The organism is Labedaea rhizosphaerae, from assembly GCF_004362825.1.
GTDB classification, from domain to species: domain Bacteria; phylum Actinomycetota; class Actinomycetes; order Mycobacteriales; family Pseudonocardiaceae; genus Labedaea; species Labedaea rhizosphaerae.
Genome location: NZ_SNXZ01000003.1, coordinates 381,556 through 607,344 on the forward strand (window position 1 = coordinate 381,556; position 225,789 = coordinate 607,344).

Here is a 225,789-nt window from a genome sequence, read left to right on the forward strand (position 1 = left end):
CCCCAGCACGGTGGCCGCCTCGGTCACCGTGCGCCTGCGGTAGAACAACTCGACGATCACGGCCCGGTGATCCGCGGAGAGGTTCCGCATGGCGTCGGCTATCTGCCAGCCTTGCAGCACGCGGTCGAACTCGTCGCCGGCCATCGGCACGTCGTGCCGCTCGGGCAGCGGCACCTCGGTCACCCGCGCCGACTGGCGGCGGTAACCGGACACGACCAGGTTGCGCGCCACCGTGTACAACCACGGGCCGGCCTGGTCGGCGGCCAGCTTGTCCGCGTTGCGCCACGCCCTGAGCAACGTCTCCTGCACGATGTCCTCCGCACGCTGGTGGTCACCACCGACCGCGCGCAGCACGTGGCTCAGCAGCGGCCCGCGATAGCGCGAATACAGCTGCCGGACGAGTTCGTCGTGCTGGTCCGGGGTGATCCCCACGGCTCCTTCTACGCTTGCGGGGGCGTGCGGGTTCAGTGTGACGCCGGTTACCGCTCCACGAAACCGGCGACCCCGCCCTTGGCCTCGCTCCACCGCGGCGTCACCGACTCGACCGCGCCCGGCGACTTCCCGGAGCCGAGCACGTCGAGCAGGCGGTCGCAGGCATCCTTCGGGCCTTCGGCCACCACCTCGACCCGGCCGTCGGCGAGGTTGGCCGCCCAGCCGGTGAGGCCCAGTTCGAGCGCGCGGGACCTGGTCCACCACCGGAACCCGACGCCTTGCACCCGGCCCCGCACCCAGGCGGTGAGCCGGACGTTGTCCACGGATGTCACGCCCCCATGATCGCGCATGCCCTCATGATCACGGTTGGTGAAGAACCGACACCCGTTCGAGCGCTCTCCGTCACGGTGATACGTTACCTGGCCGTGATCGGCATGCACTGCCGTTCAGTCGGGGACACGAGGAGGTAGGCCCGCATGTCCGAGCCGGAACACCACGTCGATGTGGCACCGCCGGACGACGAGAGGTCGGGTCTGCGCCGGGCGCCGTTCGCGGTGCTCGGGGTCTCCGGGATCGTCGTCGCCACGCTGTTCGCGGGCGTCGCCGCGCTCGCCGCGGGCCACGACGACCAGGCCGGGCCCGGCGGCCCGCAGGTGCCGACCACCGTCTCGTCGAGCACGACCGACGAGGACTCCAGCACGGTGAACTCGACGTACACCTCGCCCAGCGCGCCGGTCGCCACGACGACGACCACCACCACGACGACCCAGCCCGTGGTGACGACGCAGCAGAACACGGACACGTCGACCGAGGGCCAGACGACGCAGACGCACAGCACGTCGACGTCCACGCGGCACACGACGACGACCACGAAGAAGACGACGACGACCATCAAGCCGCCGCCGACCACCACGACGACGCCCCCGACGACGACCACGGACCCGCCGCCGACCGGTGGCGGGGCGGGTGCGTAGCTGACCGAGGTTGATCGACACGATCGGGTGGTCCCGGCCGGATGAGCCTCCGGCCGGGCTCGATGGCTGCCGATGATTGCTGCCGGGAGGGAACTCACCGGTAGCAAGGAGATCGTGTGGCCGAGGACAGCGTGGTCGCGAACAGGCCCGGCACGGAAGTCGCGCCGCCCGCACCGCGGCGCAAGGTCAAGCCCTACGCGTTGCTCACCGTTTTCGGGGTGCTGATCGCGACGCTGTTCGGCGTGCTGGCGACGATGTTGACCGGCCACGGGTCCACGGCGGGCAGTCCGCCGCACGGCGCGACCGTGCCCGGCCCCGTCGCGCCCGCGGCCGCTGGTGGCGGCGCGCCACCAGCGCCGACATCGGGGACGGGATCGAGCCAACCCAGCACGGCGCCGTCGTCCGCGCCGCCGTCCAGCACCACCACGACGATCATCGACCCGACGGGCGGCACCCGGGTGGTCACCATCCCGGTGCAGCCGAAGCCGCCGGCGCGACCCGATGACCCGGGCAACACGCCGCCGCCCGGGTCGTCGACGTCCATTCCCGGCTCGCCCAGTTCGACGACGCCGAGTTCCTCGGCCTCCACATCGCCGAGCGACCCGACCGACCCCACGGATCCGACGAGCACGTCGCCGACCGACCCGCCGACCGGGGGTTAGTACGTAAAGAAGTTCCGGCTCAGCCGCCGAGCAGACCGCCGACGACCGGGATCATCGAGAGCGCGGGCTGCAGGGTGTCGTCGAGGGTGTTGGTCACGGGCGTGACGACGTCCTGCAGCGTCTGACCGAGCCCGCCCTGCGTCTGCTGCTGCTCGGGCTGCGACTGCTGGGCCGCCGGCTGCTGTTGCTGCTGCTGGGGTTGCTGCTGCTGCGGTGCCTGCGTCTGCGTGTGCGTCGAGGACGACGTGCTGTGGTGCGTCGTCTGCGGCGCCACGCGGTGCTGGGCCGCCGGCGCGGGCCGGGCCTGCGTCACGGGCGCCGACTGCGGAGTCGTCGTCTGCGGCGCGGCCTGGTTCTGCCCGCCGCTCGGGAGCTGGTTGCTGACCTGCTGGGCCGGGTATTCGGTGACCCCGCCGGCCGCGCCGTGGCCCGCGGCACCGGGGACCGGCTGGCCGCCCGCCTCGTTGTGGGTCTGCGCCTGGCCGCTGAGGCCCAGCGCGCTCGCCGCGACCGCGCCGGCCACGAGCATGGTGCCCGCCGCGATGCCGACGATCTTGCCCCGGCCGATTCCACCGCCGTTGTCGGCCACCTCGGTCCTGAGCGGGTGACCTTCCCGTTCGAGCAGAGCGGCAACGTGCAGTTTGGCCGCACGCTGCGCCGGCTCCCGGCGATCTGAACCTTGCACCACACACCTCCTGCCGGCCCCACCCGCGACCGGACTGGCGAACAAATACAGATCAACTGGCCACGGATCGTATCGGTCACGCAGAAGTTACGCCAAGGGTGTTCGGTTAATTACCCACATAGCTGGCCGCACTGCGCAAAATCGCAACTCAGAGTGGCCTCTCCCTGCCACCGGCTCTCCCGATCGTGTAGGTTGCCAAATCGTGACCTTCGACCGTGGCCGACGCGCACCCGTGCTCGCCGGTCTCGTCGCCCTCGCGATCGGCGCTCTGACCGCAGGCGGCGCGACGGCATTGCGGCACAACCCCACGAGCAACGACACCCGCGGCGAGGTGAGCTACGCCGCCGAGGTGCAAGGACACGTGCTGAACGGCCAGGCCGGGGTGCGCCCGAGCCTGATCGCGGTGCCCGGCCCGGCCCAAGGCGGCGCCCCCAACGCGCCCCGCACGACGAAACCGCCGACGACCACGTCGACCACCAAGCCGACGACCACCACCACGAAGCCGACGACGAGCACCACCAGTCCGACGACGACGAATGCGAACCGGAACGCGTCGCAGACCGACCAGGTGCTCAGCATCGTCAACCAGGAACGCGCGGACGCCGGCTGCGCGCCGCTGCGCGCGGACAGCAGGCTGGCCGCCGCGGCGCAGGGCCACAGCAGCGACATGTCCCGTCGCGACTACTTCTCCCACACCACGCCCGAGGGCAAGACCTTCGACGTGCGCATCAAGGAAGCGGGCTACGCCCAGCCCGGCGCGGAGAACATCGCCATGGGCCAGCGCAGCGCCGCCGAGGTCATGGACGCGTGGATGCACTCCGACGGCCACCGCCGCAACATCCTCAACTGCGACCTGACCGCCATCGGCATCGGCCTGGACACCGACGGCTGGTACTGGACGCAGGACTTCGGCTACTAGTCCCGCGCACCGCGTCGGAGACCACGCCGGTCGCGCCTTCGGGTCCCAGCCCCGCCAGCTCCAAACCGCGTAGCAAGTACGCCCGCCCCAAGGGGTCTTGAGCCCGGCGGTGACGTGGGTCTCGCGACAAATCCTTGTCACTTCCATGACACACAGGCGCAACGCGAGTACGTTCGGTAAAAGTTAGTTGGCTCAGGCAACGACTTGGGAGGGTGCCGCGTGTGTGGGATCACCGGGTGGGTCTCGTTCGAGCGTGACCTCGGACAGCACACCGACGTGCTGGACGCGATGACCACGACCATGGCCTGCCGTGGCCCGGACGACGAAGGCACGTGGGTCCGCGGGCACGCGGCCCTGGGCCACCGTCGCCTCGCCATCATCGACCTGCCCGGCGGCGCCCAGCCCATGTCGGTGGAAGACGACCTCGTGGCCATGGTCTACAGCGGCGAGGCCTACAACTTCGTCGAGCTGCGTGACGAGCTGCGCAAGCGCGGCCACGCCTTCCGCACCGACAGCGACACCGAGGTCGTGCTGCGCGGGTACCTCGAATGGGGCCCGGCGGTCGCCGACCACCTCAACGGCATGTACGCGTTCGCCATCTGGGACACGCGCACCGAGCAGCTGGTCATGATCCGCGACCGGATGGGCGTCAAGCCGTTCTACTACTACCCCACCGACGACGGCGTGCTGTTCGGCTCGGAGCCCAAGGCGATCCTGGCCAACCCGGACGCCGAGCGCGTGCTCGACCTCGACGGCCTGCGCGAGCTCATGACCATGGTCAAGACTCCGGGGCACGGCATCTGGTCCGGCGTGCGCGAGGTCGAGCCGGGCACGGTCGTCACCGCCGACCGCAAGGGCATCCACACCCACCGGTACTGGCAGCTGCGCACCGCCGAGCACACCGACGACCAGGAGACCTCGGTCGCACGCGTGCGGGAGCTGCTCGACGACACCGTGCGCCGCCAGCTGATCTCCGACGTGCCGCGCTGCCTGCTGCTCTCCGGCGGCCTCGACTCCTCCGCGTTGACCGCGCTCGCGGCGGTCCAGCTGCGCGAGCAGGGCGAGACCGTGCGCAGCTTCGCCGTCGACTTCGTCGGCCAGACCGAGAACTTCGTCGCCGACGAGATGCGCGGCGACCCGGACGCGCCGTTCGCCCACGACGTGGCCGAGCACTCGAAGACCGAGCACGAGGACATCGTGCTCGATTCCAGCCAGCTCGCCGACCCGGAGCTGCGCCGCACCGTGATCACCGCCCGCGACCTCCCGGGCGGCATGGGCGACATGGACTTCTCGCTCTACCTGCTGTTCAAGGCGATCCGCTCGCGGTCGACAGTGGCCCTGTCCGGCGAGTCGGCCGACGAGGTGTTCGGCGGCTACCGCTGGTTCCACCTGCCCGAGGCGCAGCAGGCGAACACATTCCCGTGGATGGTCTTCGGTTTCCAGCGCCACGGCCAGGTCAGCGACGTGCTCGAGCCCGGTCTCGCTTCCCGTCTGGACCTGCGCAGCTACATCGGCGACGCCTACCAGCAGGCGGCGGCCGCGGTGGACCGGCTGCCCGGCGAGGACGACCACACCTACCGGATGCGGCAGCTCAGCCACATGCACCTGACCCGGTTCGTGCGCAACCTGCTCGACCGCAAGGACCGGATGAGCATGGCGGTCGGGCTGGAGGTCCGGGTGCCGTTCTGCGACCACCGGCTGGTCGAGTACGTGTACAACGCGCCGTGGGCGCTCAAGACCTACGACGGCCGGGAGAAGAGCCTGCTGCGCGGGGCGACCGCGGACGTGCTGCCGAAGTCGGTGGTGGACCGGGTGAAGAGCCCGTACCCGAGCACGCAGGACGTGGGTTACCTGGTCGCGTTGCAGCAGCAGGGCAAGGAACTCCTGGCCGACACGGACAACCCGGTGTACGAGCTGGTGGACCGCCGGTGGCTGGCCGAGACGGTGGCGCTCGACGCGGCCGAGGTGAAGTGGGGCCGCCGGTTCGGGCTCGAGCGCGCCCTCGACATGTCGGTGTGGCTCGACCTCTACCGCCCCACGCTGCGAGTGGGCTGAACCGGTTGACTGGTGTCCCTCGCCGCGGATGCGCGACTATGTGCCCCGGCGAGGGAACCGAACCGGCTTGCGTTCCCTCCCAGTACCGGACACCGCCGACTGGGGAGGCACTGTGGCGCACGAAAAGATCTCACTGCACACCGAAGATCTGGCTGAGTACGCCACGCGCAATGGACAGGTTTCCGACGACATCGCCAGTGCGGCGAACACGCACCTGGGCAACCTGTCGATCTCCCCGACCATGTTCGGCGACCTCGGGGACGAGACCGGCATGCACGGCACGTTGACCGGTCACCTGAGCGACATGCACGGCCACGTGCACACGATCGCCGGCCACGTGCGCACCCTCGGCCAGGCCGTGCACGGCGCCAAGGGCGACTACGAGGCCAACGACGACCTCACCGCCGACTGGTACCGGCGGATCAACCAGCGCTGACCGCGGGCACAAGGGGGAATTGACAGTCCGATGGTGTACATCGATCTGACGCCGTTCGAGCAGCCGATCAAGACCGCGGCCGCCAAGCTGAAGAGCGACACCGGCGCGGCCACCAAGGCGGCGACCGACTTGACGAACCTATCGAAGTCCCTGACCACGGCCAGCAACCAGCACAAGGCGGACGCGGACAAGCTGCAGGGCAACTGGGTCGGCGAGAAGGGCACCACCTTCGGCGACCGGGCCAAGGAGAAGACCGTCGCGCTGGACGACGCGTCGACCTGGGCGGACAAGACCGCCCAGTCGATCAACGACGCGACCACGCTGATCCAGCAGGCGGAAAAGGAAGTCCAGGACCTCCTGCGCGAGTTCGACGGCGACGCCCACGCCGTCGCCGCGGGTGTCCCGGAGAAGGACCCCGGCGCGCTCGCCCAGGCCAAAGCGATCATCGCGGGCATGGCGTCGAAGTACGCCAAGGAAGCCGCGGACGTGGTGAACGCGGCCAAGGGCAGGCTCGCCGAGATCGTGTCCAACATGGGCAGCACGCACCCGTCGTCCACCGGCAGCGATAACGGCGGCTCGCTCGGCAGCCGGTCGTCGGCCAGCGGGCCGGGCGCCAGCAGCGGCGGCGACGTCCCGTCCACCGGGCCGGTCCACCTGACCCCGCCGTCGGACCAGTACGGCAGCGGCACGAAGGTCAAGCTGCCCGACGGCTCGACGGTGGAGGCCCCGAACGAGCGTGCCGCCATCGCGGTCCGCGCCGCGCTCTCGCGCCTCGGCCTGCCCTACGTCTGGGGCGGCACCGACCCGAACAAAGGCATGGACTGCAGTGGCCTGACGCAGTGGTCCTACGGCCAGGCGGGCGTGCACATCCCGCGGACCGCGGCCACCCAGACCGTCGGCCAGAAGGTGAGCCTCAACGACATCCAGCCCGGCGATCTGATCATCTGGAGCGGCCACGTCGCCATGTACATCGGCAACGGTCAGATGGTCGAGGAGCCGCACACCGGTTCGGTGTGCCACGTGGTCCCGCTGCGCACGACGAACGCCGGCGAACCCCTGCTTGGCGTGTTCCGCCCGTCTGCGTGAGGATTGGCGCATGACTGAGGGGGACCTCGCGCGCGCCGTGGCGGCGGTGAACGAGATCGTCGGCAAGGCAAGCGATCCGGACCGGACCGTGACGGTCGAGGTGAACGTCGGCGGCGGCCTGCGCTCGGTGCGCATCGGCCCGCACGCCATGCGCTACGGCGCCAAGTACCTGGCCGAGACCGTGCTGAAGACCGCGCAGAAGGCGACGGCGCGCGCCAACGAGCAAGCCCACGAGCTGTACGCGTCCGTGCTCGGCGCCAAGGGCGACCGGCTGGCCGACCAGCTTGGTCTCACCTACGACCCGGCCCTGACCGCCGACGAACCCCGCCGCGGCCGCGGCCGGGAACCAGTGGCGTACAACGACGATGACGAGGGCTACCCGGAGAGTTGGTTGCGGTGACCGAGCCTCGCAGGTGGACCACCGAAGAACTGATGGCCGCGGCCGAGCAACGCCTGCAGGTCACCGATCACCTGGCCGATCGCGTGGCCGAGATCCGCGGCTGGGCGGAGAACGACCCCGGCTCGATCCGGACCACAGTGGACGTCCACGGTGCCTTGCAGGACCTGGAGTTGTCGGAGTCCGCGCTGTCGCTGGGCGGCGACGAACTGGGCCGGGAGATCGTGCGGTTGGCCGCGCGGGCGCAGCAGGAGGCGTTGCGGCAGAGCGTGGCCGAAATGGGCACGGCCCTGGGCGATGCGGGTGCGCTGGAATCGCTGAAGGAAATGGGCCTGGAGCAAGACGAGGACGCTCCGGTACTGCCGTACATCCCCGGCCAGGACCCGAACGCCCACCGGTGGAACGTGATCGAGGACCGCTGAGTCCGTTGCAACCGTCAACGCCCTGAATGGCCCATTCAGGGCGTTGAGCGTCCCCTATGGGACATTCAGGGCTAGCGGCGTTTTTGGCACTTGGGGCAGAAGAACGAGGACCGGTTCATGAACGGTTCTCGTCGAATCGCCGTGCCGCACCGGGCACAGGGCAGGCCCTCCTGCCCGTAGGCGGCGAGCGACCGGTCGAAGTACCCCGACTGCCCGTTCACGTTGACGTACAAGGCGTCGAACGACGTCCCGCCCTGGCCGAGGGCCTCGGTCATCACGTCGGTGGCGTGGCCGATCAGCTCGCGAACCTTGGGACGCGACAAGCCCGACGTGATGCGCGACCAGTGCAGGCGAGAGCGCCACAACGCCTCGTCGGCGTAGATGTTGCCGATGCCGGAAATCAGCGACTGGTCCAGGAGCGCCCGTTTGACCTCGGTCTGCTTGCGCCGCATCCCGTCGACGACGGCCTCGAGCGAGAACCGCTGATCCATCGGGTCCCGGGCGATGTGCGCGATCGGTTCGGGCAGCACTTCGCCGTCGACCACCACGGCGTCGGTCAACGCGAGTCCGCCGAACGTGCGCTGGTCCACGAAACGCAGTTCCGGGCCACCGTCGGCAAACGAGAACCGCACCCTCAGGTGCTTCTCGTCCGGGGCACCGACGGGCTGCATCAGCATCTGCCCGCTCATCCCGAGGTGCGCCATCAACGCGTCATCGGGACTGCCCAGGTCGAACCACAGGTACTTCCCGCGTCGCCGGACGGCGACGACCTTCCGCCCGGCCAACCGGCCGGCGAAGTCGATGGCGCCGAGCACGTGCCGTCGAATGGCCCGCGGGTGCAACACCTCGACCGAGGCGATGGCGCGCCCGGCGACGTGGACATCCAGCCCGAGCCGAACGACCTCGACCTCGGGCAGCTCAGGCATCTTCGGCGGGCGTCAGCTCGGCGGACAGCGCCTGCCAAGCCTCCTCGGCAGCCTTCTGCTCCGCTTCCTTCTTCGTCCGCCCGTCACCGGAGCCGTAACCACGCCCGCCGACGAGCACGGCCGCGGAGAACTCCTTGCGGTGATCCGGTCCCTGCTCCTCGACCCGGTACTCGGGCACGCCGAGACCGGCCGACGCCGTCAGCTCCTGCAGCGACGTCTTCCAGTCCAGACCGGCACCGCGCAGCGGCGCCTGCTCCAGCAACGGATCGAACAACCGGTGCACGAGTTCGCGCGCGACATCGATGCCGTGCGCCAAATACACGGCACCGAGCATCGCCTCGGTGCCGTCGGCGAGGATCGAGTCCTTGTCGCGGCCGCCCGTCAGCTCTTCGCCCTTGCCCAGCAGCAAGTACGCGCCCAGTCCGCCGTCGCCGAGCCCTCGGGCCACGCCGGCGAGCGCGCGCATGTTCACGACGCTCGCACGCAGCTTCGCCAACTGCCCTTCGGGCAGATCGGGGTGCCGCCGGTACAGGCTGTCCGTGATCACCAAGCTGAGCACGGCGTCGCCGAGGAACTCCAGCCGCTCGTTGGGCGGGAGCCCCCCGTTCTCGTACGCGTAGGACCGGTGCGTCAGGGCGAGCACGAGGAGCTCTTCGTCGAGCTCGACCCCTAGGGCTTGCAGCAGCGGGCGCGGGTCAGCAGCAGCCACCGCAGGTCTTGACTTGCCCCCCATGCGCGCCCTCCGCGAATCAGGCCGGCTGGGTGACCTGGCGGCCGCCGTACTGCCCACAGGTCGGGCAGGCGACGTGCTGGGGCTTCGGCTCGCGGCAAGCGCGGTTCGAGCACTCCACCAGGTGCACGGCGGTCGTCTTCCACTGCGAGCGGCGGGAGCGCGTGTTCGAGCGCGACATCTTCCGCTTGGGCACGGCCACGGCTAGTTCTCCTCAATAGCTACTGAAAATCGAGATCGCACGGCCTCAGCCGTCCGAGTCATCCTTGAACCGCTCAGTCAGCGCGGCCCACCGAGGGTCAATGGTCTCATGCCGGTGATCGGGCTCGAGATCGGCCCACTTCGCACCGCATTCGGGGCACAGACCCCGGCAGTCCTCCCGGCACAGCGGCGCCTGCGGCAACGCGAGCACGATCGTGTCGCGCACCACGGGCTCCAGTTCGACCACGTCGTCGACCAGGCGGCTGACCTCGTCGTCCTCGGTGGTCGCGTCCGTCGTCGAGTCGGGGTAGGCGTACAGCTCGGTCAGCTCGACGGTGATCTCGTCGTCGATCGGGTCCAGGCAGCGGGAGCACTCGCCGGCCAGCGGCGCGGTGACCGTGCCGGAGACCAGCACACCCTCCACGACGGACTCCAGCAACAGGTCGAGCGCCACGTCCGCGCCCTCGGGCACGCCGATCACCTCGGGCTGCCCGAAACCGGCCGGCGCGGGTGCGTTGCGCACCAGCTCGCGGCTGCTCCCGGGGCGGCGGCCGAGGTCACGGGTGTCGATGACCCACGGGCCGACCTTGGCCGGGCTGGCGGTCTTGCGGTGTTCGGACATGGTGAATTCAGTCACGTTCTCGCTGGTGGAAGGTACGCCCGGCACGCGGGCAACCGCACAAGACTACGCGTCCGAGCGCCTGCCCTCAAATCCCTACTGGGCGCTGTAGTCGAACGGCTGGTCCTGCGGCACGCCGTTGGTCACCAGTGGCGACGGCATCGCACCGCGCGGGCCGCGCAGGTGCGTGCGGCCCTTGCCGACCGTGCGCAACGTGTGCGCGAGCAGCTCCTCGAACTCGGCGAGCTTGTTGTCCACGTAGGCATCGCACTCGGCGCGCTGCTGGTCGGCCTCGGCGGCGGTGGCGTCGAGCACGCGGGCCGACTCCAGGTGCGCGGCCTGCACGACCTCGGTCTGGTTGACCAGCCGGGCCTGCTCGATCCGGCCTTCCTCGACCGCCCGGTCGTACTCCTCGCGCCCGGCCTGGATCATCCGGTCGGCCTCCGCGCGGGAGCGGCCGACGAGCTCGTCGTACTCGGCCTGCCCTTCGGCGACCACGCGCGACGCGTGCTCCTGCGCCTCGATGACCAGCTTCTCGGCGTGCGCCTGGGCTTCGGCGATCGTCCGCTCGGCCTCGGCGGTGGCCTGCTCGATGGTGTGCTCGGCCTCCGACTTGGCCTTGCTGAGCGTCGCCTCGGCGTCGTGCTCGGCCTTGCCGATCAGCTCGTCCTTCTTGTCGAGCACGTCCTGGGCGTCGTCGAGGTCGCCGGGCAAGGCGTCGCGGATCTCGTCGAGCAGCTCGAGCACGTCGCCGCGTGGCACGACGCAGCCGGACGTCATCGGCACGCCCCGGGCTTCCTCCAGGATCGTGACGAGCTCGTCCAATGCCTCGAACACGCGATACAAGGTGCTGCTCCTCCCCGGGATTTCTTGCGGTCAAGTGTCCCGCAGCACGGCGGATATCCCCGGATATGCGAACCGGGCGTGTCCCCCGAAGGAGGCACGCCCGGTGCACGGAGGTGTCAGGGAGTACCGGCGGCGACGTCGATCAGCGAGAACGACGCGTAGTGGTCGTCGGTGTAGAAGTACTCGCCGCCGCTGCCGGAGATGATCCGGCGGGCTCCCCGGTCGGGTGAGCCAGGCGTCTCGACCGTGAACTCGTGGTAGTAGCCGGAGGCGCAGTCGGGCAGCAGCCCTTCGCGGTTGCCGAAGACGGTGCCGTCCTCGGGGTACGGGTAGGGCCCGTCCGACTGGATCAGGTCGTAGGTGTCCGTCGCCTCCGGCGGCAGGCTGGACAGCGCCACCACGGGGAAGCCCGAGGTGTCACCACAGCTGGCCCCGACGGCGGCGGGCCGCGCGCCCGGGTCCGCGCCCGCGGACGTGGCGGTGATCCCCACCAGTCCGACGAGCGCGACGACCAGGGCGAGCAGCGCCTTCACAGCACGTGATGTGAGGTTGCTCATTCACCCAACGTAACTCCGTTGGGTGACCTCCTGGCTACCCGCCGGAGGGAGGGAGTTACCGGGACTCGGCGATCCGGCGCCTGAGCGCCTCGTCCACCACGGGCGGCAGCAGGTGCGCGACCGAGCCGCCGTGGGTGGCGACCTCCTTGACCAGCGAGCTGGACAGGAAGCTGTTGCCCGCCTTGGTCGGCATGAACAACGTCTCCACCCCGGAGAGCTCGTTGTTCATCTGCGCCATCTGCAGCTCGTAGTCGAAGTCGCTGACCGCGCGCAGGCCCTTCACGATCACCTTGATGTCGTGCTTCTGGCAGTACTGGACGAGCAGCCCGTACCAGGAGTCGACCTTGACGTTCGGGAGGTGGCCGACCGACGTGCGCAGCAGGTCCATCCGTTCGTCCACGGCGAACAGACCACGCTTGCTCTTGTTGATCATGACCGCGACCACGACCTCGTCGAACACCCCGGCGGCGCGCTCGATGATGTCGAGGTGCCCGTTGGTCGGCGGGTCGTACGACCCTGGACAGACCGCGCGCCTCATGAATCTTGACGCTATCAGCCAGGCAGCGGCCCGCCACAGGACTCGGTGGGCGCTGTCACTCCCCGGCCACGACATTCGCCCAGTGCACCTCGGTGTCGCCGTACCGGCGGCTGCGCAAGGGTTCGAAGCCGTCCGGCCAGTCCGGTGCCGTGCCCTTCGCGCGCTCGACGATCACCAGCGAGCCGTCGGCGACCCACCCGTGCTCGGCCAGTGAGGTGAGCACAGTGGTCAGCTCGGCCTGCTCGACGGCGTACGGCGGGTCGGCCAGGACGAGGTCGTACGCCTCGGCACAGCCGCGGGCCAGGACGGTGCCCACGGCACCGGGCACGGCTTCGGCGCCTGGCAGCCCGACCGAGCCGATGTTGCGGCGCAGCACGGCCAGCGCGTTGCGGTCGCGCTCCACCATGGACACCGCGGCCGCGCCGCGGGAGAGCGCCTCGAGCCCCAGCGCGCCCGAACCCGCGTAGAGGTCGAGCACCCGCGCCCCGTCGAGGTCGACGGCCGCCTCGATCGCGCTGAACAACGCCTCACGCACGCGTTCCGACGTGGGCCGGGTGCCCCTGGGCGGCACCGTGAGCCTGCGCCCACCCGCCACCCCGGCCACGATCCTGGTCACCCGCCAATGCTGCCACCGCGCCCCACCCCACCCGCGCCCTCCCACCCAAGCGTGTCCCCCACTCCAAGCGGGCGTGTCCCCCGTTCCGGCCAGGTGTGTCCCCCGGTCCAGCCGGGCGTGTCCCCCGTTCCGGCCGGGTGTGTCCCCGGTTCAGGCCGGGTGTGTCCCCGGGTCAGGCGAATCAGCGGCCGGCGAGGGCTCCCCCGTTGACGTGCAGAACCTGCGCGGTCACGTGCCGGGCGCCGGGCGAGGCCAGGTGGGCGACCATCTCGGCGATGTCGTCGGGCACACCGGGCCGCCCGACCAGCGTCTGGCCGACCAGCCGCTCCCGGCGCTGCTCGGTGAGCGCGTCGCCGAAGAACTCCGTGTCCGCCACGAAACCCGGCGCGACGACGTTGGCCGTGCCGCCGAGCTTGCCCACGTCCTGGGCCAGGTCGAGATTCCACGGCACCAGGGCGCCCTTGGCGGCCCCGTAGTCGCCACCACCCCGGGTGCCCGCGATCGAACCGATCGTGATCACTCGCACGCCGTGGGCGAACCGCGGCGTCAGCGCCTCGGTCACCAGCACGGCGGTGAGCACGTTGGCCTCGAAGTTGGCGAGCCACTGCGCCTTGATCCCCGCCAGGTCGTCCCCGGCGCCGGCCCGGACGTTGCCGCCCGCGTTGTTGACGAGCACGTCCACCGTCTCGGGCAGGTCCGCGAGCGCTCCCCGCACCTGATCGGGCTCGGCCGCGTCGAAGGCCACCCACTGAACGCCCAGGTCGTCGGCGGTTTCCTTGAGCACCTCCGCGCGCCGTCCGGTGATGGTCACCGCGAAGCCGTCGCGCGCGAGCCGGCCCGCGACCGCCCGCCCGATTCCTGTGCCACCACCCGTCACCACAGCTGTCTGCGTCATGACCCCCACACTCCCAGGCCGGACAACCGGCTTTCGCGGTAGGTTGGACTACTGGCGGCGGCACGCCGAACTCACTGGTGCCGCACCCACGGGGGGCTTTGTACGCGTAACGTTCGAGGTTCCCCAGTTGTGTCTGAAGCGGGAGCCGTGCGTGACGCAGTACTCGGGCAGGGATGCCGAGATCGCCCTCGAGCAGAAGCATGTCGACGTCGTGTACGCGCGGGTCGAGCAGATGCGTGCCGAGGCGGCCGCGATGCGCGACCGGGGTGACGAACTGGCCCACGGCGCTCGCAACGAGGCCGTCTTCGAGCAGGCGTCGATGCTGTTCGAACGCGATGTGATGGTCCGCCACGCCAACCAGATCCTGCGGGTGCTCGACGCCGAGCACGAGGGCCTGGTGTTCGGCCGGCTGGACTCCGTCGACGGGGAGACCATGCACGTCGGACGCCTCGGCGTGCGCGACGAGCACTTCGACAACCTGGTCACCGACTGGCGCGCCCCCGCGGCCGCGCCGTTCTACCAGGCCACCGCCGAGCAGCCCATGGACGTGGTGCGCCGTCGGGTGATCCGCTCGTCCGGCCAGTCCGTTGTGGACATCGACGACGACCTGCTGATGCCCGGTCAGGAGCCGCCGGGGATGACCGTGGTCGGCGACGGTGCGCTGATGGCCGCGCTGAACCGCTCCCGCGGCGACACGATGCGCGACATCGTCGCGACCATCCAGAAGGAGCAGGACGTCGCGATCCGCGCGCCGTGGCGCGGGGTCACCGAGATCACCGGCGGGCCCGGCACCGGCAAGACCGCCGTGGCCCTGCACCGCGTGGCGTACCTGCTGTACTCCGAGCGCAAGCGGATGGGCGGCGCCGGCGTGCTGGTCATCGGCCCGTCGACCGCGTTCACCAGCTACATCTCCCGCGTGCTCCCCTCGATGGGCGAGGACACCGTCGAGCTGCGGTCGCTGGCCGACGTGCCCGACGGCATCGAGGCGACGCTGCCCGACCTGGCCCGCGCGGCCGCGCTCAAGGGCTCGCTGCGGATGCGGCGGCTGCTCAAGCGGGCCATCCGCGCGGCGCCGATCGACGCGCCGAAGCAGCTGCGGATCACTTACCGCGGCGAGGTGCTCACGCTGGACGCCCGCGAGCTGGCGGCGATCCGCCGTGCCGTCCACGCGACGGGGCGCCCGCCCAACCGGTCGCGTGTGGACGCCGCGCTGGCCGTGCTGGAAGCGTTGTGGCGCAAGGCCGACGGGTACGCCGTCGAGGGCGGCACCGCGCGCCCCGACCGCGACTCGATGATCACCGAGCTGGGCGACCGGATCGAGTTCCACCGCTGGCTGGTCACGTGGTGGCTGGTGCGCACGCCCGAGCAGGTGCTGCGGGACATGGGTGATCGCGCGGCGCTGACCGAGATCGTCGGCCGGACCATGCCCAAGGCCGACGTGGACGTGCTGGCCGATTCGTGGGCCCGTGACGGGTTCTCGGTCGCCGACGTCGCGTTGCTCGACGAGCTGCGGATCCTGCTGGGCGAGCCGCCCAAGCGGCGCAGGCGCCGGGCTGATGCCGTGGACGCCGTGATCGCCAACGCGGAGCTGCGCACCTGGGCCGAGCGGCAGGAGCGCCCCGCGCGCCACCGCCCGGACAACTACGACGAGTACTCGCACGTGGTGGTCGACGAGGCGCAGGACCTCTCGCCCATGCAGTGGCGCATGGTCGGCCGGCGTGGCCGCTACGCGAGCTGGACTGTGGTCGGCGACCCGGTGCAGAGCTCGTGGCCGGACCCGGCCGAGGCCGAGGCGGCCCGGCAGGCGGCGTTCGGTCCGAACGCGACTTACCGGCGGTTCACGTTGCGCACCAACTACCGCAACTCGTCGGAGATCTTCGCGCTGGCGGCCAAGGTCGTGCGGAACGTGGCGACGCCCGACCAGCTGCCCGACGCCGTGCGGGAAAGCGGCATCGAGCCGTCTGTGCGAGTGGTGGCGGCGGAGTCGCTGCGGTCCACTGTGGTCGCGGCGACGGTCGAGATGCTGTCCGAGGTGGACGGCACGGTGGGCGTGATCGGGGCCACGGCGCGGACTCCCGAGTTGATCTCGTGGCTGGCCGAGGCCGACCACGACCGGCTGCGCGTCGTGGACGGCCTGACCGCGAAGGGCCTGGAATACGACGGCGTCGTGCTGGTGGAGCCGGACGAACTCGTCACCGAGTCGAGCACCGGGCCGCGCACCCTCTACGTCGCGCTGACCCGTGCCACCGCCCGGTTGACGGTGCTGACCACGAACCCGGCCTGGCCAGACTAAACAACGTCGCGGACGACTAATCGCCAGTCCCACCGTGGTTCGCGTCGGCAGCTTGCTGGGTCGCCGCCGGATGCCGCAGAGCTGGCGGCAGTGCTCCTGCACGCCGGGGCGACCGACGCATTCTTACCGACTGAGTCCAGTGTTCGGACAATGCGATTCCGGCCGCCGCCGTGCGCGTGCGCACCTGACTCGCCGCCCGCCCCGGACATATCGCCACGACTCCGCTCACCCTGGCGGTGTCGGCTGAGATCACCCCAAGAACGCAACGCCAGTTGAAGCCCGCTCCTTTCTTGCGGAGGCTGTGCGTTTAGCTCGCGGCCGCTAGCCCCCACTTCGGCAAGTCGAACAAGGCGATTAATCGACGCCGCAGCCATGATCGTGTCCGCTTTTAGTCAACTTCCAAGGTTCACCCGATGAGGTGACAAGAAGTGGACAAAATCGCTGCAAAGAACCTGTAACCGTCGGTCGCGCCTTGCTGCCGGACAACCAATCCCCCATCCTGTTCTGTTGCGTGAATCGGCGAAGGGGATCTGCAGCCATGCTCAAATCCGGGGATCAGGAAGCCCTGCGCAAGTCCGTAAGCCTGATGGACTACCTGGCAGAAGTCACCGACTCGGCGGAACGGGACCCCGTCCGCGATGTGCTATCCGATGAAGCAGGAGTACCTGAACAGGTTCTGTGGCTCGACGACCTGCCTGATGGCGTCCGGTATACCCCGACCGCCGGCGACGATGTCCTTCTGCGGGTGAGCCCACCGCGGACCGAGCCCGAACCCAAGCCGCCCGCACAGATCGCCGGCTGGATAGACCTCGGCGGGGTGCGCGGATTCCAGGGGCGTGAACCGCGGCTTGCCGAGCGCGGTCCGTCCGATGCCGAGGTCGATGAGCAGACCGCACCGCCGAACAGCGTGGTCCGGGCCTTCACCCTGTGGCTGTCCGCCTGGCGGACATGGGCTGACAAGCGACGACGCACCGAGGGCCGCCGACAACTGTACGAGCAGTTGGAGCGAGCCGCGAAGATCATGGAACAGCAGGACGACGTCTACGAGTTCGTCCTGGGGTCTGGCCTCGTCTGCTGGGCGAGTCCGGATGGCGAACGGATCCGCCGGCACATCGTCACCGAGGCCGTTGCTCCGAAGCTCGATCGAAGGACTGCCGAGGTGACCGTCACCCTCGGCAGCGGCAAGCGGCGCATGGAAGACAAAGAGTTGTTCGGCGGACAAGACGCGTACTTGCCGGAACGCGGTCGTACGGCCCGCGAGGCCATCGTTGAGAGCGACGTCGGGATCCTCGACCAGCAGTTCCTCGAACTCGTCAAAGAATGGCTCAGCGTCAGTCTTGACGTGCCGTTCGCCGTCGGTGATCGGCGAGCTCAGGAACTGCCGGATGAGCCGACGGTGTCGAGATCCCCTGCGTTGCTGCTCAGACCGCGGAGCCGGGTCCTGCTGGCCGAGGCGTACCGGCGGATCGCCGAAGCATTGCGTCAGCCCGACGCCCAGGTCCCGGTCGCACTCACCCAGCTGGTGATGGACACGGAACGAGAACAACGCACGCGTTGGTTGCAGGCGCAAGGCGCGTCGTCCGGTGACGTCCTCGGCGGTGACCCATTGTTCCCGCTGCCCACCAATGACGAACAGTTGCGCGTGATCGACCTGCTGCGCACGGAGACCGGCATCGTCGTGCAAGGACCGCCCGGCACCGGAAAGACCCACACCATCGCGAACCTGGTCTCGGCACTGCTGGCGCGCGGGCAGCGTGTGCTGGTCACGAGTCAGAAAGACCAGGCGTTGAGAGTCCTCCGCGAGAAGATCCCTCCGGAGTTGCGCCGGCTTTGCGTGCTGCTTGCCGGTGGGACCAAGGATGCGGCGAAGGAACTGGAACAGGGACTCGAGGCCCTGTCCGAGGCCCAAGCCTCGGCGGAGACAGCGCGGCTCCCAGACAAGATCGCCGAACTTCGTGACGAACGGAAGTTCCTCCGTTCCCGAAGTGCCGAACTCAACAACCGGATCCGCGAGCTCCGCGACGTGGAGAACGTCGAGCACGGTCCGATCGCGCCGGGATTCAGCACGGACCTCTACCGGGGGACGCTCACCGACATCGTCCGGGACGTGAAGGCCAACGCTGCCGCATACGATTGGATGCCCGCCGTCGACCCGGCGCAGCCCGACACCCCTCCTTTCAGCGTCGCGGAATTCGCTGAGTTGATCCGGCTCTTGCGAGACGACAGCCCCGGCCGTCGCCAGCGGCCGAGCCAGCTGATTCCCAGTCGGCAGGATCTGCCCGGCGTACCTCAGCTGGCGAGCATCGTGCACGCCGAGCGGCAAGCTCGCGACACAGCACACGAGGACACCAGTGAACTGACCCAGCGGCTCGCCGCGATGGGCCAGGAGCGTCTCGACCAGCTGTCAGGCTTGCGAGATCAGCTCACCGCCACGGTCCAATGGCTCGGGATCGGCACCGTTCCGAACGTTGGGTCGCAGCCCGAGTGGATCTTCCGCGCGGTGGCCGACCGGCTCGCCGACCGCAACGGCGGCGTCTGGGGCCAGTTGTTGGGCGTCGCCGCGGACGCAGGCAGGCTCCAGCAGCAGTTGCAGGCCCAAGGAGTGCGGTTCGCGGTCGACCTCCCACCCCTCGACCAGATGGGGATCGGCACGGCTCGCCGACTGCTCAACACTGGCCGGAAATTGCGTGAGCACCTGCTTCAGGGCAAGAAGCTGCGCAAGGTGCTGCCTAAGTCCGCCGCACAGAAGGATGCCGCCGAGTTCCTCGAAGTCGTCCGGGTCGACGGTGAGCCACCGACCGAGGTCGCCAAGCTCGAGGCGGCCCTCGAACGCCTCGAGGCCGAAGTCGCCGCAGCGCAGCTGGTCGGCAAGTGGGCCGACGCACGGGTCGACATCCCGACGGTCCGTCTGGCCCAGACCTTGTCCGACCTCGACGACAACGGGAGACGGCTCGCGGCGATCGATCAACTGGGAACGATCAAGGCTGACGTCGTTGCGCTGCTCGCGAGCTGCGGTCTGATGATCGATCTTTCATCGCTGGCCAGCCTGCAAGGACTGCTCGACGCCGTCCCTCCCGCACTCAAGTACGTTGCCTTGGAACAGGCTCGCAACCAGGTCGAACTGCTACGGGACAAGGTAGGCGGGTGGGCGGGCGACGCCAGTGCCTGCCCAGAGCTCGCCATCCTGGTCACGGCCATCGCCGACCGGGATCTCGACAACTACGGTCGCGGTCTCGAGGCCCTTGACGCCGCCGGCCGCGAACGCGCGAACGAGAACAGACGAGCACAGCTCATTCGTGTCCTGCGCAGCGTGCACCCCAGGCTGGCCGACCTCATGGCGGAATCGGCCCACGACCCCGTATGGGATCACCGGACCGAGGATGTTCCTGCGGCATGGGCTTGGTCAAAGGCCCATCAGTTCGTCCAGCGATCACGCAACGCCGAGCAGGAACGCAAGCTGAGCGCCGACTTCGACAGCGTCGAGGACCAGATCAAACGAGTCACCGAACGGCTTGCCGCGACCGAAGCACTCCACGCGTGCATGGCACGCATGAGCGATACCCACGCCCGGGCGCTTCGGACCTATCGGGAGCACATGAGTCACGTAGGAGCAGGCAGCGGCATGAAGACCCGGGAGTTCCGGAAAGCTGCGCGTGCCGCGATGGAGAAGGCGAAGGACGCCGTACCAGCCTGGGTCGTCCCTCTGCCGAACCTTCTGGACAACATCGCGGCCAACCGTGACTCGTTCGACGTCGTCATCGTCGACGAGGCAAGCCAAGTCGGCCTGGAGCACTTGTTCCTGCTGTGGATGGCGCCGCGCGTGATCGTCGTGGGCGACGACAAGCAGTGCACCCCGGGTGGCAACCGGATGGGTCCGCTCAACGATCTGTTCGAGCACATGGGCGAGTATCTGCGGGAGATCGAACCGGAGATCCGGCTCAACTTCACCTCCAAGTCGAACCTGTACGGCTTGCTCTCCGCTCGCTCGGGCAAGGACGCGGTCGTCCGGCTACGGGAACACTTCCGGTGCATGCCCGAGATCATCAACTGGTCGTCCACCCAGTTCTACGGTGAACACGACCGACCTGGTCTCGTGCCGTTGCGCGAACGCACGGCAGCGGACCTCGAACCGCTCAAAGTCGTCCAAATCATCGACGCCTACACCGAGGGCAAGAACCAGAACAGACGCAACCCGATCGAAGCCAAGCGCATAGTCGCCCAGCTCGTGGAGTGCCTGAACGACCCGGCCTACAAAGGCAAGACCTTCGGCATCGTGGTGCTCATGAGCAGCACGAGCCACGTCAAACTGCTGGATCACGAGATCATTGCGGCGACCACACCGGAACAACGGGAGGACCACAAGATCCGCGTGGGCACGGCGCCCAACTTCCAAGGCGACGAGCGCGACGTGATCTTCCTGTCGACCGTCGTTACGGAGGCGCCCCGAGCCCAAAGCAGCCTCGTGCACCAGCAGTCCTACAACGTGGCGGCGAGCAGGGCCAAGGACCAGATGTGGCTCTTCACCTCCGTGCCGCAAGCCGAGCTGAAAGCCGCTGATCTGCGGACCTCCCTGCTGAACTACATGCTGGCACCGCCGTCGGTCTTCGGTGCATCGCCCGGCCTCGAGGACGTCAGCGCGACGAAACCCTGCGACCCTTTCGAATCACTGTTCGAGCAGCGCATCTTCCGCGAGCTCAAACAACGCGGCTACTACACGGTCCCCCAGTACAAGGTGGGCACCCGCACGCTGGACATCGTCGTCGTGGGCGACGGCGGCCGGCTCGCCGTGGAGTGCGACGGGCACTTCTGGCACACCAGCGCCCGCCAGCAGATCTCGGACGCTCGCCGTGACCGCGAGCTACAACGCATGGGCTGGGAAGTCATGCGCATACGCGAAAGCGAGTACGAATTCGATCCGGAGCGGGAGCTTGCTCCACTGTGGACACGACTGACCGCGCGAGGCATCCAGCCACGTGACCCCGTCGACGACGCGCGAACCGACTGGCAGCCGATCCAGCTCGCCGAAGATGACGGCGACCTGGAAGCCGACATCGAGCTCTCAGGAGTGACCTCGTGACCAGCAGCGATGACATCCGCGTCGAACTCGATGACAACGTGCTCGACCGGCTCGCGGGCATCATCTGCGGCGACGACAGCTCGCCGCAGTACCGCAGTGGTTACCAGTTGGTCCGGTTCTTCGAAGCCGCAGGCTGGCGACGTGTCGGGGAGGTCGACGGTTCCCGGTTCAGGTGGGTGCAGGACCTTCTCCGCGCTCGACGCAAAGACCCGAACGCCCTTCGGGCGGTTCTGCTCCGCCTGGCCGATCCGCGGGAGTACCTGGACGACGACGAAACGCGTGTTGTCGTGGTGCAAGAACTGAACGAATTGCTTGCCATCGAGGGATACCAGGTCGTCTACACGGACGGCCGCCCATGCCTGACAACCCAGTCGCCGACCCTGAAACGCCCGGCGATGCAGGCACCGGTCCAGCTCACGGCGAACCTCACCGACATCGTCAGCGACAACGCATTCGGCCGTCAGCTGCAAGCACGACTGAACGAAGCCCATGTCTGCTGGAAATCCGGCGCCTGCATCGCCGCGATCATCATGCTGGGCAGCGTTCTGGAAGGCGTCCTCTACGACGTCATGCTGAACCGGCCACTCGATGGCAAGAAGCCGACGGACCACCTTCAAACGCTCATCGAGCTGGCCGGTGAACACGGGTGGATTGCCAAGGACGTCACCGACTACGCACACGTTCTGCGTGACCACCGCAACCTGGTGCACCCCAAAAAGCAATGGACGCAAGGATATTCGCCCGAGGACGACACCGTCCGGATCGCGTGGAACGTCGTCGTGGCGGCGCTCAACGACCTGGCCGCACTGAAGAAGACGGCTGACCCGCTGCCGACCTGACACTCGATGCCGCGCCCCGCTGCTGCACAGGCATCAGCGGGGCGCGGCACCAGTGGTTCACTCAGGACAGTTCGACCAGGAGGTCGCCGCCCTCCACTTGTTGGACGGCGCCGATGGCCAACCGCTTGATCTTGCCCGATTTCGGGGCGGTGATCGACGCTTCCATCTTCATGGCCTCGATCGTCGCCACCGTGTCGCCTTCGGCCACCTCGTCGCCTTCGGTCACGGCGAGGGTCACGGCGCCGGCGAAGGGGGCGGCGATGTGGTTGGGGTTGGTGCGGTCGGCGCGTTCGGTGGCGGGCAGGTCGCTTGCCACCGAACGGTCCCGGACCTGCACGGGACGCAGCTGTCCGTTCAGGGTCGCCAGCACCGTGCGGAAGCCGCGGTCGTCCGGTTCGCTGATCGCTTCCACTTCCAGGAGCAACCGCACGCCGCGGTCGAGGTCGACCGAGTACTCCTTGTTCGGCTCCAGGCCGTAGAAGAAGTCCTTGCTGGCCAGCACGGAAGTGTCGCCGTACTGCTCGCGGTGGGCGAGGAACTCCTTCGTCGGCCCGGCGAAGAGCAGGCGGTTGAGCGTCGCGCGAGGGTTCTCGGCCAGACCCTGACGGTCTTCGTCGGTGAGCTCCGCGACCGCGCGGGGCGCGGCCCGGCCCTGCAACGCCTTGGTGCGCAACGGTTCCGGCCAGCCGCCGGGCGGGTCGCCCAGCTCGCCGTGCAGGAAGCCGATCACCGAGTCCGGGATGTCGAAGCGGCGCGGGTCCTGTTCGAACTCTTTCGGGTCCACGCCGGCGCCGACCAGGTGCAGGGCGAGGTCACCGACCACCTTGGACGACGGGGTCACCTTCACCAACCGGCCGAGCATGCGGTCGGCGGCGGCGTACATCGCCTCGATCTCCTCGAAGCGGTCGCCGAGCCCGAGCGCAACCGCTTGCGTGCGCAGGTTCGACAGCTGCCCACCGGGGATCTCGTGGTGGTACACGCGACCGGTCGGCGCCGGCAGGCCCGCCTCGAACGGCTTGTACACCTTGCGCACGATCTCCCAGTACGGCTCCAGGTCGGACACCGCCTGCAACGAGAGGCCGGTCTCCCGCTCGCTGTGGTCGGTCGCCGCCACGATGGCCGAGAGCGACGGCTGCGAGGTCGTGCCCGACATCGACGCGACCGCGCCGTCCACCGCGTCCACACCGGACTGGATGGCGGCCAGGTAGGTCGCCAGCTGCCCGCCCGCGGTGTCGTGGGTGTGCAGGTGCACCGGCAGGTCGAACTCCTTGCGCAACGCCGACACCAGCCGCGCGGCCGCGGGCGGGCGCAACAGTCCGGCCATGTCCTTGACCGCGAGGACGTGCGCGCCCGCGCCGACGATCTGCTCGGCGAGCTTGAGGTAGTAGTCCAGTGTGTACAGCCGTTCGTCCGGATCGGACAGATCGGCGGTGTAGCAGAGCGCGACCTCGGCCACGGCGCTGCCGGTCTCGCGCACCGCCTCGATGGCCGGGCGCATCTGCTCGACGTCGTTGAGCGCGTCGAAGATCCGGAAGATGTCGATGCCGGTCTTCGTCGCCTCGTGCACGAACGCCGTGGTCACCTCCGTCGGGTACGGCGTGTACCCGACGGTGTTGCGGCCACGCAACAACATCTGCAGGCAGATGTTCGGCACGGCGGCGCGCAATGCGGCCAGGCGCTCCCACGGGTCCTCGGCCAGGAACCGCAGCGCCACGTCGTAGGTCGCGCCACCCCAGCACTCCAGCGACAGCAGCTGCGAGGTCGAGCGAGCGACGTGCGGCGCCACGGCCAGCAGGTCCTTGGTCCGCACGCGGGTCGCCAGCAGCGACTGGTGCGCGTCGCGGAAGGTCGTGTCGGTGACGCCCACGGTCGGCGATTCCCGCATCCAGCGGGCGAAACCCTCCGGCCCCAGCTCCTCGAGACGCTGCTTCGAGCCGGCCGGCGGGTCGGCGCTCAGGTCCACCGCGGGCAGCTTGTCCCGCGCGTCGATCACCTTCGGCCGGCTGCCGTGCGGGCGGTTCACCGTGACGTCGGCGAGGTAGGTCAGCAGCTTCGTGCCGCGGTCGGCGGAGTGGCGCGCGGTGAGCAGTTCCGGGCGCTGCTCGATGAACGACGTGGTGATCCGGCCGGCCTGGAAGTCGGCGTCGTCCAGCACGGCCTGCAGGAACGGGATGTTCGTTGCCACGCCACGGATCCGGAATTCGGCGACCGCGCGCCGGGCCCGGGTGACCGCGGTGCGGAAGTCGCGCCCGCGACAGGTGAGCTTCACCAGCATCGAGTCGAAGTGCGCGCTGACCTCGGCGCCGGTCGAGGTGCCGCCGTCGAGGCGGATGCCGCCACCACCGGGCGAGCGGTAGGCGCTGATGATCCCGGTGTCCGGGCGGAAGCCGTTGGCCGGGTCCTCGGTGGTGATCCGGCACTGCAACGCGGCGCCGCGCAAGTACACGTTGTCCTGGCTCAGGCCCAGGTCGGCCAGCGTCTCACCGGACGCGATGCGCATCTGCGACTGCACGAGGTCGACGTCGGTGACCTCCTCGGTGACCGTGTGCTCGACCTGGATGCGGGGGTTCATCTCGATGAAGACGTGGTGCCCGCGCGTGTCGAGCAGGAACTCGACGGTGCCCGCGTTGCGGTAGCCGATGTGCCGGGCGAACGCGACGGCGTCGGCGCAGATCCGCTCGCGCAGGGCCGGGTCGAGGTTCGGCGCGGGTGCGATCTCGATGACCTTCTGGTGGCGGCGCTGCAGCGAGCAGTCGCGCTCGAACAGGTGGATCACGTTGCCCTCGCCGTCGGCGAGGATCTGCACCTCGATGTGCCGCGGGTCGACCACGGCCTGCTCCAGGAACACCGTCGAGTCGCCGAAGGCGGACTCGGCCTCGCGCATGGCCGCCTCGAGCGACTCACGCAGCGCCTTGCGCTCCTGGACCCGCCGCATGCCGCGCCCGCCGCCACCGGCGACGGCCTTGACGAACACCGGGAAGCCGATTTCCTCGGCCGCGACCAGCAGTTCCTCGACGTCCGCGGAGGGTGCCGAGGACTTCAGCACCGGCAGCCCGGCCTCGCGAGCCGCGGCGACCGCGCGGGCCTTGTTGCCGGTCAGCTCCAGCACCGACTCGCCGGGCCCGATGAACGTGATGCCCGCCTCGGCGCACGCGTGCGCGAGCGACGGGTTCTCCGACAGGAAGCCGTAGCCCGGGTACACCGCGTCGGCCCCCGCCTTGCGGGCCGCCTTGATGATCTCCTCGACCGAGAGGTAGGCGCGGACGGGGTGCCCGGGCTCGCCGATCTCGTAGGCCTCGTCGGCCTTGAGCCGGTGCGGGGAGTTGCGGTCCTCGTGCGGGAACACCGCCACCGTGCCGGCGCCGAGCTCGTAGCCGGCACGGAAGGCGCGGATGGCGATTTCCCCGCGGTTGGCGACAAGCACCTTGCGGAACATGGCCGGAGAACCTCCTGGATCGGGGGCGGTCGCAGCACGGTACCCCGAGTGTCCCGGCTACCGGGAGGATCGTTCCAGCATGCGATCGCGGGTGCGTAGCGCCCGATCAGGTGATCAGTTGGCGGGCAGCGAGATGGTGATGGTCGCCTTGCTGCGCACCGGCTTCGGCTTGTACGTGGCGGTGCTCACCTCGCAGATGGCGGTCTTCGGCGCGATGGTGAGCGTGCCCTGGGCGAAGTCGGCGGGCACCTCGAAGGCGACGACGGCCTGGGTGTCGCCGAGCGCGTTCGGTTCCGACTGGACCGAGGACGCCGCCTCGGACGGCTTGTACACCTTGCCGGCCGCGTCCTTGAGCGAGTAGCCGGTCAAGGGCGTGACACAGGGCGTGTAGCTGCCGGACGCGCTGTCCTCGTTGATCGACAACGTCAGCCAGCCGTTGGCCGGGTCCGACGGCACGGCGGCGTCCTTGCCGGTGAAGTAGCCGAGGTCGAGGTTCTCCACCGTGAGCTCGTTGACCTGGTCTTCACCGGTGTCGAACGCGTGGACCTTGTACGAGACGGGCGAGATCGCCTCCTGGCGCACGGTCGTGCCGCTCGAGGAGCGGTACAGCGCGGCCGGCCGGTCGCCCTTGGGCGTGGCCTGCAGCAGGTCGAAGCTCTGCACGACGTTCGACGCCTTGAGCTCGAGGTCCACCGCGCGGCGGTTCTGCGCGGTCGCGACCACGTAGTGCAGCTGCGCGCCACCCTCGGAGCTGCTGCTGCTCGAGTCGCTGCCGAAGAACTCGGGGAGGGTGCGCTGGGTGCCGTCGACGTTGACGTCGGCGACCACCTTGTCGCCGACGCCCTCGGCGCCCTCGTCCTGCGCGACCGACACGGTGAAGGCGAGCAGCGTGCCACCGGCCGCGGCCCGGTAGGACTCCCCGCCCGCGGTGTCGTTGACCTGGTCGGCCGTCCCGACCTCGACGATCTTCACCGAGGTGGCGTAGCTGCGGATCAGACCGTTGGCCACCGGCTGCATGCGTGCGCCGTCCGCGCTCTCGACCTGGACGACCTCGCCGAGTTGCAAGGTTTTGCCGTTGAACGGCCCCTGGCTGGTGGCCGGCGCGGACGTCTTCTGACCGACTGGCGTCCCCGTGGTGTCATCACCGCACGCGGTCGCCAGCCCGGCTACCGCCACCACGGTGGCGAGCGCCACCCCCGATCGAACCCGCATCTGGTTTCCTGCCCCTTTGATCGCTTTTGCCCGGATCACCCCTGCGACGCGGCAGCGCGTCGTCCGGTTGCGCCATCCTGCCATTGGTGTCGAATCGGGCGCTCTAGGCTGGACATTTGTGGACGATCTCGATAGGTGGACACCCGTCTCGGTACTCGGTACGGGCGCGTTCGGTCAGGTGCACCTCGCGTGGGACCGGACCGACCGCCGCTGGGTGGCGCTCAAGAGATTCACTGGTCAGGACGAACTCGGCCTGCTGCGGTTCGTGATCGAGTCGCGGATCCGGGTCGACCACCCCCACCTGGTCCGGTCGCTGGCCTTCCGCCTGGTCGACGACGACGCCGTCCTGGTGACGGAACTCGCACGCGGCGGGTCGCTGCGCCAGCTGATGACGCGGCACGGCGCGTTGCCCGCGCCGTGGGTGGCGGCCGTGGTCGGCCAGGTGCTCGACGCGCTGGCCACGTTGCACGCGCACGGCGTGGTGCACCGGGACCTCAAGCCGGCGAACCTGCTGTTGCGTGACGCCGGTGCTGTGCCACCGCACGTCCTGGTCGCCGACTTCGGCATCGCGACGTGGCGCACGGTGTCGTTGACCGGGGTCGGCGCGGCCATCGGCACGCCCGGCTACCTGGCGCCGGAGTACCTGGACGCGGGCACACCGTCGCCCAAGTCGGACCTGTTCGCGGTCGGGGTCCTCGCCGCCGAGCTCTTGGCCGGCCAACGGTTGGTCCATCAAAGCAACTCGACCCCGGACATCCCGGCCGACTGGTCCACGCAACTGCCGATGCCCGGTGGTCTGGCGCCCAAGCTGGCGGCCGTGCTGCGACGGATGGCCGATCCCGATCCGGCCGCCCGGTACCCGGACTGCGCGGAGGCGGCCGAAGCCCTGCGGCACGCGCTGCCCGGCGCACCGGGCGTGGTCCCCGGCATCGACCTGCTGGACGGGCTGCCGGCCGGGTGGACCGCCGACGGCCCGGCCGATGCGCCCGTGGACGCGCCGACCGCCGTACCCCCGCCGGTGTCCACAGCGGACTGGACCCAGCCCGTCACCCGCCGGGCGGTCACCGGCCCGCCGACTCCCGCACCCGGCCTGCCCACCCCGCCCCCGGGCACTCCGCCACCAGGCACCGCGCCCTGGCCCGCACCGCCGGTGCCCCTCCCACCGAAGAAGCGGCGACGGGCACCGTGGCTGGCCGCGGCCGCCGTGCTCGCGGTGCTGGTGGGCGCCGGAATCATCTGGGCCGTGACCGCCAACCACACGACGCCCGGCGGCCCAACCCCCACCGGCACCGGGCACCCGGCGGCTCCGCAACCCGCCTGGACGCCCGAGCCCCTCGCCCAGTGCGCGCTGGCCGAACGTGGCGCCGAGCGCACCATCGAGGGCCGCTCGGCGCGCTGCCAGCGAACCTCGGCCACCCGCCAGGACTGGGTCGCCGAGCCGGCCGGCGGCTTCCCGGTCTCCAACCCGTCGGGCCCGTTCCCCGGCGAGGCGTGCGGCGCCTCGCCGGACACCGACTACAGCCCGACTGGCGTCCCGTTGACCTGCGTTAAACGCAAGTGGACCGCGCGAGCCTGAGAAAGTCGTTGTAGGACAAAGGTTTTCCCGCCCCTGGGGAGCATCCTCCCCGACCCGGTGGTGGTGCTTGCACCACCCCGAAGCTGGGGCGCACCCCCGTGCCCGGCGCCGTCGCCGCCACGACGATCGGCGGCAGGCACTGGGGTCGGAGGAAGGGAAAACCCGTGAACAAGCAACCAGCCGTGCGGATCGCTCGTTGGAGCGCGACGCACCCGTGGCGCGCGGTCGTCTTATGGCTTGTCTTCGTGGCGGTGTGCGTCGGCGTCGGGAGTGTCGTCACCACGGTCAAGGCCACCGATGTCGACCTGTCCGTCGGCGAGTCGTCCACCGCGGCGGCCATCCGGGAAGCGGGCAAGTTCGACGACCACCCGCAGGAGAACGTGCTGATCACCGCGAAGGCGGGTCAGCTCGACCAGCGCCACGCCATGGCGGTCGCGGGCGAGGCGAGCGCGCGGATGCACGCGCTGCCCGAGGTGCTCAGCGTCGGCGACCCGGCACCGGCACCGGACGGCAAGGCCGTGACCTTGCCGTTGACCATGCGCGGCCCGCCCGAGGACGGCGACGCGCACGTCCAGCCCTTGCTGGACGCGACCGCCGCGGTCCAGGCCGCCCACCCCGACCTGCGCGTGGAACAGGTCGGCGACGCGAGCCTGGACAAGGGCATCGGCGACCAGCTCGGCAACGACTTCGAGCACGCGGAGATCCTGAGCCTGCCCGTCACCCTGATCATCCTGCTGGTCGCGTTCGGCGCCATCACCGCCGCCGGCGTGCCCGTGCTGCTCGCGCTCTCCGCGGTCGGGTCGTCGATCGGGCTGGCCGCGCTCGCGTCGCACGTGTTCCCGGACAGCGGTTCGACCAGCCAGGTCATCCTGCTGATGGGCATGGCGGTCGGCGTCGACTATTCGTTGTTCTACCTCAAGCGCGAACGCGAGGAACGCGCGAAGGGCGCGAGCCACGTGCGTGCGGTGGAGATCGCCGCGGCCACCTCCGGGCACGCCGTCGTGGTGTCGGCGTTCGCCGTCATCGTCTCGATGGCCGGGCTCTACCTGGCCGACGACGCGATCTTCAACTCGCTGGGCACCGGCTCGATCATCGTGGTCGCCGTCGCCATGATGGGTTCGCTGACCGTGCTGCCCGCGCTGCTGGCCAAGCTCGGCAAGCGGGTGGACCGCCCGCGTGTGCCGTTGCTCTGGCGGCTGACCAACCGCGGCGGCGAGCCCCGGCTCTGGCCCGCGCTGCTCAAGCCGGCGCTGAAGCACCCGGCGATCACCCTGGTCGTGTCGGTCGGCGCGCTGCTCGCCCTCGCCCTGCCGGTGCTGGACATCAAGCTGGCGAGCAGCGACATCACCACGCTGCCGCGCGAGATCCCGGCCGTGCAGGCCTACGACCGGCTCACCGCGGCGTTCCCGAGCGAGGGCACCACGAACGTGATCATGGTGCAGGCCGGCGCCGGCCAGGCGGGCGCGGTCGACGCGCAGGTCGGCGCGCTGGCCAAGCGGGTGGCCGCCGATCCGCTGTTCGCCCATGACCAGAAGCCGCGGGTGACGGTCTCGGCGGACAAGACCGTGCACATGATCAAGGTCGGCATCCCGTTCGAGCCGAACACCGAACAGGCCAAGCAAAGCGTCGAACGGCTGCGTGGCGACATCGTCCCGGCGACGCTCGGTCATGTCCCTGGGGCAAGGACCGCCGTATCGGGGGAAGTGGCCGGCAACATCGACTACACGCAGCACGTGAAGGACAAGCTGCCGTGGGTCGTCGGGTTCGTGCTGCTGCTGACGTTGCTGATGATGGCTTACGCGTTCCGCTCGCTGGTGATCGCGCTGAGCGCCATCGTGCTCAACATGCTGTCGGCGGGTGCGGCGTTCGGCGTGATGAGCGCGGTGTTCCAGCACTCGTGGGCCGAGGGCCTGCTGGACTTCCACTCCACGGGCGCGATCGTCAGCTGGATGCCATTGTTCGTGTTCACCATGCTCTTCGGGCTGTCCATGGATTACCACGTGTTCGTGGTGAGCCGGATCCGCGAAGCGGCCATGCGCGGTATGCCGACCCGCGAAGCGGTGCGCGCCGGGATCACGCGTTCGGCGGGCGTGGTCACCAGTGCGGCGGTCGTCATGATTTCCGTCTTCGCCATTTTCGCGACGCTGAGCATGATCGAGATGAAGCAACTCGGCGTCGGCCTCGGCGTCGCGGTGTTGATCGACGCCATGATCGTTCGCGTGCTCGTCTTGCCGTCGCTGATGTCGTTGCTGGGCAAGGCGAATTGGTGGCCTTCGCGTGGTGTGCGGCGTGCGTCCACACAGGTCGTGCCCGATTCCGCCGCGGCGACGCAACCGCTTGCGAAGATCGGCGGTTAGCGAATTTCCTGCCGGGGCTCGATCGGGCGGTCGAGCCCCGGCAAGGCGGTCTACTCCCCCGCACAGGTGACCCTCTAAAGTGGGGCACATGCAAGGTGCTGGCGACGCCGACTCCGGTCCGAAGGTCCCCCATTTCGATGTCGTGCTGCGTGGCTACAACCAGCGGCAGGTGAACGAACGGGTCACAAGGCTGACCTACGACCTGCGGACGGCGGCCAGCTCACGCGACGAAGCGCAGACCCAGGTGCGCAAGCTCTCCGAGACCCTCGGCGGTCTGCAGCGCGAGCTCGCCGACACCCGCGAGCGGCTGCATCGCTTGTCCCTCAAGCCCAACAGCACCGAAGGCATGACCGAGCGGGTCCGCCTGATGATGCAGTTGGCCGAGGAGGAGATCGCCGAGTTCAAGCGCCAGGCCGACGAGTGGGGCAAGGCGACCCGCTCGGCCGCCGAGCAGTACGCGGCCAAGACCCGCGGTGAGGCCGACAGCTACAGCGCCGAGGTCCGCCAGAAGGCCGACGAGTACGACCGCTCCGTGCGCGCCGAGGCCGAGGCGTACGCGAAGAAGCTGCGCGCGCAGCACGAGCAGATCACCGAGGAGCTCAAGCAGCGCCGCGAGGAGCTGGAGGTCAAGTACACCCAGCACCACGACGAGCTCGACACCGAGTACGACGGCCTGCGCAAGAAGCTCGCCGCCGAGCACGACGAGCTGATGGCCAAGTCGCGCGCCGACATCGAGCGTGCGGTGGCCGCCAACGAGGAGCGCATGACCGAGCTGGCCCTCGAGGCCGAGGCCGAGCGTGCGCGTCTGGCCGAGGAAGCCGCCGCCGCCCGCGACGCCGACCGCGTCACGTTCGAGCAGGAGCTGGCCGCCGAGAAGGCCGCCGCCCAGCAGGCGATCAAGGCCGAGGAAGACCGCATCGCCCGCCTGGACGCCGAAGCGGCCAAGCAGCGCGACGCCTTGCTGGCCGAGCACAACAAGCAGCTGGAAGCGGAGAAGGCCGAGGCCGCGGCGCTCATCAAGGCCGAGGAAGACCGCATCGCCCGCCTGGACGCCGAAGCGGCCAAGCAGCGCGATGCCCTGCGGGCCAAGCACGACGAGGAGCTGGCCGCGGAGAAGGCGGCCGCGCAGGAACTGATCAAGGCCGAGGAAGAGCGCGTGGCGAAGCTCGACGCCGACGCCGCCAAGCAGCGCGAGGCCCTGAAAGCCGCCCTGGACAAGGAACTGGCCGAGCAGAAGGCCACGGCCCAGGCCGCGATCAAGGCCGAGGAAGACCGCATCGCCCAGCTCGACGCGGACTCGGCGAAGCTGCGGGAAGAGCTGGACGCGGAGTCCGAGCGACGCCGCGCCGAGGCCGAGCGCACGACCGAGGAGAAGGTCGCGAAGCTGGTCAGCGAGGCTCAGGCCGCCGCGGAGAAGCTCCACAACGACGCCCGCACCAAGGCCGAGGCGCTGACCGCGGACGCCGACCGCCGGATGGCCGAGGTCACCGCCCGCGAGCAGGCCGCCGAGAAGCACGGCAAGTCGATGACGGAGAAGCTGTCGGCCATGTTCTCGGCCCTCGAGGAGGCCCGGTCGCACTTCGGCCTGGGCGAGTCCGTCGAGGAGAAGCCGGCCGAGTCGGTCGAGGAGAAGCCGGCCCAGGACAAGTCGTCACAGGACAAGTCCGGACAGCGGTCACCGGCGCAGGCTGGGAGCAACCGCCGCTGATGCAGTGCCTTGAATGGCCCATTCGGGGCGGTCAACGCCTCGAATGGGCCATTCAGGGCAGTACCGACTCGTACACGGCCACGGTCTGCTCGGCCACCGAGGCCCACGAGAAGTCCTGCTCCGCCCGTCGCCGCCCGGCCGCACCCATCGCGGAAGCCAGGCCGGGGTCGGCCAGCACCCGGTTCACCCCGGCCGCCAGCCCGGCGCGGAAGGCCTCCGGGTCCTCCTCGGCGTAGTGCACGAGCACGCCGGTCTCCCCGTCCACCACGACCTCCGGGATCCCGCCCACGTCCGAGGCGACCACCGCCGTCCCGCAGGCCATGGCCTCCAGGTTCACGATCCCCAGCGGCTCGTAGACCGACGGGCACACGAACACCGCCGCGTGCGACAAGATCTGCCGGACCTCGTCGGCAGGCAGCATCTGCTGGATCCAGTGGACCCCGGGCCGGGCGGCCGCGAGCTCGTCGACGGCGGCGGTGGTCTCGGCGGCGATCTCCGGCGTGTCCGGCGCTCCGGCGCACAGCACGAGTTGCACGTCCGGGTCGAAGCCGTGCGCCGCGGCGACCAGGTGCCCGACGCCCTTCTGCCGGGTGATCCGCCCGACGAACGCGACGTAGGGCCGGGACGGGTCGATCCCGTGCTTCACCAGGGCATCGGTCTCCGCGATCGGGTGGTAGGCGACCGCGTCGATGCCGTTGCGCACCACGTGGACCCGCGAAGGATCGAGCGACGGGTAGCAGTCGAGCACGTCGGCCCGCATGCCGTCGCTGACCGCGATGATCGCGTCGGCCGACTCGTAGGCGGTCTTCTCGACCCAGGACGACACCCGGTAGCCGCCGCCGAGTTGCTCGGCCTTCCACGGCCGGCGCGGCTCCAGGGAGTGCGCGGTGACCACGTGCGGCACGCCGTGCAGCAGCTTGGCCAGGTGCCCGGCGTGGTTGGCGTACCAGGTGTGCGAGTGCACGAGGTCGACCTGCGCCAGCGCGGCCGTCATCGACAGATCCACCGACAACGTCTGCAACGCGGCGTTCGCGTTCTCCAGCCCGGGCGCGACGGCGTGCGCCTGGACGCCCTCGCGCGGCGCGCCGAAGCAGTGCACGTCCACGTCGACCAGGTCGCGCAGGCGCGGCACGAGGAACTCCACGTGCACGCCCGCCCCGCCGTAGACCTCCGGCGGGTACTCCCGCGTCACCAACCCGATTCGCATGCCACGACCGTACTCAGCCGGACGGGTTCGTGGATCACCTGCCGCGAGGTCAGGTCTTCTCCAAGTACTCCGCCCGTTCGTCGGTCATCAGCTCGTTGACGATCTCCGCCAGGCCCGGGTAGGCCGACAGCGACGGGTCCTCGTCGGCCAGCAGCCGGGCCTCGGTGCGGGCGTTCTCGATCACGTCGACGTCGCGGAGCAGGGACAACAGCTTCAACGTGGAGCGCTTGCCGGACTGCGTGGCGCCCAGGATGTCGCCCTCGCGGCGCAGTTCGAGGTCGAGCTGGGCCAGTTCGAAACCGTCCACTGTGGACGCCACCGCGGCCAGGCGTTCGCGGGCGATGGTGCCGTCCGGCGACTCGGTGACCAGCAGGCACAACCCCGCCGCCTTGCCGCGGCCGACACGGCCACGCAGCTGGTGCAGCTGGCTGATGCCGAACCGCTCGGCGTCCATGATCACCATCGTGCTGGCGTTGGGCACGTCGACGCCGACCTCGATGACGGTGGTCGCGACCAGCACGTCCAGCTCCGCGGCGGCGAACGCGCGCATGGTCGCGTCCTTCTCGTCCGCGGGCATGCGGCCGTGCAGGATGCCCATGCGCAGCCCCTTCAGTGCACCTTCCGCGAGCTTGGGCGCGACCTCCAGCACCGCGAGCGGCGGGCGGCGCTCGTCGGAGCCGTCGGGCGGTGGTTCGCCGTCGTCCTCGGCCTCGTCCTCACCGATGCGCGGGCAGACGATGTAGGCCTGGTGGCCCTTCTGCTCGACCTCTTCACGCAGGCGCTGCCACGTGCGGTCGAGCCAGGACGGCTTCTCGGCCATCGGCACGACATTGGTGCTGATCGGCGAGCGGCCCGCGGGCAGCTGGCGCAGCGCCGAGGTCTCCAGGTCGCCGTAGACGGTCATCGCCACGGTGCGTGGGATGGGCGTCGCGGTCATGACCAGCACGTGCGGGCTCACGCCCTCGTTTGCCCGGCCACGCAAGGCATCGCGCTGCTCGACGCCGAACCGGTGCTGCTCGTCGACCACCACGAACCCGAGGTCGGCGAACGACACCTTGTCCTGGATCAAGGCGTGCGTGCCGACCACGATCCCGGCGGCGCCGCTGGCCGCGTCGAGCAGTGCCTGCTTGCGCCGCGCGGCGGGCAGCGAACCGGTCAGCAACGTGATGCGGGTGGCGTGCTCGGGCGCGCCCAGTTCACCGGCCTGCGCGAGGTCGCCGAGCAGGTTGGTCAGCGAGCGGGCGTGCTGGGCGGCGAGGACTTCGGTGGGCGCGAGCAGCGCGGCCTGCCGGCCCGCGTCCACGACCTGCAGCATGGCCCGCAGCGCGACGATCGTCTTGCCGGAACCGACCTCGCCTTGCAGCAGCCGGTTCATCGGATGCGTGCCCGCCAGGTCGGCGGCGATGTCCACGCCGACCTCCTGCTGGCCGTCGGTGAGGGTGAACGGCAGCCGCGCGTCGAACGCGTCGAGGATGCCGCCGGGCTTGACCGGGCACGCGGGCGCCGGACGCGCGGCCGCCGAACTGCGCCGCAAGGCCAGGACCATCTGCACGGACAGCGCTTCGTCCCACTTCAACCGCGAGCGGGCGGACTCGACGTCGGCCCACGAGGACGGCTGGTGGATCAGGCGGACGGCCTCGTCGTAGCCGCGCAGCTTGCGCCGCTGCCGGACCGACGGCGGCATCGGGTCGGGCAGCTCGTCGAGCACCGCGAGCACCTGCCGGATGCACCGCCCGACTTGCCAGGACTGGATCTTCTGGGCGGCCGGGTAGACCGGGATCAGGCCCGAGAGGAAGTCGTCGACGGCGGACTCGTCGTCGTCGTTCTCAAGGAGCTGGACCTCGGGGTTGGCCAGCTGCAGTTTGTTGTTGAAGACGGTGACCTTGCCCGCGAAGAGCGCGCTGACCCCGACCTTGAGCTTGCCTTCGAGGCGGTACTGGTTGAAGAACGCGACCTCGAGCCTGCGCTGGCCGTCGGTGATCTCGACGTTGAGGATGCGGCCCTTGCGGTTGCGCATGGAGCGCGCGGACGCCTTGGACACGCGCGCCATCACCGTGACGTGCTCGCCGACCTCGAGCCCGGCGATGTCGGTCAGCTCGCCCCGCTCGGCGTAGCGGCGCGGGTAGTGCCGCAGCAGCTCACCGACTGTGTTCAGGTCGAGGCCGCCCAGCGCCTTCGCCGACGCCCGGCCGATGATCGTTTCCAGCTTGGTGTCCAGCGTTGCCATCGCCCGCGAGACTATCGGCCCCCACCGACGCTTTCGGTGACCCGGCCGCCGCGTCGCAGGGCGACGAGGGCGAAGGCGAGCAGGCCGACGCTCAGCACGCCCATGATCATCGCCAGTTCGTGCAGGCCGGCGTCGTCGGCCTTGGCGCCGATGGTGAGGCCGAGCAGGGCCGAGGCCATGTTGGCGCCGACGTATTGGGCGGTGCGGAGCAGGCCGGACGCGACGCCGATGACCGACGTGGGCGCCACCGCGTACATCGCGGACTGGTTGCCGAGGCCGTTGAAGCCGTTGGGGATGCCGAGGACGGCGGCGATGAGCACCAGCACGACGAGCTCGGTGTGGCTGTGCACCAACAGAAGCGCGGCGCTGCCGACGAGCAGGGCGCCGCTGCCGATGGCGAGCACCGGCCGGACACCCAGGGTGCGGATCAGCCGGGCCGCGATCACCGTGGTGAGCACGCCGACGCCCGCCACCGGAAGGACGACAAGGCCCGATTGCGCGGAGGTGAGGCCGCGCCCGCGTTCGAGCCAGTTGGGCAGGCCGAAGAACACCGAGTAGAACAGCACGTACGTCACGGCTTGGCGCAGGTATGTGCGGCTGAGCGCACGGTTGGCCACGAGCATCCGCACGTCGATGAACGGCGTCGAAGCACGCAGTTCCCACCAGATCAGCCCAACCGCGCCGAGCACCGTCGCGGCCAGCAGCCACCAGTTCGCCGTGAGCAGGGCGAGCAGCAAAGCGGTCAGGCTCGCGACGAACAACAGCGAACCCGGCAGGTCGAGCTGCCGGATGCGGTCGCGTGCGCTGGCGCGTTCGACCGGGCCGTCCGGGCGCACCCACAGCAGCACGAGGACCAGCGACGCGATGGCGACCGGCAGGTTGACCCAGAAGATCGACCGCCAGCCGAGCAGCAGGATGAGAACGCCACCCAGCGGCGGACCGAACGCGACGGCCGACTGCCCGGCGGCGGAGATCGCGCTGAGCCCGCCCATGGGGTTCGCGTCCCCCACCTCGTCGGCCCAGCGCCGGATCAACGCGACGCCGGCCGGGTAGCCCGCGGACGTGCCGATGCCGAGCAGCACGCGGGCGGCGACCAGCCAGCCCAGACCGGGGGCGAACGGCGCGAGCGTCGCCGCGACCATCACGATGAACAGCCCGGCGATGAACACCCGCCGCGGCCCGAACTGGTCGGCCAGCCGGCCCATCATCGGCTGCCCGACCGCGGTCGCCAGGTAGAGGCCGGAGACCAGCCAGACGACCTCCGCACCCGCGTGGAACTCGTCGCCGATCGCCACCAGGGCGACCGCGATCATGGACGAGTTGAGCGCGTTGAGCAGGGTGCCGAGGACCAGCGGGACCACCAACCGCGCCGGGACGCGGCGCACAGCGGTATCGGCGGTATCGGCGGTGGCTGGCACTCCACCAATGCTAAGCAATGCTAAGTATTGTCGCCACGCGGTGTGCGCTCGCCCACGACCGCTGAGCAACGGCGCCCCTCGTGAGTCACTGCCGACGAGCCGCCTTGATCGACACGTGCCCGCGCACAGGCGCCGCCTACTGCTGAAAAATTCTCGCGCGCGCGAGACAAACCCCCGCCCGTCCCGGGGGCACCCCTTCAGCCAGTCTATCGAGGTCAGCGGGGGTGTGGGGCGCCAGAGGCGGATCTGTGGACAACTACCCGCCTGTGGAAAACCCCGCTCACTCGACGCCGATGGCCAGCACCGTGTCGGGCTGGCCGCCCGGGTAGACGGCCAGTTCCGCCTCCGGGCGCTCCCGGCGCAGGAAGTCCTCGAGCTCGTCGGCCAATCCTTCCGGCGCACCGGCGCCGAGCAGCACCGTGACCAGCTCGCCGCCCGCGGCCAGCATCCGGTCCACCACCGCGCAGGCCGCCCGGGTCACCGCCTCCTCGTCGGCGGGGCCGGGCTCGATCAGCACCACTTCCCCGTCGGTGAAGCCGAGCACGTCACCCGCGGCGACCCGGCCGACCCACGACATGGCGTCCTCGGTCGCCACCGTCACGTCACCGCGCCGCATCGCCGCCGCGGCCTCGGCCATGCCGACGACGTCGTCCGAGGCGGTCCGGCGCACGTCGTGCACGGCCAGCGCGGCCAGCGCCTGCACCGGCGACGCACACGGCACCACCACGACGTCCTGACCGCCGGCCACCGCGCGGATCGCGGCCTCGTCGGCCAGCTCGGTGAGGTCGGCGCCGGCCGGCAGGACGGTGACCTGCGCCGCTCCGGTCGACCCGATCAGCTGCAGCAGGGCGTAGGCGTCGGCCGACTCGTCGACCACCAGGACCGTCGCGCCCTCCGCCCGCGCCAGCTCGGCCAGGCCCTCGCCACGCCCGGCGACCACCACGGCCCGGTCCGTGCCGAACCGAGGCGAAGCGGCCACGGGCTCGTCGGCGAAGCGGGCGACGGTGATGCGGTGCGGGCGCCCGGTCTCGACGCCGACCTCGATGGCCGCGCCGATGTCGTTGCAGTGCACGTGCACGGTCCACAGGCCGTCGCCGTCGCCCGCGACCGACACGCAGTCGCCCAGCCCGGACAGCGTGTCGCGCAGCCGCACCGCACCCTGCTCGTCCGCGCCGTCGATGAGGTACATGACCTCGTAGGAGTACTTCTCCGACCCGGCCTCGCGCGCCGTGACCAGCGACTCCGGCGTGCGCTGCGGGGCGATCAACGCCGACATGCCGATCGGTTCGTCGGCGACCACCGAGAGCAGCGACTCCAGCACCACGACCGCGCCGCGCCCACCGGCGTCGACCACGCCGGCCTCGGCGAGTTGCGGCAGCTGGCGCGGGGTGCGGGACAGGGCGTCGGCCGAGGCGTTCACCGCGGCCACGGCCACGTCGTGCAGGTCACCGGTGTGCACGCCGGACGCCGCCGAGGCCGCCGCGTGCAGGACGGTCAGCATCGTGCCCTCGACCGGATCCGACAGCGCCGCGGCGGCCAGGTCCGACCCGCGCGCGAGGGCGGCGGCCAGCCCCTCACCGTCTACTTCGGACTCATCGCGGACCGCTTCGGCCATGCCACGCAACAACTGCGAGAGCAGTACCCCGGAGTTGCCCCGCGCACCGGTGAGCGCGCCCTTGGCGAGCACGCTCAGGGCTTGCCCGGCTCCGGACCGCTCAGCGGCGGGTGCCCGCAGCAGGGCGTCGAGCCCGGCACGCATGGTCGCCAGCATGTTGGCGCCGGTGTCGCCGTCGGCCACCGGGTAGACGTTGATGCGGTTGATGGCATCCTTGTGCGCGTCGAGCGCCTGCACGCAGGTCGCGGCGAGGCGGCGGACCGCGGCGGCGTCCAGCACCTGCAGAGGTCCGGTCAAGATTCGCCCCCCGGGGCGGCGGTGAGCGGGGCGAAGGGCACCGGGCTCGTGCGAATGGTCTTCGGCAACACGGCCCTCCCCTTCCGCGGTCGGAGCGCTCAGCCTAGCGAGGCGACCCGGTTTGAACCGCGCCGCAGCCACCGGTTACCCTGTATCGAGTTGCCCGGCCTGGCTGGGCGTGTCCGTGTTGCCGAACCATGGCGCGCGGAGGTTACCCAACCAGAAGGAGTGACTGACGTGGCTGCCGTCTGCGACGTCTGCGGCAAGGGGCCGGGCTTCGGCAAGTCGGTCTCGCACTCGCACCGCCGAACCAACCGTCGGTGGAACCCGAACATCCAGACCGTGCACGCGAAGGTCGGTCTTTCGCAGCGCAAGCGTCTGAACGTGTGCACCTCGTGCATGAAGGCCGGCAAGGTCACCAAGGGCTGAGCCGCAGCGACCAGATCGGCGCCGGTGACCTCAGGTCACCGGCGCCGTTTCGCGTGTCCGGACCCGCAAGACCAAGGCGGCGAGGCCGGACAGCAGCGCGGCGGTGCCCGCGACCGCGAACGTCCACCGCGGCCCGATCGCGCCGACCACGAAGCCGCCCGCGACCGTCCCGCTGACGTTGGCGGTGTTGAGCAGCGACCCGGTGGCCGCGAAGACCCGTCCACGTTGGTCTTCGGGTGTGCGTAGCCGCACCAGTCCCTGCTGGGTGACGTTCTGCACGGCGTTGCTGATCCCGCCGAGCAGGAAGCACGCGCCGTTGACCAGCACGAACGGCACCGCCGCGGGGATCATGGACGCGAGCCCGATGGTGCAGCCGGCCACGCCGAGCCCGGTCACCAGGGCGTGCACCGAACGCAGGCGCGCGGCGACGCGCGCGCCGGTGAGCATGCCGATCATCCAGCAGCCCTGCAGCAGGCCGATGGTGATCGCACCGCCACCCAGGACGTCGACGACGAAGAACACGTCGGCGACGTTGATCAGCACGATGCCGGCGATCGTCACCGCGAGGCTGGCCACGACCGTCAGCAGTACCGGGTCGGCCCGCAGGAACCGCCAGCCGTCCAGGGCGCGTGGCCGCCGTTTATGCTGGTGCGGAACCCGATCGGCGCGAAGGGTGAGTACCAGAGCCGCGTCGACCAGGTAGGTCAGCCCGTCGACCAGCAGTGCGCCATGCGCGCCGAGCAGCCCGACCAGGACCCCGCCGACCGCGACGCCGACGAGCGTGCCGAACGAACGGCCGGTCGCGACCCACGCGTAGCCGCGGGTCGACCACTCCTCCCCCGCCACCGCGGGCACCAGCGCCGACGCGGTCGGGTTGGCGACCGACGCGCCGAACCCGACGAGCACCAACCCGATCAGCACCACGGGCAGGCTCGCCAGCCCCAGGATGATCAACCCGACCCCGCCGGCCTGCAGCACGAGGGCCGAGGAGAGCAGCCGCTTGTTGGGCAACCGGTCCACCAGCACCCCGGACACCGGCGCGGCGACGATGACCGGCACCAACTCCGCGATCAACACCGCGGCCACCGCGAGCCCGCCTTTGGGCTGGGCCTGCAACAACAAGACGATGCCGGTCATCGCGCTGCCGAACACCGAGACCGCGAGACCGGAGGCGAGCAGCAGCAGATCCCGTCGTCCCCTCATGGGTCCGACCCTAGGGATCGAGCAAAGCGTTTATTACGGGAGCTTCCAGTCCACCGGGTCGCCGCCCTGCTTGACGAGCAGCTCGTTCGCACGGCTGAAGGGCCGCGAGCCGAAGAAGCCGTTGTGGGCCGACAAGGGGCTCGGGTGGGCGGATTCGATGCACGGCACCGGATCCAGCAGCGGCTTGAGGTTGCGGGCGTTGCGGCCCCACAGGATCGCGACCAGCGGGCCACCGCGGGCGGCCAGCGCGCGGATCGCCTGTTCGGTCACCGCCTCCCAGCCCTTGCCCTGGTGCGAGTTGGTCTTGCCCGGCTCCACGGTGAGCGCCCTGTTGAGCAGCAGCACGCCCTGCTCGGTCCACGGCGACAGGTCGCCGTTGGACGGCAGCGGGTGGCCGAGGTCCTCGGCGTACTCCTTGTAGATGTTGACCAGGCTCTTGGGCAGCGGCCGCACGTCCGGGGCCACGGAGAACGACAGCCCGACGGGGTGGCCCGGCGTCGGGTAGGGGTCCTGGCCGACGATCAGCACCTTCACCTGGTGGAACGGCTGCTTGAACGCGCGCAGCACGTTTTCCCCGGCCGGCAGGTACTTGCGCCCGGCGGCGATCTCGGCACGCAGGAACTCGCCCATCGCGGCGATCTGTGCTTCGGCGGGCTGCAACGCCTGCGCCCAGCCGGCTTCGACGATCTCACTCAACGGCTTTGCCACCCGCGGAACTCTAGTCCCGGGGGTTAGGGTCTGGCGGGTGGGCAGCGCCGAGGCCGAGTTCCTCGCCGCCGCGCGCCGGTTCGCCGGTCCGATCCGAGCGCTCGCCCTGGTGCTGATCAGCACCTTCGGGACGCTCGCGGTGCCGGGCGAACACCTGGCGCTCGGGTTGGCGCTGCTCGGCTTCGTGCTCGCCAGCGCGGTCGTCGAGTGTTCGGGACACGCGGTGTTCGTGCTCGCCGTGGCGCGGGTGCTCGCCCTCTGCCTCACCCAGGAGTGGATCCCCGGCCAGTGGGCGTTCAACGCGCTGACCATCACGGCGATCACCTTGCAGTGGGACCACCCGCCGAAGATCGCGTGGCCCACGACCACCGGGCTCCTCGCCGTCTACCTGGCGGTGGCGGGACTGGGCACCGCGGCGGAGATCGGGCCGCGGTTGGTGGTCGAATGTGCCTTGGCGCAGCTGGGTTTCCAGCTGTTGCGACGGTCGAGCAGGCGGGTGGACCGGCTGCGGGCGCGACGCGTCGAGCTGGAACGCGCGGAGGCGCTCTCGCGTGAACGCCGACGCCAGGAACGCGAATACCTGGCGCTGCTGCACGACACCGCGAGCGCGACGTTGCTCATGGTGACCGACGGCGCCGATCCGGACCGGGTCGCCGAGTACGCGCGGCACGACCTCGCCGTGCTCACCCGATCGACCACGCAGGACAGTCCGGTCGACCTGGGCGCGGCACTGCGGTCCGTTGTGGACCGTGGGCCGCTGACCGTGCACGCCGACTTGCCGACCGGGTTGCGGGTTCCGGCCGCCACCGCGTTGGCGGTGGTGCGCGCGGTCCGCGAGGCGCTGCTCAACGTCGAGCGGCATGCCGGCGTCCGGACCGCGAGCGTCCGCGCCGAGCCCGGCGTGGTGACCGTTCGCGACGACGGCATCGGCTTCGAACCGGACGCGGTGACCCCGGCCCGGCGCGGCATCCGCGGCTCGATCGTCGACCGGATGCGCGACGCCGGTGGCAACGCGACCATCACCTCGAGCGCGGGCAACGGGACGATCATCCGGTTGGTGTGGCCCGATGCGTGATCACGTCCACCCGACCATGCGGCTGGCGCTGCTCGGCGTCGTCGCCGTCGTCCAGTTCGGCCTCTGCCCGCGCACGCTCTTCGGCTACGCGCACCGTCCGATGTGGCTCGCGCTCACCGCGTTCGCCGCGTTGGGGCTGGTCACGATCGCGTGCGCGATCTGGGTGCTGCGGCGCGAACCGTTGCCCACGGCGGTGATCGCGGTCGGCACAGTGGTCGCGTTGGCCGCCTCCGTCGCCGCGAGTGCCGCGCTGCCACCGGACGAGCACATCGGCGCGGGCGACTGGCCGCTGGGGTTGGTCGGCTGGCACCTGCTGCTGTTGCTGCTGGACCGGGTTCCGTTGCTGCTCACGGCCTTGGCCGCACACTTGACGAGCAGCGTCGCGCAGTTCTTCCTGGCGGGCGGCACCGATCGCGGGCGGGTCGGGACGGCGGCGATCATCGTGTTCGGGGCCGTGACGCTGCAGCTGGCGGTCGTCGTGTTCACGCGGGTGTTGCGGCGCAGCACCGCGCAAGCGGTTGCGGCGGCGGCCGAACGGGACCGGCAGGCCATCCGCGTGGCCGTGGCCGAGCAATGGGAACAGGGGCAGCGAGCGGTCTTCGCCGAACAGCTGGGCGAGGTCCTGCCGCTGCTCGCCGGGCTCGCCGACGGCGAGCTCGACCCGCGAGCGGCCGGCACCCGGCAACGGTGCGCGCTGGCCGCGACCCAGTTGCGCCGGTTGTTCGCGGAGAACGACGACGTGCCGGATCCGTTGGTGCACGAGGTGTCCGCGTGCGTCGACGTGGCCGAGCGGCGCGGGCTCGACGTGTCGCTCGCGGTCAGCGGAGCCGCGGTCGACGTGCCCGCCGACGTGCGTCGCGACCTCACCGGCCCGGTGGCCACGACGTTGTCGGCCGCGCGCACACGGGCGCGGGTGAGCGTGTTGCGCACCGACGACGAGGTGCGGGTCGCCGTCGTGTCGGACGCGGGAACCGGCCTGGCCGCCGCTTCGTCAGCCCACGTGGAGGTCGAGTGCGGCGTCTACGGTGAGCACACGCGGATGGAGGCCCGGTGGCGGCGGACGAGCTGAGCGCGGTCGTGGTCGACGACCACCCGGCGATCCGCGCCGGGGTGATCCACTGGCTTTCCTCCGGCACGCCCCCGATCCGGGTCGCGGCCGCAGGCGACGACCCCAAGGTCGCATGGGTCGGCGACGGCGCGGAAGCCGACGTGGTCATCCTCGACCTGCACCTCGGCGGGCCGGCCCCGGCGCTGGGCGAGCTGCGTAGGCTGGTGCAGGCCGGCCGCCACGTCGTCGTCTACTCGATGCGCTCGGATGACGAAACCGCGTTGCAGTGCCTGGAACTCGGGGCGCTGAGCTACCTGACCAAGGCCGAGGGCGCCGAACACCTGTTGCAGGCCACCAGGATCGCGGCCCTCGGCCGCGCCTACACGCCGCCCTCGCTCGCGGGTGCGCTGGCGGGCGACCGGTCGGCGAGCCGGCCGGCGTTGTCGGCGCGCGAGACCGAGGTGCTCGTCGAGTGGTTCCAGTCCGAGTCCAAGGACTTCGTGGCGCAGCGCCTGGGGATCTCCCTCAGCACGGTCAACACGCACCTGGAGCACATCCGGGTGAAGTACGCGATGAGCGGCAGGCAGGCGCCGACCAAGGCGGCGCTCGTGGCCCGGGCGATCCAGGACGGGCTGGTGCGCCTCGAGGACCTTTGACCCGAATGGCGGTCGGTCGAACACCTGATGTCCGCGCACCCGCACCGCCCTACGTTCGTGGCAAAGCAACCATTGGACGTGGGAGTCGGTCGATGAGCAACAACGGACTCAGCAGGCGGACCTTCTTGCGCGGGACGGCGGCGGCCGGCGTGGTCACCGCGGCCGGGATCGGTGCGGTGACGGCGTTCGCCGACGTGCCCGGGTTCTACAACCCGTTCGCCGCGTACCCGATCACCGGCACCTGGCAGGACCACCTCAACGAGGGCTCGCTCGGCGGCATCGACTTCGGCATGGCCGTCGGGACGAACCTGCCCGCGTGTGGCGCGGGCGTGATCACCAACATCCCGGAGAACGGCACCGGCGGCAACACCGTCACCATCACCCACGACAACGGCTACCGCAGCCAGTACATGCACCTGTCGCAGTTCTTGCTGGCCAACGGAACCCGCGTCGGCATGGGCGCCGTCGTCGGCCTGTCCGGTGGTGCCGCCGGTGCGCCGGGCTCGGGCAACTCGACCGGTCCGCACCTGCACTGGCACATGATCAACCCGAGCGGCGTGCGCATCAACCCGCTGGAGTACGTGGGCGGCGGTGGTGGCGGTGGCCTGCCGAAGACCACGACCGAGTCGGACGGCGTGCCCGGCCCGATCATGTGGAAACGCACGCAGAACTGGCTGCGCATCGAGCAGGGCTACGCGGGCCCGATCGACGGGGTGCCCGGCGTGAACACCTACGCGGCGCTGCAGCGCGCGATGCGTGCGTACGGCTACGGCGGGCCGATCGACGGCGTGCCGGGCCCGAACACGTGGGCGGCGGTGCAACGCCTTGCCGCGCAATGGGGTTACACGGGTCCGGTGGACGGCGTGATGGGCCCGAACTCGTGGCGTGGGTTCGCCCGGTTCGTCAACCAGGACAAGTACAGCTGATGTTCGCGCAGCCGTTGATCGCGGCGGTCATCGCCGTCACCGCGATGGTGCCACCCGGGACGACCCCGGGTGTGGACGTGTCGGGCTCGCAGGCCGGGATCGACTTCAGCCAGGTCGGTGGTTTCGCCATCGTCAAGGAGGGCGGCTCGCAACTGGCGAGCGGCCCGTATGTCAGCACGTCCTACCCGGGCCTGGTGGCAGGCGCACGGGCACACGGGTTGCACGTCGGGCACTACTGGCTGTCCGGCGACTTCCTGTCGCCGACGGCCTCGGCCGACTACTTCGTGGACCACCTCGTGGACTACCGGCCCGGCGATGTGCTGGCGCTGGACGACGAGGTCCTCGACGACTCGACCCGGTTGTGGAACGACGCCGACGTGGCCGCGTTCTTCACCCGCGTGCACGAGCGCGTCGGCGACCACGTGCCGTGGCTCTACATCGGCGCGGGGAACCTGCGTTCGCAGTCGTGGCCGCAGACGATCGCGACCGGCACCAAGCTCTGGGTCGCGTCGTGGGGCGCGAACGACGGCACCTATCCCGGCGAGCCCGACCTCGGTGGCGCCTATCCGGCGTGGAGCGTGCACCAGTACACGTCCAAGGGCTCGGTCGGCGGGATCCGCGTCGACCTGGACGTGGCCAAGGCCGACGCGTTCGACGTCGTGACCCCGAGCGATCCGGTCCCGCCCGCGAAGCTGCCGAAGACCACGACCGAGACCGACGGCGTGCCCGGGCCGATCATGTGGGAACGCACGCAGAACTGGCTGCGGATCGAGCAGGGGTACACAGGCCCGATCGACGGGGTGCCGGGCGTGAACACCTACGCGGCGTTCCAGCGAGCGATGCGCGACTACGGCTACTCCGGGCCGATCGATGGTGTCCCGGGGGTCAACACGTGGGCGGCGGCGCAACGGCTGGGGCAACGGTGGGGCTACACGGGTCCGGTCGACGGCGTGATGGGGCCGAACTCGTGGCGCGCGTTCGCGAAGTTCGTCAACCAGGACAAGTACGACTAGGCCATCTCCTGAGGGGAATGCGGGGCCACGGCGCGGAGTGGCCCCGCATTCCTGCGTTCTAGCCGCCTTCCAGCGGGGTGGCACAGCATGGGTTGTATACGCGTACTGAATCGATTTTGACAGGCAAGCGAGCGCATCGGTAATGTGCGGGACGCCACGCCCGGTGGACCGCCAGCGACGTCGTTTCCCGGCCTGCCCGATGAGAGCTGTCGAATCGGAGACGACCCATGAGCGTGCCCCATCCTGTTGTTGCTGCTGTGACCCAACGGATCACCGAACGCAGCGCCCGCACCCGTGCCGCGTACCTGCGCCGCGTCGAGGCCGCCGCCACCGAGGGCCCGGTGCGCGCGGGGCTCGGCTGCAGCAACCTGGCCCACGGGTTCGCCGGCTGCGGTGGTCAGGACAAGGTCACCGTCAAGGAATCCAGCACTCCCAACGTCGCCATCGTCTCCGCCTACAACGACCTGCTGTCGGCGCACCAGCCGATGAACGAGTACCCGGCGTGGATCAAGGACGCGGCACGCGCCGCGGGTGGCGTGGCGATGTTCGCCGGCGGCGTGCCCGCCATGTGCGACGGCATCACGCAGGGCCGCACCGGCATGGAGCTCTCGTTGTTCAGCCGCGAGGTGATCGCGATGGCCACTGGCGTCGCGCTCGCCCACGACATGTTCGACGCGACGCTGTTGCTCGGCGTGTGCGACAAGATCGTGCCCGGGCTGCTGATCGGCGCGCTGTCGTTCGGGCAGCTCCCGGCGATCCTGGTGCCGGCCGGGCCGATGGCCTCCGGCCTGTCCAACGGCGAGAAGGCGCACGTGCGCCAGCTCTACGCCGAGGGCCGCGCGACCCGCGAGGACCTGCTCGCCAGCGAGTCGAAGTCGTACCACTCGCCCGGCACGTGCACGTTCTACGGCACGGCGAACTCGAACCAGCTCGTCGTCGAGGTGATGGGCCTGCACCTGCCGGGTGCGACGTTCGTTCCACCGGGCACGCCGTTGCGCAAGGCGCTCACCGAAGCCGCCGGCCGCCGCGCCGTCGAGATCTCCGCGCTGGGCCCGGAGTACACGCCGCTGGCACGCGTCGTGGACGAGAAGTCCGTCGTGAACGGCGTCGTCGCGCTGCTGGCCACCGGCGGCTCGACCAACCACACGCTGCACCTGGTCGCGATCGCCGCGGCCGCGGGCATCCAGTTGTCGTGGGACGACTTCGCGGACCTGTCGGCCGTCGTGCCGCTGCTGGCCCGGATCTACCCGAACGGCCAGGCGGACATCAACCACTTCGTCGCCGCGGGTGGCGTGCAGTTCCTGATCGGCACGCTGCTCGACGCCGGGCTGCTGCACGCGGATGTGACCACTGTGGACGGTCCGGGCCTGGACCGCTACCGCCGCGAGCCGGTGCTGGACGCGGGCGAACTGGTCTGGCGCGCCGGGCCGTCGACCTCCAGCGACCTGGACGTGCTGCGGCCGGTGGCCGAGCCGTTCGCGCCGGACGGCGGGCTGCGGATGCTGTCGGGCAACCTGGGCCGCGCGGTGATCAAGGTTTCCGCGGTGGCGCCGCAGGACCGGGTCGTGCAGGCGCCCGCGCGGGTGTTCACCAGCCAGCAGGAGTTCGAGGACGCCTACCGCACCGGCGAACTGGACCGCGACGTCGTGATCGTGTTGCGGCAACAGGGTCCGGCGGCCAACGGGATGCCGGAGTTGCACGGGCTCACGCCCCAGCTCGGTTCGCTGATGAGCCGCGGCCACAAGATCGCACTGGTCACCGACGGCCGGATGTCCGGCGCGTCGGGCAAGATCCCGGCCGCGATCCACTGCACGCCCGAGGCCGCGCACGGCGGCCCCATCGCCAAGATCCACGACGGCGACCTGATCCGGTTGGACGCGGTCAGCGGCACCATCGAGGTGCTGGCCGACCTGGGCGACCGGATCCCCGCCGACCACACGGTTTCCGACGAGGAGTGGACGGGCACGGGTCGCGAACTGTTCGCCGCGCTGCGCAAGGCGGTCGGCCCGGCCGACACCGGGGCGAGCGTCTTCGGTCCCGGCTACGACTGCCCTGAAACCGCCGACGAAGAAGGACTGGAGCTCACCGCATGACCGACTTGCTTGCCGTCTCGCCGGTGGTCCCGGTGGTCGTCCTCGACGACGAAGCCACTGCGGTCGACGTGGCCAAGGCGTTGCTGGCCGGCGGGATCGGCATCGTCGAGGTGACGCTGCGCACCCCGGCCGCGCTCGAGTCGATCCGCCGGATCGCCGCCGAGGTGCCGGACATCGTGACCGGAGCCGGGACCGTGACGGCACCGGAACACGCGAAGGCGGCGGCCGCGGCGGGCGCTTCCTTCCTGGTGACGCCGGGGTGCACCGACCAGGTGCTGGACGCGTGCGCCGAGACCGGGCTGCCGTTGCTGCCGGGCGCGGCGACCGTGTCGGAGGCGATGCGGTTGGCGGAGCGCGGTTTCACGGCGCTCAAGTTCTTCCCGGCGGAGGCCGCGGGTGGCGTCGCGTACCTGAAGTCGATCGCGGGACCGTTGCCCGGCTTGCGCTTCTGCCCGACCGGCGGGATCACGCCCGCGTCGGCGCCCGGCTACCTGGCGTTGAAGAACGTCGGGTGCGTGGGCGGCAGCTGGCTCACGCCCGCGGACGTGGTGAAGGCCGGCGACTTCGACAAGATCCGGGACCTCGCCGAAGCCGCCACCAAGCTGCGCTGATCAGGCCAGGGCGTCGCCTTCGAACAGGTCGAGGGCCGCGCGGCCGTCAGGCTCAGCGGGAGTGTCGGGCAGCTTCGCCACCTCGGCCACGCGTGCGGGATCGGGAACCGGGTCGCGGTCGGCGATGAACTCGTGAAACACCTTGGCCAGGTTCGGTGGTGCCTGCCCGTCGGACAGGTGTTCGGCCGCGAACTGCGGCCACGCCGAAGCGATGGCCGCCCGCATGCGCAGGGCCTCGACCACGGTCGAGCGGCCGGTGCGGCGCACGGCTTCGGCGTCCGCCCGCGCGAGCTGCGCCCGCACCGACTTCCCGGCCACGGCACGGAAGAGACCGGCGAACGCCCGGAACAAGGGGCCGATCAACAGGATCTTGCCGGACGACGCCACCGCGCGGTCCACCTGCTGCTGGGCCCGCCACGCGAACGAATCGCGGGCGAACTCCTGGATCAGCGTCGCCCGCAGCTGCCCGACCGAAAGCCCGGCCAGCAGCGGGATGCCGATCAGCAGCGACCGGCGGCCACGCACCAGACCGAGGAACTTCGCGTCCTCGATCAGGGCCAGGTCGGCGACCGACACCAGGGTGATCTCGTCCGGCGCCCTGCTGCCCACCTCGCCGGCCGCCGAGCGCACGGCGGCCCAGAAGTCCGGCTGGGCCGCGGGATCGACCGGGAACGACGGTCCGGCGGGCACCACCGGGCGGAAGCGCGACACGCTCCAGACCAGGGCGGCGACGACCGCGGCGAGCACCGCGCACAGGATCGTCCACGCGGTGCTGCCGGCGATCGCGATCCAGACCAGCGCGGCCACCAGCGCGATCGCGACCACGTAGAACCCCGCGACGAGAACGCGTGCCATCAGTCCACCCGCCGCAGGTTCGCCTTGAAGGTCCGGACGTTGGCCACGTAGGTCGCGACGATGCCGGACGTCATGTCCTCGGGCACCTCGTGCCCTTCCCGCACCCGCGCGGGCACCCCGAGGACCATCGTGCGCGCGGCGACGTGGCCGTTGAACGACACCACCGCGCCGGCACCGACCACGGCACCGTCCTCGACGACGGAACCGTTGAGCACCACCGATCCCGACGCGATCAGGCACCGCGCACCGATCGTCGCGCCCTCGATGTGCACGTTGTGGCCGACGACGCAGTCGGGGCCGATCACCACCGGGTGGAACTGGGTGCAGTGGACGACCGAACCGTCCTGCACGCTGGTCCGCTCGCCGACCTCGATCGTGCCGTAGTCACCACGCAGCACCGCTTGCGGCCACACCGACGCCTGCGCGTGCACGGTGACCGCGCCGATGACCGTGGCGTCGGGGTGCACGTAGGCGTCGGGGTGGATGGTCGGGATCAGGTCACCGAGGGCGTAGATCGCCACATGTCCTCCGAAAGCGCTTTGCCCAGGTGCACGCTCTCCGGCGCGCACCGGTAGTAGCCGAACGGCTCGATGTCGACGTAGCCGCTGGACGCGTAGAGCGCCAGCGCCTCCGGCTGCGCCTGCCCGCTCTCCAGCACGATCCGCTTGCCCCCGGCCTCGAACGCCGTGCGCTCCAGCTCCGCGAGCACGGCCCGCGCGAGCCCCCGCCCGCGCGCCTGCGCCGCCACGAACATGCGCTTGATCTCGATGTCACCGGCCAGCAGGTTCGGCTCGTCGGCGCTGGCGACGCGCCAGCCCCCGCACGCGACCGGCGCGTCGTCGAGGTAGGCGACCAGGAACAGCCCGTGCGGTGGCGCGAACTGGGCCGGGTCGACCGGGCTGTCGTCACGACCGCCGTACCGGACCACGTACTCCTGCTGCACGAGCTCGATCAGCATGGCCGCGTCCGGGTGGTCGTAGGGAACCGTCCGAATCACGGGCACGACACTAACCCCAGTGCTGCCAGCCACTCGCACCCTCGTACGGCCGGCCGTCCACCGTGACCCCGCTGCCCTCGGCCACCGTGCCGATCACGCGCCAGCCATCCGGCACCGCGCCGGGGAAGGTGGCGGCGAGCGCGTGGTCCTCGCCGCCGGTGAGGACCCAGCGCATCGGGTCCGCGCCCAGCGCGGCCGCCACGTCGACCAGCTTCTGCGGCAGTTCCAGCGCGTCCGACCGCACGTCGATGGCCACAGTGGACGCCGCGGCCACGTGCCCCAGATCGGCCAGTAAACCGTCGGAGACGTCGACCATCGCGGTCGCGCCCGCGTCGGCGGCGGCGGGTCCGGCGGCATACGGCGGCTCCGGCACCCGGTGGGCGGCGACCACGGCGACCGGCGAGCGGAAGCCGCGGCTCAGCGTGGCGAGCCCGGCCGCCGACCAGCCGATCCGGCCGGTGACGGCGACGACGTCGCCGGGCCGCGCACCGGCGCGGGTCACCGGGGCGCGCCCGCCGAGGTCACCCAACGCCGTGATGGAGATCACCAGCTGGGGCGCTCCGACCAGATCACCGCCGACCACCCCCGCGCCGGCCGCGGTCGCGGCGGCCGCGATGCCGCCGGAGATCCCGGCCAGCACGTCGGCCGGAGTGGACGGCGGGCACGCGAGCCCGACCAGCACGGCGGTCGGCACGGCGCCCATGGCCGCGACGTCGGCGAGGTTGACCGCGACCGCTTTGCGCCCCACGTGATCGGGGTTGGACCAGTCCAGCCGGAAGTGGACGTTCTCCACCAGCACGTCGGTGCTCGCCACCACCCGGCCATCCGAAGCGGCGATCACGGCGGCGTCGTCGCCAGGCCCCAGCAGCGTGCTCGGCGGCTGGCGCAGCCCGGCGGTGATCCGCGAGATCACCCCGAACTCCCCGACGTCGGCGACGGAAGGTGTGTCAGCGGACACAAGATCCTCCGATCTCCGACAGTTGGATGCCCCACGTCCCGGTCAACTGGGGTACGTTGCTGACCACGTTCCTACCTTCCGGGGACCTTTCGACACGAAGGGGCGCGCCGTGGTCCACGCCTACATCCTTGTCCAGACCGAGGTCGGCAAAGCAGCCGCGGTCGCGGCCGAGATCGCCGGGATACCCGGGGTCACCACCGCCGAGGATGTCACCGGGCCCTACGACGTGATCGTGCGGGCGGAGGCCGACAACGTCGACCTGCTCGGCCAGCTCGTCGTCTCGCGCGTGCAGAACGTGGAGGGGATCACCCGGACCCTGACCTGCCCGGTGGTCAAGCTCTAGCCCGTGGTCGACTGGACCTCGTGTCGCAGAAGACCTTCTACCCGCGCGGCGCGGTCATCGCCGCGTCCGTCCTCGTCGGACTGCTGATCGCCGGGGTCATCGTGCTCGCGGTGGTCAACGGCGGCACCGACACGGCCGGGCCTGCGCCGACCACCACCAGCGCCGCGCCGCGGCCGGTCGCCCTGGTCCCGGTGGACGCCCCGGACGCGGGCGGCGCGGACTGCGCGAAGCTCGTCAAGGCGCTGCCCAGGACACTCGTCAGCAACGGCAAGCCGTTGGCCCGCGCGCAGATCGCCGCACCGGCGCCGAAGGCGGCGCTCGCCTGGGGCCCGGCGGAGTCGCCGGTCGTCCTGCGCTGCGGGCTGTCCCGGCCGCCGGAGCTGACCCGGACCTCTTCGCTGCGCGTGATCTCCGGCGTGCAGTGGCTGCCGATCGGCGGCGATGACGCGATCACCTGGTACGCCGTCGATCGCGCGGTCACGGTCGCGCTGACGATCCCGCAGGACGCGGGCACCGGGCCGATCCAGGACGTGTCGAGCACGATCGGCAAGACCTTGGCGGCCAAGCCGGTCTTCTAAGCCCAGTGTCTAGGCCCAGTGCGAGAGGGAGCGGGCGTGGCGCAGCATCCGCGCCACGGCGCCGGCGACGTTGTAGGTCTCCTCGTTGGCCAGCACGGCGATCGCGGCCTTGTGGTCGGGCAGCCACACACACGCCGAACGGAAGCCCGGCGCGGTGCCGGTGTGGTAGATCGCCTTGCGGTCGTTGATGGTGCCGTGGAAGAAGCCGTAGCCGTACTCCTCGGCGTGCAGCGCGCCGTCGTCGGCACCGCGCACCGGCACGAGCGGGTCGGACATCGGCAGGAACTCGCCGGTGTGCACGGCGTGCATGTAGATGCACATGTCCGTGGGCGTCGACCAGACGTCCGCGCAGCCGGTCAGCTGGGTGAGGTCCCAGCCCTCGACGTAGCGGCGTTCCTTGCGACCGCGCGCGGTGAGCGTGTCGTCGGGCACCGTGCCGACGGTGGTGTCGTGCATGAGCAGCGGCTCGAAGACCTTGTCCTTCAAGAAGTCCGCGTACGGCACGCCGGCCTCGAGGGTGATCACGTGGCCGAGCACGAGGTAGCCGGGGCCGCTGTAGTGCCAGCCCGGGGTGAACCAGCGCGGCGCCGACGCGATCAGCGCGGCCCGGTCGGCCACGGGCATCGGCTCGGCCGGGTCGAAGCCGGGCGCGGTGCCCCAGTCCGGGACGCCGGCGGTGTGCGTGAGCAGGCTGCGCAACGTGATGTTCGGCCGCGCGTCGGGCAGCCAGGTGCGCACCGGTTCGGACAGGTCGAGGCCCAGGACCATGAGCGCGGCCGCCGCGAACTGCTGGGAGGCCGACGCGACCTGGTAGCGCGCGCCCGGGGGCCTGCCGACTTCCTGGTATCTGGCGACGTTCCCGACCGCCACCAGTGCCGCGGTCACCGCAGCCCGGTGCCGCGGGCGAGCGCGGTGTCGATCAGGGTCGACAACAGCGTCGGGTAGTCCAAGCCGGTGACCGCCCACATCTTCGGGTATGCCGAGGTGGGCGTGAACCCGGGCATCGTGTTGACCTCGTTGATGGTCACGGTGCCGTCCTCGCCAACGAAGAAGTCGACCCGGGCCAGGCCCTGGCAGTCCAGCGCGGTGAACGCCGCCACCGCCATGGCGCGCAGCCGCTCGGCGACCGCGTCGTCGAGCTTCGCGGGGATGTCGAGTTCGCAGACGTCGTCGAGGTACTTGGCGTCGAAGTCGTACCAGTCGCGGCTGGCGAGCTGGATCTCCGCGGGCAGCGACGGTTCGACCCGCCCGTCGGGGAACTCCAGCACGCCGCACTCGACCTCACGGCCCACGACCGCGGCCTCGATGATGACCTTGGGGTCGATCTCGCGGGCGGTGGCGATGGCCGCGTCGAGGTCGGCCCAGTCGTCGACCTTGCTGATGCCGGTGGACGATCCGGCCCGCGTCGGCTTGACGAACACCGGCAGGCCGAGCCGGTTGCGCTGGGCCGCGCTGAGCGTCTTGTCGTTGCGGCGCAACACTTCGTAGCGGCCAACCGGAAGACCCTCGGCGGTCAGCAGCTTCTTCGTGTACTCCTTGTCCATGGCGACGGCGCTGGCCAGTACGCCCGCGCCCACGTAGGGCTGGCCGGCCATCTCGAGCAGGCCCTGGATGGTGCCGTCCTCGCCATAGGCGCCGTGCAGCACGGGGAAGACGACGTCGATGGTGCCGAGCACCTCGCCCTCGCGCCCCTTCTCCAGCGCCACAACCGTTCCGGACGTCGGGTCGGCGGGCAGGGTGAGCGCCGTGCCGCCGGCGACGCTCGGCAGCGCCCGCTGCCGGATCTCGAGGGTCTTGGGGTCGGATGGTCCGAGGACCCAGGACCCGCTCGGCGTGATGCCGATCGGCACCACCTCGTAGCGGTCGGGATCGAGGTTGGCCAGCACGCTGGACGCGGACGAACAGGACACCGCGTGCTCGGTGCTCCGACCGCCGAAGATCACTGCCACCCTGGTCCTGGACATGGTCGCTGACCATACCCGGACGGCGGTACCACGCCCCCGGCCGCTGCCCCTTTGCGCTCCTCCGGTCCTCGCCGTGCCCGTGGCCTCGAAGCCCCAGCCGCCGTCCCGCCTTGTGCACCTCCGGTCCCGCGGTCCCCCTGGTGCACCTCGGGTCCCGCTGTCGCCTGGTGCACCTCCGGTCCCGCCGTCGCCCTTGTGCCCCTCCAGCCCTCGTCATGCTCACGCGCCTCGAACACCGCGGCCAGGGACTGGGCCGCTCGGGCGCACCTTCCTATTCCTTGCGAACGAGCGCAGAGCCGAAGCCGTTCCCCGGTGCACGGCAAAGGTTGCACTCCCGGGACGCGCGTTGGCAGGAACAGGCTGGTGAGGACCAGGTGTCGCGGGCTCGGGCGATCGAGGTCCAGGGGCGGAAGCCTTAGCCTGTGCGTCCCAAGAGGGCCACCAGAGCGGGGAGGACGGCGCGCAACTCCGCTGTGGAGCAAGCCGCGTAGCCCAAGGCGATCCCGAAGTAGCGCGCACGGCCGGCGTGGTGGCGGGCCAGGCCGTCCAGGACGATCCCTCGCTCGGCCGCCGCGGTCAGCAAGTCCGCCTCCGCCCGCGCCGAGGACATCGGCACGACCAGGTGCGCACCCGCGTCGTCACCGAGGACCGGCACGCCACCCTCTTCCAATGCCGCCACCAGCATCGCGCGCCGCTCCGACAGCTCCCGGCGCAGCCGGCGCAGGTGCCGCCCGAGGTCGCCGTTGCGCGCCAGCTCCACCACCACGAGCTGACCGGCGGGCGAGGGCGACGAGCCGGTCGCCTCCCGGTGGGCCAGCACCTGCGACGCCACGTGCGGCGGCGCGACCATCCAGCCGGTGCCGAGCGTCGGCGTGAGGATCTTGCTCGTGGTGCCGAGGTGCACCACGACATCCGGCGCGAGCGCGGCCAGCAACGGCAGCGGCGCCACGTCGTAGCGCAGCTCGCCGTCGTAGTCGTCCTCGATCACCAGCCAGCCCTCGGCCCGCGCCCGCTCCACCAGGGCGACGCGGCGGCCCGCCGACATCCTGCTGCCCAGCGGGTATTGGTGCGCGGGCGAGCAGTAGACCGCACGTGCCCGCGCCGGCAACGCGTCCACCACGAGGCCGTCCGCGTCCACTTCGGCGGTCACCACGGTCAGCCCGGCCGCGCGCAACGCGCCGACCGCCCGCTGGTACCCGGGTTCCTCCACCGCGACCGTGTCCCCCGGGCGCAACAACGCGGCCGCCAGCTCCGCGGCCGCCGAGCTGGTGCCGGAGGTGGCGAGCACCGTGCTGTCGTCGGCGACCCGAAGACCCCGGTGGCGCAACAGGTGTTCGCCCACGGTGGCGCGGAACTCGGGCAGCCCGGCACGTTGGTGGCGGGTCAACGGAGCCGCGTCCGCCGCCGCCCGCCAGGCCCGCCGCCAGGCCGCGCGGTCGATCCCGCCCGTCCACGGCGATCCGGGCGTCAGGTCGATGACAGTGGCGGCCGCATCGCGCTTCGGTTGCCGGGCGGGCGCGGAGCGCACGGTGCCGGGCGGCGCGGTCGTCACGTAGGTGCCGGAACCGTGCCGGCCCGCGATCCACCCCTCGGCGTGCAACTGCTCGTAGGCCGCCGCCGTGACGGTCCGGCTCACCCGCAGCTGCGCGGCCAGCGCGCGCGTCGACGGCAACCGGTCCCCCGCACGCAGTCGGCCGTCACCGGCCGCGTCACGCACCGCCTCCGCCAGCTGCACGGCGAGCGGCGTGTCCGAGGTCCGGTCCAACGTGACCGGCAGGACGGGAGCAGTCACAGTGGCCTTCCGGATTTCCGAGGTTGTGGCCCTGTAACCATGCCACTCGGCCCGGCACACTGACCACCGTGACGGACCTGTCTTCCACCGAACGCACCACGCTGCGCCGCGCGAGCGAGCGCGCACGCACCGATCGCGCCGACCTCTACGCCGTCCTCGACGCCGGATTGGTCTGCCACATGGGCATGGTCGTCGACGGCGCGCCGGTGGTGCTGCCCACCGGCTACGCCCGCGACGGCAACACGCTCTACCTGCACGGATCGACCGGCGCGGCCACCTTGCGCACGCTCGGCGCGGGCGCGGCGGTGTGCGTGACCGTGACGCTGCTCGACGGCGTGGTCTACGCCCGCTCGGTGTTCGACCACTCCATGAACTACCGGTCCGCGGTCATCTTCGGCCACGCGCAGGAGGTCACCGACCCGGTGGCCAAGCAACACGGCCTGCGCGTGCTCACCGAGCACCTCGCGCCGGGGTCCTGGGACCACGCGCGGCAGCCGACGAAGAAGGAACTGGCCAAGACGGCGCTGCTGGCGGTCGACCTGACCGAGGCGTCGGTGAAGGTGCGCTCGGGCGGGCCGAAGGACGAGCCGGAGGACGTCGAGGCCGCCGCGGCCTGGGCCGGCGTGCTGCCGATCCAGCAGGTGTGGGGTCAGCCGGTGCCCAGCGACGACCTGCGCGGCGAGTTCGACGTGCCGCCGCACGTGCTCAAGCGCGCGGGCGAACCAGCGTGAGGTAGGCCATCCCGAGCACTCCGCGCCAAGCGCCGAGGTAGGTCGTGCGGAACTGGTCGGACTTGGCGCGGGTCTCCGCGTCGTCCGGGTGGTCGAGCAGCAGGCGCTCGTAGCCGCGCAGGTAGCCGAACTGGAACTCGTCCCACTCGTCGATGCTCGCCTCGGACACGGCGAGCGTGCGGTAGCCGTGCTCTTGCGCGAGTTCCACCAGTTCGGCCAGCGTGCCGTACTGGCCGGTGTCGCCGCCGAAGAACTCCATCGCCGCGGCACTCGGCGGGGTCCGCCAGAAGCCCTCGCCGAGCAGCAACCGGCCGCCGGGCGCGAGCCGTTGCGCATACGCGGCAAGGGTTCTCGCGGTGTGCTCGGCCGGGTCGCCGCCGAACACGTGCGACGCGCCGAGGTTCACAGCCACGTCCACCGGCTCGCCGGACCACGCCGCCGCGTCGCCGACCACGAACGTGGTCCGCTCGGCGAGCCCGCGGCTCGCCGCCAGTGCCCTGGCGTGCTCGATGTCGTCCTCGGCGAGGTCCACCCCGATGCCGGTGGCGCCGGGCTGGGCCTCGAGCACGCGCAACAACAGCTCGGCCCAGCCGCAGCCGAGGTCGAGCACGCGCTCGCCGGGGCGGACGTCGAGGGACGCGATCAACCGGGCCGCGCGCTCTTCGGACAGCGGACCGTGGAAGACGAGGTCCTGGTGCAGTGGCGTGATCATCGCCGCGCACAGTGCCACCGCGCGGCGCCGCGGCCAACCGAATTAACCAGCCAAGATCACTGCGCCAAGATCACTGGGCCGGGATCAGCCGGCCGTCGGCGGCGTAGCGGAACGGCGTCATCGCCCGCTCGGCCCGGTAGACGTGGATGCTGATTGCCGGGTCCGAGTTCGCGTTGCGCACCTGGTGGACGTAGTTCGGGCCGAACACCCGGACCTGACCGGGCACGAGGCGGTGGCTGACCCGCGTGCCCGGCCGGGCGACGAGTTCGGTCAGCGTCCCGGTCACGACGGCGAAGGCGCCGGTGGAGTCGGCGTGGTTGTGCAGGTCGCTTTCCTGGCCCGGCAACCAGCTCAGCAACCAGATCTCCTCGTCGGCGGTGCGCTCGACCAGGGCGGCGAAGCGCTCGTCGGGGTCGTAGCGCAGCAGGTGCGCCCACCTCGTGCGGTCGGCGGCGACGTCGCGGGCGATCAGGGCGGGGTGAGCGGTGGTCGCGGGCAGCGCGACGGTGTTGGCCGGAACGGCGAACATGGTGGGCCTTCTTGGGATGGGCGTGGCTGGGGGACGCGGGTCATCGCCAAGACGGACACAACGCGCTGGCAACCCGGACGAGGTCGATGTGACCCCGGCGGTCGGCGATGGCGCGCTGCAACATGCGGCAAAGCATCCAGCCCGTGCGGTGCGCCCGACAAGCGTTCCCATCGGCTGAGATCCACGATCCACAAGACCTATTGCACAAGAGCTCTTGTACAACTACTCTTGTGCGTATGCCGGAAGCCGATGCCAAGACCCTCGCCGCCATGGCGCACCCGCTGCGCAGGCGGTTGCTGCGCCAGTTGTCCGTGAACGGTCCCGCCACCGCGAGCCAGCTCGCCGAGCGCACCGACCAGCTGGTCGGCAACGTCAGCCACCACCTGAAGGTGCTCGCCGAGTGCGGCCTGATCGAGCTCGCGCCGGAGCTGGCCAAGGACAAGCGCGAGCGCTGGTGGCGCTCGGTGCGCATGACGTTGTCGTGGTCGATGCCCGACGCGGAGGCCGACCCGGCCGAGTACGCGGTCGCCACCGCGGCCGAGTCGGTCAACCTGGACCAGCACATCTCGTGGGTGCGGGACTGGATCGCCGCGCGGGACACCTACGCCAAGGAGTGGTCGGAGGCGTCGGCGGCCACCGACGGCTGGAGCACGGCGACCCCCGAGGAGCTCGCGGACCTGACCAGCGAGCTGATCGGCGTGATCACCCGCTTTTGCGGCAGGGACGTCCCCGACGACGGCCGGCACCGCGAGCCGGTGTTCGTCTTCGCCCACGCCGCGCCGGGACGGCTGTGACATGACCACCACGATTGCCGGCGCGCCGCCGGCCCGTCCCCTGCACCGCGACCCGATGGTCCTCGGCTGGTCGGTCGCCCGCGGCATCTCCTCGATCGGCGACGAGATCTGGTACGTCGCGCTGTCCTGGTCGGCCGTGCAGCTCGGCAGCCCCGCGCTCGCCGGCCTCGTGCTGGCCTGCGGCAGCGTGCCGCACGCCTTGTTGTTGTTGCTGGGCGGCGCTTTCGCCGACCGGTTCAACACCCGCAGGCTCATGATCGGCTCCGACCTGGCCCGCGTCGTCGTGCTGCTCGGCGGGTTGCTCACGCTCGCGGTCGGCGGGTCCTCGGCCGGCCTGCTGATCACGGTCGCCGTCCTGTTCGGGATCGTCGACGCCATCTACGGCCCCGCTTCGGCGACGCTGCCCCGGCAACTGGTGCCCAAGTCCGAGCTCGGCCGGCTCGCGGGCATCCGCCAGTTCTGCGACCGGATCGGCACCTTCGGCGGGGCGCCGCTCGGCGGGCTCATCGTCGCCGCGTGGGGCCTCGGCGGCGCGATGCTCGCCGATGCCGTGTCCTTCATCGTGATCGCGCTGGTGCTGATCGGCGTCCGTCCACGGTGGACGCTGGAGCGAGAGACCGGCGGCAGCGCGCTCGGCGACGTGCGTGACGGGCTGCGCTACCTGGGGCAGACCCCGCGGGTGCGCGACCTCGTGATCGCGTTGTCCGGCTTGAACGTCTTCATGACCCCGGTCATCGCCGTCGGTGTCGTGGTGCGCGCCCAGCACGAGGGTTGGGGCGCGAGCGGCGTCGGTCTGCTGACCGGGACGCTGGGGGTCGGCGCGGCCGTCGGAACGGCCATGGCCATGAAATGGCGGCCGCGCCGCTCGGCGTTCACCGGGCTGGTCATCCTGTTCACCCAGCCAATGGCCATGGTGCTCGCGGGTTTCGCGCCGCTGGTCGGCGTCTTCGTGGCGATGGCGGCGGTCGGGATCACGGCCGGGCTCGCCTCTCCGATGCTCTCCGGCGCGTTCCAGGCGACGGTCGGCGAGCGCTACCTCGGCCGGTGCGGCGCGGTGACGTCCACAGCGGACGCGGCGCTGACCCCGTTGGCGCTGTCCGGGTTCGGCGTGCTCGCCGGGGTGGCGGGGGTCGGGGCGTCGTGCGTGGTGTTCGCCCTCGGGTACGTGGGATTGCTGGCCTACGGCGTGACCCGGCCGCACCTGCGCCTGCTCACCGTCGACTGACCTCGATCGGGTGAAACACCGGCGGCACACGGCGAACCGCGGAGTACGGTGCCCTGCTTTCCCTAGGGTGCGCGGTCATGATCCCCGCCAGACTCCGGCGCACCCTCGGCTGCGCTGCCGCCGTGACGCTCGCCCTCGGCCTCGCGCCGAACGTTGCCGCAGCGCAACAGGATCCCGAGAAGTGCCCGCCGCCGGTCGGGCTGACGAACTCAAGCTTCGAGCAGCCCGACGTCCGCGGGCCGTGGCTCGGCCCGCAGAGCCAGGTGCCCGGCTGGAGCACGACCGCGAGCGACAAGGTGATCGAGATCTGGGGGCCGGGCAACGCCGGCGCCAACCGGGGGCTCGAGGTGCCCGCGGCGACCGGCGACCAGTTCGCCGAGCTGAACGCCACCCAAGCGTCCACTTTGTACCAGGACGTCGCGACGACCCCGGGTCAGACGTTGCGCTGGCGGATCTCGCACCGCGCGCGCAACGTCACCGCCGGCGTCGACCAGGACACGATGAACGTCCTGATCGGCACGCCCACCCAGCAGCATCCGCAGACCCCGGACGGCGCGAGCGGCCCGGACATCGTCGACGACGACAGCGCGTGGGGCCAGTGGACCGGCGACTACGAGGTGCCCGCGGGCCAGACGACCACCCGCTTCGGCTTCCAGGCGGTTCGCTCCGCGTCGGGCAACCCGACGTTCGGGAACTTCCTGGACGCCATCGAGTTCGGCACCCCGGCCTGCCTGATCACCACGAAGTCCGTCACCGGCCCGAATCCCGCCCGTGCGGGTGACGAGCTGACCTACACCGTGGCGGTCACCAACTCCGGGGGCGCGGCCGCGCTCGACGCGGTGCTGACCGACCCGATCCCCGAGGGCAGTTCGTTCGTGCCGGCGAGCCTGACCCTCGATGGCACCGCGCTGACCGACGATCCGGCGGACGACGCCGGTGAGCTGTCCGGTTCGGCGGCGACAGTGCGCCTGCCCAGCCCGTTCGAACCGGGCACGACGGCGACGATCACGTTCAAGGTGACGGCCACCGGCGACAAGACCCCGCTGGACAACACCGCAACCACCGCCTACACGGACGGCCTGACCCGCGACAAGGACAAGTCCACGTCCAACACGGTCACGAACCCGGTGGTGACCCCGACTCCCACCACAACGACAACCACAACGACAACCACAACGACCGTTGCGCCGACCACCACCGTTGCGCCGACGACGCCTGCCGGCGGGTCGACACCGCTGCCCTCGACGGGCGCCTCCGCCGGGCCGGGTCTCGTGGTCGCGGTGCTGCTGCTGGGCCTGGGTGCGGGACTCGTGTGCTACGCGCGGCTCAGGCGAGGGCGGCCTCGAGCACGGTGACGAAGGCGGTTGCCGCGGTCACCGGATCGGCGTCCTGGGCGAAAACGCTGATCCGGTAGAAGGTCCCGTCGTGCAGCACACCGCCCATCGACTCGTGTGGACGCGTGGGGGCGACGAACGCCTTGTCGCCGCCTGCCTGCGGCAAGTCGCGCACGCCGCCGGCCTTCTCGCTGGACCGGTGCCAGGACGCGTAGCCGAAACGCTCGGAGTCGGCGGCCGTGAAGACCATGGCCGCAACGACCGGGGTGGCGCCCACGGTGATGCCGCAGCTGGGTGACTCCGGCCTCGTGCCGTCCCGCTCGACGATCGGCTCCGTGGTCTTGAGCGCGGCGGCCAGTGCCTGCTTGTCGAAGAGCTTGCACCCCTTCTTCACCGGCTCGGGCGTGCCGGCCTCGCTCGAACACCCGGCCAGCACCAACGCCGCAGCCGCCAAAGCCATGAAAAGGCGCATCGATCCCTCCCCTTGATCCCGGGGGAGGGATCGACGCACCTCTGTCCTTTGTTACCGCTTCACCAGCTTGGCGCACGCGATGGCACTCCATGTCCAGCCCAGCGTGGCCGACGCGTACAGCACGACCACGCCGCCGGACGCGCCCATGAACGGCAGCGGCGCCACCAGCAGCACCGCGCTGATCGCGCTGTACCAGCCGAGGCCGCGCCGGCCCTGGGCGAAGAACCGTCGCGAGAGGACGCCGGCTGCGGTGATCCAGCCGAGGATGGCGACCACGAACGCGACCGCGTGGAGGTTGCCGTGCAGGCTCACGTGTTCCGGTACGCCGGCCGGGAAGCCGTAGGCCGGGTCGGCCGAGAAGCACGCGGCCATGATCATGCCCACGCCCATCGCGCCGAGGCCCAGCGGCGCGAACCTGCTCGTCGGCAGGGCGCGGCGCACACCGGTCGCGCCGATCACGAACAGCAGGCCGCTGACCGCGAAGTTGGTGATCTGCAACCAGCCCAGCGACCCGAGGCTCAAGAAGCTGAACGGGTGCACCGACAGGTCGAAGCCTGCGCGGGTGAAGGCCTGCGCGTAGCTCACGGCCATGAACAGCGGGCCCGCGACGGCACCGGCGATCAGGCGACTGCGGGCGGGCTCGACGAGAGCAGCGGTGGGACGAACGGCGGGGGCGGTGAGGGTCATCGCTCTGGTCCTTGTCTTGGGGAGGAGGTCCGTTGCGACGAACGGTTCCACCGACCACTTTTCTTGTCAAGACATAATTCACTGTCTTGACAAGTCGACCTGTCGGTGTCAGAGTTTGCGGCATGTTGGACGTCACGGTGATCGAGGACCCGGCCACGGCCGAGGTCTCGCTGGACCCCATCCGGTCCAGGCTGCTCGCGGAGCTGGCCGAGCCCGGCTCGGCGTCGTCGCTGGCCGCCCGCGTCGGCCTGCCGCGGCAGAAGGTCAACTACCACCTGCGGGCGCTCGAGGAGCACGGACTGGTCGAGCTGGTCGAGGAACGGCGCAAGGGCAACATGACCGAACGGGTCATGCAGGCCACCGCCGCCGCCTACGTCATCTCCCCCACCGCACTCGCCGCCGTCGCCCCCGACCCCGAGCGCTCCCCCGACCGGCTTTCCGCGCGCTGGCTGCTGGCCGTCGCGGCCCGGCTGGTGCGCGAGGTCGGCGCGTTGCTCGTCGGCGCGGACCGGGCGCGCAAGCGCCTCGCCACGTTCGCCCTCGACGGCGAGGTGCGGTTCGCCTCGGCCGCCGACCGCTCGGCGTTCGCCGCCGAACTCGGTGACGCGGTCGCGACGCTGGTGGCGAAGTACCACGACGAGAGCGCCGAAGGCGGCCGTGCGCACCGGGTGATCGTCGCCGTGCACCCGAGCGTGCCGCGCACTGAGGAGAACTGACATGGGGAAAGACTTCATCTTCGAGGAGACCCTCGAGGTATCCGCGTCGCCCGAACAGGTGTGGGAGGCGATCGCCACCGGGCCGGGCATCGACTCCTGGTTCATGGGCAAGAACTCGGTCGAGGGCAGCACCACCGTGCGCCAGGCGTTCGGCGAGTACGAGCCCGAGATGCCGGTCACCGCGTGGGACCCGCCGAACCGCCTGCGCTACGGCGTGCCCGCGGGACCCGACGGCCGCTTCGTCGCGTTCGAGTTCCTGGTGCAGGGCCGCGATACCGGCAGCACAGTGCTGCGCGTGGTCAACTCCGGGTTCCTGCCCGGCGACGACTGGGCCGAGGAGTTCGAGGCCATGACGCTGGGCGGCCAGCTGTTCTGGACCACGCTGACCACGTACCTGAACCACTTCGCCGGGCGGTTCGCCACCCCGATGACGATCTTCGGTCCCGCGGTCGACGACTGGCCGACGGCATGGGATTCCCTCGGCAAGGCCATGAACCTGACCGGCCGGCCGGCCTCCGGCGACCGGGTCAAGTTCGATGTGGACGGTGTCGGCTCCGTCGAGGGCGAGGTCTACCTGGCCAACAAGGCGGTCGTCGGGATTCGCACCGAGGACGCGTTCTACCGGTTCATGGAGGGCTTCCACGGCCCGCTGATCGCCTCGCACAGCTGCTTCGGCGAAGTCGACGCCGACGCCGCCCACCAGGCGTGGCTGACCTGGATGACCACCGCAGTCTCGAAGGGACAGACGTCATGACCACCGCCATCGCCACCCGGACCGTCGCCTCGGCCGACGGCACCAAGATCGCCTACCAGCAGGCCGGTTCCGGTCCCGCGCTGCTCGTCGTCGACGGCGCCCTGTGCTACCGGGCCTTCGGTCCCGCGGCCGCGCTGGCCAAGCAGTTGCAGGACCAGTTCACCGTCTACACCTACGACCGGCGCGGCCGCGGTGAGAGCGGCGACACGAAGCCGTACTCGGTCGACCGCGAGATCGAGGACATCGCGGCGCTGATCGAGGTCGCGGGCGGTTCGGTGAACGTGTTCGCCATGTCGTCGGGCGCGGCGTTGGCCCTGGAAGCGGCGAGCAGGCTCGACGGCATCGCGAAGCTCGCCATCTACGAGGCGCCGTTCATCGTCGACGACAGCCACCCGCCACGCGTGGGTTTCCAGGAGACGCTGGACGCCCTCATCGCCGAGGACGACCGGTCGGGCGCGCTCAAGTTCTTCATGAAGACCGTCGGCGCACCGTCCATCATGGTCACGATCATGTCGCTGACCCCGCCGTGGAAGAAGCTGAAGGCCGTGGCGCACACGTTGCCCCACGACGCCCGCGTCCTCGGCGACCGCGGCCTGGGCCACCCGTTGCCCGCGAACGCCTGGCCGGGCGCGAAGATGCCGGTGCTGGCGTTCGTCGGCGGCAAGAGCCCGAAGGTCATGCACAACGCGCAGCAGGCGATCGTCGACCAGTTGCCGGATGCCCGGCTGGTCGAGCTGCCCGGCCAGACGCACATGGTGAAGGCGCCGGTCGTGGCGCCCCACCTGGTCGAGTTCTATCGCGTCGTGTAGGCCCACAACAGGTTCGCGGGTGCGTCCGCGAAGTACATGGGGAACGGCCGGCATTCCTCGCCGGCCGTTTCGCCCGCGAAGCTGAACACCCCGACCAGCCCCAGCGGGCCGACGACCGGGCTGCCGCTGTCCAGGTAGCACGCGGTCGCCGCGCCCTGACCGCAGGCGACGGACGCCCGGTCCACAGTGGCCGGTGTGGCGGCCGCGCAGTCGTTGTCGGCCAGCGTGATGAGATCACCGCGGTTGAGCACGTCGTTGCGCCAGTCACCGGGATGACCTCCAGGCATCACCTGTCGTGCCGTGGGAGAACAGGGAAATCGCCGTCCCCGCCCGCGGCCGCCACGGCGCGATCGGCACCGGCGCGATCGCCACGGACCGGTCGAGGTGGATGACGGCGAGATCGTCCTTGGCGCTGGACCAGTTCACGTTGTCCGGATCCACCGGCGACGGCAGGATCTCGTAGCCCGGCAGCACGGAAACCGCGCGGATCCCACGCACCACACCGGGATCACCGGACAGCACCCGAGCATTGAGGTGCACCTCGAAGATCGCCGGGTCGACGCCGTCCAGGCAGTGGGCCGCGGTCAGCACCCGGTCCGGGGTGATCAACGCGCCACCACAGCCGGCCCGCTGCAGGAGCGGCTGGTCGCCCTTGAGCGCCAGCGTCGCCACCCAGGGAACATCGTTGCGAACCGGCGTCCCACCCGACATCGCCTGTGCGGAGCCGGTCAGCACCAGGAGCCCGGCCACCACCAACAAGATCACTTTTCGCACGAGCGGCGACGCTAGTGCGCGGCGCGCCCCGGCGACATCGGGGAGATCCCCTGATCCTTGCCGGGCCCAGGGAAGCGAGCCGCAAGTTGCCCGTTGAGCAAACATCCCACGTTTAGGAAATGTCCGAAGTATTTGCCGTTGTCACTTAACGAAGCGTGATCAATCGATTTCTAATTGTACGAACAGCGACCCTCGTTACGGGGCAGTGGCCCAGGTCACGTGGGCTTCCGGGACCAACCCTGAGAGCGACCCTGATATTTCCCGGAGATCTCTCAGTCTGTAAACCATCGCTGAGAGGGAGCCAGTAGTCTTGCGCCGAGACTTTTTCAGGGGAGGAAAGGCCTACCACCATGAAGACACTGATGGACGGTGTCGGCCGACTGGCGAGAATACCGAGCGGACGCGTCGGCAAGTGGGTCGTCGTCGCGCTGTGGATCGTTGCCGTCGCCGCACTCGCACCACTCGGGGGCAAGCTGAGCTCGGTCGAGGACAACCAGGCGTCGGCCTGGCTGCCCGGCGACGCGGAGTCCACAAAGGCCATGGACGTCACCAAGAACTTCCAGGCCAACGACGAGGTTCCCACGATCCTCATCTACGAGAAGCCTTCCGGCTTCACCGCCGAGGAACTCGCCACGCTCGGCGACCAGGTCAAGCGGCTCCCGACCGTGCCCGGCGTGCTGCCGCAGGTGCTCGGCCCGCAGCCGTCGGCGGAGAAGCCCGCGCAGGCCGCCCAGGTCATGCTCACGCTGAAGCTGGGCGGCGACGGGGGCGGCGGCTGGGACAAGCTGCCCGACACCATCAAGCAGATCAAGGACATCGCCGCGCCACCACCGACCATGGCCGGCGCGACCATGCACGTCACCGGGCCCGGCGGCAACGCCGCCGACCAGGCCGAGGCGTTCAGCGGCATCGACGGCACGCTGCTCTTCGCCGCGGTCGGCGTGGTCGTGGTGATGCTGCTGCTCACCTACCGCAGCCCGATCCTGTGGTTGCTCCCGGTGCTCACCGCCGGCTTCGCGTTGTTCGCCGCGCAGGGCGTGATCTACCTGTTCGCCAAGTACGCGGGCCTGTCGGTCAACGGCCAGAGCGCGGGCATCCTGACCGTGCTGGTCTTCGGCGCGGGTACCGACTACGCGTTGCTCCTGGTGGCCCGATATCGGGAAGAGCTGCGCAGGCACAAGGACCGGCACGAGGCCATGGCGTTCGCGCTGCACCGCGCGGGCCCGGCCATCTGGGCCAGTGCGGCGACGGTCATGGCCGGCATGCTCTGCCTGATCTTCGCGGCGCTGAACTCGACCGCGGGCCTGGGCCCGGTCGCGGCGATCGGCATCGGCGTCGCCCTGCTCGCGATGGTGACCCTGCTGCCCGCGTTGCTGGCGATCTGCGGCCGGTGGCTGTTCTGGCCGGTGCGCCCGAGCTACGGCTCGGACGACCACACCAAGGACGGCTTCTGGGCGAAGATCGGCCGTGGCATCGCCAAGCGGCCGCGGATCACCTGGGCGGTGGCCGCCGTCGTGCTCGGCGTGATCGCGCTGAACACCTTGAACCTCAAGGCCGACGGGCTGACCAACGCGGGCAACTACACCACCCGCACGGACGCGGTCATCGGCGAGGAGATCGCGGCCAGGCACTTCCCCGGCGGCGGCAACGGCCAGCCCATGCAGGTCGTCACAAACGTGGCGCAGGCCGACCAGGTCCGCGACGCGGTGGCCAGGACGCCGGGCATCGTGCCGCAGTCGGTCAAGGTGTCCCCGCCGAAGGGCGGCGTGGTCATGGTCCAGGGCACGCCCTCGGCGCAGCCCGACAGCCCCGCGGCGGCCCAGACGCTGCTCGCCCTGCGCGACGCGGTGCACCAGGTGCCGGGCGCCGACGCCAAGGTCGGCGGCATGACCGCCGTGCAGTACGACGTCGGGCAGGCCAACGACCACGACCGGGACCTGATCATCCCGATCGTGCTGGTGCTGGTGTTCCTGATCCTCGCCGCGTTGCTCCGGGCCCTGGTGGCACCGCTGTTGCTGATCGGGACCGTGGTGCTGTCGTTCTTCACCGCGATGGGGATCAGTTCCTTCTTCTTCGACAACGTGTTCGGGTTCGAAGGAGCCGACCAGTCGTTCCCGCTGTTCGTGTTCGTGTTCCTGGTCGCACTGGGCATCGACTACAACATCTTCCTGATGACCCGCGTGCGGGAGGAAGCACTGCAGTTCGGCACCCGGCGCGGCGCCCTGACCGGGCTCGCGGCCACCGGCGGCGTGATCACCTCGGCCGGCCTGGTGCTGGCGGGCACGTTCGCGGTGCTGGCCACGCTGCCGCTGGTGGCGTTCGCGGAGATCGGGTTCGCGGTGGCGGTCGGCGTGCTGATCGACACGATCATCATCCGCGCCGTGCTGGTGACGGCGTTGACGCTGGATGTCGGCCGCTTCATGTGGTGGCCCGGCAAGCTCTTCCACAAGCGTGACGAGCCGGAGACCGAGTCCAGCGACCGGCCGGAATCGGAGGCGCTCGCCGTGCGCTGACGCGCGTATCCGACGCACGAGGGCCGTGGATCCGGAAGGGTCCGCGGCCCTCGTCATTCCCTGTCGAAAAGCCGCCGACAAGTGTTTGCCAAGTACGCCGACCGATGATGTGGCCAGCAAACATGGCGACGACGGGAGATTCGGGACCGTGCAGACCAGCGTTGCGGAGAGGCCCGTGGACAGCGTCAAGGCTGTCGACATCGCTGCTGTCGCCGACGGCCGGGTGCGGGTCGCGATCATCTCGGGCGACCCGCTGACCGCCGACGGCGTCGCGGCCCACCTGCGGGGCAGGCACGAGGTGCGCCTGCTGCCCCACGGCAAGCACCAGAGCGCGGACATCGTGCTGGTGCTGGCGACCGAGATCACCGAGGAGACCCTCGGCTGGATGCAGACCGTGCACGAGCAGAGCACCAACTCTTCGATGCGCATCGTCCTGGTCGCCACGAGCCTGCGCGAGCAGCACCTGACCCGGGCGATCAGCTACGGGCTGGCCAGCGTGCTGCCCCGGCAGGAAACCGGCTACGACAAGATCGTCCGCGCGGTCGTGGACACCCACCACGGCCGCCCGCACATGCCCGAGCGGGTGGTCGGCTGGCTGGTGGAGCAGAACCGGACCGTGCAACGCGACGTGCTCGCCCCGCGCGGGCTGACCGCGGCGGGCCTGGAGACCCGCGAGGTCGACGTGCTGAAACTGCTCGCCGACGGCATGGACACCGGCGAGATCGCCGCGACCCTCAACTACTCCGAGCGCACGATCAAGAACGTGTTGCACGGCCTGATGTCCCGACTGGACCTGCGAAACCGCTCACACGCGGTCGCTTACGCGCTCCGTACGGGCGCACTATGAACGGGCGGTGAACGGGGCTCGACTGGTTTGCCGGAAACCCACCGAAGGTAGGGCGCGCCAAACCCCTACATGTTGGGTTCTGGCCCGGTGAAGGCTGCCCCGCGCTGCTAAACCCTCAGTCATGACGGTCTTGAGCACGGGGACAGACATACCGGCGTTCACGCTGCTCGGGCCGGTCGAGGCGACCTTGCACGGGATGCCCGTACCGCTCGGCCCACCGCAGCGCAGAGCCGTTCTCGTGCCCTTGCTGCTCGGTGCCGGCCGCGTGTGCAGCACGGACCACATCATCGACGCGGTCTGGGGTGCCGCGCCGCCGGGCAAGGCCTACAACGCCGTCCAGGCGCACATCTCGGTGCTGCGCCGGATGCTGGAGCCCGAGCGCGCTCCCCGTGAGCCGAGCCGGGTGATCCAGTCGATCGGCCGGGGTTACGTGATCGGCCCGCGGGAGTTCTCCGCCGACGCGTTCCAGTTCCGCCAGCAGGTCGGCGAGGCGGCCACCGCACGGGCGCAGGGTGACGTGACGCAGGCGGCCAAGGTGTTGCGCGAGGCGCTCGACCTCTGGCACGGACCGGCGTTGCTGGACGTGCCCGGTCCGTTCGCCCAAGCCCACCGCGAGCGCCTGGCCGAGGAGCGGCTCGCCGCGTACGAGGAGCTCGTCGACCTCGAGCTGGCCGCCGCCAAAGGCCCGCTCGACCACGACCTGACCGAGCTGCTGCGCGAACACCCGCACCGGGAACGCTTGCACGGCTTGCACATGCGGCTGCTGCACCACAACGGCCGCCGCCCGGACGCGCTGGCCGCCTACGCCGCGGCCCGCAAGCGCCTGGCCGAGGACCTCGGGCTCGACCCGGGCCCGGAGCTGCAGGCGCTGCACCGCGCGATCCTCGCCGACGACCACCCGCCGCCGCGGACGGAGGCGATCGTGGTCAGCTCGGCCACGGCCTCGCCGACAGCGCGGACCGAGCCGGGCCGCCTGCCGCAGGCGCCGGTCATGGTCGGCCGCACCAGCGAGCTGTCCGCGCTCGCCACTTTGCTGCGCGACCGGGCGAACTGCCCGCGTGTCCTCGTCGTGCACGGGATCCCGGGGGTCGGGACGACAGCGCTCGCGCTGTCGGCCGCAGCACAGTTCCCCGGCGCGCGATACCTGCTCAGCTCCTCGTCGGACGGCGCCGAGCGCGCCGCCGTGCTGGGCCGGATCGCCGCCGGGGACCGGTCGCTGCTTGTCCTGGACGGCGCGGTGGACCCGCGCCAGGCCGAGCTGGGTCTGCCCACCGACGGGCGGTGCACACTGCTCATCACCGGCAACAACCGGATGCGGGCGCTGCCGTTCGTCACGCGGGTCGAGCTGCGGCCGCTGGACGTGGCGGGTTCGCGTGCGTTGCTGCGGGCGGCCATCGGCGACGACCGGGCCGACAGCGCGCCCGCCGCGTTCGAGTGGCTGGCCGAGCACTGCGGTGGGCTGCCGAAGGTGCTGCAGGCCGTCGCCGACTACCTGACGAGCCGGCCGGAGTGGGACCTCGGGGAGTACGTCGACAACCTGATCGCGATGCAGACCGACGACTACGCCTTCGTCAACGCGCGCATCCGGCCGTTCTTCGAGGCGGCGTACAGCAGGCTGCCCGACCGGGCCGCGCACGTGTTGCGCACCGCGGCCCTGCACCCGCTGGGCACGTTCTCGATGCACGGCGTGGCGGCGATGTTGCGCAGGCCGGTGCAGTACGTGGAACTTGTGCTGGACGAACTGGTGGACCACAACCTGCTCGACGGCGTGGCACCGGGGCGCTACCGGTACCACCCGCTGGTGCGGCAGTTCGCGCTCGGGCGCAGCGTCGCGGTCGACCCGGTCGAGCAGCAGGCCCAGACCCGCCACCGCCTGGCGCAGTACTTCCTGGCGCGGCTGCGGGCGGCGGTGTCCGGCAAGGGCACCCGCGGCCCGGAGTACAGCCGGACGTGGGTCAGCGAGCACCGCACGCAACTCGAGCGGCTGCTGGCGCGGTTGCCGCAGGACAGCAACCTGGTCCGGGAGTCGTGCGCGTTGCTGGCGTGGCTGCAAAGCCCCTCGGCCCCGGTGGGCCGCCCCGCCTAACTGGTGTGTCCCACACTCGAGTCGGGCGTGTCCCCTGTTCCGGCAGGGTGTGTCCCCCGTTCAGCGCGGGTGTGTCCCCCGTTCCAGCAGGGCGTGTCCCCCGTTCCAGCAGGGCGTGTCCCCCGCTCCGGCAGGGTGTGTCCCACGTTCGCGCCGGGCGTGCCCCGCACTCATGCCGGGCGCGCCCCACGTCCGGCGCCACCAAGACCAGCCCAGCGCAGCCAGGCCGCAGCCAATCGCGGCTCGTGGGTTCGGTTTTACACGGGGCACGACGGCCCTAAACTCGCGCGGTGCGGGCGCCTCACCTCCTGCCCGTTTTAGCGCCCGCGAGGGCCGTCGTGGGGGTCCCCGTGTCAAACCGAACCCACCCCACACGAGCCCAACGGGGCACACACCCGGCCTCAACGGGGGACACACCCGCTCCGAGCAGGGGACACACCCTGCCGGAGCGGGGGACACACCCGACCGGAGTGGGGGACACGCCCGGCCGGAACGGGGGACACACCGGGTCAGAGGGGGGGACACGCGGGTTAAGCGCCGTATTCGCGGACCAGTTCCACGCGGGAGCGTAGGCCGGTGCGGCGGTACATGCGGGTGAGCCTTGCCTCGATGGCTTTCTCGGTGACGTGCAGGGCGGCGGCGGCTTCGGTGTTGGTGGCGCCGGCGGCGATGAGGTCGATCAGCTCCCGGTCGCGGGCGGTCAGGGCGTCTTCGCGCGGCTGGCGCGCGGCCACCCGCCGCCGGCGCACGTTGTGCTGGTAGAAGTCCTGATAGGACATCGCGGTGCCACGCTCCTTGTTGGCCCGCAACACCGCCAGCAGCACCTGGCCGTGCGCGACGTAGTAGCCGTTGCCGACCTCCTCGGCCAGCCGCACCGCACGCTGCGCCGCCTGCTCGTCCGCGGTGAGCGCGGCGTGGCTCAACGACGACGACAACATCGCTTGCGGGGTACCGATCACCGTCGCAAGCCGGGCCAGGGTGCGGTCTGTTGCCTCGGCCCCGGCTCGATCGCCCGCCGCGCTCAACGCGTGGCTCAGCCGGCCCAGCACCAGTTCCCGGCCGGGCAGGTAACCCAGGCGCGCGCACGTGCGGTCGGCCTCGGTCAACCGTGCCACGGCCTCGTCGTTGCGGCCCTCGGCCAGTTCCATGCCCGCCGCGGCCCACGCGACCAGGTAACCGAAGACCCGCTCGCCGGTGGCGTCCTGGAGCCGGGCGCGGGCCTGGGCCAGCTCGCCGCGTTGCACGAGCGCCTCGGCGGCGAGGGCGGCCAGCACCTCGTCGATGTACCCGGCTTCGTTGTCCGCCTTGGCGTTCTCGTCGGCGAGGACGACCACCTGCGTGTGGTTGCCCGCCATGAGCGCCTCGATCGCCGCGGAGAGCCGGGTGAACGAAGGCGGCGGCGTGCGGCGTGCGGCGGGGGCGGCGTTCGACCGCGGGAGGATCGACAGCTCCGCGGTGTAGAGGTCGCCCCAGGCCAGCGCCTGCCGGGCGGCCACCAGTCGTTCGGTGGGCATCGTGCTGGTGTCGCCCGCGCCGATCGCCGCGAGCAACCGCACGCCCGCCGACAACGCGCCTTGTTCCTTCTCGGTGCGCGGTGCGAGCGACGACAACGTCTCCAATGCGTCGTCGAAACGCTGTTGCAGCAACAGGATCCGGGAGTGCTGCAGTCCTTCCGGGACGGACGGACCCGCGGTCAGGTCGAAGGCCCGGTCGTGCTGGCCGAGCCGGATCATCGAGTTGATCAGCACGGTGCGCATGGCGCGGCGGGGCGCCTCGTCGTCGGCCGGCAGCAGGGTGAGCGCGCGCCGCGCCGACGTGGCCGCCTCGGCGTAGCGCGACATCGCGTAGGACGCCTCGGCATGGGTGGTGCGCGCGCGAACGTCTTCTGTGGACTCCAGCACCGCGGCCGACCAGTCGGCGGCCGCCTCGGGGTCGCCGGGCAGCACGAGCTCGGCGATCTCGGCGAGTTCGGCCTGCCCGGCGTGCAGCTTGCCGTCGACGCGGGCGCCGAGCAGGTAGCCCGCTAGCCGCCGGTCCTCGATCGCGATGCCGTCGAGCCGGTCGGCGAGCAGGCGGTCGGCGAGCAGGCGGTGCATAGCAGCTGCGTCCACGGCGGCGTCCATGCCCGCGGCGGCTGCCTCCGCACGCAACGGGATGTCGATGAACAGACCGCCGTCCGCGGTGGTCGAGACGGCCGCGGCGACGGCCGGCAAGTCCGCTTCGGACAGTCCGAGCGGGACGGCCAAGGCCCGGCACTCGGCCATCCGGATGCCCGGCACGGCGGCGATCACGGCGAGCCAGCCGGGTCCGTCAGCAGGCAGCGTGGTGCGCAGCCGCTCGTCGTCGGCCGCGCGCACGACCCGCAGCAACCTGGCCACAGTGGACGGATCGCCCGCGGTCCGGCGGTGCACCTCGGCCACGGTCTCCTCGGCGAACCGGCGGCCGAACCGGCGCGACAGCACGACGCCGACCTGTTCCTCGGTCAGCGGTGGCGGCACGACCGTGCGCAACTCCTCGTCGGTGCCCTCCCACACGCTGCGCAGCAACGCCGCGACGGTGGCCGGGTGACCGGCGGTCCTGCGGTGCACCTCGGCGACCGTTTCCTCGGCGTAGCGGCGGCCGAAGCGCTGGTCGAGCGCGTCCGCGACCTGCTCGGTGGTCAACGGCTGCAACCGGACCGGTCGCGCCTGTTCCACTGTGGACCGGACCCCGGCCAGCACCAGCGACCAGCCGCCGCCCGCCCGGTCGGCGAGCAACGTGAGCAGGGCCGTGCCGTCCTCGTCGGCGAGGTCGGCGTCGTCGACGAGCAGGGTCAGCGGCGCGCGGCGGGCGGCGTGGGACAGCGCGTCGAGCAGGGCGTCGGCCACGGCGATCGGCGCAGGCCGCGCCGATGCCGATCGCGAGTGGGCCACGGCGGCCGCACGACCCAGCACCAAGGCTGGGATGTCGGCGGACTTGCTCGCCGCGAGGGCGCTCACCAACCCGGCCGCGAGCGGCGTCCGGCCTGCGTGGACGAGCAGTCCACCGCGTTCGGCGAGACCGCGCAGCACCGTGCTGCGGCCACTGCCGGGCGCGCCGAGCAGGGCGACCACCGGCACGCCACCGGCCAGCACTTCGTCCACTGTGGCCGGTGCGGGCGCGGCGACGGAGGTGAGTTCCGCGCGCCGGACGCCGAGCTGGGTGCGGTGGCGGCTGCCGGTGTCGGCGAGCAGCCAGCTGACCCGGCGCTTGACGAACGCCTCGGTGCGCTCGACGACCGTGGCGATCGACGCGTTGGACAGGCCCGCCGCGATGAGGTCGCCGATCAGCTCGGCCACCCGGTCGCGATCCGGCGCACCGCCCGCGCGCAGTTCCCACAGCGTCGCGCCCAGTTGCGCGAACCCGGCCTGTGCCGCGGCCACCACGTCCTCGTCACCGGTGACCCGGCCGACGGCGAGCCTGGTGCGGGCCAGTTCGAAGGGCAGCTGGAGTTCTTCGGCGAGGGCGAGCGCGGCGTCGAGGTCGGCCGGGCCGGCCGCGCCGACCTCGATGGCCGAGCGCAGGGCGATCAGCCGGGTGAAGCCGGACGGGTCGCGTTCGGCGTCGGCGGTCAGCTCGTCGAGCATGGCCTTGGCGCGCACGGTCATGCCCGCGCGCCGCATGCACGTGACGAGGCGGCCGAGCACCAACTCGCGGTGCCTGCGCCAGCCGGTCTCACGCATCCAGGCCAGCGTGGCGGAAAGCCGGTGCGCGCCTTCCTGCGGACGGCCGAGCAGCGCGTCCAGCCCGGCGGCCGCCCACGTGCTGAGCACGCGCATGCCCGGCTGGTCGGGCGGGACGGCGACGTCCTCCAGCCAGCTGCGCGCGACCGTCGGCTTTCCCATGGACAGCAACACTTCCGCGGCGATCGCCGCGGATTCCTCCGCGGTGCACAACGCGTGCGCGCCGCGGTTGGTCAGCCGGTCGCGGGTCGCGATGGCGAGCGCGTCGTCCCACCGGCCGCCGAGCCACGCGGCCAGCGCGGGCCGGCCTTCGGCCAGGAAGTGGCCGCCGGGCCACGCGGGCTGGTCGCCGTGATCGGCGGACCGGTCGGCGGCCATGTCGTCGGCGGGATCGCCACCGGAGCCCGCCAGCGTCAGCAGTTCGCTGCGCAGCCAACGGGAACCCTCCGGCTCCACGGCGGGCAGGCGTTCCACATCGGACAGTGCGGCGTCCAGGCCGGCGGTGAGCAGAGTCGCGCGGGTGCGCAGCGGGACGGTCGGCGCGCCGATCTGGCGGGCGGGCAGCTTGGCGATCGCGGTCCAGTCGCCCACCGAGGCCCAGTGGCGTGCGGCTTTGGCGGTCAGCGCCCGTTCCTCGGCGATCGGGTGGCCGGGGCGGGCGAAGCCGTGCAGCTGCGCGGCGAGCCGGTCGGTGAGGCGGCCGTCGAGCGGCAGTTCGCTGAGCGCGTGACCGGCCCGCAGCGCGCAGCCGGTGAGCGTGTCGGTGCCCGCTCCCAGCTCGGCGTGCTGCATGTCGGCCCGCAGCCACGCGGGCACGGCGGCGGCCAGCCCAGCGAGCACCGCGGGCGGCTGGTCGTGTTCGGCGTCGGCCGCGCCGAGCACCAGCGGGTGTTCCGGGGGCAGGGCGAGGACGTGGCCGGGGTCGAAGACGGCGACGTCGCCGATGACCCGGACCGCGCCCGCGCGTTGCGCGGCGGCGAGCACGGCCTGCACCACGCCGGGCAGGCCGCCGGTCGCCTCGTGCAACGCGCGCGCGGCCTCGCGGCCCATCGGCAAGGTGAGGATCTCGGCGGCGAGTTCGGCGGTCGCCGCGAGGTCCAGCGGGTCGAGGGTGAGACCGGTCCCGCGCCCTTCCACGACCGTGCACACGGCAGGGGCGCCGCGACGAGCCAGCACGTCGGTCGCGGCGGCGTCGAGCAGGTGGGCGTCGTCGACGATGAGGGGCCGGTCGGCGGCGCGGACGAGCTCACGCGCGGTCCAGCCGGGAATGCCGCGACCCGGCGCGGCCCGCACGACGACGGCACCGGGCACGCGTTCGGCCAGCCGCGCCACCACCCACGACCGGCCCGCACCGCGTCGACCAGCCAGAACCGCGCCATCGGCGGTCAACGCGGCCACCAGCCGGTCGAGCACCTCCTGGCGGTTGGTCATCCGGTCCCCTGCGGTATGTGGAGCTGTGGATGGCTTGCGGTCACCAAGCGGACGACAAGCGCCCTTACTCAACGCGCGACGGCGCGCGCGGTTACCCCCGAAGCGATCATGGCCTGCGGTCCGTTCGAGCGGTGATGGCTGTTCAACCCACTTGCCGGACAAACCGGCCAAGTGACCCGGCCGTGATTACGCGCCGGAACCGCGGGCGGTTCAGGCGCGCAAGAAGAAAAGGAGTGGCGGCCTAGGTCAACGCGGTCAGCAGGTCGGCGACCAGGTCGGCCGGATCCTCGACGCCGCACGACAACCGCACCAACCCGTCGGGCACCGGGTCGCCCCACTGGGCGCGGCGGTCCGCCGTCGTGTGCAGGCCGCCGAAGCTGGTGGCCGGGGCGATCAGGCGGCTGCGCGCCACCATCGAGGCCACCGCTTCCTCGCTCACCAGCTCGAACGTGATCACACCGTTGAACCGCCGCATCTGGCGGCTCGCGATCTCGTGGGCCGGGTCGGACGACGCGCCGGGCCAGCGCAGGCCGGTCACCGCCGGGTGGTCGCGGAGGGCTTCGTGGACGGTGGCGGCGTTCGCCGCCTGCCGGGCCAGGCGCAGGTCGAGGGTGCCGAGCCCGCGGTGGGCCAGCCACGCCTCGAACGGCCCCGGCACCGCACCGCCCACGGTCCGCTCGTCACGCAGGCGCGCGGCCAGCTCGGCCGACGCCGTCGACACGTGGCCGAGCACCACGTCGCTGTGCCCCGCCAGTGCCTTGGTGTCGCTTGCCACCACCAGGTCCGCGCCCAGCGCCAACGGCTGCTGGCCCAGCGGCGTCGCCGTGGTGTTGTCGACCGCCACCAACGCCCCGGCCGCGTGGGCCAGCGCGGTGATCGCGGCGATGTCGCACACGTCGAGGCCGGGGTTCGAGGGGGTCTCCAGCAGGACCAGCCGGGCGCCTTCGACATCCGCGGCGGTCCACGGGCCGGCGGTCGGACGCGACCGGACGGCCAAGCCGGGCACCTCACCCGCGTGGCGGCGCGCCAGGTAGTAGCCGTCGGACGGGACGACCACCGTGTCGCCGGGCGCGGTCAGCACCCGCAGCGTCGTCGCGATCGCCGCCATGCCGGAGGCGAAGAGCACGCACTCGCCACCGTCGAGCGAACCGATGGCCGCTTCCAGCTCACGCCACGCGGGGTTGCCAGCCCGGCCGTAGAAGTCGGCGCCGCCGAGGTGGAACGCGGACGCGAGCACTGGTTGCGGGGCGATCGGGTCGCCCGTGGCCACGTCACGGCCGGCGTGCACGACCTTGGTGCCGTCGCCGGTCATCGTTCCGGCTTGGTCTTGCGGCCGATCAGGTCGGCGCCGAGCTCACGCGGGTCGCCGCCGTCGTGGCAGATGCGGTGCACGACCTCGGTGATCGGCATCTCGACGCCGTGGCGCACGGCGAGGTCGCGGATCGACGAGCACGACTTCACGCCCTCGGCGACCTGCCCGTGCGCGGCCTCCTGGGCCTCGGCGATCGACTTGCCCTTGCCCAGCAGCTCACCGAAGGTCCGGTTGCGCGACAGCGACGACGAGCACGTCGCCACCAGGTCGCCCAGCCCGGCGAGCCCGGAGAACGTCAACGGGTGCGCGCCCAGCTGGGCCCCGAGCCGGGTGGTCTCGGCCAGGCCGCGGGTGATCAGGGTGGCGACCGTGTTCGCGCCGAGGCCCATGCCGACGGCGATCCCGCACGACAGGGCGATGACGTTCTTGCACGCGCCACCGAGCTCGCAGCCGACCAGGTCGGTGTTGGTGTACGGGCGGAAGTAGCCGGTGGTCGAGGCGTGCTGCAGCTCGACGGCCCGCTCGTGGTCGGTGCACGCGATGACCGTCGCGGTCGGCTGGCGGTCGGCGATCTCGCGGGCCAGGTTGGGCCCGGAGACCACCGCCACCTGGTGCTCCGGCACCCCGGCGACCTCGGTGATCACCTCGCTCATCCGCTTGAGCGTGTGCAGTTCCACGCCCTTGGCCAGGCTGACCAGGGTGACCCCGGCAGGCAGCAGCGGCGCCCACTTGGCGAGGTTCTCCCGCAGGTGCTGGCTCGGCACGGCCAGCACGACCGCCTCGGCGTCGGCCAGGGCCGCCGATGCGTCCGAAGTGGACGTCAGGTTGTCCGGCAACCGCACGTCGGGCAGCCGGTCCGGGTTGACGTGCTCGCGGCCGATCGTCTCGGCGAGCTCCGGCTTGCGCGCCCACAGCACCACGTCGCGACCGGCGTCGGCGAGCACCTTGGCGTAGGTGGTGCCCCAGGCCCCGGCGCCGAGCACCGCGATCCGCTGCATCAGCCGGTCCGCTTCGGCTTGTAGAACTCGGTCGGCGCCGCCTCGCCGCGCGCCTCGGCGACCAGGTCGCGGATGCGGATCATGATCTCGTGGGTCATCTCGCGCAGCAGCTGCGTGGTGATCTCCTTGCCCTGGAAGCGGGCGAGGTCGACCGGCTCACCGACGATGATGGTGACCTTCTTGCGCGGGAACGGCCTGAACTTCTTCGTGTAGCCGTTGAGGATGTCCTGGGTGCCCCAGCGCGCCACCGGGATCACCGGCGCGCCGGTCTCCAGCGCGAGGCGGGCCGCGCCGGTGCGCCCGGTCATCGGCCAGCCCGTCGGGTCCTTGGTGATCGTGCCCTCGGGGTAGATCACCACGAACTTGCCCTCGTCCACCGCGGCGATCGCGTCGCGCAGGCTGGCCTTGGCGTCGGTGGTGCCCCGGTAGACCGGGATGCCGCCGCAGCCCTTGAGCAGCGCGCCGAAGAGCGGCACCTTGAACAGCGAGTCCTTGGCCATGAAGCGCGGCACCCGCTTGTTGCGGTGCACGAACACCCCGTCGATCGGTGGATCCAGGTGCGACACGTGGTTCATCGCGAAGATCACGCCGCCCTCGGCGGGGATGTGTTCCATGCCCTTCTCGCTGCGCTTGCCCAGCGCGGAGATCGGGTAGAACAACACGGCGCCCAGCCGGATCCAGAAATCGCTCTTCTCGCGCTTCGCCACCCACGCCCTCCCTAGGTCCTGGTCAGGGTACCGGCGGTGCATCGGGGAGGATGGACCCGTGGACGCCTGCCTGGATCTCGTGGTGCCGATGAAGCGGCTGGACCGCGCGAAGTCGCGGCTGCGCGGCGCCGTGCCCGGCGGCTCCGGCCGGCACGTGGAGCTGGCGCTGGCGTTGCTGCTCGACACCGTGACCGCGGCCCGGGCCGCCGACGGCGTGCGGTCGGTGCTGGTGGTCTGCGAGGACGAACGCGTTCCGGTGGCGTTGCGTGGGACCGGGGTGGACGTGGTCGACGAGCGCGGCCTGCCCGGCCTCAACGAGGCGCTCGCCTTCGGCGCCCGGCTGCTGGGCGAGGACGGCCACGTCGGCGCGTTGCAGGCCGACCTGCCCGCCCTGCGCCCGGTGGAACTCGCCGCCGCGATCGCGCAAGCGGGTGGCGCGCGGGCGTTCTGCCCGGACAAGGAGGGCACCGGCACCACGCTGCTGCTCGCCGGGATCGGCGAGGCGCTGGACCCGCGGTTCGGTCCCGGTTCCGCGGCCGCGCACGCGGGCACCGGCGCCGTCGCGGTCGGCGTCGGCACACCGGGGCTGCGCTGCGACGTGGACACCGCCGAAGACCTCGAAGCCGCATGTCAGCTGGGGGTCGGCGACCGGACCGCGGCACTGGTCTGCGCGAGCGCGCAGAGTTCACCCGGTTGACCTTGATCGGCGCACGCATGCGGGCCCGGGATCAGGGACAATGGCCCGCGTGAGCATCGAGTCGAGCGAAGAGCAGAGCCCTGCGCGTGCCGCGGCCCACGCAGACGGCGCACGGGTGCCCTCGGCGCCGCCCGCGGCAACCGCCGCGGCGCCGGACACCGATCTGCCCGACGACCGGTACATCAACCGGGAACTGTCCTGGTTGGACTTCAACGCCAGAGTGCTCGCGCTGGCCGAGGACGCCTCCCAGCCGCTGCTGGAGCGGGCGAAGTTCCTCGCCATCTTCGCTTCGAACCTCGACGAGTTCTACATGGTGCGGGTCGCGGGCCTCAAGCGCCGCGACGAGACCGGCCTGTCCGTGCGCAGTGCCGACGGGCTCACCCCACGGGAGCAGCTCGACTACATCTCCAAGCGCAACCAGGAACTGGTCGAGCAGCACTCGCGGGCCTTCGCCGACCGCATCCGCCCCGAGCTCGCCGCCAAGGGCATCCAGCTGATCAAGTGGACGGACCTGACCGACGACCAGCGCGGGCGGCTTTCCCGTTATTTCAACGAACAGATCTTCCCGGTGCTCACCCCGCTGGCCGTCGACCCCGGGCACCCGTTCCCCTACATCTCCAACCTCTCGCTGAACCTGGCCGTGACCGTGCGCGACCCGGAGGGCGGTACCGAACGCTTCGCCCGGGTGAAGGTGCCCGACAACGTGCCCAGGCTGATCGCCGTGGACGGCGACCCGCGCGCCCAGGGCACGCGCAGCGCCACGTTCCTGCAACTGGAGAACCTGATCGCGGCCCACCTCGACCGGCTCTTCACCGGCATGGACATCCAGGAGGTGCACGCGTTCCGGGTCACCCGCAACGCCGACCTGGAGGTCGAGGAGGACCGCGACGAGGACCTGTTGCAGGCGCTGGAACGCGAGCTGGCGCAGCGCCGGTTCGGCCCGCCGGTGCGGCTCGAGGTCGCCGACGACATGAGCGACCACGTGCTCGAGCTGTTACTGCGGGAGCTGGAGGTCGACCCGAACGACGTCGTCGTCGTGCACGGCCCGCTCGACCTCTCGTGCCTGTGGCAGCTCTACAGCGTCGACCGCAAGGACCTGAAGGATCCGCCGTTCGTGCCGGCGACGCACCCGGCGTTCGCCGACCGGGAGACCCCGCGCAGCGTGTTCGCGACCCTGCGCGAGGGCGACGTGCTCGTGCACCACCCGTACGACTCGTTCTCCACGAGCGTGCAACGGTTCATCGAGCAGGCGGCGAGCGACCCGAAGGTGCTCGCGATCAAGCAGACGCTCTACCGCACCTCGGGTGACTCGCCGATCGTCGAGGCGCTCGTGGACGCGGCCGAGGCGGGCAAGCAGGTCGTGGCGCTGGTGGAGATCAAGGCGCGCTTCGACGAGCAGGCCAACATCAAGTGGGCGCGTGCGCTGGAGAAGGCGGGCGTGCACGTGGTGTACGGGTTGGTGGGGTTGAAGACCCACTGCAAGACCGCGCTCGTGGTGCGCCAGGAGGGCTCCACCATCAAGCGGTACTGCCACATCGGCACGGGCAACTACAACCCGAAGACCGCCCGGCTCTATGAGGACGTCGGCCTGCTCACCGCCGAGCCGGCGATCGGCGCCGACCTCACCGACCTGTTCAACGCGCTCACCGGGTACGCGCGCCAGGAGTCCTACCGCCGGATCCTGGTGGCACCGGACGGCGTGCGGCGCGGGATCGTCGACCGGATCAACGACGAGATCGAGATGGCGTTGGCGGGCCGGGAGTCCGGCGTGCGGATGAAGGTCAACTCGTTGGTGGACGAGCAGGTCATCGACGCGCTGTACCGGGCGTCGCAGGCCGGCGTGCGGGTCGAGGTCGTGGTGCGCGGGATCTGCGCGCTCAAGCCGGGGATCGAAGGCCTCAGCGAGAACATCCACGTCCGCTCGATCCTCGGCCGGTTCCTCGAGCACTCGCGGGTCTTCCACTTCGTCGGCGCGGACGAGTACTGGATCGGCAGCGCGGACATGATGCACCGCAACCTCGACCGCCGCGTCGAGGTGTGCGTGCAGGTGAGTGACCCGCGGCTGACCGCACAATTGGACGACATGTTGGAATCCGCGCTGGATCCCGCGACCCGCTGCTGGGTCCTGGACGGCAACGGCGAGTGGGAACCCTCGCCCAGTGGTGAGTCGACGGTGCGCGACCACCAGGTGCAATTGCTGGCCGCCCACCGCGCGAAAGGCTGATCCGTGCCGGCTGAGATCGTCGCCGCGGGCGCGGTGCTCTGGCGCCCCGGCGGGGAAATCGCCCTCGTCCACCGGCCGCGCTACGACGACTGGTCGCTGCCGAAGGGAAAGGTCGAACCCGGGGAGTCGCTGCCCGCGGCGGTGCGCCGCGAGGTCCACGAGGAGACCGGGTTCGCCTGCGTGCTCGGCCGTTCGCTCGGGCAGGTCGGTTACCGCATCGGCCGCGACTACAAGACCGTCGACTACTTCGCCGCGCGGGCCGGTGATGGCGAGTTCGCCCCAAACAAGGAGGTCGACGAGCTGCGCTGGCTGCCGGTGCCCGACGCGCTGGCGTTGCTGACCTACCAGCGTGATCGCGGCGTCGTGCGGTGGTTCGCCGCCGACCCGCCCACCGTGGCCACCGTGTTGCTGGTGCGCCACGCGAAGGCGGGCAAGCGCGAGGAGTGGTCGGCGCCGGACGACCTGCGCCCGCTCAGCCCGGCGGGCGTGGAGCAGGCCCGGCAGCTGCGCGAGTTGCTGCCGCACTTCGGCCCCGACCGCGTCCACTCGGCGCCGCCGGTGCGCTGCCGCAGCACCGTGCAGGCCGTCGCCGACGACCTCGGCGTGCCGGTGGTCGACGAACCGCGGCTGTCGGAGAACGGCTACTGGGCGAACGAGGATCGCGGGCGCGAGCGCTTCCTGCGCATCGTTGCGGCCGGTGGGACGCCGGTGGTGTGCAGCCAGGGCGGCGTGATCCCGGACCTGGTTTCGGCCCTCGCGGAGGAGGGCGAGGTGCGCCTGCCGTCCACGCGGACCAAGAAGGGCAGCATGTGGCTGCTCTCGTTCACCGAGGGGCAGCGGTTGTTCGCCGCGGACTACTTCCCTTCGCCGGACGGGCTTCCGGTCATCGACACCAGCGGGTGAGCCGCGGTGAACCGCACCGATCGCCTGTACGCGCTCGTCGAGGAGCTGCGTGCCGTCGCGCCGCGGCCGCGCAGTGCCGCGTGGCTGGCCCGCCGGTTCGAGGTGAGCACGCGGACCATCGAGCGTGATCTCCTGGCGTTGCAGCAGAGCGGTGTGCCGGTCTACGCCCAACCAGGTCGCACGGGTGGTTACGTGCTCGACCGGACGGCAACACTGCCGCCGCTCGCCTTGTCCCCCGCCGAGGCGACCGCGCTCGCGGTGGGGCTGCGGCAGCTCACCGGTACACCTTTCGCTTCGGCCGCACGCTCGGCACTGCAGAAGGTGCTCGCGGTCATGCCCGGCCCGCGCCTGCGTTCGGCGGCCGAATTGGCCGGGAAGGTGCTGTTCGTGGCGCCCGAGGGTGCCGCACCCTCGATGCCGCCCGCGGTGCGTGACGCGATCACCGACGGGCGGGTGCTGCGGCTCGGTTACGTCGACCGCCACGGTGTCACCTCCGACCGCGACGTGGAGCCGTTGGGGTTCTTGGGCGGGGAGCCGCACTGGTACCTGCTCGCCTGGTGCCGCACCAGGTCCGCGGTGCGCGGGTTCCGGCTCGACCGCATCCGCTCGGCGGCCGCGCTCGAGGAACCGGTGCCGCCGCGGGAGGTCGACCTGCGCGAGATCGACGCGCTCGGGCGGGAACTGGTCGGGCTCGATGTGATGCCAAACACCGACAGCACGGTGTCGCCACGGCGCTGAACCCTGGGTCCACACGACGGACGAAGGGAAGTGCATGGTGGTCACGACGATCGACAGCCGGATCGGCGCACGGCTGTGGGACGACTGGACGAGCTTGTGGAACGGCGATCTCGAGATCGCTTCGCGTCTGGTGACGCCGGGGTTCCGGATCCACTTCGGCGGGGCCGGGTCGGCGGACGCGGACGCGTTGCGGGGGCCGGACGGGATCGCCGAGTTCATCGGGGGTTTCCGGGCCCGGTACGAGCGGCTGGTCTACCGGGTGGACGTGGGACCGTTGGTGGACGGGGACAAGGTGGCCGGCCGCTGGATCGCGTCCGGTGCCGATGCCGCACGCGGGGAGTTCCGCAAGGGCGGGATCGACATCCTGCGCTGTGAAGGGGATCGGATCGCGGAGGTCTGGTCGGTCACCGGGGAACGGCTGTTGTAGATCCACTCCGGACTCCGTCCCGGCCGGGTTTTCCCCAGGCGGGCGGTTGTCCACAGATTGGCGCGACGCCCGTTTTGCCGCCACTGGGCCGATGGACTGGGACCCGGGGCCGCCCCGGGAGGGTGGGGGTCTGGCCTACGCGAGGCGGCAAGAAAGGCGTCGCGGGCGCGAATAGAAGTCAGTTCCAGGCCGTCCGGTTGGTGGGGTAAAACCGTCCGCACTGCTCCATTCGGCGCCTGGCATCGGCGGCTTCGGGCATTTGGTCGTCATGCATGCAAGCGGCCGATTCCCGCCGAGAAGTGCTGGCCACAGGGCCACGCAAGGGAAGCCGAACCGCCGGCCGAGGGCATCCCAAGCCCTGCAGGGGATGCTGTCGGCGGCCCTGGGCGGGCCCTGACCGGGCTGTGGACGGGCTCTCGCCGGGTGGCCCGTCTGATCCACTGCCAGGCCACAGGATCACGGGCCGAGGCGGCCAGTTCGCCTTCCATCGAACGGATCTCCTCGGCGGTCCCGCGATGATCCACTCCGGACACGCGTCGGCCCCGCACCCAACGGGTGCGGGGCCGTCACGCAGCTGCGCTGCTACTACTTCTTCTTCGCAGCGGTCTTGCGGGTGGTGCCGGTCTTCGCCGCGGCCGAGGTCTTCTTGGCCGGGCTCGCCTTGCGCGCGGTCGTCGTCTTGGCCGCGGTCGTCTTCTTCGCGGTGGTCGCCGCCTTCGCCGTGCTGGACTTCGCGGTCGAGCGGGCTGCCGGCTTCGCGGCCGCCTTCGGAGCCGCCGCCGCCTTCGCGGTGGTCGCCCGCGAACGCGTGGAAGTGGTCTTGGCGGGCGCCTTGGCCGCCGCCGTCTTCGTGGCCGCGGCGCGGCCACGGGTGGTGCTCGCGGCACGCGTGGTGGCCGCCTTGGGCGCGGCGGCACGGGTGCCGGCGGCCGCGGTGGCACGGGCGGTGCTGCGGGTCGCGGTGGCCCTCGGCAGCTTCTTGGCGCCGCTGATGACCTCCTTGAAGTTCGTGCCGGCGCGGAACGCGGGAACGTTGGTCTTCTTCACCTTCACGGTCTCACCGGTGCGCGGGTTGCGCGCGGTGCGAGCGGCGCGGGCACGCTTCTCGAACACACCGAAACCGGTGATGTTGACCTTCTCGCCCTTGTTGACCGTGCGAACGATCACGTCGACGAGACCGTCGACCGCAGCGCCTGCGGTCTTCTTGTCGCCAAGCCGCTCGGTGAGCGCCTCGATGAGCTGGGCCTTGTTCACCCTTCAGTCCTCCGTTAGACCAACTGTCGTTCACGGCCAATCTGGCCGACTTGTCGCCACAGTATGCCCAATGCAGCACAATTTCCACGCGACACCCCCTCTTTTTTCGTTGACCCATTGGATTTCTCGGCCGGGGCCGAGGCGGATCGAGGGGGTGTCGCGTGGTCTTGTTGTGGCGCCGAAGAGGCCGACGACCAGGGGATTCTTGTTGGGAGAAGGGCGAATTAGGGGCCTATTCAGGCCGCCCCGAGGGGGGTGGTGACGGGCTTCCAGGCCGGGCGGGACTTCTCGAACTCGGCGATCGCATCGGCGTGCCGCAGGGTCAACGCGATGTCGTCCAAGCCCTCCAGCAGCCGCCAGCGGGTGTAGTCGTCGATCCGGAACCGGGCGGTGAAGTCCTTTGCGGACACGGTCTTCGCCGTGAGGTCCACGGTGACCGCCGTGCCCGGCTCGTTCTCGAGGATCTTCCACAGCTGCTCGACGTCCGACTGCTCGCACTCGGCCGTGAGCAGGCCCTGCTTGCCCGCGTTGCCGCGGAAGATGTCGGCGAACCGGGCGGAGACGACCACCCGGAAGCCGTAGTCCGCCAGCGCCCAAACGGCGTGCTCGCGCGACGACCCGGTCCCGAAGTCGGGCCCGGCGACCAGCACGCTGCCCGCTCGAAAGGGTTCCTGGTTGAGCACGAAGGTCTCATCCGCGCGCCACGCGGCGAACAGCCCGTCCTCGAACCCGGTGCGGCTCACCCGCTTGAGGTACACCGCGGGGATGATCTGGTCGGTGTCCACGTTGGACCGGCGCAGCGGCACGCCGACCCCGGTGTGGGTGGTGAACGGCTCCATCTCGGTGTCCTCCTCTAGAACAGGTCGTCGGGGGTGGAAAGGGTGCCGCGGACCGCCGTGGCCGCCGCGACCAGCGGCGATACCAGGTGGGTCCGCCCGCCTTTGCCCTGCCTGCCCTCGAAGTTGCGGTTCGATGTGGACGCGCTGCGCTCACCCGGGCGGAGCTGGTCCGGGTTCATCCCAAGGCACATCGAGCAGCCCGCCTGCCGCCACTCGGCGCCCGCGGCGATGAACACCTTGTGCAATCCCTCGGATTCGGCCTGTGCCCGTACCTTCATCGACCCCGGCACCACGAGCATCCGGACGTCCTTGGCCACCTGGCGGCCCCGCAGCACTTCCGCGGCGGCCCGGAGGTCCTCGATGCGGCCGTTGGTGCAGGAGCCGAGGAACACCGTGTCGACCGTGATGTCGCGCAGCGGGGTGCCCGGGGTGAGGTCCATGTAGGCCAACGCCTTCTCGGCGGCCACCCGCTCGTTCTCGTCGGCGATCGCCTCCGGGTCGGGCACCCGCTCGCTCAACGGCAGGCCCTGACCGGGGTTGGTCCCCCACGTGACGAACGGCGTCAGGCTGGTCGCGTCGATGTGCACCTCGGCGTCGAACTCGGCGCCCTCGTCGGTGCGCAGCTGCCGCCAGTTCTCCAGTGCGGCGTTCCACTCCTCGCCCTTGGGGGCGTGCGGACGGCCCGACAGGTAGGCGAAGGTCGTCTCGTCCGGGGCCACCATGCCCGCGCGGGCACCGGCCTCGATCGACATGTTGCAGATGGTCATCCGCGCTTCCATGGACAGCGCCTCGATCGCGCTCCCCCGGTACTCCAGGACGTAGCCCTGGCCGCCACCGGTGCCGATCTTGGCGATGACGGCGAGGATCACGTCCTTGGCCGTGACACCGGGGGCCAGCTCGCCGTCCACGGTGATCGCCATGGTCTTGAAGGGGCGCAACGGCAGCGTCTGGGTCGCGAGCACGTGCTCGACCTCGGAGGTGCCGATGCCGAAGGCCATCGCGCCGAACGCGCCGTGCGTGGAAGTGTGGCTGTCACCGCAAACCACGGTCATGCCGGGCTGGGTGAGCCCGAGCTGCGGGCCGATCACGTGCACGATGCCCTGTTCCGCGTCACCCATCGGGTGCAGCCGGACGCCGAACTCCTCGCAGTTGCGCCGAAGCGTGTCCACCTGGGTGCGCGAGACCGGGTCGGCGATGGGCTTGTCGATGTCCACCGTGGGCACGTTGTGGTCCTCAGTGGCGATGGTCAGGTCCGGCCGGCGCACCGGGCGGCCGGCCAACCGGAGACCGTCGAACGCCTGGGGGCTCGTCACCTCGTGCACGAGGTGGAGGTCGATGTAGAGCAAGTCCGGCTCATCGCCCTCACCGCGACGCACGACGTGTGCGTCCCACACCTTCTCCGCGAGTGTGCGCGCCATCTTGACCTTCCTCGACGAGTTGTCTTCCCAGGAACCGGGCTTTCCCAAAGACTGGACATCCCAGATTCCGGGAACGTAGTATCGCGACGTGGGACAGTCTAGCGGCATCGGAGTTCTGGACAAGGCCATGGCCGTACTGCAGGCGGTGGCCAAGGAGCCTTGTGGCCTCGCGGAGTTGTGCAGCCGCACCGGCTTGCCCAGAGCGACCGCGCACCGGCTCGCGGTGGGCCTGGAAGTGCACCGCCTGCTGCGCCGCGGAAGCGATGGCCGCTGGCGTCCGGGGGCCGCGCTGAGCGAGCTCGCCGGTGGGGCGACCGATCCGTTGCTGGACGCGGCGAACGCCGTCCTGCCGCGGTTGCGCGACATCACCGGCGAGAGCGTGCAGCTCTACCGCCGCGACGGGATGCACCGCATCTGCATCAGCGCCGCGGAGCCGCCGTCCGGGCTGCGGGACACTGTTCCGGTCGGTGCACGGCTGCCGATGACGGCCGGGTCGGGCGCGAAGGTCCTTGCGGCGTGGGCGGATCCGGCGACGCAGCGGACCCTGCTCGTGGACGCGGTCTACGGCGAGCGCGCGCTGCTCGAGGTGCGCCGGCGCGGCTGGGCGCAGAGCGTGGCCGAGCGGGAACCCGGCGTGGCCAGCGTTTCCGCGCCGGTGCGGGATTCGTCGGGGACGGTCGTGGCCGCGGTGTCGGTGTCCGGCCCCATCGACCGGATGGGACGGCGCCCGGGCGCGCGCTGGGCCGCCGATTTGTTGGCCGCCGCGGACGCCCTGCAGACCAGGCTTTAGCACGCCCCAAAAACAGCGAATGCCGCACCCGAGCCGGGTGCGGCATTCGCTGTCTCAGCGGCTCAGACCGAAGCCAGGTGGGCGTGCAGGGCCCGGTTGAACTCGTCCGGCTTGTCCAGGTGTGGACCGTGTCCGGCGTCCTCGATGACCACTTCCTGATACGCCCCATAGCCATCGAGCACCGCGCGGGTCTGCGCGATCATCGGCTGCGGCGGCCACTGCTCCTCACCCGGCCAGCCGGGCACCGCGCCCAGCCGGCCCAGGTACCCGAAGTCGTACAACGAGGTGTCGGACACGATCACGTCGTCGGTCCCCCGGATCCACAGGATCGGCGGCTTCGGCGTCACACCCGACAGGTCGGCGATGCGGAAGTGCGTGGGCGCCATCGCGTTCAGCACGCCCCGCTCGCCCGGCAGCACGCCCGGCCAGTCGTCGGTGGACGCGAACGTGCCCGGGTAGTGGTCGTCGCCCAGCCGCGTGGAGAGCATCGAGTCCACGTACGCGTCCTCAGGCCCCAACCGAGTCCCCGGCTTCACGTAGTGGGCCCGCAGCACCGACCGCGGCGACAGCGGGGATTCGTCACTGGTGTCCCGCTTGGCCAGCCGCGAGACGAACTCCGGGTTCCCCGTGCCACCACCGGAACCGGCGCCCCGCGGATGGCACAGCTCACCGTCGAGGCCCTTGGTGCCGCCGAAACCGAACGGCGACACCGGCGCCATCAACGTCAGCGACGCCACCGTCGACGGTGCGTCCAGCAGGTACTGCATGAGCACGCCGCCGCCCATGCTCCACCCCACCAAGTGGACCTTGCCCAGCTCCAGTTCCGCGATCAGCGCACGCAGGTCGTCCGCGTAGTCGCGCAGGCCGCGCGTGGCGTCGACCGGCGCCGGATCGGTGTCACCGAACCCGCGCAGGTCCACCGCCATCGCGCGGTACCCGGCGGGCAGGTCGAGCATCGCCTGCTGCCAGAACAGGCTGGACGACACGTTGCCGTGCACGAACAGCACGACGGGGCCCGCGGTGTCGTCGGTGTCGTCGGTGCCGGTGCGCTCCAGCACGTTCACGGTCAACCGCTCGGTCGGCACCCGCCGGGCGGAAATGCCGTCCAGCAACTTGGTCATGTCGGATCCCTTCTCAGCCAAGCCAGCTCACCACCTGCGACTCGACCCCGGAATGCCAGCCGAGCTGGAGGTGGTTGGCCGAGACGACGGTCGCCGTGCCGGCCACTGTGGACACCCCGGTGGTGTCGAGCGCGCTGCTGATGAACACCACGCCGTCGCTCGGACCACGGTTCTCGTTGTAGATGCCGACCACCGACGGCGTGCCGCCCGCCAGCAGGTACGTCTGCACCGCGGCGGGCACCCCGGCCTGCTGGATGGTCGAGATCAGCGAACCCGCGTTGATCGCGGCCTGGATGCCGGGGCCCTTGGTGTAGAAACCCTGGCCGCCGTAATAGGTGGTGTACCAGTCCTGCTGGCTCTGGTCGATGCCGTAGGTCCCGTCGAAGCGCGCGAGCATCTGCCGCTGCCCCGGGTAGGCGTCGTAACCGCCGGTCGGCACGAACGAGAACTCCGGGTGGTAGGTGTACGTGCCGTAACAAGTCATGTAGGTGTGCGGCAAGGGCGAGTTGACGACACCACCGCATTCCGGCCACACGGACAGATCATGCGCCCAGCCGTGCGCGAACGGGTAGTCGTAGCCGCCGTTCGGCCCGCCGAGGGTGATCAGCTTGCGCACGTCGCCCGCGTAGGCACTGCCCCAGGACGGCTTCACCGACGACACGTACATGCGTGCCGACATCTCGCCCTTGCTCCAGCTGACGAGGTCGACCTTCGACACGCCGAGCCGCGCCTTGATCAACGCGACCGCATCGCCGACCTCCTGGGCCTGCATGAAGTTGTCGCCCTCCTTGTGGGCGAAGCCGATCGCGAACACCTTGTACCCGCGCGTCGACAGGTACTGCATCAACCCGGTGCTGGGGCACGACACCGCGCCGCAGCCGAAGCCGCCGCCCTCACCGGGGTTCGCCCACGCGCGGTCGGGGTTGTCGTTGGCGCCGTGCACAAGCAGCACCGGCGTCGCCTTGCTGCCGGTGTTCCAGCCCGGCGCCGAGTAGAGCAGGAAGCGCCCGGAGAAGGGCTGCTTGACGTTGTTGAAGAAGGTGAGCCGCTGGCCGTCCTGATCGCCGCGGCCGTCGGGCGGGTAGTTCTCCTGCGTGAAACCCGTGCGGGTGTCGATGTAGCGCTCGACCTTGGCCCAGCCGTTGGCGACGGAGCTGTAGGTGGCTTCCAGGTTCACCGAACCGGCGGCGCCGGCCTGGCCGGGCAGGACGAAGGACAGCACGGAGGCGAGCAGCGCCGCGACCGGCACCACCCTCCCCCATCGCGACAGGGACATGGCGATTTTCCTCGGTTCTCGAGTGGTTCCGGTGCGAGCAACTTAGGCAGTGGCACCGCGCACCACCATGTGCGCAGCACACACCATCGCGCACCAGGCATGGTGGCCGCCACCAGCGTTATTCATCACGTGTTGACTTATCGGCCGGCGGGGCGAATAATTCATCACATGATGAGTTCTGGTCGAGGAATGCTGGTCGCGCTGGCCGGCGTGGTGATCGCCGGCGTGCTCGGCTTGCTCACGTTCGGCGTGCAAGCGACCGCGGGGCCGGACGGCCTGCCGCTGGCCGTCGCGGTACCGGGCCCGCAACTGGAGCCGGTGGCCCGGCAGGTGACCGCGCACGGCGGCGACCAGGTCGCCTGGCGGGTCACCGATCCCGCGCAGGCCCAGCGGTTGCTGGCAGACAAGGAGATCTACGGCTACCTGACGATCGCGCCCGGCTCGGTCACCGCGACCACGTCCGGTGCGCTCAACCCGCCGGCCGCCCAAGCGGCCGAGCAGGTCTTGCGTGGCGCGGGTGGCGCCGTCGCGCAGGCCATGCACGCGCCCCCGGTGACCATCACGATCGTGCACCGGACGACGTTGGGCGCCAAGGCGATCCCGCTCGCGGCGACCGCGTTGCTGTGGATCGCAGCCCTGGCGGCCAACGCGTTGCTGTTCGTGCTTGCCTTGCGGCGCAAGCAGAAACCGACCGCCGGTGCCCGCCTCACGTTGATCGCCAGCGCCGCCGTGCTCGGCCCGGCCCTGGTGTTCGGACTGGCGAACTGGTGGGCGCCCGAGATCGGGTGGACGTGGCCGGACCTGGGCTACCTGGCGTTGGTGAGCGGCGCGTTCGCGGCGTTGCAGGCGGCGGTGTTGCGCCTGGCGGGTTACGCGGGGATCCCCATCCTCGGGTTGCTGTACCTGATGGCGCCGTCGGTCGCGGGCCAGCCACCCGAGCTGATCGATCCGGTGTACCGGGCGCTGATCTGGTCGTGGACGCCGTTCCGGTTCGCGACCGAACCGTTGCGCAGCCTGCTCTTCCTCGGCGACCGGACCGCGGACGTCACCACCGGCCTGATCGTGTTCGGCGCCATCGCATTCGCCGGGCTCGTGGTCTCGTCGTGGCCGGGCCGGGCGCGGACCGTCCCACCCGAGCCGGTGGGCGTCCCGGACGGGACGGTCGCGGCGGTCAACAGGAGCAGCCGGGTGGGGCAAATGGGCGCAACCCCAAGATCGTCTGGTTGACCACACGGTGCGCGTGGGTAGTCCTCCCCTGAAAGCTGAGCGAGGAGGTCGTTTTGTCCACCACCGCGATAGTTCTGATCGTCGTACTCGCCGTGATCGTGCTCGGCGTGCTCGCGTTCTTCGCTGTCGACCAGGCAAAGCGGCGGCGTCTGCGCTCGCGCTTCGGTCCCGAGTACGACCGCGTGCTGGAGACCAGCAAGGACCGCCGAACCGCGGAGCGTGAGCTGGCCGACCGCGAACGCCGGCACCGTCAGCTCGACTTGCGGCCCATTTCCCCGGCCGACCGGGAGCAGTACACCCAGCAGTGGGCGCAGGTGCAGGAACGCTTCGTGGACGACCCGGAGCGTGCCGTACACGAGGCCGACCAGCTGGTGATGGTGCTGATGCAGGCCCGCGGTTACCCCGCCGGGAGTTTCGACCAGCGCGCCGCGCACCTGTCCGTCGAGCACGGCGGCACCATCGGTCAATACCGCGAGGCACACGAGTTGCTGACCCGGCACGAGCAGGGTGACGGCACGTCCACTGAGGACCTTCGGGCGGCGCTGCTGCACTACCGCACGCTGGTGCGCGACCTGCTGAAGGCGGGCAGCACGCGCCAGCCGGAGCCGGCCGGTGACACCACGACCGACGCCACGACGCGGAGGTCCGAGCGGGTATGACCAGCCAACCGGGAGATCCCCGCGCCGGTCACCACCAGGCGCGCAACACCCAGGAATTACTTGAGGCCGCCGATCGGCTCAGCGAGCAACAGCAACAGCGGTACAGCCGGGACCCACGCACCGACCAGATCCCGGTGGCCGGCGAGTCGCTTCAGGCCCCGGCGAACCGCGAGCCGGAATCGGCGGTCGCCGAGGAATCGGTGACCCAACAGTCGGAACCGATGGTCGAGCCGACGGTAAATGACCCGGAGGCCGAGCCCGCCGCGATGGAACAGGGCCCCGGGCACCGCGCGCAGAACACGAACACCGACGACGAACACGTCGCATTGTTCGATCCGCACGAGGCGCAGGAGCTGCAAAGCCGCTGGCGCGAAGTGCAGACGGCGTTCGTGGACGACCCGCGAAGCGCCGTGCAGGGCGCCGATCAGCTGGTCGCCCAGGTGATCCAGAGCCTCACCGCGTCGTTCGCGGCGCACAAGGAGGAACTGGAGGGGCAGTGGCAGAACAGTGACGCCGCCGGCCCGGCCACCGAAGACCTCCGGCTGGCGTTGCGCCGCTACCGGACCTTGTTCAACCAGTTGTTGAACGCCTGAAAACCACCGATGAACCCGGCGAAGCCGACCGGTCGCGCACAGGCGTGGCCGGTCGGCTTCGTGGTGGGTGACGCTGTGGGGGATTTCACCCAGTTCGAGCACTCAGCCGGAGAAGCTCGCCGGCTTCGCCTTCCCACGGGACGGACGACGCGACTTGGTCGCTTTGTCGGCGGCGTTTGCGGTCTTCGCAGCCGGCTTCGCAGCGGCCCGGGTGGTCGTTTTCGCCTGCTTGCCACCCTTCGTCTGGGTCGTCGCCTGAGTGGTCGCGGTCGCGGTGGCCCGCGGAGTGGACGCCGCGGCGGTGCGGCGGCCCTTGGCAGCGGGCTTGGCACCGGCCTTGGTGGCCGCCTCGTAGGCTTCGACGACCGTTGTGGAGAGCCGGCCACGCTCGGACACCTCGTGCCCGTTCGCCCTTGCCCAGTCACGGATCGCCTTCGTGCGCTCACGGTCCGAACGGGTCACCGAGCCACCGCCACCGCGGCGCTTGCGACCACCCGTGCGGCGCGCCGCCTGGATGTAGGTTTCGAGGCTTTCACGCAGCGCAGCCGCATTGTCCTCGTTGATGTCGATCTCATAGGTCACACCGTCGAGTCCGAACTCGACAGTGCTGATATCGCTGCCGGTCGAACCGTCCAGATCGTCGACCAGTTCCACATATGTCTTCTGGGCCATGTCGTCCCCCAACAGTTAGCTTTGGAGCATTGGCGGTTTATGTACACCACCACCGTAGCATTGTAAATGGCTATCGCCGCAAATCCGTCCCCGAAATCGGCGCGGCGGGCTCTGGTGCCGCCGCACGGCGTAGTGGGTGACACCTGCTCGTCCGAGCGCACGCGGGTACGTAGGATTCCGGCAGCGTCGGCCATGGCGGCCGGCTTCGACGACACGCGGGAGCACTTGGTGATGGAGGCGATCGCCACGGGATCGGGCCGGCGGGGCGCGGTCCTGCTTCGGATCCTGCTCGTCGAAGACGACGCGGGAGACGCGTTCCTGGTGCAGGAACTGCTCGCCGACGTGGAGCACCCGGTGGAGCTCACGTGGGTGCAATCCATCGCCGAAGCCGAGGAAAAGCTGGCCGGAAAGGACTGTGTGCTCGTCGACCTCGGGCTGCCCGACGCCACCGGCCTGCAAGCCGTGCAACGGCTTCGGGTGCTCGGCACGCCGGTCGTCGTGCTCACCGGCCTGGCCGACGAGGACCAGGCCATCGCCGCGGTGGCCGCCGGCGCGCAGGACTACTTGGTCAAGGGTCAGGTCGACGGTCCACTCCTGACCCGCGTGTTGCGCTATGCGGTGGAACGCGCACGCAGCGAAGAGGTGCAACGACAACTCCGAGAGGCCCAACTGCACGCCCGGGAAAAGGCGCGCCTGGAACGCGGGCTGCTGCCCTCACCCGTGCTCACCGACGAGCGGATGGAGTTCGTCCCGCGCTACCGCCCCGGCATGCGCCAGATGCTGCTCGGCGGCGACTTCTACGACGTGGTGCAAACCGCCGACGGCGCGGTGCACACGGTCATCGGCGACGTCTGCGGGCACGGGCCCGACGAGGCGGCGCTGGGCGTGTGCCTGCGTGTCGCGTGGCGCACCATGATGCTGGCGGGCCGCCCGGCCGACGAGACGCTCGCGACCATGCAGCAGGTGCTCGTGCACGAGCGGTACCTGGACGGCCTGTTCGCCACCGCGTGCATGTTCTCCGTGGCCCCCGACCGCAGCTGGGGCGAACTCCGCCTCGCCGGTCACCCGCCGCCGCTGCTGCTCGGTCCGGGCGGCGCGTCCCAGCTCTCCGCGCCGGTCGGGCTGCCACTCGGCATCCGCGACCGCGGCACGTGGCCGGCCGCGCGGGTCGAGCTCGGCCAGTCGTGGTCGGTGCTCTTCTACACCGACGGCATCATCGAGGCGAAGATCGGCTCCGGGCCCGAGCGCTTCGGCGTCGAGGGGCTGACCGAGATCTTCAGCGCCGTGCTGGCCGAGGACCCGTCGTGGCGCGAGCACCCGCTCACGGCGATCGACCAGGTGCTGGCGCGGGTCGAGAGCATGACCGACGAGGACCTGCTGGACGATGTCGCCGTGCTGATGCTCCGGCGCAAGGACGAGGGCGCGCATGGCTGAGGTCACCCAGGCCGGCCGCCGGCGCACCCTCACCACCCGTTGGCCGCTGCGGCGGTGGCTCACCATCGCCACCGCCGTGCTGGTCGTCGTGTTCATCGGGGCGATCGCCGTGGGCAGCGTCGCCATCGCGGGGCTGAACTCGGCCCGCACCCGGCTGGCCGACGACGTCGATCCGGGCGTGAACCAGACGCTGCTGTACACCAGGGCGCTGCTCGACCAGGAGACCGGCGTGCGCGGGTACGCGCTGACCGGCGACCGCAACTCGCTGGACCCGTACGTGAGCGGTCAGCAGGCGCAGAAGGCCATGGCCGCCCAGCTGATGGCGTTGATCGGCAACGAACCCGGCATCGCCGAGAGCCTGCGCCGCTGCAACGACCTGGTCGCGCAATGGCGCACCGAGTACGCCGAGCCGACCATCGCGCGGATCAACCTGTCCGGGTTGAGCCACGGGCAGGGCGGCGCCGTCGACGCCGGCCAGACCCAGTTCACCTCGGTGCGCAACGCCTCCGACCAGCTCCAGGTCGCGGCCCTGAAGGCCCGCGACGACGCCCGCGACGAGCTCGCCGGGGCGGCCACGCTGCTGATCGTCGTCTGCGTGGTCATCGGGGCCGTGCTGCTGGCGTTGTTCGTGCTGCTGATGTTCGCCACCCGGGCCGCCGTCGCGGGTCCGCTGGCCGAGCTCGCCGCGGGCGTGCGCAAGGTCGCCGACGGCGACTTCGACCGGACCGTGCAGGTCGTGGGCCCGCTCGAGCTGGTGCAGCTGGCCGACGACGTGGACTGGATGCGCAGCATGATCCTGGCCGAGGTGGCCAACCAGCGCTCCATCAACGCCCAGCTCGACGAGGCCAGCGAGGACCTGCGCCGCTCGAACGCGGAGCTGGAGCAGTTCGCCTACGTCGCCTCCCACGACCTGCAGGAACCGCTGCGCAAGGTGGCGAGCTTCTGCCAGCTGCTGGAGCGCCGCTACGGCGGGCAGCTCGACGAGCGCGGCGAGCAGTACATCGCCTTCGCCGTCGACGGCGCCAAGCGGATGCAGGTGCTGATCAACGACCTGCTGGCGTTCAGCCGGGTCGGCAGGCACACCCACGACCAGCTGGAACTCTCCAGCTCCGCGCTGATCGACGAGGCCATCCGCAACCTCGACCAGGTCATCAACGAGACCGGCGCGCGGGTGCGGGTGTTCGACGGCCCCGAACCGCCGATCGTGCTCGGCGAGCAGGCGTTGCTCACCGCCGTCTTCCAGAACCTGATCAGCAACGCGATCAAGTTCCGCGGCGACGACCCCCCGGTGATCCGGATCCAGGTGCGGTCGGCGGAGCAGGAGAAGGCGTGGGAATTCTCCGTCACCGACAACGGGATCGGCATCGCCCCCGAGTACGCCGAGCGCGTGTTCGTGCTCTTCCAGCGGCTGCACGGCAAGTCCCAGTACCCGGGCACCGGGATCGGCCTGGCCATGTGCCGCAAGATCGTCGAGTACCACGGGGGCCGGATCTGGATCGACACGGAGTACACCGGCGGAACCCGGGTGTGCTTCACCTTGCCGGTCCTGCAGCCGGTTACCGTTCTCGACGAGCAGGAAACCGCCGCCAACTCTTCGGAAGCCGAGGCCTCGACGTGACACCACCCGAGCCGATCAAGGTCATCGACGTTCTCCTGGTCGAGGACGACCCCGGCGACGTGCTCATGACGCAGGAGGCGTTCGAGCACTACAAGATCCACAACAAGCTGCACATCGTCAGCGACGGCGAGCAGGCCGTGCAGTTCCTGCGCAAGGAGGGCGAGTACGCCGACGCGGTGCGCCCCGACCTGATCCTGCTCGACCTCAATCTGCCCAGAGTGGACGGTCGCGAGGTGCTCGCCCTGGTCAAGGGCGACGAGCAGCTGCGCTCCATCCCCGTCGTCGTGCTGACCACGTCCGAGGCCGAAGAGGACATCCTGCGCAGCTACCACCTGCACGCCAACGCGTATGTGACCAAGCCGGTGGATTTCGACCGTTTCCTCGACGTCGTGCGCAAGATCGACGAGTTCTTCGTGACCGTGGTGAAGCTGCCGAACTGACGCCCTGCCCGGCCGGGCTGGGGGTCACTCGACCGCGCGAACCTTCGGCAACGATCTTCACATTTGGTGTCACCGGTCTCTAGCGTCGGGCCCATGAGTCCACTGAGCACGGTCGGGGTGGTGGCGGTGGTGTGGGCGTGCGCGCTCGCCGTGCCCACCCCGGCCTCAGCGTCCGCGCTCGCCCCCGTCAGCCACCCGGAGCGGGACACCGCGGGCTCCACCGTCGCCGCGCACGAGTCCGAAGGCGAACTCCCGCCGAAGGTCTCCGGCACCCCGGGCATCGACGTCAGCCACTGGCAGGGCGCGATCGACTGGCGCGAAGTCGCGAAGACCAAGGAATTCGCCTACCTGAAGGCGACCGAGGGCACCGACTACCGCGACCCGAACTTCCCCGACTACTACACCGACGCCTACGCCGCGGGCGTGATCCGCGGCGCGTACCACTTCGCGTTGCCGAACCGGTCCTCCGGCAAGGCGCAGGCCGACTACTTCGTCTCCCACGGCGGCGCCTGGTCCGCCGACGGCCTGACCATGCCGCCGATGCTGGACATCGAGTACAACCCCTACGGCGACACCTGTTACGGCATGAGCCCCGCGGCGATGAGCCGCTGGATCGCCGACTTCAGCGCCGAGGTGCACGAGCGCACCACCCGCTACCCGGTCATCTACACGACCGCGAACTGGTGGAACCAGTGCACCGGTGGCAACCGCAGCTTCGCCGCCGACCACCCGCTCTTCGTCGCGCGCTACGCCAGCGCGGTCGGCGCGCTGCCGTCGGGCTGGACGAACTACACGATGTGGCAGTACTCCAGCGGCGGCGCGGTGCCCGGCGTCAACGGCCGGTGCGACGTCGACACGTTCAACGGCACGCCACAACACCTGCTCTCGATGGCCACAACGGCTTAGACCGGCGCGGCGGTCAGCGCCCGGGCGTCGGCCACCGGCTCGGCGGTGACCGGCAGGCGTACCTCGACCCGCAGCCCGCCCGCCGGTCCCGGCACGGCGGCGACCGCGCCGCCGTGCGCGTTCGCGATCGAACGGACGATGGAGAGCCCGAGGCCCGCGCCGCGGGCGTTGGCCGTGCGCTCCCCGACCAGCCGGCGGAACGGCTCGAAGAGTCCCGGCACGGCCTCGCCCGGCACCGGCGGTCCGGTGTTGACCACGATGAGCGCCGGGTCCGCGCCGACGGTGACGCGCACGAGCCCGCCGGGTTTGTTGTAGTGCACGGCGTTGTGCACCAGGTTCGTGACCAGTCGTTCCAGCAGCACCTGATCGCCGATGACCACCCTGGGCGTGGTGACCGCACGCAGCAGGACGTCGTGTTGGGTCGCCAGGTCGGACATGGCCAGCAGCACGGTGTCGACGATCCGGTCCAGGCGCACCGGCGCCGTGCCGGACAGGCCGCGGTCGCTGCGGGCGAGCACGAGCAGGCCCTCGATCATGCGTTCGCTGCGTTCGTTGGTGAGCAACAACTGCCGGCCGAGCCGGTGCAGGTCCGGCGACACCTCCGGGTCGGTCATCGCCACCTCGACCAGCGTGCGTTGCACGGCCAGCGGGGTGCGCAGTTCGTGCGAGGCGTTGGCCACGAACCGGCGCTGGCTGTCGAACGAGCTCGCCAGCCGGTCGAGCATCGCGTCGAAGGTGTCGGCGAGTTCCTTGAGGTCGCCGGGCGGCCCGTCGAGGTCGATGCGCTGGTCGAGCTTGCCCGCCTCGATCTGGCGTGCGGTCGAGGTGACCTTGTGCAGCGGCCGCAGCACCCGGCCCGCGGCGAGCCAGCCGAACAGCACCGCGAACGCGCCGGTGATCAGCAGCCCGACCGCGGACCACACCATCAGCGTGCTCAACGCCGAGTCGCGGTAGCCGCCGATCGAGGTGGCCACGATCGTCTTCGTGCCCGGTGGCAACTGGTCGGGCCCCGGCTTCAGGATCGTCGTGTCGCCGCCGGCCGACACCCCCGCGCTGTCGATCTTGCGGGCGAAGGTCGCCGCGTCCGGCAGGCTGCGGGACACCAGCAGCCAGTCGACGAGCAGCAGGATCATCCCGGCCAGCAGGAACATCCCGCCGTAGAGCAGGGCGAGGCGGGTGCGCAGGGACAGGGTCTTCATCGCGTCCTCACGGCCCGAACCGGTAGCCGGCGCCGGCCACGGTCTCGATCACCGGCGGCTCGCCGAGCTTGCGCCGCAACGTCATCACCGCGACCCGCACCGCGTTGGTGAACGGGTCGGCGTGCTCGTCCCACGCCTTCTCCAGCAGGTCCTCCGCGCTGACGACGGTTCCCTCGGCCCGCATGAGCACCTCCAGGACGGCGAACTCCTTGGGCGACAACGGCAGGTGCCGCCCGTCGCGGCTCGCCTGGTGGCGTGGCACGTCGAGCACGACGCCCGCGCGCCGCAGCACCGGCGGCAGGGCCGGTCGCGCCCGCCGGGCCAGCGCCTGGACCCGGGCCACGAGTTCGGTGAACGCGAACGGTTTGGTCAGGTAGTCGTCGGCGCCGACGCCGAGGCCCTCGACCCGGTCCTCCACCTCGGCGGCCGCGGTGAGCATCAGCACCCGCGCCTCGCCGCCGTGCTCGACCACGGCGCGGCACACCACGTCGCCGTGGGTGCCGGGCAGGTCCCGGTCGAGCACCACGACGTCGTAGCTGTGCACGCCGACCCGGTCGAGCGCCGCGTCGCCGTCGTAGCAGACGTCCACGGCCATGGCCTGCCTGCGCAGCCCCTCGGCCACCGCCTCGGCGAGCAGCCGCTCGTCCTCCACGACCAATACCCGCACGTCGACAGCGTGAACCCCGGCACGTAAGCGCGGGATAAGCGTTTTCGCTTAACGGCCCCAGATCGCCCGGGTCGTAGACATCGACCGCACAGATCCGAGAAGGAGGAGCGATGGGGATGCGAAGTGCGGTGCTGGGGCTGGCGGCGCTGGGCGCGCTGCTGCTCAGCGGTTGCGGCCAAGGCGACGACGGCGGCAACGACGGGGTGGCGTCACTGTCCACACCGAACAGTTCGACGTCGGCGGCGGCCACCGCGGCCGGGCAGAGCGACGAGGACAAGGCGCGTGCGTTCGCCAAGTGCATGCGCGAGCACGGCGTCGACATGCCGGACCCGCAGGTCAAGGACGGCAAGATGACCATGAAGGTCAACGGCGGCGACAAGAAGAAGCTCGACGGCGCGCAGGAGGCGTGCAAGAGCCTGCTGCCCAACGACGGCAAGCCGAGGACACCGTCCGCGGCGGACCTCGACCGGATGCGCGCCATGGCGAAATGCATGCGTGAGCACGGCGTGAACGTCCCCGACCCGACCGCGCAGGACCCGGGCATCAAGATCCAGGGCACGCCCGGCGACAAGGGCAAGGTCGACGCGGCGATGAAGGCGTGCGACTCGAACTTCGGCAAGGGCAGCCACTCCACCAACGGCGGCGGTGGGTCCGACGGGGACAAGCCCGGCGCGTCCATGGGCACGGGCGGTGGGCAATGACGCAGGGACCACAGCGGGTTCGCCGCAGGCGCCGCGTCCGCGCGGCGAGCGTGGGCGTCGCGGTGCTCGTCGTCGTCGGCGTCGGGACGGCCGTGGTGCTCGCCCGGCCCCGCCCGAGCACGGCGACGCCCTCGGCGCCCGCGCCGCCGGCCACCGCCGAGGTGACCCGCGCCGACCTCGCCGAGCAGCAGAGCGCCGACGGCACGCTCGGCTACGGCGAAGAGCGTGACCTGACCTCGGCGGCCCGCGGCACGATCACGTGGCTGCCGGCGTCCGGCGCGGTGATCACGCGAGGCAAGCAGGTCCTCGGCGTCGACGCGCGGCCGGTGGTGCTCTTCTACGGCACGACGCCGCTCTACCGCGACCTCGCCGCGGGCATGACCGACGGCCCGGACGTGAAGGTGGTCGAGCAGAACCTGGCCGCGCTCGGCTTCGACGACTTCGGCACGCCGGACGAGGAGTTCACCAGCAACACGGCGGCGGCGATCGAGGACTGGCAGGACTCGCTCGGCCTTGACGAGACCGGCAAGCTCAGCCGCGACGCCGTCGTGGTGCAGCCGGGCGCGGTGCGCGTGTCGTCGGTCAGCGCCGAACTCGGCGGCCAGCCCGGCGCGCAGCTGATGAAGGTCACCGGCACCCAGCGCGCGGTGACCGTGGACCTCCCGCTCGACGAGCAGAGCTACGCCAAGAAGGGCGCCAAGGTCGGTCTGGAGATCACTGGTGGTGCCAGCACGACCGGCACCGTTGCCGACGTCGGCGCGGTGACCCAGCCGGAGAACCCGCAGGACGACGCGACCGTCCCGGTGACGATCGCGTTGCACGACCAGAAGGCGGCGGGCTCGCTGGATTCGGCGCCGGTCACCGTCACGTTCACCACCGGGCACCGCGAGCACGTCCTCACCGTGCCGGTCGGTGCCCTGCTCGCGTTGGCCGAGGGCGGTTTCGCCGTCGACGTGGTCGACGGGCCGAGCCGCCACCACCTCGTGGCCGTCCAAACCGGACTCTTCGCGCAGGGTCTCGTCGAGGTCACCGGCGACCTGCACGAGGGCCAGAAGGTGGTGACGACCTCGTGACGCCGGTGCTGGAGCTCACCGAGGTGAGCAAGACCTACCCCGGCGGGGTGCGGGCGTTGCGCGGGGTGTCGCTCGCGATCGCGCCGGGGGAGCTGGTCGGCATCGTCGGCCCGTCCGGGTCGGGGAAGTCGACGCTGCTGCACCTGATGGGCACGCTGGACCGGCCGACGTTCGGCACCGTGTGCGTGCACGGCCACGACGTGTCGCAGTTGTCGGACCGGCGCCTGTCTGCGTTGCGCTCGCGCTGGATCGGGTTCGTGTTCCAGCAGTTCTTCCTCAGCGACGGCGTGACCGCGGTGGACAACGTCGCAAGTGGACTCGCGTACGCCGGCGTCGGGCGGCGCAAGCGCAAGGCGAGGGCGCTCGCCGCGCTGGAGCGGGTCGGGCTCGAGCACCGCGCCGAGCACCTGCCCGGCGAGATGTCCGGTGGCGAACGGCAACGCGTGGCCATCGCGCGTGCCGTCGTGGCCGGGCCGCCGATCGTGCTGGCCGACGAGCCGACCGGAAACCTCGACAGCAGAACGGGCAACGAGATCCTGCGGGTGCTGCGTGAGCTCAACGACGCCGGCACCACGATCGTGATCATCACCCACGAACGGGCCATCGCCGATCAGCTCGGCCGCCAGGTCGAGGTGCTCGACGGGGAACTGCGGGCCGACACGGGGGCGCTGGTATGTCCGTGACCACCGTCCCCAAACCGGCGCGGCTGGGCGTCCAGGACATGGTTTCCCTTGGCGCGCACGGGATGCGGACCCGGCCGTTGCGTGCGGTGTTGTCCGCCCTGGGCATCGCGATCGGCATCGCCGCGATGGTCGCGGTGGTGAGCATCCCGGCTTCCAGCGCGCGGGCGTTGCACGACCAGCTCGCCGCGCTCGGCACCAACCTGCTGACCGCGGCGCCCGGCCACACGCTCACCGGCGACGACGCCGAACTACCCGAGTCGGCGGTGGCGATGGCGCGGCGGATCGGGCCGGTGACCGCGGTCGGCTCGACCGGCGGCGTGGACGCGACCGTGCGGCGCACCGACAAGATCGCGGCCGAGGAGACGTCCGGGCTGACGGTGTACGCCACGACGCCGGACCTGCTCGGGGTGCTCGACGGGCACCTGCACAGCGGCACGTTCCTCGACGCGGCGAACAGCCGGTTCCCCACCGTCGTGCTGGGTTCGGTCGCCGCCACCCGGCTCGGGATCCGTGACGTGCCAGTGGGTTCGCGCCCGCAGGTGTGGCTCGGCGGGCGGTGGTTCACCGTGGTCGGCGTGCTCGACGCGATGCCGCTGGCGCCGGAGATCGAGCGTTCGGCGCTGGTCGGGTGGGCCGCGGCCGAGAAGTGGCTCGGCTTCGACGGGCACCCCGGGACGGTGTACGTGCGGGCGCGTGAGTCGCAAGTGGAGAACGTGCGCGGCGTACTCGGCAGCACGCTGAACCCGCAGCAGCCCAACGAGGTCCAGGTGGCCCGGCCATCGGATGCCCTTGCCGCGCAACGGCTCACGGAGTCGTCGTACAACGCGCTGTTCCTCGCGTTGGGCGGGGTGGCGCTGCTGGTCGGGGGCGTGGGCGTGGCCAACACGATGGTGATCTCGGTGCTGGAGCGGCGCCGTGAGATCGGGTTGCGCCGTGCCCTGGGCGCCACGCGCAGGCAGGTGCGCGGGCAGTTCCTCGCCGAGTCGGTGCTGCTGTCACTGCTGGGCGGCGCGGCGGGCGTGTTGATCGGGGTCGGCGTGACGGCCGGGTATGCGCTCACCAAGCAGTGGGCGGTGGTGCTGCCGCCACAGGCGTTGATCGGCGGGGTCGCGGTGGCCGCCGTGATCGGCGCCGTGGCCGGTGCGTACCCGGCCATGCGAGCCGCTCGGTTGACGCCGACGGAAGCGCTTTCCTGAAGACCCGGCGGGTGCCGGTCACGCACCCGGCACCCGTCGGCGCCATCCATTCAGACCTCATGAATACCTGCCCCGTCTCCGCAAACCCCCAGCTCAACCCCCACCCCCACTCGGCTCCCCGCGGGAATTAGCCCGCTAATTCCCCTCGGGAAGCGGGGGTGGGGGTTGGACGAGGTGGCCTAAGTGGGCCAAAATTAACCAACCATCTTCACAATTGGGTGAGAGATCCCTTACGGTGTGCGACGTACCCCGCTCGAACTGATGGGCTCCCCCGCTCCGGTCGTCCCCCGCGACCGGTGCCCGAAGAAGGTTCGGTGAGACACGCATGTCCCCAAGCACGCCTCGGGCAAGGTTCGCGAAGCTGGTCCTTGCCGCAGCACTCGCCATTCCCGCCGCGCTCGTCGCCGCCGCCCCCGCCGACGCCGCTCCGGCGCAGGTGAACGGCCCGATGACCCACCCCGAGCGCGACTTCGCCGGTTCCACGATCGCCGCGCACGAAGGCGTCGAGCCCGGCTTCGCCCCCAACCTGATGGCCGGCACGCCCGGCATCGACGTCAGCCACTGGCAGGGCTCGATCAACTGGGGTTCGGTGGCCGGGTCCAAGCGGTTCGTCTACATGAAGGCGACCGAGGGCACCACCTACCGCGACCCGAACTTCAACAGCTACTACACCGGGTCGTACAACGCCGGCATGATCCGCGGCGCGTACCACTTCGCCACGCCCAACACGTCCAGTGGCGCCACGCAGGCGGACTTCTTCGTCTCGCACGGCGGTGGCTGGTCGGCCGACGGCCACACCATGCCGCCGATGCTGGACATCGAGTACAACCCTTACGGCGCAACGTGTTATGGCCTGTCCACCGGTGCGATGAGCCAGTGGATCGCCGACTTCAGCAACCGGGTGCACGCCCTGACCAGCCGCTGGGTCGTCATCTACACCACGACGAACTGGTGGAACCAGTGCACCGGCGGCAACGCGGGCTTCGGCGCCAACAACCCGCTCTTCATCGCCCGCTACGCGAGCACCGTCGGCACCCTGCCGCCCGGCTGGGGCTTCTACACGATCTGGCAGTACTCGAGCACCGGCTCGGTGCCCGGCGTGTCCGGCAACTGCGACGTCGACACCTTCAACGGGTCGGCCGACCGGCTGCTGGCGCTCGCCAACAACACCCCTTGAGCCGAAGGGCCGGCGGAGCCCTCCTCCGCCGGCCCTTTACCTTTCGGCCCGTGCACGCGCTTCTGCTCACCGGCGAGAGCCTGGCGTGGCACCTCAGCCGGGCGCTGGAGCTGTCCCGCATCCTCGACGAGGCAGGGTCGCGGATGTCACGGTGGACTCGGGCGCACCCGCCAGGGAGGTCGCGGCCGCGGTGCTCGAGGCGGTCGGCTGGGCGTGATCAGGCGCCGCGACCGGTCTTCGCCTGCAACTCCTCGATGCGCTCCGACGCCTCGGCCTTGGTCAGCTCGTCCGGCACCTCCTCGCCCGCTTCCTGGGCGAGGGTCTGCAGGTACGACTCCTGCGGTCCGGTCATCGGTTCGTCGCCGGTGACCCAGTCCTCGGTCGCCTTCTCCGGGCTCCGGTCCGTCATCGCACTACCTCCTTATCGAACAGAGGTTCGACGATACCGCCGTTCGGCCGAGCGCGCCGGTTGGCCGTGACCAGTCTTGGGTAAGGCGGGGGCATGACTCAGCAGACCGACACCCCCGACGGCCCCACCGAGCTGCCGAAGCGCACGTGGTGGGAGGTCGTGAAGAGAACCGTCAAGGGCTTCAGCCGCGACGGCCTCACCGACTGGGCGGCCGCCCTCACCTACTACAGCGTCCTTTCGATCTTCCCGGCGCTCGTGGTGCTGACGGCGGTGCTCGGCCTGCTCGGCCGGTCGACGACCCAGAGCTTGATCGACAACCTCGGCGCCACGGTGCCGGGCGCCACCCGCGACATCCTGACCGGCGCGATCCAGCAGGTGCAGGGCACGGCCGGCTTCGCGGGCCCGCTGGCCATCGTCGGCATCGTCGGCGCGCTCTGGTCGGCCTCGGGCTACATCGGGGCGTTCATGCGCGCGGCGAACTCGGTGTACGAGATGCCCGAGGGCCGGCCGATCTGGAAGACGATCCCCCTGCGCCTGGGCCTGACCCTGGCCGTGGTGGTGCTGCTGGCGGCGTGCGCGTTCGGCGTCGTGATCTCGGGTGACCTCGCCGACCGGGTCGGGCACATGATCGGCATCGGGTCGACCGGCGTGCAGATCTGGAACATCGCCAAGTGGCCGGTGATCGCGATCCTGGTGGGCCTGGCGTTCGCCCTGCTGTACTGGGCGGCGCCGAACGTGCGGCAGCCCGGGTTCCGCTGGCTGTCCCCCGGCGGCCTCGTCGCGGTGCTGCTGTGGGTGCTCGCCTCGGCCGGGTTCGCCTTCTACGTGGTCAACTTCTCGTCCTACAACAAGACCTACGGCACGCTGGCGGGCGTCATCGTGTTCCTGGTCTGGCTGTGGGTCTCCAACATCGCCGTGCTGCTCGGCATGGAACTCGACGCCGAACTGGCCCGTGGCAGGCAGCTGGAGACCGGCGCCGACGCGGAGGACGAACCATTCCTGCCGCCCCGCGACACCAGGGCCATGGACGAGGACCAGAAGGAGGACCTCGCCGACTGACAGGAGTTCGGGCATCGGGGTCGGGAGTCCGGGCACGGTTGTCCCGCGAGCGGGAGCGCCGGCGGGGATCCGGCTTAGGTTGCCCGAGCCCGCATCTCCTGGTGTAGGAGGAAAATCCCATGTCCGTTCGGCTAAGACCCGCCCTCGCGCTCGCCGGGTTGCTCGCGGCGGCCCTCGTGGTGCCGCCCGCGGCCGACGCCCACCCCGCGCCCCCGCTCTACAAGAATCCACACGCCTCCGTCACGGCCCGGGTCGACGACCTGATGAGCCGGATGAGCCTCGACGACAAGCTCGGCCAGATGACCCAGGCCGAGCGCCAGGCCGTCACCCCCGAAGAGGCCGCGCGGCAACGCCTCGGGTCCGTGTTGTCCGGCGGTGGCTCCGTGCCGACCCCGAACACGGCCGAGAGCTGGGCCGACATGACCGACGCCTACCAGGCCGCGGCCATGGCCACCCCGCTGGCCATCCCGAGCATCTACGGCGCCGACGCCGTCCACGGCCACAACAACGTCTACGGCGCAACGGTTTTCCCGCACAACATCGGGCTCGGCGCGGCGCACGACCCGCGCGGAGTCGAGCTGATGGGCCGCTACACCGCCGAGGAGATCGCCGCGACCGGCGTCGACTGGGACTTCGCGCCGTGCCTGTGCGTGGCCCGCGACGACCGGTGGGGCCGCACGTACGAGTCCTTCGGTGAATCGCCGGCCGACGCCGTCGCGAACTCCAGCGAGATCACCGGCCTGCAGGGCAAGCGGCTCGGTCAGGGCCGTGCCTCGATCCTCGCGACGGCCAAGCACTACATCGCCGACGGCGGCACCGCGGGCGGCGACGACCAGGGCGACGCGCAGATCAGCCTGCAGGAACTGCGCAAGATCCACCTGCCCGGCTACCGCGCGGCCATCCAGCGCGGGGTCGGCTCGGTAATGGTGAGCTTCTCCAGCTGGAACGGCGTCAAGGATTCCGCCAACCACTACCTGATCACCGACCTGCTCAAGGGCGAGCTGCACTTCCAGGGCTTCGTGATCTCGGACTGGAACGCCATCGAGCAGATCGACGGCCAGCCCGGCTTCACCCCGGCCGAGGTGAGCACGTCGGTCAACGCGGGCATCGACATGTTCATGGAGCCCTACGACTCGCAGAAGTTCATCGACACCCTGCGCGGCGAGGTGCAGAACGGCCACGTCTCGATGGCCCGCATCGACGACGCCAACCGCCGCATCCTCACCGTCAAGTTCAAGATGGGCCTGTTCGAGCACCCGTACGCCGATCGCGGGCTGCTCAAGGACTTCGGCAGCGCCCAGCACCGCGCGCTGGCCCGCAAGCTCGTCGCCGAGTCGCAGGTGGTCCTGAAGAACGACCACGTTCTTCCGTTGGCCAAGAAGGACAACAAGATCTTCGTGGCCGGCAAGAATGCCGACGACATCGGCAACCAGGCCGGCGGCTGGACGCTGACGTGGCAGGGCCAGAGCGGCCAGCACGTCATCCCCGGCACCACGATCCTCGACGGCATCAAGGCCGGCGCGGATCACGGCACCACGGTGACCTACGACCGCGAGGGCGACGGCATCGACTCGAGCTACAAGGTGGCCGTCGCGGTGGTCGGGGAAACCCCGTACGCCGAAGGCAACGGCGACCGGCCGGACGGCTTCGGCCTCGACGCCGAGGACCTCGCGACGATCGCCAAGCTCAAGGCGACCGGCGTGCCGGTGGTCGTGGTGCTCGTGTCCGGCCGTCCACTGGACATCGCGGCGCAGCTGCCGACCTTCGACGGGCTGGTCGAGGCCTGGCTGCCCGGCAGCGAAGGCGCGGGGGTCGCCGACGTGCTCTACGGCGACCGGCGGCCCAGCGGCAGGCTCGCGGTGAGCTGGCCGGCGAGCGCGGCGCAGGAGCCGGTCAACGTCGGCGACGGCAAGACACCGCTCTTCCCCTACGGCTACGGCCTTTCCTACCACCGCTGAGGGCGCGGGACGCGCGCCTGACCCCGTCCGGTCAGGCGCGCGCCGCCTTGGCATGCCTTCGCCCGTAACCGAAGTAGATGGCCAGGCCGGTGAGGAACCACACCAGGAACCGCAGCCAGGTGGCGATCGACAGGTTCAGCATCAGGTAGACGCACGCGAGTGCGGACACGACCGGCAGCACCGGCGACCACGGCACCCGGAACGGCCGAGGCATCTGCGGGCGGGTGCGCCGCAGCACCGGCACCGCGATCGACACCAGCGTGAACGCGAACAACGCGCCGATGCTCACCAGGTCGGCCAGCGCCGTCAGCGGGACGAACCCGCCGATCAGGATGATCATCACCGCCACGACGACCGTCGCGCGCACCGGCGTGCCGAACCGCGGGTGCAGCTCGGACACCGACGGCGGCAGCAACCCGTCGCGTCCCATGGCGAACCCGATCCGGCCGACGGTGACGAGTTCGACCAGGATCACCGACGTCAGCCCGCACACCGCCGCGATGGACACGAGCGTGCCCGCCCAGCTCGCGCCGACCGAGTCGAACGCCGACGACAACGGCGACCCATTGTTGAGGTCGGTGTAGTGCTGCATGCCGGTCAGCACGAAGGACACGCCCACGTACAGCAAGGTCGCGACGACGAGGGTGCCGAGCAGGCCCCACGCCATCTGCTTGGCGGGCTTGCGGACCTCCTCGCTGAGGTTCGCCACGGCCTCGAACCCGGTGTAGGCGAAGAAGACCACGGCCGCGGCGGTGAGGATGCCCGCCACCCCGAACGCCGACGGCGAGCCGAACCACGCCTGCACCACCGGTTGGTCCAGACCGGTCTTCCCGGCCTCGGGCGAGGCCGGTGGCACGAAGGGGGTGAGGTTGGCGCCCCTGATGAAGAACGCGCCGACCACGATGATGAACAGGCAGATGGCGACCTTGACGACGACAAGGGTGTTGGTGACCCGTGCGGACTGCTTGATGCCCACCGACGCGACGACCGCGAGCACCGCGGTGATCAGCATCGCGCCGAGGTTGACCACGGACTCCTCGCCGAACAGGGACGTCGGCAGGTGGAACAGGTTCTGCAGGTAACCCGACCAGCCGCGCGAGACCACCGACGCGCCGAGCACGAACTCCAGGACCAGGTCCCAGCCGATGATCCACGCCACGATCTCGCCGACCGTGGCGTAGGCGTACGTGTACGCGCTGCCCGCGGTCGGCACGGCCGAAGCCAGCTCGGCGTAGCACAACGCGGCGAGCAGGCTGACGATCCCGGCCAGCGCGAACGACAGCACGACGGCCGGCCCGGCGTGGCCCTTGGCCTCGACGCCGGTGAGCGTGAAGATCCCGGTGCCGATCACGATGCCGACACCGAACCCGATGAGGTCGAGCGTGCCGAGCCGCTTGCGCAGCCCGCCCGTGGCCTCGGACGACTCCGTCCGCGACACAATCTCGTCTACCGGCTTGGTCCGGAACATGGTCACCACGCAATGATCAGCGCAGGGCGACGATCACGCACGACGACGGGTTCAGCGACGAGTCACTGGTGCCCGACCCGGGCGTGGAAGATCTCCGGGACCTGTTCGATCATCACCGCGCTGCGGCCGTGCGCGGTCGGGCGGAGCATCCAGACCCGCCCGCGGGCCTCGACGGCGCGTTCGGCGGCCCGGCTCGGCTCCTTCACCCGGAGCTGGAACACACCGAACTCGTGCAGCACCACCATCTTGCGGCCGCGCACGCCGCGCTTGCCCGCCCAGTGCGCGTCGACCGACTCCCACTTGCTCGCCCGCAGCAGCCGCCGCGCGGAGCGCAGCAGGTAGATGCGCCGCAAGCCCTCGGCCACCATGCCCAGCGCCACGGCCACCGTGACGACCATGACCACCCGGCCCCAGCCGACCGGGCGGGCCCCGGCGAGCAGCAGGCCCGCCCACCCCGCGAGGAACAGCACCCCAAGACCCACCAGGATCGTCGCGATCTGGCGGAGGTTGGCCAGCGACGCCTGGGCCCAGACATCGTGCGCGCTCTTCGGCGGCTTCGCCGCTCGAGAGCGCGGTACGACCGGCTCGGCCACGGACACTCCCCCAGGTTGGACGTCAGATGCCTGATTCGTCGCGCCTGCGACCTGTTTCGCTACACGTCGTTCGGCCGCATTGTCGCCGGTGACAACAAGCGGAAAATTCCTTGTCTGATGAACCAAGGCAGGCCACGATCCCGTCCCGACCTGCGGTCTTCGCTCCCCGGTGGACGTGACGCCCGGCACACCGGGAATCCCTTCCAAGAAGTCCAATTCAGACCGGGCGGCCATTTGCCCGCCCCGCCGTCGGCGCAAATACCCGGCCCGCCCCCAGGTACTTAGCAACTACACATGGTGGGTGAAATGGGAATGTTTGCCCACTGACGGCGTCTGTCGCCGGTCAGCCCCTGCGGTTAGCGTCCGGCGGGGCCCACGAACCCGTGGGCACGCATGGATTTTCCTTCAAACCCTGCTGACAGGAGATCCCCCGTGTTCCGAAGAATCGCGATCGGGTTGGCCGGTGCCGCCCTGGCCGCGGGCGCCGTGCTGGCCGCCCCCGCGGCCCAGGCCACACCAGCCGCACCAGCCGCCCCCGCGCTGCAAGCCACGACGTTGGCGAGCACCATCGCGTTGAGCAACTGCTCGGCGTCGCTGGTGCGTTTCCCCAGCTCGTTGTCCACCGACCGGGCCATGATGCTGACCAACGGCCACTGCTACGAGAACGGCTTCCTCAGCAGTGGCGAGGTCCTGACCAACGTCGCGAGCACCCGCTCCGGCACGTTGCTGAGCGCCTCGGGCAGCTCGCTCGGCACCGTGCGGGCGGACCGCGTCCTCTACGCGACCATGACCGGCACGGACGTCACGCTCTACCGGCTCAACACGACGTTCGCGTCCATCCAGAGCTCCTTCGGCGCGACCGCGCTGACCATCTCGAACACCCACCCGGTCGACGGGCACGCGATCGACATCCCGTCGAGCTACTGGAAGCAGATCTGGAACTGCCACATCAACGGCTTCGTGTACAAGTTGCGCGAGGACGAGTGGACGTGGCAGGACTCGGTGCGCTACGACCCGGACTGCGACACCACGCACGGCACCTCCGGCTCGCCGGTGATCGACAGCGCGAGCGGCCAGATCGTCGCCATCAACAACACCGGCAACGACGACGGCCAGCAGTGCACGCTGAACAACCCGTGCGAGGTCGACGCGAACGGCAACATCTCCGTGCACCAGGGCCAGTCCTACGCCGAGGAGACCTACTGGTTCACCACGTGCCTCGACTCGGCCAACGGCATCGACCTGAACAAGGCCGGCTGCCTGCTCACCAAGCCGCCGGGCTCGGGCAACACGGTCACCGTCACCAACCCCGGCAACCAGACCGCGACCGTCGGCACCGCCGTGAGCCTGCAGATGCAGGCGACCGACAGCCAGTCCGGCCAGACGCTGACCTACTCGGCGACCGGTCTGCCGGCCGGCCTGTCGATCAACGCGAGCACCGGCCTGATCAGCGGCACCCCGACCACGGCGCAGTCGACCACGACCACGGTCACCGCCCGCGACACCACCGGCGCGACGGGAACGACCTCCTTCGGCTGGACGGTCAACCCGACCGGCGGCGGCAACTGCAGCGGCCAGAAGCTGGTCAACCCCGGCTTCGAGTCGACCGGTGGCTGGACCGCGTCCTCGGGCGTCATCTCCACGGCGACCTCCGGTGAACCCGCCCACAGCGGCACCAAGATCGCCTGGCTGGACGGCTACGGCACCACGCACACCGACACCCTGTCCCAGTCGGTGGCCGTTCCGGCGGGCTGCCGCGCGACCCTGACGTTCTACCTGCACATCGACACGTCGGAGACCGGCAGCACCGTGTACGACAAGCTCACGGTGACGGCGAACGGCACCTCGGTCGCCAGCTACTCCAACGTGAACAAGGCGAGCGGCTACGTGCTGCGGACCCTGGACCTGTCGTCGTACGCGGGCCAGACCGTGGCGCTGAAGTTCACCGGCACCGAGGACTCCTCGCTGCAGACGTCCTTCGTGATCGATGACACCGCACTGACCCTCAGCTAGCCCTCCAGCTGGCCCGAGCCGGAAGCCCTGCGTCGCTTTTCCTTGCGGCGCAGGGCTTCCCCGTCTTTCATGCGGGTGGTTCAGGCGCGGGCGACGACCACCGGACACGGGGCGTGGTGCAGCCCGGCCAGGGTCACCTGCCCGGGCCGCCCGTCCCAGCACTCCCCGGGTCCCAGCACCAGCAAATCGGAATCCCGGCACTGCGCCATGGCTTCGTGGGCGTACCCGGAATGCAGCTGGGCCTTGGCGACGATGGCCGGCGACAACGATCGCAACGTGCGGAAAGCCTCGGCGAGCACGCGCGTCCCGTGGTCCCGGTCGACCGGCCGGGAAGTGGGCACGGCGTGCAACAACGTCAACCGGGAAGACGTGAGCCCGGCGAGCAGACAAGCCCACCGCAACAACGGCTTCGGATCCCCGTCCCCGATCCCGACGGTGATCACCCCGTGCCGGGCGGTCTCGACGCCGCCGACCACGATCGCCGCGGTCGGCGTCCGGCACACCATGGCCGCCGCGAGCGACCCCAACCCCAGTGACGCACTGGTGCGGCGTCCATGAGCCCCCAGGACAAGCAGGCTCCGCGACGTCATACCTGAAACAAGCTCATCACCCGGCCGGGCCCCCGTCCGGCAGACGTGAGCGCGGTGCGTAGCCGACGGCTCCACACCTTCCGAGTGGTAGACGTGCAATTCACAACTCGCGCGCTCGGCGAGGTCGGTACCGATGCGCAACGCGCGCTCCGCGCACATCGAACCGTCGGTGGCGACGAGGACCGTGTCGAGCGCGGTGGACTGTGCGGGCTCGGATGAACGGCGCGCCCCGGGCAGCGTGATTGCCGTCGCGGGACGGAGCTGGCCGGTCAGCGTGTTGGGCATTGGTTACCTCGGATGGCGACCAGGACGGACCCCTGCGCGGAGCACTCTCGTCCATTTCGGCGCGACGCGCTAGACCTTTCCACGATCGGGCCACCTGCCATCACCGTCCGAGGTCGATCCTTGACGCAGCGGATACACCGCACTATGGTCTAGACCACAACCTTTTGTCCGGGTCTCCGGGGAAGCGCCCGCTCCGGGGCCGGATTCCGCGCGCTCGACAAAGGAGTTGAGATGAAACGCAAGCTGCTCGCCGCGCTCGCGGGCGCCACCCTGGTGCCCGGCCTGATGCTCGCGGCGCCCGGACTCGCCAGCGCCCACGGCTACATCTCCGGCCCGCCCAGCCGGCAGGCCCAGTGCGCGCAGGGCCTGCTCGACTGCGGTGACATCAAGTACGAGCCGCAAAGCGTCGAAGGGCCCAAGGGCCTGCAGAGTTGCAGCGGTGGCAACAGCCGCTTCGCCGAACTCGACGACGATTCCAAGCCCTGGCGGGCGACGCCGACCGGGAACTCGGTGACGTTCACCTGGACGTTCACCGCCCCGCACCGCACGTCGACGTTCGACTACTACGTCGGCGGCACGTTGCTCAAGAGCGTCAACCTCGGCGGAGCCCAGCCACAGCAAGGGTTGCAGCACACCGTCGACCTGGGCGGCCGGACCGGTCGCGTGAAGGTGCTGGCGGTGTGGAACGTCTACGACACCGCCAACGCGTTCTACTCCTGCGTGGACCTGCAGGTCGGCTGATTCAGAAGAACCAATGCACGGGTTCCGCGCCGTGCTGGACGACATCGCTGAACCGCCCGCCGTAGAAGCCGAGCGGGTCGCCCTCGCGGGCACAGACGTCCAGCACGGCGCCGAGCACGATCACGTGGTCGCCCGCCTCGACGACCCGGTCGACGTCGCATTCCAGGTGCGCCAAGGCATTCGGGACGACGGGGACGGCGTGCTCGCCGTATTCCAGCTCCAGGCCCGCGAAGTGGTCGCCGCCCCGTTCGGCGAAGCGCAGCGCCACGGCCTGCTGCCGCTTGGACAGGACGTTGACCACGAATCGGCCCGCGGCCACCACCGCCTCGGCGCTGCGCGCGCCGTGGTCGAGGCAGACCAGCAGCAACGGCGGGTCGAGGGAGACCGAGGTCAGCGAGTTGACCGTCATGCCGTGCGGGGCGTCGTCGGCGAACGTGGTGATGACGGCGACGCCGGTGGCGAACCGGCCCATGGTCTGACGCATCGTGGCGGGATCGACGCGCTGTCGGGTCACCGCCACAACCTACCCCTTGGCCGGAACCCCGTAGGAGGCAAGGAAATCCTCGACGGTCCGGACCGGCGTCGCGTAGTCGAAGTTGCCGAACGCGTAGCCCTTCACCACGAACGGCGCGCCCGAGTAGAACATCTCGTACTGCTGGTGGCGGCCCGCGAACTCGCTGCCGACCGCGTCCCAGGCCAGCTTGAGCAACTTGACCCGGTCGACCGACGCCACACCGGGACTGCTGGCGTAGTGCGCCATGTCGCCGGCCGTGTCCGGGTTCACCAGCTCGGCCGCGCTGGAGGGCACCTGCAGCACGCCGCCGCCGACGAGGTCGCGCAGGATGCCGGTCACCCGTGAGTGCACCTCCGCGTGCAACCCCATGGCGCCGTAGAGCGACTGGCGGCCGGGCCGGCACAGGCCCTGCTCGTCGACCGTCGCGGTGTGCTCGGCGGCGAGCACGCCCGACTCGACGACGCCGACCAGGCTGGCCAGCTCGCCGAGCTTCTCCACCACGCCGGGGAACTTGTCGACGCCGTTGACCGCGGCCACCTTGCGGGCGATGCCGGCCAGGAACCGCAGCTTGGTGGCGAAGCGGATCTGCGCCTGCCAGTTGCCCAGCAGGTGCGCGCCGGTCTCGAAGAGCTGCTTGTGCAGCCCGGCCACGTCCTTGAAGACGAACACGTTCTCCCACGGGATGAACACGTCGTCGAACACCACCAACGCGTCGGTCTCGTCGTATCGGGTGGTGAGCGGGTAGTCGAACGCGCTCGTCGCGCCGGGCGCATAGGGGCGGCGGCAGTACAGGGTGACACCGTCGGTGCCGACCGGCACGGTGAAGGACACGGCGAAGTCCACGTCCTCGGCCGGCAGCGGTTTGATGCAGGACACGAGGATCTCGTCGGCGATCGCACCGCCGGTGGCGAGCATCTGCGCGCCGCGCACGACGATGCCATCCTCGCGTTCCTCCTTCACCCCGACCTGGACGAACTCGCCCTCCCAGGCGTGCGCGGTCGCGGCCCGGGAGACCTGCGGCGGGATGATCGCGTAGGAGACGAACAGATCGTCTTCGACGACGCGCCGGTGGAAGGCGACGACGTTCTTGGCCAGGCCGCGCTCCTCGGCGAAGGCCTCCGGGTGCGCGGCGAACGCGGCGACGAACGCGCCCGCGTGGTCGGGCGAGCGCCCGACCCAGCCGTGCGTGTGGTCGGCCCAGACCTGCGCGGCGTCGCGCCACGCCCGCAGTTCACCGGGATCGCGCGGCGGGAGGAAGAGCCGGTTCACCGGGCGGCCGAGGTCGTGGTCGTGCACCTGCATGCCGGCCGCCGGATCGGCGGCGAGGTCGAACAGCTCGCCGATGGTGCGGACGATCGGCGCGAACGCCGGGTGGCGCGCCACGTCCGGCACCGGCGTCCTGTCGACGACCACCCGGCGCCCGTCCTCCAGCGCGGCCAGGTAGTCGGTGCTGGTGCGCATGCGGGAACTCCTCACCTCAACCGGTTCAGGGTGTGCAGTGTGCTGGCCAGGTGCTCGCGCAACGCGACCGCCGCCGTCTCGGGGTCGCCGGTGCGCAAGGCCGCCACAATCGTCTCGTGCTCGTCGAGGACCACGGCGGGCCGGCCCGGCTCGGCGGCCAGCGCGGTCAGGCCCATCCGCACCTGCCGTTCCCGCAGCGACTCGTAGAACCCGGTCAGCACCGGGTTTCCGGCCCGCACGACGATCGCGCGGTGGAAGGCCCGGTCGGCCTCGATGAACCCGGCCGGGTCGTCCACCAGCGCGGCCTGCTCGCCCAGCAGCCGCTCGAGCTGTGGCACCAGCGTTTCGGCGACGGCGGCGGACCGGCGCACGCACCAGTCCTCCAGCAGTTGCCGCGCCTGCATCGCCGCGTCGACCTCGGCGTCCGAGATCGCCGGGACGAAGATGCCCCGCTTGGGGATGATCTGCACGAAGCCCTCGGTTTCCAGGCGCAGCAAGGCTTCGCGCACCGGCGTGCGGGACGTGTTGGCGGCGGCGGCGATCTCCGACTCGGACAGGAATACGCTGTCCGTGCGGGGCAGGCCGCAGATGTGGCGCTTGAGCCAGTCGTAGGCCACTTCCTGGGCCGACGCCCGCGGTCCCGCCGCTTGCACGCCGCTCATAGACCGAATGTATGCAAGCTCCTCCGGAGCGGTCAATCCTCCGTTCAGGAAGTGGCGAGGGCCGGGGCGGCCGACACCTCGGCCAACGCCGAGCCCAACGCCGCTCGCCGATCGGCCGGCGCGTCCACCGCACGCCACGCGATGTACCCGTCCGGGCGCACCAGGCTCGCACCGCCGGGGTTCAGACCGAAGGCGGCACGCACCTCGTCGGCCTTGCCGGTCTCGTTGCCGATCACCCGGCAATCGACCCCGTCGACCAGGCCGTCCCACGCCGGGTCGTCGGTGACCAGCACCCAGCCGCGCTGGAACAGGTCCAGTGTGGACACCTCTGGCGCCAGCCAGACGTGCGGCGCGCGGGTGCCGGGCTGGCCCAGCCACTGGTCGGGACGGCGGGCCGGCGGCAACTCCGGGCCCGCACCGAGCACCGCGCTCGAGCGGTAGAGGTGGCCGTACTCCATGGCCGCGTCGTCGATGGTCTCCACGTCGGTCGCGGCGCCCTGCGTGCGCAGGAAGATCTGGTCGTGGCGCAGCTTCGCCACCGGCCGGCGCTCGGCGTCGTAGGTGGCCAGCAGGCTCGGTGCGGACGCACCGGTGAGCACCGCGGCCAGCTTCCACGCCAGGTTGTGCGCGTCCTCGATGCCGGTGTTCGCGCCGAACCCGCCGCGGCTGGGCGGCAGGGTGTGCGCGGCGTCCCCGGCCAGGAACACCCGGCCGTCGGCGAACCGCTCGGCCACGCCCGCGGTCAACTGCCAGCGGCCCTCGGTGATGATCTCGACGTCCACATCGGACCGGCCGAGCGCACGGAAGATCATGGCGCGCAAGGTGTCCTCGTCGGAGTCGACCTCGTTGCGGTGGAAGAACGCCCACCGCCCGTCGCCGTAGCTCATCACCGCACCACCGAAGTCACCCTGGTCGATCATGAACTGGACGTACCCGCGCTCGAGGTACTCCTCGAGCGGCGCGCGGAACAGCACGCTGCGCGACTCCCCGAGGAAACCCTTGCCCACCCGCTCGATGCCCAGCGCCTCGCGCACCGGGCTGCGGTGCCCGTCCGCGGCGACGAGGTAGCTCGCCCGCACCTGGTACTCGACGCCCTCGTCGTCGCGCATCGTCGCGGTGACGCCGTCGTCGTCCTGCTCGAACCCCAGCATCCGCGTGCTCATCCGCACGTCCGCGCCCAGCTCCCGCGCCTTGTCGCGCAGCAGCGGCTCGAACCGGTCCTGCGCGAGACCGCCGTTGCGGGTCGGCGTGTAGTCGAACAGCGGCGTCGCCTTGCCCGGCGCCGACCACGGCTGCTCCTCGAACCACTGCCCGGCAAGGCTTTCCACCCGGATCCGGCGCACGCCCTTCCCGTCGCCCTTGTACTCGGGCAGCGATCCGCTCAGGCCGACCGCCCGCATCAACTCCATCGTGCGGGGCGTGAACCCGACCGCCCGCGGGTGCGGCGAACTGCCCGGGTGCCGCTCGACCACGATCACCGGCACGTCGCGCCAGGCCAGGAACAACGCCGTCGACAGGCCCGTGAGCCCGCCACCGACGACCAGGACCGAGGTGGTGTCCGTCCGCATACGTCGTCTCCTTCAATACAGTGTCTCTATCGATACACCGTATCAGGCGAGGCTATGTATTGTCTGGGCCGTCACGGGAGCCCAAGGAGCAACACATGCCGCAGCGCGACGAGCCGGTGCCGATCTGGGACCGCCCCGAACCGCCGGACAAGCCCGCGCTCACCCCGCTGAGCAGGGCGAAGATCGTGCGGACGGCCATCGCGCTGGCCGACGCCGAGGACCTGTCGGCGGTCTCCCTGCGCAAGGTCGCCGCGGCGCTCGACGCGGGGCCCATGCGCCTCTACGGCTACCTGTCGACCAAGGAGGAGCTGTTCGACCTGATGCTCGACGCGGTGTACGGGGAGATCCTGGCCGAGGCGCCGCCGTCCGGTGACTGGCAGGCGGTGCTGCGCGAGTGGGCCCTGCGGATGCGTGCGGCTGTACTGCGGCACGAGTGGGTCGTCGACCTGCTCGGCGGCCGCCCGCAGCTCGGACCCAACGTGCTGGCGCACCTGGAGTCCCTCTTGTCCGCTGTGGACGGTTCGCCGGGCTTCGGCCACATCGACGACGCCATGCGCGCCCTGCACGCCATCAACTCGTACGTGGTCGGTGCGTTGCGCGCCGAGATCACCAATGCACGCGCCGAACGCCGCGCCGGCCAGGACGAACAGCAGTGGCAGAACGCGAATGCGCCGTACCTCATGCGCATGCTCAAAACCGGCAAGTTCCCGACCTTGGGCAAGGTGGTCGCCGACGCCACCCACCCGGGACCGTCGGTCCGGTTCAGCGAGGGCCTGGGCATCGTGCTCGCCGGCATCGAGGCGCAACTGGCGGAACAAACCTGATTGGACCCGCCGGTCCCCGGGTACATCAATCCTATGTGGTTGGCACTGGCATTTCCGTTGCTGCTCATGGCTCTCGTGCTGGGCGTCGGCAAGCTGGACTCTGCCGTGACGCCCGTCCGACGTGACGAGGAATCGAGAACCTGAGCCGAATTCAGGCAGCGCCCATGCAGATGAACGGCCTGCGCAAGGGATCCACCGCGATCGCGGTGGCCAGCGCGGAGGCCGGTGAGGTCCCCGCGGCCACCAGTTCGTGGTAGCGCACCATGGCGGCGGCCGCGGCCGCATCGCCGACCCGGCTCACCGCGGCCACCACCGTGCGCACCCCACCGGCCAGCAACGCCCCCGCGAACCCCAGCGCCTCGTCGCCGGGCCGCACGTGGTTGAGCGCCAGCTCGCACGCCGCGAGCACGACCTGCCCGGGTGGTCGCTGCAGCTGCGACAACTCGTGGGCGAACATCGGTCCGTCGGCCAACTGCAGCCGTGAGAACAACGCGTTGGACGGTTCGTGCTCGCCGTGCGCGGCGAGGTGCGCGATCCGCGCGCCGTCCATGGCCGCCAGCACCGCCGCGGAGGTCGCGCCGGTCCCGGCCAGCCGGATCGCGTCCGGGTACACCCCGCTGAGTTCGTTCCCCTCGGCGATCTGCGGGCTCAGCGAGGGACCGGTGACCAGCAACGGCGGCCGGTCCGGTTCGCTGGCCAGGGCCGCGGTCAGCCAAGCGGTCGCGGACGGCGCCACCACGACCGGCGTGCCCCGCAACGACTCCAGCACACCCCACGGCACCGCATAGAGCGGCCCGGTCGGCACGACGACCAGCTCCCGCCCGCCCACGAGAGTCCACAACGCGGCGAACTGCCGGTCGATGGCCGCCGCGCTGCGCGCCGCCGACCCCGCGACCACTTCGACGATCGGCGCGGGCAACCCGTCCGGTGCCAGCGCATCGAGGTCGGCGTGCAACCGACGGGCCGCCTCGATGGCCGTGGCCGCGGAGCCGAGCCGCACCAGCCGGGTCCGCCGGCCCGCGACGGCCACGGCGACCAGCTCGTCCCCGCTGACGGCGAAGCTGATCAGCGCCCGGTCGCCGAGCGTGTCGGCGACCTCGTCCAGCTTCGCCACCGGCCGCGGCTTGCCCCAGCTCGAGGCGTACCAACCCTGCCGGACCGCGTCGCGCTCCAGCACCGCGACCTGCGCGGACTGCTTGCGCGCAGTCCGCCCGGCCAGGCGCTCCAGCTGCACGGCCCGGCGCAGCTGCCGGATCTCGCCGATCCGCTCGGCGATCCGCTCGTCGGTGGAGTGCGGCACCGGCTCGTACCGGTAGACCTGGGCCCGCGTGCGTTCCAGCCAGCCGAAGAGCCGCCGCGCGTCGGCCCGGCCCGTGAGCACCAGGCGGATCGCCAGCTCGCCGAGCTGCAGGCCGTGGATGGCCGTGCCGCACACCATTTCCAGCCCGCCCATGCGGTCGCGGGCCTTGCCCAGTTCGGTCAGCCCGGCCCGCGCCTCGGACAACGCCCGGCGCCGGTCCCCGTCGGCGATGGCCAGTTCCGCGCGGCACAGCCGCAGCAGCATCCGGTGGTCAACCGGCGCCGTGGCCCGCGGGCTGCGCACCTGGTCGAGCAGGTTGCGGGCCGCGGCCAGCTGGCCGCGGCGCAGTTCCAAGCGAGCCGCGAGCATCAGCGCGAGCGAGGTCTCGTCCTCCAGCAGCATCCCCCGCAACGTCTCGGCCAGCTTCATGGCGTGCACCGGCAGCGCGGCGGGCACCTTGCCCGAGTCGAGCACGGCCGCCGTGTCGGCCCGCAACGCCGCCAGCTCCGCGATCGCCGCCCACCGGGTGTTGCCCCGCCGCTCGAAGCGCCGCTTCGCCGCCCGCGCCAGCCGCCGCGCCGTGCGCACCTCGCCCAACAGCAGGCCGGCCGCGGCCCGCGCGAGCTCGGTCTCACCGACGTCCTGGACGACCTGTTGCGCTCGAAGCGCCGGCAGCGCCTCGTCGAGCACATTGGCCGCGTCCACCGCGAGCCCGGCCGCCAGCAACGCACGCCCCTGATCCATCTGCACGATCGGCGCCAGGCCCGGTGCGAGCTCCCGATAGCTGCTGTCGGCCTGCGCGAAGTACCGCAGCGCCTCGACCATGTCGCCCACCATGTAAGCGATGTAGCCCAGGTTCTGCTTGGCCTTGGCGGCGACTTGCGGCTCGCCGTAGCGCTCGCACACCTGGATGCAGCGGTGGCACTCGCTGGCCGCGGCCTTCGGCGAACCGAGGCCGATGTAGATCACGCTCCGGTTGAGGTACAGCCCCGCGAGTGTGTTCGCGTCGCCCACGCCTTCGGCGAGCCCGCGCTCCAGCAGCACCGCCGCCTTGTCCGACAGTTCGAGCGACTCCTCGAGGCGGCTCGCCCGGTGCAGCAGCAGAGAGCGTTGCTGCAGTACAAGCCCTTCGAGCTCGGCCCGTTGCGCGCCGGGCGCCAGTAGCAGCACTTGGGCGTGTGCCTGGTCGAGCCACCGCAGACCGTTGTCGAGCCCGCCACTTTCCGCCTCGATGTAGCCGCGCGTGGCCAGTGCCTTCACCTTGGCGTGCAGCACGTCTTCCGACTGCGCGTCGGGCATCTGGTCCAGCAGCGCCAGCGAGCGGTTCAACTGGGCGCGGGCCTGGTCGAACCGGTAGTGGTAGACCGATGCCTGAGCGCGCCGGTGCAGCTCGATCGCGCGATCCAGCATGCCCCGGCGTGCCGCCACTCGCTCGCCGGACCGCAGCGCCATGGGCTCAACAGTATGGCACGGGCCCTTGTGGCGGATCAGCGTCCGCCACAAGGGTTCGCCATGTCATCGAGCCGGGTCGAACCCGCTCACATCCAGCCGCGGGCCGCCAGCTCCGTGTCCGTCGCGGCGATCGCCTGATCCGCGCGGGTCAGCTTGTCCGGCAGGCTCGTCGCGTCGGGCAACTGCCCGAACGACGCGGCCACCAAGCCCGCTGCGATCGGAGCCGCGAACGAGGTGCCCGCCCACACGGCGAACCCGGTCGTGAGGTCGTCGTTGTCGGGGGCGCTGCGCATCCGCGGTCCGGCACCGGCGTGGTCGCCGATCATCAGCGCGCCCATGGCTGACCCCTGCCAGAGCGGGACGGTGCTCACGACGGAGTTGCCGGGCGCCCACCGACAGACCCAGCCGCCGTCGTTGCTGAACGCCGCCGTGGTCCCGCCGGACGCGTTCAGCGCACCGATGGCCAGGACGTGCGGGTTGCAGCCATCGGGGTGGGCCGGGTCGAGGCCGAGTGCCGCAGGCAGGAACGGGCGGGTGGTCGCGTCGTTGCCCGCTGCGGCCACCACGACCACGCCGAGGTCGGTGAGCCTGCGGATCGCGTCGGAGAGCAGCAGGCGATCGGCGGCATCGCCCTGTTCCGGGTAGTAGCCCAGCGACAGCGTCACCACATCCACGATCTGGTCCGGCTCGTTGTCATCGATCGCTGCCTGCACCCGCTGCCGAAGCCATTCCAGCGCCAACAGGATCGAGCCTTCTGCGGCAATGCCGTCGGTGTGCAGCACGCGCAGCGACAGAACCCGGGCATCCGGGCAGGTTTGGTGGACCAGGCCGGTGATGAACGTGCCGTGGCCCGCATGGGAGTCGGTGAGCCCGAGCAAGGGCTGGACCAGGTCCCGCTCCTCGTACGGCGAGGTCAACGGATCGATGGTGTCGCCGGTCGCGGCGGCCAGCGAGGATTCGTGGTCGGCGAGCAGGATCTGGAAGTCGTCCGAAACCTCGACGACCGGATCGGATGCCGGGTTTCCGACGGTCAGCCATGGGTGCACGCCGATGCCGGTGTCGAGTGTGGCCACCACCGGGCGGCGACCGGCGGGCAGCGAAGCGGCCGGGCACCGGGCGGGCTTCGGGGCGACCACCAGCACGGGATTCCGGCTGCCGGTGTAGAGCGGCAAGCCATCGCTGTCCGGCCCCTGGCCGTGGCTCACAGGTTGGCCGTGGCTCACGGGTGCGCCCTCGACCTCGGTCGACGCGGCGATGGCCAGGTGCTCGAGTCCGATGTTCTGCACTTCCTCGTCCTTCGGGAATGCGCGGCGGAGCACGACGAGGACCGCCCACGGGTCGGGGGCGTGATCGGACACTGAGTCCGCACGCGTGGTGATGAGCACGGCGATCGGCATGTCGGGGTGGAAGTTCTTCAGCGCCTCCCGCCAGGCGGGGGTGTCCGGGAGGACCACCACCAGCTCGGCGCCGAGCGGCTCGAGGGCCTTGTTGTACCGGGCGATCGTTTCCTTCGACTGCGCCTGGCGCAGCGGCACCAGCAGCGTGTCGGACCGGTAGATCGTCGACTCCGGGCGCTTGGTGCCCAGGATGTGGACCGCCGTGCTCGGATCCAGCAGCCGGGCCCGGTAGCGGTTCAGCACCTCGTCCGGGATGCGCACCAGCTCGGGCAGGCGAACCTGCTCCACTTGCCTTTCCTGACCGGGTAGGCGTGCCGCGTGCCGGGCTCCGCCTTCGTTGTCCGTCGTCATCCATCCGCCCCTTCGCAGGCTCGCTCGGGCATGCGTCCGCTACTACAAGAACATCCGACGCACCCCCAGATACGTCGAATGGGTGAGTTCGTTCGTAACGTCTCGTCACCGATACGTCGAGAGGCGCAAGTCCCGGGGCCGGATACCGGGGGACGCGTACCCGGACTGGCGGTGTGCGGCGGACGACATGGGCCATCCGGGGCGACACGCTATGACGCATGGTGACCTCACGCGTTCAACCGCTCGCCGACTCGCTTCGCCGGGCGTGGAGTGGCGGCCTGCGCATCGAGCGGGCCGCGGTGGTCGTGGCGGCGGTGTTGTTCACCAGCGGCCTGGTGCACCTGGGCGTGCTGGTGGTCTCCGGCGGGACGTGGCTCGGGCCGTTGTCCATGCGCAAGGCGGTGACGTTCGGCCTGTCCTTCGGGCTCACGCTGGCCAGCGTGGTGTGGGCGACCACGTTCCTGCGGATGGGACCGCGGGCGCGCCGGGTGCTGATCACGGCGTTCACCATCGCCTGCGTCGTCGAGGTGGCGCTGGTGACGACGCAGGCGTGGCGGCACGTGCCGTCGCACTTCAACTTCGAGACCGGGTTCGACACCGCCGTGTCGACCACGCTCGCCATTGGCGGCGGCGTGATCGTGGCGACCGCGATCGGCTGGACGATCGCCGCGTTCCGGACGGTCGCGCAGGCGCCGCCGAGCGTGCGGCTGGCCGTCCGGTTCGGTTTCGTCGCGCTGCTGATCGCGCTGGGCGTCGGCGCGGCCATGATCGCCACCGGCAGCGTGGCGGCCCGCGGCGGCTCGCCCGAGGTCGCCTACACCACCGCGGGCGCGTTGAAGCCGGCGCACGCCGTGGCGATGCACGCGATCCTCGTGGTTCCCGGGATGGCGTGGCTGCTGACGTTCACGCCGTGGACCGAGCGGACCCGCACCCGGATCGTGGCGAGCGCGGTGGTGGCCTACCTGGCGCTGATCGTGGTCGTGGTCCTCGAGTCGGTGACGCACGTGTCGCCTTTGGACCCGCCGCTGGCCGCCGCCGTCGTGTCGGCGCTCGCGCTGGGCGGGGTGCTGGTGACCGGTGGGCTCGCGTTGCTGGGGGTCGCGCGAGTTACGGGCGGCGCTTCGGCACCGGGATCCGCATGAGGTCGTCGGCCACGACGATGGAGCCGCCGAAGTGTTCGGCGGCTTCGTCGTGGTGGCCGGTGAAGTCCTGGTAGCGCTGGGAGAAATGCGTCAGCACCAGCGTGCGGACGCCCGACTCGGCGGCCACCTTGCCCGCCTGCCCCGCCGTCAGGTGCCCGTAGTCGTGGGCGAGCTTGTGGTCCGCGTCGCGGAAGGTCGCCTCGATCACCAGCAGGTCCGCGCCTTCGGCGACCCGGTACACGCCGTCGCAGAGCCGGGTGTCCATGACGAATCCGAACCGCTGCCCCGGTCGCGGCACGCTCACGTCCTCGACCCGCACCGATCCCAGCGACCCTTCACGCACCAGACGCGACACGTCCGGACCCGCGATCCCGTGCCGCGCAAGCAGTTCCGGCACCATCGTGTGCCCGTCCGGCTCGACCAGCCGGTAGCCGACCGAGTCGATCACGTGGTCCAGCCGGTACGCCTCGAGCACGCCGGACGGTCCTTCGGCCAGTGGCCCGTCGCCGGTCACCGGGTGCGGGACGAGTTCGGCGGTCTCGTGGAAGGAGGAGGCGTGCCGCAGGCGTTCGAAGTACCGCGCGCCCGACGCCGGGAAGTGCGCGGCCACCGGGTGGGCCACGCCGTCGATCGACAACCGCTGGATCACGCCGGGCAGACCGAGGCAGTGGTCGCCGTGGAAGTGGCTGACGCAGATCCGTGTCAGCGGCGACACCGACACCCCGGCGAAGAGCATCTGCCGCTGCGTGCCCTCACCCGGGTCGAACAGGATGGTCTCGCGGTCCCAGCGCAACAGGTACGCGTTGTGGGAGCGGGTTCGCGTGGGGACCATGCTCGCCGTCCCGAGGACGACGAGTTCGCGCACGGACACCCCCGGCTCAGCCGGTCTCGGTGATGCGCGCGCTGCCGAGCACGATGTCGCCACCGGGGTCGGGCGCGTAGAGCACGATCGTCTGACCGGGCGCGACGCCACGCAGTTCGCCGTCGACGGTGACGTGCATGCGATCGCCCTGCACCCGCGCGGTGACCGGCGCGGTGCCGCCGTGCGCACGCACCTGCGCCACGCAGTCGACCTCGCCGTCGATCGGCCGGCCCGAGGGCCAGCGCACCCGCTGCCCGACGATCTCCCGCACCGCCAGCTCTTCGCGGGCCCCGACCTTGACCGTGCCGGACACCGGTTCCAGCGAGAGCACGTACCGCGGGCGCCCGTCCGGTGCGGGCGCGTCGATGCCGAGCCCGTGGCGCTGGCCGACGGTGAACCCGTGCACGCCGGTGTGCCTGCCCAGCACCGCACCGGTCTTGTCGTCGACGAGGGTGCCGGGCCGGTTGCCGATCTTCTTGCCCAGGAACGCCTGCGTGTCGCCGTCGGGGATGAAGCAGATGTCGTGGCTGTCGGGCTTGTCGGCGACCATGAGGCCGCGCTCGGCGGCCTCCGCGCGTACGTCGGACTTGACCGAGTCGCCGAGGGGGAACATCGCGTTGCGCAACTGGTCCGAGGTCAGCGAGGCGAGCACATAGGACTGGTCCTTGCCCAAGTCCGCGCTGCGCCGCAGTTCCGGCGCACCGTCCACATGCGACAGCCGGGCGTAGTGGCCGGTGGACACGGCGTCGAAGCCGAGCGCGGTCGCCTTGTCCAGCAACGCCTCGAACTTGATCTTCTCGTTGCACGTCATGCACGGGTTGGGCGTGCGGCCCGCGGCGTACTCGGCGACGAAGTCCTCGATCACGTCCGCGCCGAAGCGCTCGGCGAAATCCCAGACGTAGAACGGGATCCCGAGGATGTCGGCGACCCGGCGGGCGTCGCGCGCGTCCTCGACCGTGCAGCAGCCACGCGCGCCAGTGCGCAGCGTGCCCGGCTTGGCGGACAACGCCAGGTGCACGCCGACCACGTCGTGGCCGGCGGACACGGCGCGGGCGGCGGCCACCGCCGAGTCCACGCCACCACTCATCGCGGCGAGCACGCGCATCAGCGGACTCCTGATTCCTGAGTGGCCGCCTTGCGGCGCAGCCCCGCGATCCCGGCGGAGCGCGCGCGCTCGACGACCGGGCCGATGGCCGCTTCCAGCGCGGCGACGTCCTCGGACGTGGACGTGTGGCCGAGGGAGAACCGCAGCGACCCGCGGGCCGCGGCCGCCTCGACGCCCATGGCCAGCAGCACGTGGCTCGGCTGGGCCACACCTGCTGTGCACGCGGATCCCGTCGAGCACTCGATGCCTTGCGCGTCCAGGAGCATCAGCAAGCTGTCGCCTTCGCAGCCGGGAAAGGTGAAGTGGGCGTTGCCGGGCAGCCGGGACGGGCCGTCGGCCACCGCGGACTGGCCCGGGTCGCCGTTGAGCACCGCGTCGGGCACCTTGCGCAGCACGGCGGCGACCAGCTCGTCGCGCAGCGCGGCGAGTTCCTCGGCGCGGACCGCGCGCTCGGCGGTGACCTGCTCGACGGCCGTGGCGAACGCGTGGACCGCCGGTACGTCGAGGGTGCCGGACCGCACGTCGCGCTCCTGGCCGCCGCCGTGCAGCAACGGCACGCACGCCACGTCGCGGCCCAGCAGCAGGGCACCCGCGCCGTAGGGGCCGCCGAGCTTGTGGCCGGTCAGGGTGAGCGCGCTCGCGCCGCTCGCGGCGAAGTCGACCGGCAGTTCTCCGACCGCCTGCACGGCGTCGGTGTGGAACGGGATGCCGTGCTCGGTGCACACGCCGGCGAGCTCGCCGACCGGGTTGACCGTGCCGACCTCGTTGTTGGCCCACATGACGCTGACCAGCGCGACGTCGTCGGGGTTGGTGGCGATGGCGGCGCGCAGCGTGTCCTCGTGCACGCGGCCGAAGTCGTCGACCTCGAGCCAGGTCAGCTCGGCGCCGGCCTCGTCGGCGAGCCATTGCGCGGCGTCGAGCACGGCGTGGTGCTCAATGGCCGAGACCAGGACCCTGCGCTTTCGGTCGTCACCGTTGCGACGGGCCCAGTAGATCCCCTTGAGGGCCAGGTTGTCGCTTTCGGTGCCGCCTGCGGTGAAGATGACCTCCGACGGCCGGGCCCCGAGTGACTCCGCGATCAGCTCGCGGGCCTCCTCGACGATCCGCCGCGCCTTGCGCCCGGAGGAGTGCAGCGAGGACGCGTTGCCCAGGGCGCTGCCGTGCAGCGCCATGGCCTCGGTCATCGCCGAGATCGCCGATGGCAGCATCGGCGTGGTCGCGGCGTGGTCGAGGTAGGTCATCGCGTGCCCCAGCGTAGCTCGCAGGGAACACGGCGGATCAGCCCATCCGGCGGCTCACCGCGATCCCGGTCAGGGCGAGGGCGCCCATCGCGAGGTCCAGCGGCACCACGGCGGCGCTCGGGTGCGCGGCCGAGGCGAGGGCGCCGAGCAGCACGCCACCGATGCCGACGGTCAGGGCCGAGGCCATCATGTCCGCCACCTGCAGCGCCGACGACGCGAACCCGCGCTGGTCCTCGGCGGCGTGGTGCATGGTCAGCACGGTCAGGCTCGGGATCGCCAGGCCCATGCCCGCGCCCCCGACCAGCCACAACACGGCGGCGAGCCAGCCGGTCGGCCAGTGCGGGCCGATCACCGCGGTCGCGGCGAGCGAGAGGGCGAGCGTGGCGAACCCGGTGCGCACCAGCGTGACGCGTGGCACGTCGGGGTGGCGGCCCTGCCACGCCGACGCCGCCGACCAGCCGAGCGCGCCGACCGTGAGCGGCAACCCGGCCAGCGCCGGCGAGTAGCCGTGGACGTTGGCCAAGGTCAGCGGCAGGTAGGCCTCGACGGCGAAGAACGAGCCCGCGAAGATCCCGCGCGCCAGCACCACGGCGGGCAGGCCGCGCCTGGCCAGCAGCGTTCCCTTGGGCAGCAACACACGCAGGGCGGGCACGAGCAGCGCGAGGCCGACGATGCCCAACCATAGGATGGCGTGCTGGGCCGCCCACGTCAGCGCCGAGATGCCAACCCCGGCGGCCACCGCGCCGGCCGGCACGCCGCGCCGCCTGGTCGCGTTGCGTTGCACTGAGGGCAACGTGCGGACGGTCGGCACGAGCAGCAGGACGCCGAGCAACGCGAGCGGCGTCAGGGCGAGGAACACCCACCGCCAGCCCCAGTGCTCGGTGATCAGGCCGGCTGCCGTCGGCCCGATCACCGACGGCACCACCCAAGCGGCGGCGAGCAGCCCGAACGCCGCCGGCCGGTCGCGTTCGGTGTGGATGAGCGCGACCAGCACGTAGATGGCCACGATCTGGGCGCCGAGCCCGAGCCCCTGCAACGCCCGCCCGGTGAGCAACTGCGCCATCCCGGTCGCCGTCCCGGCGACGATCAGCCCGGCCAGGAAGAGCCCCGGTCCGACGAGCAACGCGGGTCCGGGCCCGAACCGGTCGCACGCCCGGCCGGAGAGCACCGTCGCCATCACGCTCGCCGCGAGGAACGCGGTGAACGGCCACGAGTAGAGCGCCTCACCGTGCAGGTCGGCCAGCATCCGCGGGGTCGCCGTGCTCACGCCGAGGTGCTCGAAGGCCGCGATCGTGATCAGGACCAGCATCCCGGTGGTGGCGGCGCGGTTGCGCCTGTTCCACAACGGGGACGCGGTGCGAGCCGCCTGCGCGATAGCCACACCGCAGATACTGCAACCTCGACCTGGGTCGAGGTCCAGTCGCGGCCTCAGATCCCGTCGAGCATCGGGATGATTTTCGTCACCGCCTTGTAGGCATCGATGAGCCTCGGGAAGATCGCCGCGGTCTCGCCGGTCAACGTGGCCAGGAGCTTCACGACCGTCTTGCCCTCCTGGACGAGTTCGGCCAGCCGGGCAATCTCGGTCGGGGGCGCGTAGCCGAAGAACCGCTTGGCCAGGGCGTCGGCTCCGAGGGCGGCCGCCTGCCCGATCAGGTCGCGCACGGCGGCGCGGACCATGTCGACCAGTTCGCCGGTCATCCCGACCACGATGCTCAGCGTGTGCGCGAGCGTGCCGGAGGCCAGGAAGGCGCTCACGATGTTCTTCGCGGCGTGCTCGCGGTAGCCGTGCCCGGCCGCGCCGTCCCAGTGCCCGGTGCCGTTGCGGACGGCCTGGGCATAGGCCTTGCCGAGCCGGACCAGTTCGTCCCCGATCGTCTTCCACGTCTGGGCCGCGGCCGCCACCGCCTTCGGGTTGCCGGTCACCAGGTCGAGCATGAGCTTCAGCGGCTTGATGTGCTCCATCAGCCAACCCGCCGCCCAGCCGGCGAGGGTGCCGACCGGGTCGGCGGCGATGCCGACCCCATCCAGGCCGAGCGCGGCGATCTGACCGGCGATGAGGCCGTAGTTCTTCTTGGACTTCTCGCCGATCTCCTGCGATGCCGCCCAGACGTCGTCGACGACGCCACCGCCGGTGGCCCAGTCCTCTTTGGTCAGACCGGTGAACGCGTACCAGTCGCCCTTGCCGCCGTCGCGGGTCGGGTCGTAGTCCTTGAGGTCGAACTTGGTGCCGTCGGCGATCACCCAGTTCTTGTCGCTGGACGGCAGCGCGGCGCCGAGCCGGTGCAGCTCCTGCGCGTGCGTCGTGTCCGTCTTGTCGTAGAGCTCGACAGCCTTGATCAGCTCGTTCGAGACCGATTCGAGCGCCGACGAGATCTTCTTGGCACCGTCCTCGGCCTGCTCGCGCAACGGGTGCAGGGCCAGCGCGAACGGCTGGCACAACTCCCCGTAGGCCATGTCCAGGTAGTCCGGGCTCGCCGCCTTCGCCGCGCCCACGACCCGGTCCATCGGGTGCTGCAGGCCCAGCACGGATCGGGCGTGTGCGTAGAGCTCCTGCGTGTCGACCGACAGGTCGATCGCGGGATCCTTCGGTGTCATCGTCTGTTCCCCCTTGGTGCGCCTAGGACAGGACGGACCGGCCGCTCCAGTCGTCGGGATCGTCGTCGACCGGCCCGGGCCGCAGCGGACGGCGGCGTTGCTGCGGGCGCGGGTCGTGGTCCTCGATGTCGCCGATGGCCAGGTATTGCGGCCCGGCGTCCTTTGTGGACACAGTCGGGACCTGCGGCGGCGGGAACGCCTTGTGCGCGTCGGCGACCAGTTCGTCGGTCAGCGGGTCGCCGGGGGCAGCCGCACGCAGGATCCCCTCCATCCGGCGTGCGACGCCCGCCTGCGCGGCCTGCACACACGCCTGGAACGTGGCCGCGACCTGGTGCGGCGGCATGGTGCGGACCAGCTCGGAGCACGTCACGTCGAGCACGGCACCCGAGGCGCGCACAGTCACCGACACGGCGCCGTCCGGAGAGCGGTGGGTCACCGTCACCTCGTCGATCCGGTGCCGCGCCTCGGTGAACGCCTCGGCGCGCCGGATCGCCGTCTCGACCACGTCGTCCAGCTGCCGCTCCGCGTCCGCCGCCGCGGTCACCATGCCGTTCATGCCGTTCATGCCCGCTGCTCCCCCGCGTCCGTTTCCGGTGCCGGTTGCGACGGTAGGGACGGCGACCCGCATCGCGTGACGGTCGATCAACCCACAGGACCGTATGGTCCACACCACGTCGGCCATTACCCTGGAACGCCGCGGCCGGAGCGTGGGGATGGGGTATGGCGGGTTCTGGTGGGGCCACCGAAGCGGAACTGCGTGGCCTGAGCCTGCGGTACGTGGTCCTGCTGCGCACCGCGACGCTGGTGATCGTCGGCGCGGCGGCCCTCGTGCAGGCGGGCGCGGACCGGTTCCCGTTGGTGCTGGGCGTCGTGGCGGGACTGTGCGGCTGGAGCGTGGTGTTCGTCCGGCACGTGCCCGGCCACCGGCTCGTGGCGGCCGATTCCGTAGTGGTCGTGGCCCTGTGCCTGGCCCAGCGCTGGCTCGTGCGCCCGGATGCCTTGCCCGACATCACCAACTGGGTGCTCGCCGTGGTGATGGTCACGGCGATCGGGCACCAGTGGTTCACCACGACGGCCGGTGGTGTGGCGGTCACGGCGGCGCTCGTCGGCGCGTACCTGACCGGTGGTTTCCTTGCGGCGCCGGCGATCCTGACCAGCTGCGCCTCGATCGGCGCGGTGGTGGCCGGCGGTGCGGGGCTTTCGCGGTTGCTGCGGTTGCACCTCACCGCCTCGGCCCGGCGGGCCGATCACGCCCTCGCGGCCAGCGAGCGGGCCGGCCGGGACGCCGCCATCGCGGCCGCCCGGCGCGCGGACGAACGCGAACACCTCGCCGTGCTGCACGACACGGCGGCCGCCACCCTGCTCGCCGTCGGCACCGGGATGGTCGAGGGCACCGAGCCGTGGGTGGCCGAGCAGGCCGCACGCGACCTCGAAGCCCTTGCCACGCAACCGGTTCTCCCCGAGGGCACGGTGGACCTCACGCGGTTGCTCGGCGAGGTGGCGCGGCAGGCACCGGTGGCGGTGCACTTGCGCGTGCCCGACCACCTGCACGTGCCGGCGGCCGCGGCCGCGGCGATCGGTGCCGCGGCACGGGAAGCGCTGACCAACGTGGCCCGGCACGCCGGGGTCGAAACGGCGGAACTGGTTGCGGCACAGGAGGATTCGATGGTCGTCGTCGAGGTGGTCGACCACGGCCGCGGGTTCGTCCGGGACGAGGTGCCCGCGCAACGCCGAGGGCTCGCGGAGTCCGTCGAACGGCGCATGCGCCGGGCCGGTGGGCGCGCCGTCGTGACCAGCCGGCCCGGCGAGGGCACCGTGGTCCGCCTGGAGTGGCCGCGTGCGTGACGTGGGCCGGGACCTGGTGGTCGACACCCTGGTGCGGCCGTTGCGGCTGGTCGTCCTGGCCATCTCGACGGTGTTGCTGGTCGGCTTCGCGCTGCTGCTCCCGTTGGCCGAGCCTGCTCCCGAGGACTGGATCACGCGCCAGGCGATCGCGTTCGCGCTGCTTGCCGTGGTCGACGTCGTGGCCGCGGTCGCCGTGCTGCGGGACCGGACCATCGGCCGGGTGCGGTGGGTTCTCGCCGCGGCGGTGTTCACCGCCGCCGCGCTGACGACCGCCGGCGTCCCCGGTCCGCAGCTCATGACCAAGGCCAGCTGGAGCTACGTGACGCTCGGCTGGTTCCTGCTCCTGGTGTTGATCGAGCACAGCACCCGCGCCGCTGCCGTCCTGCTCGGCGCCTTCACCGCGGCCACGTTCGTCCAGCTGGTCGTGGTCGGGCAGGGCGCACGAGTCGCCGATCTCGTCGTCGTGTCCACGCTCGCGCTCGGCTACGAGATGTCCGTGCTGGCGGTCGCGACCGCGTCGCGGCGGATCGCGACCACGGCCGTCGACGCCGCCGCGCGGGAGGAGCAGGCGCGGACCGCGGACGCGATCGCCGAGCACCTGCACGCCGACCGCCGCCGCCGCTACGCCGAACTGGCGGACTCCACGGTGCCGCTGCTGCGCGCCCTGACCGACGGCACCGCCGACCTGCGCGACCCGCGGGCTCGGGCCGAGTACGCGGTCGCGGCGGCGCGGCTGCGCCGGCTGTTCGCCGAGCACGACGAGGTCGTCGACCCGCTGCTGCACGAGCTCCGCGCGTGCCTGGACCTGGCCGAGCGCAAGGGCGTGGACGTCTACCTCGGCGCCTGCGGGAGCCACCCGGAGCCGCCGCTGGCGGTGCGCCGCGCGTTGACCGAACCGGTAGTGCGCGTGATGGCGGGCGCCCGCACATCGGCCCGCGTGACCGTGCTGGGCTCGCCCACCGGCGTCACCGTGAGCGTCGTCACGGATGTCGCCGACGGCGTGGCCGCCGAGCCGGAACCCGCGGCGCGCACGGACGTCGGAGTCCTTGTGACGAGTCTGGTCGACGGGCAGGAGGTCTGGGTGGAGGCCACGTGGCAAGCGCCGAGCTGACGAAGGTGGTCGTGATCGACGACCACCCGGCGATCGTCGCGGGCATCGAGGCCTGGTGCGCCGCCGCCGATCCGCCGATCGAGGTCGTCGACTCCGGGCAGACGCCCGCGGGGGCGTGGACCGAACCGGGACTCTCCGCCGACGTGGTGGTGTTCGACCTGCAGCTGACCGAGCAGGTCCCGGCCTACGGGGAGGTGCGGCGCCTGGTCGACTCGGGCCGGCAGGTGATCGTCTACTCGATGCGCGAGGACCGCGACACGATCCTCACCTGCCTGGACCTCGGCGTGTTCGCCCACGTCGCCAAGACCGAGGGACCGCGGCACCTGGTGCACGCGATCCACGCGGCCAGCCGCAACCTGCCGTACACGCCACCAACCATGGCGCGCGCGATGAGCACCGACGCCCGGCGCGACCGGCCGAAGCTGACCGCGCGGGAGACCGACGTGCTGGTGAACTGGTTCGCGTGCGAGTCCAAGGAGATGGTGGCCCGCAAGCTCGGCCTGTCGGTCCGGACGGTGAGCAGCTACATCGACCGGGTCCGCATCAGGTACGCCAACGCCGGGCGCCCGGCCTCGACCAAGGCCGCCCTGGTCGCTCGCGCGATCCAGGACGGCCTTGTCCGCCTCGAGGAACTGTGACCGGTCAGCCGATCACGCGGTGCTGGGACCAGAACGACGTCAGGTCGGTCGACCCGGCCGCCGCCTGCGCCGCCGCCTTGAAATCGGCCACTGTGGACACCCCGTACCAGTGGGACTGCGCGTAGGACTTCATCAGGTTGGCCATCGCCGTGTCCCCGATCAGCCGGCGCAGGTCGTGCAGGGTGCACTTGCCGTAGCCGTAGACCACCGACGAGTACCGCGACGAGTGGGCGTCCCAGTACGCCATCGAGTTCGTGAGCTGCTCGGCGCTGGACTGCCACGAGATCCCGCAGCCCGACCCGGTGATGCCCCGGTAGAGGTCCGTCGCGTAGTCGGTGAAGCCCTCGTCCAGCCACGGCGAGTTGTACTCGTCGTCGCCCACGATGCCGTAGAACCACTGGTGCGCCAGCTCGTGCGGCAGCGCGGTGCTCGACACGAGGTCGAGCACGAAGCCCGGGTACTCCATGCCGCCGAACCAGAAGTTGTTGTCCAGCACCACGTCCACCTCGCCGTACGGGTAGTCGCCGAAGCGGCCCGAGTGCACGTCGATGGCGTCCTTGGCCAGGTTCAGCATCGAGTTGGCCGAGCTCGTGCTGATCCCGCTGACCGAGTAGACGTTCACCTTGACGCCCTTGCCCGAGGTGGCGTTGATCTTGGCGAACGGTCCCGCGGCCCAGGCGAAGTCACGCACCTTGGTCGCGGTGGCGTGCGTGGTCGTGGTGGTGCCGCTGGTGGTCTCCGTGGACGTGCCGGTCGCCGGGGTCAGCAACGACGAGGGGTGCACCAGCGTGACGTCGAAGTCGCTGATCAGCGTGTAGAACGACTCGCCGTTGTTGGTGTACGGGTCGAGGTGCCACGCGGTGTCGCGCACCGCCACCACCGGCAGCGCGTTGCCGATCATCGAGTACGCGCCGTCGTGGCCGAACCGGTCCGCGCCGCTGGGGACGACGATCGACAGGTCGAACCCGATGGTCCCCGACTGCCCCTGCGCCAGCGGCGCGGGCAGCGTGATCTTCATTGCCGTGCACCCGACTTCGAGCGCGCCGGCCGTGCCACCGCTGACGTTCGTGACCGTGATCGGCGTGCTCGGGCACGAGCCGTGGTAGTTGTCCCAGAGGCGCAGGTAAACCTCGGTCAGCGGGTTGGCCGACGCGTTGGTGAACGACACCGACTCGTGCCCGGTCCACGTCGTGCCGGCCGTGTTCGAGGTCAGGGAAACGGTGTACTTCGGGTTGACCGGCGTGCGCACCCCGTCGAGCACGTCACCCCCGCCGCTCGTGGTGAGCGTGACGTCGTCGATGGCAAACGTGGTGGCGAGGCTCGAGTCCTCGGTGCCGGTGAACCCGAGGGTCACGGTCTGGCCGACGAATCCGGAGACGTCGATGGTGCGCGGGACGTAGGCGGATCCCTTGTTCAAGTTGGAAAAGGTTGCGACGGTGGTGGTGCCGAGCCTTACCGCGAGCCTGTCGTACTGCGTGCTGGCGGTCGTCTCCGACGAGGTGACCCGCAGCCAGAACGTCAGGCTCGCCGACCCGCACCCCGAAGGCAGCGTGAGCGACTGCGTCAAGGTGTCGGTGTGGGTGGTGCCGTAGCCGTCGAGCTTGGCCAGCTGCGTTCCGGAGTGCGCGGGTTGCGCCGTGGTGCCGGCCGCGATGACGCCACTGCTGGCGGTCCACGGCGTGGTCCCGCTCTCGAAGCCGCCGTTGGCGACGACCTGGTCGCCGCACGCGGCCGCGGTGGCCTGCGGTGCGGCGGCCACGGCCAGGCCGCCGAGCAGGAGTGCGGCGGCGGCCACGATCGATCTGGCTCTCATCGGGATTCCTTCCGGGCACGGGGAACTGCCGAATGGGCTAAACTCAGCGTGACCGAGTGAACACGCTGGTACAACGCCCGGTTTTTCCCAGGGAAGGACCCGGTCAGCGCGCCGACCGACTGGGCGCGCCCGGGAAATGCCGGCTTTTTGCCTGGGAAGGCACCCGACTTCCGGGGGTGGTCCCGCTGGTGAGCAGCGCGGCGGTGACCGAAGCGGACGCGAGCGCCGCCAGGTCGCGCCGGTGCGCCACGGTGCCGGGCGCGATCTCGTCGAGCACGACCACCTCGAGCACCAGCCCGCGCAGCCGCGCGACCCGGCGCACGCTGTCGATCAGCGTGTCCGCACCGACGAAGGACGGCGCGGGCGTGGGCGCACCGTCCACAGTGAACCGCAGCGCCACCGGCCGGACCGGCACCCCGGCGTCCAGCGCGGCCTGGAACAGCGCCGGGGTGAACCGGCCGAGCGCGGCGCCGCACCACGTGGTGCCTTCGGGGTTCGCCGTGACGACCGCACCACCGCGCAACGCGGTCGCGAGCTCGGCCACCGTGCCGGGCAAGGCACGCAGGCCCTCGCGGTCGAGGAACACCGTGCCCGCGGCGGCGACCACCCGGCCGATCACCGGCCAGGCACCGATCTCCTTCTTCGCGACCGCCCGCATGGGACGCACGGCGTTGACCGCGACGGCGTCCAGCCACGAGATGTGGTTGACCACCACGAGCGCGCCACGACCGGGCGTGACGACCAGCTCGCCCCGCACCCGCAGCCGCACCCCGAACGCCAGCAGCACCGCCCGGAACACCAGCCGCGCCGCGGCTTTCGGTAGCACCGCGAGCACCGGCGACACGATCACCGCGAGCAGCACCACGAACGCCGCGGCGATCATCCGGCCGGCGGCGCGGACCGCACCGACGGTCGGCTCGCCGCCCGCCCGGCACTCGGGCCCGCACGGTGAGCGCGGGAACCAGGCGTGGGTGCTCATCCCGTCTCCCCGAGGAAGAAACGCAGGTAACGCTGGTCCACATGCGACATTCCCAGCAGGACGAACAGGTCGGCCACGGCGAAGTCCGGGTCGTGGGCGGGCGGCCCGCACACCCACGCGCCCAGGCGCAGGTAGCCCTTCAGCAGCGGCGGCAGCACCGTGCGGACCGGCGGCTCCACGTCGGAGTTCCACGGCCGGTGCGGCGTCACGCGGTACTCGTCGGGCGCGTAGTGCTTGGCGCGCACCGTCTGCCAGACGCCCTTGGCGAACGAGCCGCCGTCGGCCAGCGGCACCGACGCGCACCCGCCGAGCCAGGAATGCCCGGACAGCACCATGTAGCGGGCGATCCCGGCCCACACGAGCCCGATGACGGCACCGCTGCGGTGGTCTGGGTGCACGCACGAGCGACCGGTCTCGACCAGGCCGTCGCGCAGCGGCGCGAGCGCGCCCAGGTCGAACTCGGTCTCCGAGTAGAGCCCGGCGCCCGCTCTTCCGGGCGGCAGCATGCGGTAGGTGCCGACGATCTCGCCCGAGTCGTCCGCACGCACCACGAGGTGGTCGCAGTACTCGTCGAAGGCGTCGACGTCGAGGCCGGGCACCGGCGAGTGCAGGGTGGCGCCCAGCTCACCGGCGAACACGGCGTGGCGAAGGCGTTGGGCGGCGGTGACCTCGTCACTGTCGCGCGCGACGAGGAGGGAGTACCTGGCGGTCCCGGCACCGGAGTCCGGGGTGGTCGCGAGCACCTGGGTCGTAACCATGGCCACAGGTGTAACCAGCGGTCGTGAACACCGGATGGGCCCACGTGTGGCGTTGCGGTGAAGACAAAACGGCGGGGCGGTCCCCAGTCGCTGGGAACCGCCCCGCCGGGCTTGCCGAAAGGATCAGCCCTTGCGCTTGCCGACCTCTTCGGTGAGCTGCGGCGCGACCTTGAACAGGTCGCCCACGACGCCGAAGTCGGCGATCTCGAAGATCGGCGCCTCCTCGTCCTTGTTCACCGCGACGATCGTCTTCGAGGTCTGCATGCCGGCCCGGTGCTGGATGGCCCCCGAGATGCCCAGCGCGATGTAGAGCTGCGGGGACACCGTCTTGCCGGTCTGGCCGACCTGGAACTGCGCCGGGTAGTAGCCCGAGTCGACGGCCGCGCGGGAGGCACCGACCGCCGCGCCGAGCGCGTCGGCGAGCTTCTCCACGACCTCGAACTGCTCGGCCGAACCGACGCCGCGACCACCGGAGACGACGACGGAGGCCTCGGTGAGCTCCGGACGGTCGCCACCGGTCACCGGCTCGCTGCCGGTGATCTTGGCCGACTTGGCCGCGTCGACCGCGGGCACCTCGACCGACTCCTCGGCCGCCGCACCGTCGGCCTGCTCGGGCTCGATGCTGCCGGCCCGCACGGTCACCACGGGCGTGCCCTTGGTGGACTTGGCCTTGACCACGAAGTCGCCACCGAAGATCGAGTGGGTCGCGACGACCTCGTCACCCTGCGCCTCGACGTCGACGACGTCGACGAGGAAACCGGAGCCCAGGCGCACGGCCAGCCGGCCGCCGATCTCCTTGCCGTCGGCCGAAGCGGTGAGCAGCACCGCGGCCGGGGACGCCGAGCCGACGAGCTTCTCCAGCACGTCGACCTTCGGGGTCACCAGGTAGCCGGCGGCCTCATCGGACTCCGCCACATAGACCTTCGCCGCGCCGTAGGACGCGAGCGACTCCTTGAGCTTGCCTGCCGCGCCGGGTGCCCCGACGACGACCGCGGCCGGCTCACCGAGCCGGCGTGCGGCCGTGAGCAGCTCGAAGGTGCTCTTCTTGGCCTCGCCGTCCACGTGGTCGACGAGGACGAGAACCTCTGCCATTGGTTGCTTTCCTCCTCGTGCGACTCAGATGAGCTTCTGGGATACCAGGTACTCGGCGACCTTCACGCCGCCGTCACCCTCGTCGGCGACCTTCTGACCGGCCTGGCGCGGCGGCTTCGGGGACGCCTCGAGCACCTGCGTCCATGCGCTCGCGAGCCCGACCTCGTCGGCCGACAGGCCGAGGTCGGCGACGGTGAGCGTCTCCACCGGCTTCTTCTTCGCGGCCATGATGCCCTTGAACGACGGGTAGCGCGGCTCGTTGATCTTCTCGCCGACGCTCACCACCGCGGGCAGGTTCGCCTCGAGGTGGGTGATGCCGTCGGAGGTCTCGCGCTCCACCTTGATGGCCGAGCCCTCGACGGTGACCTTGCGCGCGTGGGTGAGCTGCGGGTAGCCCAGCAGCTCGGCCAGGATCGCGGGCACCGCGCCCGCGACGCCGTCGGTGGACTCGTTGCCCGCGATGACGAGGTCGACGCCGTCGACCTTGCCGATCGCCGCGGCGAGCACCTTGGCGGTCTGGATGACGTCCGCACCGTGCAGGGCGGCGTCGCTGACGTGGATCGCCTTGTCCGCGCCCATCGACAGGGCCTTGCGGATGGCCTCGGTCGCGCGGTCGGGGCCGACGCTGAGCACGGTGACCTCGCCCTCCGAGGCCTCCTTGATCAGCAGAGCCTCCTCGACGGCGCGCTCGTTGATCTCGTCGAGCACGGCGTCGGCCGAGTCGCGGTCCAGCGTCTTGTCACCGTCGCTGAGCTTGCGTTCCGAGTAGGTGTCAGGCACCTGCTTCACCAGAACAACGATGTTTGGCATGGGTCTTCTTCGACCTCCTGTGAACTAGCGTCGCCGCGGTGCGCACGTGAGCCGGGGGCGCTGATCGGCCGGGTTGGGGCTGACCTTGCCATGCGGCCTGGCCATTGGCACGGTGGCCTCCACCACTGGGGCCTCCACCACGCCGATGTTACTCCCCGGTAGCTTACGGGAGCCGCCGCATCCGGGGCGACATGGGGTGACGGCGCTCACCCCTCGGCACCTCGGGCCCAGGCATTGATCCCCTGAACGGGTTAACCTGCCGCCATGCCCGGACGTGTCGCCCTCGTGACCGACTCCACCGCGTGCCTGCCCGAAGAGGTCGCACAGCAGTGGGGAATCGGCGTCGTGCAGATGCAGATCAAGGTCGGGCAGCAGGTCGACATCGAGTCCAGGATGCCCAAGCAGCGCCTGATCGACGCGCTGAGAGCGGGCGAGCAGGTCACCACCGCGCCGCCGGACCCGGCGGCGTTCTTCTGGGCCTACCAGGAAGCCGCGGCCAACGGCGCGGACGCGGTGCTGTCGGTGCACGTCTCCGCCCGCCAGTCCCGCACCGTGCAGGCGGCCCAGGAAGCGGCCAAGCAGGCAGCGATCCCCGTCCAGGTGGCCGATTCCGGCACGACCGGCATGAGCCTCGGCTACGCCGTGCTCGCCGCGGCCCGGGTGGCCGGTGCGGGCGGCACCATGAAGCGGGTGGTCGACACCTTGCGCAAGCGGCTGTCGGGCAGCACCGAACTGATCTACGTGGACACGCTCGAGTACCTGCGCCGCGGCGGCCGGATCGGCGGCGCGGCGGCCCTGCTCGGCGGCGCCTTCTCCGTCAAGCCGCTGCTGGTGATGGACCAGGGCCAGATCACGCCGCTCAGCCGCGCGATCGGCACCGACCGCGCGCTGCGCAAGCTCGTCGACACGGCGGTGCAGCGAGCGGACGGTCGCCCGGTCGACGTGGCCGTGGAGCACTTCGGGGCGCCGGCGCGGGCCCAGGCGTTGTTGCAGGCGCTGGTGCCGCGGCTGGGTGAGACCCACGAGGCCACGGTGACCGACGTCAGCTCCAGCATCGGCGTGCACGTCGGGCCCGGGGCACTTGGTGTCGCGTTGTCACCGAGCGATCTCTAAGCGTCCCAACGCATTCCCCGGGCGCTGCGTGGAATTCCCCGGACAGTAAGGAGCCCCGCTGCCTGGGGGTAACAGCGGGGCCGGGGTGACACGGTAGTCGGATCCGATCACCTTCGCCAGTGTTTCAGCGAAGCACGCCAAGCAATTCTCCGATGACCGTGCCCGAAGTGGTCGGGACGGCGTGCTCGGCGGCGCTGCGCAACGCCTGTTCGTGCTTGTCGCGTGAGTAGTCCGCGACCGCGTCGGCCACGAAGAACGACTCGACGCCGAGCGCGTGCGCATCCATGGCCGTGCGCAGGCAGCCACCACGCGCGTGCAAGCCGGTGACGATCACCTGATCCCGGCCTTGCGCGCGCAAAGCCGCCGCCAGGGTCTCTTGCCGGGCCCGGTTGTCGCGTCGCCTGCGCAGGCTCAGGTCGCGTGGCCGCGGCGCGACGGCGGCGAGCACCGGCCACGGCTGCGCGCCGGAGACCGACGAGTACGCGATCGGGATGCCGAGTTCCCGGCAGGTGTCGCGGATCTTGGCGATGTTGTGCACGAGTTCCAGTGCGGGCGAGCGGTCGCCTGCGAACGCGCGCAGGAAACCGTGCTGCATGTCGTGGATCACCAGCAGGCAACGCTCGGCGTGGCAACGGCCGTACCGGGCCGGCGACGGCAAGTGCGCCACCGTGGGCATCCGGTAGGGCGTGACGGTGTGCGGACCCATGGGAAGCACCTCTCTCAGCGCTCGCGGGTAGCCTGCGGGCCGTGACGACGCAGCGATCGGTCGAGCCGCTCCCCCTGACCGGTGAGCGGACCGTGCCCGGTGTCGCCCAGGAGAACTACTGGTTTCGCCGCCACGAGGCTGCTTATCGTGCGCTGGCGCGGTACTGCGCCGGTGCAGTCGTGCTCGAGGCCGGCTGTGGCGAGGGTTACGGCGCCGACCTGCTCGCGCGGGACGCGGCCGTGGTGCTCGGGCTCGACTACGACGAGCTGACCGCGCGGCACGTCGCGGCCGCCTACCCGGCGGTGAAAGCCCTGCGCGGCAACCTGGCAGCCCTGCCGCTGCGCTCGGCGTCGGTGGACGTCGTGGCGAACCTGCAGGTCATCGAGCACCTGTGGGACCAGGCGGGATTCCTCGCCGAGTGCGTGCGGGTGCTGCGCCCGGGTGGACGGCTGCTCGTCACGACGCCGAACCGGATCACCTTCTCCCCCGGCCGGGACACGCCGCTGAACCCGTTCCACACCCGCGAACTGGCCCCGGCCGAACTGGCCGAACTGGTGCGCGAGGCCGGGCTGGAGCTGGAGTTGCTCGCGACCCTGCGGCACGGGCCGCGGTTGCGTGCGCTGGACGAGCGGCTGGGCGGCTCGATCATCGACGCGCAGGTCGAGGTCGCCGTGTCCGGCGCGCCCTGGCCGCCCGCGCTGCTGGCCGCGGTGACCTCGGTGACGTGTGCGGACTTCGAGATCTCGACAGCGGAACTCGACGCGGGCCTGGACGTGGTCGCCGTCGCGGTGCGGCCGTGAGCGATCCGATCGGCTCGTTCAGCCTCGTCCTGCACAGCCACCTGCCGTGGCTGCCGCACCACGGCGCGTGGCCGGTCGGCGAGGAATGGCTCTACCAGGCGTGGGCGCATTCGTACCTGCCGGTGCTCGACCTGGTGCGCGAGTTCGCCGAGGAGGGTCGCACCGACGTGCTGACCCTCGGCGTGACACCGGTGCTCGCCGCGCAGCTGGACGACCCGCACGCGTTGCGCGCGTTCCACGACTGGCTCGGCATGTGGCAGCTGCGGGCGCACTCGGCCGCCGTGCGCTGGCAGCGCGACGACCCGTTGCTGCGTGAGCTCGCCGCCGCCGAGCACCGGGCGTCGTCGCGGGCGCTCGAGGAGTTCGAAACCCGGTGGCGGCACGGGTTTTCGCCGGTGCTGCGGCCGCTGGTCGACGCGGGGGTCGTCGAGTTGCTCGGCGGGCCGGCCACGCACCCGTTCCAGCCGTTGCTCGACCCGCGGGTGCGCCGGTTCGCGCTCGCGGAAGGCTTGGCGGACACGGCATTGCGGCTCGGCCGTGCGCCCGAGGGCATCTGGGCGCCGGAGTGCGGGTACGCGCCCGGGATGGAGGCCGGGTACGCGGCCGCGGGCGTGCGGCGGTTCCTTGTGGACGGTCCGTCGACGCGGGGCGAGACCCACGCGGGGCGACCGGTCGGGTCGTCCGATGTGGTCGCCTTCGCCCGGGACCTGAACGTCACCTACCGCGTCTGGTCGCCGAAGGCCGGGTACCCCGGGCACGACGCGTACCGCGACTTCCACACCTACGACCACCCGTCCGGGCTGAAACCCGCGCGGGTGACGGGGAAGCAGGTGCCGCCCGAGCGCAAACGTCCGTACGACCCGCTGCTGGCGCGGGACGCGATCCGCCGCCACGCCGACGACTTCGTGTCCACGGTGGTGTCCCGGCTGAAGGACCTGCAGGCCGAGCAGGGTGCGCCGGGCCTGGTGGTGGCCGCGTACGACACGGAGTTGTACGGGCACTGGTGGCACGAAGGTCCCGAGTGGCTGCGGCAGGTGCTGCGGATGCTGCCGGAGGCGGGCGTGCGCGTGACCACGTTGCGGGGCGCGCAAGCCGCCGGGCACGTGGGTGACCCGATCGAGTTGCCCGCGTCGTCGTGGGGCTCGGGCAAGGACTGGCGGGTCTGGGACGGTGCGCAGGTGTCGGACCTGGTGGCGGCCGGCGCGTCTGTGCAGGCCGAACTGCTGTCCGTTGTGGATGATCACGGTGGTGCCGCGCGCGACTTCGTGCTGGACCAGATCGCCCGCGAGGCGTTGCTGGCGTTGTCCAGCGACTGGGCTTTCATGGTCACCAAGGACTCGGCGGCGCAGTACGCCCGCGACCGGGCCGCCGAGCACCAGCGCCGGTTCACCGAACTGGCCGCGCTGGTGCGGGCCGGGCGGCCCGCGCTCGACCTGGCCCGCCGGTACTGGGCGAGCGACGGGATATTCGGTCGGCTGGACGCCCGCGCTCTGCGACAGTGACCGGGTGGACGAATCCAGGATCGCGGAACTGGCCAAGATCGAGGACCTCTCGGTCGCGCCGTTCACCGCGCTGGGCATGGTCTTCCCACCGGACGACCCGGCCGAGGTGATCCGCGGCGCCGAGGCCGTGCTGGTCGAGGGCGACCCGCCGGTGGCGTTCGCGGCGCTCGGCCGGCTCGGCCCCGACGCCCACCTCGAGCAGATCGCGGTGCACCCGGACCACGGCGCCCGCGGGATCGGCACCCGCCTGCTGCTCGCCTCGTTCGACTGGGCCCGCGGCGCCGGGTACCGGCGGATGGTCCTGACGACCTTCACCGACATCCCGTGGAACGGTCCGTGGTACACCAGACACGGTTTCCGCGAACTGCCGTATGCCGAGTGCTCCCCCGAGCTGCAGGCGGTGCGGGACGCCGAGATCGAGTCCGGTTTGGACGCCATGGCGCCCCGCCTCGTGATGGTGCGCGAGCTGTGAACCTGGACGAGCAAGAGATCGCCGAGCTCGTGAAAATCGAGTACGCCTCGGGCCGGTTGTTCACCGACCTGGGCATGGTGTTCCCCCGCACGACCCGGCCGAGGTGTTGCGCGCCGCGAGCTGCCCCACGAGGAGTGCTCCCTCGGGCTGCAGGCGGTGCGGGACGCCGAGATCCAGTCTGGTTTGGACGCCATGGCGCCCCGCATGGCCATGGCCCGTGACCTGGCTTGACCGCTGGGTTTCCACATCCACCCTGTGAAGGTTGGCGTGCTGCGGATAGTGGGTCCGAGTGGGTGGCTGACGGGGGTTGAGTGTTCCGGGGTGGTGCTCTCGTGTGGGTGTTGCTGCCGCGGGTGTTCGCCGCCGGTGGCTGGTTTGGCCTCGGGGCTGGTGGCGGCGAACACCCTTGCCACCGGTGCCGGTGGTTGCGTGGCGTGGGTGGTCCGGTTGAGGGGTTGCGTTGCGAGGGCGCCCTGCGGTTGCCGGGGTGGTCCCGGCGGTGGCTGAGTTACAGGAATTTACGCGGCGTCTTTTAGCCGGCGCGTTGCAGCCAGGGTGGTGGGGTGAATACCGGCAGCCCGTTATCCATATGGACTGTCCATTCGGTGTGATGGATCAGCCGATGGTGGTACGGGCATACCAGGACCAGGTTGTCGAGCGTTGTCGGTCCGCCGTCGGCCCAATGTTTGATGTGGTGGGCGTGGCATTGGTGTGGTGTTCGTGCGCATCCGGGTGCGGCGCAGCCTTGGTCTCGGATGGCGAGGGCTCTGCGCAATCGTTTATCGGCCAGGCGGCGGGTTTCGCCGATATCCAGTGGCTGGGATTGGCCGCCGAGGACGACGGGGATGATTTTCCCCTCGCACGCTACCCGGCGGGCCTGCTCCGGGGTCAGGGTGCGGGCATCGTCGAGGATGGCCCGGCCGATCCGGGTCTGCAGAGTCTCCAAGGAGACCGTCACCGCGATGTGGGGGCGCTCGCCACCCTCAGCCGGAGCCTGGCCGGAGTCGGCGGCGAACCCGATGATCTCCGCCAGGGCGTCGCCCTGCCGCTCGCTCAGGATCCGGTCATCCTGAGGCTGCGGCTTGGCCAGCGGGGAGAGCAGCGCGCGCAGCACGCTCGCGTCTTCGCCGCCGAAGCGGAACTGGCCCGACAGCGACCCGTCGCGGTGCTCGTACAGGTCCAGCGTGTTCTGCGCATCCACCACCATTCGTTCGATGGGTTTGCGACCGTCTGGGTTGAGGGCGTCGACGATGCGCTCGCCCAGGCGGATGAGCTGGGTCGGATTGAACTTCCGGGCCAACCCCGTCATGTCCGCCTCGACCTGCTCGGCGTGCTCGACCGGGACCGACTCCACCGTGGTGGCGATCTTGTCCACATGCGCACCGGAGATCTCCCCCGCCGCCATCGCCGCCCGCGCGGCAGGCAGCCGCAGCGGGATCGACTGACCAGTGATCCCCACCTTCGGACACAACAACTCAACGTGGCGTTCGAGGCGCTTGGCCTCGAGGGCGGTCACGTGCAGGACATCCTGCAGGAACCGCCACAACTGCGGATACCCCGACTCTTTCCACTCGAGCTGGGAAATGTCGTCGAGCAGCTTCAACTCCAGACGCCGCAACTGCGCGACAGTCGAGTTAAGCTCCCCCAGCTCCATACCCCGATCATACCACAACAATCGACCAAACGGCCTAACCGAAGAATGGTGGAATATTCCGGTCTTTCACGCAGCCCAGCCACCACCGGGACCACCAAACAAACGGCAGGCAACAGCGCAACGCAACCATTCAACCCAGCCACCCACGCAGCGCAAACCGCCGGCACCGTCGGCAAGGGTGTTCGCCGCCCCCACCCCGAGACCAACCCAACCACCCAGCGGCGAACACCCGCGGCAGCCGCCCTTAATAGAGGGCCACCACCCCAACCCGAGGCCAAACCGCCTGTTCGAGGCCGCCGATGGCGCAGCGAACCGGAATCAGCTGGTGATCCGCCCACCGGCCACGTCGATCGTGATCCCGGTCAACCAGGAAGCCGAGTCCGAAGCCAGGAACACGGCCGCCTCGGCCACGTCCGCCGTCTCCCCGATCCGCTTCAACGGATGCATTTCCGCGATCTGCTTGGCGATCTCCGGCGGCATGTTCGCCGACACGCGCTCGGTCCGGATCGACGACGGCGCGACGCAGTTCACCCGCACCCCGGCCGGCCCGACCTCCGTCGCCACCTTCTGGCTCAACATCACCACGCCGGCCTTGGCCGCCGAGTAGGCGCCGGGCGAAACCATGCCCGCCATCCGCCCCGCACTGGACGACATCGTCACGACCGCGCCCGAGCCGCGAGAGATCATCCCCGGCACGAACGCCCGCAGCGCGAGGAAGGTCGCGGTCAGGTTCTCGTCGACCGCCGTGCGCCACTCCTGCTCGGACATCTCCATCAGCGGCTTGGGCCGCGAGGGGTTCCCACCAGCGAACGCCATCAGCACGTCGACCGGTCCGAACTCGGCCTCGGCGCGGTCGCGCAGGTGCTCCAGCGCCGCCATGCTCGTGGCCTCCGCCGCGACGGCCATCGCGGTGCCGCCGTCGCGCTCGATGGCCGCCACGACACCGGCCATGGCCGTCTCGTCGCGGCCGGACACCACGACCTTCGCGCCCTGCTCGCCCAGCAGCCGCGCGGTCCGCGCGCCGATGCCCCGTGAACCGCCGGTCACCACGGCGACCTTGCCCTCGAACCCTGAATAGCTGGTCATGACGTCCCCAGATGTGCGATAATTGGACTTACTGTAAATCCAATATAGTGGAGGGAGCCTCGTGAGTCCACGCTCTTACAACTCCGCCAAGCGCAAGCAGGGCGCCGAGGAGACCAAGGACCGGATCGTCTCTTCAGCGCGCGCGCTGCTCGCCGGCCGGAACCCGCAGCTCTCGCTGGACGCCGTGGCCAAGCACGCCGACGTGTCGCGCCAGACCGTCTACAACGCGTTCGGCGGCAAACGCGGCTTGCTCGAGGCGCTCTGCGACCACCTGGCCGGGCGCGGCGGCCTGCACCGGCTCGGCGAGGCCTTCACGTCGAAAGACCCGCTGGGTGAGCTGGTCGCGACCTTCGCCGCTTTCTGGAAGCACGACCTGGTGGCCACGCGCAGGCTGCGGGCGTTCGCGGCGCTCGACGACGACCTGCGCGCGGTGATCGCCGACCGCGACCAGCGCCGCCGGCTCGCGATCAGCGAGGTGCTGCGGCGCGCGGGTATGACCGCGGACGACCGGTTGACCACGCTGCTGTGGACGCTCACGAGCTTCGAGACCTACGACACCGTGGCCGGCGAACGCGGCCACGACGAGGCCGTCGCGGTTCTGCGCGACGCGGCCGTCGCCCTCGCGGGAATCGGTACCGGTGAGTAGGTCCGCGGCCGCGGGTGCGAGGATCACGGGCGATGCGTGTGCTGATGTTGTCGTGGGAGTACCCGCCGGTCGTGGTCGGCGGCCTCGGCAGGCACGTGCACGCGCTGGCCCGTCACCTGGCCCTGCGCGGCGACGACGTGACCGTGTTGTGCCGCCACGAGGCCGGCACCGACGCCGTGACGCACCCGACCGAGGACGTCGTGTGCGACGGCGTGCGGGTGATCAGGGTGGCCGAGGACCCGCCGCACCTGGTGTTCGAGCGCGACCTCGTCGCGTGGACCCTCGCCATGGGGCACGCCATGATCCGCGCGGGCAACGACCTGCTGAAGACCTGGCGCCCCGACGTCGTGCACGCCCACGACTGGCTGGTCACGCACCCCGCGACCGCGCTCGCCGAGCAGGCCGGTGTCCCGCTGGTCGCGACCCTGCACGCCACGGAGGCCGGACGGCACTCCGGCTGGCTCTCCCAGCCGCTCAACCAGCAGGTCCACTCGGTCGAGTGGTGGCTCGCCAACCGCGCCGACCGCCTGATCACGTGCTCCTCGGCCATGCGTGCCGAGGTGGCCCACCTCTTCGACGTCGAGCCGGACGGCATCGACGTGATCCACAACGGCATCGAGCGGCGCGACTGGCGCGCCCCAGCCGCCCGGGTGGCCCAGACCAGGGCGAAGCACAGTGCCGCTGACGCGCCGGTGATCTTCTTCTTCGGCCGGCTCGAATGGGAGAAGGGCGTCCAGGACCTGATCGCGGCGCTCCCCCGCATCCGCCGCAGCCACCCCGGCACGCGGTTGGTGGTCGCCGGACGCGGTTCGCACGCGCAGTGGCTGGCGGACCGGGCCCGCAAGCACCGCGTGCGCCGGGCCGTGGACTTCGTCGGGCACCTCTCGGACCGCGAGCTGACCGCGACCCTCGCGGCGGCCGATCTCGTTGTCCTGCCGAGCAAGTACGAGCCGTTCGGCATCGTGGCGCTGGAGGCGGCGGCCGCCGGGGCACCGCTGGTGGCATCGACCGCGGGCGGGCTGGGCGAAGTGGTCCAGCACGGCCGGACCGGGTTGTCGTTCGAGCCGGGCGACGTGGACGGGCTGACGGCGGCCGTCCGGTCCGTTTTGGACGATCCGGCCGCCGCGGCGCGGCGAGCCAAGGCCGCCCGCGAACGCTTGGCCACCGACTTCGACTGGACCAAGATCGCGGCCGCGACCGCCCAGGTCTACGACGCCGCCGTCCCCCGCCGCGGTGAGCCGCTCGGCCGTCCCAAGATCCCGACCGGCAACATCTTCGGCCGTTAGGTCAAAGCGGCGCCGTCAGGTGCTGTTCAGCGTCTTCTTCAACGCCGCGGATGCCTTGCGCGCCATGTCTTCCACGGCCGCGCGGCGCTCCGCGTCCGCCTGGTAGATCGCGCGCCGGTCGCGGACCACCTTCGCGGGCATCCCGGCGGCGATGGCGTAGTCGGGCACGTCACCGCGTACGACCGCGTGGGCACCGATCACGCAGCCCCGGCCGATCCGGCTGCCCTTGGTGACGGTGACCTTCGTGCAGAGCCAGGTGTCCGGGCCGATCCGCACCGGCGACTTGACGATGCCCTGGTCCTTGATCGGCACCGAGATGTCGGCGGTGACGTGGTCGAAGTCGCAGATGTAGACCCAGTCGGCGACCAGCGCGGCCTCGCCTAGCTCGATGTCCAGGTAGCAGTTGACCACGTTCTGCCGGCCGAACACCGCCTTGTCGCCGATGCGCAGCGAACCCTCGTGGCAGCGGATGGCGTTGCCGTCGCCGATGTGCACCCAGCGGCCGATCTCCATGCGCCCGAAACCCGGACGGCAGTGCAGCTCCACGTCCTTGCCCAGGAACACCATGCCGCGCAGGATCACGTGCGGGTTCGCGATCCGGAACTTCAGCAGCCGCCAGTACCGCACGAGGTACCAGGGCGTGTACGCGCGATTGCGCAACACCCACCGCAGCGAATCGAGGGTGAGGAACTTCGCCTGCATCGGATCGTGCCTGGTCCGCCGCCACGACCGCAGCCGCTGCGCGACCGGCGATCCCCACATGGACGTCATGCCACGGCAAACTACCTGGTGACCCGCAGGAGCCCATCGAGGGGGACGAGCCCATGCCATCGCTGATCATCGACACCGATCCCGGGGTCGACGACGCCTTCGCCATCGCGCTGGCCTGCGCCATGCCCGAGGTCACCCTGCTCGGCGTCACCGCAGTCTTCGGCAACGTGCCCCTGGCGATGACCACCCGCAACGCCCGCAGGCTGCTCGCTTTCCTGGGCCGCGAGGACGTCCCGGTGGGCATCGGCGCCGCCCACCCGCTGGTGCACCCCCAGGTGCACGAGGCCTACGACGTGCACGGCTCCGACGGGCTCTCCGGCCGTGCCGACACGTTGCCGGAGCCGCGCGCACGGGCGTCCGATGTGGACGCCGTGACGCTGATGGCCCGCCTGCTGGAGGCAGCCGACGAGCCGGTCACCATCGTGCCGATCGGCCCGCTGACCAACGTCGCCCTGCTGCTCGCCGCGCACCCGCGGCTCGCCGAGAAGATCGACCGGCTGGTGATCATGGGCGGTGGGCTCGCGCACGGCAACACCACGCCCGCCGCGGAGTTCAACCTGTGGAGCGACCCGGAGGCCGCACAGCGGGTGCTCGCCGTCGAGCAGGTGCCGGTCACGCTGGTGCCGCTGGACCTGACGCTGCGTTGCACGGTGGACAAGGCGTGGCTGACCGCGCTCGCCGAGTCCGGGCCGATCGGCGCCGCCCTCGCCGGCTTCTCCGCGGACACCTACGCGTACTACTCGGAGTTCCTCGGCCGCGACGGCGTGCCGATCCACGACGCCGTCGCCGTCGCCGAGGCCGCCGTGCCGGGCCTGCTGCGCACGGCGGCGATGCCGGTCGAGGTCGACTGCTCGTACGGACCGGGCCGCGGCGGGCTCATCGCCGACCAGCGGCCGGAGGGCCGGCGCCGGGGGCAGCCGACCGACCGGCGGCCGGTGGAGGTCGCGATGGAGCCGACCGACGGCGTGGACAAGCTGCGGGAACTCCTGCTGACCAGGCTCAGCGCGCTTCACCCGATCGTGTAGTCGAACAGGGGTTCGAACCTGTGGCAAACTCGGTCGTGGCCGATCACGGTCTGCACCTTGTCAACTACACAGTGGAATAGCGCGGCTTGCTACAGCATCCCAGCCGCGCGGAACATGCGGTCGTAGATCTCGTGGACGACCTTTTCCTTGCGGCCGTTGTAGTCCATCACGTTGCCGCCGCCGGGGATCGCGTCGCGCTTGGCATTCGCGTAAAGGTCGCGGTCCTCCGGGTGGGTGCGCAACCAATCGCGGAACATGCGGTGGCGGATCGCCTCCGGGCAGTCGGGCCCGAAGACGTGCAGGTTCACCCGGGGCCAGGTGTCGAGGTCGGCCAGCCGCAGGGCCCGGTGCTCGTGCCACGAGGGTTCCCGGATGACGAGCGTGTAGCCGATGCGCTCCAGCGCGGGGACGTAGGCGTCCTCGTCGCGCGGGTCGGCGACGGTGAGATCGATGTCGATGACGTTCTTGGCGGCCAGGCCGGGGACCGAGGTCGAGCCGACGTGCTCGAGGTCCAGGACGACGTCGCCGAGGGCTTCGCGGATGCCGGAGGCGAGTCGCTGGTAGTGCTCGGGCCAGTGCGGGTCGTAGTCCACGAGGGATACGGGTCCGGACGGCGGTGGTCCCTGCACCCAGGGGTTCTCGTCCGGGTCGGGTTCGTGGTGGCGAGTGATCTCTTCGAAAGAAGGCATTCGACCGAAGTTACCAGGGGCGCGGGCGAGGGGGTCGCGAATTTCCGCGACCCCCTCGACGGTTCACGGCAGGTAGTACATCGGGTTCGGCAGCTTCACGCCGCGGTCGGCGTAGCCGCCGTCGAGGTCGCTGAACTGGTCACCGACGTTCACCACGATGTCGCTGCCCAGGTCCTCCTCGATGTGCTTGCGGGTGCCCGACTTGTACTGGATGGTCGTGCAGGTCGGCGCGCACGGCAGGTAAGCGGGGTTGTTGCCGCCCTCGTACTTGAGGAACGCGCCGTCCGGCGTGGGGTAGCCGTCGTTGGCGAGGTCCTTCAGCGTGGCCGCGCGCTGGTGCTCGGGCCGGCCGGTGATGAAGTACAGCTTCACCCCGTGCGCCTTGGCCCACTTGGCCAGGGCCAGCGTCGGCTGGATGGCCGGGAACGCGCCGGCGTTGATGGCCGCCTCGTTCGACACCGGGTCGTAGTGGAAGTCGACATCCACCTCCCAGCCGTAGGTGACCTCGGACGTGTCGTCGACGTCGAGCACCAGGGCCGGGTTGTGCAGGTGGTGCGAACGCAGCCGCTCCTGCAGGTAGCGCTGGGCGCCCGCGATCTGGTTCTGGACGTCCTGGGCCCAGAGGCTGTCGGTGGACGCGTGGTGGTGGCCGGCGGCATCGACGGTGTCGCCGTAGTAGGCCTTGACGTCGTTCTTGACCGTCGTGACGTTGGCGGGCTCGTGGCTGTGGCCGTGCGCCTGCGCGCTGGAGTCGGCGGCGGCCGAGATGCCGCCCGCGACGAGCGCGGATAACGCGCCGACGGTGGCGAGCTTGGCGAAGCCGGCCAGCCGCGTACGGGTGGTGGACATGTGAGTACTCCTGGGATCAGACATTCGACCCGGGAAACGTAATTGACGTCCGCGCGTCACTGAACCCGTTTTGTCCGGTTCTTGGTATCGATCTGGGTATCCACAACAGACACGGCATCACAGACGAAGGCCGTGGGCGTGCGTCCGATCCTGGTCAGCACAACCGAAACCGACGCGGAACCGGAGAGTTTCAACCGCGGTCGCAACGCATTGGGGTCGATGTCGAGTCCGCGAACCAGGATTTCCACCACGCCGACACCCAACCGACGAAGGGTGGCACGCAAGGCTTTCTCGGTGTAATGCCCGAATTCCCGCACCCGAAAAGCCCGCACGCCCGGCGGTGGCACATCCCCCGTCAGATAAGCGATCCGTTCGTCCAGCTGCCACAGCCCGTGGCGATGGGCGTAATGGCGCACCAACCCGGCCCGTACGACCGCGCCGTCGGGGTCGACGATCCACTCGCCCGGTTCGCCGACCGCGCAGTCGTCGGGTTCGGCGTCGGTGATCGTCCACTGTGTCCCGTCGGGGTTCAGCACCGTGGCGCGCCGGGTCGCGGCGGTCGCCAGGCCGTTGGTCCACAGGCAGGCCTCCCGCACGGCGCCGTCGAGCGAGACCAGCTCGACCTCGCCGGCGAACGGCAGCGCGTCGAAGTCCATGCCTGGCGCGCATTTCACCGCGAGGTCGCGCCCGGCGTACGCCTCGGCCAGTGCGTCCAGCGGCGGCAGGAAGTCCGCGGCCCGCCACCGGCGGCGCCCGACCGCGTCCCGTCGCGCCGGATCGGCGAACAGCGCGGTCCCTTTGGTGACGGGCCGGGTCGCGTCCGCCCGCACCACGGTGACGTCCGGACAGTTGTGCCGTGCCATGGCAAGCCGGACCGGGTCGAGGTCGGATCCAATGCACTGCTTGGCCACCGCGCCGAGGGCGGCCAGGTCGACCCCGACCGAGCAGGTGAGGTCGTGCACGTCGCGATCGGCGAACCGGTGGGCGCGGTGGCGCGCGACGGGCGCGGCGGTGGCCTGCTGGAGCGCGGTGTCGGTGAACAGCCAGCGATCCGGGTCCTCCACTTTGGACCCGGCCTTCCGTCGCAGCAACACCGTCTCCACCAGGGCGGCGGCGTGCTCGGGGTGCCGGCGCCGCACCGCGGCAACGTCGCGCAGGTGGCTGTCCTTGGTCAGCGGGAGGCTCCCCACCGCGGCCAGCGCCGCCGCGCCTTCCCTAGACCGCAGGAAAGCGACGTCGCCAAGGGTGAACGGATACGCCACTCGGCGATTATGGAGGCCGCTCGGTTCGGCTACTCGCTCGGTTCGACTACTCGCCTCGACTATTCGATGGTGCGGCGGTAGTCGACCGACCGGCGCGGGCCGGGCAGGGTGAACCGGCGGATCAGGAAGTTCAGCGCGGCGCCGATGAGCAGCCACAGGATGGCGGCGGTGCCGTCGTTGAGGAACGTGCGCAGTTTGGCCGCGTCGGGGGTGAACAGGTTGTGCAGGCCCAGTGACACGCCTGAGGCCCAACTGGACACGAACGACGCGAACCCGTTCTTCGGATTGGCCTCCGCGAGCACCAGGATGATGTGCGCGACCAGCACGACCGCGAACAACACGGTGATGAACGTGATGACGGAGCAGACCATTCGCACGGCCCGGATGCGGCCGGCCCTGCTGTCCTCGATCTCTTCGTGCACCTCGTACCCGGGCGCCTCGTACCCGGGTGCCTCATAACCGGGCCGGGGGCCTCGCTCAGGATCCGGGATCGTCATGCAGTCAAGTGTGAGCGCACCACCACCGCCCTGCATGACGAATCTGACAATAGGGCGTTGACATGACAACCCCCTGTTGTCACGATGGGTTCGTGAACGAGGACCACCGAGAAGCGCTCGACCGGATCAAGGACGCCCGCGACAAGGCGATCCACCACACCCGCCTCGCCCAGCAGTTCGCCGCGGAGCGCCGCGAGCTCATGCAGGGCCTCATCGACCAGGGCGTCAGCCAGTCCGACATCGCCCGCGAGCTGGGCGTCTCCCGCCAGGCCATCCAGAAGATGCTCGCGTGCTGACCCAGGTCATCGTCCTCAACGGCGGCTCGAGCTCCGGCAAGTCCACCATCGCCCGCGCCCTGCAGGACCGGCTCCCCGAACCCTGGCTCAGCCTCAGCGTCGACATGCTGGTCGAGGCCATGCCAGGCGAGGGGATCGCCATCTCCGAGGACGGTGACGTGACCCCCGACGACACCTTCGGCCGGCTTGAACGGGCTTGGATGACGGGCGTCGCCGCCATGGTCAGGGCCGGCGCCAAGGTCATCATCGACGACGTGTTCCTCAGCGGGCGGGAATCCCAGGACCGGTGGCGCCAGGCCCTGGCCGGCCTGGCGGTGCTCTGGGTCGGCGTCCACTGCGACGCCGTTACGGCCGAGGCACGCGAGCTCGCTCGCGGTGACCGCATCGCGGGCATGGCCGCCAAGCAGGCCGAGACCGTCCACGACGGCGTGCACTACGACCTCGAGGTCGACACCACGGACACCGACGCCACGACCTGCGCCGAGCTGATCACCGCCCGGCTGGTGACTCAACCGAAGTAGCCGCTCAACCGCCGGGCCAGCCCAGCGCGCCGGCAGTGACAGGTCATCGGGGGTGCCGGGATGGCGGGCGAACGCGTGCTGGTGGAAGTGCGCGACACCGCGCCCGAGGCGCGACACCACCACAAGCTCGTCGCGTCAGACCACCGGGCCGACGAGCTCACCCTGCCCGCGGTGCTTGGCGCAGATCGGGCAGGTCTCGATCACTCGGGCTTGGTCCCGGTGATCAGCACGTTGTAGAACAGGCTGCGCGGCAACACCTTGGCGAGCAGCTTCTCGTCCACAGCGGACAGTCGCTGCCAGGTCCGGTACGCGAACATCGCCCACTTGAAGCCGAGCTTCTCCCGCGGCACGGCGGCCTCGAAGGTCCGCACCGGCCACCCGAACAAAGCGGCGGCGAACTCCTCGGTCACCGCACGCACCCGCGCCGCCCCGGCCGACCTAGCCATCCCCTCCAGGGCGGCCGGGTCGAACGTGTGGATGTCGACGACGGCCTCCAGGGCGGCGGCACGCGACGACTCGTCCAGCTCCTCCTGCGGGCGGCGCCACCCGCGCAGCCGCGGCAGCTTCGTCACGTTCGTGGTCAGCCACCACGTCAGCTGGCCGAGCTTGCGCGCGTAGCGGTCACCGATCTTCGTCGGCTCGCCGGCGAAGACGAACCGGCCGCCGGGCTTCAGCACCCGCAGCACCTCGGCGAACGCGGCCTGCACGTCCGGGATGTGGTGCAGCACGGCGTGCCCGACCACCAGGTCGAAGGTGTTGTCGTCATAGGGGATCCGCTCGGCGTCGGCGACCCGGCCGTCGACGTCGAGGCCCAGGTTGGCGCCGTTGCGCAGGGCGACCTCGACCATGCCGGGCGAGAGGTCGGTGACCGAGCCCTTCTTGGCCACGCCGCCCTGCATCAGGTTCAGCAGGAAGAACCCGGTGCCACTGCCCAGTTCCATGGCGTGCTCGTACGGGCCGGCGTCGCCCGCGACCGCCTTGAACCGGCCGACGGCGTAGTCGATGCAGCGCTCGTCGTAGGAGATGGACCACTTCTCGTCGTACGTGCCCGCTTCCCAGTCGTGGTAGAGCACGTTGGCAAGCTTCGGGTCCGTCCAGGCCGCCTCGACCTGCTCTTCGGTGGCATGCGGGTTCGGCGCGGGGTCGAGGTCGTGCTCAGCGGCCATTGAACTGCGCCTTTCCCGGCCCGTTCTCGATGAACGAGGCCATCCCCGTCGTGCGGTCCTCGGTGTTGAACAGAGCGGCGAACAGCGCGGTCTCGAGCTTCAGGCCGTTGGCCAGGTCGCCGTCGAGGCCGCCGTCGATGGCGGCCTTCGCGGCGGCCAGCGCGCGGGAGGCGGCACCGGTGAACTGACCGGCCCAGTCGCGGGCGGCCTTGTAGACGTCGTCGGGTGCGACCACCTGGTCGACCATGCCGATCGCGAGGGCTTCCTCGGCGCCCACGAACCGTCCTGTGTAGACGATGTCCTTCGCCTTGGCGGGGCCCACGAGGCGGGCCAGGCGCTGCGTCCCACCCGCGCCGGGGATGATGCCGAGCAGGATCTCGGGCTGGCCGACCTTCGAGTTGTCGCCGCAGATCCGGCGGTCGCAGGCCAGGGCGAGCTCGTAGCCGCCGCCGAGGGCGTAGCCGGTGATCGCGGCGACGGTCGGCATGGGCAGCTCGGCGATCGCGGTGATCGCGCCGGAGAGTTCGGGGCCGTAGTCGGCGATGGCGTTGTAGTCCATCGGCGCGAACTCCTTGACGTCCGCGCCCGCGGCGAACACCTTCTCGCCGCCGTAGACGATCACGGCTTTCACGTCGTCCCGGTCGCGTGCTTCGTAGGCCGCGGCTCGCAGTTCGGCTTGCAACTGCCGGTTGATGGCGTTCATCGGCGGGCGCTGCAGCCGGATGGTGCCGATGCCGTCCTCGACCTCGAGCTTGACGAACTCAGCCACGCGAAACCTCCTGTTGCGACGGTCCCCGGCAGGCTACCGCGCAGTAAGAACGTCAGCCTTTGCGGCGGGCGAAGTACCGGTCCGCGGAGCGCTCCAGCACCAGGTCCTGGCCGAACGCCTCGGTGAGGTTCTCGCTGGTCAGCACGTCCTCCAGCAGACCCTGCGCGACCACGCCGCCGTCGCGCAGCAGCATCAGGTGGGTGAACCCGGGCGGGATCTCCTCGACGTGGTGGGTGACCAGCACGGTGGCCGGCGCGTCCGGGTCGGCGGCCAGCTCGGACAGCGTCGCGACCAGGTCCTCGCGGCCGCCGAGGTCGAGGCCCGCGGCGGGCTCGTCGAGCAGCAGCACCTCCGGGTCGGTCATCAGCGCGCGGGCGATCAGCGTGCGCTTGCGCTCCCCTTCGGACAGCGTGCCGAACGTGCGCTCGGCGAGGTGCCCCACACCGAGCATGGTCAGCAGTTCGCGGGCGCGGCCGGTGTCGAGCTGGTCGTAGGCCTCGCGCCAGCGCCCGACGACGGCGTACCCGGCGCTGACCACGACGTCGAGCACCTGCTCGTCGCCCGGCACCCGGCCGGCGACGGCGGCCGAGCTGAACCCGATGCGCGGGCGCAGCTCGAACACGTTGGTCCGGCCGATCCGCTCGCCGAGCAGGTGCACGGTGCCCGAGGTCGGGTGCAGCTCGGCGGCGGCGATGCGCAGCAGCGTGGTCTTGCCCGCACCGTTGCCGCCGAGGATCACCCAGCGCTCGTCGAGCTCGACGCGCCAGTCGACGGCGGCGAGCAAGTCGTTGCCGCCACGGCGAACGCCGACACCGGACATGTGCACAACCAGGTCATCGAGGTCCTCCGGGTCGGGAGACACACCGCCCGCCTTTCTGCCGCCGCTCGCCATTTCCGTGCCAGTCACCGCCCATTGTGTCGTTTGCGCATGGGTGCCCTCCGCTTGCCTCCCTGGGCAGCGCGCCTGGCCGGGTGCGACACGCCGCCGGTTCACTGCGGACGTTGGTGAGCGGAGGAGCGCAAGTGCGAGGAAAGTTCGCGGGCCTGGGGTTCGACCCGGCGCCCGGCAACGCGGGTGACGTCCGCGCGGCGGCCGATGCCATGGCGGGCGCGGGTGATCGACTCGCCGGTTCGCCCGGCTCGCTGCGCTCGGTGCTCACCGCCGGCGACTGGCAGGGCGCCTGCGCCGAAGGCTTCGCCGCCGTGGGTGCCCCGGTGCCCGGCGCACTGGAGACGGCCCACGGCGAGTTGCGGGCGGCGAGCCAGGCGTTGCACACCTGGCACGGGCAGTTGCTGGTCAACCAGCACGCCGCGGAACGGCTGGACAAGACCGCCAAGCAGTTGCGCACCGAGATCGGCGAAGCCGAACGCGAGGTCCTCGCCGCGGACACCCGGCTGGCCGCGACCACGGGGCCCCACCGGTCCCAAGCCGAGGCCGCCCTGCACGGCGCGCAGCAGCACCTGGCCACCCTGCGCACCCGGCTCGCGACCACGCTGCGCGCCGCTCATCGCCTGGCCCGGCGCCACCTGCGCGAGGCGGACACCGCGGCGGCGGTCCTGCGTGGCACCCCGCCGTCGACCAGCTGGCCCGTCGCCGCCGGGGACGGGGTCGCCACCGGCGTCGGCGGCACGAGCGCGTGGACCGGGCAGGTGGCCACGATCACGTTGCCGGGCGAGACCGATCCCGTGGTGGCGCTGCCCCTCGGCGCTCAGCCCGGCGACGCCGGCTGGCCGGTGCTGCCCATCGCCCCCGCCACGTCCGCACCGATCGATCCGGCGGACTTCCCGGCCGATCCGACCGGCCTGACCGGCGCGGCGGCCGCCCCGGTCAGCCCGATCGCGCCCGTCAGCGGGATCCCTGTCGACTCGGCCACCGTGCGCCCCGGTGTCGAGACCACCCGCCCGGCTGCAGCGGTCCTCGCCCCGCCGGTGCCCGAGCCGGTCGCGGCGATCGCGGACCACCGCCCGACCACCACCCACCACCAGGAACCAGCGGTGACCCGGGTCGTCACGACGCCTGCGCACGCGGTGCGCACCACCGTCCGGGACGCGGTGCCGAGCACGCCAGTGCACCGGCCCTCGGCGGCGACACGAACCTACGAAGCCGTCCGGTCCAGCGAGCCGGTCCACCACGTGGCCCCGGCCGATCCGGCCCCGGCCCGACGGCCCGCCCACCAGACCCCGGACCGGCAACCCGCCGACCACGGCGGTGGCCGGACCCCGGACCGGCAGCCCCACCACGGCGGCAACCCGGCATCCGCCGAGCCGCACCCGATCCGGCCAACTCCCCCGGCCACCGCGGCAACGGCCACCCCGGCAACGGCCACCGCACTCGGCCACACGGCCACCCCGGCCACCCCGGCGCCGCTCGCCACCACCACCGCCGAGACCGCCACCGTCGCCCCGCCGCCCTCCGACACCGCGTCCGGCGCAAGCCCGGCGACGCCCCCGAACCCGGCGCCGAACCCCACGCCGAGCCCAACGCCGAGTGCCGCGCCCAGCACCGGCCAGCCGAGCCAGCAGGCACCCCACGAACCCGCGCCGCACCACCTGGCCGCGGCCCCGGGTCAGCAGGTCGCCGCCGACCAGGGCAAGTCGGCGAGCCAGCCCAGCGGCCAGGGCACCCCGCAAATCACCGACCACCGCAGGGAGGCCGGCCCGCTCCCCGACGCGCTGCTCGCCGCCGAGCCGGCGCCGGGCGACTACACCGGGGTCGTGCTGCCCGCACCGCCGCAGTGGGACGGCACGAGCGTCGCACCGCTGCGCGACGCCGGGTTGCTGCCCGGCACCGAGGACGGGCTGTGGGCGACCTTCGTCATCGCCGCCGCGCTCGGCCCGGCGCTGATCGCGGAGTCGCTCGCGAGCGGCCGTCAGCGCAACCGCGACGGCGGCAGGCGCCCGGGCAAGGCGAACCGGATGCGGGCGTTCGTGCTGCAGCCCGGTGGCGAGCAGCTGGTGATGTTGACCTTGCAGGCCCGCGGTGCCGACGGCTGGGCGACGCGGCGCGCCCTGTTCCTGCGTGCGGTGGCCCAGTACCGTCGCCCCGCCGAGGTCACCGCCGGTCCCTCATCCCCGTGATGCCCTGATGACCAGTTGAGCGGCGATCTTGTCGAGGTGCGCACCACCGTTGGCCGCCGCCGCACCCGTGGCGCTGTACTACCAAGCAACGAACGACCGGCCCGAGGAGCATTGATGACCGGCAAGGGCTACACCGTCAACACGGACAGCCTGGCAATTCGCATCGGTGAGCTGCGCGCACTGGTGGACACCGTGCAGTCCGCCGCCGACCAGCTCGAGCTCTACGGCGCCGAGCTCGGGCCCGGCGACATCAGCTCGGCGGTGGCCGAGGTGGCCGACCACTGGCGCGACGGTCTGGGCAACATCGCCGACCACATCGGCACCATGGCCGACAGCGTGAGCAACGCGGTCACCAACTACGACACCCTCGAGCAGGAGGGCGCGGACCGGTTCAAGGTCAAGATGGCCGCCCAGACCCAGGCGCTCGTCGCCCAGGCCCAGCAGCAGGGAGGCTGAGCGACGTGGCGATGTGCGAGATCCGCAGCTTCCCGGCGCTGGGTTTCGACCCGACGCCCGGCAACGCCGGCGCGGTCCAGGAGGTCATCAGCAAACTGCTGACCGCGCAGGTGACCCTCGGGGAGTGCGCGAGCCGGATGGCCGACGCGCTCGACGTCTCCGACGACTGGGACGGCGACGCGGCCGACGACTTCCACGACAACGGCGACGACCTGCCCCAGGCGTTCAACTCCGGCAGCCAGTCGATGGCCAACGCGGCCAAGGCGCTGTCCACCTGGTACGGCCAGCTCACCTGCAACCAGCAGACCACCGAGGTGCTGGAGAAGGAGGCCGAGAAGGCCAAGAAGGACGCCGAGCTCATGCACCAGCAGGAGGCCACGGCGATCCGGCACGCGGCCAACGCGGGCCCGCACGAGCAGGCCGGCGCGAACGCCAAGGCCGACACGGCGATCCTGCGGGCGATGGCCGCGGACTTCGCCTACCAGCAGGTGATCAACCGGGCCAAGGCGTTGCAGAAGCGGCACCTGCAGCAGGCGAACCAGGCGGCCGAGGGCGTCAAGGCAGGCGAGGACGACTCGTTCCAGCCGGAGAACGACGGCTGGCTCGTGCAGATCACCGACGGCGTCTCGAAGACCACCGACATCGTGTCGACGGTGTCCGGCACGATCGCGGCCGCGTCGCTGGTGGTGCCGGTGGCGGGCGAGGTCGTCGCACCGGTGGCCGGCACGGTTGCCGCGGGTGCGGGTGCCGTGCACACCGTCGCCGCGATCGGCCAGAAGATCGAGGGCTCGAAGAACGCCCCGTCCATGGCCGAGATCGCGATCGGCGCGGTGCCGACCAAGGCGGTCACGGCTCCGGCCGGCGCGCTGGGCAAGCAGGTGCTCAGGCGGGGCGAGGGTGTCGCGCTCAAGCAGGGCCTGAAGCAGGCGGGCAAGGACACGGTGGACTCGACCAACTTCGCCAAGGTGGTCAAGGGCATCAAGGACATGAAGGCCGCTCGCGGCGACGACGTCATGGCCCGCGCCGAGGCCAAAGCCGCGACGCGGGAGGGGCTGGAGAAGAAGGGCGAGGCGCTCGGCAAGCACCTGCCCGGCGTCGACCGCAGCAACTACGAGGCCATCGGCCGGTGGCGCTCGGCGCACGAGGCGGCGGCGGGCACCGTGGACAGCGTCGACAAGATCCACCAGGCCGCCGACCCGGACTACAAGCAGTCGGCGGGCGACAAGCGCACGCTCAACGGGCTCAAGGCGTTCCTGAACCCGAGCGTCGACTCGCTGGCGGGCTGGGGCAAGAGCGAGCTCACGGACGCGGCGAAGAACGCCACCCACCACGGGAAGTAGGCGGGACGACTCGATGCGGATCGCATTGCCTGCGGAGGCCGTCCAGGTGCCGCTGCAGCGCCACGACGAGGCCGTGCGGACGTTCGCCGCGATCATGGCGAAGCTGCGCGACGCGCCGGACGGCTCGTCCGGCGACCTGGAGGCGGCCGCGGCCGAGGCGGTGGAGACGGCGGTGCGCGGCGGGGCGTTCCTGATGGCGGTGCTCGCCCCGCCCGGTTGTGGTGCGGCGCTGCTCACCGGCGTGATGCTGGACGTGCCCGACGGCTGGGACGCCGACAGCACCGACAGCGCCGAGCAGCTGCGCGAGTCGCTGGAGAACGTCGGCGGCCCCGACGTGCGGGAGACCGCGACCATGCGGACCGGCCTCGGGCTCGCCGTCATCGCGAACCGGGTGCCCGGCGTGGAGCAGGCGCGGGCCCGCAAGCCGATGACGCTGCAGTTGCAGGCGTTGATCCCGGAGCCGGGTCAGCCGCGGATGCTGCTGCTCACCCTGGCGGCGCCGCAGACGCTCGGCTGGGACCGGCACCAGGCGTTGTTCGCGGCCATCGTGGCGTCCGCACAACCGGATCGAGCGGCTGACCCGGCTACCGACCCAGCGCGGGAACCAGCGGCCGAAACCCCGGTTGAGCAGCCCAAACCTGCTCCGGCGCGGCGACGGCCCGCCCCGGTCGAGGACGAGACGTTCGAAAACATCACCTATCAGCTCTAGGCGCTGTCCTGTGGATCTCGGTCGATGGGCTTCGTGATCGAGGTGGTTCCTGGCAAGGCGGCGGGAAGCCCTCGTACCGGAGGTACTCGGGCTTTCCGCCAACGCCGCCAGGGGCCGCCTCGGCGCGAAGACCGCGACCACGGATCCGCAGGGCAGCGCCATGGCCCGCTGTCGGTGGGATCAGGCAGTATGACGGGGTGTCAGCCGACAAGATCACCCCGGACGTGCGGCCCGGATGGCCGTTCCCGCTCGGCGCCCACCCCGAGGGTGGCGGCGTGCGGTTCGCGGTGACCTCGGCGGTCGCGGAGGCCGTCGAGGTGTGCCTGGTCGACGGCGAGGGCGACGAGCCCGGGAGCGAACGCAGAGTCGAGCTGACCGAGCAGACCTTCGGTGTCTGGCACGGCGTGGTCCCGGGCGTCACCGCCGGGCAGCGCTACGGCTTCCGCGTGCACGGCCCGTACGACCCGGCCAACGGGCTGCGCTGCAACCCGCACAAGCTGCTGGTCGACCCGTACGCCTACCGCGTCACCGGCGGGCTGACCGAACTCGAGCCGGCGCTGGGCTACCGGGGCGACCCGATGACCGGTCCCCGGTCCACTGTGGACTCACTCGGGCACGTCCCGTTGTCGGTGGTCACGGCGCCGGGCGGGGCCGACACCGGCACCCGGCCCGAGGTGCCGTTCGAGGAGACCGTGCTCTACGAACTGCATGTGCGCGGCTTCACCCAGCGCCACCCCGAAGTGCCGCCCGAGCAGCGCGGCACCTACCTCGGGCTGGCTCAGCCCGCCGTCGTCGAGCACCTCGTGCGCCTGGGCGTCACCGCGGTGGAGTTGTTGCCGGTCAACGCCTTCTCCGACGAGCCGGCCCTGCTCAAGGGCGGGCGCCACAACTACTGGGGCTACTCGACGCTGGCCTTCCTCGCGCCGCACCCGGGCTACGCCTCGCGACCGGGCGCCGAGGTCGAGGAGTTCCGCACGATGGTCGCGGCGCTGCACGCCGAGGGCATCGAGGTGATCCTCGACGTGGTGTTCAACCACACCTGCGAGGGCGGCGTGAGCGGGCCGACGCTGTCGTTGCGTGGGCTGGACGCGCCCGCGTACTACCTGCTCGACCGGGGCGGGCGCGACCACGACCTGACCGGCTGCGGCAACACCCTCGACGCCGGTTCGCCTGCCGTCGTGCGGTTGGTGACCGATGCGCTGCGCCGCTGGGTCGCGCTCGGCGTCGACGGCTTCCGGTTCGACCTCGCGAGCGTGCTCGGCCGTCCCGGTGGTGGCGGGTTCCACCCGCACGCGCCGCTGCTCACGGCCATCGCCACCGATCCGTTGCTGTGCACGACGAAGCTGATCGCCGAGCCGTGGGACGCGACCGCCGAGGGCTACCGGGTGGGCGGGTTCGGCGCGCAGTGGGCGGAGTGGAACGGCCGCTACCGCGACACCGTGCGGGACTTCTGGCGGGGCGCGACCGGGGTGCGCGACCTGGCGTACCGGCTCTCCGGCTCGTCGGACCTCTACGGCAACAACCGCCGCAGGCCGTGGGCGTCGGTCAACTTCGTCACCGCGCACGACGGGTTCACCTTGCGCGACCTGGTGTCCTACAACGAAAAGCACAACGAGGCCAACGGCGAGGACAACCGCGACGGCACCAACGACAACCGCTCGTGGAACCACGGCGTCGAAGGCGAGACGACGGATCCCGACATCGTCGCCCTGCGCCGCCGGCAGGTCCGCAACATGCTGGCCACGCTGTTGTTGTCGACCGGCACCCCCATGCTCACGGCAGGCGACGAGTTAGGCCGCACCCAGGGCGGCAACAACAACGCCTACTGCCTGGACGACGAGACGACGTGGGTCGACTGGTCGTCCACTCCGGACGATCTGCTGGCGTTCGTGCGGCAGCTGACCATGCTTCGCCACCGGTCCCCCGCCCTGCGCCAGCCCCAGTTCTTCGACGGGCGCCCCACCCGCTCGGGCGAACCGGACCTGGTGTGGCTGCGCGCCGACGGCCGCCCCATGACCGACCACGACTGGTTCGACGACAGCCGCCGGACCCTGGGCATGTGGATCGACGGCTCGGAAAGCCTGGCCCGCAACCGCGAAGGCGACCTGGTGTCCGACCACTCGTGGCTGGTGGTGCTGCACGCCGGCGCCGACGAGGTGGAAGTGACCCTGCCGGGGGCGAAGTTCGGCTCGTCGTTCCAGCCGGTCCTCGACACCGGCAGCCCCAACGGCGTGCCTGCCGACTCGTCCACCCTCGCCCCGGACGCCACGGTGACGGTGCCGGGCCGGACGGTGTTGTTGCTGCGGGCACCGAGGCTGCTGTAGCAAAGCTCGGTCTCCGAGGCTGATCCAGGGTTTGAGAAGCCGAGTGCCGGCCGAGTCCGGTGTGCCACCATGCCCCGCATGCCGGTGACCTTGTGGCGCGACCGCCCGATCGACCTCGCCCTGGTCGCGTCGTGTGGGTGTCCGGGTGCGTGATCACGCACCCGCCGACCACCCCACCCACAGGAGCACCCCATGACCGCACCGGCCATCGACCTGCACCCCGCACTGCCCACCCTGCCCGGCCTCGTCCGCCCCGAGCGCGATCTCTGGAAGCCGCGGGAACTGCGTGAACTCACGTCCACGGTGGCCGCCGACCTGGCCACGCCGCTGCTCGGCCTGCTGCGGTTCACCGAGCCGAAGCGGTGGTGGACCCGGCTCGCGCTGACCGACGGCGTGGAGTTGTGGCTGCTCTCGTGGCTGCCCGGCCAGCGGACCGCACCACACGACCACGGCGGCGCGTCCGGCTCGTTCACCGTGCTGCTCGGCGAGGTCGCCGAGTCCTACCGGTACCCGGCCGGACCGGTCCGCGAGCAGCGGCACGTCACCGGCGCGTCGATCGGGTTCGGCGCCGGACGGGCGCACCAGGTGCGCAACGAAAGCCGCGAACGGGCCGCGACCGTGCACGCCTACTCGCCACCCCTGGTGCCGACCAGGGAGTACGTCAGCCTGTCCGACATCCCCGCGGAGATCCCATGAGTGCTGTCGACGACCTGCTTGCCCAAGCCCGGGCCGAACTGACCCGGGTCGAGCCCGCCGAGGCCGACCGGATGCGCGCGGACGGCGCCCTCATCGTGGACATCCGCCCCATCGCCAACCGCGCGGCCGAGGGCGAGATCCCCGGTTCGGTGCCGGTCGAACGCATCCACCTGGAGTGGCGCCTCGACCCCGAGGGCGAGCACCGGATGCCCGGTTTCACCGCCACGACGCCGGTGATCGTGGTCTGCAACGAGGGCTATTCGTCGAGCCTGGCCGCACGCGACCTCAAACACCTCGGCCTGCCCAACGCCACCGACCTGATCGGCGGGTTCCGGGCGTGGGCCGCGGCCGGGCTGCCTGTTCAGCCCGGCGGAACGCCTGCTGTGCCCTGAGCGTCTGCTGTGCCCTGAAGGGTCTGCGGCGCCCTGGAAGTCCGTCGTGTCCGAGAAGTCGCGGCGTCTCAAGGGCCACGGTGCCCTTGAAGGCAGCGCCACCCACCCCAACTCTTGCCCCGGCCACGGAAGCGCGCACGCCGTGGACGGTCGATGCTGATCGGTGCGAGCGATGAACGTGTGACAGGTGGGGAACCGGACCGGGTGGAGGCGCGTCTTGCAGGAAGTGCGCATCCTTCGCCATCCGTTCGTGTACGTGCCGCTGGCCACGGTTCTCGTCCTGGCCGTCGTCTACCGGACGGTCGAGGACACCGCGATGGGCGTGCTCGGCCTCTTCGCCGGGGCCGTCCTCGGCCTGGACGCCCTGAACCTGGGCATGCTGCTCGGCGCGCTGGTTCTCGGCGTGCGGGTGCACCGGGTCGTGCTCGGCGTCGGCGCCCGGGTGTGGGAGCGGCGCAAGCCGCAGCAGTTGCTGATGTTGCGCGCCGTGCCGGTGATCCTGTGGGTCTCGGTCGCCCCGGGCAAGGCACCGGTCCGCAGACGCATGGCGGCCACGGCCGGGGTGGCCCTGCTCTTCGCCCTGCTGACGGTCGCGGGGCTCACCTTCGCCGCCATCGACGGCGCGCCCTTCTGGGTCGCGGCGACGGCCGGCGCCGTGCTGCTGGTGGCCCCCGAACTGCGCCCACAGCAGACCGTCCGCACCACCACCGTGGGCTGGCTGCTCTTCCGCGTGCCCCGCCTGACCGGCCGCGCGGCCGACCAGCTCACCGCGGCCCCGATGGTCACCACCGCGTTCAAGGCCGCGGAGGCCGGGGATCTCGACACCGCCGAACGCCTGGCCGCCGAACTGGCCGCCCGGTACCCGGACCTCCCGGCCGCCCTCGCGGTCCGCACCGCGGTCCTGGAACTGCGCGGCCGCTATGCCGAAGCGATGCTCCTGACGGTGAAGCTGGCCGGTGACCGGACCCAGGAACCCCACGAGGCAGCGGTGAACTTCGCCGCCCTCGCCGGGATCGCCTGCGTCACCGTGGAAGCGGGTCAGCTGGACAGCGAGACCGGTTTGTCCACGGCGGCCATGGCGCTCGCGAATGCCGAAACCCTCGGGTACCACACGGTGAAGCTGCTCGGGACGCGTGCGTTGCTCGCCTTGCTGACCGGGGACACGGCGCGGGCGGTCGCGTTGGCGGGCCAGGCCGCGGCGGTCACCGACGAGCCGCTGGTGCGGGCCAACGACCTGGCCACCTTGACCGCCGCGTACATGGCCGAGGGCGACAACGCGGCGGCACGCGTGAGCCTGGCCAAGGCGGAGGCGCTGGTGCCGTGGCTGCCGCGGATCACGGTGCTGCGGCAGCGGTTGTCCATCAGCTGATCCCGGGCCCCGTCGACGGACGAGGCCCGGGAGCGAGCCGCTAGGCCAGCACGACCTTGCCCAGTTCGGCGGGGCTGGCGAGCAGGTCGTGGCGGGGCAGGATCCGCGCGGTCACGCCCAAAGCGCCCACGTACGGCAGCGCAAGCTCGGCCGCGTACCGCCCGTCCCCGTTGGGGTGCATGACGACCGTGGTCACGTCACGCAGCTCGTCGGTGTCGTCCACGCGACCGACGACGGCCTGGACGGCGACGTCGGAGTCGTCCAGGCCGGCCAGGTCCACGGTGGCGTGCACGGCGACCCGGTCGCCGATCACCGGCGTCCCGTCGCCCAACGCCAACTCGCAGTCCACGACCCGCACGTGCGTCCAGTGCCCGGACAACCGGGAGCGGTAGGCCGCCAGGTCCTTCGCCGCCTGGTACCCGTCGGCGGTGGCCGAGCCGACCGACAAGGCGGCCGGCGCGTAGGCGGCCTCGACGTACTCACGCACCATGCGCGAGGCCTGCACCCGCGGGCCCAGGGTGGCCAGCGTGTGCCGGACCATCGCCATCCACCGCGACGGCACGCCGTCCTCGCCGCGGTCGTAGAACAACGGCGCCACCTGGTTGCCCAGCAGCTCGTACAAGGCGGCCGCTTCGAGGTCGTCGCGGCGGATCGGGTCCGCGACACCGTCGGCGGTGGGGATGGCCCAGCCGTTGCTGCCGTCGTAGAACTCGTCCCACCACCCGTCGCGGATGGACAGGTTCAGCCCGCCGTTCAGGGCGGACTTCATCCCGGAGGTGCCGCACGCCTCCAACGGCCGCATCGGGTTGTTCAGCCACACGTCACAGCCCCAGTACAGGTACCGGGCCATCGACATGTCGTAGTCGGGCAGGAACACGATCCGGTGCCGGACGTCGGCCTCGTCGGCGAACCGGACGATCTGCTGGATCAACGCCTTGCCGCCGTCGTCGGCGGGGTGCGACTTGCCGGCCACCACCAGCTGCACCGGCCGGGTGGGGTGCAGCAGCAACTGCCGCAACCGGTCCGGGTCGCGCAGCATCAGCGTCAACCGCTTGTATGTGGGCACGCGGCGGGCGAAGCCGACGGTCAGCACCTCCGGGTCGAACACGCTGTCGGTCCAGCCGAGCTCCAGCGCCGACGCGCCGCGCTGCAGCCAGGCCGCACGCAGCCGTGACCGCACCTCGTCCACGAGCGTCGCCCGCAGCACCGACCGCAGCCGCCAGAGCTGCAGGTCGCTGACCGAGGCCAGCTTCTCGTCGTCGATCTCGCTGGTGATCACGTCACCGAGCTGGGCGCTGGTCTCCCGCGCCGCCCACGTCGGGCCGTGCACGCCGTTGGTGACCGAGGTGATCGGCACCTCCTCGACGTCGAAGCCCGACCACAGGCCGCCGAACATGCGCCGGCTGACCGCGCCGTGCAGCTGCGAGACGCCGTTGGCCCGCTGCGCGAGCCGCAGGCCCATGTGGGCCATGTTGAACATGCCGGGGTTGTCCTCGGCCCCCAGCGCGAGCACGCGCGACGGCTCGATCGAGGGCAGCAGCATGCCGTCGCCGAAGTAGTGCTGCACGAGGTCGACCGGGAAGCGGTCGATGCCCGCGGGCACCGGCGTGTGGGTGGTGAACACCGTGCCCGCGCGCACCGCGGACAGGGCTTCCTCGAAGTCCAGGCCCTCGCCCGCGACCAGCTCACGCAGCCGTTCGAGGCCCAGGAAGCCCGCGTGGCCCTCGTTGGTGTGGAACACGACCGGCTGCGGGTGCCCGGTCAGCTCGCAGAACGTGCGGACCGCCCGCACGCCGCCGATGCCGGCCAGGATCTCCTGGCGGATCCGGTGGTTCTGGTCGCCGCCGTAGAGCCGGTCGGTGACGCCACGCAGGTCGGAGTCCTCGCCACCGTTCTCCGGGATGTCGGAGTCGAGCAGCAGCAGCGGGACGCGCCCGACGTTGGCCAGCCAGATCCGGGCCCGCAGCACCCGGCCGCCGGGCATGGAAACGTGCACGAGGATCGGCGCGCCGGTGCGGTCGACCAGCGGCTCGAGCGGCAGGCCGCGCGGGTCGAGCACCGGGTAGTGCTCCACCTGCCAGCCGTCCAGCGAGAGCGACTGGCGGAAATAGCCCGAGCGGTAGAGCAGGCCTACGCCGATCAGCGGAACACCTTGGTCGGAAGCTGCCTTGAGGTGGTCACCGGCGAGCACGCCGAGGCCACCGGAGTAGTTGGGCAGCGCCTCGTGGACGCCGAACTCCATCGAGAAGTACGCGATCGACTCGGGCAACCCACCCTCGAGCTCCTCGGCCCGCTGCTGGTACCAGCGTGGTCCGGTCAGGTAGGCCCGCAGGTCGTCGTGCAGGGCCTGGGTGCTGGACAGGAACTCCTGGTCGGCGGCCAGTTCCTCCATCCGGCCGGCCGGCACCTCGGCCAGCAGGCGCAGCGGGTTGGCGCCGACCTGCTCCCAGAGCTGCGGGTCGATCACAGCGAAGAGGTCCTGGGTGGGCGGGTGCCAGGTCCAGCGCAGGTTGGTGGCGAGGGTGGCCAGCGCGGCCAGCGGCGCGGGCAGTCCGGCGCGGACGGTGAATCGACGTACGGCTTTCACGCCGACCGACGATAGCCGCGAGCCCCGGCGGGGTCACAACCGCGCACATTCGACCGGCGCGCGGGCGCCAGTCGGGAAGAATGGAGATCGGCATCCCGACAGCACCCGAGGAGGCACCACCTTGATCGGTCGGCTGGGAATCGACGACGTGCGCCCGAGCCTCGACGGCGGCCGCCTGGCCAGCAAGGCCGTCGTCGGCGAACACGTGCCGATCAGGGCGGTGGTCTGGCGTGAAGGGCACGACGCGGTCGCGGCGACCGTGGTGTGGCGTGGCCCGGAGGACGAGACGCACCGGCTGACCCGCATGGCCGTGCTCGACGAGCACGCCGACTCGTGGGTGGCCACGATCGTGCCCGACCACCCGGGGATGTGGACCTTCCGCGTGGACGCGTGGAGCGATCCGTGGGCGACCTGGCGGCACGCCGTGGAGGTCAAGGTCGCGGCCGCGCAGAGCGCCGACGAACTACGCAACGACCTGCGCACCGGCGCTGCGCTGCTGACCGAGGTGGCGGGGCGCCCGGAGCGGGCCGCGGAGCGCGCGCTGCTCTCGACGGCGGCCGAGCGCCTGCTCGACGAGGACAGCCCGCTGCCCGCCCGCATCGCCGAGGCGCTCTCCGGGCCGGTGCACGCGATCATGACCGAGCACCCGGTGCGCGAACTGGTCACGAAGGGCCGCAAGCAGCGAATCCACGTCGATCGCGAGCGCGCTCTCTTCGGCGCCTGGTACGAGTTCTTCCCGCGGTCCAACGGCCCGGTCGACGCCGACGGCACGGTGCGCCACGGCACGTTCAAAACCGCCACCCAGCAACTCGAACGCGCGGCCGCGATGGGTTTCGACGTGGCCTACCTGCCGCCGATCCACCCGATCGGCGAGGTGAACCGCAAGGGCCGCAACAACAGCGTGGTGTGCGAGGAGGGCGACGTCGGCTCGCCGTGGGCGATCGGCTCCAAGGACGGCGGCCACGACGCGATCCACCCGTTGCTGGGCACGATCGAGGACTTCGACGCGTTCGTCGCCCGCGCGAACGAGCTGGGCCTGGAAGTGGCGCTCGACCTGGCCCTGCAGTGCGCGCCGGATCACCCGTGGGTGACCGAGCACCCGGAGTGGTTCACCACCCGCCCGGACGGCACGATCGCGTACGCGGAGAACCCGCCCAAGCGCTACCAGGACATCTACCCGCTGAACTTCGACAACGACCCGAAGGGCCTCTACAACGAGGTCCTGCGCGTGGTGCGGCACTGGATCGACCACGGGGTGCGGATCTTCCGGGTCGACAACCCGCACACCAAGCCGCCCGACTTCTGGCACTGGCTGATCTGCGAGATCAAGGAAACCGACCCGGACGTCCTGTTCCTCGCCGAGGCGTTCACCCGGCCCGCCAAGCTCTACGGGCTCGCGCGGCTGGGCTTCACCCAGTCCTACACGTACTTCACGTGGCGCACCTTCAAGCAGGAGCTGATCGAGTTCGGCGTCGAGCAGGTCGAGCACGCCGACGAGGCGCGCCCGAACCTCTTCGTCAACACGCCGGACATCCTGCACGCTTCGCTGCAGCACGGTGGACCGGCGATGTTCGCGATCCGGGCCACGCTGGCCGCGACCATGGCGCCGACGTGGGGCGTGTACTCCGGGTTCGAGCTGTTCGAGCACCAGGCCGTGTTCGAGGGCAGCGAGGAGTACCTGGACTCGGAGAAGTACCAGCTGCGCCACCGCGACTACGCGGGCGCGCTGCTCGACCAGCGGTCGCTGGAGCCGTGGCTGACCCGGCTGAACGAGATCCGCAAGAACCACCCGGCGCTGCGCTGGATCCGCAACCTGCACTTCCACCACGTCGACAACGACGCCCTGCTCGCCTACTCCAAAAAGGACGAAGCGACGGGCGACATCGTGCTGGTGGTCGTGACGCTGGACTCCTACCACGCGCAGCAGGGCACGCTCTGGCTCGACCTGGAGGCGCTCGGCTTCGGCTGGGGCGCCCAGCTCACCGCGCAGGACCTCGTGTCCGGGCAGACGTGGCGGTGGGGCCAGGCCAACTTCGTGCGGCTGGACCCGACGGCGGCCGTCGCGCACATCGTCACGCTGACCGAGGGGACACCCGGGTGATCGTCGAGTTCCGCACCTACCGGCTCACGCCGGGCACCGGCGAGGAGTTCGTGCGGGTGATGACGGAGGAGTCGGCGCCGCTGCAGGCCGCCGCCGGCATCGCGGTGCTGGACACCGGCGTGTCGCTGGTCGCCGAGGAGGGGCACACCGAGGCCTACCTCATCCGCGCGTTCACCGACCTGTCGACGTACAAGCAGCTCGAGGAGGACTTCTACGCCAGCGAAGGGTGGCGTGCGGGTCCTCGCGAGAAGATGTTGTCGATGATCGAGTCGTACCACACGATCGTCATGGAGACCGACGAGCGAACGGTTGCGGCGCTGGACAAACGCGGCTGAGCTCAGAGCTTCGGCAGCTTCGGCCAGACCTTCTTGGCCAGTGCTGCCGCGTCCGCGCACACCGACGCGGCTGGACCGGTCCGCCGCACCGCCAACCCGAAGCCCTCGACCGTGTCGTCGGCGTACCCGGACATCGAGGCCTTGCCGTAGGCGGTGATCGGTACAGCACGGACAGCCGACCGCCCGGGTCGCGCTGAGGCGAACCCGGGCGGTCTGCGTTATCGCTTGATCAGCTGCCCGAGAGGGCGGTGTAGAGGTCGCCGGCGTTGTAGCTGCCGAGACCGGTCACCTGGTCGTAGCCGGGGCCGGCCGAGAAGCTGCCGTTGCTGCCCGAGGTCACGTCGTTGAAGCCGGTGCCGCCGGTGCCGTACAGCGCCTGGTTGGCCGCACCCAGCGGGCTGCCCTTCGCCTGGCCGTAGAGGGCCGAGAAGCCGGCCCACATCGGCGCCGCGGCGCTGGTGCCACCCACGGTCTCCCACTGACCCGCCGAGTAGATCGCGTAACCCGAGTTCGGGTCGGCGTCCGACGACACGTCCGGGACGGTGCGCTTGGCGGCGTCGCCGGTCTGCCAGGCCGGCTTGTCGAACACGGTCGACGTGCCACCGCCCGAGCCGTTCCACGCGGTCTCGGCGCCGGAGGAGGCGTCGAGGTTGGTACCGCCGACACCGGTCACGCTCGGCGAGGAAGCCGGGAAGTCGACCGCGTCGCCGCTGTCGCCGGTGGAGCGGGTGCAGTCGGCCGAGCCGTCGTCACCGGAGGCCGAGTACCAGCCGATGCCCTGCGAGGCACCCTGTGCGAACGCCTGGTCCACCGCGGTCATCTCCGCGGGGTCACGCGCGGCTTCGCAGGCGCCCCACGAGATCGACACGGTGTTGACCTTGGCGTCGCTGACGATCTGGTTGGCCATGTCGGTCTCACCGGAGTCCGAGTTCGGCGCCTCGTAGACGTACTGCTGCGCCTTCGGGGCGATCGCGTGGATCACCTCGATGTCCAGCTCGACCTCGACCTGGCCCTGACCGGGCTGGCTGTCGTAGTTCGCGCCGTCGACCGACACGGTCTGCGGGGCGGTGGCGTCCAGGCTGTACTGCTGGTCGTACGTGGTGATGTTGTCGGCCTGGTAGCCGTCGAACTCCCAGACGGCCACGTTCTGGCCGGTGCCGTCGGCGTTGAGCGGCGCGGTGTTGTACGCGCTGTTGAGCTCGGCCGGGCCGTAGCCGGACGGGGCCGCCTTGTGGCCCTTGCCCTTGCCCTTGGTGGCGGCCTTCGTGACCACCGAGTGGTGCACGCGGGTGGCGTGGTTGTTCAGCCCGACCACGGCGGCGGTCACGTCGGCGACGTCCTGGGGCAGCTGCGGCGCCGCGTCGTTGGCGAAATACGCCTTGTTCGTCGTGGCGTCGGTGTAGGCGCCCAGGTTCGTGTGGAAAGCCGACTGGACCTGGCTCGCCGAACCGGTGAAGTCGACGACCTGGCGGTTGCCGGAAACGCCGGTGACCTTGAGGCCGCTGCTGGCCAGGAACGAGCTGACCTTGTTGACCTCGTCCTGCGTCGGGGCGTATTTCGCCGCGAACTGCCGCGGGGTCAGGAAGTGGTGGTACTGCGACGAGCGCGGGTCGTTGACCGCGGCGAGGAACTTGTCCAGGTCCGCCCGGTTGTGCAGTTTGAGCGCGATCGCGCCATTGAGCGACTTGTCTGCGTCCACCGCTCCGGTGCGGTGGCTGTGCGCCAGCGCCGGGTTGACGTTGTGCGGCACGGCAACGAGCGGTTCGGCGCCCGCCGACGACTGACCGGCGATGACCACCCCGGCCACGACGGCCACCGGCGCCACGACGGCGGCGGCAACCCTCAGACGTTTTCTCACAGGGACTCCCCGACAACTAGTTCGAATACCCGACTGCGGCTGAAACTATTTCGGCGCATTTCCGGGTGTCAACGACGTTCCAATAACGGGGAATGTCCGGAGGTGACAGAATTGTATTACCGGGATGCCCAGGCGAGGTTTTCGTGCCCTCGCGTTCTCGCCTGTTCCGCCCGATTCGCGGTATGAAATTCCGACTGTTGTTGCGTCTGGCGCTTTAGTCCGTTTTGCGCGGACCGAGCAGGGGTCACGCCGGAGCGCTACTGGCCAGTTTAGAAAGAGATGGGTCCATCCCGGCACCTTCGATGGTCGGTGAACTTCCCACCGATGGTCGTACTCCGAATGGACTAGTCACTCTTGCCAGGCGGCGTGGGTGTTCTTCCGGGGTGGGCGAGCTCGACCCTGGCGCCGGATGGGTCGGCAGGGCATGGCGGGGCGAGTTGGCGACCAAGTGCTCACCGCCTGTTCCTGCTGGTGGCGGCCAATGGCAACGGGGTGATCGGACCTGCTTCGCCTTTCGGGAGCGGCTCCGGCCGATTAACCTGGATCATCAAGCCATTGCCGGACGGACAGGATCGGGGTCTCGGATGCGTATCTCGGACGTGCTGCGGGGCAAGGGTTCGGAAGTCGCCACGGTGGGGCCGCACGAAACCGTGCGCCACCTGGTCGACCAGCTCGCGGAACACAACATCGGCGCCATGGTCGTCGTGGACGAGAACGAGGTGGCGGGCATCGTGTCCGAACGCGACGTCGTGCGGCGGTTGCGCGAACGCGGCACGGACCTGCTGGACGTGGCCGTCGCCGAGATCATGACCAAGGTCGTGGTCACCTGCTCGCCCGACGACACCGTCGACAGCCTCGCCGAGACCATGACCGCACGCCGCATCCGGCACGCGCCGGTGATCGTGGAGGGCAGGCTGGCGGGCATCGTCAGCATCGGCGACGTGGTGAAGAGCCGGATCAACCAGCTCGAATCGGACCGCCAGCAGCTCGAGTCCTACATCGCCCAGGGGTAAATGCGCGCGCGTCGGCGCCGTCCTCGGCGCTAGCGTGCCGCCATGCGGATCACGCGCGTCGAGGACGCCGGCGTCGTGCTCGCGGCGGCCCACCTGTTCGACGAGCCGCCCCGGCCGGACGCCACGGAGCGGTTCCTGGCCAGCCCGACGCACCACCTGCTCTTCGCCTACGACGACGACGGCACGGCCATCGGGATGATCTCGGGCGTGGAGACCACCCACCCCGACAAGGGCACCGAGATGTTCTTGTACGAACTGGAGGTCGCCGAGCCGGCCCGGCGGGCCGGGGTCGCGACCGCGCTCGTGCGGGCGCTGGCCGATCTCGCCCGCGAGCGCGGGTGCTACGGCATGTGGGTGGGAACCGAGCACGACAACACCGCGGCACGGGCGACCTACGCCAAGACCGCGACCGAGCAGGCGTCGTTCGTGCTGTTCAACTGGGACTTCGCCGGGTGACCTAGACCCTGTGGACGGGGCCGGCGGCGCTCACCGACGAAATCGGGACGGCCGGATCCTGCGGACCTGACCGCACCCAGACGACCCCTGGGGCAGACTGGGCCCCGTGTCGAACACCGCCAACCGCATAGGCATCGCCGTGCTCGTCGTCGCGCTGGTCGCGTCGTGCGCCATGCTGGCGGTCGGCTTCGGCAGAGACCGGACGGTCGCGGGCACGGCCGTGGCCGGCAGCGGTTCGGTGACCAAGCCCAACCAGCCCGACGGCGGCGGTGTCGACCCGAAGTTCGTGCACGGCACGGACGACGGCCCGATCGACCGGCTCGCCGCGACCGTCATCACCGACGTCCAGGACTTCTGGCGCGACACGTTCCCGCAGGTCTTCGGTTCGCCCTGGCAGGACATCGACGGCGGGTTCTACTCCGTCGACACCGCCGATCCCGACGCCGAAGCGCCGCCCTGCACCGACAAGCCGTCCGACGTCGAGGGCAACGCCTTCTACTGCCCCACCGCCGACATCGTCGCGTGGGACCGGGCCGCCTTGTTGCCGGTGCTCAAGGAGCGCTTCGGCGACGTGGCGATCATGGTGGTGTTCTCGCACGAGATCGGCCACGCCGTGCAGCGCCGGTCCGGGCTGACGCTCGAGAAGCAGCAGGCCGACCCGCAGAAGTACCCGACGATCCTGATCGAGTCGATGGCCGACTGCTACGCGGGCTCGTTCGTCCGCTGGGTCAGCGACGGGCACGCCCCGCACCTGCAGATCAGCAAGGAACAACTCGACTCGGCCATGGAGTCGCTGATCGTCTTCCGCGACCCGGTCGGCACCTCGCAGACCGACGAGGGCGCACACGGCGACGCGTTCGACCGCGTCTCGGCCTTCCAGGACGGCTTCACCGGCGGCCCGAAGCTCTGCTCGCAGATGACCGTGGCAAACCACAAGTTCACCCAGACCGCGTTCCTGCGGGAGTCCGACCAGGCCACCGGCGGGAACATGCCCTTCAACGACCTGGTCACCCAGATGGCGCCGAACCTGGACGCCTACTTCGGCGCCGTGGTCGGCCAGCTGGGCAAGCAGTGGCCCAAGCCGACGGTCAAGCCCTCCGACAACACCCCCGCCTGCGGCGACGCGCAAGGACCGGTGGCGTTCTGCCCGAGCACCGACGAGATCGACGTCGACGCGACCGACGAGCTGCGCGGGCTGCACACGAGCATCGGCGACTACGCCACCGGCACGCTGCTGGCCAGCCGGTACGGGCTCGCGACGCTGTCGGCCGCGGGCAAACCGACCAACGGCGAGCAGGCCCAGCACCAGGTGCTCTGCCTGGCCGGCTCGTACACCGGCGCTCTGCTGGACACCCCCGGCCAGTTCACGCTCTCCCCCGGCGACCTCGACGAAGCGGTGCAGGTGTTGCTCGAGGTCGACTACGCGGGCCGGGACGACACGGGCAAGGCCATGGCGACCGGTTTCGACCGGATCGACGCGTTCCGCACGGGTGTGCTGCAGGGCGTCGGCTCGTGCCAGGTCACCTGACGGATCACCTGATCGGACCGTCCTCTCACGACGGCGAACCGGGTGAAACGCGAGCCCAGTACAGTGCGTCGAACTCTTCGCAGGCGACAAGCTAACGAACTGGGGATCTTCACCATGCGTACTCGATCCACGGCGGGAATGGTGACCGCGCTGGGGCTCGCGCTCGCCGTCATCGCCGGGTGTTCCTCCGGCGGCGACGGTGGTGGCGGCGGCGTCAAACCGTCCTCCGACGCACCGGCCGACTACAACCCGGGCGGCAGCATCAACCAGGTGTCGGCGGGCGGGCTGCCGGTGCAGGACGGCCCGTCCGGCACCAAGCAGGGGGTGCCGGACGCGCAGCTGCAGATCGACAACGCGGCCACCGACGGCGAGGCCAAGCAGATGGACACGCTCGCGGCCAACGCGCTCGACGACGTGTTCACGTTCTGGCAGGCCGAGATGCCCGCCGACTTCGGCGGCAAGCAGTTCAAGAAGCCCGACCGCCTGCTGTCCTACGACGCTTCCGGTTCGCCGCAACAGTTCTGCGGGATCTCCACCAAGAACCTGGTGAACGCGGCCTACTGCTTCACCGACAACACCGTCGCCTGGGACCGCGGCCAGCTGCTGCCGATGATCCAGAAGTCGGTCGGTGACATGGGTGTGGTCACGGTGTTCGCCCACGAGATGGGCCACTCGGTGCAGCACCAGGTCGGCGAGAAGAGCCAGCAGAGCATCGTGCTCGAGCAGCAGGCCGACTGCTACGCGGGCGTGTTCATGCGCTGGGTGGCCGAAGGCAAGTCCAAGCACTTCCAGCTGTCCACTGGGGACGGTCTGAACAGCGTGCTGGCCGGGATCTTCTCCTTCCGCGACATCGTCGGGCAGTACAACGCCCAGGACACCAGCCCGGACGCCGTGCCGCACGGTCTCGGCTTCGACCGCGTGTACGCGTTCCAGACCGGCTTCACCGAAGGTGCGCCGCGCTGCGCGAAGATCGACATCAACGAGATCAACAAGCGCATCCAGCAGCGTGAGTTCAACAAGAAGGAACAGGGCGACAAGGGCAACGTCGAGATCGACAACGACAACCTGACCCTGCTCGACGCCGACCTCGACAAGGTCTACGGCCTGCAGGGCGACGCCAAGCCGAACGTGCAGAACGGCGGGCAGTGCCAGGGCGGCCCGCAGGTGAACACCGCGATCTACTGCAAGCAGCAGAACCTGGTGATCATCGACAAGCAGAAGCTCAACGAGATCTCCAAGCCGCCCAAGGAAGACCTGCAGGTGCCCGACCCGAACGGCACGGCGATCGGCGACTTCGGCGCGTTCTCCGAAGTGGCGTCGCGCTACACGCTGGCGATGCTCAAGTCCAAGAACATCGCGCTGGACGACGAGTCGGCCGGGTTGCGCTCGTCGTGCCTGACCGGGTTCTGGGCGCAGAAGGCGAGCAACGGCGACGACCACTCCATGAAGCTGCACATCTCGCCGGGTGACCTCGACGAGGCGGTCGCGGAGCTGCTGGCCAAGAACAGCGTCATCGCGGCGGACGTCAACGGCAAGCCGGTGCCCAGCGGTTTCGCCCGTGTCGAGGCGTTCCGCATCGGGTTCACCAATGACATGAACACCTGCCTGCAGCTGCACTGAGGACGATCAAAGAGCAGGGGACGAACGAGATGCGCGTCGGGGCTGCCTTCGTACCGTTGACCGTGCTGCTGGCCGTGCTGGCCGGGTGCACGACGGTCGTCACGGGGCAGCCCCGCGCGCTCGGGCAGATCGACCCGGGCACGGTCGCCGGCCTGCCGGTGACCAACGGGCCGAGCGGTCCGCGCGCGGGTGCGTCGGACGCGCGGCTCGAGGTGGAGAACGTGGCGTCGGACCAGCAGGGCCACGCGATGGACCTGTTGGCCACCAACGCGTTGTCCGACATCTACCAGTTCTGGACCGACACGCTGCCCGCTCAGTTCGGCGGCACCGAGTTCGTCGCACCGAAGCGGCTGGTCTCCTACGACTCGCGCAGCGACTCGATGAAGATCTGCACGCTGGACACACGCGGGCTCGTCAACGCCATGTACTGCCGCATGGACGACAGCGTGTCGTGGGACCGGGGCGAGTTGCTGCCCCAGTTCGCGAACAACCCGAACTACGGCCCGATGTCCGTGGTCACCGTCCTGGCCCACGAGATGGGTCACAAGGTGCAGTACCTGCTCGGCGCGAAGAGCGGCATCGACGACGACACGCCGACGATCGTCAAGGAGCAGCAGGCCGACTGCTACGCGGGCGTGTTCATCCGGTGGGTCGCCGAGGACAAGGCACCGCACTTCCAGCTTTCCACCGGGGACGGGCTGAACAAGGTGATGTCCGCGATCCTGTCCATCCGGGACCCGGTCGGCGCCGCGGACGCGAACCACCCGCAGGCGCACGGTCTCGCGTTCGACCGCATCTACGCCTTCCAGGCCGGGTTCACCGACGGCGCCCAGCGCTGCGCGAAGATCGACATGAACGACGTGCAGGGGCGGCTGACCGAGCACAAGTTCGACCAGCAGGACTTCGACCGCGGCAACCTGCGGTTCGACGAGCGTTCGGTGGGCCTGCTGCAGATCAGCCTCGACGAGGCGTTCAAGGGCGTCGGCGTGCCGCTGCCCAAGATCGTGCCGGGCGGGAGCCGGTGCCCCGACGGCAAGGACACCCCGCCGGCGACGTACTGCGCGGCGAACAACCAGGTCAGCATCGACCTGCCGCGCTTGGCGAACCTGGCCTCGCCGCCGACCCGCGGCCAGCCGCTGGACCCGAACGCGCCGGGCATCGGTGACTTCGCGGCGTTCGCGGAGGTCGGCTCGCGGTACGCGCTGTCCATGGAACACGGGCGCGGGTTGCCGCTCGACGGCACCGAGCCGGGCCTGCGCACGGCGTGCCTGACCGGTGCCTGGGCGTCGTTCACGCGGCACCGCACCCAGGACAACCCGCAGAACCAGCTGCGCCTGTCGGTGGGCGACCTGGACGAGGCGGTCGCGGAGTTGTTGTCCCCGCACGGTTTGATCGCCGCGGACGCATCGGGCACGCAGGTGCCGGCCGGGTTCGCGCGGGTCGAGGCGTTCCGGGTCGGCTACACGCAGGGCTCCAAGCCGTGCACCGAACAGTTCTAGCGATGCCCCGCGCCCGGTTCTTCTTCGACGCCGGTTCGGGCTCGGTGCTGTGGAGCGACGACGACCCGGCCCGGGAGCGCTTCGACTACGCCATCGAGCTGGACGCCCTGCCGCTGAGCGACGGGCTGAGGGCCGAGCTGAACCGCTTGATCCACGCCTACGACGACTCCGTCGACTGGGACTACCCGCCGAACCCGACGCCGTGGTCGCCGCAGCAGTGCGCGCGGTTCAACGGGGAAGTCCGCGCCGCCATGACGAGATTGCGGGCGGAACTCGGGCCGGAGTGGGAAGTCGTCGACGGATTCCGCGAGCTCCCCGAGGGCTAGGGCATGCGCGATGGCACCGGGGACCGGCGGTCCCCGGTGCCATCGTGGGTCTTACTTGTCGGCTGGGGCGTAGCAGAGTTCGAGGACCCCGGACGGGAACGCGGTGCTCTTCACCAGACGCAACCGCAGCGCCTCGTCGAGCTCCGGGAACAACGGCGCCCCCTTGCCGGTCACCGCGGGCAGCACCCACAGGCGGTACTCGTCGACCACCCCGAGCTTGATCAGCGAGTGCTGGAACGAGGTCCCGCCCGCGGCCACGAGGTCCTTGCCCGGCTCGGCTTTGAGCTTGGCGATCTCCTCGGCCGTGTCACCACTGGCGATCCGGGTCTCCGGCCTGTCGTCGGCGCTGGTCAGGGTGCGGGAGAACACGACCTTGGGGATCTCGTTCATCGCCTTGGCCGACGGGTGGTCGGAGGTGGGCCAGAACCCGGCCATCGCCTCGTAGGTGTTGCGGCCCATCAGGAACGCCCCGGCCTCCCACAACCGGTTGACGAAGTACTCCTCCTGCTCCGGGTCGTCGATCGACATCATCACGTCCCGGATCCCGTTGTCGCCATCGGCGCTCTTGCCGTCGAGCGAGACGTAGAAACCCAGAATCAGCTTGCGCATCGAGTCCTCCAGTTGCCGGGCGGCTGCCTGGTCGCTGATCGCCGCCGCTCTCTCTGCTGGGGAGAACACTCTCACCGACAACTCAGATTGTCAAGACAAAACTTTTTGTCGGTAATGAGCGTGCGTCAGCCCGCTCTGAGATCGAGGTGGAGATGGGCCGGGCTAGTGCTCGCCGTCCACGTAGAACCACTGGCCGTCCTCGCGGACGAAGCGGCCCTTCTCGTGCTGGGCGCCGGTGAAGGCACCGTCCTGGTAGGACGCGGTGAACTCGACCGTCCCGGTCTTGTGCAGCAGTCCGCCACCGTCGGTGGCGTCGATGGTCAGCCGCTGCCACCGGCGCCCCGAGTCCAGCCGCAAGGACGGCGGGCGCGTGCTGGCGTGCCACGTGCGCAGCAGGTACTCGGCATCGCCGAGGGCGAAGGCGCTGTACCGCGAGCGCATCAGCTTCTCCGCCGTCGGCGCGGCCGCGGCCCCGGTGTGGAACGGACCGCAGCACGCGTCATAGGGCACGCCGGTGCCACACGGGCACCGCATCTAGAACAGCGCGCTGGCCAGGTCGCGGCGCGCCGCCAGCACCTTCGGGTCGTCGGCCGGGAAGAGGCCGAAGAGCTCCACCAGGTGGCTGCGAACCCGGTCGCGATCCTCCCCCGCGGTGCGCCGGACGGTGTCGACCAGCCGGCGGAACGCGTCCTCGACGCGCTGCTCGGCCAGCTCCACGTCGGCCGCGGCGAACTGGGCGTCCAGGTCGTCGGGGTTGGCGTCGGCGGTGGCGATGGCGTTCGGGTCGGCGGACTCGGCGCGGGCGATGAAGCGGACCTGCGCGAGCGCGGCCTTGACCTCTTCGTTGCCTGGCTCGGCGTCGAGGATCTGCTGGTAGGCGGCCTCGGCCGCGGCGTAGTCGCCGCGTTCGAGGGCGTCCTCGGCGGCCACCAGGCGGGGGTCCTCCGCCTCGGGCTCCGGCTCGTCGGCCGGCGCGCCCGCGTTGTTGGCCTCGGCCGCGGCGATGCCGGGCATGCGGTCGCGCAGCGCGGTGACCAGCCGGTCGATCCACTGCTTGAGCTGCGGTTCGGGCAGGACGTCGACCAGGCCGTCGATCGGCTGGCCGGCGGCCACGGCGATGAGCATCGGCACCGACTGGGCACCGAAGGTCTGCGCGATGCGCGGGTTCGCGTCCACGTCGACCTTGGCCAGCAGCCAGGTGCCGCGGCCTTGCGCGGCCAGCTTGGCCGCGGTCGCCACGAGCTCCATCGACTGCGGGCTCCACGACGCGTACAGCGCGACGACCACCGGGACCTGCAACGACTGCTCGACGACGGCACCGAAGGTCTCCTCGGTGGTGTCGAGGACGAACTCGCTCGGCGGCCCCGACGGGGCAGCGCCCGAGGAGTTCGAGGTGCGGGTGGCGTCGGCGCGCGCCTTGAGCGCGGACAGGTCGACGGCACGGGACATCGCCGCGCTCAGCGCCGCGGTCTGGCGAGGATCGGGCCTTGTCACGTCTCCATCCTGGCACGCGCCCGGTTCGGGCCGTTCACACCCCGGCCCCCATCGGCTCGACCGAACTTCATGAACCACACGAGGAAATTCGTCGAACATCGACCAATGCCCACAAAGTGTGGGTGAATTTCCTACCCTGCAAGGAGTTGTTCATGCGCTCACGTGCTCTGCAGGCGCTCGCGCTCTCCGGCGTGGCCGCCGCGTGCGTGGTCCTCAGCCCGGCAACCAGCTCCGCCGCTCCGTTGGCCACCAACATGGCCCACGTCAACTCCAACATCGCCTACACCTGGCTCTACGTGAGCCCGTACGGCGACACGCACTACAACGTCCAGCTGGGCCCCTGCGTGAACTTCTACTACGACGGCATCGTGAACGGCCGCTACAACGACATCACCCACGGCGGGTGGGTGTCCACGGACCGGGCCGGCTCCGGCTGGTGCTAGGCGCTGCCTGACCTCCTGCGGCCGGGGTGGTGCACCGCCCCGGCCGCAGGAGGTCACGCGCCCGGTTCGGGCCGTTCACACCCCGGCCCCCATCATCGAGCCGGTCAGGTCCGCATGTCGGCGGTGGCGTCGATGGCCATGGGGTTGCGGCGCATCACGTCGTTGTCCTTGGCCAGGGTCTGCGCGAGCGGGTACATCAGCTCGGCCAGCCTCGCGGTGCGGTCGAGGCCCAGCGCACGCCACGGCCGCGTCGCGGCTTCGTCGGTCGCACGCTCGATCTCGGCACGCAGTTCCTTGCCGCGCTCGGTGATGGCCCCGTCGACGGCGAGCAGGCCGCGGTCGGCCAGCCGCACGCTCGCCTCCGCCCACTCCACCTCGGACCAGCCACGGGCCAGGCGCATGTAGGCCTGGTCGAGGCCGGTGTCGGCGGCGAAGAGCGCCAACGCCTCGCACGGGTCGAGGTCGGCGGCCACCAACGCGGCCACGTGCCCGTCGCCGCGGGACTCGCGCAACGTGGTCGTCGCCTGCCACAAGGCCAGGTGCGGCTCCTCGGGCACCGGGAGGTCCGCGTTGGCCGCGCCCAGCGGCCGGCCCGCGGTCGGCGCCGCCGCGGCGGCCTCGACGGCCAGAGCAGCCGCCTCCCCGAGACCCGCGAGCGTCGGCTCGCCGAGCATCCGGCGCAACGTGGCATCCACGCCGGAAAGCCGCACCCGCAAGAACTCCGACGGTGGCGCGACCGTCCACACTTCGGGAACAGCGCGCGCCACCTTGGCCGGGTGGAAGTTGTAGAACGCGGACGTCACCTGGGCGGCGCTGGCCGCGCCCAGCGGGGCCGCGCGCATGCCGAAGTAACCCATCCAGCCGCCCTTGCAGCCCAAGGCATCGGTGGCCGCACGCGACTCGGGTGTGAAGTACGTGACGTCGTGGTAGGTCTCGAAGCGCAACCAGAGCTGGCGGGGCGAGGTCATTCGCCCGCCAGGTGTTCTTCGAGGCGCTCGACCTTCGCGGTGAGCTGGCCGGTGTGGCCCGGCCGCACGTCGGCCTTGAGCACCAGCGACACCCGCGGGTACTTGGCGGCCAGCACGTCGACCGCCTGCTTGACCACGGCCATCACCTCGTCCCACTCACCCTCGATGGTGGTGAACATGGCGGTGGTCTCGTTGGGCAGGCCGGAGGCCCGGACCACCCGCACCGCTTCGGCCACGGCCGCCGCGACGCCATCGGACTCGCCCCCGAGCGGGGTCACACTGAATGCCACGAGCATGGCGCCCACCCTGCCGTGAACCCACTGGTAGCTTCAAGCGCCATGAGCCAGCGCGCCCTGCCGTTCGACCCCATCGCCCGCGCCGCGGAGCTCTGGCAGGACCGGATCGGCGACGCGACCGCGATGGCGGCGGTGACCAGTGTGATGCGCGTCCAGCAGATCCTGCAGTCCGCTGTGGACAATGCGCTCAAGCCGCACGGGCTGACCTTCGCCCGCTACGAAGCCCTGGTGCTGCTCACGTTCTCACAACGTGGGAGCCTGCCGATGCGGGTGATGGGTGAGCGCCTGCAACTGCACCCGACGAGCGTGACCAACATCGTCGACCGGCTCGAAGCCGAGGGTCTGGTCAAGCGCATCCCCCACCCGACCGACCGGCGCACCACGCTCGCCGAGATCACCGAGGCCGGCCGGGAGCGGCGGGCGGCCGCGACGGCGTCGGTGACGTCGATCGACTTCGGGCTGAGCGGCCTGACCGCCAAGCAGACCGTGGCGCTGACCGACCTGCTGGCCAAGGTGCGCAAGTCGGCGGGCGACTTCGAGGACTGAGCCGGCCCGATCAGCTCTGGCCTGCCCCAGTCGGGCACCGATGCGGTGCCCGCAACCGTGCCCGCATTCCTCCGGTCCTGTCCGCCGCGGCCCGGTTTGCTCACGTCCACCTCATCGTCGAGATTGGACGGACACATGACCGACTCCCTGATGTCCCGCCGCAACCTGCTCGGCTGGGGCGGTGCGCTCACCGGCGCGCTGCTGCTCGCGGGTCCCGCCGGGCTCGGTGAAGGCACCGCCGAAGCCCTGGCCGGCTTCGACTTCGGCCCCATCCACCACGCGTTCGAGTTGGCGCCGGAGCGGATCGCGCCGGCCTCGGCGGCGTTGAGCGCGGGCGGGCTGCTGCGGGTGGCGACGATCAACGACCCGTCGATCCCGGCCGGCCGGCCAGCCCGACGCGAGCGGCTTCGCCTACCACCAGGCCAACGGCGGGTTCTTCGTCGAGGTGATCAGCGTTGGCGTGCTGCCGCCGCCGCCCGAAGGTCTTCGATGACCGCGGGCGTGCGGCCGGGCAGCCGGCTGGCCACGACGGCCTGGAAGTCCGGGCACTCGCCCAGCACCTCGTGGTGGCACTCCAGGGCGTGTTCCAGCAACGTCCGCGCATGCGCCAGGCGGGCCTGATCACGCTCGATGTCGGTGATCTTGGCGCGGATGAAGTCGCGCCAAGTGTCGGTGCGGGTGGCCAGTTCGTCCTCGATCTGGCAGACCTCGGCCAGGGTGAAACCCGCCTCCTGGCACAGCAAGAGCGTCGCGACCTGGGTCAGCGCCGCCTCGGTGTAGCGGCGCTGACCGCCGCGTCGTTGCGCGAGCGGCAGCAGGCCCCGCCGCTCCCAGAACCGGATCGTCGACGCGGGCACCCCGGTCGCCTCCGACAACTGCCCGATGGTCAGCATGGTCGGCATGGTCGGCACCGCGTCCCCCTTGACTTGAACCTTGGTTCAAGTTCCAGTGTGACCCACATGACCATTGCCGCGCTCTTCGACCCCGCGGTCCGCCCGGACCCCTACCCCGTCTACGCCCAGCTGCGCGCGGAACCGTTCGCCGTCATGGATGGCGCACTGGTGGTGATCGGCGACCACCAGCGGTGCACGGCGATCCTGCGCGACCCGGCCATGTCCAGCGAGCGGCGCCGGTCGCTGCTCGGGTCGAACATGGGCGAACCCGACGAGCTGCCGCCCACGTCGTTCCTGTCGCTGGACCCACCGGACCACACGCGGCTGCGCAAGCTCGTGGTGAAGGCGTTCACGCCGCGCGTGGTGTCGGCGCTGCGCCCGCGCATCGAGGCGATCGTCGACGAGCAGCTGGGCGCGGTGGCCGGCACCGGCGAGATCGACATCGTGTCCGGGCTGGCCTACCCGCTGCCCGTGCGGATCATCTGCGAGCTGCTCGGCGTGCCGGAAGCCGACCACGAGCTGTTCTCGGAGTTCTCCCGCTGGCTGGTGCGCGGGCTCGATCCGTCTCTGACGATCACCGAAACCGCTGACGCGCAACGCATCGAGCAGGCGCGCACCGGCTTCCGCGACTACTTCACCGACCTGATCGCGCGGCGGCGCACCGATCCCCGCGACGACCTGCTGACCAGCCTGATCCGGGCCGAGCAGGACGGCGACAAGCTCACCCACGAGGAGCTGCTCGGCACGTGCACGCTGCTGCTGGTGGCCGGGCACGAGACCACGGCGAACCTGATCGCCAACGGCGTCATCGCGTTGCTGCGCCACCCCGACCAGCTGGCCGCGTTGCGGGCCGACCCGAGCCTGGTCGACGGCGCCGTGGAGGAGGTGCTGCGCTTCGACCCGCCGGTGCAGCTGACCACCCGCATCATCCGCGAGGCGGCCAGGATCGGCGACGTGGACGTGCCGGCCGACGCGGTGCTGCTGTTGCTGATCGCGGCGGCGAACCGCGATCCGGCCGCGTTCGACGAGCCGGACCGCTTCGACATCCGCCGCACGCCGAACCACCACCTGGCGTTCGCGGCCGGGGCGCACTTCTGCCTGGGCTCCGGCCTCGCCCGGCTCGAGGCGTCGATCGCGTTGTCCGCGTTCGCGACGCGGTTGCGCGACCCCGAGCTGGACGAGGCGTCGCTGACCTACCGCCCGCACGTCAACCTGCGCGGGCCCGATCACCTGCGGGTGACCTTCAACGGGTGAGCACGATCGCGCCGACGGAGGAGCGCGACTCGAGCTCGCGGTGCGCGTCCGCGGCCCGCACCAAGGGGAAGCGCGCGTGGATCCGCGGGGTCAGCTCGCCGCGGGCGGCCGCGGCGAGCGCTTCCTCGCCGTCCACGCGCAGTTCGGCGTCGGGCTTGCGCAGGACGGTGCCCAGCGGGCTCGCCAGCACGAGCCCGCGTCGCACGATGGTCGCGACGTCGACCGGCGTCCAGGCGCCGGACGCGAAGCCGTACACGCCGATGCGCCCCCGGCCGTCGGCCAGCGCGGCGACGGCCGCCGCGCCGATCTCGCCCCCGACGGCGTCGAGCGCCAGGCTCACCCCACGCCCGCCGGTCAGCTCCCGGACCCGGTCCGCCCAGCCGTCGCCGTAGTCGAGGACGTGGTCGGCGCCGAATTCCTTGACAGCGCCCGACTTCCCGGTGCTCGCCACCCCGATCACCGTCGCCCCGGCCGCCTTCGCCGCCTGCACGAGCATCGACCCGATCCAGCCGGCGGCCGCCGTGACGAGCACGGTGTCGTCGGCCCGCAGGCCCATGGCGGCGAGCATGCCGCGGGCCAGCGCGCCCGCCTGGAACACGGTGAGCGCCACCTCCAGGGCCAGCCCGTCCGGCACCGGGAAGGTGGAGGCGGCGGGCGCCACCGCGAGTTCGGCGTACCCGCCCTGCTGCCCGGCGGTGGTGGCGACGACCGCCCGGCCCACCAGCGACCGGTCCACCCCGGGCCCGGCCGCCACGACCACACCGCCGACCTCGATGCCGGGGATCCACGGCAACGGCGTCGGCGTCGGACGGCGCCCCGACCGCACGATCACGTCCCCGTAGACCACCGCCGCCGCGTGGACGTCGATCAACACTTGGCCTTGCGCTGGTTGCGGCTCGGGAACCGTCCGCATGACGAGCACGTCCGGGTCCCCGAACCGATCGACCTCGATGGCTTGCACCGCGCCTCCACATCGACAAGATGATTCAATCGAGACAAGGTGTCTCATGAACGCGTCGTGGGGCGCGAGCCTCAGTTCGCCACGGATGTCCCGAACGAGACGGGGAGCCGGATTTGTCTCAGCCGAACGTGCGGGTCCGCCGCACCCGCACCCTGCTGCGCCAGGCGCTGGTCGAGTTGATCGAGGATCGCGGCTTCGACCGGATCACCGTCGGCGAGCTCTGCGAGCGCGCCATGGTCAGCCGGGCCGCGTTCTACCGCAACTACCGCGACAAGTACGACCTCGTCGAGCAGATCTTCGACGAGGCGATGGCCGAACTGCTCGCCGAGGACGCCGCGAGCACCCACGCCCCCGGCGAACGCTTCGCCGGGTTCATCGGGCACATCGACACCTACCACCGCCTCTACGGCGCACTGCTCGGGCGCAAGGGCAGCCCCTGGTTCGCCGACCGGATGCGGACCGCGCTCGCCACCATGTCCAGCACCAAGTTCCCCGGCGCGGACGCCGACGCGCTGGTGCCCAGCGTCATCTCGGCGATGTTCGTGCAGTCGATCCTGTGGTGGCTCGACCACGACCGGCCGTGCCCGCCCGGGGAACTGGCGGCCCGGACGGCACGGCTGGTCGGCGCGGTGATCAAGGCGGAAACCGTCAGCGGTTGATCGTCACGCGTCCTCCCAGCGGAAGACCCGCGACGCGATGAACCCGACGACGAGCATGAACCCGAGCAGGACCGCGCACGGCACCAGCAACGCGCTCGCGTCCTTGCCCCGGACGAGGAAGTCGGTGAGGCCGTCGTTCATGTGCCGCAACGGCAGGACGTTCGACACGGTCTTGAGCCACGACGGGGCCGAGTCCAGCGGGAAGAACGTGCCGGACAGGAACGCCATCGGCAGCACCACGATGTTGGCCGCGGCCGTGCCCGCTTCCTCGGTCTTGGCGAACGAGCCGACGAGCATGCCGATCGAGAAGAACGCCAGGATCCCGAGCAGGAACACCGGTATCCCGAGGTACCAGGTGCCCGAGAGCTTCAACCCGAACACCGGCAGCGACGCGATGCCGACGAACATCGCCGCCTGCACGACCGCGAGCGTCACCGCCACGGTCAGCCGTGAGGTCAGCACGACGGCCGGGTTGATCGGCGCCAGCCGCAGCCGGCGCAGGACCTGCTTGCGCCGCCACGACACCAGCGTCAGCGCGGCGCCGAACACCGCCGACGTCGCGACGCTCCACGACAGGATGCCCGGGGTCAGGTACTGGATCGCGTTCAGCGAGGAATCCTCGACCTGCGAGGAATCCAGGTTCACGACCGGTTTCTGGTGCGTCGCCGCGAGGTTCACCTTGTCGGTCACCCCCGACACCAGGCCCTGCACGACCCCCGCCTGCGTCTGGTCGCTGGCGGCGAAGCGCAGCGTCACCGTGCCACCGGACTCGGCGATCATGGCGGGGACGTCGCCGTCCTTGACGTGCTGCACGGCCTCGTCGAGCGAGCCGTAGTGCTGGAAGTCCACCACCCCGGTCTGGTTCAGCGCCTGCACGACCGGGCCGTCGCCGACCACGCCGAGCTTGGTCTTGTTCGTGCCGGAGTTGCCGAAGATCAACCCGAACACCACGAGGAACATCAACGGGAAGACGATCGAGAAGAACAGGGTCGCCTTGTCACGCACGAACCCCTTGACGCCGGCCTGCGTCAGGCTCTTGAACGCGGTCACGCCCGGTACTCCCGTCCGGTGAGGCTCAGGAACACGTCCTCGAGCGTTGCGGTGCGCACCTGCAAGCCGTCCAGGCTGCCCTTCTCGGCCAGGGCCGAGAGGACCGGCGCGGGCTTGCGGGTGGTGAAGGTCAACGACAACTCGTCCTCGGTCACGTCGTCGGCGCCGGTGATCCCCTGCGCCTCCTCCAGGCCGAGCGCGCCGCGTTCGAGGATGATGCGGGTCGGCGCGTCCAGGCCGCGCACGAGCGTGGCGGGCGGGTCCATAGCGAGGATCCGGCCTTTGTCCATGATGGCCACCCGGTCGCAGAGGATCTCGGCCTCGTCGAGGTAGTGCGTGGTGTAGACGATCGTCTTGCCGCGGGCCTGGATCGCGCGCAGCACGTCCCAGAGGTTGCGGCGCGCCTGCGGGTCCAGCGCCGCGGTCGGCTCGTCGAGGAAGACGATGTCCGGGTCGTGCACCAGCGCGCACGCGATGGACAGGCGCTGGCGCTGCCCGCCGGAGAGCTTGTCCTCACGGGTGTCGGCCTTGTCGGTCAGGCCGACCAGCTCCAGGTACTCGCCCGCGGTCTTGGCGCCGATGCCGTACAGCGAGGCGAAGGTCTCCAGCTGCTCGCGTGCGGTCAGCTTGTCGAAGAACGCCGAGGCCTGCAGCTGCACGCCGATGCGCGGAAGCATCGAAACCTTGCGCGGCCACGGCGACTCGCCGAGCAGCGTGACCGTGCCCGAATCGGGCTTGCGCAGGCCCTCGACGATCTCCAGCGTGGTGGTCTTGCCCGCCCCGTTCGGCCCCAGGATGCCGAAGAACTCCCCCTCGGAGACCGTGAACGACACCCCGTCCACGGCCTTCAGGTCCCCATAGGACTTGCGGATGCCGTCGACGACGATCGCGGCCTCCGCGCGGTCCGGATGTTGTGTCATGCGGGCAAGGTAGCGCCCGTGAGGTGGGTGAACGCACCGCATTCGAGAAGTGTGGACAAATGTCAGGGTCTCCCTGAGGCCATCTGTCCCAGTCAGCGGCTGCGGATCCCGGTGAACACCGCCGGGGCGTGCGCCCGCAGCGCCCGGTCGAGCTTGCGCCCGGCCCGCCCGATCCGGCCGAGGTCGTAGACGTAGTGGTCGCGACCGCGCCGCGCGGCCATCTCGGGGTGGCTCATCGCGAACTCGTCGACCGCGCGCGGAGCCAGCAGGAGCCGGTAGAACCAGTAACGGCTGCGCCCCCACGAGCGGTGCTCGCGCTCGACCACGACCTGGGACAGCTCGCCCCAGCTGACGTGGAACTCGCCGGGCCGGCCGCGCAGGGCCAGCCCGGCGCCGGCGACCACGACCCACACCGAGGGCCGCACCACGCCGCGCAACGCGAAGCCACCGAACGACAACAGCACGATGCTCAGCGCGATCTCGCCGATCCGCTGGCCGGTGTGCTGGTCCATGAGCCCGAAGACGCTGATGGCGAGCAGCACCAGACCGCCGCCACCGAAGAGCACCACCGCGATGAGCCCGCGCCAGCGCAACGCGGTGCTCAGGTTCACCGCGACCTCGGTGGTGCCGGTCGGCTCGGCAGTGGTGGTCACCTCCCCAAAGTACCCAGATCCACTCGAGCCCAAGCCGGATTCCGCCCTAGTTGCCCCACTCGGTCCACCCCGCTTGGTCCACCCCGCCCGTCCCCCGCCCCGCCCGTCCCCCAACCCACCGCGCGTGTCCCCTCTTCCCACCGCGCGTGTCCCCCGTTCCGGCGGGCGTGTCCCCCGTTCCCGCCGGGCGTGTCCCCCGTTCCGGCCGGGTGTGTCCCCTCTTCCCGCAGCGTGTGTCCCCTCTTCCCGCAGCGTGTGTCCCCCTCTTCCCGCAGCGTGTGTCCCCTGTTCCGGCAGGGTGTGTCCCCCGTTCCGAGCCGGGGTGTGTTGGCAGGCGATCGTGCAGACGCTCACTCGAGCCGCGGATCTCCTTGAGGCGCAAGGAGATCCGCGGCTCGGCCAGGTGCGGTTAGGCGATCCGATACCAGGAATTCGTCCACCCGGTCACTGGGTGGTATTCCTGCGCCCAGTACGAATTGTTGGAGGCCGCCCACACCACGACACCCTTGGTGCCGTCGGACTGCTCGTTGACGACGCCGGCCACGTCATCGGCGGAGCCGCCGCCACCCAGCTTCTTCCAGCCGCCCGAATTGGGCCACGCGTGCCAGATGGTGCGGTCGGTGGAGATGCCGAAGCACTCGTCGCTGGTGTGGATCCAGTCGACGACCATGACGCTCGATCCCGCCTTGAACGTGCCGTAGTAGCCGTAGCAGGCGACTCGCTGGCTGGCGGGCACCGGGGTGAAGTAGAAGTACGTGCTCGCGACCGACGACGGGGCGTTGACCGCAACCGACGGGGTCGACGCGTGCGGGGCTGCGCTCGCGGTGGCGGGCGCAACCGCCGTGATGGCCGTGGCCAGCGCGAACCCGGCCGCGACCACCCAGGTCCGCATCGTTCTTGCCCTGATCATGATTCGGATCCCTCCCTTGTGGGAGACCGGAAATGTCCGGTCCCCACAACTCAACCGGGACCCGGTGCGGCGCCCACCCCATCTTGGACATTTCCGGATGAAGCTGGACAGCGTTGGACAATCGGCCGGTGCTCGTGTTCACCGCATTTTTGGGAATGAGAGCGACGATCAGCCGAGCTGGTCGATCAACTGGTCGGCCGCCGCGTACGGGTCCAGTTCGCCGGCGACCACCCGCTTGGCGAGCTGGTCCAGGGCGTCGCCGCCGTGCACGGAGCCGAGCCGGGCACGCAGTCCGGCGACGGCGATCGCCTCGACTTCCGTGGCGGCCCGGTGGGTGCGGCGACCTTCCAGCTCGCCGTGGTCGGTCATCCAGCTCGCGTGGGCGTCGATCGCGTCGAGCAGCTCCGGGATGCCCTCGGCCTTGGTGGCGATGGTGCGCACGATCGGCTGGCGCCAGCTCGGGCCGCGGATTTCCTTGCGGCCCAACGAGATCATGTACTTGAGGTCGTTCACGGTGGCTTCGGCGCCGTCGCGGTCGGCTTTGTTGACCACGAACACGTCCGCCACCTCGAGGATGCCCGCCTTGGCCGCCTGGATGCCGTCGCCCATGCCGGGGGCGAGGAGCACCAGGGTGGTGTCGGCCAGCCGCACGACGTCCACTTCGGACTGACCGACGCCGACGGTTTCGATGATCACGACGTCGAACCCGGCCGCGTCGAGCACCCGCAACGCTTGCGGGGTCGCCGCGGCCATCCCGCCGAGGTGCCCGCGGGTGGCCATGGACCGGATGAACACGCCGGGATCGGTTGCGTGGTCGGACATCCGGATCCGGTCACCCAGCAGCGCCCCGCCGGAGAACGGCGAGGACGGGTCGACGGCCAGCACCCCGACCCGGGCACCGCGTTCGCGGTAGGCGCTGACCAGAGCCGACGTCGACGTGGACTTGCCGGCGCCGGGCGGGCCGGTGATGCCGAGGACCCGTGCCCGCCCGGTCAACGGGGCGAGCGCGGCCGCGACCGCACGCAACTGCGGCGCCTCGTCCTCGACGAGCGAGATCAGCCGGGCGACCGCGCGTGGCTGGCCTTCGCGCGCGCGGTCGACCAACTCCGCGACATCGACGTGTCGCGCCAAGGCTCAGGCCTTCGGCACCGAGAGCAGCAGCGCGTCACCCTGACCGCCGCCGCCGCACAGCGCCGCGGCACCGAGGCCGCCGCCGCGCCGCTTGAGCTCGTAGGCCAGGTGCACGGCGAGGCGGGCACCGGACGCGCCGATCGGGTGGCCGAGCGCGATCGCACCGCCGTTGACGTTCACGATCTCGGGCGAGATGCCGAGCTTCTCGGTGGAGACCACGCCGACGGCGGCGAACGCCTCGTTGATCTCGACCAGGTCCAGCTCGTCGGCGGACTTGCCCGCCTTCGCGAGCGCCGCCTTGATCGCGTTGGACGGCTGCTCGTGCAGGCTCGCGTCGGGCCCGGCGACCACGCCGTGCGCGCCGATCTCGGCCAGCCAGTCCAGGCCCAGCTCCTCGGCCTTCGCCTTGCTCATCACCACGACCGCGGCCGCGCCGTCGGAGATCTGCGAGGCCGAACCGGCGGTGATGGTGCCGTCGCTGGCGAAGGCCGGGCGCAGCTTGGCCAGGCTCTCGGCGGTGGTGTCGCCACGCACACCCTCGTCGGTGTCGAAGACGACCGGGTCACCCTTGCGCTGCGGGATGGTCACCGGCGTGATCTCCTCGGCGAAGATGCCGTCCTTGATCGCGCGGGCCGCACGCTGGTGCGAGGCGGCGGCGAACTCGTCCTGCTGTTCGCGGGTGACGCCGTAGCGGGAGTTGTACTTCTCGGTGGAGGCACCCATGGCGACCTGGTCGAACGCGCAGAACAGACCGTCGTGGGCCATGTGGTCGAGCATCGTCACGTCGCCGTACTTGAAGCCCGAGCGCGACTTGGGCAGCAGGTGCGGCGCCTGGGTCATCGACTCCTGGCCGCCCGCGACGACGATGTCGAACTCGCCCGCGCGGATCAGCTGGTCGGCCAGCGCGATCGCGTCGAGGCCGGAGAGGCAGACCTTGTTGATGGTCAGGGCGGGGACGTCCATCGGGATGCCCGCGGCCACCGCCGCCTGGCGGGCCGGGATCTGACCGGCACCGGCCGTGAGCACCTGGCCCATGATCGTGTACTGCACCTGCTCGGGCTTGATGCCCGCGCGGTCCAGTGCGGCCTTGATGGCCACACCGCCGAGCTGCGCGCCGGTGAAGTCCTTCAGCGAGCCGAGCAGCCGGCCGATCGGGGTGCGTGCGCCGGCGACGATGACGGAACCAGACACTTGCGGCCTCCAAGAGAAAACGTTCGTTAACTTCGACGATACCGGCAGGTGGTCGCGCGGACCCGGTGCGATGTGAGTGAGGACACCTGGCTTGACCGGTCCACCGGCGCTCCAGGTGCTACCGGACGGTAACCGCGCATACTCTCGGACCATGGATGAGGCGCTCACACCCTTCGTCGTGGCCATCGACCACGTCGGCATCGCGGTGCCGGACCTTGACCAGGCGCTGGCGTTCTACGCCGAGAACTTCGGCATGCACGCGGCGCACGAGGAGACCAATGAGGAGCAGGGCGTGCGCGAGGCGATGCTGCGCGCCCCCGGCGATGAGGGCACGGGGACCGCGATCCAGCTGCTCGCGCCGCTGAACGAGACCTCCACCATCGCCAAGTTCCTCGACCGCAGCGGTCCGGGCCTGCAGCAGCTGGCCTACCGCGTCACGGATGTCGAGGCGGCGGCCGAAGCGTTGCGCGCCAAGGGTTTGCGCATGCTGTACGAGAAGGCCAAGCGCGGCACCGCGGACAGCCGGGTGAATTTCGTGCACCCGAAGGACGCGGGCGGTGTACTGGTGGAGCTGGTGCAGCCCGCCGAGGGCGCCCACTGAGCACCGGGGCCCACTGAGAACGGGTGGGTGCAAGCGCCTACTTGCACCCACCCGGCTTCACGCTCAGGCGGCCCTGGTCAGGCTGACGCGGCGGTGCTCGCCATCGATGGCGTTGATCCGCAACCGCAGCGTGTCGCCTTCGGCGGGCTCACCAGCCCACTCCGAGATGTGCAGCAGGCCGTGCACGCCCTCGTCCAGCTCGACGAACGCGCCGAAGGGCACCACGCTCACCACGCGGGCCTCGACGACGTCGCCCAGCCCGTTGGCCGCGGCGAAGCGCTGCCACTGCTCGGCTGACACGGGTTCATGCGCAGAAGTCAATTCCGATCACCTCCTCTCCTCCGCGAACTCCGCTCGATGCGGGTTTCCCGCGAAGGAGAACGGCGGGCCCCTGGCCCGCCCGGCGATCAAGACTCGGCCGGGCTGCCCTTCTGTGCGTGGCTCATTGGAAGAACCGACCCGGCAGTCACGACGACCAGCCTAGATCACAACGCTTGTGTTGTCCCGTAGTTTCGCGCCGCCGCCACGGCCGCGACCTCGGCCTGCTGCGCTTCGGTCAGTGGTCGCGGGGTGCCGAGCGCGACGGCCCGGGCGTACAGGTCCGCGCACCACTCCAGCAGCTCCAGCCGCTCGCACGCCTGCTCGATGCTCGCGCCGACCGCGACCGAGCCGTGGTTGGCCAGCAGCGCGGCACCGCGCCCGGCCAGGGCCTCGACGACGGCCGCGGCCAGTTCCTCGGTGCCGAACGAGGCGAACGGCGCCACCCGCACCGCGCCACCGAGCCCGAGCGACTGGGCGTAGTGCAGCACCGGCAACTCCTCGTGCGTGCACGCGACCGCGATCGACGCCGGCGCGTGGGCGTGGGCCACGGCCAGCGCGCCGGTCTCGCGGTAGATCCTGGTGTGCAGCGCGGTTTCCGACGTCGGCGCGAGCGAACCGGCGACGACCGCGCCGGTCAGGTCGATCACCGGCACGTCGTCGGCGGTGAGCTCACCCAGCACGCAGCCGGTGGGGCTGACCGCGATCAGGTCGCCTGCGCGCACCGACAGGTTGCCCGCCGTGCCGATCACGAGCCCGCGCGCGGCGATCCGGCGGGCGGCGTCGGCGAGCGCCACCCGCTGCGCGGCGAGCGGGATCACCGGGACGGGTTCAGCGCGGTCGCGATGAACTCGACCTCGCGGTCCATCCGGCTGGTGTCGGCGAAGTCCTCGTCGAAGTCTTCCTCGTGGCGGGCCACGGCGTGCCGGTAGCTCACGGCGAGGGCCAGCAGCCCGGCGGCGGTGTCCACTTCGGACACCGCGCACAGCCCGCCGGACGCCGCCATGATCACGGCGCGGACCTGGTCGACGACCGCGGTGAAGCGGGCCTGCAGCGCGTCGCGCACCGCGCGGTGCGTGTCGGCCTCGCGGTAGAGCAGGTGCGAGAGCAGCCGGGACGCGGACATCCGCGCGTCCAGCACCCGGACCAGCCGGCGCAGGCTCTCCCCGACGTCACCGCGCACGACCACCGACTCGGTGTCGACGTGCTCGTCGGGCAGCCGGTCCACCAGCGCGGTCAACAGGTCCTGCTTGCGCCTGAAGTAGTAGTGCACGAGCCCCTTCGGCACACCGGCCCGCTCGGCGATGCGCGAGGTCGGGGTGGCGTCGAAACCGGACTCGGCGAACAGTTCCTCCGCCGCCGTGAGGATCCGCTCACGAGCGGAGTCGTCCTCGGTCGTCATCGACTCCCCTTGTCAGCCGGAAAAAGGACGCGGCCCACAACGTAACCGAGGAACGGTGCCGTTGCGGGCCGCGTCGCGAACTGGTCCGGGACTCAGTGCTGCCCGGCGATCCCCGAGCGGTGTGCGGCCTGCGCCATCGGCACCGCGGCGACGCCGGCGATGACGGTCAGGGCGCCGATGATCCACGACGACCAGGAGATGCCGTTGAACTCGGAGTAGCTGAGCACCCAGGGTGAGATGAACATCAGCACCCCCAGCACGACCTGGACGTATTCGCCGTAGACCAGACCCGGCATGGCCAGCGAGACCAGGCCGTCGATGGCGATCAGGACACCCAGCACGACCATGGCCCACACGGCGGCGCTGTTGGTGTCCGTCCACAGCGGCGAGAGCGCCGCGACCACGCCAAGCACCACCTCCGCCCAATCCTGCGGCCTGGTCCAGGCGCGGGAGTTCGATGTCGTCTCGTTCATGGCGGTCACCTCCGAAGGATTGCTCCGACATCACCGATGATCCACCTTGACTGGCCGCCCGGTCAACCTATGTCTCGCAGGTCACAGGCCGTCCGGGTGCTCTTCGGGGTGCGGTCCCTCACAGCAGGGGCCAACATGGGGTTACGCGCCGGTAACCTCCGGCAAATCAGCCCGCCGACGAAGACCCCCGCGGAGGTCCGCCGTGCAGAAGATCCTCGATGCCATCCTCGCCGGAGAGGCCCAGGAGCTGGCCAATCTCCCCGTTCCCGAGTCCTACAAAGGGATAACGGTGCACGCCGACGAGGTCGGCATGTTCGAGGGACTGGATTCCGCGGACAAGGATCCGCGCCGGTCACTGCACCTGGACGAGGTCGCGACGCCCGAGCTCGGTCCCGGCGAGGCGCTGGTCGCGGTCATGGCCAGCGCCATCAACTACAACACGGTGTGGACGTCGATCTTCGAGCCGCTGTCGACATTCAAGTTCCTTGAGCGCTACGGCAAGACCTCGCCGCTGGCCAAGCGCCACGACCTGCCCTACCACGTGGTCGGCTCCGACCTCGCCGGCGTCGTGCTGCGCACCGGCCCCGGCGTGCACAACTGGAAGCCGGGCGACGAGGTCGTCGCGCACTGCCTGTCCGTCGAGCTCGAGGGCCCCGACGGGCACAACGACACGATGCTCGACACCGAGCAGCGCATCTGGGGCTTCGAGACCAACTTCGGCGGGCTCGCCGAACTCGCGCTGGTGAAGGCGAACCAGCTCATGCCCAAGCCCGGGCACCTCACCTGGGAGGAGGCTGCCTCCCCCGGCCTGGTCAACTCGACCGCGTACCGGCAGCTGGTGTCGGTCAACGGCGCCAACATGAAGCAGGGCGACGTCGTGCTGATCTGGGGCGCCTCCGGCGGACTCGGTTCGTACGCCACGCAGTTCGCCCTCAACGGCGGCGCCATCCCGGTCTGCGTCGTGTCGAGTCCGGAGAAGGCGGAGATCTGCCGCAGCATGGGCGCGGAGCTGGTGATCGACCGCAACGCCGAGGGCTACAAGTTCTGGAAGGACGAGAACACCCAGGATCCCAAGGAATGGCAACGGTTCGGCGCCCGCATCCGGGAGCTGACCGGCGGCGAGGACCCGGACATCGTGTTCGAGCACCCGGGCCGGGAGACCTTCGGCGCCTCGGTCTACGCCGCGCGCAAGGGCGGCACGATCGTGACCTGCGCGTCCACGTCGGGCTTCATGCACCAGTACGACAACCGGTACCTCTGGATGAACCTCAAGCGGATCATCGGCTCGCATTTCGCGAACTACCGCGAGTCGTGGGAGGCCAACCGGTTGATCGCGAAGGGCATGATCCACCCGACCCTGTCCAAGGCCTACCCGCTCGCCGAGACCGGGCAGGCGGCGCTCGACGTCCACCGCAACGCGCACCAGGGCAAGGTCGGCGTGCTGTGCCTGGCCCCCGAGGAAGGGCTCGGCGTGCACGACGAGGAAAAGCGCGCCAAGCACATTGATGGGATCAACCGATTCAGGGGCGTTTGAGCCCGGCCGCGGCCATCTAAATCGGTTCTCCTGTCACCGCTGGTGATCCCGCACGTACGGTGCGCCGATTCTCTGTGCCAAGTCCACGCCCTTGTGCCACAAGGCCGTGCCACCAGGCCATGATCAGTGCGATCGTTATTGGTGTGAACCCTGTGGCGGACGGAGTGGAATCGGTGAGCGACCAACCGGATAGCAAGTACGTGCCTGTCGTCGATGCCTTCGGGCGGCCCCGGTTACTCGGGATCAACCTGTCCGACGACGACCGGCACGTGCTGATCTCCACGCCGCCCGGCGAGGCCGTGCTGATCGCTCCGGACACGGTCGAGGAGTTGGTGACGGCCCTGCGTGAACTGCGTGCGGAGGCGGTCAACCGCGCCGCGCGCCGCTGAATCCCTGGTGGCGCCGGTGGCACCGGACGGTCGGCGACGTTCGATGGCGGCCGTCCGGTCCAGCGCGATCACACCGGGTGCGGGAAAAGGTGCCACTCTGGTGAGTTGTTCACCCGGTGGCGGGTAGCGTGTCCGCCATGGGCCTTGGCGAAGACCGCGATCTCGTACCGCTTGGCGCCGGCTTCGACATCATGAAGCGCGGCTACAGCCGAGTACAGGTGGAAGAGCACCTGGAACGGTTGGACGGCGAACTACGGCTGCTCGCCGCCGATCGCGATGCCGCCGTGTCCCAGGCCGCCGATCTGGCCCGTCAGCTCGAGCAGGCCCGTTCGGAGATCGACAGCCTGCGCGGTCAGGTCGAGCGGCTGGCGTTGCCGCCGACCACGTTGGAAGGTCTTTCCGAGCGGCTGCAACGCATGTTGCGCCTGGCCCAGGACGAGGCGTCGGAGACCAAGGCACGCGCCGAGGCCGAGGCCGAGCACATCCGGGCGAAGGGCGAGGCCGACGCGAACGCGTTGCGCCAGCAGTTCGAGCAGAAGCTCGCCGAACTCGACAACCGCCAGGCCCAGATGGAGGCCGAGCACCGCACGCTGATGGACGGGGCGCGCAAGGAGGTCGCGGAGCTGAAGTCCTCGGCCGAGGCCGAGCGCAAGCGCCTGGACGCCGAGTCCGAGCAGCGCCGCACCACCGTCGAGGAAGACTTCGAGATCGCGATGGCCTCGCGCCGCACCGAGTCGATGCGCGCGCTCGCCGAGCAGGAGGCGACGAGCAAGTCGGAGGCCGAGCGCCGCGTGCGCGAGGCGACCGAGGAAGCCAACCGCCGCCGGCACGAGTCGATCACCGAGGCCAACGCCCGCCTGCACGAGGCGAGCTACGAGGCGCACCGCCGGGTGCGCGAGGCGACCGAGGAAGCCAACCGCCGCATCACGCACGCCGCCGAGCGCGTGACCGTGTTGCGTCGCCTGCGTGCACGCGTCGCCGAGCAGATGCACTCGGCGCGCGACCTGCTCGCCGAGGCGCATCAGCAGCTGGAGGACGCCGTCCCGGTGCTCGACCCGCTGCCGGAGGAGCTGCCGTCGGCCGAGCCCGCGACCAAGCCGGCGACCAAGTCCGCCCCCGCTTCCACCCCGGATACCGGATCCGCTCCATCGTCCGGATCCGCTTCCGCACCGGCTTCCGCTCCCGCGTCCGGACCGGCTTCCGGATCGGCTTCCGGATCGGCTTCCGGTCCGGCCGACGACAGCCCGACGAAGACCATGCGTCCGATCGGTGCGCCGAAGGAGTCGTGGGAGACCGCGGCGGTGGACGAGCTGGACAAGGAGCCGCGGCAGCGCCGCAGCACCGACCCGAAGTCGGAGGCGCCCACAGTGCGCACGACCCAGGCCGTCGCGCCAGGCAAGCCGCGCCCCCGGCCCGCCGCGCAGCAACCGACCAAGCAGGTCGAGGTACGCCCACCGTCCTCAGAAGAACGCGCCGGCTAACCCCACCCCACCCCCGCCCCCACCCGGGCGTGTCCCCTCTTCCAACCCGGCGTGTCCCCTCTTCCCGCCGGGCGTGTCCCCTCTTCCGACCCGGTGTGTCCCCCGTTCCGACCGGGCGTGTCCCCTCTTCCGGCTGGGTGTGTCCCACGTTGGTGCCCGGCGTGTCCCACGGTCCGGCAGCGCGTGTCCCACGCTCGGACGGGCGGGGTGCGGGCGATTCCGAGTGCCGCTACTCTCCAGTAGGTAGTCGGTGTCTCGAGAGGATCACCATGCCTGCCTTCCAGACTGTCGTCGTCGGTACCGACGGTTCTGACTCCTCCTACCGCGCGGTGGACAAGGCGGCCGCGCTGGCCGGCGACAGCGGAGCGACGCTGGTCATCGCCTGCGCGTACCACCCCGCCTCCAAGGACCAGGTCGACAGCGCGAACGACCAGCTCGGCAGCGACGTCGCCTACCAGGTCGTTGGCGCCAACCCCGCCGAGGAAACCGTGCGCACCGCCGCCGAACGCGCGCGCAAGGCGGGCGCGGGCGACGTCAAGACCGTCGTCGTCGACGGTGAGCCGGTGCCGACGCTGCTCGACGTGGTGCGCAAGCACGGCGCCGACCTGCTCGTGGTCGGCAACCGCGGGCTGAACACGCTCGCGGGCCGGCTGCTCGGCTCGGTGCCGTCGGAGGCGGCCCGCAAGTCGAAGGTCGACGTGCTCATCGTCCACACCACCTGATGCCCGACAAGGACGACGACTTCGCCGCACTGCAACTGGGCATCGAGCGGGTCCTGCTCGGCGGCGAACGCAAGTACACCCGCGGTCAGGCGGCTGAAAAGGCTGGGGTGACGCTGGATCGCGCGTCCACGCTGTGGCGCGCGCTCGGCTTCGCCACCACCGACAGCGACGAGCCGATCTTCACCGACGGCGACGTGCACGCGTTGCAGGTCACCGTCGGGCTGATGGACGCGGGCATCATCGATCCGCAGACCGCGACGTCCGCGGCCCGGATGCTCGGCCAGCACCTCTCGCGGCTGGCCGAGTGGCAGGTGCACATGCTGCGGTCGGTGATCGACGCGAACCCCGAGCTGGCCGCGGACGAACGCCAGCTCGCCCGGTTCATCGAGCGGCTGCTGCCCGACCTGGAGCAGATGCAGAGCTTCGCGTGGCGGCGGCACCTGGCGGCGTTCGCCGGGCGCGTGCTCGCCGCGCGCGAGGATTTCGAGTCACGCCAACAGGTCGTGGGCTTCGCCGACATGGTCGGCTACACCAGCCTGACCCGGCGGGCCAGCGAGTCGGAGCTCGGCGAACTGCTCGAGCGCTTCGAGTCGGTGGCGAGCACGGTCATCGCCGAGAACCACGGCCAGGTCGTGAAGATGCTCGGCGACGAGGTCCTGTTCATCGCCGACGACCCGGTCCGCGGCGCGACCATCGCGCTGACCCTGTTGGAAGCGGCCGAAAGCGACGACGACCTCCCCCCGCTGCGCTGCGGGATGGCGTTCGGGCGGGTCCTCGGCCGCTACGGCGACGTGTACGGCTCGACGGTCAACCTGGCCAGCAGGCTCACCTCGGTCGCTCGCCCCGGCACGGTGTTGATCGACATCGCCCTGGCCGACGAACTGTCCGAAGTGGACGAATTCACCGTCCGCTCCCGGCGCCCGGTGTCCGTGCGTGGCTACAGCCGGTTGAAGCCCTCGGTGCTGCGATGGGCGTCCGACGAACAAGCGGGATTGCTGGACCTGGCGCAACAGCGAGCCGCGGAATTGCTTGGCCTGGAAGAAGACCCCGAGGACCGCAAACGCAAGAAGCGCCGCTAGCGGCATTCGCCTCGCGTAGGCAAACCCCACCCGACCCGGGAGCCGCCCCGATGCCAGCCTATCGCCTTTGACCTGCGAAAACAGACCGCGGCTGAATCTGTGGACAACTCGGCGCCTGTGGAAAACCCACTCTGCGGGCTTCCTGCGACGGTCCCGAACTGGTTCGAGTGCAAGACCGACCGGCACACGGTTCCGCATCACCTCGGATCACTCTGGACGGCGACTCCGCGGCCCAGGCCGAGCCGCAGCAAACGCTCGGACAGGTTCACGCAAATGCGTTTCGGGTCAGCCAGTCGCTGATCAGCTCGACCACCCGGTCCGGCTGCTCGACCGGCGGCAGGTGACCGCACCCCTCGAGCACCGCGAACTCGCCATCCACAGTGGACGCGAGCTCCCGGCCGACCGACACCGGGATGATCGCGTCCTCAGCGCCGTGGATCACCAGTGCCGGGATTCCCAGGCCCCGCAAGGCTTCGGTCGAGTCCGGGCGTTCGGCCATGGCCCGCTGCGCCCACGCGACCGCGCCGGGCGACTGCGTGTCGATCAGGGCCCGCAGGCCGTCGCCCACCCGATCGCGGTTGGCGGGCGCAACCAGGTTCGGCAGCATCTCGTCGGCCAGCCAGCCGATGCCCTCGGCTTCCGCCCGTCCGGCGGCGGCGAGCCGGTTCGCGGCCGCCTCATCGGTGTCCGCGGTCGGCCTGGTGTCGATGAAGACCAGCCCCGCGACCCGCTCCGGCGCCGCACGCAGCACCGCCATCGCGGCGTAGCCACCCATCGAGCACCCGCCGAGCACCACGCGGTCGAGCTTCTGGTCGTCGAGCATCGCGAGCACGTCGGCGGCGACGACGTCCAGGCTGGGTGCCTTCTTGGTCAGGGGCGTCGCGCCGAACCCGGTCTGATCGGGGGTGAGCGGGTCCAGGCCGGGCCGCAAGGCGTCCCACATGCGCGAATCGACGGGGTAGGCGTGCAACAGGACGAGCGGAGTACGCGGCATGTCCCCATTGTGGGTGATCCCGGCTACGGTCGGGACATGCGGACGGCGCGGCTGAGCCTGGACCCCATCGGCCCCCACGACCGGGACGCCGTGGTGCGGATGCAGACCGACCCGGCGAACTTCGACTACGACCAGCCCAACAGCGTCGAGGACGCGCACGACCAGTACGAACGCTGGTCCGCCCATTGGCTGACCCACGGCTGGGGCTACTGGCTGGTCCGCATCAGCGCGACGGACCAGTTGATCGGCATCGGCGGCGGCTGCTCGACCGAACTCGACGACGGGCCGGCCATCAACATCTTCTACCGCTTCCGCCCCATGGCGCGCGGCAAGGGTTACGCGTCCGAACTGCTCACCGCGACCGTCGAGTTCCTCACCCGCGTCGGGCCGGACCAGCCCATGGTGATCATCACCGACACCGACAACAAGCCGTCGATCGTGCTCGCCGAACGCAACGGTTTCACCCAGTACAAGCTCGGCGAACACCGCGGGCGCCCGTCCCGCTTCTTCCGCTACACCGGCTGACCCGCTCACGAACGGGCGGGCCAACCGGCGCGCGCACGGTCAGGAACAGTTGAACCAGGAGCCGGTCCAACCGTTCGGGAGGACGTAGTCCTGGCAGTAGGCCGTGTAGTTGGAGTAGACGAACACCGCTACCTGGCGTTGCTTGGTCACCGTGTCCTCCAGCGACCACTCCGGGTAGATCTCGTCGGCGTGACCGTTGCCGCCCATCCGGTGCCAGCCACCCGAATTGGGCCACGCGTGCCAAATCGTGCGGTCGGTCGAGATGCCGAAGCACTCGTCGCTGCTGGTGACCCAGTCGAAGACGACGACGTAGGTGCCTGCTTTGAACGTGCCGTAGTAGCCGTAGCAGCTGACCTTGCCGGACGCGGGCACCGCGGTCTTGTAGAAGCTCGGCACCTCCCGCGTCGCCGAGGCCTCTCCAGCGGTCAGCAAGCCGCCCAGCAGCATCCCGACGAGTGTCACCAGGATCGTCAACGCACGTCCGCGTGGTCGCTTCATGGTTTCCCTTCTGCGTTCTCCGAGCCCGCCAGGCTGAGCGGGCGGCCGAAGCTATCGCCTTGGTGCCACTCGGAATTGCCGCGTTGGACAAAGTTGGACGAACCCGGATCGTGGGACACACCCCGCGCGAACGTGGGACACACCCGGCTGGAACGGGGGACACACCCGGCTGGAACGGGGGACACACCCGGCCGGAACGGGGGACACACCCGGTCGGAACGGGGGACACGCGCGAGAGGGGGTTAGCGGCGGCGGGGGGTGGGGCCGCGGCGGGTGCGGGCGGACCAGCAGGCGGTGTGCCAGTGGCGGCGGTCGGCGACGGTGCCCAGGTCGTCGGCCGGCCACGCCACGACGTGCGCCGTCCCCGGCCGGATCTCGTGGTCGCACCCGGGGCACCGGTACATCTTCGTCGTCTGGGTGGCCGTGACCGGGCGCACGATCCAGTCGCCGTCCGCGCCGGACTCGGTGCGTTGCACGCCGAGCGCGCCGCTCAGCGGGCGTGGCGGCTCGCGTCGGTGGCGGTTCTGGCGCGGCACACCTCGCACGCTACCGACCACGCCGGGGCACAGGCACAATAGGGACCGTGCCGACCTACGAGTTCCGCTGCCGCGAGTGCGCCACCACCTACGAGGTGAAGCGCCCCATGGCCGAGGCGTCCGATCCCGCGCCCTGCCCCGGCGGTCACACCGACACCGTCAAGCTGCTGTCCGTGGTCTCAGTGGCCACGGGCGGCGGAGCCCCGAGCGCAGGCGGCGGCGGTGGCTGTTGCGGCGGGGCGTGCGGCTGCGGTTAGTAGTCCCGGAAGCCCTTGCCGGTCTTGCGGCCGAGCCGGCCCGCCGTCACCAGGTGCTCCAACAGCGGCGCCGGCGCGTACCCGGACTCACGGAACTCGTAGTACAGCGTGCGCTGGATCGCCAGTGACACGTCCAGGCCGACCACGTCGAGCAGCTCGAACGGGCCCATCGGCAGCCCACAGCCGACCTTCATCGCGGTGTCGATGTCGTCGGCCTCGGCGTAGTGGGCTTCGAGCATCTTCACCGCGTCGTTGAGGTACGGGAACAGCAACGCGTTGACGATGAAGCCCGCTCGGTCGCCGCAGTGCACCGGGTGCTTGCCGACCTGCTCGCACACGGCGTGCGCGGTGGCGACCACCTCGGGCGCGGTCGAGATCGTGGCCACGACCTCGACCAGCTTCATCACCGGCGCCGGGTTGAAGAAGTGCAGGCCGACCACGTCGCGCGGGCGCTGGGTCGCGGCGGCGCACTCGATCACCGGCAGCGAGGACGTGGTCGTCGCCAGGATCGCGCCCGGCTTGACCACCTCGTCCAGCGCGCCGAAGACCGCCTGCTTGATCGGCAACTCCTCGGCCACCGCCTCGATCACGAGGTCGCAGTCGGCCAGTTCCTCGAACTCCACGACCGGCGCGATCCGGCCGATGATCGCGTCCCGGTCGGCCTCGGCGAGCCGGCCCTTGACCACCTGGCGGTCCAGCGACTTGCGCACACGTCCCACCGACGCCGCCGCCTTGTCCGCAGTACGAGCCCGCAACACGACGTCGAAACCCTTGCGGGCGAACACTTCCACGATGCCGGTGGCCATCGTGCCGGTGCCGACGACCCCGACCCGGTGGATCTCGCGCGGCGGCACCTGGTCCTCCCCCGCGGCGGTCGGGGTCTCGGCGTCGGGGACGACGACCGGTGAGTCGGGGCCGTCGTAGGTGTAGAAGCCGCGTCCGCTCTTGCGCCCCAACAGGCCGGCGGTGATCATCTGCTTGAGCACCGGCGTCGGTGCGTGCAGCCGGTTGCGCGACTGCCGGTACATGGTCTCGAGGATCTCGTACGCGGTGTCCAGGCCGATCAGGTCGAGCAACGCGAGCGGGCCCATCGGGTAGCCGCAGCCGAAGCGCATGGCGGCGTCGAGGTCCTCGCGGGTGGCGTAGCGCGACTCGTACATCGAGACGGCGTGGTTGAGGTAGCCGAAGAGCAGCGCGTTCGCGATGAACCCGGCGCGGTCGCCGATGACGACCGGCTCCTTGCCGAGCATGCCCGCGAACGAGACGACGTCGGTCACCACGTCCGGCTCGGTGACCACGGTGCGGATCACCTCGACCAGCTTCTGCACCGGTGCCGGGTTGAAGAAGTGCAGGCCGACGACCTTGCCGGGCCGCCCGGTGTGCACGCCGATCTCGGTGATCGAGAGCGAGGACGTGTTGGACGCGAGGATCGTCTCCTGCCCGACGATCCCGTCGAGCTCGGCGAAGATCGCGCTCTTGCGCTGGACGTTCTCCGGGATCGCCTCGACCACGAGGTCGGCACCGGCGACAGCGGCGAGGTCGGTGGCGTACGTGATCCGGGCGAGCAGGTGCGCGCGGTCGTCCTCGGTCAGCTTGTCCTTGGCCACGGCGCGCGCGGTCGACTGCTCGATGTGGGTGCGTCCGCGGTCGACGGCTTCCTCGTCCACCTCCACGGCGACCACGTCGATGCCCGTGCGCGCGATCACCTCGGCGATCCCCGCGCCCATCGTGCCGAGACCGACAACGCCAACCTTCGCGAACTCGCGCGCCACGACGACCTCCTACTGGTCAGTAGCCGTTCGGTGGATGGTGCCACGCGGGCGACGATTCAGCAGGCCAGGTGTGCGCCGCGCCACGCATTTCGTCTCGCGCGCGCGTCGGCAGGGCCCCACACTCCCGGGGGCTTCCCCTCAGCCAGTTTATCGGGTTTGACGTGCGGAAATTGGCTTCGAGGCGAACATGTGGACAACTGATGGCCTGTGGAGAACTCAGGCCTTGGGCAACTCCTTACACCACCGCGGCCAACTCCCCACCGCACCTGGACGACAGGGTGTTGGCCAGCCAGTGGGCCAGGCAGACGTCATTCGTCGAAGTTGCGTTCGGCCAGTGCCCGAACCCGGTCCAAGGCTTCCTGGGCCGCGGGACCGGATGCGCTCACCGACACCGTGTCGCCGCCGCGGGCGCCCAGGCCCAGCAACCCCAGCACGCTGCGCGCGTCCGCGCTCGCGGCCCCGAACCGGACGGTCACGGTCGCGTCGACGCCGGTCAGCTCGCGGGCCAGGGTGGCCGCGGGCCGGGCGTGCAGGCCGATCTCGTTGGTCAGGACCACCTCGATCGTCGTGGTGTCCTCAGCGGCCACCGGTTCAGGCGAGCCACCTTCCGCCGCCGCGGCGACGGCGCTCACGTCGCCGCCGCCCTGGGCCGCCACGGCCGCCGCGACCGCGCCCTCGACCAGCGGCGCGTCCACCACGCGCACGTCCCCGTCGACCGACTCCGCCGCCATGTCGGCGACCATCTGCGCGCTGCCCAAGTCGAACAGCACCACGACCCCGGCGCCGCTCTGCGCGGCCTCGATCGCGGCCGTCACCGCCTCGAAGTCCGTGCCGAGCCCGCCGTTCGCGCCGCCCGCCGCGCGCACGGCGACGTCCGGCGCCATCTGGCCGGCCAGCTCGGCGACTCCCTCGGCCAGTTTCGCGCTGTGCGAGACGATCACCAGTCCGACCGTCATCGCGCGGCCACGTCCGCCAGCGCCCGCAACAGCAGCGAGGACGACCGGGCGCCCGGGTCGAGGTGCCCGGCGCTGCGCTCGCCGAGGTAGGACGCGCGACCCTTGCGTGCCACCAACGGGATCGTGGCCTCGGCTCCGCTGGCCGCGGCGTCGGCGGCCGCACGCAGCACGGCCGCCACGTCGCCGCCGTCGTCGGCGGCCGCCGACGACGCACGGACCGCGGGTTCGAGCGCGTCGACCATGGTCTTGTCCCCTGGTTCGGCCTTGCCGCGGGCCACGACGCCTTCCAGGGCGGCCGTCAACGCGGCGACCACGGCGGCCGCGTCCAGCTCGTCCGACTTGGCCGTCGCGGTCGCCGCCCGCAGGAATGCCGTGCCGTACAACGGGCCCGCCGCGCCACCGACCTTGGAGATCAACGTGGTGGCCACGGTCTTCAGCACGGCCGACGGCGTCTCTGGAGTGGCGCCGTCGAGCGCGGCGAGCACGGCGGTGAAGCCGCGGTTGAGGTTCTCGCCGTGGTCGGCGTCGCCGATCGCGCGGTCGAGCTGGGTCAGCTCGACCTTGTGCTCGGCGACCACGTCGGCCACGGCCTTGATCGCGGCGACCACGTCGGACGCGGTGCATCCCATGGAGCTCAGACCCCCCACCGCAAGGCCGGGGTGTGCACCGGCGCGTCCCAGAGCCCGACCATCTCGTCGTCCAGCTTGAGCAGCGTGAAGCTCATGCCCTGCATTTCCAGGCTGGTGATGTACGGGCCGACGAACCGGCGCTCGACGGTGATCCCCGCGTCGGCGAGCTTGCGCTCGGCGATGCCGTGGGCCAGGTACAGCTCGATCGGCGGGGTGCCGCCCATCGAGTTGGTGAACAGCAGCACGCGATCGCCCGCGGTGAACGGCAGGTCCTCCAGGATCGGGTCCAGCAGCCGGTCCACCAGCTCGTCGGCCGGCGCGATCTTCATCTTCTGCCGGCCCGGCTCGCCGTGGATGCCGATGCCGACCTCGATCTCGTCCTCGGCCAGGTCGAAGCTCGGCTCGCCGACGTGCGGCACGGTGCACGCGGTCAACGCGAGCCCCATCGAACGCACATTGGCGATCACGCGGTTGGCCAGCGCCTCGCACGCCGCCAGGTCATCACCGCGCTCGGCGGCGGCGCCGACGATCTTCTCCAGCAGCACCGTGCCGCCGACCCCGCGCCGGCCCGCCGTGTACAGCGAGTCCTTCACCGCGACGTCGTCGTCGACCACGACGCTGCGCACCTCGACGTCCTCGGCGGCCGCGAGTTCGGCCGCGGTCTCGAAGTTCAGCACGTCACCGGTGTAGTTCTTGACGATCAGCAGCACGCCCGCGCCGCCGTCGGTCTTGGTGATCGCGTCCTGCATCTGGTCCGGCGTCGGCGAGGTGAACACCGCGCCAGGACACGCGGCACTGAGCATGCCGCGGCCCACGTACCCGCCGTGCATGGGTTCGTGGCCGCTCCCGCCACCGGAAATCAGCGCGACCTTGCCGGGCACCGGCGCGTCCGCGCGATAGACCACGGCCGGGTCCTCCTGGACGGTGACCAGGTCGGCGTGCGCGAGCGCGAAGCCGCGCAGGGACTCCGCCACCACTGTGGACGGATCGTTGATGATCTTCTTCATGGCGGCCTCCCGCATTGGGCGCTTGGTGATCCGTTCCTACCCGCCCACCGCCGGTTGCGGAAGATGCCGATCAGATCATGGTGCGGGCAGCTTCGACTGGACCAGCTTGGCAGCGGTCAGCGCTGCCTCGCACGAGTCCTTGCCGCCGGGCTTGCCGTCCACGGCCACCTCGACCACCTCGAACCACGACGGGTCGACGTCGGGGTTGTCGCCGGTGACGGGCTTGTGCTTCCACGAGACGGTGCACCCGTCGCCGCTGGAGTCCTTCTCGGAGATGCCGTCCACACTGTTGACCTTGACCGGCTTCGGCGACTCGGTGGCCACGCTCGACGGGTCCGGGCCGAGCAGGTAGTGCACCCGCACCGTCTCGCCGCCGCTCTCGGCGGACCAGTTGCAGTCGTGCGGGTCGGCCTCGTCGTCGGGTTTCGCGCTCCCGGCGAGCACCGAGGTCGCCTCGCTGTCCGACAGCGAGGCACAGGGGTCGAGGTTGACCAGGTTGCCCTGGGCGACGCGGTAGAGCGAGCTGCCCGCCTTGATGTTCTTGACCACCGACTCCAGCAGCTTCTTGCCCAGGTCGCAGGCGTCGCCGCCGTCCCAGTGCACCTGCAGCGTGATCGACCGGTCGGGGTCGCGCTGGATGATGCCCTCGACGAAGCACGTGCCCTGGCTGATCGTGTCGTCGGTGGTCGCGGTGAGCCCGGCGACGGTGGTCTTCGGGTCGTCGTCACCGACGTAGGTGTGCTCGTCCAGCGTCACGTACGCGCGCGGCACGCTGCTGTCGCCCTTGACCGTGAAGAAGCACTTGTTGTAGTCCTGCAGCTCCGGCTGCTCGGGCTCGCCCGAGCTGCCCATGATCGCCTTGGTGTCGACCAGCCCGCACGGGTAGACCAGGCGCAGCTTGTCCCGGGCGTAGATCGGGTCGACCGGGTGCCCGGGGTCCTCGGACCCGGTCGGGCCGCCCGTCGGCGACGGGCCACCCGTCCCGCTGGTGACCGCGGTGGCCGGGACGGTCGTGCGCTTGAAGGTCTCCTTCGCCGTGTTCACGGTCGTGCCACAGCCGGCGAGCAGGGCCAGGGCGCATGTGGACGCGAGCAGGGCGGCGATACGGCGAACGGTCACCCGCGCACCGTATCGGACGCCCCGCCTCCACCTGGCCGTATCCCAAGATCGTGGGACAAACGTGGGACGGGACAGCAGAGCGCCCCGGGTCGGCGGTAGACCCAGGGCGCTCTGGTTTAGGAGGTGTCAGCCGACGTTGCCGGACTTCACGGCGACCGTCAGCGCACGCACGTCAGCGCGCAGTGTCGGGCCGTCGGGGTTCTTGCTGTCACGGATGGCGCCAAGCCGATGAAGCTCTACGCATTGGCCGGTGTCGCCGCTGCGGCTGCTCTTACGCCAGCCATCTGGGGTCAGATCGGGACGCATCTTCACCCCTCTCTTGTGCTCTCGCGGGTATCACTGGCCAGCTTACTGATGGCCTCGACAGTGTTTTCCGGTGACAGCGAGAGCGCTTGCAGACGGTCAAACGTAGTTACGTACCGCTCGATGTCGCTCAGGCGCTCCTGCCACATTTCGCCGTTGGCGTTTTCCAGGTACACGCAGTCCATGGATGCGGTCGACATGCGGTAATCGTCTGGGAATCGCAGCAGCGTGAACGGGCCCTTCATCCCCGGATGCTCGCCGACCGCAAACGGCAGGATCTGCAGGCGGATGTTGGGCCGCTGAGCCATCAGCACCAGATGCTCGAGCTGACGCGCCTGGACCGCCCGCCCGCCGGTGGGCCTGATCACCGCAGCCTCGTTGAGCACGAGGTTCAGCTGTGGCGGCTTGGCGCGGTCGAGGATCGCCTGACGCGCACGGCGCAGTTCGACCGCTCGGCGCAGCGACTCGTCGTTGACCGGCGACACGCCGGCGCGCATCACGGCCTCGGCGTACTCCGGGATCTGCAGCAGCCCGTCGACGAGCTCGGCCGAGTAGGCGTTGATCACCGTCGCATCCGATTCAAGGTCGACGTAGGTCGCGAACCAGTCAGGCACCGTGTCCGAGTACGCGACCCACCAGCCACGGTCGTCGGACTCCTCGGCCAGCCGGATGAGCGTGTCCATGGTGGGAGCGCCGACGCCGCAGGCCTGGCAGATCAGCCGGACGTTGCGCGCCAAGATCGCTGTCCGGCCGTTGAAGATCTTGCTCAGTGCGCTTGTGCCGAGGCCGGTATTGCGAGCCAGCTCGCTCAGGTTCTGTCCGCTGACTTCCTTGAGGCGCTGCAGCTCCTTGCCTAGCTTGCGGCGGCGCAGCGTACGACCGGGGCCAGGAGCCATCGCGGTCGGTCCTCCTTCTGTCGTGGTGTACGCACAGTCTGCCGCTTGATCACCGTCGGTTGACAGCCCGGTTCACCCGATCGGACATGGCACTCAGGAAATTTCTTGGATACGGTTTCCTGGCGCTCGGTTCGCCGAGTGGCACCCGCTCCGGCCGGCCCAGCTCTCGCGGGCTTAGGCGCAGGCCGGAGCGGGCAGATCGGTGCCCACACACCCATGGAGTAGAGCCATGCCTGGCGAGATGGTCAGCCTCGACCTCGTGCCCGCCCGCGACCGCAACGGCCGTGAGACCTCGATAGCGGTCGGTCACACCGACGACGGCTGGCTCGCGATCGGTCCCGCAGAGGCCCCGATGTGCGTCTACGGTCCGGGGACAGCCGATCTGCTGGAGAAGATCCACCAGCACCTGAGCGCGACCATCTGATGTTCACCTGGCATCCGATCATCCGGCACCGATCTCGGGCCATGCAGCGGCGCGAACGGCGTCTCGGCGAGCTCCTCGGCGCGCCGCCGGCCATCCCTACGACCTCCGTCCCCATGCAGGTCGACAAGCCGAGCGCGCCTCGGTCGTTGCGCCATCGTCCGCCGATCGTGCGAGACGCGCGCACCCACATCGTCGTGTCCGGCTCGGCTGACCCCTCCCACGAGGCCGAGCCGGGCACGGCCCCCCGAACAGCGATCGGCCGGGTGTGCCATCCCGAGGCCACCCGGTCGGTCGCTCCCACCGCCTGGAGCACACCGTGATGACCGATCAGCCCCGCGTTCGCCGGCCGATCCCGTCCGAGGGCGAGTGGGGGCCGGGCGTCGCGATCGGCGTCGACCAGCTGCACTGGATCGCGCCTGGCGCGGTGGCCGAGCTGCGCGCGATCCGTGACACCTACCGAGCGGCGTGCGACCGGATGATGTGGCGGATGCCCGAGACCCGAGACTCGCATTGGGCGAGCTGGCCGCGGTGCGGGGCCTGCCAGCGGGCCGCCGACCGCCACGTCGCAGCACAGCGGAACACCGAAGAGGGCTGACCGTGTGCAGGCGTGTCTACGACAGCGAAACCAAGAGCTGGACGAACGAGTGGGTCGCGTGCAGCGACCCGGACTGCCCCGGCAGCAAGCAGAACCAATCGAACAAGTGAGCCGCCGCCGAGCTGCCTGCAGGGAAACTCGCGGCTCGGCGGCCGAGCCCGGGCTGGCTCGGACGGGAGTGGACGCTCGTCCTGGAGACGCCCGGGCTCACCCACGTAACACACAGAAACCGTCCTGCGACCTCACGTTCAGCACTCGACACCATCGCCCAGGGGGAGCTGTGTCCGAGCAACCGAAGGCCACCACGAAGGCCGCCGGCCTCATCCTCAAGATCGCCGCAGGCGTGCTCGGCCTCGTCGTGGTGATCGCCGTCATCGTGACCATCGCGTCCGGCTCAGGCGACAAGGGTGACCAGCACGACGTGCGCAGCTATCCCTGCCACGACCCGGACGCCACCCACCAGACCACGCTGTACGTGGACTACACCGCGCGGACGTGGCACAGCGAGAACGGCCAGACGCACTCGCTCGACGGGGACGAGCGCCAGGTCTTCAATGCGTTCCTGACGGCCTGCGCGCCGAACCCGGCGCCGTCCATCTAGGCCAACCTCGAACGTATGTGCGATAGTCGGCGTATGGCCGACAACGCACCACCGCAGACCTGGCCAGCCACGCTGCGCGCGGCCGCCGAGGTACTCAACTCCTACGCCGATCGCGCCGAGGTGCACTGGAACGCCCGTGCAGGCTGGAACCCGGACGCGTGGCTCACGTGGGCGCACCGCGGCGCCGTGTCCCTCGTCGAGGGCCGAGCCCGCGAGGTGGCGGCCGAGCAAGAGGAGATGGCCCGCCGGCGAGCAGTGTGGGACCGGCAGGACGCCGAACCAACTGCTGGGCCCACCCAGCGTCAGACGTCGTAGTCGGTTCGGGGCGCACGTCTTCAAGCCACACCAGAAGCGGACCGAAGCAGTGGCGGAACCTGCTATGGGAGATCCAGCCACGGCATGCGCGCCGGCGGCATGCAGAGGCGGTCACGGGCCCGCCGCCGGCGGAACGTATGTGGGTTGCTTCGCCGACCCCATCAGGATCCGGCTCAGCCAGCTCGGCACCTTGGACTCCAGCCACCGCAGCAGCGGGTACACGGCGGCGCCGATCACCAGCGTGAGCACCTGATCGCCGAGCCCGTCGAGCCAGCCCGCGACCGGGGCGAGCACCGGGATGCGGGTCACCAGCCAGGCGATCAGCGCGGCCCACGCGATGGGCCACACCGTGCGCAGCCACGCCACTACCTTGTCGTTCAGCGTGTCCATGATCAGGCCCCTGTTCCGGCCGGCGCGGTCGCGGTCAGGGCGGCGCCGATGCGCGCCACCACGTCGTCGGCGAGCTCGGCCGGCACGGCTGCGCGCACCGCCTGCTCGATGATCGGCAGCATTTGCGCTGCGTTCTCTTCGGCGGTCGGCGTGTGCTTTGCCACCGCGTCGTCGACGATGCGCGTGACTGTCGCCTCATCGAGGTTCGGATCCTTGACCAGCTGGGCGACCAGGCCCGGCAGCGCAGCCAGCGCGGCGAGCTGCTTGGACATCGCGCCGACCGTCTGCGCGATCGGTGGCGCGGTCCACCCGGTGCCGTGCGACCCCTGGAACAGGCCGATGTAGACGGACTGGATCTGGTCTTCGGCTGTCTTGCTCAACTCGTCCTCCGTTCCCGGCAGCGGACCGTCCAGCCGCCAGTTGATGTCCACCTCGACGTCGAGGTAGCGGCGAGTGCCGCGGTTGTCCTGCCAGAACGTGAGCCAGCGCGCGTCCTCCGCCGAGGGCATCGAGCCGGCCAGCCAGTGCCATGTCACGGCGTTCGCGGCCCGGCAGGCGCGCAGAACCTCGAGGAACCCGTACATGCCTGCCAGGGCCTTGCCCCACACACTGGCGAAACCCTTCGCGTACTGCACCGCCTGCGGCACCTGCGCGGCCGTGGCGTGCGCGTCCGCGGCCGGGCAACCTGCCACCGAGCCGAAGCCCTCACGCTTGACGTCGGCGAGCACCGTACGAGCCGCGGCCTGGCCGGCGGCGTAGTCGTTGGCGTCCTTCCACGCGTCGTCAACGCCGAGCTCGCCGACGACGATCAGCTTGACGCCGTGCTTGGCAGCGGCTTGCCGCTCGGCACTGGTGATCTGCTTACTCTCGGCGCCGAGGCCGCTGTACCGGATGGCGCCCTCGACGCCGTCGGCAGCGAACGCCGCGTAGAGCTTGTCCCAACCGGCCTTCGGCACGGCGCGGAAGTCGACCCAGCGGCGCCGGCCATTGAGGTTCAAGGCGGTCACGAGACGATCTCCGGCCAGTGCCAGGTGCCGGGCGTGCGGCCGGCGGGGCCGGGCTCGATCTGGTTGTCGATCTCCTCGTTGACGACCTCGGTCGGCATCGCCATGTCCTGCGGCGTGAACACGGCGAGGCTGACGGTCGGCGCCTCGGCGGTGCCGGTGATCTCGGTGACGATCGCCGGGCGGCAGTACTTCGATTCGTTGCCCCCGGCGTCGCGGTTGCCCTGTGTGAAGTGGACAATCCGGCCGATGCTCGGCGGGGTTGGGCTGGTCATCGCTTACCTCATCCGGATGGGAGTGGAAGACCGTCGTCCGATGTGGACGTCGGCGTGGTGGTTGTGGTCTCGGGTGGCACGGTGCTGCAGGCGTAGGCGGGCGCGGCGTCGTCGGTGTTGGACCGCACGCAGTCGTGGCGGGTGCCGTCGGCGTCGGTCCAGGACCAGGTAGCTGGCGGCTTGCCGTCTGCGCCCCGGCACTGGTCTGGCTCGGCGAGACACGGCGGGCTCTGCCCATCGACGCCGTTGCTGCCGTCGGCACCGTCCTGACCGTCTGCGCCGTCGGCACCGTCCTGGCCGTCTGCGCCGTCTTTGCCTTGGCAGTGCGACGGTTGCGTGAGACAGGGTGGGCTCGTGCCGTCGCGGCCGTTCACGCCGTCGCGTCCATCGTGGACAATGGGCGCCACCGGGACGGACTGCTGCACGCTCTTCGCCTGCTGGCACGCCGAGCCCAGAGCCGCGGCTGCCGCACCACCCTCGCGGCACGCTTCGGCTACCTGGTCGGCGAGCGATCGTGCCTGCTGCTGCGCGGTTGTCTTCTCGCCCTGCGCGCTATTGGCCTGTTGCTGTGCGGTGGTCTTGCCCACGTTGCTGATCACGCTGGACGCGAGCAGGTAGACCACCGCAACGGCGAGCGCGCCAATGGTCGCGGTGGTTCCGTTGAGCCAGCGGCGAACCTTAGTCATGACCGACCACCTCTGCGGCACTGCGCGAGTTCGTCTTCCAGTGCGCGGCGCCGTTCCATTTCCTCGTCGAGGCGCTCCTGCAGTCGGTCGCCCCGGGCTTCGGCGGCCTCCCGCCGGGCGTGCACCGACGTGAGCTCGACCGTGTGGCGCTGGTCGCTGACCGACTCACGGCGCAGCAGCCGAGCGAACAGGAACAGCACGATGCCGCCGACGCCGAGCTGAGGCGCCGACTGCGCGAGACCGTCGAGTACCGCACCCACCGCACCCCCTCAGACCGCGACCGCGGTATCGGCGGGCGCGCGGCCCATGTCCTCGACGATCATGTGGAGGTCGTAGCCGCCCGCGCCGGTCATGGTCAGCGTGTGGATCGTGCTGCCGGCCGAGGTGCAGAAGCAGAGCAGGAACGAGTAGGTGGCATCAGCGCCCGGGTACACCTCGCCCGCGAGGTTCATGGTCGCGAGCCGGGAGTTGCTGCCGTCGTTGGCTTTGACGAACGTGTGGGCGCCGGACACGATGGTGTCGGCGGTGCCCGCGGCGGTTCCGCCGGTCTTCTGCGTGATCTTCACGTCGGCGACGTTCGTGCCGTCGCTGCCGGTGCCGTCGATGTACCCGCCGTCGATCCACACCCGGTAGTGGCGGCCGGCCTTGAGCGCCACGCCGTCGAGCCGCAGCACCCCGGTGTAGGCGTTCTGCACACCGGAGTTCACTTTGCTGCCGGTGAACGCGCCGCGCGCGATGGTTCCACCCGCGAGGTTGGCGTGCACCCACCCCGTGCCGACGATGTAGCGCTTGACGGCGTACCCGGCGGACACGTCGATGACGTGCTCGTCAGCGACCGGCGAGGCGATGGCGCCCGTGGTGGCCACGACCTGCAGCCCGGTCGAGGTCAGCGCCTCCAACCGGTCAGCGATCGCCTTGGCATCAAACGGAACGTTCGGCGGGTCGCTCAGCACCGGATACGGAACGTTCCACTGTGGAGTCGACGGCATCGGGGATCGCCTTCCTCAGACCAGTTTCGACGGTGCCCAAAACGCGGACACCGACAGATACGCGTTGTTGACCGGATCGGCTGCCATGGCGGAGTTGGCGCGTAGGCGCACCGCCAAGGTCGCGGTGCTGCCCGGTGTCACGTTCATCGCGTACGGCTGCGCGTACACCATGGGCGCGAAGTCGCTGGCTTGGCGGTGAAGATGTTCTCGCCAGCCACGAGGCCGCCGTTGACCGTGATCTGGAACTGGATGCGCCGCACGAGGGTCGCCGAGTTGAACACATAGCCCGACGACCCCATGCCGAAGTTCACCGAGTTCGCCCAGTCGGGCACTTGGAACTGAACGGAGACAACGTCTGCGGCGGTCGTGCCAACCGCGAAGTTGGTGGCCTGCGACTGGGCGTAGGTCACGAAGGGAACGTTGACGTTGTTCACGCCGTCGGGGATGGCCAGCCGTCCGAGGATCACCATCTGTGAGCCGACGATCAGCACACCGACGGGCATGCCCACGCGCAGCACGGTTCCGTAGCCCTGCACGAGGGTGGGCAGGTTGACCAGGTCCACCCCTGCCACTCGGACGACGTTCTCACCGGTCTGTGGGTTGTACTGCACGATCAGGCCTTGCCGGTAACCGATCGGCTGCGCGCCTTGGGCAACGCCTGGGGTCTGCGCACTGGCCATCGAGATCAGGTCTGCGAGATCAGCCATCGTCGCCCCCGAACTGCTGGCGGGTGGTGGCCGACATCGCCGAGCCGGGGACGAGCGGCACGGTGAAGGTGTCGAGGATGTAGTTGCGGGTGGGAGTGTCGGCCTCGTACTCCAGGCCCACCACGTCCCCGCCCTCCAGCGCGGGGTTGACGATCGACTGGAAATCCATCGTGGACGGCAGGCCGATTGATTTCTGCAGCATCGCGGTCGCGGCAGCGTCGGCTTGGGCCTGGGTGACGATGAACGATGAGCTGTAGAACCTGGGCACCTGCCCGTATGGACCGAACCAGTAGGTGGGGCTCGCCACGTTGAGGTCGAGCGCGATCCCGCGCACGCTGGCCGTGGTGTCCGACGCCTGATCACCGGTGGCGACGACCGCGTTGTAGACCCCGGAACGGCTGCGCGATCGCGAAGCCTTGACGAGGACCCCGCCGGCGCCTTCCTTGACCGTCCACACCGGCGGATCGGCCAGGCTCGGCGCGTCGACGAGGTAGAACCGGCCGTCGTATCCGGCGTAGAACTGCTTGCCCAGCGCGTCGGCGATGTCCTGCAGGAACGCCTGCCGGTCCTCCTCGAGCACGTGGCTGGTGGGGAACGTGGTCGAGTAGGCGGCGAAGTCGTAGGCGACGCTGACGCCGGGCAGCACTTCGCCGATCAGGGTGTCGAAGATCAGCCCGACGCTGGCACTGGTGTCGAACTGGCGGGGCTGGGTGACCCGGGCGTCGACGAGCGCGGACATCCGGTCCTGACCGGTGAGGTGCAGCTGCCCCTGGGGTGCGTCGTCCTGCGATACCTCGTAGAGCCGGAAGTACCCGAGACCCACCCACTCCGTCGATCCGTCGGCATAGCGGATGCCCCGCTCGGCGAACACCTCTGCGCCGTAGGGGTTGAGCGCGCCGGTGACGTCCTGCTCCCATGGCTCTTGCACGGTGATGTCCAGCGTGGACCGCACCACCGCAGTGACGTCGACCTTGACGTCGCCGCCGGTGAGCGCCAGCGGGACGCCGGCCGGAGCGACGCCGATCTGGTTGGGGGCGCACAACGTGACCCGCGACGGCGCGGCGTGGCTGCCGGTGAGGGCGTCGAGAAAGCGTGCGGAGACGGGGCGCATCAGGGCACCACCACGTCGGGGACGCCGGTCATGTCGATCACGTCGGCGTAGGTGGGCTCCCCCGCGAGCAGCGCGGCGTAGGTGGCGTAGGTGTTGAGCACGCTCTGGTAGGTGGCGGTGATCGGCACGATCGACGAGCTCGGCGCGGCCACCTCGACCATCGGCAGGTCAAAGAACCGGCGGGTGGTGCGCTTGCTGTGCTGGCTGCGTGCGACGTCGCCGACCCAGAAGTAGCCGGTGGGGATCGGGCAATCGTCGGTGTCGGGTGGCTGCAGGAAGACCACGTCACCGGCGGCAAGCCGGGCCTCGAGGTCGGCGGCGTCGGTCAGGGTGGGCGTGGTGACCTGCAGGGTGAACTCGGCGCCGCCGCGCAGGTCGGTCACGGCGATGCCCAGGGTGCGGGCGATGATGTCTTGCGCGCCGCCGCGGGCTCGCCGGGTGATGGTGCCGATGTCGGTGACGGTGATCTTGCGGGACAGGTAGGCGCGGCCGATGTTCTTCAGCCACACCCCGGTCTGCGCCGGGGTGACAGTGGCGGTCTCCTGCGTGACGTACGCGGCGCGCGGCACCACGATCGACGCGGCCCGGCTGGCCGCAGCCACGCCGCCGGTGACGGTCACGGTCTGCGCGGGCACCGCGGTGTTGGCCGCGTAGTCACCGAACCCGAGAACACCAAGCGTGGCACCGGACCCGGCAGAGCTGGACCCGTAGGCGAGCTGGCCCCAGCCGGACAGCGCGACGGCGGTCGACGCCGCCTGCTTCTTGAACGGCCGCAGCGCGAGGCTGCCCGCGTCGGGCACGACGAAGCCGGGCACCGGCACGTTCTGCTGGCTGGCGTTCACCACGGTGGCCGAGGTGCTCGGCGTGGTGCTGCCGTTGCGCAACGCGGCGATGGCCGCGAGGGTGTCATCGCCCGCCACCCCGCCGGAGAACGTGACGGTCGGCGCGGTCACGCCGGCGGTGTAGCGGCGGGTGAACACGCGCAGGGACGTGCTGTCGTAGATGAGGGTCCAGCCCGCGGGTGTGTTCGCCGAGCCCGCCGTGCCGCGGATCCCGGCGACGAGGTACAGCGCGTCGCCCTCGGCGACCCCACCGGGCAGGGTCGGCGTCACGGCGGCGTTGTTCGCCGACGCGACGGTGCCCGTACCCGCCCACACCACGTCCGCGCTATCCACGTAGGACACGCGGTACATCGTCGGCACGCCAGCCGGGTACTCGTAGTCGTCCAGCCGGCAGCCACCGGCGAGCAGCGGCACCGCCTCGCCACCGCGCACCGTGGTCCACACCGTGCCGTCCAGGCTGCGCTCGAACAGCGCGGTATCGGCGGTGCCGGGCGCAGCCGCGGCCACCAGGCGGACCCGGCCGGCGGCGTCGTCGAACGTCGCGGTCAGACTCATCGGCCTGCCCCCGCCATCACCTTGCGCACCACCGCGCGCGTGCTGCTGGCCACCCGGACGTCGATGAAGTCGGCGAGCGCGCGGTCTTGGGTGTGGATCTCGATCACGATCGGCTGGCCGTCGCCGACCATCGACCGGGTGGTGGCGTTGCTGTGCACCTCGGCGCCGCGGGGCAGCGTCACGAGCTCGGGGCCTTGCTCGCCGACCATGGCCATACCGCCACTGAGGACGCGACCACCAGTAGCAAGGTGCGGAATGTCGGGGATGTGGTTGATGCTCACGCCCGGCAGCAGATTGATGCCGTCGATGACCTTGTTGGCAACCCAGATCACCGAGTGGTTCACCAGGTCGATCAGCCCGTTCACGGCCGCCTTGAAGCCATTAACGATTCCTTGACCCATTTTCGAGCCGAGATCAGAGAACCATTTTCCGACGCCAGAAAAGACATTCTTTATGTCCTGCCAACGCTGGCCAAACCACGCCTTTACGTTCCCCCAAGCGGCCTGCACTCCACGCCAGGCGCCGACGAAGAAATTGCGAATCGTATTAGCCACGGTGGACGCTATGCCCTGAGCCCACTGCCAAGCAGCTACGAAGGCGTGCGCGACCGCCAGCGCTACTGACTGGATAATGTGCCACGCACCGATCCAGAAATCGCGGAACGCGGCCGAGTTCTGCCACAGGTAGATGATCGCGGCCACGAGCGCGGCGATGACCGCGATAATCACGCCGATCGGGTTGGCTTCCATCGTGGTGTTGAGCGCAGCCTGCGCGGTCGTGAGCGCGGTCGTGATCGCGGCCCATGTCTTGTAGGCGGCGATGATCAGGAGCACGGGTCCGGCCATGGCGAGGAGCACACCGAGCAGCACCTTGAGCCAGTTCCAGTTCTGCTGCACCCACGCGACCGCGATCTGGAACGCGGCGATCAGGGGCTGCAGGATGGCGATGAACTTCGCGACGCCGGGGATGACCACGCCCCCGACGATGTTCACGGCCCACTGCTGGAACCCACGCTTGAGGGACTCGACCTGCTGCCCTGGACCGGATGACAGGACCTTGCCCATCTTGTCGGCTGTGCCGCTGAGCTTGGTCATGCCGGCCTGCGCCACTGCGTTGGCCGGGTTGAGCGCGTACAGAGCTGCGCCTAGGTCCTCGGCCTGCGTACCGAATAGGGCCACAGCTGTCTGCGCTCGCTTGGCTGGGTCCTTAATGGCGCCGAGCCGCTGCAGCACCAACTCGAACGCCTTCTCCGCACCGGCGCCCCCATGCGCGAAGGCTTGGGTGGTCTTGTCCACGTCGAGGCCGAGCGTCTTGAACCCTTGCGCGGTCAGCTTCGAGCCGTCGATGGCACGGATGGAGAACTCTTTGATGGCGTCCGCGACCAGGTCGGTCGAGCGCGCGCCGGCGCGCATGCCCTGGTTGATCAGACTCAGCGCCAGCGGGCCGTCGATGCCGAGCTTCTTGAACTGCACCGAGTACTCGGTGAGGGTGTCAAGCCCGTCGTCGGCAAACGTCGGGATTTGCTGAAACCCCTTGGTGATCAGGTCAAACGCAGCCTGGTAGTTGGGGACCAGGCCGCTCTGCACGAGACGGCCGGCCGCGCGGGTGAGCTCGTCGGCGCCCACCTCGAATGTAGACGACAGGTTCGTGACGTATCCGGCGAACTTCTCGACGCTGTCACGGCCGATGTCGTCGATGCTTCCGACGTTCTGGACCACTGACTTCACCGAATCGGCGATCTGGTCCATGCCCTCGCCGAAGCCCTTGGCGTACAAGTCCCCGGCGATCTGGCCGTACTTCGCTGCGGCGTTCGGCGTGGTGCCCAACTGCGCACCGAGCTTGCTACCGAGGTCGGCCTGACTGATGGCGTCGTTCACCAAGTCCGCGACGCCACCGATGGCCACGGCACCAACAGCGAGATTGCGGAAGCTGCGGACCGCCGAGCCCACCGACTTGTCGATGGCGCCGGAGAACCGCTCGATGGCGTCGCCGCCCTTCTTGGCTCCCTTCTCGAGGTCGGTCGGATCACCGGCAATCTTGATCTTGATCGTGCGCTGCCCACCGGACATCAGCGATCACCGCCAAACGCGCGCTGAATGCCGTCTGCGGCGGCGTTCCACTCGCGGCTGATCTGCGCCGCGCGGCTCTCCACGGTGGGAAACAAGAAGTAGCCCTGTCGGCCGCGGTGGGGGTGCCACTGGCGTCCGATGGAACCGTCGTACTTCATGGCCGCGTACCAGCCGGATCGGGCGTTCTGGCCGAACTCCGCGCCGAACACCAGTCCCCACGCCGGTGCGTTGTTGCGGCCAAGCTTCATAGTGCCGCCAGCGACGATGACCGGCACCCGGTCGCGCAGAACCTTGATGGTGCGCGCGACGAGACGTGCCTGCGGCCCCTCATGCTGAGCATTGCTCTTGGCGGCAGCGGCGACCACCACGGCGATGCGCTGGGATGCGTCGCGCAGCTCGGCGCTGGCTTCCTTGGGGAGCTGGCGGAACGCCTTTAGCGTGTCCTGTACGCCATCGATGCGCACGGTCAGGGTGATCGCGGTTTTGCCGGCCACTGCGCACCTCCCTCGGGGGCCGGGCGGCTGTCCACTGTGGTCAGCCGCTCAACTGGACGCCTGCCCACTTCCCTGCGCGTGGACGTCGGTCCGGGCCGCCCGGCCCCGGGGACCTGTTGTGTGCCTTCTCGCTCTCCCTCAGCAATGCCCACGCGGTCGAGATAAGCCGTGGGTCGCGGTCGAGCAGCTCTTCCCAGTGGGTAAACGGGATGTTGCTGCTGAGGGCCAACGCCATCAGGTTGCGGGTCAGGCTCCCGCGCTCGTAGGGTCTTCGTTCTCGTGACGCTCGTCGTCGGGGTCGAGGTCGCTGGTGTCCTTGACGTCGATGTCGGCGCCGTCGACGAGGTCCTCCAAGCTCCCGGACCACAGCTTCCGGCGGCCCAGGGCGATGTGCGTGAGCTCGTACACGTCGCTCATGCGGAGGTTGCCACTGCCCAGGTTGGACATTGACCGGCCGCGTCCGCTCTTCTCCCACTTGTAGATGTCGCGCGAGCTGACGACGGATTCGATGGGGTTCTCCGGGTCGTCGTCGAACCGAACGGTGACGAAGAGGTCGCTCACGGCGCGGTCACCACCGCTCGGGTCACCGAGGCCACGGCCGAGTAGTCGACGTACGCCCGGCCCGGGTCCGGGCCACCGATCGGCCGGCGGTACGCGGTGCTGGACAACGGGATCAACGTCGGAACCGGATCCACCGGCACGGCCACCACGCGCTCGGCGACATCCAGGTCACCCGACACCTTCTCGGGCGTCTGCACGGTGACGGTGATCGCGCCACTGCCCGCGTTCACCACGGCGAGGTAGTACCGGCCCACCGGCACCACGTCACCATCGACCGTGGGCGCGGTCAGCGTCGGCTTGAGCCCGGCGCCGGGGACTGACTGCGCTGCAACGGATGTACGCGCCATGATCAGGCCACCCTCTCGTACGTGAGCCCGTCGCCGAGGGAACCGAGCACCTGGAAGGTGACCTCGCTCTGCTCGGTGTCGCGGGCGTCGCCGCCGACCGGCGGCGCTTTGATGACCAGCTGACCGCTCCAGCGCACGTGCTCGCCCACGATGTCGGGGTGGTGGTCGAGCACGAAGTCGGCCACCTCCTTGTTGTGGGCGTACAGGTAGTCGCTGATGCCGTTCTCCCGCCAGTCCGAGTAGAACGTGCACTGCAGCGTCGGCTCGCCGTCGGTCTCCTCGATGAACGAGTTGGGCGTCGGGTTCTCCGGCGTCGACGCCTCGCTGCAGAAGGTCCACTGGCGGTCGCCGTCGTCCTCGCCCGGATCCATCGTCCAGCTCTGCAGCTGGCAATCGAAGCTCTGGCCGCCGATCGTGAACACCACGACCTTGAGCCTGCGCTGCTGGACCATTACAGCCCCACCTCCACAGTCAATTCGTAGGCGGGCAGCTCAGCGCCGCTCACGGGGTACAGGGTTGGCGTGGCCGAGGCGACGGCCACGGGTTCGAGCCCGTCGAGGGCTGCGGTGATCTTGGGCAGGAGGCTCCACATCAGAGGCAAGGTCTTGGCGTCGGCCTTGCACACGAGGAACACCGGCCACGTGGCGCCCGATGGCGAGTAGGTGCGGGAGTATGTCCCCCACGTCAGCGTTGGTGCGCCGAGCACGATGCCTGGTGGCTGCACATCGGCGCCCGGGTTGGTGTAGACGCGCATGCCGTCCACGTTGGACAGCGCCTCAACGAGCAGCGCAGCGGCCTCAGCGACCACGCTGCTGGGCTCGGTGGTCTCCTCGCTCATGCGACCACCGCCCGCGCGTGCCGGCCAACGCGCAACATCTTCTCGATGTCCGCGTCGAAACTCGGCACGCGAGAGTTTCCTTGCTCGGCCATGGCGATCAGGGCGTCCGGGGACCGGCGCCGCGAGTGCCAGCGCCAGGCGAGCCGGACGGTGCCGAGTGCAAGATCCTGTGTCGGCACCTTGATGGGCCCGTCCGGGTCGCCGGTGTAGTTGACGTCCGAGCGCTTGCGCTCGACGTACGCCACCGCCGCGTCGAGCACGAGCTGCAGCTGCGCGTCGTCGCGGTCGTCGGCGCCCGACTCGCCCTGCTGATGCATGTCCAGCTTCAGCAGCGCGAGGTCGGGCGGCCAGGCGGTGGTCACTCGGTGGCGTCCTTTCCGGACTCGTTGGGCTGCTCTGCAGCGGCGGTCACTGTGTCGCCCGGCTGGTCGCTGGCCAGGAAGGTGAGGCCGTCCCCGGTCTGGGCCGAGGCCTGTGCCTGTGCCTCGTCTTCGCCGTTCTCTCGCTCCTCAG

227 protein-coding genes and 1 pseudogene (2 of these 228 cut by a window edge) are annotated in these 225,789 nt (G+C 70.7%); 102 read left to right on the forward strand and 126 right to left on the reverse strand.

Annotated elements, in window-relative coordinates:
- Positions 1–432: the 5' portion of a sigma-70 family RNA polymerase sigma factor gene (locus tag EV186_RS18810; protein WP_133850630.1), read on the reverse strand. The gene continues 90 nt to the left of window position 1, outside the view; only the first 432 of its 522 coding nucleotides appear in the window; it begins with the start codon at positions 430–432; its stop codon lies off the left edge, out of view.
- A gap of 47 nt (positions 433–479) precedes the next feature.
- Positions 480–782, reverse strand: coding sequence for an acylphosphatase (locus tag EV186_RS18815; protein WP_133850631.1), 303 nt, complete (start codon positions 780–782; stop codon positions 480–482).
- A 126-nt stretch (positions 783–908) separates the two neighbouring features.
- Between EV186_RS18815 and EV186_RS18820 the strand changes: the two genes are divergently transcribed.
- Positions 909–1,406 carry a hypothetical protein gene (locus tag EV186_RS18820; protein WP_133850632.1) on the forward strand — a complete coding sequence of 166 codons (498 nt, stop codon included), beginning with the start codon at positions 909–911 and terminating at the stop codon, positions 1,404–1,406.
- A 193-nt stretch (positions 1,407–1,599) separates the two neighbouring features.
- Here EV186_RS18820 and EV186_RS18825 read toward each other — a convergent pair whose 3' ends face one another.
- Together EV186_RS18825 and EV186_RS18830 are read right to left on the reverse strand one after the other, a co-directional pair.
- Positions 1,600–2,037 (reverse strand): hypothetical protein, encoded by a 438-nt coding sequence (locus tag EV186_RS18825; RefSeq protein ID WP_133850633.1) that lies wholly within the window; start codon positions 2,035–2,037, stop codon positions 1,600–1,602.
- Positions 2,038–2,087: 50 nt separating this feature from the next.
- Positions 2,088–2,753, reverse strand: coding sequence for a hypothetical protein (locus tag EV186_RS18830; protein WP_133850634.1), 666 nt, complete (start codon positions 2,751–2,753; stop codon positions 2,088–2,090).
- 202 nt (positions 2,754–2,955) lie between these two features.
- Here EV186_RS18830 and EV186_RS18835 point away from each other — a divergent pair, with 202 nt between their 5' ends.
- The 6 genes from EV186_RS18835 to EV186_RS18860 all read left to right on the forward strand — a co-directional run bounded on the left by EV186_RS18835 (position 2,956) and on the right by EV186_RS18860 (position 8,068).
- Complete coding sequence (locus EV186_RS18835; RefSeq protein WP_133850635.1) at positions 2,956–3,672, forward strand: CAP domain-containing protein; 717 nt, start codon at positions 2,956–2,958, stop codon at positions 3,670–3,672.
- Between the two features lie 219 nt (positions 3,673–3,891).
- Complete coding sequence (asnB, locus tag EV186_RS18840; protein WP_133850636.1) at positions 3,892–5,727, forward strand: asparagine synthase (glutamine-hydrolyzing); 1,836 nt, start codon at positions 3,892–3,894, stop codon at positions 5,725–5,727.
- A 112-nt stretch (positions 5,728–5,839) separates the two neighbouring features.
- Positions 5,840–6,163: a hypothetical protein gene (locus EV186_RS18845; RefSeq protein WP_133850637.1), complete on the forward strand. Its 324-nt coding sequence runs from the start codon at positions 5,840–5,842 to the stop codon at positions 6,161–6,163.
- 30 nt (positions 6,164–6,193) lie between these two features.
- Complete coding sequence (locus tag EV186_RS18850; protein ID WP_133850638.1) at positions 6,194–7,249, forward strand: bifunctional WXG100 family type VII secretion target/C40 family peptidase; 1,056 nt, start codon at positions 6,194–6,196, stop codon at positions 7,247–7,249.
- 10 nt (positions 7,250–7,259) lie between these two features.
- Positions 7,260–7,649: a YbaB/EbfC family nucleoid-associated protein gene (locus EV186_RS18855; RefSeq protein ID WP_133850639.1), complete on the forward strand. Its 390-nt coding sequence runs from the start codon at positions 7,260–7,262 to the stop codon at positions 7,647–7,649.
- Positions 7,646–8,068 carry a hypothetical protein gene (locus tag EV186_RS18860; protein ID WP_133850640.1) on the forward strand — a complete coding sequence of 141 codons (423 nt, stop codon included), beginning with the start codon at positions 7,646–7,648 and terminating at the stop codon, positions 8,066–8,068. Before EV186_RS18855 ends, EV186_RS18860 begins: the two co-directional genes overlap by 4 nt.
- Before the next feature lie 71 nt (positions 8,069–8,139).
- Here EV186_RS18860 and mutM read toward each other — a convergent pair whose 3' ends face one another.
- The 9 genes from mutM to EV186_RS18905 form a co-directional block, all read right to left on the reverse strand.
- Positions 8,140–8,994, reverse strand: coding sequence for a bifunctional DNA-formamidopyrimidine glycosylase/DNA-(apurinic or apyrimidinic site) lyase (gene mutM / locus EV186_RS18865; protein ID WP_133850641.1), 855 nt, complete (start codon positions 8,992–8,994; stop codon positions 8,140–8,142).
- Positions 8,987–9,727: a ribonuclease III gene (gene rnc / locus EV186_RS18870; protein ID WP_133850642.1), complete on the reverse strand. Its 741-nt coding sequence runs from the start codon at positions 9,725–9,727 to the stop codon at positions 8,987–8,989. The genes mutM and rnc overlap by 8 nt, the downstream gene beginning before the upstream one ends.
- A gap of 16 nt (positions 9,728–9,743) precedes the next feature.
- Positions 9,744–9,926, reverse strand: a complete 183-nt coding sequence (gene rpmF, locus EV186_RS18875; RefSeq protein WP_133850643.1) for a 50S ribosomal protein L32 — start codon at positions 9,924–9,926, stop codon at positions 9,744–9,746.
- Positions 9,927–9,971: 45 nt separating this feature from the next.
- Positions 9,972–10,547: a YceD family protein gene (locus EV186_RS18880; protein WP_133851343.1), complete on the reverse strand. Its 576-nt coding sequence runs from the start codon at positions 10,545–10,547 to the stop codon at positions 9,972–9,974.
- A gap of 93 nt (positions 10,548–10,640) precedes the next feature.
- A complete protein-coding gene (locus EV186_RS18885; RefSeq protein WP_133850644.1) occupies positions 10,641–11,390 on the reverse strand; it encodes a flotillin family protein in 750 nt (249 codons plus the stop codon).
- 116 nt (positions 11,391–11,506) lie between these two features.
- Entirely contained in the window at positions 11,507–11,947 is a 441-nt protein-coding gene (locus EV186_RS18890) for a guanyl-specific ribonuclease (protein WP_133850645.1), read from the reverse strand.
- A 55-nt stretch (positions 11,948–12,002) separates the two neighbouring features.
- Positions 12,003–12,485, reverse strand: coding sequence for a pantetheine-phosphate adenylyltransferase (gene coaD / locus EV186_RS18895; RefSeq protein ID WP_133850646.1), 483 nt, complete (start codon positions 12,483–12,485; stop codon positions 12,003–12,005).
- A gap of 55 nt (positions 12,486–12,540) precedes the next feature.
- Positions 12,541–13,101, reverse strand: a complete 561-nt coding sequence (rsmD, locus tag EV186_RS18900; protein ID WP_133850647.1) for a 16S rRNA (guanine(966)-N(2))-methyltransferase RsmD — start codon at positions 13,099–13,101, stop codon at positions 12,541–12,543.
- Positions 13,102–13,282: 181 nt separating this feature from the next.
- On the reverse strand, positions 13,283–13,996 hold the full coding sequence (locus tag EV186_RS18905) for an SDR family NAD(P)-dependent oxidoreductase (protein ID WP_133850648.1): 714 nt from the start codon (positions 13,994–13,996) through the stop codon (positions 13,283–13,285).
- 151 nt (positions 13,997–14,147) lie between these two features.
- On the opposite strand from EV186_RS18905, the gene EV186_RS18910 reads away from it, so the two are divergent.
- The 3 genes from EV186_RS18910 (at position 14,148) to EV186_RS18920 (ending at position 22,205) form a co-directional block, all read left to right on the forward strand.
- Positions 14,148–16,289: a HelD family protein gene (locus EV186_RS18910; RefSeq protein ID WP_133850649.1), complete on the forward strand. Its 2,142-nt coding sequence runs from the start codon at positions 14,148–14,150 to the stop codon at positions 16,287–16,289.
- Between the two features lie 538 nt (positions 16,290–16,827).
- On the forward strand, positions 16,828–21,366 hold the full coding sequence (locus EV186_RS40500; RefSeq protein WP_133850650.1) for an AAA domain-containing protein: 4,539 nt from the start codon (positions 16,828–16,830) through the stop codon (positions 21,364–21,366).
- The gene (locus tag EV186_RS18920) at positions 21,363–22,205 is read left to right on the forward strand and encodes a hypothetical protein (protein ID WP_133850651.1); all 843 of its coding nucleotides are present in this window, start codon (positions 21,363–21,365) and stop codon (positions 22,203–22,205) included. The genes EV186_RS40500 and EV186_RS18920 overlap by 4 nt, the downstream gene beginning before the upstream one ends.
- Before the next feature lie 61 nt (positions 22,206–22,266).
- Here EV186_RS18920 and EV186_RS18925 read toward each other — a convergent pair whose 3' ends face one another.
- Positions 22,267–25,641 carry a pyruvate carboxylase gene (locus EV186_RS18925; RefSeq protein WP_133850652.1) on the reverse strand — a complete coding sequence of 1,125 codons (3,375 nt, stop codon included), beginning with the start codon at positions 25,639–25,641 and terminating at the stop codon, positions 22,267–22,269.
- Between the two features lie 114 nt (positions 25,642–25,755).
- A complete protein-coding gene (locus tag EV186_RS18930) occupies positions 25,756–26,853 on the reverse strand; it encodes a hypothetical protein (RefSeq protein WP_133850653.1) in 1,098 nt (365 codons plus the stop codon).
- A gap of 118 nt (positions 26,854–26,971) precedes the next feature.
- Here EV186_RS18930 and EV186_RS18935 point away from each other — a divergent pair, with 118 nt between their 5' ends.
- The 3 genes from EV186_RS18935 (at position 26,972) to EV186_RS18945 (ending at position 32,494) form a co-directional block, all read left to right on the forward strand.
- Entirely contained in the window at positions 26,972–28,429 is a 1,458-nt protein-coding gene (locus tag EV186_RS18935; protein WP_166659229.1) for a serine/threonine-protein kinase, read from the forward strand.
- A gap of 164 nt (positions 28,430–28,593) precedes the next feature.
- Positions 28,594–30,786 carry an MMPL family transporter gene (locus EV186_RS18940; protein ID WP_133850655.1) on the forward strand — a complete coding sequence of 731 codons (2,193 nt, stop codon included), beginning with the start codon at positions 28,594–28,596 and terminating at the stop codon, positions 30,784–30,786.
- Between the two features lie 88 nt (positions 30,787–30,874).
- Positions 30,875–32,494, forward strand: coding sequence for a coiled-coil domain-containing protein (locus tag EV186_RS18945; protein ID WP_133850656.1), 1,620 nt, complete (start codon positions 30,875–30,877; stop codon positions 32,492–32,494).
- A gap of 52 nt (positions 32,495–32,546) precedes the next feature.
- Here the strand turns inward: EV186_RS18945 and glgA are convergent, their stop codons facing one another.
- From glgA to EV186_RS18965, 4 genes are all read right to left on the reverse strand, one after another.
- Positions 32,547–33,701, reverse strand: a complete 1,155-nt coding sequence (gene glgA / locus EV186_RS18950; protein ID WP_133850657.1) for a glycogen synthase — start codon at positions 33,699–33,701, stop codon at positions 32,547–32,549.
- 49 nt (positions 33,702–33,750) lie between these two features.
- Complete coding sequence (gene recG, locus EV186_RS18955; protein WP_133850658.1) at positions 33,751–35,928, reverse strand: ATP-dependent DNA helicase RecG; 2,178 nt, start codon at positions 35,926–35,928, stop codon at positions 33,751–33,753.
- Positions 35,929–35,939: 11 nt separating this feature from the next.
- Positions 35,940–37,346, reverse strand: coding sequence for an MFS transporter (locus EV186_RS18960; RefSeq protein WP_133850659.1), 1,407 nt, complete (start codon positions 37,344–37,346; stop codon positions 35,940–35,942).
- A gap of 280 nt (positions 37,347–37,626) precedes the next feature.
- Positions 37,627–39,258 carry a DAK2 domain-containing protein gene (locus EV186_RS18965; RefSeq protein ID WP_243754140.1) on the reverse strand — a complete coding sequence of 544 codons (1,632 nt, stop codon included), beginning with the start codon at positions 39,256–39,258 and terminating at the stop codon, positions 37,627–37,629.
- 237 nt (positions 39,259–39,495) lie between these two features.
- Between EV186_RS18965 and rpmB the strand changes: the two genes are divergently transcribed.
- Complete coding sequence (gene rpmB / locus EV186_RS18970) at positions 39,496–39,687, forward strand: 50S ribosomal protein L28 (protein WP_133850660.1); 192 nt, start codon at positions 39,496–39,498, stop codon at positions 39,685–39,687.
- A gap of 30 nt (positions 39,688–39,717) precedes the next feature.
- On the opposite strand, the gene EV186_RS18975 is transcribed toward rpmB, so the two are convergent.
- Together EV186_RS18975 and EV186_RS18980 are read right to left on the reverse strand one after the other, a co-directional pair.
- On the reverse strand, positions 39,718–40,890 hold the full coding sequence (locus tag EV186_RS18975; RefSeq protein WP_133850661.1) for an MFS transporter: 1,173 nt from the start codon (positions 40,888–40,890) through the stop codon (positions 39,718–39,720).
- Positions 40,891–40,923: 33 nt separating this feature from the next.
- The gene (locus tag EV186_RS18980) at positions 40,924–41,598 is read right to left on the reverse strand and encodes a uracil-DNA glycosylase (protein ID WP_243754141.1); all 675 of its coding nucleotides are present in this window, start codon (positions 41,596–41,598) and stop codon (positions 40,924–40,926) included.
- Positions 41,599–41,635: 37 nt separating this feature from the next.
- Between EV186_RS18980 and EV186_RS18985 the strand changes: the two genes are divergently transcribed.
- From EV186_RS18985 to eda, 7 genes are all read left to right on the forward strand, one after another.
- Entirely contained in the window at positions 41,636–42,673 is a 1,038-nt protein-coding gene (locus EV186_RS18985) for a sensor histidine kinase (RefSeq protein WP_208115679.1), read from the forward strand.
- Entirely contained in the window at positions 42,666–43,742 is a 1,077-nt protein-coding gene (locus EV186_RS18990; protein ID WP_133850662.1) for a hypothetical protein, read from the forward strand. Before EV186_RS18985 ends, EV186_RS18990 begins: the two co-directional genes overlap by 8 nt.
- A complete protein-coding gene (locus EV186_RS18995; RefSeq protein WP_133850663.1) occupies positions 43,724–44,377 on the forward strand; it encodes a response regulator in 654 nt (217 codons plus the stop codon). The genes EV186_RS18990 and EV186_RS18995 overlap by 19 nt, the downstream gene beginning before the upstream one ends.
- 92 nt (positions 44,378–44,469) lie before the next feature.
- Positions 44,470–45,303, forward strand: a complete 834-nt coding sequence (locus EV186_RS19000; RefSeq protein ID WP_133850664.1) for a peptidoglycan DD-metalloendopeptidase family protein — start codon at positions 44,470–44,472, stop codon at positions 45,301–45,303.
- Positions 45,303–46,316: a GH25 family lysozyme gene (locus tag EV186_RS19005; RefSeq protein ID WP_208115680.1), complete on the forward strand. Its 1,014-nt coding sequence runs from the start codon at positions 45,303–45,305 to the stop codon at positions 46,314–46,316. Before EV186_RS19000 ends, EV186_RS19005 begins: the two co-directional genes overlap by 1 nt.
- Positions 46,317–46,543: 227 nt before the next feature.
- Positions 46,544–48,409 carry a phosphogluconate dehydratase gene (gene edd / locus EV186_RS19010; RefSeq protein WP_133850665.1) on the forward strand — a complete coding sequence of 622 codons (1,866 nt, stop codon included), beginning with the start codon at positions 46,544–46,546 and terminating at the stop codon, positions 48,407–48,409.
- Positions 48,406–49,020: a bifunctional 4-hydroxy-2-oxoglutarate aldolase/2-dehydro-3-deoxy-phosphogluconate aldolase gene (eda, locus tag EV186_RS19015; RefSeq protein ID WP_133850666.1), complete on the forward strand. Its 615-nt coding sequence runs from the start codon at positions 48,406–48,408 to the stop codon at positions 49,018–49,020. The genes edd and eda overlap by 4 nt, the downstream gene beginning before the upstream one ends.
- Here the strand turns inward: eda and EV186_RS19020 are convergent, their stop codons facing one another.
- From EV186_RS19020 to EV186_RS19035, 4 genes are read right to left on the reverse strand one after another with little or no spacing between them, the layout of a single operon-like run.
- Positions 49,021–49,875 carry a M48 family metalloprotease gene (locus EV186_RS19020; RefSeq protein ID WP_133850667.1) on the reverse strand — a complete coding sequence of 285 codons (855 nt, stop codon included), beginning with the start codon at positions 49,873–49,875 and terminating at the stop codon, positions 49,021–49,023.
- Complete coding sequence (locus EV186_RS19025; RefSeq protein ID WP_133850668.1) at positions 49,875–50,396, reverse strand: gamma carbonic anhydrase family protein; 522 nt, start codon at positions 50,394–50,396, stop codon at positions 49,875–49,877. Before EV186_RS19025 ends, EV186_RS19020 begins: the two co-directional genes overlap by 1 nt.
- Entirely contained in the window at positions 50,369–50,833 is a 465-nt protein-coding gene (locus EV186_RS19030) for a GNAT family N-acetyltransferase (RefSeq protein ID WP_133851348.1), read from the reverse strand. The genes EV186_RS19025 and EV186_RS19030 overlap by 28 nt, the downstream gene beginning before the upstream one ends.
- Before the next feature lie 49 nt (positions 50,834–50,882).
- Complete coding sequence (locus tag EV186_RS19035) at positions 50,883–51,830, reverse strand: thiamine-phosphate kinase (RefSeq protein WP_133850669.1); 948 nt, start codon at positions 51,828–51,830, stop codon at positions 50,883–50,885.
- Between the two features lie 109 nt (positions 51,831–51,939).
- Here EV186_RS19035 and EV186_RS19040 point away from each other — a divergent pair, with 109 nt between their 5' ends.
- A complete protein-coding gene (locus tag EV186_RS19040; protein ID WP_133850670.1) occupies positions 51,940–52,173 on the forward strand; it encodes an Lrp/AsnC ligand binding domain-containing protein in 234 nt (77 codons plus the stop codon).
- A 20-nt stretch (positions 52,174–52,193) separates the two neighbouring features.
- Positions 52,194–52,751 (forward strand): DUF3515 domain-containing protein, encoded by a 558-nt coding sequence (locus tag EV186_RS19045; RefSeq protein ID WP_133850671.1) that lies wholly within the window; start codon positions 52,194–52,196, stop codon positions 52,749–52,751.
- Positions 52,752–52,760: 9 nt separating this feature from the next.
- Here EV186_RS19045 and EV186_RS19050 read toward each other — a convergent pair whose 3' ends face one another.
- The 3 genes from EV186_RS19050 to pdxR form a co-directional block, all read right to left on the reverse strand.
- Positions 52,761–53,636: a serine hydrolase domain-containing protein gene (locus tag EV186_RS19050; protein ID WP_166659230.1), complete on the reverse strand. Its 876-nt coding sequence runs from the start codon at positions 53,634–53,636 to the stop codon at positions 52,761–52,763.
- On the reverse strand, positions 53,633–54,715 hold the full coding sequence (locus tag EV186_RS19055; RefSeq protein WP_133850673.1) for a D-alanine--D-alanine ligase family protein: 1,083 nt from the start codon (positions 54,713–54,715) through the stop codon (positions 53,633–53,635). The genes EV186_RS19050 and EV186_RS19055 overlap by 4 nt, the downstream gene beginning before the upstream one ends.
- A gap of 415 nt (positions 54,716–55,130) precedes the next feature.
- Positions 55,131–56,507, reverse strand: a complete 1,377-nt coding sequence (gene pdxR / locus EV186_RS19060) for a MocR-like pyridoxine biosynthesis transcription factor PdxR (protein ID WP_243754142.1) — start codon at positions 56,505–56,507, stop codon at positions 55,131–55,133.
- Positions 56,508–56,575: 68 nt separating this feature from the next.
- Here pdxR and EV186_RS19065 point away from each other — a divergent pair, with 68 nt between their 5' ends.
- Complete coding sequence (locus tag EV186_RS19065; RefSeq protein ID WP_133850674.1) at positions 56,576–57,238, forward strand: pyridoxamine 5'-phosphate oxidase family protein; 663 nt, start codon at positions 56,576–56,578, stop codon at positions 57,236–57,238.
- On the opposite strand, the gene EV186_RS19070 is transcribed toward EV186_RS19065, so the two are convergent.
- Both EV186_RS19070 and EV186_RS19075 read right to left on the reverse strand, forming a co-directional pair.
- Positions 57,213–57,950, reverse strand: a complete 738-nt coding sequence (locus tag EV186_RS19070) for an SAM-dependent methyltransferase (protein ID WP_166659231.1) — start codon at positions 57,948–57,950, stop codon at positions 57,213–57,215. The genes EV186_RS19065 and EV186_RS19070 overlap by 26 nt on opposite strands.
- A 70-nt stretch (positions 57,951–58,020) precedes the next feature.
- Positions 58,021–58,479: a cysteine dioxygenase gene (locus tag EV186_RS19075; protein ID WP_133850675.1), complete on the reverse strand. Its 459-nt coding sequence runs from the start codon at positions 58,477–58,479 to the stop codon at positions 58,021–58,023.
- A 236-nt stretch (positions 58,480–58,715) separates the two neighbouring features.
- Between EV186_RS19075 and EV186_RS19080 the strand changes: the two genes are divergently transcribed.
- From EV186_RS19080 to EV186_RS19090, 3 genes are all read left to right on the forward strand, one after another.
- Positions 58,716–59,273 (forward strand): winged helix-turn-helix domain-containing protein, encoded by a 558-nt coding sequence (locus tag EV186_RS19080; RefSeq protein WP_133850676.1) that lies wholly within the window; start codon positions 58,716–58,718, stop codon positions 59,271–59,273.
- Between the two features lies 1 nt (position 59,274).
- The gene (locus tag EV186_RS19085) at positions 59,275–60,498 is read left to right on the forward strand and encodes an MFS transporter (protein ID WP_133850677.1); all 1,224 of its coding nucleotides are present in this window, start codon (positions 59,275–59,277) and stop codon (positions 60,496–60,498) included.
- A 77-nt stretch (positions 60,499–60,575) separates the two neighbouring features.
- Positions 60,576–61,853 carry a DUF11 domain-containing protein gene (locus EV186_RS19090; protein WP_133850678.1) on the forward strand — a complete coding sequence of 426 codons (1,278 nt, stop codon included), beginning with the start codon at positions 60,576–60,578 and terminating at the stop codon, positions 61,851–61,853.
- On the opposite strand, the gene EV186_RS19095 is transcribed toward EV186_RS19090, so the two are convergent.
- Both EV186_RS19095 and EV186_RS19100 read right to left on the reverse strand, forming a co-directional pair.
- On the reverse strand, positions 61,825–62,304 hold the full coding sequence (locus tag EV186_RS19095; protein WP_133850679.1) for a hypothetical protein: 480 nt from the start codon (positions 62,302–62,304) through the stop codon (positions 61,825–61,827). The two genes, EV186_RS19090 and EV186_RS19095, sit on opposite strands and share 29 nt — an antisense overlap.
- Positions 62,305–62,355: 51 nt before the next feature.
- Positions 62,356–62,991, reverse strand: coding sequence for a DUF998 domain-containing protein (locus EV186_RS19100; RefSeq protein WP_133850680.1), 636 nt, complete (start codon positions 62,989–62,991; stop codon positions 62,356–62,358).
- A 122-nt stretch (positions 62,992–63,113) separates the two neighbouring features.
- Between EV186_RS19100 and EV186_RS19105 the strand changes: the two genes are divergently transcribed.
- From EV186_RS19105 to EV186_RS19115, 3 genes are read left to right on the forward strand one after another with little or no spacing between them, the layout of a single operon-like run.
- Positions 63,114–63,707 (forward strand): winged helix-turn-helix domain-containing protein, encoded by a 594-nt coding sequence (locus tag EV186_RS19105; RefSeq protein ID WP_133850681.1) that lies wholly within the window; start codon positions 63,114–63,116, stop codon positions 63,705–63,707.
- Between the two features lies 1 nt (position 63,708).
- Positions 63,709–64,461: an SRPBCC family protein gene (locus tag EV186_RS19110; RefSeq protein WP_133850682.1), complete on the forward strand. Its 753-nt coding sequence runs from the start codon at positions 63,709–63,711 to the stop codon at positions 64,459–64,461.
- Complete coding sequence (locus tag EV186_RS19115; protein ID WP_133850683.1) at positions 64,458–65,270, forward strand: alpha/beta fold hydrolase; 813 nt, start codon at positions 64,458–64,460, stop codon at positions 65,268–65,270. The genes EV186_RS19110 and EV186_RS19115 overlap by 4 nt, the downstream gene beginning before the upstream one ends.
- On the opposite strand, the gene EV186_RS40505 is transcribed toward EV186_RS19115, so the two are convergent.
- Positions 65,255–65,557 (reverse strand): trypsin-like serine protease, encoded by a 303-nt coding sequence (locus EV186_RS40505; protein WP_208115681.1) that lies wholly within the window; start codon positions 65,555–65,557, stop codon positions 65,255–65,257. The two genes, EV186_RS19115 and EV186_RS40505, sit on opposite strands and share 16 nt — an antisense overlap.
- On the reverse strand, positions 65,535–66,044 hold the full coding sequence (locus EV186_RS40510; protein ID WP_208115682.1) for a trypsin-like serine protease: 510 nt from the start codon (positions 66,042–66,044) through the stop codon (positions 65,535–65,537). The genes EV186_RS40505 and EV186_RS40510 overlap by 23 nt, the downstream gene beginning before the upstream one ends.
- A 350-nt stretch (positions 66,045–66,394) precedes the next feature.
- Here EV186_RS40510 and EV186_RS19125 point away from each other — a divergent pair, with 350 nt between their 5' ends.
- The 3 genes from EV186_RS19125 to EV186_RS19135 all read left to right on the forward strand — a co-directional run bounded on the left by EV186_RS19125 (position 66,395) and on the right by EV186_RS19135 (position 71,490).
- On the forward strand, positions 66,395–68,557 hold the full coding sequence (locus tag EV186_RS19125) for an MMPL family transporter (protein ID WP_208115683.1): 2,163 nt from the start codon (positions 66,395–66,397) through the stop codon (positions 68,555–68,557).
- Positions 68,558–68,732: 175 nt separating this feature from the next.
- Positions 68,733–69,404: a helix-turn-helix transcriptional regulator gene (locus tag EV186_RS19130; protein WP_166659232.1), complete on the forward strand. Its 672-nt coding sequence runs from the start codon at positions 68,733–68,735 to the stop codon at positions 69,402–69,404.
- A gap of 121 nt (positions 69,405–69,525) precedes the next feature.
- On the forward strand, positions 69,526–71,490 hold the full coding sequence (locus EV186_RS19135) for an AfsR/SARP family transcriptional regulator (RefSeq protein WP_133850685.1): 1,965 nt from the start codon (positions 69,526–69,528) through the stop codon (positions 71,488–71,490).
- A 530-nt stretch (positions 71,491–72,020) separates the two neighbouring features.
- On the opposite strand, the gene EV186_RS19140 is transcribed toward EV186_RS19135, so the two are convergent.
- The 4 genes from EV186_RS19140 to EV186_RS19155 all read right to left on the reverse strand — a co-directional run bounded on the left by EV186_RS19140 (position 72,021) and on the right by EV186_RS19155 (position 79,639).
- Positions 72,021–76,622: a LuxR C-terminal-related transcriptional regulator gene (locus EV186_RS19140; RefSeq protein ID WP_133850686.1), complete on the reverse strand. Its 4,602-nt coding sequence runs from the start codon at positions 76,620–76,622 to the stop codon at positions 72,021–72,023.
- A gap of 241 nt (positions 76,623–76,863) precedes the next feature.
- A complete protein-coding gene (locus tag EV186_RS19145; protein WP_133850687.1) occupies positions 76,864–77,934 on the reverse strand; it encodes a cystathionine gamma-lyase in 1,071 nt (356 codons plus the stop codon).
- On the reverse strand, positions 77,931–78,932 hold the full coding sequence (locus EV186_RS19150; RefSeq protein ID WP_208115684.1) for an NAD(P)H-dependent glycerol-3-phosphate dehydrogenase: 1,002 nt from the start codon (positions 78,930–78,932) through the stop codon (positions 77,931–77,933). The genes EV186_RS19145 and EV186_RS19150 overlap by 4 nt, the downstream gene beginning before the upstream one ends.
- The gene (locus EV186_RS19155) at positions 78,932–79,639 is read right to left on the reverse strand and encodes a lysophospholipid acyltransferase family protein (RefSeq protein WP_133850689.1); all 708 of its coding nucleotides are present in this window, start codon (positions 79,637–79,639) and stop codon (positions 78,932–78,934) included. Before EV186_RS19155 ends, EV186_RS19150 begins: the two co-directional genes overlap by 1 nt.
- 58 nt (positions 79,640–79,697) lie before the next feature.
- Between EV186_RS19155 and cofC the strand changes: the two genes are divergently transcribed.
- Genes cofC through EV186_RS19180 form a run of 5 tightly spaced genes read left to right on the forward strand, consistent with a single transcriptional unit; the run spans position 79,698 to position 84,628 of the window.
- Positions 79,698–80,336 (forward strand): 2-phospho-L-lactate guanylyltransferase, encoded by a 639-nt coding sequence (gene cofC / locus EV186_RS39465; protein WP_133850690.1) that lies wholly within the window; start codon positions 79,698–79,700, stop codon positions 80,334–80,336.
- Positions 80,337–80,376: 40 nt separating this feature from the next.
- Positions 80,377–82,560: an RNA degradosome polyphosphate kinase gene (locus EV186_RS19165; protein ID WP_133850691.1), complete on the forward strand. Its 2,184-nt coding sequence runs from the start codon at positions 80,377–80,379 to the stop codon at positions 82,558–82,560.
- A 3-nt stretch (positions 82,561–82,563) separates the two neighbouring features.
- Positions 82,564–83,463 carry an NUDIX hydrolase gene (locus tag EV186_RS19170; protein WP_208115685.1) on the forward strand — a complete coding sequence of 300 codons (900 nt, stop codon included), beginning with the start codon at positions 82,564–82,566 and terminating at the stop codon, positions 83,461–83,463.
- 6 nt (positions 83,464–83,469) lie between these two features.
- Positions 83,470–84,201: a helix-turn-helix transcriptional regulator gene (locus tag EV186_RS19175; RefSeq protein WP_133850692.1), complete on the forward strand. Its 732-nt coding sequence runs from the start codon at positions 83,470–83,472 to the stop codon at positions 84,199–84,201.
- Between the two features lie 34 nt (positions 84,202–84,235).
- Entirely contained in the window at positions 84,236–84,628 is a 393-nt protein-coding gene (locus EV186_RS19180) for a nuclear transport factor 2 family protein (RefSeq protein ID WP_133850693.1), read from the forward strand.
- A 585-nt stretch (positions 84,629–85,213) separates the two neighbouring features.
- Here the strand turns inward: EV186_RS19180 and EV186_RS19185 are convergent.
- From EV186_RS19185 to leuC, 3 genes are all read right to left on the reverse strand, one after another.
- Positions 85,214–85,882: an HU family DNA-binding protein gene (locus EV186_RS19185; protein WP_133850694.1), complete on the reverse strand. Its 669-nt coding sequence runs from the start codon at positions 85,880–85,882 to the stop codon at positions 85,214–85,216.
- 236 nt (positions 85,883–86,118) lie between these two features.
- The gene (gene leuD, locus EV186_RS19190; protein WP_133850695.1) at positions 86,119–86,721 is read right to left on the reverse strand and encodes a 3-isopropylmalate dehydratase small subunit; all 603 of its coding nucleotides are present in this window, start codon (positions 86,719–86,721) and stop codon (positions 86,119–86,121) included.
- 14 nt (positions 86,722–86,735) lie between these two features.
- Complete coding sequence (gene leuC / locus EV186_RS19195; RefSeq protein WP_133850696.1) at positions 86,736–88,139, reverse strand: 3-isopropylmalate dehydratase large subunit; 1,404 nt, start codon at positions 88,137–88,139, stop codon at positions 86,736–86,738.
- A gap of 88 nt (positions 88,140–88,227) precedes the next feature.
- Between leuC and EV186_RS19200 the strand changes: the two genes are divergently transcribed.
- A complete protein-coding gene (locus EV186_RS19200) occupies positions 88,228–88,929 on the forward strand; it encodes an IclR family transcriptional regulator (protein WP_208115686.1) in 702 nt (233 codons plus the stop codon).
- Positions 88,930–88,991: 62 nt separating this feature from the next.
- Here EV186_RS19200 and EV186_RS19205 read toward each other — a convergent pair whose 3' ends face one another.
- Entirely contained in the window at positions 88,992–90,050 is a 1,059-nt protein-coding gene (locus EV186_RS19205) for an alpha/beta fold hydrolase (RefSeq protein ID WP_133850697.1), read from the reverse strand.
- Positions 90,051–90,063: 13 nt separating this feature from the next.
- Positions 90,064–91,326, reverse strand: coding sequence for an esterase/lipase family protein (locus EV186_RS19210; RefSeq protein WP_133850698.1), 1,263 nt, complete (start codon positions 91,324–91,326; stop codon positions 90,064–90,066).
- Positions 91,327–91,494: 168 nt separating this feature from the next.
- On the opposite strand from EV186_RS19210, the gene EV186_RS19215 reads away from it, so the two are divergent.
- The 3 genes from EV186_RS19215 to EV186_RS40055 are packed head-to-tail and all read left to right on the forward strand — an operon-like array spanning position 91,495 to position 93,805.
- A complete protein-coding gene (locus tag EV186_RS19215; protein WP_208115687.1) occupies positions 91,495–92,553 on the forward strand; it encodes a YhgE/Pip domain-containing protein in 1,059 nt (352 codons plus the stop codon).
- A gap of 53 nt (positions 92,554–92,606) precedes the next feature.
- The gene (locus EV186_RS19220) at positions 92,607–93,212 is read left to right on the forward strand and encodes a hypothetical protein (RefSeq protein ID WP_208115688.1); all 606 of its coding nucleotides are present in this window, start codon (positions 92,607–92,609) and stop codon (positions 93,210–93,212) included.
- Complete coding sequence (locus tag EV186_RS40055) at positions 93,209–93,805, forward strand: hypothetical protein (protein ID WP_243754143.1); 597 nt, start codon at positions 93,209–93,211, stop codon at positions 93,803–93,805. Before EV186_RS19220 ends, EV186_RS40055 begins: the two co-directional genes overlap by 4 nt.
- A gap of 297 nt (positions 93,806–94,102) precedes the next feature.
- Here the strand turns inward: EV186_RS40055 and EV186_RS40060 are convergent.
- Positions 94,103–94,477, reverse strand: a pseudogene (locus tag EV186_RS40060) (histone-like nucleoid-structuring protein Lsr2); the annotation flags it as partial.
- Positions 94,478–94,669: 192 nt separating this feature from the next.
- Here EV186_RS40060 and EV186_RS19235 point away from each other — a divergent pair.
- The 4 genes from EV186_RS19235 (at position 94,670) to EV186_RS19250 (ending at position 98,875) form a co-directional block, all read left to right on the forward strand.
- The gene (locus EV186_RS19235) at positions 94,670–95,911 is read left to right on the forward strand and encodes a PP2C family protein-serine/threonine phosphatase (RefSeq protein ID WP_243754144.1); all 1,242 of its coding nucleotides are present in this window, start codon (positions 94,670–94,672) and stop codon (positions 95,909–95,911) included.
- Complete coding sequence (locus EV186_RS19240) at positions 95,904–97,529, forward strand: sensor histidine kinase (protein ID WP_133850700.1); 1,626 nt, start codon at positions 95,904–95,906, stop codon at positions 97,527–97,529. The genes EV186_RS19235 and EV186_RS19240 overlap by 8 nt, the downstream gene beginning before the upstream one ends.
- A complete protein-coding gene (locus tag EV186_RS19245; protein WP_133850701.1) occupies positions 97,526–97,969 on the forward strand; it encodes a response regulator in 444 nt (147 codons plus the stop codon). Before EV186_RS19240 ends, EV186_RS19245 begins: the two co-directional genes overlap by 4 nt.
- A 93-nt stretch (positions 97,970–98,062) precedes the next feature.
- Entirely contained in the window at positions 98,063–98,875 is an 813-nt protein-coding gene (locus EV186_RS19250) for a lysozyme (protein WP_133850702.1), read from the forward strand.
- Here EV186_RS19250 and EV186_RS19255 read toward each other — a convergent pair.
- Together EV186_RS19255 and EV186_RS19260 are read right to left on the reverse strand one after the other, a co-directional pair.
- Positions 98,872–100,074, reverse strand: a complete 1,203-nt coding sequence (locus tag EV186_RS19255) for an ATP-binding protein (protein ID WP_133850703.1) — start codon at positions 100,072–100,074, stop codon at positions 98,872–98,874. The two genes, EV186_RS19250 and EV186_RS19255, sit on opposite strands and share 4 nt — an antisense overlap.
- 7 nt (positions 100,075–100,081) lie before the next feature.
- Positions 100,082–100,741, reverse strand: a complete 660-nt coding sequence (locus EV186_RS19260) for a response regulator transcription factor (protein WP_133850704.1) — start codon at positions 100,739–100,741, stop codon at positions 100,082–100,084.
- Positions 100,742–100,851: 110 nt separating this feature from the next.
- Here EV186_RS19260 and EV186_RS19265 point away from each other — a divergent pair, with 110 nt between their 5' ends.
- From EV186_RS19265 to EV186_RS19285, 5 genes are all read left to right on the forward strand, one after another.
- Complete coding sequence (locus EV186_RS19265) at positions 100,852–101,442, forward strand: type 1 periplasmic-binding domain-containing protein (RefSeq protein WP_208115689.1); 591 nt, start codon at positions 100,852–100,854, stop codon at positions 101,440–101,442.
- A complete protein-coding gene (locus EV186_RS19270) occupies positions 101,439–102,515 on the forward strand; it encodes a peptidoglycan-binding protein (RefSeq protein WP_133850705.1) in 1,077 nt (358 codons plus the stop codon). Before EV186_RS19265 ends, EV186_RS19270 begins: the two co-directional genes overlap by 4 nt.
- Positions 102,512–103,198 carry an ABC transporter ATP-binding protein gene (locus EV186_RS19275; protein WP_133850706.1) on the forward strand — a complete coding sequence of 229 codons (687 nt, stop codon included), beginning with the start codon at positions 102,512–102,514 and terminating at the stop codon, positions 103,196–103,198. The genes EV186_RS19270 and EV186_RS19275 overlap by 4 nt, the downstream gene beginning before the upstream one ends.
- Positions 103,199–103,236: 38 nt before the next feature.
- Complete coding sequence (locus EV186_RS19280; protein ID WP_424983169.1) at positions 103,237–104,394, forward strand: ABC transporter permease; 1,158 nt, start codon at positions 103,237–103,239, stop codon at positions 104,392–104,394.
- 325 nt (positions 104,395–104,719) lie between these two features.
- The gene (locus EV186_RS19285; protein ID WP_133850708.1) at positions 104,720–105,571 is read left to right on the forward strand and encodes a lysozyme; all 852 of its coding nucleotides are present in this window, start codon (positions 104,720–104,722) and stop codon (positions 105,569–105,571) included.
- 217 nt (positions 105,572–105,788) lie between these two features.
- Here the strand turns inward: EV186_RS19285 and EV186_RS19290 are convergent, their stop codons facing one another.
- The gene (locus EV186_RS19290; protein WP_133850709.1) at positions 105,789–105,980 is read right to left on the reverse strand and encodes a DUF3072 domain-containing protein; all 192 of its coding nucleotides are present in this window, start codon (positions 105,978–105,980) and stop codon (positions 105,789–105,791) included.
- 93 nt (positions 105,981–106,073) lie between these two features.
- Between EV186_RS19290 and EV186_RS19295 the strand changes: the two genes are divergently transcribed.
- On the forward strand, positions 106,074–107,039 hold the full coding sequence (locus EV186_RS19295; protein WP_133850710.1) for a YihY/virulence factor BrkB family protein: 966 nt from the start codon (positions 106,074–106,076) through the stop codon (positions 107,037–107,039).
- A 119-nt stretch (positions 107,040–107,158) separates the two neighbouring features.
- Positions 107,159–108,997, forward strand: coding sequence for a glycoside hydrolase family 3 protein (locus tag EV186_RS19300; protein WP_133850711.1), 1,839 nt, complete (start codon positions 107,159–107,161; stop codon positions 108,995–108,997).
- Positions 108,998–109,028: 31 nt separating this feature from the next.
- On the opposite strand, the gene EV186_RS19305 is transcribed toward EV186_RS19300, so the two are convergent.
- Both EV186_RS19305 and EV186_RS19310 read right to left on the reverse strand, forming a co-directional pair.
- The gene (locus tag EV186_RS19305) at positions 109,029–110,465 is read right to left on the reverse strand and encodes an amino acid permease (RefSeq protein ID WP_208115741.1); all 1,437 of its coding nucleotides are present in this window, start codon (positions 110,463–110,465) and stop codon (positions 109,029–109,031) included.
- Positions 110,466–110,527: 62 nt separating this feature from the next.
- Positions 110,528–111,058, reverse strand: coding sequence for a hypothetical protein (locus EV186_RS19310; RefSeq protein ID WP_133850713.1), 531 nt, complete (start codon positions 111,056–111,058; stop codon positions 110,528–110,530).
- A gap of 432 nt (positions 111,059–111,490) precedes the next feature.
- Between EV186_RS19310 and EV186_RS40065 the strand changes: the two genes are divergently transcribed.
- The gene (locus EV186_RS40065) at positions 111,491–113,071 is read left to right on the forward strand and encodes a putative Ig domain-containing protein (RefSeq protein WP_243754145.1); all 1,581 of its coding nucleotides are present in this window, start codon (positions 111,491–111,493) and stop codon (positions 113,069–113,071) included.
- 80 nt (positions 113,072–113,151) lie between these two features.
- Here the strand turns inward: EV186_RS40065 and EV186_RS19320 are convergent, their stop codons facing one another.
- Positions 113,152–113,946, reverse strand: a complete 795-nt coding sequence (locus tag EV186_RS19320) for a universal stress protein (RefSeq protein WP_133850715.1) — start codon at positions 113,944–113,946, stop codon at positions 113,152–113,154.
- Positions 113,947–114,177: 231 nt separating this feature from the next.
- Here EV186_RS19320 and EV186_RS19325 point away from each other — a divergent pair, with 231 nt between their 5' ends.
- Entirely contained in the window at positions 114,178–114,687 is a 510-nt protein-coding gene (locus EV186_RS19325) for a lytic polysaccharide monooxygenase auxiliary activity family 9 protein (RefSeq protein ID WP_133850716.1), read from the forward strand.
- A 1-nt stretch (position 114,688) separates the two neighbouring features.
- Here the strand turns inward: EV186_RS19325 and EV186_RS19330 are convergent, their stop codons facing one another.
- The 4 genes from EV186_RS19330 to EV186_RS19345 are packed head-to-tail and all read right to left on the reverse strand — an operon-like array spanning position 114,689 to position 118,892.
- Entirely contained in the window at positions 114,689–115,201 is a 513-nt protein-coding gene (locus tag EV186_RS19330) for a flavin reductase family protein (RefSeq protein ID WP_243754146.1), read from the reverse strand.
- 9 nt (positions 115,202–115,210) lie between these two features.
- Positions 115,211–116,662, reverse strand: coding sequence for a 4-hydroxyphenylacetate 3-hydroxylase family protein (locus EV186_RS19335; RefSeq protein WP_133850717.1), 1,452 nt, complete (start codon positions 116,660–116,662; stop codon positions 115,211–115,213).
- 11 nt (positions 116,663–116,673) lie between these two features.
- On the reverse strand, positions 116,674–117,324 hold the full coding sequence (locus EV186_RS19340) for a GntR family transcriptional regulator (RefSeq protein ID WP_133850718.1): 651 nt from the start codon (positions 117,322–117,324) through the stop codon (positions 116,674–116,676).
- 44 nt (positions 117,325–117,368) lie between these two features.
- Positions 117,369–118,892, reverse strand: a complete 1,524-nt coding sequence (locus tag EV186_RS19345; RefSeq protein WP_133850719.1) for an FAD-dependent monooxygenase — start codon at positions 118,890–118,892, stop codon at positions 117,369–117,371.
- A gap of 95 nt (positions 118,893–118,987) precedes the next feature.
- On the opposite strand from EV186_RS19345, the gene EV186_RS19350 reads away from it, so the two are divergent.
- A complete protein-coding gene (locus tag EV186_RS19350; protein WP_133850720.1) occupies positions 118,988–119,716 on the forward strand; it encodes a TetR/AcrR family transcriptional regulator C-terminal domain-containing protein in 729 nt (242 codons plus the stop codon).
- A gap of 151 nt (positions 119,717–119,867) precedes the next feature.
- Here the strand turns inward: EV186_RS19350 and EV186_RS19355 are convergent, their stop codons facing one another.
- Both EV186_RS19355 and EV186_RS19360 read right to left on the reverse strand, forming a co-directional pair.
- On the reverse strand, positions 119,868–122,468 hold the full coding sequence (locus tag EV186_RS19355; RefSeq protein WP_243754147.1) for a CHAT domain-containing protein: 2,601 nt from the start codon (positions 122,466–122,468) through the stop codon (positions 119,868–119,870).
- Positions 122,469–122,554: 86 nt separating this feature from the next.
- Entirely contained in the window at positions 122,555–124,216 is a 1,662-nt protein-coding gene (locus EV186_RS19360; protein ID WP_133850721.1) for a S8 family peptidase, read from the reverse strand.
- A gap of 218 nt (positions 124,217–124,434) precedes the next feature.
- Here EV186_RS19360 and EV186_RS19365 point away from each other — a divergent pair, with 218 nt between their 5' ends.
- Positions 124,435–125,358, forward strand: a complete 924-nt coding sequence (locus EV186_RS19365) for a hypothetical protein (RefSeq protein WP_133850722.1) — start codon at positions 124,435–124,437, stop codon at positions 125,356–125,358.
- Here the strand turns inward: EV186_RS19365 and EV186_RS19370 are convergent.
- Genes EV186_RS19370 through EV186_RS19395 form a run of 6 tightly spaced genes read right to left on the reverse strand, consistent with a single transcriptional unit; the run spans position 125,324 to position 131,726 of the window.
- Positions 125,324–126,229 carry a ribonuclease Z gene (locus EV186_RS19370; RefSeq protein ID WP_133850723.1) on the reverse strand — a complete coding sequence of 302 codons (906 nt, stop codon included), beginning with the start codon at positions 126,227–126,229 and terminating at the stop codon, positions 125,324–125,326. The genes EV186_RS19365 and EV186_RS19370 overlap by 35 nt on opposite strands.
- Positions 126,230–126,236: 7 nt before the next feature.
- Positions 126,237–127,325 carry a tRNA 2-thiouridine(34) synthase MnmA gene (mnmA, locus tag EV186_RS19375; RefSeq protein ID WP_133850724.1) on the reverse strand — a complete coding sequence of 363 codons (1,089 nt, stop codon included), beginning with the start codon at positions 127,323–127,325 and terminating at the stop codon, positions 126,237–126,239.
- The gene (locus tag EV186_RS19380) at positions 127,325–128,566 is read right to left on the reverse strand and encodes a cysteine desulfurase family protein (protein ID WP_133850725.1); all 1,242 of its coding nucleotides are present in this window, start codon (positions 128,564–128,566) and stop codon (positions 127,325–127,327) included. The genes mnmA and EV186_RS19380 overlap by 1 nt, the downstream gene beginning before the upstream one ends.
- Positions 128,567–128,603: 37 nt before the next feature.
- The gene (locus EV186_RS19385) at positions 128,604–129,947 is read right to left on the reverse strand and encodes an MFS transporter (RefSeq protein ID WP_243754148.1); all 1,344 of its coding nucleotides are present in this window, start codon (positions 129,945–129,947) and stop codon (positions 128,604–128,606) included.
- Between the two features lie 47 nt (positions 129,948–129,994).
- Positions 129,995–131,161: a type VII secretion target gene (locus EV186_RS19390; RefSeq protein ID WP_133850726.1), complete on the reverse strand. Its 1,167-nt coding sequence runs from the start codon at positions 131,159–131,161 to the stop codon at positions 129,995–129,997.
- 22 nt (positions 131,162–131,183) lie between these two features.
- Positions 131,184–131,726 (reverse strand): YbaB/EbfC family nucleoid-associated protein, encoded by a 543-nt coding sequence (locus tag EV186_RS19395; protein WP_166659234.1) that lies wholly within the window; start codon positions 131,724–131,726, stop codon positions 131,184–131,186.
- 155 nt (positions 131,727–131,881) lie between these two features.
- Here EV186_RS19395 and EV186_RS19400 point away from each other — a divergent pair, with 155 nt between their 5' ends.
- The 3 genes from EV186_RS19400 to EV186_RS19410 are packed head-to-tail and all read left to right on the forward strand — an operon-like array spanning position 131,882 to position 134,755.
- Entirely contained in the window at positions 131,882–133,006 is a 1,125-nt protein-coding gene (locus EV186_RS19400) for an ATP-binding protein (protein WP_133850728.1), read from the forward strand.
- Positions 132,999–134,117: a hypothetical protein gene (locus EV186_RS19405; protein ID WP_133850729.1), complete on the forward strand. Its 1,119-nt coding sequence runs from the start codon at positions 132,999–133,001 to the stop codon at positions 134,115–134,117. Before EV186_RS19400 ends, EV186_RS19405 begins: the two co-directional genes overlap by 8 nt.
- Positions 134,099–134,755 carry a DNA-binding response regulator gene (locus EV186_RS19410; protein WP_208115690.1) on the forward strand — a complete coding sequence of 219 codons (657 nt, stop codon included), beginning with the start codon at positions 134,099–134,101 and terminating at the stop codon, positions 134,753–134,755. Before EV186_RS19405 ends, EV186_RS19410 begins: the two co-directional genes overlap by 19 nt.
- A gap of 4 nt (positions 134,756–134,759) precedes the next feature.
- On the opposite strand, the gene EV186_RS19415 is transcribed toward EV186_RS19410, so the two are convergent.
- The 5 genes from EV186_RS19415 to EV186_RS19435 all read right to left on the reverse strand — a co-directional run bounded on the left by EV186_RS19415 (position 134,760) and on the right by EV186_RS19435 (position 140,207).
- Complete coding sequence (locus tag EV186_RS19415; RefSeq protein WP_133850730.1) at positions 134,760–136,568, reverse strand: M1 family aminopeptidase; 1,809 nt, start codon at positions 136,566–136,568, stop codon at positions 134,760–134,762.
- A gap of 103 nt (positions 136,569–136,671) precedes the next feature.
- Entirely contained in the window at positions 136,672–137,547 is an 876-nt protein-coding gene (locus tag EV186_RS19420) for a lysophospholipid acyltransferase family protein (RefSeq protein WP_133850731.1), read from the reverse strand.
- Complete coding sequence (locus EV186_RS19425) at positions 137,544–138,305, reverse strand: GNAT family N-acetyltransferase (protein WP_133850732.1); 762 nt, start codon at positions 138,303–138,305, stop codon at positions 137,544–137,546. The genes EV186_RS19420 and EV186_RS19425 overlap by 4 nt, the downstream gene beginning before the upstream one ends.
- 123 nt (positions 138,306–138,428) lie before the next feature.
- Positions 138,429–139,397, reverse strand: a complete 969-nt coding sequence (locus tag EV186_RS19430; protein WP_133850733.1) for an electron transfer flavoprotein subunit alpha/FixB family protein — start codon at positions 139,395–139,397, stop codon at positions 138,429–138,431.
- Between the two features lie 24 nt (positions 139,398–139,421).
- Positions 139,422–140,207 (reverse strand): electron transfer flavoprotein subunit beta/FixA family protein, encoded by a 786-nt coding sequence (locus tag EV186_RS19435; protein WP_133850734.1) that lies wholly within the window; start codon positions 140,205–140,207, stop codon positions 139,422–139,424.
- Between the two features lie 264 nt (positions 140,208–140,471).
- Between EV186_RS19435 and EV186_RS19440 the strand changes: the two genes are divergently transcribed.
- A complete protein-coding gene (locus tag EV186_RS19440) occupies positions 140,472–141,320 on the forward strand; it encodes a DegV family protein (protein ID WP_133850735.1) in 849 nt (282 codons plus the stop codon).
- Between the two features lie 124 nt (positions 141,321–141,444).
- Here the strand turns inward: EV186_RS19440 and EV186_RS19445 are convergent, their stop codons facing one another.
- Positions 141,445–142,026: an isochorismatase family protein gene (locus EV186_RS19445; RefSeq protein WP_133850736.1), complete on the reverse strand. Its 582-nt coding sequence runs from the start codon at positions 142,024–142,026 to the stop codon at positions 141,445–141,447.
- 41 nt (positions 142,027–142,067) lie between these two features.
- Between EV186_RS19445 and EV186_RS19450 the strand changes: the two genes are divergently transcribed.
- The 3 genes from EV186_RS19450 to EV186_RS19460 are packed head-to-tail and all read left to right on the forward strand — an operon-like array spanning position 142,068 to position 144,800.
- Positions 142,068–142,826 (forward strand): class I SAM-dependent methyltransferase, encoded by a 759-nt coding sequence (locus EV186_RS19450; RefSeq protein ID WP_133850737.1) that lies wholly within the window; start codon positions 142,068–142,070, stop codon positions 142,824–142,826.
- Positions 142,823–144,328 (forward strand): 1,4-alpha-glucan branching protein domain-containing protein, encoded by a 1,506-nt coding sequence (locus EV186_RS19455; RefSeq protein WP_133850738.1) that lies wholly within the window; start codon positions 142,823–142,825, stop codon positions 144,326–144,328. Before EV186_RS19450 ends, EV186_RS19455 begins: the two co-directional genes overlap by 4 nt.
- A gap of 4 nt (positions 144,329–144,332) precedes the next feature.
- Positions 144,333–144,800: a GNAT family N-acetyltransferase gene (locus tag EV186_RS19460; RefSeq protein WP_208115691.1), complete on the forward strand. Its 468-nt coding sequence runs from the start codon at positions 144,333–144,335 to the stop codon at positions 144,798–144,800.
- Between the two features lie 532 nt (positions 144,801–145,332).
- Here the strand turns inward: EV186_RS19460 and EV186_RS19465 are convergent.
- Positions 145,333–146,454 carry an HNH endonuclease signature motif containing protein gene (locus tag EV186_RS19465; protein ID WP_133850739.1) on the reverse strand — a complete coding sequence of 374 codons (1,122 nt, stop codon included), beginning with the start codon at positions 146,452–146,454 and terminating at the stop codon, positions 145,333–145,335.
- 318 nt (positions 146,455–146,772) lie between these two features.
- A complete protein-coding gene (locus tag EV186_RS19470; protein WP_133850740.1) occupies positions 146,773–147,540 on the reverse strand; it encodes an SDR family NAD(P)-dependent oxidoreductase in 768 nt (255 codons plus the stop codon).
- A 61-nt stretch (positions 147,541–147,601) separates the two neighbouring features.
- On the opposite strand from EV186_RS19470, the gene EV186_RS19475 reads away from it, so the two are divergent.
- Complete coding sequence (locus tag EV186_RS19475) at positions 147,602–148,186, forward strand: TetR/AcrR family transcriptional regulator (protein ID WP_166659235.1); 585 nt, start codon at positions 147,602–147,604, stop codon at positions 148,184–148,186.
- A gap of 32 nt (positions 148,187–148,218) precedes the next feature.
- Positions 148,219–149,472 carry a glycosyltransferase family 4 protein gene (locus EV186_RS19480; RefSeq protein WP_133850742.1) on the forward strand — a complete coding sequence of 418 codons (1,254 nt, stop codon included), beginning with the start codon at positions 148,219–148,221 and terminating at the stop codon, positions 149,470–149,472.
- Positions 149,473–149,487: 15 nt separating this feature from the next.
- Here EV186_RS19480 and EV186_RS19485 read toward each other — a convergent pair whose 3' ends face one another.
- Positions 149,488–150,243 carry an acyltransferase gene (locus EV186_RS19485; RefSeq protein WP_133850743.1) on the reverse strand — a complete coding sequence of 252 codons (756 nt, stop codon included), beginning with the start codon at positions 150,241–150,243 and terminating at the stop codon, positions 149,488–149,490.
- A gap of 53 nt (positions 150,244–150,296) precedes the next feature.
- Here EV186_RS19485 and EV186_RS19490 point away from each other — a divergent pair, with 53 nt between their 5' ends.
- Complete coding sequence (locus EV186_RS19490; RefSeq protein ID WP_133850744.1) at positions 150,297–151,268, forward strand: nucleoside hydrolase; 972 nt, start codon at positions 150,297–150,299, stop codon at positions 151,266–151,268.
- Positions 151,269–151,357: 89 nt separating this feature from the next.
- Here EV186_RS19490 and EV186_RS19495 read toward each other — a convergent pair whose 3' ends face one another.
- The 4 genes from EV186_RS19495 to EV186_RS19510 all read right to left on the reverse strand — a co-directional run bounded on the left by EV186_RS19495 (position 151,358) and on the right by EV186_RS19510 (position 154,565).
- Positions 151,358–151,957, reverse strand: a complete 600-nt coding sequence (locus tag EV186_RS19495) for a GrpB family protein (RefSeq protein WP_133850745.1) — start codon at positions 151,955–151,957, stop codon at positions 151,358–151,360.
- A gap of 63 nt (positions 151,958–152,020) precedes the next feature.
- A complete protein-coding gene (locus EV186_RS19500; protein WP_133850746.1) occupies positions 152,021–152,806 on the reverse strand; it encodes an HAD family acid phosphatase in 786 nt (261 codons plus the stop codon).
- Positions 152,807–152,862: 56 nt separating this feature from the next.
- Entirely contained in the window at positions 152,863–154,068 is a 1,206-nt protein-coding gene (locus tag EV186_RS19505; protein ID WP_133850747.1) for a THUMP-like domain-containing protein, read from the reverse strand.
- A gap of 59 nt (positions 154,069–154,127) precedes the next feature.
- Positions 154,128–154,565: a hypothetical protein gene (locus EV186_RS19510; protein WP_243754149.1), complete on the reverse strand. Its 438-nt coding sequence runs from the start codon at positions 154,563–154,565 to the stop codon at positions 154,128–154,130.
- Between the two features lie 92 nt (positions 154,566–154,657).
- On the opposite strand from EV186_RS19510, the gene EV186_RS19515 reads away from it, so the two are divergent.
- From EV186_RS19515 to EV186_RS38970, 3 genes are read left to right on the forward strand one after another with little or no spacing between them, the layout of a single operon-like run.
- Entirely contained in the window at positions 154,658–154,861 is a 204-nt protein-coding gene (locus tag EV186_RS19515) for a helix-turn-helix domain-containing protein (protein WP_166659236.1), read from the forward strand.
- The gene (locus EV186_RS19520) at positions 154,855–155,382 is read left to right on the forward strand and encodes a chloramphenicol phosphotransferase CPT family protein (RefSeq protein ID WP_133850749.1); all 528 of its coding nucleotides are present in this window, start codon (positions 154,855–154,857) and stop codon (positions 155,380–155,382) included. The genes EV186_RS19515 and EV186_RS19520 overlap by 7 nt, the downstream gene beginning before the upstream one ends.
- Before the next feature lie 60 nt (positions 155,383–155,442).
- Positions 155,443–155,619 (forward strand): hypothetical protein, encoded by a 177-nt coding sequence (locus EV186_RS38970; RefSeq protein ID WP_166659237.1) that lies wholly within the window; start codon positions 155,443–155,445, stop codon positions 155,617–155,619.
- On the opposite strand, the gene EV186_RS19525 is transcribed toward EV186_RS38970, so the two are convergent.
- Genes EV186_RS19525 through EV186_RS19535 form a run of 3 tightly spaced genes read right to left on the reverse strand, consistent with a single transcriptional unit; the run spans position 155,583 to position 158,209 of the window.
- Positions 155,583–156,548 carry a class I SAM-dependent methyltransferase gene (locus EV186_RS19525; RefSeq protein WP_133850750.1) on the reverse strand — a complete coding sequence of 322 codons (966 nt, stop codon included), beginning with the start codon at positions 156,546–156,548 and terminating at the stop codon, positions 155,583–155,585. The genes EV186_RS38970 and EV186_RS19525 overlap by 37 nt on opposite strands.
- Positions 156,538–157,317 (reverse strand): enoyl-CoA hydratase/isomerase family protein, encoded by a 780-nt coding sequence (locus EV186_RS19530; protein WP_133850751.1) that lies wholly within the window; start codon positions 157,315–157,317, stop codon positions 156,538–156,540. Before EV186_RS19530 ends, EV186_RS19525 begins: the two co-directional genes overlap by 11 nt.
- Before the next feature lie 52 nt (positions 157,318–157,369).
- Positions 157,370–158,209 carry an ABC transporter ATP-binding protein gene (locus tag EV186_RS19535; protein ID WP_133851362.1) on the reverse strand — a complete coding sequence of 280 codons (840 nt, stop codon included), beginning with the start codon at positions 158,207–158,209 and terminating at the stop codon, positions 157,370–157,372.
- Positions 158,210–158,340: 131 nt separating this feature from the next.
- Here EV186_RS19535 and EV186_RS19540 point away from each other — a divergent pair, with 131 nt between their 5' ends.
- The 8 genes from EV186_RS19540 to EV186_RS19575 all read left to right on the forward strand — a co-directional run bounded on the left by EV186_RS19540 (position 158,341) and on the right by EV186_RS19575 (position 167,681).
- Positions 158,341–160,395 carry a hypothetical protein gene (locus EV186_RS19540; RefSeq protein ID WP_133850752.1) on the forward strand — a complete coding sequence of 685 codons (2,055 nt, stop codon included), beginning with the start codon at positions 158,341–158,343 and terminating at the stop codon, positions 160,393–160,395.
- A 114-nt stretch (positions 160,396–160,509) separates the two neighbouring features.
- Positions 160,510–160,851, forward strand: a complete 342-nt coding sequence (locus EV186_RS19545; RefSeq protein WP_133850753.1) for a WXG100 family type VII secretion target — start codon at positions 160,510–160,512, stop codon at positions 160,849–160,851.
- A gap of 5 nt (positions 160,852–160,856) precedes the next feature.
- The gene (locus tag EV186_RS38975) at positions 160,857–162,191 is read left to right on the forward strand and encodes a hypothetical protein (RefSeq protein WP_166659238.1); all 1,335 of its coding nucleotides are present in this window, start codon (positions 160,857–160,859) and stop codon (positions 162,189–162,191) included.
- Between the two features lie 13 nt (positions 162,192–162,204).
- A complete protein-coding gene (locus EV186_RS19555) occupies positions 162,205–162,900 on the forward strand; it encodes a hypothetical protein (RefSeq protein ID WP_133850754.1) in 696 nt (231 codons plus the stop codon).
- A gap of 197 nt (positions 162,901–163,097) precedes the next feature.
- Complete coding sequence (gene glgX / locus EV186_RS19560; protein WP_133850755.1) at positions 163,098–165,224, forward strand: glycogen debranching protein GlgX; 2,127 nt, start codon at positions 163,098–163,100, stop codon at positions 165,222–165,224.
- A gap of 192 nt (positions 165,225–165,416) precedes the next feature.
- On the forward strand, positions 165,417–165,920 hold the full coding sequence (locus tag EV186_RS19565; RefSeq protein WP_133850756.1) for a cysteine dioxygenase: 504 nt from the start codon (positions 165,417–165,419) through the stop codon (positions 165,918–165,920).
- On the forward strand, positions 165,917–166,312 hold the full coding sequence (locus EV186_RS19570; RefSeq protein WP_133850757.1) for a rhodanese-like domain-containing protein: 396 nt from the start codon (positions 165,917–165,919) through the stop codon (positions 166,310–166,312). The genes EV186_RS19565 and EV186_RS19570 overlap by 4 nt, the downstream gene beginning before the upstream one ends.
- 217 nt (positions 166,313–166,529) lie before the next feature.
- Positions 166,530–167,681, forward strand: a complete 1,152-nt coding sequence (locus tag EV186_RS19575) for a hypothetical protein (RefSeq protein WP_133850758.1) — start codon at positions 166,530–166,532, stop codon at positions 167,679–167,681.
- A 40-nt stretch (positions 167,682–167,721) separates the two neighbouring features.
- Here EV186_RS19575 and glgP read toward each other — a convergent pair whose 3' ends face one another.
- Positions 167,722–170,268, reverse strand: a complete 2,547-nt coding sequence (glgP, locus tag EV186_RS19580; protein ID WP_133850759.1) for an alpha-glucan family phosphorylase — start codon at positions 170,266–170,268, stop codon at positions 167,722–167,724.
- 121 nt (positions 170,269–170,389) lie between these two features.
- Here glgP and EV186_RS19585 point away from each other — a divergent pair, with 121 nt between their 5' ends.
- Together EV186_RS19585 and EV186_RS19590 are read left to right on the forward strand one after the other, a co-directional pair.
- Entirely contained in the window at positions 170,390–172,369 is a 1,980-nt protein-coding gene (locus tag EV186_RS19585; RefSeq protein WP_133850760.1) for an alpha-1,4-glucan--maltose-1-phosphate maltosyltransferase, read from the forward strand.
- On the forward strand, positions 172,366–172,704 hold the full coding sequence (locus EV186_RS19590; protein ID WP_133850761.1) for an NIPSNAP family protein: 339 nt from the start codon (positions 172,366–172,368) through the stop codon (positions 172,702–172,704). Before EV186_RS19585 ends, EV186_RS19590 begins: the two co-directional genes overlap by 4 nt.
- Positions 172,705–172,706: 2 nt before the next feature.
- On the opposite strand, the gene EV186_RS40515 is transcribed toward EV186_RS19590, so the two are convergent.
- Positions 172,707–172,838 (reverse strand): hypothetical protein, encoded by a 132-nt coding sequence (locus tag EV186_RS40515; protein ID WP_279538307.1) that lies wholly within the window; start codon positions 172,836–172,838, stop codon positions 172,707–172,709.
- Between the two features lie 95 nt (positions 172,839–172,933).
- Positions 172,934–174,562, reverse strand: coding sequence for a S53 family peptidase (locus EV186_RS19595; RefSeq protein ID WP_133850762.1), 1,629 nt, complete (start codon positions 174,560–174,562; stop codon positions 172,934–172,936).
- A gap of 584 nt (positions 174,563–175,146) precedes the next feature.
- Between EV186_RS19595 and EV186_RS19600 the strand changes: the two genes are divergently transcribed.
- The 6 genes from EV186_RS19600 to EV186_RS19625 all read left to right on the forward strand — a co-directional run bounded on the left by EV186_RS19600 (position 175,147) and on the right by EV186_RS19625 (position 181,004).
- Entirely contained in the window at positions 175,147–175,575 is a 429-nt protein-coding gene (locus tag EV186_RS19600) for a CBS domain-containing protein (protein ID WP_133850763.1), read from the forward strand.
- Positions 175,576–175,617: 42 nt separating this feature from the next.
- A complete protein-coding gene (locus EV186_RS19605; RefSeq protein ID WP_133850764.1) occupies positions 175,618–176,031 on the forward strand; it encodes a GNAT family N-acetyltransferase in 414 nt (137 codons plus the stop codon).
- Positions 176,032–176,137: 106 nt separating this feature from the next.
- A complete protein-coding gene (locus tag EV186_RS19610; protein ID WP_133850765.1) occupies positions 176,138–177,559 on the forward strand; it encodes a neutral zinc metallopeptidase in 1,422 nt (473 codons plus the stop codon).
- Between the two features lie 114 nt (positions 177,560–177,673).
- Positions 177,674–179,179, forward strand: a complete 1,506-nt coding sequence (locus EV186_RS19615) for a neutral zinc metallopeptidase (protein ID WP_133850766.1) — start codon at positions 177,674–177,676, stop codon at positions 179,177–179,179.
- A 29-nt stretch (positions 179,180–179,208) separates the two neighbouring features.
- Positions 179,209–180,678, forward strand: coding sequence for a neutral zinc metallopeptidase (locus EV186_RS19620; RefSeq protein WP_133850767.1), 1,470 nt, complete (start codon positions 179,209–179,211; stop codon positions 180,676–180,678).
- Between the two features lie 2 nt (positions 180,679–180,680).
- Positions 180,681–181,004 (forward strand): hypothetical protein, encoded by a 324-nt coding sequence (locus EV186_RS19625; protein ID WP_133850768.1) that lies wholly within the window; start codon positions 180,681–180,683, stop codon positions 181,002–181,004.
- Positions 181,005–181,055: 51 nt separating this feature from the next.
- On the opposite strand, the gene EV186_RS19630 is transcribed toward EV186_RS19625, so the two are convergent.
- The 3 genes from EV186_RS19630 to EV186_RS19640 form a co-directional block, all read right to left on the reverse strand.
- The gene (locus EV186_RS19630) at positions 181,056–181,613 is read right to left on the reverse strand and encodes a dihydrofolate reductase family protein (protein ID WP_133850769.1); all 558 of its coding nucleotides are present in this window, start codon (positions 181,611–181,613) and stop codon (positions 181,056–181,058) included.
- 162 nt (positions 181,614–181,775) lie between these two features.
- Positions 181,776–182,147, reverse strand: a complete 372-nt coding sequence (locus EV186_RS19635; protein ID WP_133850770.1) for a YchJ family protein — start codon at positions 182,145–182,147, stop codon at positions 181,776–181,778.
- Positions 182,148–183,107, reverse strand: a complete 960-nt coding sequence (locus tag EV186_RS19640) for a tetratricopeptide repeat protein (protein ID WP_243754150.1) — start codon at positions 183,105–183,107, stop codon at positions 182,148–182,150. It abuts the gene before it with no gap.
- A 152-nt stretch (positions 183,108–183,259) separates the two neighbouring features.
- On the opposite strand from EV186_RS19640, the gene EV186_RS19645 reads away from it, so the two are divergent.
- The gene (locus EV186_RS19645) at positions 183,260–183,550 is read left to right on the forward strand and encodes a hypothetical protein (protein WP_133850771.1); all 291 of its coding nucleotides are present in this window, start codon (positions 183,260–183,262) and stop codon (positions 183,548–183,550) included.
- Positions 183,551–183,654: 104 nt separating this feature from the next.
- Here the strand turns inward: EV186_RS19645 and EV186_RS19650 are convergent, their stop codons facing one another.
- On the reverse strand, positions 183,655–184,518 hold the full coding sequence (locus EV186_RS19650) for an SCO6745 family protein (RefSeq protein WP_133850772.1): 864 nt from the start codon (positions 184,516–184,518) through the stop codon (positions 183,655–183,657).
- Positions 184,515–184,814 carry an MTH1187 family thiamine-binding protein gene (locus EV186_RS19655; RefSeq protein ID WP_133850773.1) on the reverse strand — a complete coding sequence of 100 codons (300 nt, stop codon included), beginning with the start codon at positions 184,812–184,814 and terminating at the stop codon, positions 184,515–184,517. Before EV186_RS19655 ends, EV186_RS19650 begins: the two co-directional genes overlap by 4 nt.
- A 42-nt stretch (positions 184,815–184,856) precedes the next feature.
- Between EV186_RS19655 and EV186_RS19660 the strand changes: the two genes are divergently transcribed.
- On the forward strand, positions 184,857–185,360 hold the full coding sequence (locus EV186_RS19660; RefSeq protein ID WP_133850774.1) for a MarR family winged helix-turn-helix transcriptional regulator: 504 nt from the start codon (positions 184,857–184,859) through the stop codon (positions 185,358–185,360).
- Between the two features lie 449 nt (positions 185,361–185,809).
- Here EV186_RS19660 and EV186_RS19665 read toward each other — a convergent pair whose 3' ends face one another.
- The gene (locus EV186_RS19665; RefSeq protein ID WP_208115692.1) at positions 185,810–186,262 is read right to left on the reverse strand and encodes a MerR family transcriptional regulator; all 453 of its coding nucleotides are present in this window, start codon (positions 186,260–186,262) and stop codon (positions 185,810–185,812) included.
- 57 nt (positions 186,263–186,319) lie between these two features.
- On the opposite strand from EV186_RS19665, the gene EV186_RS19670 reads away from it, so the two are divergent.
- Positions 186,320–187,507 (forward strand): cytochrome P450, encoded by a 1,188-nt coding sequence (locus tag EV186_RS19670; protein ID WP_133850775.1) that lies wholly within the window; start codon positions 186,320–186,322, stop codon positions 187,505–187,507.
- On the opposite strand, the gene EV186_RS19675 is transcribed toward EV186_RS19670, so the two are convergent.
- Positions 187,497–188,468, reverse strand: coding sequence for a zinc-binding dehydrogenase (locus EV186_RS19675; RefSeq protein WP_133850776.1), 972 nt, complete (start codon positions 188,466–188,468; stop codon positions 187,497–187,499). The genes EV186_RS19670 and EV186_RS19675 overlap by 11 nt on opposite strands.
- A gap of 113 nt (positions 188,469–188,581) precedes the next feature.
- Between EV186_RS19675 and EV186_RS19680 the strand changes: the two genes are divergently transcribed.
- Positions 188,582–189,127 (forward strand): TetR/AcrR family transcriptional regulator, encoded by a 546-nt coding sequence (locus tag EV186_RS19680; RefSeq protein WP_133850777.1) that lies wholly within the window; start codon positions 188,582–188,584, stop codon positions 189,125–189,127.
- Positions 189,128–189,130: 3 nt separating this feature from the next.
- Here EV186_RS19680 and EV186_RS19685 read toward each other — a convergent pair whose 3' ends face one another.
- From EV186_RS19685 to EV186_RS19710, 6 genes are all read right to left on the reverse strand, one after another.
- Entirely contained in the window at positions 189,131–190,177 is a 1,047-nt protein-coding gene (locus tag EV186_RS19685; RefSeq protein WP_133850778.1) for an ABC transporter permease, read from the reverse strand.
- Entirely contained in the window at positions 190,174–191,097 is a 924-nt protein-coding gene (locus EV186_RS19690; protein WP_133850779.1) for an ABC transporter ATP-binding protein, read from the reverse strand. The genes EV186_RS19685 and EV186_RS19690 overlap by 4 nt, the downstream gene beginning before the upstream one ends.
- 92 nt (positions 191,098–191,189) lie before the next feature.
- Positions 191,190–191,750: a hypothetical protein gene (locus EV186_RS19695; RefSeq protein WP_133850780.1), complete on the reverse strand. Its 561-nt coding sequence runs from the start codon at positions 191,748–191,750 to the stop codon at positions 191,190–191,192.
- Positions 191,751–192,159: 409 nt separating this feature from the next.
- The gene (locus EV186_RS19700) at positions 192,160–192,660 is read right to left on the reverse strand and encodes a hypothetical protein (RefSeq protein WP_133850781.1); all 501 of its coding nucleotides are present in this window, start codon (positions 192,658–192,660) and stop codon (positions 192,160–192,162) included.
- Between the two features lie 168 nt (positions 192,661–192,828).
- Entirely contained in the window at positions 192,829–193,791 is a 963-nt protein-coding gene (meaB, locus tag EV186_RS19705) for a methylmalonyl Co-A mutase-associated GTPase MeaB (RefSeq protein ID WP_133850782.1), read from the reverse strand.
- A 3-nt stretch (positions 193,792–193,794) separates the two neighbouring features.
- The gene (locus tag EV186_RS19710; protein WP_133850783.1) at positions 193,795–194,982 is read right to left on the reverse strand and encodes an acetyl-CoA C-acetyltransferase; all 1,188 of its coding nucleotides are present in this window, start codon (positions 194,980–194,982) and stop codon (positions 193,795–193,797) included.
- A gap of 151 nt (positions 194,983–195,133) precedes the next feature.
- Here EV186_RS19710 and mce point away from each other — a divergent pair, with 151 nt between their 5' ends.
- Positions 195,134–195,583 carry a methylmalonyl-CoA epimerase gene (gene mce, locus EV186_RS19715; protein ID WP_133850784.1) on the forward strand — a complete coding sequence of 150 codons (450 nt, stop codon included), beginning with the start codon at positions 195,134–195,136 and terminating at the stop codon, positions 195,581–195,583.
- A gap of 63 nt (positions 195,584–195,646) precedes the next feature.
- Here the strand turns inward: mce and EV186_RS19720 are convergent, their stop codons facing one another.
- From EV186_RS19720 to EV186_RS19735, 4 genes are all read right to left on the reverse strand, one after another.
- The gene (locus EV186_RS19720; protein WP_166659239.1) at positions 195,647–195,883 is read right to left on the reverse strand and encodes a S1 RNA-binding domain-containing protein; all 237 of its coding nucleotides are present in this window, start codon (positions 195,881–195,883) and stop codon (positions 195,647–195,649) included.
- A 185-nt stretch (positions 195,884–196,068) separates the two neighbouring features.
- A complete protein-coding gene (locus EV186_RS19725) occupies positions 196,069–196,722 on the reverse strand; it encodes a class II aldolase/adducin family protein (RefSeq protein ID WP_133850786.1) in 654 nt (217 codons plus the stop codon).
- Positions 196,719–197,303 (reverse strand): TetR/AcrR family transcriptional regulator, encoded by a 585-nt coding sequence (locus tag EV186_RS19730; RefSeq protein WP_133850787.1) that lies wholly within the window; start codon positions 197,301–197,303, stop codon positions 196,719–196,721. Before EV186_RS19730 ends, EV186_RS19725 begins: the two co-directional genes overlap by 4 nt.
- 92 nt (positions 197,304–197,395) lie before the next feature.
- Positions 197,396–197,776 carry an SPW repeat protein gene (locus EV186_RS19735; protein WP_133850788.1) on the reverse strand — a complete coding sequence of 127 codons (381 nt, stop codon included), beginning with the start codon at positions 197,774–197,776 and terminating at the stop codon, positions 197,396–197,398.
- A 202-nt stretch (positions 197,777–197,978) separates the two neighbouring features.
- On the opposite strand from EV186_RS19735, the gene ccrA reads away from it, so the two are divergent.
- The 5 genes from ccrA (at position 197,979) to EV186_RS19760 (ending at position 202,981) form a co-directional block, all read left to right on the forward strand.
- Positions 197,979–199,310, forward strand: a complete 1,332-nt coding sequence (ccrA, locus tag EV186_RS19740) for a crotonyl-CoA carboxylase/reductase (protein WP_133850789.1) — start codon at positions 197,979–197,981, stop codon at positions 199,308–199,310.
- Positions 199,311–199,483: 173 nt separating this feature from the next.
- Complete coding sequence (locus tag EV186_RS19745; RefSeq protein WP_133850790.1) at positions 199,484–199,699, forward strand: hypothetical protein; 216 nt, start codon at positions 199,484–199,486, stop codon at positions 199,697–199,699.
- Between the two features lie 137 nt (positions 199,700–199,836).
- On the forward strand, positions 199,837–201,180 hold the full coding sequence (locus tag EV186_RS19750; protein ID WP_133850791.1) for a chromosome segregation protein: 1,344 nt from the start codon (positions 199,837–199,839) through the stop codon (positions 201,178–201,180).
- A gap of 269 nt (positions 201,181–201,449) precedes the next feature.
- Entirely contained in the window at positions 201,450–201,902 is a 453-nt protein-coding gene (locus EV186_RS19755; protein WP_133850792.1) for a universal stress protein, read from the forward strand.
- Positions 201,902–202,981, forward strand: coding sequence for an adenylate/guanylate cyclase domain-containing protein (locus EV186_RS19760; protein WP_133850793.1), 1,080 nt, complete (start codon positions 201,902–201,904; stop codon positions 202,979–202,981). Before EV186_RS19755 ends, EV186_RS19760 begins: the two co-directional genes overlap by 1 nt.
- Before the next feature lie 265 nt (positions 202,982–203,246).
- Here EV186_RS19760 and EV186_RS19765 read toward each other — a convergent pair whose 3' ends face one another.
- Complete coding sequence (locus tag EV186_RS19765) at positions 203,247–203,975, reverse strand: alpha/beta fold hydrolase (RefSeq protein WP_133850794.1); 729 nt, start codon at positions 203,973–203,975, stop codon at positions 203,247–203,249.
- 36 nt (positions 203,976–204,011) lie between these two features.
- Here EV186_RS19765 and EV186_RS19770 point away from each other — a divergent pair, with 36 nt between their 5' ends.
- A complete protein-coding gene (locus tag EV186_RS19770; RefSeq protein WP_133850795.1) occupies positions 204,012–204,500 on the forward strand; it encodes a GNAT family N-acetyltransferase in 489 nt (162 codons plus the stop codon).
- 39 nt (positions 204,501–204,539) lie between these two features.
- On the opposite strand, the gene EV186_RS19775 is transcribed toward EV186_RS19770, so the two are convergent.
- Positions 204,540–204,998 carry a hypothetical protein gene (locus EV186_RS19775; protein WP_133850796.1) on the reverse strand — a complete coding sequence of 153 codons (459 nt, stop codon included), beginning with the start codon at positions 204,996–204,998 and terminating at the stop codon, positions 204,540–204,542.
- Between the two features lie 242 nt (positions 204,999–205,240).
- Positions 205,241–205,534 (reverse strand): hypothetical protein, encoded by a 294-nt coding sequence (locus EV186_RS19780; protein WP_133850797.1) that lies wholly within the window; start codon positions 205,532–205,534, stop codon positions 205,241–205,243.
- A gap of 47 nt (positions 205,535–205,581) precedes the next feature.
- Between EV186_RS19780 and EV186_RS19785 the strand changes: the two genes are divergently transcribed.
- Positions 205,582–205,791: an FmdB family zinc ribbon protein gene (locus tag EV186_RS19785; RefSeq protein ID WP_133850798.1), complete on the forward strand. Its 210-nt coding sequence runs from the start codon at positions 205,582–205,584 to the stop codon at positions 205,789–205,791.
- Here EV186_RS19785 and EV186_RS19790 read toward each other — a convergent pair.
- The 7 genes from EV186_RS19790 to EV186_RS19820 form a co-directional block, all read right to left on the reverse strand.
- Complete coding sequence (locus tag EV186_RS19790; protein WP_133850799.1) at positions 205,788–207,563, reverse strand: 3-hydroxyacyl-CoA dehydrogenase family protein; 1,776 nt, start codon at positions 207,561–207,563, stop codon at positions 205,788–205,790. The two genes, EV186_RS19785 and EV186_RS19790, sit on opposite strands and share 4 nt — an antisense overlap.
- Positions 207,564–207,871: 308 nt before the next feature.
- Complete coding sequence (gene dhaM, locus EV186_RS19795; RefSeq protein ID WP_133850800.1) at positions 207,872–208,519, reverse strand: dihydroxyacetone kinase phosphoryl donor subunit DhaM; 648 nt, start codon at positions 208,517–208,519, stop codon at positions 207,872–207,874.
- Positions 208,516–209,148: a dihydroxyacetone kinase subunit DhaL gene (dhaL, locus tag EV186_RS19800; RefSeq protein WP_133850801.1), complete on the reverse strand. Its 633-nt coding sequence runs from the start codon at positions 209,146–209,148 to the stop codon at positions 208,516–208,518. The genes dhaM and dhaL overlap by 4 nt, the downstream gene beginning before the upstream one ends.
- A gap of 5 nt (positions 209,149–209,153) precedes the next feature.
- Positions 209,154–210,155, reverse strand: coding sequence for a dihydroxyacetone kinase subunit DhaK (gene dhaK, locus EV186_RS19805; RefSeq protein WP_133850802.1), 1,002 nt, complete (start codon positions 210,153–210,155; stop codon positions 209,154–209,156).
- Positions 210,156–210,230: 75 nt separating this feature from the next.
- Positions 210,231–211,274, reverse strand: a complete 1,044-nt coding sequence (locus EV186_RS19810; RefSeq protein WP_133850803.1) for a DUF3558 domain-containing protein — start codon at positions 211,272–211,274, stop codon at positions 210,231–210,233.
- Between the two features lie 126 nt (positions 211,275–211,400).
- Positions 211,401–211,580: a DUF397 domain-containing protein gene (locus EV186_RS19815; RefSeq protein WP_208115693.1), complete on the reverse strand. Its 180-nt coding sequence runs from the start codon at positions 211,578–211,580 to the stop codon at positions 211,401–211,403.
- Positions 211,581–211,582: 2 nt separating this feature from the next.
- The gene (locus tag EV186_RS19820) at positions 211,583–212,473 is read right to left on the reverse strand and encodes a helix-turn-helix domain-containing protein (protein ID WP_133850805.1); all 891 of its coding nucleotides are present in this window, start codon (positions 212,471–212,473) and stop codon (positions 211,583–211,585) included.
- Between the two features lie 229 nt (positions 212,474–212,702).
- Here EV186_RS19820 and EV186_RS19825 point away from each other — a divergent pair, with 229 nt between their 5' ends.
- From EV186_RS19825 to EV186_RS19840, 4 genes are all read left to right on the forward strand, one after another.
- Positions 212,703–212,897 (forward strand): hypothetical protein, encoded by a 195-nt coding sequence (locus tag EV186_RS19825; RefSeq protein ID WP_133850806.1) that lies wholly within the window; start codon positions 212,703–212,705, stop codon positions 212,895–212,897.
- 319 nt (positions 212,898–213,216) lie between these two features.
- A complete protein-coding gene (locus EV186_RS19830; RefSeq protein WP_133850807.1) occupies positions 213,217–213,492 on the forward strand; it encodes a hypothetical protein in 276 nt (91 codons plus the stop codon).
- Between the two features lie 280 nt (positions 213,493–213,772).
- Positions 213,773–214,093 carry a hypothetical protein gene (locus EV186_RS19835; RefSeq protein ID WP_133850808.1) on the forward strand — a complete coding sequence of 107 codons (321 nt, stop codon included), beginning with the start codon at positions 213,773–213,775 and terminating at the stop codon, positions 214,091–214,093.
- A 33-nt stretch (positions 214,094–214,126) separates the two neighbouring features.
- The gene (locus EV186_RS19840; protein WP_133850809.1) at positions 214,127–214,408 is read left to right on the forward strand and encodes a hypothetical protein; all 282 of its coding nucleotides are present in this window, start codon (positions 214,127–214,129) and stop codon (positions 214,406–214,408) included.
- A gap of 111 nt (positions 214,409–214,519) precedes the next feature.
- Here EV186_RS19840 and EV186_RS19845 read toward each other — a convergent pair whose 3' ends face one another.
- From EV186_RS19845 to EV186_RS19925, 18 genes are all read right to left on the reverse strand, one after another.
- Entirely contained in the window at positions 214,520–214,798 is a 279-nt protein-coding gene (locus tag EV186_RS19845) for a hypothetical protein (RefSeq protein ID WP_243754151.1), read from the reverse strand.
- Positions 214,799–214,800: 2 nt separating this feature from the next.
- Complete coding sequence (locus EV186_RS19850; protein WP_133850810.1) at positions 214,801–215,805, reverse strand: glycoside hydrolase domain-containing protein; 1,005 nt, start codon at positions 215,803–215,805, stop codon at positions 214,801–214,803.
- On the reverse strand, positions 215,802–216,077 hold the full coding sequence (locus tag EV186_RS19855) for a hypothetical protein (RefSeq protein ID WP_133850811.1): 276 nt from the start codon (positions 216,075–216,077) through the stop codon (positions 215,802–215,804). Before EV186_RS19855 ends, EV186_RS19850 begins: the two co-directional genes overlap by 4 nt.
- An 8-nt stretch (positions 216,078–216,085) precedes the next feature.
- Positions 216,086–216,763, reverse strand: coding sequence for a hypothetical protein (locus EV186_RS39480; RefSeq protein WP_133850812.1), 678 nt, complete (start codon positions 216,761–216,763; stop codon positions 216,086–216,088).
- The gene (locus tag EV186_RS19865) at positions 216,760–217,023 is read right to left on the reverse strand and encodes a hypothetical protein (protein WP_133850813.1); all 264 of its coding nucleotides are present in this window, start codon (positions 217,021–217,023) and stop codon (positions 216,760–216,762) included. Before EV186_RS19865 ends, EV186_RS39480 begins: the two co-directional genes overlap by 4 nt.
- A gap of 9 nt (positions 217,024–217,032) precedes the next feature.
- Positions 217,033–217,752 (reverse strand): hypothetical protein, encoded by a 720-nt coding sequence (locus EV186_RS19870; protein WP_133850814.1) that lies wholly within the window; start codon positions 217,750–217,752, stop codon positions 217,033–217,035.
- A gap of 15 nt (positions 217,753–217,767) precedes the next feature.
- Positions 217,768–217,899 (reverse strand): hypothetical protein, encoded by a 132-nt coding sequence (locus EV186_RS40520; RefSeq protein ID WP_279538309.1) that lies wholly within the window; start codon positions 217,897–217,899, stop codon positions 217,768–217,770.
- On the reverse strand, positions 217,896–218,432 hold the full coding sequence (locus tag EV186_RS19875) for a hypothetical protein (protein WP_133850815.1): 537 nt from the start codon (positions 218,430–218,432) through the stop codon (positions 217,896–217,898). The genes EV186_RS40520 and EV186_RS19875 overlap by 4 nt, the downstream gene beginning before the upstream one ends.
- A gap of 19 nt (positions 218,433–218,451) precedes the next feature.
- Positions 218,452–219,570, reverse strand: coding sequence for a DUF5047 domain-containing protein (locus EV186_RS19880; protein ID WP_133850816.1), 1,119 nt, complete (start codon positions 219,568–219,570; stop codon positions 218,452–218,454).
- Positions 219,570–220,967 (reverse strand): hypothetical protein, encoded by a 1,398-nt coding sequence (locus EV186_RS19885; RefSeq protein WP_133850817.1) that lies wholly within the window; start codon positions 220,965–220,967, stop codon positions 219,570–219,572. The genes EV186_RS19880 and EV186_RS19885 overlap by 1 nt, the downstream gene beginning before the upstream one ends.
- Positions 220,964–223,036, reverse strand: a complete 2,073-nt coding sequence (locus tag EV186_RS19890; protein WP_133850818.1) for a phage tail tape measure protein — start codon at positions 223,034–223,036, stop codon at positions 220,964–220,966. The genes EV186_RS19885 and EV186_RS19890 overlap by 4 nt, the downstream gene beginning before the upstream one ends.
- A complete protein-coding gene (locus EV186_RS19895; protein ID WP_133850819.1) occupies positions 223,036–223,530 on the reverse strand; it encodes a hypothetical protein in 495 nt (164 codons plus the stop codon). The genes EV186_RS19890 and EV186_RS19895 overlap by 1 nt, the downstream gene beginning before the upstream one ends.
- A gap of 246 nt (positions 223,531–223,776) precedes the next feature.
- A complete protein-coding gene (locus tag EV186_RS19900) occupies positions 223,777–224,091 on the reverse strand; it encodes a hypothetical protein (RefSeq protein WP_133850820.1) in 315 nt (104 codons plus the stop codon).
- Positions 224,088–224,438: a hypothetical protein gene (locus EV186_RS19905; protein WP_133850821.1), complete on the reverse strand. Its 351-nt coding sequence runs from the start codon at positions 224,436–224,438 to the stop codon at positions 224,088–224,090. The genes EV186_RS19900 and EV186_RS19905 overlap by 4 nt, the downstream gene beginning before the upstream one ends.
- A gap of 2 nt (positions 224,439–224,440) precedes the next feature.
- Entirely contained in the window at positions 224,441–224,890 is a 450-nt protein-coding gene (locus tag EV186_RS19910) for a hypothetical protein (protein ID WP_133850822.1), read from the reverse strand.
- A complete protein-coding gene (locus EV186_RS19915; protein WP_133850823.1) occupies positions 224,890–225,276 on the reverse strand; it encodes a hypothetical protein in 387 nt (128 codons plus the stop codon). The genes EV186_RS19910 and EV186_RS19915 overlap by 1 nt, the downstream gene beginning before the upstream one ends.
- On the reverse strand, positions 225,273–225,638 hold the full coding sequence (locus tag EV186_RS19920; RefSeq protein WP_133850824.1) for a head-tail connector protein: 366 nt from the start codon (positions 225,636–225,638) through the stop codon (positions 225,273–225,275). The genes EV186_RS19915 and EV186_RS19920 overlap by 4 nt, the downstream gene beginning before the upstream one ends.
- Positions 225,635–225,789, reverse strand: partial view of a hypothetical protein gene (locus tag EV186_RS19925; protein WP_133850825.1) — the 3' end only. It continues 394 nt past the right edge of the window; 155 of the gene's 549 nt are visible here — the last part of the coding sequence; its start codon lies beyond the right edge, outside the window — the gene reads right to left on this strand; its stop codon occupies positions 225,635–225,637. The genes EV186_RS19920 and EV186_RS19925 overlap by 4 nt, the downstream gene beginning before the upstream one ends.

What these genes read in the sequence shown, in the direction of transcription:
- EV186_RS18815 (WP_133850631.1), bottom strand. Translation starts at nt 782, where the DNA reads ATGCGCGATCATGGGGGCGTGACATCCGTGGACAACGTCCGGCTCACC.
- EV186_RS18820 (WP_133850632.1), top strand. Translation starts at nt 909, where the DNA reads ATGTCCGAGCCGGAACACCACGTCGATGTGGCACCGCCGGACGACGAG.
- EV186_RS18850 (WP_133850638.1), top strand. Translation starts at nt 6,194, where the DNA reads ATGGTGTACATCGATCTGACGCCGTTCGAGCAGCCGATCAAGACCGCG.
- EV186_RS18855 (WP_133850639.1), top strand. Translation starts at nt 7,260, where the DNA reads ATGACTGAGGGGGACCTCGCGCGCGCCGTGGCGGCGGTGAACGAGATC.
- mutM (WP_133850641.1), bottom strand. Translation starts at nt 8,994, where the DNA reads ATGCCTGAGCTGCCCGAGGTCGAGGTCGTTCGGCTCGGGCTGGATGTC.
- rnc (WP_133850642.1), bottom strand. Translation starts at nt 9,727, where the DNA reads ATGGGGGGCAAGTCAAGACCTGCGGTGGCTGCTGCTGACCCGCGCCCG.
- EV186_RS18880 (WP_133851343.1), bottom strand. Translation starts at nt 10,547, where the DNA reads ATGTCCGAACACCGCAAGACCGCCAGCCCGGCCAAGGTCGGCCCGTGG.
- EV186_RS18890 (WP_133850645.1), bottom strand. Translation starts at nt 11,947, where the DNA reads ATGAGCAACCTCACATCACGTGCTGTGAAGGCGCTGCTCGCCCTGGTC.
- coaD (WP_133850646.1), bottom strand. Translation starts at nt 12,485, where the DNA reads ATGAGGCGCGCGGTCTGTCCAGGGTCGTACGACCCGCCGACCAACGGG.
- EV186_RS18905 (WP_133850648.1), bottom strand. Translation starts at nt 13,996, where the DNA reads ATGACGCAGACAGCTGTGGTGACGGGTGGTGGCACAGGAATCGGGCGG.
- EV186_RS40500 (WP_133850650.1), top strand. Translation starts at nt 16,828, where the DNA reads ATGCTCAAATCCGGGGATCAGGAAGCCCTGCGCAAGTCCGTAAGCCTG.
- EV186_RS18925 (WP_133850652.1), bottom strand. Translation starts at nt 25,641, where the DNA reads ATGTTCCGCAAGGTGCTTGTCGCCAACCGCGGGGAAATCGCCATCCGC.
- EV186_RS18930 (WP_133850653.1), bottom strand. Translation starts at nt 26,853, where the DNA reads ATGCGGGTTCGATCGGGGGTGGCGCTCGCCACCGTGGTGGCGGTAGCC.
- EV186_RS18945 (WP_133850656.1), top strand. Translation starts at nt 30,875, where the DNA reads ATGCAAGGTGCTGGCGACGCCGACTCCGGTCCGAAGGTCCCCCATTTC.
- glgA (WP_133850657.1), bottom strand. Translation starts at nt 33,701, where the DNA reads ATGCGAATCGGGTTGGTGACGCGGGAGTACCCGCCGGAGGTCTACGGC.
- recG (WP_133850658.1), bottom strand. Translation starts at nt 35,928, where the DNA reads ATGGCAACGCTGGACACCAAGCTGGAAACGATCATCGGCCGGGCGTCG.
- EV186_RS18975 (WP_133850661.1), bottom strand. Translation starts at nt 40,890, where the DNA reads ATGAGGGGACGACGGGATCTGCTGCTGCTCGCCTCCGGTCTCGCGGTC.
- EV186_RS18990 (WP_133850662.1), top strand. Translation starts at nt 42,666, where the DNA reads ATGCGTGATCACGTCCACCCGACCATGCGGCTGGCGCTGCTCGGCGTC.
- EV186_RS19000 (WP_133850664.1), top strand. Translation starts at nt 44,470, where the DNA reads ATGAGCAACAACGGACTCAGCAGGCGGACCTTCTTGCGCGGGACGGCG.
- EV186_RS19005 (WP_208115680.1), top strand. Translation starts at nt 45,303, where the DNA reads ATGTTCGCGCAGCCGTTGATCGCGGCGGTCATCGCCGTCACCGCGATG.
- edd (WP_133850665.1), top strand. Translation starts at nt 46,544, where the DNA reads ATGAGCGTGCCCCATCCTGTTGTTGCTGCTGTGACCCAACGGATCACC.
- eda (WP_133850666.1), top strand. Translation starts at nt 48,406, where the DNA reads ATGACCGACTTGCTTGCCGTCTCGCCGGTGGTCCCGGTGGTCGTCCTC.
- EV186_RS19020 (WP_133850667.1), bottom strand. Translation starts at nt 49,875, where the DNA reads ATGGCACGCGTTCTCGTCGCGGGGTTCTACGTGGTCGCGATCGCGCTG.
- EV186_RS19030 (WP_133851348.1), bottom strand. Translation starts at nt 50,833, where the DNA reads ATGCTGATCGAGCTCGTGCAGCAGGAGTACGTGGTCCGGTACGGCGGT.
- EV186_RS19055 (WP_133850673.1), bottom strand. Translation starts at nt 54,715, where the DNA reads ATGTCCAGGACCAGGGTGGCAGTGATCTTCGGCGGTCGGAGCACCGAG.
- EV186_RS19070 (WP_166659231.1), bottom strand. Translation starts at nt 57,950, where the DNA reads ATGATCACGCCACTGCACCAGGACCTCGTCTTCCACGGTCCGCTGTCC.
- EV186_RS19075 (WP_133850675.1), bottom strand. Translation starts at nt 58,479, where the DNA reads ATGTTCGCCGTTCCGGCCAACACCGTCGCGCTGCCCGCGACCACCGCT.
- EV186_RS19080 (WP_133850676.1), top strand. Translation starts at nt 58,716, where the DNA reads ATGCCGGAAGCCGATGCCAAGACCCTCGCCGCCATGGCGCACCCGCTG.
- EV186_RS19085 (WP_133850677.1), top strand. Translation starts at nt 59,275, where the DNA reads ATGACCACCACGATTGCCGGCGCGCCGCCGGCCCGTCCCCTGCACCGC.
- EV186_RS19090 (WP_133850678.1), top strand. Translation starts at nt 60,576, where the DNA reads ATGATCCCCGCCAGACTCCGGCGCACCCTCGGCTGCGCTGCCGCCGTG.
- EV186_RS19095 (WP_133850679.1), bottom strand. Translation starts at nt 62,304, where the DNA reads ATGCGCCTTTTCATGGCTTTGGCGGCTGCGGCGTTGGTGCTGGCCGGG.
- EV186_RS19100 (WP_133850680.1), bottom strand. Translation starts at nt 62,991, where the DNA reads ATGACCCTCACCGCCCCCGCCGTTCGTCCCACCGCTGCTCTCGTCGAG.
- EV186_RS19105 (WP_133850681.1), top strand. Translation starts at nt 63,114, where the DNA reads ATGTTGGACGTCACGGTGATCGAGGACCCGGCCACGGCCGAGGTCTCG.
- EV186_RS19110 (WP_133850682.1), top strand. Translation starts at nt 63,709, where the DNA reads ATGGGGAAAGACTTCATCTTCGAGGAGACCCTCGAGGTATCCGCGTCG.
- EV186_RS19115 (WP_133850683.1), top strand. Translation starts at nt 64,458, where the DNA reads ATGACCACCGCCATCGCCACCCGGACCGTCGCCTCGGCCGACGGCACC.
- EV186_RS40505 (WP_208115681.1), bottom strand. Translation starts at nt 65,557, where the DNA reads ATGCCTGGAGGTCATCCCGGTGACTGGCGCAACGACGTGCTCAACCGC.
- EV186_RS19125 (WP_208115683.1), top strand. Translation starts at nt 66,395, where the DNA reads ATGAAGACACTGATGGACGGTGTCGGCCGACTGGCGAGAATACCGAGC.
- EV186_RS19135 (WP_133850685.1), top strand. Translation starts at nt 69,526, where the DNA reads ATGACGGTCTTGAGCACGGGGACAGACATACCGGCGTTCACGCTGCTC.
- EV186_RS19140 (WP_133850686.1), bottom strand. Translation starts at nt 76,622, where the DNA reads ATGACCAACCGCCAGGAGGTGCTCGACCGGCTGGTGGCCGCGTTGACC.
- EV186_RS19145 (WP_133850687.1), bottom strand. Translation starts at nt 77,934, where the DNA reads ATGACCGGCGACGGCACCAAGGTCGTGCACGCCGGCCGTGACGTGGCC.
- EV186_RS19150 (WP_208115684.1), bottom strand. Translation starts at nt 78,932, where the DNA reads ATGCAGCGGATCGCGGTGCTCGGCGCCGGGGCCTGGGGCACCACCTAC.
- EV186_RS19165 (WP_133850691.1), top strand. Translation starts at nt 80,377, where the DNA reads ATGGCCCGCGTGAGCATCGAGTCGAGCGAAGAGCAGAGCCCTGCGCGT.
- EV186_RS19180 (WP_133850693.1), top strand. Translation starts at nt 84,236, where the DNA reads ATGGTGGTCACGACGATCGACAGCCGGATCGGCGCACGGCTGTGGGAC.
- leuD (WP_133850695.1), bottom strand. Translation starts at nt 86,721, where the DNA reads ATGGAGCCGTTCACCACCCACACCGGGGTCGGCGTGCCGCTGCGCCGG.
- leuC (WP_133850696.1), bottom strand. Translation starts at nt 88,139, where the DNA reads ATGGCGCGCACACTCGCGGAGAAGGTGTGGGACGCACACGTCGTGCGT.
- EV186_RS19205 (WP_133850697.1), bottom strand. Translation starts at nt 90,050, where the DNA reads ATGACCAAGTTGCTGGACGGCATTTCCGCCCGGCGGGTGCCGACCGAG.
- EV186_RS19210 (WP_133850698.1), bottom strand. Translation starts at nt 91,326, where the DNA reads ATGTCCCTGTCGCGATGGGGGAGGGTGGTGCCGGTCGCGGCGCTGCTC.
- EV186_RS19215 (WP_208115687.1), top strand. Translation starts at nt 91,495, where the DNA reads ATGATGAGTTCTGGTCGAGGAATGCTGGTCGCGCTGGCCGGCGTGGTG.
- EV186_RS40055 (WP_243754143.1), top strand. Translation starts at nt 93,209, where the DNA reads ATGACCAGCCAACCGGGAGATCCCCGCGCCGGTCACCACCAGGCGCGC.
- EV186_RS19235 (WP_243754144.1), top strand. Translation starts at nt 94,670, where the DNA reads ATGGCGGCCGGCTTCGACGACACGCGGGAGCACTTGGTGATGGAGGCG.
- EV186_RS19240 (WP_133850700.1), top strand. Translation starts at nt 95,904, where the DNA reads ATGGCTGAGGTCACCCAGGCCGGCCGCCGGCGCACCCTCACCACCCGT.
- EV186_RS19250 (WP_133850702.1), top strand. Translation starts at nt 98,063, where the DNA reads ATGAGTCCACTGAGCACGGTCGGGGTGGTGGCGGTGGTGTGGGCGTGC.
- EV186_RS19255 (WP_133850703.1), bottom strand. Translation starts at nt 100,074, where the DNA reads ATGAAGACCCTGTCCCTGCGCACCCGCCTCGCCCTGCTCTACGGCGGG.
- EV186_RS19265 (WP_208115689.1), top strand. Translation starts at nt 100,852, where the DNA reads ATGGGGATGCGAAGTGCGGTGCTGGGGCTGGCGGCGCTGGGCGCGCTG.
- EV186_RS19270 (WP_133850705.1), top strand. Translation starts at nt 101,439, where the DNA reads ATGACGCAGGGACCACAGCGGGTTCGCCGCAGGCGCCGCGTCCGCGCG.
- EV186_RS19280 (WP_424983169.1), top strand. Translation starts at nt 103,237, where the DNA reads ATGGTTTCCCTTGGCGCGCACGGGATGCGGACCCGGCCGTTGCGTGCG.
- EV186_RS19285 (WP_133850708.1), top strand. Translation starts at nt 104,720, where the DNA reads ATGTCCCCAAGCACGCCTCGGGCAAGGTTCGCGAAGCTGGTCCTTGCC.
- EV186_RS19290 (WP_133850709.1), bottom strand. Translation starts at nt 105,980, where the DNA reads ATGACGGACCGGAGCCCGGAGAAGGCGACCGAGGACTGGGTCACCGGC.
- EV186_RS19295 (WP_133850710.1), top strand. Translation starts at nt 106,074, where the DNA reads ATGACTCAGCAGACCGACACCCCCGACGGCCCCACCGAGCTGCCGAAG.
- EV186_RS19300 (WP_133850711.1), top strand. Translation starts at nt 107,159, where the DNA reads ATGTCCGTTCGGCTAAGACCCGCCCTCGCGCTCGCCGGGTTGCTCGCG.
- EV186_RS19305 (WP_208115741.1), bottom strand. Translation starts at nt 110,465, where the DNA reads ATGTTCCGGACCAAGCCGGTAGACGAGATTGTGTCGCGGACGGAGTCG.
- EV186_RS19320 (WP_133850715.1), bottom strand. Translation starts at nt 113,946, where the DNA reads ATGCCCAACACGCTGACCGGCCAGCTCCGTCCCGCGACGGCAATCACG.
- EV186_RS19325 (WP_133850716.1), top strand. Translation starts at nt 114,178, where the DNA reads ATGAAACGCAAGCTGCTCGCCGCGCTCGCGGGCGCCACCCTGGTGCCC.
- EV186_RS19335 (WP_133850717.1), bottom strand. Translation starts at nt 116,662, where the DNA reads ATGCGCACCAGCACCGACTACCTGGCCGCGCTGGAGGACGGGCGCCGG.
- EV186_RS19340 (WP_133850718.1), bottom strand. Translation starts at nt 117,324, where the DNA reads ATGAGCGGCGTGCAAGCGGCGGGACCGCGGGCGTCGGCCCAGGAAGTG.
- EV186_RS19345 (WP_133850719.1), bottom strand. Translation starts at nt 118,892, where the DNA reads ATGCGGACGGACACCACCTCGGTCCTGGTCGTCGGTGGCGGGCTCACG.
- EV186_RS19350 (WP_133850720.1), top strand. Translation starts at nt 118,988, where the DNA reads ATGCCGCAGCGCGACGAGCCGGTGCCGATCTGGGACCGCCCCGAACCG.
- EV186_RS19355 (WP_243754147.1), bottom strand. Translation starts at nt 122,468, where the DNA reads ATGGCGCTGCGGTCCGGCGAGCGAGTGGCGGCACGCCGGGGCATGCTG.
- EV186_RS19360 (WP_133850721.1), bottom strand. Translation starts at nt 124,216, where the DNA reads ATGACGACGGACAACGAAGGCGGAGCCCGGCACGCGGCACGCCTACCC.
- EV186_RS19365 (WP_133850722.1), top strand. Translation starts at nt 124,435, where the DNA reads ATGGTGACCTCACGCGTTCAACCGCTCGCCGACTCGCTTCGCCGGGCG.
- mnmA (WP_133850724.1), bottom strand. Translation starts at nt 127,325, where the DNA reads ATGCGCGTGCTCGCCGCGATGAGTGGTGGCGTGGACTCGGCGGTGGCC.
- EV186_RS19380 (WP_133850725.1), bottom strand. Translation starts at nt 128,566, where the DNA reads ATGACCTACCTCGACCACGCCGCGACCACGCCGATGCTGCCATCGGCG.
- EV186_RS19390 (WP_133850726.1), bottom strand. Translation starts at nt 131,161, where the DNA reads ATGACACCGAAGGATCCCGCGATCGACCTGTCGGTCGACACGCAGGAG.
- EV186_RS19395 (WP_166659234.1), bottom strand. Translation starts at nt 131,726, where the DNA reads ATGAACGGCATGAACGGCATGGTGACCGCGGCGGCGGACGCGGAGCGG.
- EV186_RS19400 (WP_133850728.1), top strand. Translation starts at nt 131,882, where the DNA reads ATGGCGGGTTCTGGTGGGGCCACCGAAGCGGAACTGCGTGGCCTGAGC.
- EV186_RS19415 (WP_133850730.1), bottom strand. Translation starts at nt 136,568, where the DNA reads ATGAGAGCCAGATCGATCGTGGCCGCCGCCGCACTCCTGCTCGGCGGC.
- EV186_RS19420 (WP_133850731.1), bottom strand. Translation starts at nt 137,547, where the DNA reads ATGAGCACCCACGCCTGGTTCCCGCGCTCACCGTGCGGGCCCGAGTGC.
- EV186_RS19425 (WP_133850732.1), bottom strand. Translation starts at nt 138,305, where the DNA reads ATGGTTACGACCCAGGTGCTCGCGACCACCCCGGACTCCGGTGCCGGG.
- EV186_RS19430 (WP_133850733.1), bottom strand. Translation starts at nt 139,397, where the DNA reads ATGGCAGAGGTTCTCGTCCTCGTCGACCACGTGGACGGCGAGGCCAAG.
- EV186_RS19435 (WP_133850734.1), bottom strand. Translation starts at nt 140,207, where the DNA reads ATGCCAAACATCGTTGTTCTGGTGAAGCAGGTGCCTGACACCTACTCG.
- EV186_RS19440 (WP_133850735.1), top strand. Translation starts at nt 140,472, where the DNA reads ATGCCCGGACGTGTCGCCCTCGTGACCGACTCCACCGCGTGCCTGCCC.
- EV186_RS19445 (WP_133850736.1), bottom strand. Translation starts at nt 142,026, where the DNA reads ATGGGTCCGCACACCGTCACGCCCTACCGGATGCCCACGGTGGCGCAC.
- EV186_RS19465 (WP_133850739.1), bottom strand. Translation starts at nt 146,454, where the DNA reads ATGGAGCTGGGGGAGCTTAACTCGACTGTCGCGCAGTTGCGGCGTCTG.
- EV186_RS19470 (WP_133850740.1), bottom strand. Translation starts at nt 147,540, where the DNA reads ATGACCAGCTATTCAGGGTTCGAGGGCAAGGTCGCCGTGGTGACCGGC.
- EV186_RS19480 (WP_133850742.1), top strand. Translation starts at nt 148,219, where the DNA reads ATGCGTGTGCTGATGTTGTCGTGGGAGTACCCGCCGGTCGTGGTCGGC.
- EV186_RS19485 (WP_133850743.1), bottom strand. Translation starts at nt 150,243, where the DNA reads ATGACGTCCATGTGGGGATCGCCGGTCGCGCAGCGGCTGCGGTCGTGG.
- EV186_RS19490 (WP_133850744.1), top strand. Translation starts at nt 150,297, where the DNA reads ATGCCATCGCTGATCATCGACACCGATCCCGGGGTCGACGACGCCTTC.
- EV186_RS19495 (WP_133850745.1), bottom strand. Translation starts at nt 151,957, where the DNA reads ATGCCTTCTTTCGAAGAGATCACTCGCCACCACGAACCCGACCCGGAC.
- EV186_RS19500 (WP_133850746.1), bottom strand. Translation starts at nt 152,806, where the DNA reads ATGTCCACCACCCGTACGCGGCTGGCCGGCTTCGCCAAGCTCGCCACC.
- EV186_RS19510 (WP_243754149.1), bottom strand. Translation starts at nt 154,565, where the DNA reads ATGACGATCCCGGATCCTGAGCGAGGCCCCCGGCCCGGTTATGAGGCA.
- EV186_RS38970 (WP_166659237.1), top strand. Translation starts at nt 155,443, where the DNA reads ATGGCGGGCGAACGCGTGCTGGTGGAAGTGCGCGACACCGCGCCCGAG.
- EV186_RS19525 (WP_133850750.1), bottom strand. Translation starts at nt 156,548, where the DNA reads ATGGCCGCTGAGCACGACCTCGACCCCGCGCCGAACCCGCATGCCACC.
- EV186_RS19535 (WP_133851362.1), bottom strand. Translation starts at nt 158,209, where the DNA reads ATGGCGAGCGGCGGCAGAAAGGCGGGCGGTGTGTCTCCCGACCCGGAG.
- EV186_RS19545 (WP_133850753.1), top strand. Translation starts at nt 160,510, where the DNA reads ATGACCGGCAAGGGCTACACCGTCAACACGGACAGCCTGGCAATTCGC.
- EV186_RS19555 (WP_133850754.1), top strand. Translation starts at nt 162,205, where the DNA reads ATGCGGATCGCATTGCCTGCGGAGGCCGTCCAGGTGCCGCTGCAGCGC.
- EV186_RS19565 (WP_133850756.1), top strand. Translation starts at nt 165,417, where the DNA reads ATGACCGCACCGGCCATCGACCTGCACCCCGCACTGCCCACCCTGCCC.
- EV186_RS19570 (WP_133850757.1), top strand. Translation starts at nt 165,917, where the DNA reads ATGAGTGCTGTCGACGACCTGCTTGCCCAAGCCCGGGCCGAACTGACC.
- EV186_RS40515 (WP_279538307.1), bottom strand. Translation starts at nt 172,838, where the DNA reads ATGTCCGGGTACGCCGACGACACGGTCGAGGGCTTCGGGTTGGCGGTG.
- EV186_RS19600 (WP_133850763.1), top strand. Translation starts at nt 175,147, where the DNA reads ATGCGTATCTCGGACGTGCTGCGGGGCAAGGGTTCGGAAGTCGCCACG.
- EV186_RS19605 (WP_133850764.1), top strand. Translation starts at nt 175,618, where the DNA reads ATGCGGATCACGCGCGTCGAGGACGCCGGCGTCGTGCTCGCGGCGGCC.
- EV186_RS19615 (WP_133850766.1), top strand. Translation starts at nt 177,674, where the DNA reads ATGCGTACTCGATCCACGGCGGGAATGGTGACCGCGCTGGGGCTCGCG.
- EV186_RS19620 (WP_133850767.1), top strand. Translation starts at nt 179,209, where the DNA reads ATGCGCGTCGGGGCTGCCTTCGTACCGTTGACCGTGCTGCTGGCCGTG.
- EV186_RS19625 (WP_133850768.1), top strand. Translation starts at nt 180,681, where the DNA reads ATGCCCCGCGCCCGGTTCTTCTTCGACGCCGGTTCGGGCTCGGTGCTG.
- EV186_RS19630 (WP_133850769.1), bottom strand. Translation starts at nt 181,613, where the DNA reads ATGCGCAAGCTGATTCTGGGTTTCTACGTCTCGCTCGACGGCAAGAGC.
- EV186_RS19635 (WP_133850770.1), bottom strand. Translation starts at nt 182,147, where the DNA reads ATGCGGTGCCCGTGTGGCACCGGCGTGCCCTATGACGCGTGCTGCGGT.
- EV186_RS19645 (WP_133850771.1), top strand. Translation starts at nt 183,260, where the DNA reads ATGCGCTCACGTGCTCTGCAGGCGCTCGCGCTCTCCGGCGTGGCCGCC.
- EV186_RS19650 (WP_133850772.1), bottom strand. Translation starts at nt 184,518, where the DNA reads ATGACCTCGCCCCGCCAGCTCTGGTTGCGCTTCGAGACCTACCACGAC.
- EV186_RS19655 (WP_133850773.1), bottom strand. Translation starts at nt 184,814, where the DNA reads ATGCTCGTGGCATTCAGTGTGACCCCGCTCGGGGGCGAGTCCGATGGC.
- EV186_RS19660 (WP_133850774.1), top strand. Translation starts at nt 184,857, where the DNA reads ATGAGCCAGCGCGCCCTGCCGTTCGACCCCATCGCCCGCGCCGCGGAG.
- EV186_RS19665 (WP_208115692.1), bottom strand. Translation starts at nt 186,262, where the DNA reads ATGCCGACCATGCTGACCATCGGGCAGTTGTCGGAGGCGACCGGGGTG.
- EV186_RS19670 (WP_133850775.1), top strand. Translation starts at nt 186,320, where the DNA reads ATGACCATTGCCGCGCTCTTCGACCCCGCGGTCCGCCCGGACCCCTAC.
- EV186_RS19690 (WP_133850779.1), bottom strand. Translation starts at nt 191,097, where the DNA reads ATGACACAACATCCGGACCGCGCGGAGGCCGCGATCGTCGTCGACGGC.
- EV186_RS19700 (WP_133850781.1), bottom strand. Translation starts at nt 192,660, where the DNA reads ATGATCAGGGCAAGAACGATGCGGACCTGGGTGGTCGCGGCCGGGTTC.
- mce (WP_133850784.1), top strand. Translation starts at nt 195,134, where the DNA reads ATGGATGAGGCGCTCACACCCTTCGTCGTGGCCATCGACCACGTCGGC.
- EV186_RS19730 (WP_133850787.1), bottom strand. Translation starts at nt 197,303, where the DNA reads ATGACGACCGAGGACGACTCCGCTCGTGAGCGGATCCTCACGGCGGCG.
- EV186_RS19735 (WP_133850788.1), bottom strand. Translation starts at nt 197,776, where the DNA reads ATGAACGAGACGACATCGAACTCCCGCGCCTGGACCAGGCCGCAGGAT.
- EV186_RS19750 (WP_133850791.1), top strand. Translation starts at nt 199,837, where the DNA reads ATGGGCCTTGGCGAAGACCGCGATCTCGTACCGCTTGGCGCCGGCTTC.
- EV186_RS19755 (WP_133850792.1), top strand. Translation starts at nt 201,450, where the DNA reads ATGCCTGCCTTCCAGACTGTCGTCGTCGGTACCGACGGTTCTGACTCC.
- EV186_RS19760 (WP_133850793.1), top strand. Translation starts at nt 201,902, where the DNA reads ATGCCCGACAAGGACGACGACTTCGCCGCACTGCAACTGGGCATCGAG.
- EV186_RS19765 (WP_133850794.1), bottom strand. Translation starts at nt 203,975, where the DNA reads ATGCCGCGTACTCCGCTCGTCCTGTTGCACGCCTACCCCGTCGATTCG.
- EV186_RS19770 (WP_133850795.1), top strand. Translation starts at nt 204,012, where the DNA reads ATGCGGACGGCGCGGCTGAGCCTGGACCCCATCGGCCCCCACGACCGG.
- EV186_RS19775 (WP_133850796.1), bottom strand. Translation starts at nt 204,998, where the DNA reads ATGAAGCGACCACGCGGACGTGCGTTGACGATCCTGGTGACACTCGTC.
- dhaM (WP_133850800.1), bottom strand. Translation starts at nt 208,519, where the DNA reads ATGACGGTCGGACTGGTGATCGTCTCGCACAGCGCGAAACTGGCCGAG.
- dhaL (WP_133850801.1), bottom strand. Translation starts at nt 209,148, where the DNA reads ATGGGATGCACCGCGTCCGACGTGGTCGCCGCGATCAAGGCCGTGGCC.
- dhaK (WP_133850802.1), bottom strand. Translation starts at nt 210,155, where the DNA reads ATGAAGAAGATCATCAACGATCCGTCCACAGTGGTGGCGGAGTCCCTG.
- EV186_RS19815 (WP_208115693.1), bottom strand. Translation starts at nt 211,580, where the DNA reads ATGCGTCCCGATCTGACCCCAGATGGCTGGCGTAAGAGCAGCCGCAGC.
- EV186_RS19820 (WP_133850805.1), bottom strand. Translation starts at nt 212,473, where the DNA reads ATGGCTCCTGGCCCCGGTCGTACGCTGCGCCGCCGCAAGCTAGGCAAG.
- EV186_RS19825 (WP_133850806.1), top strand. Translation starts at nt 212,703, where the DNA reads ATGCCTGGCGAGATGGTCAGCCTCGACCTCGTGCCCGCCCGCGACCGC.
- EV186_RS19830 (WP_133850807.1), top strand. Translation starts at nt 213,217, where the DNA reads ATGACCGATCAGCCCCGCGTTCGCCGGCCGATCCCGTCCGAGGGCGAG.
- EV186_RS19840 (WP_133850809.1), top strand. Translation starts at nt 214,127, where the DNA reads ATGGCCGACAACGCACCACCGCAGACCTGGCCAGCCACGCTGCGCGCG.
- EV186_RS19845 (WP_243754151.1), bottom strand. Translation starts at nt 214,798, where the DNA reads ATGGACACGCTGAACGACAAGGTAGTGGCGTGGCTGCGCACGGTGTGG.
- EV186_RS19855 (WP_133850811.1), bottom strand. Translation starts at nt 216,077, where the DNA reads ATGACCAGCCCAACCCCGCCGAGCATCGGCCGGATTGTCCACTTCACA.
- EV186_RS39480 (WP_133850812.1), bottom strand. Translation starts at nt 216,763, where the DNA reads ATGACTAAGGTTCGCCGCTGGCTCAACGGAACCACCGCGACCATTGGC.
- EV186_RS19870 (WP_133850814.1), bottom strand. Translation starts at nt 217,752, where the DNA reads ATGCCGTCGACTCCACAGTGGAACGTTCCGTATCCGGTGCTGAGCGAC.
- EV186_RS40520 (WP_279538309.1), bottom strand. Translation starts at nt 217,899, where the DNA reads ATGAACGTGACACCGGGCAGCACCGCGACCTTGGCGGTGCGCCTACGC.
- EV186_RS19875 (WP_133850815.1), bottom strand. Translation starts at nt 218,432, where the DNA reads ATGGCCAGTGCGCAGACCCCAGGCGTTGCCCAAGGCGCGCAGCCGATC.
- EV186_RS19880 (WP_133850816.1), bottom strand. Translation starts at nt 219,570, where the DNA reads ATGCGCCCCGTCTCCGCACGCTTTCTCGACGCCCTCACCGGCAGCCAC.
- EV186_RS19885 (WP_133850817.1), bottom strand. Translation starts at nt 220,967, where the DNA reads ATGAGTCTGACCGCGACGTTCGACGACGCCGCCGGCCGGGTCCGCCTG.
- EV186_RS19890 (WP_133850818.1), bottom strand. Translation starts at nt 223,036, where the DNA reads ATGTCCGGTGGGCAGCGCACGATCAAGATCAAGATTGCCGGTGATCCG.
- EV186_RS19905 (WP_133850821.1), bottom strand. Translation starts at nt 224,438, where the DNA reads ATGGCGCGTACATCCGTTGCAGCGCAGTCAGTCCCCGGCGCCGGGCTC.
- EV186_RS19910 (WP_133850822.1), bottom strand. Translation starts at nt 224,890, where the DNA reads ATGGTCCAGCAGCGCAGGCTCAAGGTCGTGGTGTTCACGATCGGCGGC.
- EV186_RS19915 (WP_133850823.1), bottom strand. Translation starts at nt 225,276, where the DNA reads ATGAGCGAGGAGACCACCGAGCCCAGCAGCGTGGTCGCTGAGGCCGCT.